Below are 224945 nucleotides of genomic sequence, written 5' to 3'. Positions count from 1 at the left end.
GCGCGGCGTCATCCACACCGACTCGCTCGTCCTGCGGTCCCGCTCGAACACCATCCGTCGCATCCAGGCGGACCACCGTGCGGAGAAGTGGTTCTAGCTCTCAATACTGGCGAGTCCGATCAACCGTGACTCGTCGGGGGCCGCGCCTCCGTGGTGTCCGGCGCGGCCCCCACCCCACATCCGTTCGAAGGAGAACGCGCGATGACCAACGAGTCCATGACCGCCAGCGCCGCAGTGCCGACGGGTCGAGGGCTGCTCGACCGGCTCGGCCTGCCCGCCCCACTCGCGCTCGGGTTCCTCGGCGTCCTGCTGTTCATGATCGGGGACGGAGTCGAGTCGAACTACCTGTCGCCGTTTCTCGTGGACACAGAAGGCTTCAGCGAGTCCGCTGCCGCGGTGACGATCAGCGCCTACGGCATCTTCGTCACCGTCGGATCGTGGCTTTCTGGCACCCTCTCCTCTGTCCTGGGCCCCCGCAAGGTGATGATCATCGGCGCCGCGACTTGGGTCGTCTTCGAGGCGCTGTTCCTGACCGTCGGCGTCGGTGCTGACGTGCGCTGGGTAGCCGTCGTCGCGTACTCGATTCGCGGCATCGGGTACCCGTTCTTTGCCTACGCGTTCCTGGTGTGGATCAACACCGCGACCCGACCGGAGCAGCGCGGAAGCTCCGTGGGCTGGTTCTGGTTCGTATTCGGAGCTGGACTGCCAACGCTCGGATCGCTGCTGGCCAGTTGGACGATTCCGGTCATCGGTGAAGTCGGCACCTTCTGGCTTGCGACGGGCCTCGTGGTCCTCGGGGCACTCACCGCCATCCTCGGCGTCCGAGACCGACAGCACGCCGGACCCGCGCGCAACGGCGACAGCGCGATCGCTGAGCTTGCCAAGGGACTCACGATCATCTGGCGTCAGCCACGGGTCAGTGTCGGAGCACTCGTACGGCTCATCAACACGGCGCCGAACTTCGCGCTCTTCGTCGTCGCGCCGTTCTTCTTCACTGAACAGATCGGTTTCACGCAGTCTCAGTACCTGCAGATCGTGACGATCGTCTACACGGCGAACATCTTCGCCAACCTCTTCTTCGGAGTCCTCGGCGACCGGTTTGGGTGGCAACGCACAGTGCTTTGGTTCGGGTGTGTCATGAGCGCGGTCGGGGCCGCCTCGCTGTACATCGTGCCGGTGCTGGTTGGCCCGAACTTCTGGCTCACCGTCCTGTGCTGGGCGATTCTCGGAATCGGTCTGGCCGGCTTCGTACCTCTCACGGCCTTGGTCCCCTCGTTCGTCCCGGCGGAAGATCGCGGGAGCGCGCTCGCTGTGTACACGCTCGCGGCAGGCCTCTCGGCGTTCATCGGCCCGGTCCTTGTCGGTGTCCTCGGCGGAGCAGCAAACGTTCCCATCCTCATCGGCACATTCGTGGCGATGTACGTCGTCGGGGCGCTGCTGTGTCTCGCGCTCCGAAGCGAGGAAGATCCCCGCAACCTCCGGATCGCGGCTGCGGACAGGCACGGTGACCTGCCCTAGGGACGGGGCATCACCGGGCGCTCTCGTGGCTGGTGTCGGCGCGCATCACGGTATCGGCGTCGACTACCCAGTCCAGCGCGGCCGCCGCGAGCATCGCTGCGCCGACGGCTGCGACTTCCGGCTCGTGCACGATCTGCATCCGCCGTCCGCTGACCTGTTCCTTGATCGCGAGCCAGCCGGGCGCACGTGACCATCCACCGGCCACGTACACGTGCCCTGGTGCGGGCATCAGCGCGGTGACTTCGTCGATCGCATCGGCGCCGACCCGCGCGAGGGCGCCGAGTACCGCCGCCGCCCTCGATGTCGCCTTCGCGGGAGCTCCGACAGAGTACTTCGGTCGGCCTCCGCCGCGATCGCCCGCGACGAACACGTCCGAGTCCACGTACCCGTCCGGCTTCCTTCGACCGCTCGCAATGAGTCGCAGTTCCGACGCAACCTCTGGGTCGAGCGACGCCCATTCGACGTTCCGGGTGAACTCCTCGACCGACAGGAGTGAGGTGCCGGTGTTCCGGATCCCGGGCGCGACGTCGACTCCTGTGGTTCGGTTCACCTGCTCCGGCGCCTGCGCCACGACGACTTCCGCGGTTCCCATGGAGTCGAGTACTGCTCCTTGGTCTAGCCGGTCCACTGCCCACCCGCCGATCGGATGGTCGTGGCCGCCAGCGATCGCGAGTGCGCCTGGGGCAAGCACTCCGGCCGCGTCCAAGCGCCTCGACAGGATCGGTCCGACGGCCTCACCTGCGGTGAGGACCTTCGGCAGGAGCGTCGGATCCCGCAGCGTGCTCTCCACTCGCGCCAGCACCCATGAGCGAGTTCTTCCGTCCCAGGCTGCGGTCCGCGCCGCGATCGAGTCGCTCATGAAGGCGGTACCGGACCAAGCGCTGGCTGCGTAGTCAGTGAGTGATACCCAGCCTGCTGCGGATTCGAGCTGTCCTTGCTCACGGGCCCAGAGCCAACCGACGAGCGTTCTTGCGGCATCGTCGCCGACGCCGACTCCGTCAGCTGCAGCGAGCTGCGGGGCGACGGCGGTGAACAGCCTGGCTCGTCGTGGATCGAACCAGGCGAGCGCCGACGCCGTTGGGCGCAGTTGTGCGTCGACGGGGATGCCGTCCTCGCCGACACCGACGGCGCAGACCGCATGAACGGCGAACTCTGTCCCGCAGACCTCGAGGAGCATGTCCTCGATGAGCCGAAGCAATTGCTGCGCGTCGATGGACAGATCGGTGTCGTCGCGCGGGGTCTGTCGCTGGGCTCGGCTGACGACTCGACTGTCAGCACCCAGACCGACGACCTTCGTGTTGGTACTGCCGATGTCGACCCCGCAGACGATCGGACCCCGGTGCGCGCGCTTCACGAGCGTCATTCTGTCCCATGAGCGGGACCGCAACAGCCCGATGTGGACAATTCGCTGGACTGTACATATGGACTAGACAATCTGTACCAACCTGCCTACCATGGACGGGAACCCAGGCGGTTCGGCCGAGACGGATCTCCGTCGCAGCGACGCGATGACGCAATCATCCGCGCCGCCGCGTGCGCCCCTTGGAAGCCGCCGAGACCACCGAAGCGCTCCGAAAACACGGCGACTTGCACGTCGCGACGCCGTCGGTGCAGGCCGAAAGGAACCCTCTTGCCTCTTGTCAGCGGTATCGACGTCATCAACGAGTGCACTTCACGCGGGCTCGTCGCCGGCGCGTTCAACACCACGAACATCGAAACGACGATGGGGATCGTCGCAGCGATCGAGAAGGTCGGCGTTCCGACGTTCATCCAGGTCGCTCCGACCAACGCGGCGCTGTCAGGGTTCGAGTACATCTACGACATGGTCAGCCGCCGGTTGGCAGAGTGCGACGTCCCGGTGGCGCTGCACCTCGACCACGGGAAGTCGCTCGATGCTGTGAGGGATGCGCTTGCGGCGGACTTCACCTCGATCATGATCGACTACTCCGAGTACGACTACGACGAGAACGTGCGCGTCTCGAAGATCGCACGAGAGCTGACGCCGTCGTCGCTCGCTCTCGAAGCAGAGCTCGGCAGCATCGGCGGCAAGGAGGACGACGTCGCTCCCGAGTTCGCGGCACACACCGACCCCCAGCAGGCCGCCGAGTTCGTCGCCGCGACCGGGTGCGACATGCTCGCGGTATCGGTCGGGAACCAGCACGGGTACGTCCCGAACGCCGCGATCGACTTCGAGCTGCTCGCCGCCGTCCGCGACGCCAGCCCGGTCCCGCTCGTCATCCACGGCGGTTCCGGACTGCCCGATGAGCAGCTCGCGCAGCTACACGAGTACAACGTCGTGAAGGTCAACGTTGCCAGCGATCTCCGGAACGCGATGATCCGCTCGTTCGGCGAGGCCTACAACGCCAACCCGAAGGAGGCGTCGCTCATCCGAGTCTCCACGGACGCGGTCGCCGCCATCACCCACGTAGTCGAGAAGCGTATCCGCACGCTGAACCCATCCGTCGCCTGACCTGTCACCGCGTTCAGCGCCGAACCGAAGGACCTCACCCCGTGCTCCCTACCATCACGGTCGACATCGGCACGACCAGCATCAAGCTGTGCCTGTTCGACGACGTGGGCGGCGTCGTCGTCTCGACGAAGCACCCGACGCCGACGACCCGGGACGCTTGGGGAGAGGTCTACCAGGTGGAGGCGCTGCTGCAGCAGATCGCCGACTTCGTCCGCGGCCTCGACGATGCGGCACGACGTTCGGTGCGTCGCATCGCGATCGCCGGTGTGGGAGAGTCCGGCGGGCTGGTCCGCCCCGATGGGTCGTTGGCATCGCCGATGATCCTCTGGCACGACCACCGTGGAGCGGACTGGCTCGAGGACTTCGATGTCTTCAGCCGCGATCGCGTGTACGCGATCACTGGACTCCCGGTGAACCCGAACTACGGCATCTCGAAAGTGGCGTGGGCCGTGGACAACGCTGGCTCGGGGGCTGCTGATGCGCAGTGGTTGAACGTGGCGGAGTTCGTAGCGGCCGAACTGACCGGCGAACGATGGTCGGAGTTCTCCCTCGCCAGCAGGACGATGGCGCTCGATCTCGCGGCCAGGACGTGGTCGGCCGAGATGTGCGACTTCTTCGATCTGGACGTCAGCCGGTTCCCCGACCTCCGCACCGCTTCCGAAGGCACGACGCTCTCGCCCGTTCGGGCCGCGGAGCTCAGACTGGACACCTCTGTCATGGTCCACGTCGCCGGCCACGATCACATGGTCGGTGCCGTCGGCGCCGACCTTGAACACAACGAGCTGCTGAATTCGACCGGGACGACCGAGGGCTTGCTGTTCCTGACCGACGCACCGACTCTCGGTCCGGCAGCAGGACGCGCGAAGCTCGCGAACGGAATCTCTTGCACCGGGTCCGACTACACGCTGTTCGCCTCGATCCCGACTGGTGGCTCGGCGTTCGCGACGTTGCAGGGACTGCTCGGTCGTTCCGCATCGGAACTTGCTGACAGCATCTCCGGCATCCACCAGGAGTACGTCGCCGGCGACGTGGCGCTCGACCGCGTGCCCGTGATCCTCCCGCAGTTCCGCGGGAGCCCCCCGCCGACGAAGAACGCTCGAACACGCGGCGCGATCGCCGGGCTGCAGACCGACACGACCGCCAACGAACTCATCCTGGGCTGCTTCCTCGGGATGGCACTGCAGTTCTCCGACGTGCTCGACCTCTTCCCAGTCACGGCGAGCCGCGTGAAGGTGATCGGGCCCGCAGGCGGGAACCCGCTCTGGCAGCAGCTGAAGGCGGACCTCCTCGGCACACCGCTCACAGCCTCCCGATTCCCGGAGGTCGTCTCCCGCGGCGCGCAAGCCCTCGCCTCCGACCAGCGGCTCAGTTGGCAGGACAGCGATCCGGAAGATGTGGACGTCGACACGGCTCGACGCGAGGCACTCGCTCAATGGCGAGCAACGATCCAGCCCCAGTGGGACTACCTCAAGGGTCTCCCCGCATGAGGCTGTTCGAACCGTCTGAGACAACTTCCGTAACCCAAAGGAGGTCGACGATGCTGATCGCAGGAATCGACTCATCCACGCAGATGTGCAAGGTCACTGTTCGAGACGCCGCGACCGGCAACCGTGTGCGGGAAGGGAAGGCGTCACACCCGTCCGGCACGATCGTCCACCCGGGTCGGTGGTGGCAGGCGCTGCTCACAGCGGTTGAGCGTGCAGGCGGACTCGAAGACGTGCAAGCGATCGCGGTGAGCGGTCAACAGCACACTCCGGTCTTCCTCGACGAGGACGGCGAGGTCGTCTGCGATTCACCGCTCTGGAACGACACCGGTTCCCACGGCCAGATGGTCAGCCTGAACGAGGAACTCGGTCGAGACACGTGGATCCGCCGAACGGGCCTGCCGCTCACGCTCTCGGACACCGTCGTGAAGCTCCGCTGGCTGCGAGACACGGACCCGGCGGCAGCCGAGCGAACTGCCGCGGTGGCGATCGTCCCCGACTGGCTCACCTGGCGCCTCCTGGGGTACGGAAGCCGGCACGGCGGCCTGGATGCTCTCGTCACCGACCGATCGGACGCCGCGGCAACCGCGTACTGGTCGCCGGAGACCGGTGAGTACTGCATGGACCTCGTCGAGCATGCGTTCGGCAAGACCGTGACCCTTCCGAAGATCCTCGGACCGCTCGACCGCGCCGGTGTGACCGGTGGAGGTATCCCCGGCATCCCCGCAGGAATCGTCGTGGGCGCTGGCAGCGGTGACAACGGAGCCGCAGCCCTCGCGCTCGACGTCAGCGCCGGCGACACCGTGCTCTCTCTCGGAACCTCCGGGGTCGTCTACACGCAGTCCGAAACGCCGATCCACGACTACGCCGGATACGTCTGCAACTACGCGGACGCCACTGGCAAGTTCCAACCGCTCGTTGCGACCCTGAACGCCGGCCGGAACTTCGAACTCGGCGCCGCACTGCTCGGCTGCTCGTTCGACGAACTCTCGGACCTTGCGCTCTCTGCCCCGGCAGGTGCGAACGGTCTGACCCTGTTGCCGTACTTCGAAGGAGAGCGGACTCCGGATCTGCCCCACGCGAGAGCCTCACTGCATCAAGCGTCCCTGACCAACTTCAACCGTCCGAACTTCGCGCGGGCCATCATCGAAGGAACCCTTGCGAGCCAGGTCGAGATGCTTGAAGCGTTGGAGCGGTGCGGCATCGTCACGGAACGCGTCGTCCTCATCGGTGGTGCTGCGCAAAGTGAGGCGGTTCAGCACATCCTGACGCAGATGGTCGACGTACCTGTTGTCGTCCCCGATCCCGAGGAGTACGTCGCCAAGGGGGCGGCGATGCAGGCGCTTGCTGCGCTGCAAGGGGCGTTCCCGGTCTGGTCGACGAACGGCGACGAACTCGCCCCGCTGCGAACCGAAACGCAGATCTCGCAGCAGCATGACGCTGCGAAGGTGGCGATGGGGTACTTCGAGAAGACGGCGGCGCGATCCTCGCAACCTGCAGTCCAATAGCTGAGATCGGTCGGGAGCGGAGCACCGTGCGGTGGCTGTACGGGTTGTCCGTATGAGATGGTCATACCGTCTACGTGGTGGTGTCATGCCGCCCCGGGTGCGATGCGAGGAGAGCCAGGATGAGCGAGCAACAGGCCATTGACCGGCAGTCGCCTGTGCCGTACTACGAACAGCTCGCTGATGTGCTCCAGGTCCGCGTGGAGACCGGGGCGATCGCTGTGGGGGACCGTCTGCCGAGCGAACTGGACCTCTCCGCTGAGTACGGAATCGCCCGCGCGACCGTCCGGCAGGCCCTGCAGCTCCTTGAGAGTCGAGGACTAGCCCAGCGTGTCCCGAATCGAGGTGTCTTCGCGTCGCGGCCGTCGTCCGACCGTGGATGGATGATCCAGAACACCGAAGGGTTCCTTGAGAACGCGGTCGGACGACAGAACCGCGCCGTGACCACCACCGTCCTGCGATCGGGGAGAGCGAAGCTGCCGGACTTCGTCGCCGCCTTGCTCGAAGTCGCGGTCGGAGTCGAGGGATTCGAACTCGTCCGCCTTCGCCACCTGGACGGTGTCCCTGCCGTGTACAGCGTCAACTACAGTCCGCCAAGCGTCGCCCCGATCGTCGGCGATTCCGAAGCCGTGCTCAACGGAACTGGGTCCCTCTCCGAGCTGCTGACGCGTGCCGGCTACCCACTCCGCGGCGCGCACCGCACGATCCGTGCGCGGGCCGCGACTGCTGAAGTCGCTGAAGCTCTGGAAGTCGTGCGCGGCGAGCCGGTCATCTGCGTGCAATCCACGTCCTGGACGAAGAACGAAGAACGCTTCGACGTGTACGAGACATGGGTGCGAACCGACGTCGTCCCGCTCGAGGTGAACGTCAGCTCGGTCGACATCCCCGGCCATTGAGCTGTGAACGGTGACTGCTGGGCGCCGGTCTCGCATGGAGAAGCCGGCGCCCAAGCCGTCAGATCCCGCTGATCAGTGCCTCGAGGCGGAGTTCGCCGGCACGGGTCTGCATGCCGGCGTCGAGGAGCCGGTGAGCAAGCTCTGCCGCGTCGGCGGTGAACAACGGACCGAGAAGCGCATTCTCCGTTGCGAGGCCTCCTCGCGTCACTCCGCTCGGAACCGTGTTCACCGCCTCCTTGACGGCGAAGACGACTTCGGGCCTCAGCTCACCGATCCGACGTGCCAGTGAACCGACGTACTCATCGATCTCGTCCGCCGGCAGAGCCCGGTTCACCAGCCCGTAGCGCTCGGCGAGTTCGGCATCGACGAGCTGGGCGCCGAGGAGGATCTCGAGGGAACGAGCCCTGCCGACGAGCGAGGTCAAGTACTGCGTCCCTCCGCCACCGGCCATGATGCCCATGAGCACCTCGGGCTGGGCTTGACCGGCTTTACCGATGGCGGCAAAGCGCATGTCCAACGCCATGAGGAATTCGTTGCCACCGCCGCGGGCGAGGCCGGTCAGCTTCCCGATCGTGATCTGAGGGAGAGAGCGCACTTCCTCGTGGACAACTTGCATGAGGTTCATGTCCGCAGGAAACTCCGCATCCGGGTTCGCCGCCATCGTTGCCGCGCCGGCGGCTGCCATCACCTCGGGTTCTGTGATGAACCGAGTGTCGCCGTGCGCCACGAAGATGTCGGGATCAGCGCTGTCGAAGACGATCACGCGGACGGCTTCGTCGCCACGCACCTGCGAGACGAACTGGCGCAGCGACGGTAGGAGAGTCCCGTCAGAGAGGTTCAAGGGGGGATTGTCGATGGTGACATGGGCGACCCCATCAGCTACCGAGATGTGCAGGGCGGGCAGGTCGTAGGTCATGGGTGTTCTCTCCGTATCGCGTGAACATCAGCGCCTTGTTTGACACTGAGTGTCACTGTAGACACAAGAATTCGTACCTGCGACTGAAGTCAAGGCTCGTAGGATGGTCGGATGCACGGGACCAGTACGCGAGCGATCGGGCGTGCCGCCGTTCGCAACGAACTCGGTGCCGTCGGTCTGCGGAAATTCCTCGAGTCGGGTTTCGACGCCATCACCTTCGACGACCTCGCGAGAGAAGCAGGTGTCTCACGCAGCACCTTCTTGCGCTACTTCGGCAGCAAAGAGGACGTGGTCTTGCACGTCTTCGACACCGTTGGCGACCAGATGGCCGCGGTTCTCGCTACCCAGCCGTTGACCGAGGACGCCTGGTCGGCGCTCCGCGCCGCGGTTGCTCCGGCAGTGGATCTGCTGCAAGATGCGGCGGACGGCCTCGACAGGATCCGGCTCGTCTGGTCCACCCCCGCGCTCTGGGCACGCCTTCACGAGAAGCAGGCGACCTGGCGCCCAGAACTCGTTGACCTCCTGCTCAAACGCGAGCCCCGGGTCGGGACGCCGATCATCGCGGTGCGCACGCGAGTGATGGCTGCTGTCGGCTGCCTGATGGTGGCCTACGACGGTTGGGTCGAGGACAACGGCATCTCGCCGCTGGATGAGCTGACAGACGCTGCGTTCGCTGCGCTGACGCGATCGGGTGGCCTCGGCCGTCCGAGCACAGACACTTGACGTCCAACGGTGAACCGGCCGAGTTCGGCGGTCGTCGGCACGGTGACGAGTGGTCAGCCACGACACTGTTTCGTCGCGGTCGATGGGCTCCCGCCTGAGCGTGCGGAGGCTGCGACTCGACCTCTGACGTGCGGTGCGCAGTTGCTCGCGAGCACAGGCTGGCATGCGGGCGGTCAAGGAAGCTGCGGTCGCAGCAGGTGATGCGACGTGATTGCCTGATACCCGTTCCCGGCTGCGAGTGCTCGCGTCTCGTCGAACGCTCGGGAGGTGAGGAGCATCCCGATCGGGAGTCCGTCCCGGTCGAGCCCGATCGGAACGCTGAGTCCGGGGAGGCCCGCCATGCTGCCGATCGCTGTGTACCGCATGTTCCCGGCCGTGAGCGACGCCGGCCCCCCGTCGAGTTCGACGCTCTCCGCGCCGTGCGGCAGCGCCGTGAACGGCAGGGTCGGTGTCACGAGGACGTCAACGTCGCGCATCGCCTCGAGCAGCCCGTCGCGGAACCACGCTCGGAAACGCTGCGCCTGCACGTACTCGACGCCTGAGTAGCGGAGCCCGATCTCCAGATGCGTCCGGACGTCGTCGCCGTAGTCGTCCGGCCTGGTGCGCAGGAGGTCGAGGTGCATCGCGCTCGGCTCCACAGCGTCGACCACGAGTTGCGCATCCACGAGCTCGTCCACACCGGGCACGTGGATCTCGGTGACCACCGCGCCAGCGGCGACGAGCGCGTCGAGCGCGGCGCGCACGCCGGCGGTGACATCGGGTTGGTTGCCGACGAGCGCGTAGTCGGCGATCACACCGACCCGGAGGCCGCGCAGGTGGGTGGCGGGGTCGACGGCCTGGAGGCTCGGCGCGGTCGGGTGGACCGGCTCGCGTCGCGTGGTCCGGTCGCGCTGGTCCCACCCCGCGATCGCGTCGTGCACGACGGCGGTGTCCGCCGCAGTCCGGGCCAGCGGCCCGACGGTGTCCATGGTCCACGCGAGTGGGACGACACCGGCGTTGCTGACTCGACCGATGGTGGGACGCAACCCGCTGACGCCGTTGACCGACGCGGGGAGCCGCACCGAGCCTCCCGTGTCCGTCCCGAGTGCCGCGACGACCATGCCGGCCGCGACCGCGATGCCGGACCCGCCGGAGGACCCGGCGGCGACCCGATCTCGGTTCCACGGGTTCCGCGCGCGTCCGGTGTGGGGGTTGTCCGTGGTGCCGCCCCACGCGAGCTCGTGCATGTTCGTGCGGCCGACGAGCACCGCACCGGCGTCGCGCAGGCTGGTGACGACGGTGGCGTCGTGCGTGGCGGGCTCGTCGCCGAGGAGCAGGCTGCCGGCGCGGGTGTGCTGTCCGGCGACGTCGATGTTGTCCTTCACCGCGACGGGCAGGCCGTGCAGTGGACCGCGGTCGACGGCGGCGGCGAGTTCGGCGTCAGCTCGTGCTGCGGCGGCCCGGGCGCCGTCACGGTCGACGTGGACGAAGGCGGCGAGGTCCGCCTGCTCGTCGATGCGGGCGATGCTCTGCTCGACGAGTGCGACGGCGGTGGTCGTTCCGGAGCGGAGCATGCCGGCGAGTTCCGCGATCGGTCGGTGGAGGTCGGTCACGGGCGGGCTCCGTCGCGGGCGTCGGTGGTGTCCGCAGCGGCCGGTCCCGCCTGCGCGTGGTCGAAGACCGAGACGGGGACGACCTCGGGTGGGATGTTCGCGGTGACGAAGGCGGCGATGGAGCGTCCGCGAGCGGTCCACTCCTCGGTCAGAGTCTGGCGGGCGGTCGCGTCCATGGGAGCTCCTCTGGTGCGGGGAAGGCGGGGAAGGCGGGGCCGCCGGGTGGCGGCCCCGCCTTGGGTGGTGGGGTCGATCAGTTCTTCGCGGGGTAGGACTTCTCGGCCTTGCCCGAGAAGGTGGTGTCGACGTTCGTGTCGTACGAGGTGGCGTCGGCCGGGTACTTCTTGACGTTGTCGATGTCGGCAGCGAGCTGGAGGTTGTGGTCCCAGGCTTCCTCGGTGACGGTCGCACCGTGCGGGTAGCCGTCCGCCTCGATCTCCCGCTTGACGGCGGAGGCGACCGTGGACTTGTCGAGTTTCGGGAAGTACTTCTCGGCGACCTCGATGGTGCCGGCCTCGTCTGAGTAGATGTAGTTGTAGGCCCGCTGGAATGCGTTGACGACGCCTTGCGTCGCCTCGGGGTTCGCCTTCACGTACTTCTGGGTGGAGGTGAGTGACGAGAACGCGAAGGGGTTCCACTCGTCGCCGGCGGCCGGCCATGAGTACACGACGTGCATGTCCTGCTGGTCGACGGCCTGGCTGACCGAGGGCTCCGGGACGACCGCGTAGTCGGCCTGGCCGGATGCGACGGCGGCGAGTTCGTTGCCGAGGGAGACGTTGATGAGGTCGACGTCCTTGAGGTCGTACGTGTCGATCATCTTCGTCATGAGTGCCCAGGTGGAGTCCGGTGACGGGGAGACGACGACCTTCTTGCCGTTCAGGATCGTGGGGTCGTCCTGCGCGCTCGCGTCGTCCTTGCCGACGAGGAACTCGGCGGGGGCGTTCTGTACGCCGGCGACGATGACACCCTCACCGCCCTGTTCGTGGGACTTGGCGGAGAACACCGGGTCCTGGATGGAGAACCCGGCTGAGCCGCCGAGCACCGCGGCGAATGAGGCGTTGCCGGATCCGCCGGTGTCGATCTTGACGTTCACGCCCTCGTCCTCGAAGTAGCCCTTCTCCTGGGCGACGTAGAGCGGCAGGTAGAGGAGGGTCTGAACTGCCTGGTTGATGGTGACGTCCTGGGTCTCGCCGTCGGCCGAGTCGGCCGCGCTGGAGCCGGACGCGCACCCGGTGAGTGCGACCAGTGTGGCGGCGGTCGCCGCGACGAGGGTGAGGACGCGGGCGCGTCGAGGAAGGGGAGATCGCATGGGGCACAGCCCTTTCGGTGGGAGGAGCGCAGGGAAGGAGGGTGAGGTGGGAGGAGTTTCCGCTGTGGGTCAGCGGCGATCCCACCGGAGCAGGACGCGCTCCAGCAGATCGATCAGGAGGCCGAAGACCAGGACCATCGCCATCACGACGACGACGCCGGCGAGCACCTGGTTCATGGCGAAGCTCGACGATCCGGTGACGATCATGTGACCGACACCCGCAGAGGACGAGATGAACTCCCCCACGACGGCGCCGATGATCGCGAACCCGACGTTGAGCTTGAGGCCGGCGATGACCCAGGACATCGCCCCGGGGACGATGGCCTTGGTGAACGCCTGGGTCTTGGAGCTGCCGAACGAGCGCATCAGGTCGAGGAGATCGGTGTCGACCTTCTGCGCACCGCGGTAGGCGTTCGTCAGCGAGACGATGACGCACGAGAACGCGACGATGACGACCTTCGACACCAGACCGGTGCCGAACCAGATGATCATCATCGGCGCGACCGCGAGGACAGGGATCGACCCGATCGCGGTGATGAAGGGCGCGGAGAGGTCGGCGACGAACCGCGAGTACCAGAGCAGGAGGCCGAGGAGCGACCCGCCGAGGGCTCCGATCACGAATCCGATGAGCACCTCCTGCGCGGTCACGCCGAGGTCGGTCCACAGCTCGCCGGTCCCGACGTTCTGCGCGAGCACCGTGACGATCTGCCCGGGGCTCGAGAACAGGAACGTGCTGATCCACCCCGCGGACGCCCCGAGTTGCCAGGCCGCCAGGAAGGCGACGACGATCGCGATCTGGATCGACACGAGGACGCTGCGTCGCCTCGACGACCGCGGTCGGGTGCGGCGTTCGGGTGCGGTCCGGACTGCCCCGGTGGCTGCTTCTTCGATCTGGATGGCGGTCATGCTGCGCGCTCCGTCCGGGCGCCGGTGCCGATGGAGCGCCAGATCGCCTCGTAGTAGTCGTTGAACGCCGGCGCGAGGCGGCGCTCGTTGATGGCGTGGCTGTCGGTGCCGAGGTCGATCTCGATCTCCTGCACGACCTGTCCGGGATGGGCCTTGAGGACGTAGACGCGGTCACTCAGGGTGACGGCTTCCTCGATGTCGTGCGTGACGAACACGACCGTCTTGCCCGCCGCCTTCACGGTGTCCATCAGCTCGCTCTCGAGCTGGATCTTCAGCGGGTAGTCGAGGGCCTTGTACGCCTCGTCCATCAGGATGATGTCTGGGTCGGTGACCATCGTCCGCATGAGCGCTGCACGCTGCCGCATGCCACCCGAGAGCTGGCCCGGGTAGCTGTCCTCGCGGCCGGACAGGTGGTACGTGTCGAACAGGGCCGACGCCCGCTCGCGCGCCTCGCGCCGTGGGACCCCGTGCACCTCGAGGCCGAGGACCACGTTCTGCATGATCGTCCGCCACGGCATCAACAGGTCCTTCTGCAGGACGTAGCCGATCGACCGGTTCGGGTTGCCCGTGGTGTCGTTCCCGTTGACCAGGACGCGACCCTCGGTGGGGGCGAGCAGCCCGGTGATGATGTTGAAGAGGGTGGACTTGCCACAGCCGGAGGGTCCGACGAAGGAGACGAACTCGCCGGCCTTCGCGTGGAAGTCGATGCCGTCCAGGACGAGCGGGCCGTCGCCGTAGCGCTTCCCGATGCCCTGGACCTCGATCGCATGGGACATGGTCATTCCGTTCCTGCCCCGTAGCGCCCGACTGTTGCGGGCACGGGGACGTAGTCCTTGAGGAAGTGGTAGCCGATGTAGTCGATGCCGCGGGCTCGGAGGATGGTGTCCTCGACGTCGACGGTGACGCACGCGATGCCCTCGGTCGGCCCGGTGTCGGCGCGGATGACGCCGTTCGGGTCGATGATCCGTGAGTGCCCGTGGTAGTTGAGGTTCCCCTGCTGCGCGACGACGTTCGACTCGACCATCCACGCCTGGTTCTCCAGCGCCCGGACGCGGCCGAAGAGCGTGTACTGGTCGACACGGATGTCGTCCTCAGCCGCTTCGTCGGCGTCGTCGTACGCCCACGCGGTCGGCATGACGAGGATCTCCGCGCCCTGCAGCGCGAGCGCCCGAGTCGTCTCGGGGAAGCACTTGTCGTAGCAGATGAGCATCCCGATCCGGCCGATGCCCGTCTCGAACACGGGGAACCCGACGCCCGGGTGGTAGACGTGTTTCTCGTCCCCGGGCTGGTGCACCTTGCGGTACCGGCCGATGTAGCCGTCCGGACCGGCAAGGACGACGGTGTTGTAGAGGACATCCGCGTACCGGTCGTCGCGCTCGGTCAGCCCGAACACGACGTGCAGGCTCTGCTCGACCGCGGCCTCGATCACCGCACTCACCCGCGGGCCGTTCGGCACTGTCTCGGCGTTCTGCTGCTGGTAGCGGACGTTCTCGAAGTCCAGACTGAGCGTGTCCGTGAGGTAGCCCTGCAAGGCCTGTTCCGGGAACACCACCAGGTCGGCACCGAGTTCGGCAGCATCCCGGATGCGGCCGAGCATCACGGTGAGGTTCGTGTCAGGGTCGTACACGACCGGCATCGACACGGTGGCGATGGTGGTGAGGGGCATGAGAGGAGCGTGATCCACAGGGGTTTCCGCCCCGTCACGCTCTCGTTACGCCCCTGCTAAGCCACCACTCACTCGTCCACGAATGCCTCCTGACCGGGGCTTCCGCGTTCCACCCAAGACGCAACGCCACGAAACTTCCGCCCCCTCGTGCTCCGGCGCCCGGCGTGTGCGACCCTGAGGTCCCATGCCGAAGTACCTCGAACGTCGCCATCACCGCGCACGGCTGCTGCGCGACATGCTCCGCGACGAACTGCTCCGCGGAGACGGCGGGATTGCCGCGCTGCCGTCCGAGGACGAACTGATCCGGCGACACCAGGTCGGCCGGAACGTGGTCCGCGAGGCGCTCGATCTCCTTGTGTCGGAGCGACTCATCCGACGAGTCCGCGGCCAGGGAACGGAACCTACGGCGCACGTGATCGTCCACCACCTCAACCAGCTACGCGCGATCGGCGAGCCAGGACACAGCACCGTCGAGGGCAATGCGATCCACTACCGGAAGCTCTCCTGGGAGCTCGTCCCCGCGCCGCAAGTGGTCGCGGACAACTTGGTCGTTCCAGGCGGGACTCCGGTCATCCGGTGGGAACGCATCACGGCGTCGCGTGATCCCCTTGTCTTGTGGACCAGCTACTTCAGGAGTGACCTCGGCTTGCGGGAGCCCGGGGCGGAGACACCCGGCGTGGATGCGGGTACGTGGGGGTTCCTCGAGGCGGCGGGCATCGAACTCGGTGAAGCCGCGGTGCGCACCGGGGCGGTGCCGGCCGACCCGGCGGTCGCCGAGCTGCTCGCCACCGAGCCGTCCGCGCCGCTCCTGGTGCAGCATCGGCTCCTCACGGACGCCACCGGCCGACCGATCGAGTTCGCGGTCGGGTACTACCGGGGCGACCTCATCGTGATCAGCAACACGTTGCGACGGAACCCCGGTTCAGGGTCATGAGCGGAGGTGCCTTGCGGACGAACACGCAGGCTTGCCCGTGCGAGGGGGTCGCAGCGGCTCCCTCTACCGGCGCTTTCCCTCAGCGACGAAGCCACTCGCCCGCGACTACCGTTGGTGGGATCGTGGGTTCCTCTGGACTGGCCCTCAAGGCCATTCCGAGCCCGTTCGAAGGTTCACGTCAACCAGGGGTCCAGTCGGAGACCGCGCGGCGCAACTCCGTCACGGCTGAGGCGGGGCGGGTCAAGAATCCACACGAGGTTTCGGAGACACGCCCTAGCTCGAGTTGAAGGAGGTGCCGAGAAGCTTCTGGATCTCCATGAGGTTCTGACCGATCAGCTTGGAAACAGCGTCCTCGACAGCGGCTCCGAGATCGAACGAAGGGTCGGACACCCAGAGTTGCGACAGTCCATCCCAGACGGAGATGACCTGTCGCGCCGTTAGCCACGGGTCGGCGTTGGGGTGTGCCAGGCCGGCTTTCTGGCTGTGCTCGAGCAGTCGAGCGAAGAGGTCGACGATCCGCGCGTTGCGTTGCGCGAAGTACTCCGCTGCCGGATGGCCCGCCAACGACGCAGATCCCTTCATCGAGTTCAGTAGGCGAAACCGGGGATCGTGGGGATCGGGGTCCGCAAGCCTACGAAACGCGCGAGCGTCCAAGAGCGTGTCTTCGAGCGTGACATGGGCGCGGTCCGCCTCGTCGTCCTCGATCGCCCCCAGGGCGGCAACCAGAAGGTGGTCCTTCGAGGGAAAGTGGTAGAGCACTGTCGTCTCGCTGGTCCCGGATCGTTGCGACACGAGCGCCGTCGTGACGTTCTCGTGTCCAAGCTCGTCGACGAGTTCCACCACGGCCTGCACGATCGTCTGCCGCCGCTTTGTGGTGGAGGCGTAGGGGCCGCGTTTCCCGGGCGTCGTCGTCGTCATCCGATCAGCATAGGTCAGCGAATCCAGAGTGTTCACGAAGGTTTGACACTCGCCGTCGATCAAAAAGTGTTGCCCTGGAGTCGAATGGTGTGGTTCACTCTGGTTTCGGATCCCGGTGCTGCCGGCTCCGGCCGTCTACCCAGACACCCACTTCCACCGAAGGAACCCGATGACAACGACGTCACGCCTCACCGCTCGCGCTGCTCGGAAGGTCAGCCGCCGCAGCGATCCCGACCGCCTTTCCACCGGCGCGGGACTCGCGTGGACGACCACCGGGCTCTCCGGCGCCGTCAACTACCTCTTCTTGGGGATGTGGGTCTTCTACGGCACCGACGTCCTCGGACTCAACCCCGCCGTTCTCGGTACCCTCGCTCTGGTCAGCAAGCTGCTCGAGGCCGTGGTCGTGGTCATTTCCGGCTGGCTCGTGGACCGCACCCCCGAGACTCGGTGGGGGAAGGCCCGCCCCTACGAGCTGGCGATCGTCGGCGTCTGGGTCGCGACGTACGCGCTGTTCTCGACCCCCGACTTCAACGATGTCGGCAAAACGGTCTGGCTCTTCGTGTGGCTGGTGATGGCGAACGTCGTCTTCACATCGCTCCTCGGCGCGAACGACTACCTCTACCTCGCGCGCGCCTTCAACTCGCGCGTCCTCGTCGCGAAGGTGTCGACCCGCACCGGCTTCTTCACCACCGTCGGAGTCGTCGTCTTCAACGTCGCCCTCCCCGTCTTCCTCGCCCAGGCGGGCACGAGCGCACCGGCCTGGTCGATGCTCGCGCTCTACCTCGCGATCCCCCTCGCGCTGATCGGTCTCGGCCGCTTCCTCTTCTTCAAGGAGAGGTACCAGACCGAAGCCGAGGACGCCCCGAAGGTCACCTTCCGCGACATCCGCGAGGTGCTCACCACGAACCACTACATCTGGATCATCGCCGGAATCAGCTTCGTCAGCTCTCTCGCCGGCGGCACCGGGATCGCGGTCTACTACTTCAAGTACGTCGTCGGCGATATCTCGCTGATGAGCTTCACCGGGCTGATCCCTGTCCTCATCCTGCCCTCGATGCTGTTCTTCCCCCGCCTGATGAAGAAGTTCAAGGTCAGCACCATCATCACAACCGGTGCGATCGCCGGCGTCCTCGCCGGCGCACTCATGATCGTCGCGAACGGCAACCTGATCCTGATCCTCATCTCCAGCGCTCTCAGCGGTCTGGGCATCCTCCCCATCACCTTCCTCACGCAGCTCCTCGTCATCGACAACGCGAGCTACAACCAGTGGAGCGGGCGCCGTCGACTCGAGAGCACGATGGGCGCCATCACGACGTTCTTCGTGCGGTTGGGTGCTGGGGCCGGTGGCGCCGCGACCGGTTGGGTGCTCGGCGTCGTCGGCTACGACGGGACCGCCGAGACTCAGTCTCCCTCGGCCGTCACCGGCATTGTCCTCCTTGCCGGCGCGTTCCCCGCCGTCCTCTGGATCGGCGTGGTGCTCGTGATGCGGCCGTACCGCAAGTTCGAGCAAATGCTCCCAACCATCACTCAGAGCCTGGCCGTCATCACCGCTGACGACCCGAAGGTCGACACGGTCAAGCCCGAATCTGTACCCGGGACCGTGCGCACCTCGACCGATGAACACTCGGCCGACAAGTGAACCAGGACGTGTGCGGAGCGGCCGGCCCCGCACACCTCGTCACTCCCGCCCCCAGCTGACCACCTTCGAAGGAACACTGATGACGCTCTCCTCCTCCACCGACGAGTCCCTCGAGGACCTCGCGCTCACGCCCGACCCAGTGGATGAGGCCTTCGCTCAGCCCTATGTCGACGTCGACGAATGGCGAGAGACCCCCGCTCACCATCGCTACATCCACGGCGGATTCGCCGACAGCGACACCCGCTTTTCGCTGTACCTGCCCACGCAGGACCAGTTCGAAGGCCGGTTCTTCCAGCACGTGACCCCGGTGCCTCAGAGCGAGAACCTCGCGCAGCAGCAGCTCACTGACGAGAATCCGGTTCCGTTCACTCTCGCCAGCGGCGGTTACTACATCGAGACCAACGGCGGCGGCCCCGGAGCCGCGAACCCCATGTCCGGGATCGACCCGACCATCGGCGCCTACCGTGCCAATGCGGCGGTCGCCCGACTGTCTCGTCAGATAGCGGAGTGGATCTACGGACCGCAGCGTGTCTACGGCTACCTCTACGGAGGCAGCGGCGGCGGATATCGCACCATCGGCGCATCCGAGAACACCGACGGCGTCTGGGACGGCTACGTGCCGTACGTCATCGGCAGCCCCATGGCCATCCCGAACGTCTTCGCGGTGCGTATGCACGCGCAGCGCCTCCTCCGCCACGCGTTCCCGCGAATCGTCGACGCCTTCGACGCTGGCGGCGATCCGACCACCCTCAAGCTCAGCACGGAGGAGCAGGCTGCTCTCGACGAAGTCACCCGAATGGGCTTCCCGGTTCGGTCGTGGTTCGGCTGGCAAACCATGGGTATGCACGCGTTCAGCGTGCTGTACCCCGGCATCATGCACGCTGACCCCGCTTACGCCGAGGACTTCTGGAGCGCTGAGGGATACCTCGGAAGCGACCTGGATTCGTCCGTACACCGCGACCGCGTCCAGCTGAAGACGACCCTGGTCGAGCTCCTCACCGCCGACTCCGAGACCGCCGCGATCACCGGCGGAGTCGACGAGTCGTACAAGGCGACAGCGCGGCCGCGAACGGTCATCGGCGCGCGAATTGCCGATCGACCGGAGGGGTTCACTCTCGGCGCCGAGCTGGCGATACTCACCGGTCCGTCGGCAGGCAAACTCCTCCGCCTGACGGGCGTGGACGGAACCACCGTCCTGTTCGAGCCCGGCGAGGGCTCGTTCGAGCTGACCCCGGGCGATGAGGTACTCGTCGACAACTCCAACTTCCTCGCCGCGCAGACCTACCACCGCCACCAGGTCCCCTCGAGCGACTACATCGTCTGGGACCAGTTCCGCACCGCCGCCGGCAGCCCCGCACCACCCCAGCGCCCCGTCCTCCTTGGGCCGCTCTTCGCCGCGGCCGCGTCCGGAACCGTTCCCACCGGTCGCATCAGCGGCCACATGATCGTCGTCGCCTCCCTCCTGGACCGCGAGGCCTTCCCCTGGCAAGCGGACTGGTACCGCTCCCGCGTCGGCGAGTTCATCGGCGACAACGTCGATGACCGGTTCCGGCTTTGGTACACCGACAACGCGCTGCACGGCGACGAGAGCGGCATCCAGGAACACGAGACGCGTACCGTCAGCTACGTCGGCGCTCTCCAGGCAGCGTTGCGCCAGCTCAGCGCTTGGGTGGAGCAGGGCACCGCCCCGGCCCCCTCCACGACGTACGCCGTACACGAGGGGCAGGTGCTCGTCGATGCCAACGACGCCGCTCGGGGTGGCGTGCAGCCCATCGTCGCCCTCACCGTCGACGGCAGCGACCGCGCCGAGGTCAGCGTCGGAGCGATCGTGACTGTGCGGATCACCGCCCACGCAACCACCCGCGCCGGCATCATCACCGACGTCGTCACCGATCTTCACGGCACCGGACACTTCGACACGACCCAGCAGGTCACCCCTGCAGGGTCCGTCGAGATCTCCGAGGCGTGCAGTTTCGAGTTCCCCGGGACCTACCTGATCGCCGTTCGCGCGACCGCTCAGGTCGGAGGCAACGCAGACGACCGGTTTGCGCGAGTCGACAACATCGCTCGAGCCCGCATCGTCGTCCGCGCCATCGACGCGACCTGATCCGCTTCTCCGATCGACACGACCCAGCCTCGCCGAGGCGGCCCGAGTGCACATCCACCAATGTGCTCGCGCAGGAGGTCCTGTCGCGCGTAGCCCTGTGGAGACACATGAGCCCCGACGATCACGACCCGACCCCGCTGCCGGCCGAGCGCCAGCCGCACAGCCTGGTCAACGGAGCTAGCAGCAAGCCGGTGGAACGCGCGACGCCTCATCGGGGACCTGATGGTCATTGCACGGCCGTCGCGCATTCGCCTCCAAGGGGGCCGGCGACCGACTTCGCTGACGCGCATGACCTTCGACATCTACCCGCTGCCCGATACCGTGCGAAAGGTGCCTTCGCCTCACGCCGTTGCGGTGTGGGACGCCACGCGCACGGATGGCCACATCTCGGCTGCCAAGGCAAGGCTGCTTGCGCCGGAACTCGACCGAGTGAATGCAACCGCCTACCGAGTGAACAGCGAACCGCCAGTGGGGAAGATCGCGCTGTACGTCTGCATTCCCCACATCCATGGCATCCGAGCGCTTCACACCAAGCCGTCGGAAGGCAGACACCGAATGGTCCTGCGATTCCCGCTCCGCTGCGTTGGCTGCGAGACAGCCTTCACGGCGCGCGTCGGGGTCGCGCCGACCGACTTGACGCGCTTCTACCCGCCTCGCGGCCCCGACGTCGTTCCCGGGCTACTTGAGCAGCCCCTCCTTGGTCAGCCAGTCCTTCGCGGCGGCCTGGGCCTGGGCCTTCTCGCTGCCCTCGACACGGTTGCGCAGCTCGATGAGGTCATCGGTCGTCAGCTTCTCGGACAGCTTGTTCAACGTCGACGCGAGCTTCGCGCTGTAGATGTCCTTGTTCAGGAACGGCAGGATGTTCTGCGACGCGATCAGGTTCTCGGGGTCCTTCAGCACGAGCAGCTTCTTCGTCACGAGGTCGGGTGACGTCGTGTAGATGTCGGCCACCTGCACGGTGTCGTCGACGAGTGCCTTGACCGTGTCGGGCCCGCCGTAGTCCTCGATCGACTTGAACGTGACCTTCTCCACGCCGTACGTCGACTTGAGGCCGGGGATGCCGTACGGAAGGGTGCCGAACTGCGGATTGGCACCGAGCGAGAACGGCTCGATCTTGGAGAGGTCACCGATCGACGTGAGGCCGTTCTTCTCGGCCTCGGCCTGGGTCACGACGTAGGCGTCCTTGTCCTCGGCCGGAGACGGCTCGAGCACCTGGAAGTCCTTCGGGATCTCGGTCTTCAGCGCGGCGTCGACCTCCGCTGTCGTCTTCGCGGTGGCCTTGGTGTCGTAGAAGAACAGCAGGTTGCCGTTGTACTCCGGCATGAGGTTGATCGAACCGTCCTTGAGCGCGGGGATCGTGGTCTGCCGCGGGCCGAGGTTGAACTTGGTCGTCACGTCGAACCCGGCGTCCTTCAGGACGAGGGCGTACATGTTGCCCAGGATCTCGCTCTCCGGGAAGTTGAACGAGCCGACGACAATCGGCGTGCTGCCGGATCCGTCGTCTCCGCCCGATGCCGGCTTCGTGGGGTCCGAGGTGGAACAACCGGAGAGTGCCACGATCGCCCCGACCGCGATCACACCCGCGAGGATGCGTGTCCTGGTACCTGCTGTGAACATCAGTGGTCCCTTTCGTCGACGGAGAGTGCCGTCACCGCGCGGCGCCGGAGTGGCAGCGCGCGGACGTGTGTGCGGCGGCGACGGGTCTGCCCCTCGGGGCCGCGGCGGGTGAGGTGTTGTGCGAGGGCGAACAGGCCGTCGATCACGAGGGCGAGGACCGTCACGAGCAACGCACCACCGAGGATGAGGTCGTTGTCGTTCAGGCTGATGCCCGTCGAGATGATCGCGCCGAGCCCGCCCAGGGAGATGTACGACGCGATCACGACGGTCGCGATGACCTGGAGGACCGACGCGCGGATCCCGCCGATGATCAGCGGCAGTGACAGCGGCACCTCGACCTTGAGCAGGATCTGCAGCTCGGTCATCCCCACCGAGCGCGCGGCGTCCACCGTCTGCGGGTCCACGGACTCCACACCGGAGTACGCCCCGGCGAGGATCGAGGGGATCGCCAGGACGACGAACGCGATGATGGACGCGATGAAGGCGGTCTGCGTGAACGGCACGGTCATCCCGATGATGACGAAGAGGGTGCCGAGCAGGCCCAGCGTCGGCAGCGCGCGCATGGACCCGCTGAACGCGATGACGAAGCTGCGCCCGCGCCCGGTGTGACCGATGTACAGGCCCAGTGGCAGCGCGATCAGGGCGGCGATGGCGACCGAGATGAACGTGTACAGCAGGTGTTCGCCGATCCGGTCCTGGATCGGGAGCGGGGTCTGCAGGCCGGGGCGGTAGTTCGCGGGGTCGAGGAGCCAGGCGACTGCGTGGAGGAAGAACTGCACGGTCAGGCCCCCCGTTCGATCGTCGCCAACGCGGCCCGACGGCGCGACCGACGCGACCGCACCTGGATCCGGCGCGCCCACGGCATCAGGACGCGCCCGAGCGCCACCAGGACGGTGTCGAAGACCAGTGCGACGAAGAGACTCGCTGCCACGCCGACCAGGATCTCCTCGAGGAACTGACGCTGTCGCCCGTCCGTGAACAGGAACCCGATGTTCGCGGACCCGACCAGGGCGCCGACCGAGACCAGGGCGACGGTGCTCGCCGAGACCACCCGCATCCCCGCGAGGAGGACGGGACCCGCCAACGGGAGCTCGACCGTCCAGAACCGCCCCCACGCGGAGTACCCCACCGAAGTGGCCGAGTCGACGACGTCCGCCGGGACGGCGGCGAACGCATCAGCTGCCAACCGCACCATGATGGCGACCGCGTAGACGGACAGCCCGACGACGATGTTCACCGGATCCGTGATGCGGGTGCCGAGCAGGTAGGGCAGGATCACGAAGAGCGGCAGGGACGGGATCGTGTAGAGCAGACTGCCGCCGCCGACGATGACCGATCGGACTGCCTGCCACCGGTTCGCCACCCACCCCAAGGGCACCGCCACGACGAACCCGAGGACGATGGGCACGGCCGCGAGACCCGCGTGGGTGACGGTGAGGCCCCAGACGAGACCGAAGTTCGCGATGATCCAGTTCAGGTCAGCATCCCAATCCTCGTCGGACGACCGTTCGCCTGAGAGTAGTCGCGCCGCACCGTTCTGACCGCGACGGATCGTCGCGCCGGCGTCCCTGCGCCGGCATCCCCGGTCACTGGTGCAGGAAGTCCTGCCGCTCCTGCTCGACCACCGGCGCGAGTCGCACCCGGACCACCGGACCGGAGTCGACGCTGGTGATGCCGTCGAGCACGACCACGAGCGCGTCGGGGCGCTGCTCCCAGTCGACCTCGCCGGCGTGACCGAGGACCGCGACGGACCGGATGGTCCGACCGAGCAGGCCCGAGGCCGAGCCGAACGCCCGGATGCGGGCCGACCCGTCGTCGGGATCGGCCAGCAGGGTCGCGTAGACGGCATCGCCGGTGACGTCGTGGCGCGTCGTGAACCGGACGTCCTCGGCGGTGTACTCGACCGTGTCGGCGTCGACGAACGAACCCGCGGGACGAGTGGTCGGCCCCTCGCCCGAGATCGTCCACGGCCGGGTGCCGTAGATCGCCTCGCCGTTCACCGCGAGCCACGAGCCGATGCCGCGCAGGATACGGACCTCGTCCTCGGGCAGGGTGCCGTCGGCCTTCGGCCCGGTGTTGAGCAGCAGCACACCGTTCTTCGCGACCACGTCGACGAGTTCGGCGACCAGGTCGCGCACGGTCTTGTAGTCGTGCCCCTCGATCCAGCTCCACGCGGTCTTGGCGATCGCGGTGTCGTTCTGCCAGACGGCCTCCGGGGTGCTGCCCATCGCCCCGCGCTCGATGTCGTACACGGCGCTGCCCGGCGCGAACGTCTCCCACTTGTAGTTGATGACGACCTCGCGGCCCCACTCGGCGGCGCGGTTGTAGTAGTAGGCCGCGAGTGTCCGGACGTACGGCTGGAACGCGGGCTGCTCGATCCACCAGTCGAACCAGAGCACCTGCGGGCGGTACTTGTCGATGAGCTCGACGGTGCGGAGCAGCCAGTCCTCCAGGAAGCGTTCGTTCGGGGCGGTCTCCTCGCGCTGCGCTGGCCCGTAGAAGTCGCTGAACCGCGGATCGAGCACGTCCGAGGGGATCTTCGTCCCGCCGTTCATGAAGAACCAGTGCTCGGCCCGGTGGGACGACGCGCCGCGGACCATCCATGCCTCGTCCGCCGCGACGAGGAGCTCGCCGAACACGTCACGCCCGGGCCCGAGCTGCGCGGCGCTCCACCGGGAGCGGTCGGTGTCGTACATCGCGAAGCCGTCGTGGTGCTCGGCGACGGGGACGACGAACTGCGCGCCGGCCTCGCGGAAGACGCGCACCCAGTCGGCGGCGTCGAAGTGCTCCATCGTGAACGACGGGATGAAGTCCTTGTACCCGAACTCGTCCTGCGGGCCGTAAGTCTCGACGTGGTGCGCGAACTCGGGCGTCCCGGCGCGGTACATGTCGCGGGAGTACCACTCGTTCCGGAACGCGGGGACCGAGAAGACCCCCCAGTGGATGAAGATCCCGAACTTGGCGTCCTGGTACCACAGCGGTGCGCGGTACTCCTGCAGCGATGTCCAGGTCGCGTCGTACGGACCCGAGCGCACGACGGCATCGACCGCGGCCAGGGCCGCGGTGTTGTCCGAAACGTCCACGGGCTCGGGCAGGGTGGTCGGGTCCAGCGGGGTGAGCGGTTCGTGCACGACGTGCTCCGATCGGTTGCGGCAGCTCACGACGGCGATGTCGGGAGCGTGAGACATCCTATGTCTGATCGATCTGTCGCGAGGGGTTCCCGGTCAGGGCATCCCCCGACGAGCGCAGCCAGAAGAGCATCGAACCGTGACCGCTCCGACCGCAGCCGACGTCCCGACCGAGCAGGGTCCGCGCCGCGCCGCGCGGCTGACGCTCGTGCTCGCCTCGCTCGGCTTCTTCCTCATCACGCTCGACATCCTCATCGTGAACGTGGCGCTGACGACGATCGGGCGGGAGCTCGGCGGCAGCACGTCGGGGCTGCAGTGGGTGATCGACGCCTACACGTTGCTGTTCGCCTCGCTGCTGCTGTTCGCGGGCAACCTGTCCGAGCGCATCGGGGCGAAACGGGCGATCGGCTGGGGCATCGCCGGGTTCCTCGTGGCGTCCGTGGCGTGTTCCCTCGCACCGACGCTCGGCGCGTTGATCGCAGCGCGGGCGTTCCAAGGGGCAGCCGCAGCGGTGATGCTGCCGGCCTCGATGGCACTCATCCGCGAAGCCTTCCCGGATGCGCGTGAACGGGCGCACGCGCTCGGCATCTGGGCGGTCGGCGGTGCGGTCGCCGGGGCGGTCGGGCCGATCCTCGGCGGCGCGCTGACGACGCTCGACTGGCGCCTCGTGTTCGCCATCAACCTGCCGGTGTGCGCGGCGATGCTCGTGATGCTCGCCCGGGTGGCGCCATCGCCTCGGCGACCGGCTCGGTTCGACCCGGCCGGGCAGGTCCTCGCGCTGCTCGCGCTCGCGGGGCTCGTCTTCGGCCTCATCGAAGGCGGTGCGACGGGTTTCGACCGGTGGTACGTGGTCGTCGCGCTGGTGCTCGCGGCCGTCGCGGTCGCCGGTTTCCTGCTGGTGCAGGCCCACGGCCGGAACCCGATGATGCCGCTCGACCTGTTCCGCTCCGGTCGGATGCGGATCGCGCTCGGCGTCGGGTTCGCGTTCATGGTCGGCAACTTCGGCAGCGTCTTCGTCCTGAGTCTCTACCTGCAACAGCACCTCGGACTGTCCCCCCTGGCCGCGGGGCTGGTGTTCCTGCCGTCCGCGGCGTTCAGCATCGTCGGCAACATCGTCAGCGGCACCCTCGTGAACCGATTCGGCGCTCGGGTCCCCGTGGTCGCGGGACTCACCACGATGGCGATCGGCATCGTCGTGATGATCGTGCTCGCGCCGTACGACTCGGTCGTCGCGGTCGCGGTGTGCACGATCCTGACCGGCGCGGGCGGATCGGTCGCGATGCCGCCCGCGACGTCGGTCGTCCTCGCCAGCGTCCCCGCTGAACGGTCGGGGACAGCGAGTGCGGTGTTCAACACCTTCCGGCAGGTCGGTGGGGCGGTGGCGATCGCGGTCTTCGGGGCGTTCCTGGCCGACCGGTCGCAGTTCGTCGTCGGGACGCAGACCAGCTTCGTGGTGGCGGCCGCCGTGCTGGTCGTCGCGGCGCTGGCCTCGATGCGCATCCGGACCGAGTGACCGGTACGTCGTGTCGACGCAGGGTCAGCTCCGGTCGGCCGCGCCACGCCCAGCGGCGTCCACCGCGTCGCGTCGGTCGGTCGCAGCGACCGAACCGAGCAGCCGGAGCGCGTCCGCGGTCGGGGAGCCGGGCTCCGCGCTGTACAGGAGCAGACTCAGACCCGGGTCGCTCATGAGCCGGGACCCCTCGAAGTGCAGGTCGAGAGCACCGACGACGGGGTGGACGAAGTGCTTCTCGCCCGTGGCGTGCCGACGGACGTCGTGCGCACCCCACTTCGCCCGGAACTCCGGGCTGCGCGTCGAGAGCTCACCGATCAGCGCCTGCAGGTCCTCGTCGTGGGGGTCGTGGCCGGCCGCAGTGCGGAGGATCGCGACGCTCTGGTCGGCGGCGACGTCCCAGTCCGGGTGGAACGCGTCGGCCCAGTCCCGGTCCAGGAAGGCGGCGCGAGCGAGGTTCGGCCGCTCCGCCTTCCGGAACAGGTCCGCGTAGAGCGCCCGGCCGAGTGCGTTCGCACCGAGCAGGTCGAGTCGGTCGTTGCGGATGAACGCCGGCCCGCCGGTGAACGCGTCGAGCGTGTACTGCAGCCCGACGCGCAGGGTCTTCGGCGTCGCTGCACGGCGCTGTCCACGGACCGGGGAGGCGTTCGCCGCTCGTGCGAGGTCGAACAGGTGGTCACGCTCCGCGTCGTCGAGGAGCAGCGCACCGGCGATGGCGTGCAGGACGCCGTCGGAGACGCCGGCGAGGCTGCCGCGCTCGAGCCGCGAGTAGTACTCCACACTGACGTCGGCGAGCATCGCGACCTCGCTGCGGCGGAGGCCGTCCACGCGCCGGTTGGGCCCACCGGGCAGGCCCACCTGGTCCGGGCGTACCCGGGCACGGCGGCTGACGAGGAAGTCCTTGACGTCGTCGCGGTTCGTGCTCATGAGGCGACCCTACGAGGCCGCGCCGGGGCGCGGGGTGCACTGCCGGGACACCGGACGGGAGGCACGGTGTCAGCTGGCACCGCGCCTCCCGTCCGCTCTGTGGTGCGTCCAACGCGCCCCGCGCGTGATCATGCGCGCAGCGCCGTTCAGGCGCTCGCTGTCGCCCCGATGATCGCGGCGGTGAAGAGCACCCAGTCGTTGATGATGTGCGCGCCGGTGCTGACCGCGATGTTCTTCGTGCGGATGTAGGCGAGCGTGAGGACCAGCCGTGCGACGCCGATGATCAGGAACGCCTGCGCGAAGTTCCACCCGTACGTCGGCAGGTGTGCTGCACCGAACCAGATCGCGGTCGCGAGCCAGGCGATGAGGATGCCCTGGGTGCGGGTGAGTCCGATGCGGTGGCACAGCGCCATGACCGCCAGGAACGGCAGGATCGTGAAGAGCTCTTCGCCCAGCAATTGGATCGCGGTCCCGACGTAGAACGCGACGATCTCACCCGCGCCGTGGATGCCGTCGGTCGCGGTGTTGGCGTTGCTGCCGAAGATCGCCTTGACGATGATCCCGACCGTGAACGACACGATGAGGCTGAGGATCGCGAACACGATCATGGTGCCGAAGTCACGTGCAGTGGTGCGTTGGAAGATGCGCGCCCAGTGTCGTCTCGTGAAGGCGATGAGGACGGCGAGCATGATCGCGGTGAAGAGGAACCGTGGCACGAGCGACTGGATGTTGTCCGCCGCCGGGTAGAAGCTCAGCACGGTGATGCCGGCCACCCACGCGACGACGATGGTCACCCACTGCCATGCGGGGATCCGGATCGGGTCTCCGTCGTAGAACGGGAAGTCCCGACCGTCCTGCCGTTCGATCGCCCTGCCGTACCGTCGAGCCCCTGTGGCCATGGTGTGTCCCCTCGTGCGTTGCATCGCCCTGTGGTGCATGTCGTCTGCACCAGAAGAGAAGGTACCGGCGGAGCCGGTCATCGGCGCGCTGATCCGTCGGCCTGCAGCCGCCGTACCTGCGGCCGGAACCAGAACACGAAGACCGCGACGACGTACAGGGCTTCGAGGACGATGCTGACCGGCACGTTCCAGTCGCGGACCGGCCCGTCGATCACGGCGTCGTTGAGGCCGTGGATCGCAGCGGCGCCGAGGTAGGCGAGCACGCCGACGCCGATCGCCCTGCCCGTCGGCAGCGTCTTCGCGGCGAGCCAGATGAGGACCGCGGCCCCGACGGTGATCAGCGGGTGCGAGACCTCGGCGATGATGCGGACGATGACGTCCATCATCATGATGAACGGCGCATCGGACGGAGCCTTCGCGCCGTCGAGGATCGGGTCGAGCGAGGTGATGATGTAGCTGATGCCCTCGAGGAATCCCAACCAGGCGGCGGCGACGAACACGAGCCACACCGCCAGTCGTGGCGACCGGTACGTGCGGGACGACAGCAGCAGGATGACGGGCACCAGGAGCTTCAGGAACTCCTCGACGAGACCGGGCCAGATGAGGCGGCCGGGCAGCAGGCTTGCCATGCCGTTCAGGCTTCCGGCGAGCAGCATCGCGATGGTCCCCCAGACGAGGCCGAGCCACAGCGCCTGCACGCGGTGGGGCTGACCGGCCAGGGAGACCTTCTGCCGGAAGTACCAGCCGATGGCCACGAGCGGGACCCCGATGCCGATGATCGCGGCGATGACCACCACCACGAGCGAGTAGGGCGGCAGGCCGTCCCCGACCGTGGCCTCGCGGCCGCCGGAGAGCATCAGGCTGCCTCCCCAGTACCCGAGGAGAGCACCGGCGGCAGCGCCCCCGAGGCCGACGATGAGTGGTGCGGTCCCTCGGGGTCGCGTCATGGGAACGAAGCTACCAGCGGGCACGACGCCCCTCACGCGGTCAGCCGCACACTGACCTCCCACAGCCGCCGGGCGTCGTCGGCGTCGAGCATCGCCGAATTGGCATCCGACGGGATGCTGTCCGCGGTGAGTGGCCGGACCTCGTCGTCGATCACGGCGACGTCGCTGTCCTTCAGGTAGACCCCGCCGACGCCGTCGAGCAGCGGGCTCGCGGCACCGAACACGAGGGTCGCCGCCCCCTGCTCGATCGTCTTCTTGCCGTGTTCGGGGTCGACCACCGTCGAACCGTCGTCGTCGACCAGCCCCTGCTCGCGGTACGAGGCGATCCGGGACTCGTCGTGCGGGCCCGGGCCGATGATCACCCCGGGGTGCGCGGCGAACGACCGGATGCCCCGGTCGGCGTACCGGCGGTCCAGCTCGACTGCGAACAGCACGTTCGCCCGCTTGGCCTGCCCGTAGGCCGCAGCGGCGTCGTAGCCGCTGGCGAACGCCGGGTCGTCCCACCGGATCTGCCCGAAGCGGGCGGCGCCGGACGTGACGTTCAGGACCCGCGCACCACGGGCCTCCAGCAGGGAAGGGAGGAGCGCCCGCGTGAGCCGGAAGTGCCCGAGGTGGGACGTCGAGAACGACAGCTCGTTGCCGCGGGCGTCGAGCCGCCGGTCCGGGGTGAAGAGCATCGCGGCGTTGTTGACCAGGGCGTGGAGCGGGCGTCCGGAGGCCGTCCAGTGTGCGGCGAAGGCGTCGATCGACACCGGGTCGGTCAGGTCGAGCTGCTCGACCCGGACGCCGGGGATGCCGGCGACGGCGGCGCTGGCGCGGTCGGTGTCGCGGGACGCGACGGTGACCGTGGCGCCGGCGGCGGTGAGGGCGCGGCTGGCCTCCCGGCCGAGGCGGCCGTGACCGCCCGTGACGACGACGTCCCGGCCGGTCAGGTCGACGCCGTCGAGGACGTCGGTGGCGGTGGACGATGCGGTGAAGGGGGTGGGGAGCGGGTGCTGGTCGGTGATCACGAGTGGTCCTCCTTGGAGTCGATGTGGCCGACGGCGTCGATGTGGCCGACTGCGTCGCCGGCTTCGGCAGAGGCGATGGCGTCGGCCGTCGCGGACCACGCGTCGGCGTCGAGCCCGAGCGCCGTCCGGAGGAACGCCGTCGTGGTGCGGCGGACCAGGTCCACGCGCTCCGGGCTCTCGTCGGTCGTGGCGGTGGACGCGTAGTCCTGGATGCCGCCGAGCAGGTGCTCCCCGCCGTGCACGGTCACCAGGTGCCGGGCGCCGGGGCTGTGGTGGTAGACGTCGGTGAACCAGTCCGGCCCGCGCGTGGAGAGCCGGGACTGGTCGTGGTCCCCGGCGACGACGAGCGACGGTGTGCGCAGCTGGCTGAAGTCCGGGCTCATGAAGGGGAAGTGCTCCTGCGCGAACGGCGTCAGGTCGGGTCCACCGAACCCGGTGGTGGAGAGCAGGACCCCGGCCCGCACGCGCTGGTCGGTGCGGTCCTCGCCCGGCTGTCCGTCCGACCCGATCACCCGGGCGCCGAGGAGCATGCCGACGGACTGGCCGCCCCACGAGTGCCCGGCGACCGCGAGGTTCGCCTGGTCGACACGTCCCGCGAGACCGGGGACGGCGGCGACGAGGACGTCGAGGTCGTCGATGACCCGCTCGAGGTCGTCGACCCGGGTCTGCCAGATCGTCGGGTAGCGCGGGTCGTCGAGCGTCAGGCTGTACTTCGTCGAGTCGAGGAACGTGGGCTGGACGACGACGAACCCGTTGGCGGTCCAGTGGTCGACGAGGGGATCGCCGCCGGTCATCGACTGCCCGAAGCCGTGGGCGAAGACGATCACGGGAAGCTCGGTGCCCGTGATCGGGGCGGTGATCCGGACCTCGAGGTCGTGGCCGCGTGATGGCGCGGGCAGGGTGACGGGGCGCACGCTGATCACCTGGGGGAGCGGTGCTGTTGCTGACATCGGGAGTCCTTCCGGAAGCGGTCGTCGCTCGAAACGGAGCAACGTTCCGGAACGATACGGAACAGCGCTCCGGATTGCAAGCGAAACGGATCGGCGTTCCGTTCCGGGTGCAGGCCGTGCGATGATCGGGGGATGAGCACGCCGTCGAACGACACCGCGCCCTCGAACGACACCGCGCCGTCGAACGACACCGCGCCGCCCCGGCGTCGCCGCGACGTCGAACGGAACGAGCGGACGATCCTCGACGCCGCAGCCGGTGTCTTCGCCGCGTCCGGCGTCGGCGCGCCGGTGCGCGAGGTCGCCGCCGCCGCCGGCGTGGGAGTGGGCACGCTCTACCGGCACTTCCCGACCCGCTCGGACCTGGTCGTCGCCGTCTACCGGCACCAGATCGAGGCGCTGGCCGAGGCCGGCCCCGTGCTGCTCGACTCGGCACCGACGTCGTTCGACGCGATCCTGCGCTGGGTGCACCAGTTCGTCGACTTCCTCGGCACGAAGCACGGCCTGGCGCGGGTGTGGGAGGGCGACGCCGACGGCTTCACCGCGCTGCACACACTGTTCGTCGACGAGCTCGTCCCGGTACTCGGCCGCATGCTCGACGCCGCGCGGGGATCGGGCGAGGTGGTCGCGTCGGTGTCGCCGTACCAGCTGCTCCGCGCCGTCGGCGACCTGGTCGCGTGGAGCCCCCAGGACCCGGACTACGACGTGCGGACGATCGTGACGCTGCTGGTCACCGGCCTGCGGCAGGCGCAGCCGCCGGTCACCCCCGCGCCGGAGACCGGCGCGTAGCGCGCCGACGACCGACGCGGAGCGCGCCCGGTCAGACCGGCGCGTAGCGCGCCGACGACCGACGCGGAGCGCGCCCGGTCAGACCGCGTGCAGCATCGCCACGGTCCGGTCCCACAGCTCTCGGGCCAGGTCGGCGTCCTGGGCCTGCGCGTTCGGTACCGCCACCTTGCGCTTCACGTAGTACTCGCCGGTCGGGTAGTCGCGACCGGGGGTGTTGTCGGCCAGGTACACGAGCGTGTCGGCGCCCTTCTCCGGGGTCGTCAGGAACACGTGGCGCAGGGGCGTGTGGTACACGAGGTACATCGGCGAGGTCTTGTCGTTCGAGAACCCGGTGCTGATCGTGCCGGGGTGGAACGCCGTCGACGTCACGCCCTGGTCGCGGTACCGGCGGTCGAGTTCCTTGGTGAACAGGATCTGCTCGAGCTTCGAGTCGCCGTAGGCCTTGGTGGCCCGGAAGTGCCGCTGGGCGTCGAGGTCGTCGATGTCGACGCGGCCGAAGAGCTTGTTCGCGACGCTCGAGGTGTTGATGACCGTTCCGCCGGACGCGACGAGCCGGTCCATCAGCAGCTCCGTGAGCAGGAACGGCGCCAGGTAGTTGACCTGGAACGTCAGCTCGTGACCGTCGACGGTGACCTGGCGGCCCGCGCTGAAGATGCCGCCGGCGTTGTTGGCCAGCACGTCGATCCGCGGGCAGCGTTCGAGTAGGTCGTCGGCGAGCCCCCGGACGGCGGACAGGTCCGAGAAGTCGGCCACGAAGTGGTCGACGCCGAGGTCGCGGGCCACCCGCTCGGTCTTGGCAGGGTTGCGGCCGACCACGACCACCTCGTTCCCGCGGCGGACGAGCTCGCGCGCAGCGGCGACGCCGATGCCGTCGCTGGCGCCGGTGATGACGATGGTCTTCGCGGCCATGGGTGCTCCTCGGGTCGGGTCGGGGCGAGCGTGCGCTCGGCTCCGTCCGTCCTACAGGGTCGGCCCTGAACGGTGCACGTGACGGACGGGAGGCAGGTGGCAGGCCCGCCACGGGCCTCCCGTCCGCCGCCCGGTCGCCGCTCAGGCCGCGCCCGGCCCCGCCAGGTCGGCTGTCTGCACGACGACGCCGAGGGCGGGGAACACCGACCGGAACCGGGCGGCGTGGGCGTCCGGGTCCGGGTCGTTGGTGGCGTCCTCGACGAGGACGACGTCGTAGCCCAGGTCGTACGCGGCCCGAGCCGTGGACTCGACGCCGAAGGTCGTCGCCTGGCCGACCACGACCACCTCGGTGACGCCGTCGGTGCGCAGTCGCTCGTCGAGACCGGTGCCGGCGAAGGCGCTCCACCCGCCGCGGGTGATGTTGCCGTCGTCGTCGGCCCGTTCGAGCAGCAGGGAGCCGTAGGCGACCGGAGCCGGGCGGGGCCCGCCGCCGTACTGGGTGGCGCCTGCCGGGGTCGCGGCAGGGTCGTGGCGGATGAACACCACCGTGCCGCCGCCACCACGGGTGGCGCGGGCGAGGGTCTCGACGTTGGCGAGGACGGCCTCGACGGGGTGGGTGCGCTGGTACGGCGCGGTCCCGGCCTGCAGGTCGACGACGATCAGGGCGGTGTGTTCGGTGCGGGTGCGGGTCACCGGTCCAGGGTCCTCGATCGTCGGGCGCGGCGCGTACTGCGTCTGCGGTATCCCGGTCGGTCCGCCCGGAGTAGTCCGGCACTGCTGGGCCCGGCGAGGCTCGGAGCATGGCCAGTACCGGAGTCCCTCGGACCGATCCCCACGCATCCGTCCTCGTCGTCGGCGCCTCGGCTGCCGGTGTCGCGACGGCCGAGGCGCTCCGCCGCCACGGGCACGTCGGCCGGCTGACACTGCTCGACGGCGAGACCGAGGACCCGTACGACCGGCCACCGCTGTCGAAGCAGTACCTGGCCGGGCAGATCGGCGCCGACGCCCTGGTGCTCCGCTCGACCGAGCAGATCGCGGGCCTCGACGCCGAGTTCGTGCTCGGGGACCGCGCGGTCGCCCTCGACGTCGCGACCCGAACCGTGACCACGACGAGCGGCACCACCCGTGCCGCCGACCACGTCGTCATCGCCACCGGTGTCACGCCGCGTGCGATCCCGGGGGTCGGACTCGACGGCGTGCACGTCCTCCGCACCCGGGCCGACGCGGACCGGCTCCGAGCGGGACTGCAGACGCTGCAGGGGCCGCTGCTGGTCCTCGGGAACGGCGTGCTCGGCAGCGAGGTGGCACAGACCGCCGCGTCCCTCGGCGTGGACGTCACGCTCGCGGGCAGCATCCGTGCGCCGATGTCCGGGCAGCTCGGCGGGTTCGGCTCGCAGTTCCTCGCGGCACAGCACGAGGCGGCCGGCATCCGGTTGCTCGGCGGGGTCCGCGCCGCGCGGGTGCGCGGCCGGAACGGTCGCGCGGACACGGTGGAGTTCGTCGACGGCCCGAGCCGTGCGGCCGACGTCGTCGTCGTCGCCGTGGGGTCCCGCCCGACGACCGGGTGGCTCGAGGCGTCCGGCTTGGAGGTCACGGACGGCGTCGACTGCGACGCGTTCGGAGCCGCTGCACCCGGCGTCTGGGCCGTGGGCGACGTCGCCCGTTTCCACCACGTCGGAATGGGGCGCTCGATGCGGCTCGAGAACCGCACGAACGCGACCGAGATGGCGCAGGTCGTCGCCGGAAACGTCCTCGGGCGCCGCGTGCCGTACACGCCGGTGCCGTACTTCTGGACGGACCAGCACGGCACCCGCGTGCAGGTCTTCGGGCAGATGACCTCGGCCGACCGGGTCACCGTCGTCGACGGGCACCCCGAGGACGGCCGGTTCGTCGCCGTGGCCGAACACGCCGGTGAGGCGGTCGGGGCACTCGGGTGGGGGATGCCGAAGCAGGCGCGGATCGCCAGCATGCGCCTGCGTCCCCGGTACGTGCCGGGAGCGGCGTCTGCGGCGTCTGCGGCGCCTGCCTTGTCTGCCGCGCCTGCCGCGCCTGCGGTTTCTGCCGCCGAGAGCCCGGCACCGGTCGGCTGACCGGTGCCGTCCGCTCCGGTCGCCTGACCGGGGCCGTCACCCGAACACAGAGGAGCAGACCATGACCGACCCACCGATCACCGTCGACCGACCGGACACGTTCCCGATGGACCGGCGGACCGCCGGGTGTCCCTTCGACCCGCCGCCGGCGGCCCGCGTGCTGCAGGAGGACGGCCCCGTCCACCGCGTGACGCTGGCCGACGGCCGCGAGCCGTGGCTCGTCACCCGCTACGACGAGGGCAAGCAGGTGCTGTCGAGCCTGTCGGTCAGCGCCGACGCGGCCAACCCGGGGTACCCCTCCGCCAGCGCCTCGGGCGGTGGCGGCGGGCTGTCCTTCATCCTGATGGACGACCCCGACCACGCCCGGCTGCGGCGGATGGTGACCGCGCCGTTCGCGATCAAACGCATCGAGGCGCTCCGCCCCGTGGTGCAGCGGATCACGGACGACCTGATCGACCAGCTGCTCGCCGGCCCGAACCCGGTCGACCTGGTCGAGGCGTTCGCGCTCCCGCTGCCGTCCCTGGTGATCTGCGCCCTGCTCGGCGTGCCGTACGAGGACCACGACCGGTTCCAGGCGCACTCGAAGACCATCATCCGCCGCACCACGACCGACGACGAACGGCAGCAGGCGTTCCGCGAGCTCGGTGCGTACCTGACGTCGCTGCTCCGCCGCAAGACGGCGGAACCCGGCGACGACCTGCTCACGGACATCGCCGCCCGGGTCACCGTCGGCGACATGACCGAGGGCGAGGCCGTGCAGATGGGGATCCTGCTGCTCATCGCCGGGCACGAGACGACCGCGAACATGATCGCCCTCGGCACGCTCGCCCTGCTCGAGCACCCGGACGAGCGCGACCGCCTGCTCGACGACCCCGAACCGGCGCTGGTCGCCTCGGCGGTGGAGGAGCTCCTGCGCTACCTGACCATCACGCACGACGGACGCAAGCGCGTGGCGACCGAGGACCTCGACGTCGCCGGTACCACGATCCGCGCCGGTGACGGAGTGATCGTCGCGACGGACCTGGCGAACCGGGACCCGGACGTCTACCCGGACCCGGACCGGCTCGACCTGACCCGCAACCCGCGGAACCACGTGGCGTTCGGGTTCGGCGTGCACCAGTGCCTCGGCCAGCCGCTCGCCCGGGTCGAACTGCAGGTCGTGTACCCGACGCTGTTCCGTCGGATCCCCACCCTCGCTCGCGCGGTCCCGCTCGACGAGGTCCCGTTCAAGCACGACGGTGCCGTCTACGGGGTGTACGAGCTCCCCGTCACGTGGTGCCCCGTCGACCACCACACCACCACGAGCGCGAGCTCGACCACCGGAGGGAACGAATCATGAAGGTCATCCTCGAACAGGACAAGTGCGTCGCGAGTGGCCAGTGCGTCATGGCCGCGATGGACGTCTTCGACCAGCGGGACGAGGACGGCATCGCCGTCCTGCTGACCGACGAGGTCGCCGACGACCAGGTCGAGGCGGTGCGGCACGCCGCAGCGGTCTGCCCGGCCCTGGCGATCCGCCTGGCGGACTGACCCGTCGGTTCCGTACACACGACGGCCCGGTGGGGATCCCACCGGGCCGTTTTCCTGTGTGCGTCGTGCGCGGGGCTCCGCCGCCGTCACGACCCGTCGGCCGGGTGCGTGCACGCGTCGATCGCGGCGTACTCCCGGCTGAGTGCGGTCTGGTTCCGCTCGGTGCGCCACGACCGGATGCCGGGCGCTGCGGCCACGGCGGCGATCCACACGCCGGCACCGACGAGGACCGGCACGAGCGTCGGGTCCCCGCCGAGGGCGAGCAGACCGCCGAGCGCGACCGCCAGCACGGCGACCGCGGAACCCGCGGTGGCGACCACACCAGCCAACCGGGCCGGCTGCTGCTCGAGGGCGGCGATCCGGGCCAGCGCCCGCTCGGCACGGCGCTCGAGGAGCGGTCGTGCCGGGTCGGGCCGGGTGCGCAGCCGCTGGAGCAGCAGGGACGTCGTGCCGAGCCGTCCGCCCTGCACGGTCACCGTCCAGCCGAACTGCTCCAGGGTGTGCCGGTGAAGCGGCACGAACGCGGTCGGTGCGTACAGCACCCGGGTCTCCAGATGGCGGGGGACCGGCGCGTGCAGGACAGCGTCTTCCCGGGCGATGGTGTTCGTCATCGGGCTCGGCCCGCGCTCAGGCGGTCCGGCGGCGACTGGCCGCCTCGCACGCGCCGTAGACGACGTCGAACTGGCGGTCGACGGCCGGACGGATCCGCTTGGTGCGCGCCGCGCGGACGAGCTGGAAGGCCACGGGAGCGATCGCCCAGTTGACCAGCCCACCGGCCCCGACGAGGAACACCGTGACCGGGTCGAGCCCGCCGAGCAGGTCGGGGACCGCCACGGTGTCCTGCATGGCGAACACCGAGGCGGCCAGCAGGACGCTGCCGATCGCGCCGAGCGCGTACGCGACCACCGACGCCGCGGTCGTGCGGGAGCGTTCGAGGGCGTCGATCGTGCCCAGGGCGGTCTCGGCGTTCTGCTGGAGCTCGGTCAGTTCGACGGAGCGGACGGCACGGTCGCGGCGGAGGCCGAGGGTGTGCCGGCGGTGCAGTGCGCCCGTCCGGTCCGAGCCGTCGGACGTCCACCCGAAGTTGCGGTAGGTGTCCGCGTACAGGGCGTCCTTGCCGCGCGGGACGTCGACCGTGCAGTAGTCGTACGTGGTGGCAGCGGGAGCGGCGGTGTTCGTCAGCGTCATGGTGGGTCCTCCGGTCGGTGCCGGATCGTTCCGGCCTGGTGTCGATCGTCCCGGGGACGGGCCGCGGGCAGGTCCCCGATCGGTGGTACCCCCGACTACTGCGTTCGCAGTAGCCGGACCGCTGACCCGCACGACAGGATGAGTGCATGCGGCGACTGCGAGCGATCTGGGGTTCGTGGCGTCCGGACGACCGCTGGGTGTTCCGCGGCACCGCCGCCGTCGTCCTGCTCGCGTGCGCGATCGAGTCGGGCCGGGTGATCGCGGCCGATGCCGGCCCGGGGCCCGGCATCGCGGTCGCCGCGACCGTGCTCGCCGTCGTCGCGGCGCCGTGGACACCGTGGACGGCGCTCGGCCTCGCCACGGTCGCGCCGGTGCTCGGTGGCCTGTCCGGGTGGTCGCCGATCGTGACCTGGAGCTGCGCGGTGCTGCTGCTGTTCGCGGTGTCCTCGCGGCAGGGGCACCCGGTCCGCGCCGCGGCGATCGTCGCTCCCGGCGTGGTCATCGGCACGCTCCTCGCGCCGGGGGAGGGCGGTGCGGTACCGACCGCCCTCGGCGCCCTCATCTCCGTCGTCGCCGCGGCGGCCATCGGCTCGGGGCTGCGGGTGCAGCACCAGTACCGGGCGTCGTTGGAACAGCGCGCCGCCGATGCCGTCGCCACGCGGGAACTCGAGGCCGAGCGCCGCGTGGCCGAGGAACGCGTCCGGATCGCGCGGGACCTGCACGACGTCATCGGGCACGAGATCGCGGTGGTCAGCATGCAGCTCGGGGTCGCCGAAGTCACCCTGCCCGCCGGGGCCGACGAGGCCCGGCGTGCGCTGGATGCCGCCCGGGACGGCGTGCGGAACGTCCTGACGGAGACCCAGCACGTCCTGACGGTGCTCCGTTCGGCGTCGGGCAGCGGCGCCGACCTCGACGACCCGACGGCTCCGGCCCCCGGCATCGAGCAGCTCCCCGGACTCATCGCGTCGTACGAACGGATCGGCCTCGACGTCGATGCCCGACTGGACGACGTCGGCCCGGTCTCCGTGCCGATCGGTGTGACGGTCTACCGGGTGGTGCAGGAGTCGCTCACCAACGCCCACCGACACGGCGAGGGCCGGACGACCGTCACCCTCGCCCGCGCCGGTGACGACCTGGTGCTCGAGGTCCGCAACCCCCGCCGGCGGACCCCGGCGAGCGACCCCGTCGCAGGCCGGAGCAGCGGGCTCGGTCTGGTCGGCATGCGCGAGCGCGTCGCCGCCGTCGGAGGGTCCGTCCAGGCCGCGGCGGACGGCGTGCTGTTCGTCGTCCGCGTCCGCCTGCCCACCGCGAACGGAGCACGATGACCACACGAGTGATCCTGGTCGACGACCAGGACATGATCCGACTGGGGCTCCGTGCGATCCTCGACCGCCAGGACGGCATCGAGGTCGTCGGCGAGGCCGGGGACGGGCTCGTCGCGGTGCAGACGGCGCTGTCGGTCCCGGCGGACGTCATCATGATGGACATCCGGATGCCGGGCATCGACGGGGTCGAGGCGACCCGACGGATCCGCGCCGAGCGCACCGCCGAGCAGGTGCGCATCGTCATGCTGACGACCTTCGACCAGGACGAACTCGTCTTCGCGGCGCTGCGTGCCGGGGCGAACGGGTTCCTCAGCAAGGCCGCGGGGCCCGCAGAGCTCGTCGCGGCGATCGAGGAGGTGGCAGCGGGCGGAGGGGCGCTGTCCGCGGCGGCCGCAGCGGCGCTCATCGGACAGGTCGCCCGCACCCCCGCGTCCTCCGTCGACCCGGAGATGACCCGGCGCTTCGAGGCCCTCACCGCTCGCGAGCGCGACGTCGTGGTGATGGTCAGCCGAGGTCAGGGCATCGACGCCATCAGCGCCGAGCTCTTCCTCTCACCACTCACGGTCAAGACCCACGTGAACCGGGCCATGGCGAAGGTCGACGCCCGCGACCGGGCCCAACTCGTGGCGTTCGCGTTCCAGGCCGGCCTGGTCGACTGAGGTCGCCGCCGGCCGAACCCTCGCCGCCGGCGCTTCCGGGAACCGTCGCAGCGCCATCGCGAGCCCGATCACCGCAGCCACACCGCCGAGGAACACCCCGCTCGCACCCGTGGACGCAGCAGCGTCCTCGGCGCTGCCCGCGAACGAGAGCAGTGCCGACTGGGTCAGCACGAGCAGGACCACCGCGGCGGCGACGTTCACGAGCTTCGTCGCCTCGACGAGTGGTTCCCCGTCCTTGCGCGCGGTCACCGCACCCCAGACCCCGATGCCCAGCTCCGCGAACGTCGCCGCCGCGATGACGATCGCCACCCACTGGTCGTAGTGCACGGGGTGCGCCCTCCCGATGAGCATCGGCACGCTGCACCCGACGAACACGACGGACATCGCGGTCACCGCACCCCCGATCCACCGGTGTCCGGCCTGCCGGAACCGCATCCGGTCGCCGTTCAACGCATCGAACGCGAACGACAGTCGGTGCCGACGGACGGCCCAGACCTTCGCGGCCGCGACCCCGAGCGTGAAGACCACGGTCGCGGCGAGGAACAACGAGGGGGCCGCGCAGAACAGGACGACCTTCCACCCCGCCATCACGAGGCTGCTCGGCACCGACAGCACGGCGAGCACGAGCCCGCGCCGCGGCCGATCCCGCCACACCGTGACGGCGTACTGCACGGCGACCTTCCTGGTCACCGGCATCAGTCGAACGTGACGACGACCTTGTCGGCCGCCCCGGGGGTCGCAGCCACCCGGAGGGCCTCGAGCACGTCGCTCGCCGGGAAGACGTCGCTGACGATCTGCGCGTACGCCTCAGGGTTCGCGATGATGTGCTCGGTGACGTCGAAGATCTCGGTCGGGTACCCCATCGCGGTCACGATCGTCGGCTCGACGGCCAGCAGGTCACCGAAGTCGACCTCCACCGGCCGCTTGTGCACCGCCACGACGCCGATCGTCGCGCGGTGCTTCGCCAGGCGCAGCGCCGTCTGCACGGTGGCCGGCACCCCGGCGGCGTCGAGCCAGACGTCGGTGCCGGACTTCCCGCCGTGCCCCACGCCGTCCCGTGCTTCGCCGTGCAGGGCGATCAGGCGCTCGTCGAGCGGCTCGTCCGCCGAGTTCACGACGGCATCGGCTCCGACGAGCAGGGCCTTCTCGAGCCGCGACGCGATCACGTCGACGACGACCACGTGCCCGACGCCGAGCGCCTTGTAGCTGAGCACGGCGCCCAGCCCGATCGGGCCGGCACCGAACACGACGACCGTGTCGCCCGGTCGCGGCGCGGTCCGGTTCACGGCGTGCAGGGCGACCGCCATCGGTTCGTTGAGCGCGGCCACCTGCCAGGGCAGGTCCTTCGGGACCAGGGCGATGCTGGTGCCGAGCGCGGCCTGCTCGACGAGCAGGAACTCGGAGAGCCCGCCGGTGGGGCCGCCGTTGCCGATGATCCCGCGTGGGTCGCCCATCGGGTTCACCACCACGTGGTCCCCGACGGCGATGCCCTCGACCGCGTCGCCGACGGCGGCCACCTCTCCGGCGACCTCGTGCCCGAGGGGCGTGTGCCCCTCACGCGGCGGGATGCCGCCGCGTGCAGCGTAGAAGGCGTCGGAGCCGCAGACCCCGCACGCCTTGACGGCGATCAGGACGTCGGCGGGGCCGACCTCGGGGACGGGCTCGTCGCGGATCTCGACGGATCCGGGGCCGGTGACGACGACGGTGCGCATGGTGCTCCTCACGTCACGAGCACGGGCGGCTCGGGACGGAACCATCTGACCAAGACGGCGACCTGCGCACGTACTGCGATCGCAGTAGCGCCGGGTCATCGGACTGGAGGCACGTGGCGGGCGCGCCACGGGCCTCCCGTCAGCTTGGTCGTCGGTTCAGGGCCGCTGTGCCGGACCGCGCCGCAGGGCGCGAGCCGCGAAGGCCTCCAGCGCCTCGATGAGCGCTTCGGCGATCCAGATCCGATTGCGTTGCTTCGAGTTCGCCGGTCGGAGGACACCGCGTTGCACCAGGGTCTCGACGGCACGGTACGCGGTCGGCGCAGCGACACCGAGACGATCCTGGATGAGACCGGCGTTGAGGACCGGATGTTCGATCGCGAGGTCGACCAGGGCCCGCGCTCGGTTGTCGGAGCGGAGATCCGAAGTGGCGTCGGCCCAGCTGACACGCACGGCGCTGACGTCCGAGGCGAGTCGTCTGCCCGAGGCGACCGCGAACCAGGCCGCTTGGGTGAACGCCCGCACGATGGCGTCGACGTCGCCGGCGCGGTAGGCCGTCAACGCCTCGTAGTACCCATCGACGTCGTGGAGCAGCCCCGCGGACACGGGGACGGCGATGTTCTTCGTCACACCGGCTTGCCGCAGCATCGCGTGCACCAGTGCCCGGCCAGTGCGTCCGTTGCCGTCGGGGAACGGGTGGATCGTCTCGAACTGGGCGTGCGCGATCGCCGCGTGCGCGAGCGCCGGGACGTCGAGCCGCCGCACGAACCCGACCAGATCGGCCATCGAATCGCCGACGCGGCTGTGGTGCGGCGGCACGAAGGCCGCTTCGTGCGGACTGAACTCCGTGCCACCGATCCACACCTGCTGCTGGCGGAAGCGGCCCGTCATCTGCGGCGCCGAATCGGAGAGCAGCGCTTCGTGCATCTCGATCACCGCGGCTTCGTCGATCTGGTCGCTGAGCGCCAACGCAGCTTGCATGGCACGGACATTGCGGACGATCAGGGCTGCGTTCCCGCTCGTGCGCTCACCGAGCTCGCTCTCGGCGATCGCGCGTGCGCCACTGGTCAGGTTCTCGATCTGGGACGACGACGCGGACTCGCTGCGGAGCAGCATGGACGCGAACGGCAGGACGGACGAACCGAGTTCCGCGTCGAACCGTCCGATCGCGACCGCTGCCTCAGCGGCGTCCGCGAGCACGTCCGGGGACACTCGGACGCTCGTGCTGGCGATGGTCGGCACGACGGCAGCCGTGTACGGTCCACGTGCTGCCAGGCGAGCGCGTCGGGATGTGCCGCCGTCGTCCTCCACGGCGTGCCATGAGCGCTGTTCATCCTGCAGGGCAGCCCACCCAGGACGTTCGAGATCACCGGAAGGGTCGCTCACCCGTTCATCTCCGCTCGCGTTGGTAACACTTGCGACGAATATAGAACCAACACCATCGGTTCGCTAACTTCTCTCGGTCGATCCTTCCCGTGCCGCGCGCTCGTCCACCACGTCCACCCGCGCCAGTACGTTGGCGAACCCGCGCCGCCCTCGGGTGGCGAACAGCCCGATGACCGCCGCGACGGCGAGGGCGAACGCCAGCAGGCCGGTGAAGGGCAGCGCGGCGGCGCTGGCCGTCGCCCACCCGCCGGAGCCCGCGGCCCACCGCACCAGGCGCTGCCAGGCCGTCGGCCGGGGCTCCGGCCGGAGCCGGACGACCGCCTCGCCGAGCGTGCGCCCGGACGCGAGCACCACGATCAACTGGATCGCCGGTGCGACGAAGGGGAACGTGGCGAGCAGGACCTTCGCGAGCGTGGAGTTGAGGTCCTGTCCGGCGAGGGCGAACGACAGGCTCGTGATCGACACCAGGGCGCCGCTGGTCAGCACCATCGCCAGCAGGTCGCAGAACATCCCGAACCCGCGGCGCCAGATCGTCACGCGGCGGGGCAGGTCCGACGACGGCTCGCCCCGGTGCCGGACGAGCACCCAGAGCACGGGGGAGACCAGCGTGCCGACGAGTGCTCCGGTGGTGTTCGCCAGCAGGTCGTCGACGTCGAACAGTCGGTACGAGCACGGGTACAGGAACCAGTCGCCGGTCAGCTGCGTGCACTCGATGAGCAGCGAGACCAGGAGCCCGGCGACGGTCCCGACGACCACACCGGCCAGGAACCGTCCGTGCAGGAACACGTGCCGCACGAGCATGCCGAGGGGGACGAACAGGATGACGTTGAAGACCACCTGCGCCGCGGCCGGGTTCGCGAGCAGGGACCGGGGGCCGGAGAGCCCGCCCTCCTTCGCGATGTCCCCGACGAACGCGAACGGCGTCAGCTGCGGTCCGGAGGCGGCGCGGCAGATCGCCGCGACCTCGCTGGTGTCGGGCAGGGGCAGGAGCGTGTACGTGACGAGGGCGAGCCCGTAGACGACGGTGGCGAACGCCAGCACCGCGTTGCCGACGCCGAGGGTGCCCCGGCGTCGGTACTGCAGCGCTGCCCACGGCACCAGTCCGGCGATCGCGATCGCGGACCCGACGAGCAGCGCGATGACGGCAGGGGTCGCGGAGGTCATCCCTCGACCCTAGGGATCCCGTGGGACACGCGTCCGGCTGCTGGTCGTGCCGCGACTCGCGAGAGGATGGCGGTGTGACCACCGCGACCAGCATCCTCGACGCGATCGTCCGGCACGTCGACGACACCGGCTTCGGCGCCCACGGCCTGCACGTCCGCACCCGTGGCGGCACCGCGGACGACGTCGCCGAGCACCGCTGGACGCCCGACGTGCGCGAGGAGATCCACTCCGCGGCGAAGGGCGTCTGCGTGCTCGCCACCGGGATCGCCGCCGACGAGGGTCTGGTGGACGTCGACGAACCGATCGCCGCATCGCTGCCCGGGTTCGAGTTCGGGAACGGTGTCGACCAGATCACCCTCCGGCACCTGCTCACGATGACCAGCGGGATCGACATGCCCTGGTCGGCGACCGAGCTGACCGACTGGCCGGACCTGGCGGCCGAGTTCCTGCGGCGGCCCTCGCGGGGTCGCGTGTTCCAGTACGCCAACGTCAGCACCTACACCGCCATGCGCGTGCTCGAGACCCGCGTCGGCGACGTCGGCGCGTTCGTGTCCCGACGCCTGTTCGACCCGCTCGGCATCGAGGACGTGGAGTGGCTGCGCTGCCCGAACGGGTACGTCGCCGCCGGTGAAGGACTGGCGCTCCGGACAGAGGAACTCGCGCGCCTCGGTCGGCTCATCCGCGACGGTGGCGTGGTCGACGGGCAGCGCATCGTCGGCGCCCGCTGGTGCGACGCGATGCACTCCGACTGGGTCGAGCGCGAGGGGACCGGACCCGGGTACCACCGCTACGCGATGGCCGGATGGGGCGGTCCGGGGCAGCTGTGGCGGCTGCACGGCGCGTACGGGCAGATGCTGCTGTTCGACGACCACCCCGACGGCGACACCGTGGTCACGATCACTGCCGACGACCACTTCGGCGCCGACGCCATGGCCGCGTTCGTCGCCGACGAGCTCGCCCGGCAGCGGTAACCGGCAGCGGTGGCCGGCAGCGGTAGCCGGCAGCGGTAGCCGGCAGCCGTCGCTGGCAGCCGTCGCGTCCTCGCCGTGCGAGGATCGATCAGTGCAGGAACAGACTCCCGTCGCGATCATCATCGCGGCCATGAGCGAAGAGGTCTCCGCCTTCGCCGACCTGTTCGGCGGGGTCCCGATCCTCGACGGCCCCGTCGGCGGCCACGACCCGCACCAGCTGCTCGACATCGGCGGCGCCACCGTCGCCGTCCGCCGCAGCGGCATCGGCTTCACGAACGCGACAGCCGCCGTGGCACACGGCTTCCACGATTTCGGACCCGGCATCCCCGTGATCAGCGTCGGGACCGCCGGCGGCCTCATGCACGGCATCGCGATCGGTGACGTCGTCGTCGGCGACCGGTACGTCAACCTCAACGCGGACGCCACCGCGTTCGGCTACGCCCTCGGCCAGGTGCCCGGCATGCCGACCGGGTACGCCCCGGACGCCCGACTGGTCGAGCTGGCGATGGCCGCCGACATCGCCTGGCCGCTGCGCTCGGCGACGATCGGCTCGAGCGAGGTCTTCGTCACCGAGGGGCGCGCCCGGACGCTCCGCGACGCCTTCCCCGACGTGGCCGCGGTCGACATGGAGTCGGCCGCCATCGCCCAGTTCGCCCACGTGCACGACATGCCGTTCGTGTCGGTGCGCTGCATCAGCGACCTCTGCGCCCCCGACGGTGCCGAGTTCCGCGAGCACCTGGACGGCGCCGCGGCGCGCGCCGCCCGCGTGGTCCACGACCTGGTGCGCGGCCTGCGTCCCTGAGGCCCGGCCCGCCAAAGCGACAATCCTGCGGCACGGGGCACCGTCCGTTCCGGCATCGCGACAGATCTCCGCGAACAGTTCGCGGCACGCTGTCGCTTTCGCGGATGTGGGCCCGGCCCGCTGTCGGACGGGAGGCGCGGTGCGGGCCCGCCACGGGCCTCCCGTCCGCCCCCGGCGCACGTCGAGAGCCACGGTGCGCACGCATGTGCGCCACCTGCGAGCGCATCCCGCGCACGGTGCGATGATGAGCGGCGGCCGTCGCCCGGACGGCCGGAGACGGAAGTGCCGAGCGTGACCGAGACCCGCTCCGAGACCCCGACGGAACCGTCGAAGCCGACGGACCACACCACCCCCACGACCGAGGCCACCGACGACGGCGGCCACGGTCCGCGCAAGGGCGTCGCCGTCCTGGCGCTCGCCGCACTCGGTGTCGTGTTCGGCGACATCGGGACGAGTCCGCTCTACGCCCTGCGCACCGTGTTCACGATCGACGACGGCCTGGTGAAGGCGAACCAGGAAGACGTCTACGGCGTCATCTCGATGATGTTCTGGAGCATCACGATCATCGTCTCGATCAAGTACGTGCTGATCCTGATGCGCGCCGACAACGACGGCGAGGGCGGGGTGATGGCGCTCGCCGCCCTGGCCCGCCGGCTCTACGCGAAGCGTCGCGGTGGCGCGGTGATCTTCCTGGTGATCGGCATCGTCGGGGTCTCGCTCTTCTACGGCGACTCCGTGATCACCCCGGCGGTGTCGGTGCTGTCCGCGGTCGAGGGGCTCGGTACCGCAGCACCGTCGGTGGAGCACCTGATCGTCCCGATCGCCGCCGTCATCCTGGTCGTGCTCTTCGCGGTGCAGCGCTTCGGCACCGGCAAGGTCGGCAACCTGTTCGGCCCGGTGATGCTGCTCTGGTTCGTCGTGATCGCCGCCGCCGGCGTCCCGCACATCCTCGAGCACCCCGGCGTCCTGCAGGGGCTCTCGCCGACGTGGGCGATCTCGTTCGCCTTCGCGCACCCGTACATCACGTTCGTGGCGATGGGGGCGGTGGTGCTCGTCATCACCGGTGCCGAGGCGCTCTACGCCGACATGGGGCACTTCGGACGGTCGCCGATCCTGAAGGCCTGGTTCTTCGTGGTGTTCCCGGCGCTCGTCCTCAACTACCTCGGGCAGGCGTCGCTGGTGCTGCGCGACCCGTCGGCGGCGAAGGACCCGTTCTTCCTGCTGTTCCCGGACGCGTTGCGACTGCCCGTGGTGGTGCTGGCGACGCTCGCGACGGTGATCGCGAGCCAGGCCGTCATCTCCGGGGCGTTCTCGCTCACTCGCCAGGCGGTCCAGCTCGGGCTGTTGCCGCCGCTCACGATCCGGCAGACCTCGCGGCGGGAGAGCGGGCAGATCTACCTGCCCGCGGTCAACCTCTTGCTGTTCATCGGCGTGCTCGCGATCATGCTGGCGTTCCGGTCGTCAGCGAACCTGGCCACCGCGTACGGGGTGTCCGTCACCGGAGCCCTGGTCGTCGACACGCTCCTGCTCCTGCTCGTCGTCCGCCCGCTGTGGAAGTGGGCGACCTGGAAGCTCGTGGTCGCGGCGGTGGCGTTCGGCGGCCTCGAGCTGACCTTCCTCGCCGGCAACCTGTCGAAGATCATCCACGGTGGTTGGGTGCCGCTCCTCATCGCGCTGGCGGTGATCACGGTGATGACGACGTGGCGCCGTGGCCGGGCGCTCGTGCAGGAGGAACGCAAGGAGCGCGAAGGGTCGCTCGCCGACTTCATCGACCGGATCAACCACGAGCACATCCCGCGGGTGCCCGGGGTGGCGGTCTTCCCGCACCCGAACAAGGAGACCACGCCGCTGGCGCTCCGGGCCAACGTCGAGCACAACCACGTGGTGCACCGGACCGTCCTGATCGTCTCGGTGCTCACCGCCAACGTGCCGCACGTCCCGCACGCGAAGGCGTTCTTCCGCGACGACCTCGGCTACGAGGACGACGGCATCGACCACATCACGGTGAAGTTCGGGTTCTCGGACGACCAGGACCTGCCGAAGGCCCTGCACGCCGCCTGCCTGGCCGAGGTCCTGGACATCGACCCGGAGGAAGTGCTCCGGGCGTCCTACTTCATCTCCCGCGGGGCCCTCCGTCCGATGCCCGGCAACCGGGGGATGGTGGCCTGGCGGAAGAAGCTCTTCGTCGGCCTCGCGCACAACGCCGCCGACCCCGCAGCACGCTTCGGTCTCCCCGCGCAGCGCACCGTGACGATGGGCAGCGACGTCGAGATCTGACCGCGTCGTCGAGATCTGACCGCGTCGTCGAGATCTGACCGCGTCGTGCACCGGCGTTCTGCATCGGCATCCGCATCGGCATCCGCATCCGTAGAGCGCAGGCCCCCGTTCGGGGGTGATGGTCTTGTGCACCCGTTCAGGGTTACGCTCATCGGAACCACACCACAGCTGCAGGCAGCATCACCAACTGCCGGACCAGCACCAGGATCAGGAGCGAAGCCACATGAGGCTTGGAGTACTCGAGCGCGCCCAGAAAGACCCACGGGCGTCCACTTCCACCCGATGGTCAGGCCGGAGCAAGGGCGTCGCGATCGTCACCGCAGCCCTCCTCGGCGCTGGCGGCAGCATCCTCGCCGCCGCCCCCGCGACGGCAGCGCCCGTCGCGTCGACCGGGCAGGGGCGCTTCCTCAGCGGCTCCGCGCTCGGATTGAACCTCGACGACATCCTCACCGTGACCCCGGCGGACGCGGTCAACACCGGCGGGGCCACGGACACCGACGTCCACCCGCTCGACGTCACCGCCCTCAACGCGGTCAACGTCAACCTGGGCGGGGGCCTCAACCTGCTCGGGAACAACGGCATCCTCACCCTCGGAGCCGTCAACCAGTACGCCGCCGCCAACGCCGACGGCAGCTCCGTCGCCGCGTCCGGCGCGGTCACGAACACCGGCGGGATCGGCGTCGGCGGCCAGGACGGCGTCCCGCAGTCCAACGCCACGCTCGATCTGTCGGGCCTCATCGGGGCCGACCTGGCGGGCGCCCTCGCGAACGCCCAGCTCGAGGTCGGCGCCGTCTCGGCCACCGCCGCGCAGGCAGCCGGCCCGGACGGTGCGCAGACGGGCGACTACGGCATCGCCGGACTCGACCTGTCGCTGACGAGCCCCGCGCTCGGCACCACCGTCTCCGGTCTCCGCACCACCCTCGGCACGCTCCAGCCGACGGTCGACGGCGTCGAGGACACCCTGAACGCGCTCGGACCGCTCGTCCAGGTCCAGGGCCTGCCCGACCTCGTCACGGTGCTCGACTCGGCCACCGGCGACGTCACCAGCGCCGACGGCTCGATCACGGCGAACCTGCAGACCGGTGCGATCACGGTCGACGTCGCCGCAGTGCTGACGAACGCCGGCCTGGACATCAACAACCTGCCGGCGAACACCGAGCTGCTGCCGTACATCACGGAGGCACTCACGACCCAGCTCCTGCCGGCGGTCACCACCGCGCTGCAGGGGGTCGTGACCCAGCTCACGCAGTCGCTCCGCGGGCTCACCGTCACGGTGGCCGGGATCCCGCTGCCGATCGGCCAGCTCCTCGACGTCGTGAACCCGGTCATCGCGCAGGTCGTCGCCCCGATCAACCAGGTCGTCGCCGGCCTCGGTGAGACGGTCATCACGCCCCTCGCCAACGCCCTGACGACCGTCGTGTCGCTGCAGGCCAACGTGCAGGAGACCAGCGCCGACGGCGTCTTCACCCAGCGTGCCCTGCGCGTCGCACTGGTGCCGGCCGCCGGCACCGCCGTCGTCAACCTCGCCTCGGCTGCGGTCGGCCCGAACGCCGGTCCGCTCGCGGTCCCGACCATCACCACGCTCGACCCGGACAACGGGCCGGTCGCCGGTGGCACGGTCGTCACCGTCACGGGGACGGGCTTCACGGACGACGCCACGGTGTCGGTCGACGGTTCCGACCCGATCGCGGCGGACTCCGTCTCGGACGACGGCACCGAGCTGACCTTCACGACGCCGGCGCACGTCGTCGGCACGGTCGACGTCACCGTCACCACGCCCGCCGGTGAATCCGACCCGCTCGACTTCACGTACACCGACGACGCGGCCGCGGTCCCGACCATCACGACGCTCGACCCGGACAACGGGCCGGTCGCCGGTGGCACGGTCGTCACCGTCACGGGGACCGGTTTCACGGACGACGCCACGGTGTCGGTCGACGGTTCCGACCCGATCGCGGCGGACTCCGTCTCGGACGACGGCACCGAGCTGACCTTCACCACGCCGGCGCACGACGCCGGGACGGTCGACGTCACGGTCACGACGCCTGCCGGCACCTCGGACCCGCTCGACTACACGTACAACCCGGCTCCCGCAGCGGTACCCACGCTCACGACGCTCGACCCCGACAACGGGCCGGTCGGCGGAGGCACGCTCGTCACCATCACGGGCACCGGGTTCACCGACGACGCGACCGTCTCGGTCGACGGGTCCGACCCGATCGACCCGGAGTCGGTCTCCGACGACGGCACCGAGCTGACGTTCACGACCCCGGCGCACGCCGCCGGTCCCGTCGACGTGACGGTCACGACCGACGCCGGGACCTCGGACCCGCTCACGTACACCTACAACCCGGCACCCGCCGGGGCTCCGACGCTGACGGCGCTGGACCCCGACAACGGTCCGGTCACCGGTGGCACGGTCGTCACGGTCTCCGGCACGGGCTTCACCGACGACTCGACGGTCTCGGTGGACGGTTCCGACCCGATCACGCCGGACAGCGTCTCGGACGACGGCACCGAGCTGACGTTCACGACGCCGGCGCACACCGCCGGTGCGGTCCCCGTGACCGTCACCAACGGCTCCGGCACCTCGGCGCCGCTGCCGTACACGTACAACCCGGCTCCGGCCGCGGTCCCGACGATCTCCGCGCTGGACCCCGACAACGGTCCGGCCGCGGGTGGCACGGTCGTGACCGTCACGGGCACCGGTTTCACCGACGACTCCACGGTCTCGGTGGACGGTTCCGACCCGATCACGCCGGACAGCGTGTCGGCGGACGGCACGACGCTCACCTTCACGACCCCGGCGCACGCTGCCGGTGACGTCGAGGTCACGGTGACGACCCCGGGTGGCACGTCCGACCCGCTGGTCTACACCTACAACCCCGCGTCGACCACGACGACCCCGCCGCCGGTGATCACCTCGCCGACGGACGGTGGCACCGTCACGACGCCCAACCCGCCGATCACCGGCACCGGTCAGCCCGGCGCGACCGTCACGGTCACCGACGGCACGGTCGTCGTCTGCACCGCGGTCGTCGCGGCCGACGGCACCTGGAAGTGCACCCCGATCGTCGGCTTCGGCCCGGGAACGGTGACCATCACCGCCACCCAGACCGGCGCAGACGGCACCTCGGCGGCGTCCGACCCGGTGACGTTCACCGTCCGCCTGGCAACCGCCGGGACCGGTGGCGCGGGTGGTGCCGGCCCGAACGGGACGCTCGCCTACACCGGTAGCGACCCGGCCCCGGTGATCGCCTTCGCGATCCTGCTGATGCTCGCGGGCGTCGGGCTCACCATCGCCCGCCGCTTCCGTCGGGCCTAGTCCGCACCACCAGCAGCGCCCGTCGGGATCCGTCCCGGCGGGCGCTGCTGCGTGCGTGCGCGTGCGTGTGCGTTGGCGTGTGCGTTGGCGTGTGCGGTGCATGCGTGTGCATCATGCGACGGGGCACCGGTTGATCGACGCGTGGAACGTCGGAACATGCACACGCAGCAGATGCGTGTGCATCCTGCGACAGGGCACCGGTTGATCGACGCGTGGAACGTCGGAACATGCACACGCACCGGCGGACGGGAGGCGCGGTGCAGGCCCGCCACAGACCTCGTCCGTCCCCGGGTGCGCGCGATCAGAGCCCGAGCTGCTCCCGCAGGTACGGCGCGGTCCGGCTCTCGGCGGACGCCGCGACCTCGGCGGGGGTGCCGGTGGCGACGACGCGGCCGCCGTCCTCGCCGCCGGAGGGCCCCATGTCGATGACGTGGTCCGCACTCGCGACGACGTCCATGGCGTGCTCGACCACGACCACCGTGTTGCCGGCGTCGGTGAGGCGTGCGAGCTGTGCGGTCAGCAGCTCGACGTCGGCGGGGTGCAGGCCCGTCGTCGGTTCGTCGAGCAGGTAGAGCGTGTGCCCGGTGCGCGCACGTTGCAGTTCGGTCGCGAGCTTGATGCGCTGGGCCTCGCCGCCGGACAGTTCCGGTGCGGGCTGCCCGAGCCGCAGGTAGCCGAGGCCCACCTGGCGCAGGGCCTCGAGCCCGCGGGCAGCGGCCGGCAGCGACGCCAGGAAGGGGGCAGCCTGGTCGACGGTCATGCCCAGGACGTCGGCGATCGACGCCCCGTCCCACTGCACCTCGAGCGTCTCGTCGTTGTAGCGCGCACCGTGGCACTCCGGGCAGGGCGCCCAGCTGCCCGGCAGGAACAGGAGCTCGACGGACACCGAGCCCTCGCCCTGGCACACCTCGCACCGGCCGCCGGCCACGTTGAACGAGAAGCGGCTGGCGGTCCAGCCGCGGGCCGTCGCGTCGTCGGTCGCGGCGAACGCGGCACGCACGGCGTCGAAGAGCCCGGTGTAGGTGGCGAGGTTCGAACGCGGGGTTCGGCCGATCGGCTTCTGGTCGACCTGCACGACGCGGTCGACGAGCGGGTGCGACGTCGCGACGCCGGGCAGGACCCCACCGACGAGCGACGACTTGCCGGAACCGCTGACGCCGGTGACCGCGGTGAGCACCCCGAGCGGCAGGTCGACGGCCAGGTCCTGCAGGTTGTGCAGGGTGAGGTCGCGCAGCTCGAGGGTCCCGACGGGGGTCCGGACGGTGCGCTCACCGTCGGCACGGTCGCGCGGGTGCAGGAACCGTCGGGTGACCGATGCCTCGACGTCGGCGAGGCCGTCGACGGGGCCGCTGTACAGGACGGTGCCCCCGCCGGACCCGGCACCCGGGCCGACGTCGACGATCCAGTCCGCCCGCCGCACGATGCTCATGTCGTGCTCGACGACGAAGACGCTGTTGCCGCCGGCACGCAGGTCGTCGAGGACCTCGACCAGGGACTCGGCGTCGGCCGGGTGCAGGCCGGCGCTCGGCTCGTCGAGCACGTAGACGACACCGAACAGGCCGGAGCGCAGTTGCGTCGCGATGCGCAGGCGCTGCGTCTCGCCGGGGGAGAGCGTCGGGGTGGCCCGGTCGAGCGCGAGGTACCCGAGGCCCAGGCCGACGAGCACCTCGACCCGTGTGAGCAGGTCGCGCGAGATCGCGACGGCGACCTCGGTGTGCTCGCCGGACGAGGCGCGTGAGGTGGCAGCGCCGGCGTCCGTGATGGTGGCGATCGGGCGCAGGACGTCAGCCAGCGCCGTGAGCGGCAGGCCGTTCAGGTCGGCGATCGAGTGGCCGCCGACCGTCACCGCGAGCGCGGCCCGGGTCAGGCCGGTCCCGCCGCAGAGGCCGCACGGACCCGACTCGACGAACTGCAGCACCTTGGTCCGCTGCGTCTCGCTCTGCGAGTCGGCGAGGGTGTGCATCACGAACTGTCGTGCGCTCCAGAACCGCCCCTTGTACGGCTTCGCGACGCGGTCGCGCTTCGGGTGGACCTGGACCACCGGCTGCTCCTCGGTGAACAGCAACCAGTCGCGGTCCTGTCGGGAGAGCTCACGCCACGGCACGTCGATGTCGTAGCCGAGCACCGCCGTGACGTCGCGCAGGTTCTTGCCCTGCCACGCCCCGGGCCACGCAGTGATCGCGCCGTCGCGGATGCTCAACGACGGGTCGTGGACGGCCGAGGCCTCGGTGACCTCGTGGGCGATGCCGAGTCCGTGGCACCGCGGGCAGGCTCCGGCGACGGTGTTCGGCGAGAACGAGTCGGACTCGAGCCGGTCGACGCCAGACGGGTAGGTGCCGGCGCGGGAGAACAGCATGCGCATCGAGTTCGACAGGGTCGTCAGCGTGCCGACGGTCGAACGGCTGCTCGGGGCACCGCGGCGCTGCTGCAGGGCCACGGCGGGTGGCAAGCCGGTGATCGATTCGACGTGCGGCGTCGAGCCCTGCGCGATGAGGCGTCGGGCGTAGGGAGCGACGGACTCGAGGAAGCGGCGTTGTGCCTCGGCGAACACCGTGCCGAACGCGAGCGAGGACTTGCCGGAGCCGGAGACGCCGGTGAAGGCGACGATGCGGTTGCGCGGGATGTCCACGTCGACGTCCTGCAGGTTGTGCTCACGGGCGCCGCGGACGCGGATGAAGTCGTCGGGCCCCGGTTGGTCGTCGGTCACGGTCGAGCGGGGAGCGGGCATCTGCTCGATGGTAGGCGGGTGCTGCTGAACGTGGTGAAGGGCCGTCCCGGTTGCCCGGGGCGGCCCTTCACGTGTGGTGCGGTGGTGCGGGGTGTTACTTGATCTGTGCGGTGATGGTGGCGGTGCCGACGAGCAGGCCGCGCTTGACGGCGTCGGTGCCGAAGGTCTTGTTCAGCAGGCCGGCGGCGTCTTCGGAGACGTGGACGGTGGTGCCGGTCAGGATGGCGTTGTCGCCCTCGAGCTGGAGGGGCTTGAGGGAACCGCCCCAGAGCTCGAACAGGAACGCGTTGGACGCGGCGACCTTGCCGTTGACCAGGACGTCACCGTAGAGCTTGGAGGAGCCCGGGTTCACGACGAAGTTCTCGAGCGTCACGGTGGTGTCGCCGGCCTTCAACGTCAGGCCGGAGTCGTCGTGGTTGAGCAGGCCCTGCACGTAGGGCTTGTAGTTGCCGTCCGGCGACCAGTACGTGACCGAACCGGCGGTGATCGGGAACGACACCGACCCGTCCGCCAGGGTCGCATCTCCGGAGACGCCGGGGGTGAGCTTGAGGGCGGTGAGGGCGTCGGTGAAGCCGGAGTCGAGCTTCACGGCGGTGGAACCACCGAGGACCTCGGGGACCGAGGCGACCGGTGCGGGGATCTTCGACGACGACGACGAGACCGTGTGGATCTGGGGGGTGGAGGCCTGGGCGGAGGAGATGCCGAACGCGGCACCGCCGAGCACGAGGGCGCCGGTCGTGGCGAGGGTGATGGAGGTCTTCAGGCTCTTGCGCATGGTGATCGTTTCCTTTGCTGAGGTGTCGCGCTCGGCGCGGCTGCTGTGTGCGCGCCGAACACACCCTGGTGCAGGGTGGAGAACCAGCAATGTGCGGCTGGTGAGCGCTCCGGGTGTTTCCCGGTCTGTGCAGGTGATTCGGGGGCCTCCGGCAAAAGGTTTGGACCGATCTGTCCTCGTTACCGGTCTGTGACCTTCGCGCCCTGGACGCGACCAGCGGACGGAAGGGAGGCCCGGTGCCAGCTGGCACCGGGCCTCCCGTCCGTCGTCCACGTGGGTTCAGAACGCCTTGCCGGGATTCAGGGTGCCCGCCGGGTCCAGGGCGTCCTTGACGGCACGGTGCATCGCGAGGACCCGCTCGCCGAGCTCCTGCCGCAGGCCGGGCAGCTTGAGCAGGCCGACGCCGTGCTCACCCGTGACGGTGCCGCCGAGTGCCAGGCAGTCCGCGACGATCTGGTCGAACGCCTGCTTCGCGCGGGCCTTCGCGGCCTCGTCGCCCTCGGGAGCGATGATCAGCGGGTGCAGGTTGCCGTCGCCGGCGTGCGCGATGTTCGCGATGGTGACGTCGTGCGCTGCCGCCGTCGCCTGGATCCGTCGGAGCATCTCGGGCACCGCGCTGCGGGGCACGCAGATGTCCTCGGTGAGCACCGGTCCGAGCCGCTCGAGTGCCGGGTACGCGAGTCGCCGTGCCTGGAACAGCCGGTCGATGTCGTCGGGGTCCGTGGCGCGCTCGACGTCGGTGCCGCCGGCCTGCGCGAAGACGGCTGCGACCTGGTCGGCGAGCTCGTCCCCCGCGGCACCACGCTCGTCGACCCGGGCAAGCAGCAGGGTGTCGACGTCGGACGGCAGCCCGAGGTGCATCCAGTCGTCGACGGCCCGCAGGCAGGTCCGGTCCACGATCTCGAGTGCTGCGGGGATGATCCCGGCACGCGAGATCGCGGCGACGGCGTCCCCGGCGGCGCTGAGCGAGGGGAAGTACCCGATCACAGCACGTTCGTCGCGTCCGGCCAGGGGGAGCAGCTTGACGGTGACCGACACGACGATGCCGAGCGTGCCCTCGGACCCGACGATCAGGCCGGCCAGGTCGTACCCGGCGACACCCTTCGCCGTGCGGCGTCCGAGCTCCACCACGGAACCGTCTGCCAGCACCACGGTCATCCCGAGCACGTAGTCGCGGGTGACGCCGTACTTCACGCAGCAGATCCCGCCGGCGTTCGTCGCGACGTTGCCGCCGATCGTCGAGATGGCCGAGCTCGCCGGGTCCGGCGGGTACCAGAGTCCGTGTTCCGCGACGGCAGCCCGCAGTGCGTCGTTGACCACACCGGGCTGGGCGATGGCGTAGCGCTCGTCGGTGTTCACCTCGAGCACCGCGTCCATCAGCTCGAGGGACAGGACGACCGATCCGGCCATCGCGTTCGCCCCGCCGGACAGCCCGGTTCCGGCGCCGCGCGGCACGACCCGCACGCCGGCGGCTGCCGCCCACCGGACGGTGGCGACGACGTCGTCGGTGCTGCGTGCGAGGACGACGGCGAGCGGTGCGGTGGAGTCGGCCCACTCGGCGTCGTCGTGGCGGTACCGCTCGAGCGACGCCGGGTCGCGGAGGACCTGGTCCGGCTCGAGCAGGTCGTCGAGGGCGGCTGTGTCGACGGCGTGACTGACGGTCATCGGTTCGGGGGTCCTTCCGGGCGCGGCGGTGCGGCGACGACGATACCGCGCTGAGTGGACGACCCGTGTCGCCTGCCAGGGACGCCGGACGACGGTGAGGCACGCGGCGGATCCGTCGCGGTGAGCAAGGAGGCCCCATGTACTTCCACGCACAGACCTGGATCAACGAGATCGTCGACGGCGAGCCCGACCCGGCAGCGGCCAACGCCCTGCAGGAAGGGCTCGGCGGGCAGTTCGGCGAGATGCGCACGATGATGCAGTACCTGTTCCAAGCGATGAACTTCCGCGGCCCGGCGGCGAAGCCGTACCGCGACCTCATCCAGGGCGTCGGCACCGAGGAGATCAGCCACGTCGAGCTCATCGGCACCACGATCTCCCGCCTGCTCGACGGCTCGCCCGAGTACACCGGCAAGCTCACCGACCCGCTCGACAAGCCGGGCGCGAAGGGTGCGACGCCGCTCAACATCGCGCTCGACACGAGCAACATCCACCACTACCTGGTCGGCGCCCAGGGTGCCCTGCCGGTCGACGCGGCCGGCAACCCGTGGAGCGGCAGCTACGTCTACAACTCCGGCAACCTGCCGCTCGACCTGCTCTACAACCTGATGCTCGAGTCCACCGGTCGCCTGCAGAAGTGCCGCATCTACGAGATGACGGACAACCCCACGGCCCGCAGCACCGTCGCGTACCTGATCGTCCGCGACCAGGCACACGAGAACGCGTACGCGAAGGCACTCGAGACTCTCGGCGTCGACTGGAAGACCCTGCTGCCGATCCCGAAGACGAACGCCGAGCGGTTCCCGGAGGTCAAGGAGCTCCTGGACCTCGGGCTGCAGAGCAAGCAGTACAGCTTCGACCTCGACGGGGCGTCCGAGGCGGGCAAGATCTTCCGCGGGGCGTCACCGTCGAAGGACGGCACGGACCTGACGGCGACCGAGCAGGCCCCGGCCGGCGTGCCGTCGTTCATCGCTCCGGAGCGCCTCGAGGAGTTCGCTCCCGGGCTCGACGCCGACCTGCTGGCGCTCATCCAACAGACCGCCGAGCTCGAGCTCGACACCGTCGAGGTGAGCACGTACGGTCCGGTGGCCTGAACCTGCGCGGGCTCGCGGATCAGTCGAGGCAGAACTCGTTGCCCTCGACGTCCTGCATCACGATGCATGACTCGTTGACCTGATCCGCGAGCATGCGGCGGAACTGCGTCGCGCCGAGCGCGACGAGGCGAGCGCTCTCCGCGTCGAGCGCTGCGAGACGTTCCTCGCCGACCAGACCGGTGCCGACCCGGACGTCCAGGTGCACGCGGTTCTTCACCGTCTTGCCCTCGGGCACCCGCTGGAAGAACAGCCGCGGCCCGACGCCCGTCGGATCGACGCAGGCGAAGGCGGAGTCCTGGTGCTCGGGCGGGAGCGAGGCGTTGAACGCCTGCCAGTCGTCGAACCCGGGCGGGGGAGCAGGCACCTCGTAGCCGAGGACCTCGCACCAGAACCGGGCGACCCGCTCCGGCTCGGCGCAGTCGAACGTCACCTGGACCTGTCGCACCGTTGCCATGCGCGCCAGGGTAGGCGCGCGGCGCGGGTCGCGCGCACCCGTTCTGCGACGGTCCACGAGTCGATCGACGCGTGGTCCGTCGGAACACTCGTGTTCCGACGCCGGAACAGAAGTGTCAGTCAGTGCTTCCCGCGGAGGCGACCGATGCCGAGGACGATCGCCACGACGACCATGCCGAGGACGACACCAGCGACCGCCGAGACCGCGGTGTCGACGATCCACGTGATGACCGGGCCTGTTGCCTCGATCGCGTGCTCGATCGTGTGCAGCAGGTCGTACGGGCCGTGCCAGAAGGTCTCGGCGAGGTTCGCGATGACCAGGTGCCCGCCCACCCAGAGCATGGCCACGGTGCCGATGACGCTGATGACCCGGAAGACGGTCGGCATCGCCCGCACGATCCGCGCTCCTGTGCGACGGGTCCGGCGGACCGAGTTCTTCATCATCTGCAGACCGACGTCGTCGATCTTCACCAGCAGGGCCACCGCGCCGTAGACGACCGCGGTCATGACGAGCCCGATCACGATGAGGGCGCCGAGCGTCGGCCAGAGCCCGAGGTCGGGGTCGAGGCCGGCCAGGGCGATGAGCATGATCTCGGTGCTCAGGATGAGGTCGGTCCGGATGGCGCCGAACACGAGCTTCGGTTCGGTGACCGAGTCGGTGGAGCCTGCGCCGTGGTGCACACCGAACCACTCGGTGACCTTCTCCGCGCCCTCGAAACACAGGTACGTCCCGCCGATGAGCAGGAGGTACGGCAGCACCCAGGGCGCGAACGCGGTGAGCAGCAGCGCCAGCGGGATGATGATGATGAACTTGTTGAACAGGCTGCCGAGCGCGATGCGCCCGACGACCGGCAGTTCCCGGGCCGGCGCGAGTCCCTGCACGTACTGCGGCGTGACCGCGGCATCGTCGATGACGACCCCGGCGGTCTTCGCGCTCGCCTTCAGGGCCGCGGAGAGGATGTCGTCCACCACGGCGAGCAATCCGACTGACATGACTTCGTTCTCCGCTCGTCCGGGCCTGTGACGGTGCTCAGCGTAGTGGGCGCGGTCGACCCTGAACGCCGCCGGGGCGCCATCCGTAGGCTGACGGCATGGCTGACTTCACCGCTGCACAGGCCGCCGTCGTGCGGATCGAACGCGCCGAGGAAGGGCGTTGGGACCTCACGGTGATCAGCGACTCGGGCGTGAAGATGGGGCACGGCGTGTACCTGTTCGACGCCGCGCACGACGACGCCGAGGACGAGCAGGCCGCCGCACTCGACTTCGTGCGCGACTACGGCTTCCGGTTCGAGCGCGACGCCGTGCAGGCTGACGGCGCGGACGCATACTGGGCACCGCTGCTGCCGTCCGACCAGCAGTAGCCGACTACAGGGACGCGATCAGCTGCTCGACCCGCATCCGGATGTCGTCGCGGATCGGGCGGACCTGCTCGATCCCCAGCCCGGCCGGGTCGTCGAGGTCCCAGTCCTCGTACCGCTTGCCGGGGAACACCGGGCAGGCGTCCCCGCAGCCCATGGTGATGACGACGTCCGACTCGCGCACGGTCTCGGTCTCGAGTACCGCCGGCCGGGCGTCGGCGATGTCGATGCCCTGCTCGGCCATCGCCTGCACGGCAACGGAGTTGACCTGGTCGGCGGGCTCGCTGCCGGCGGAGAACACCCGGACGCGGTCACCGGCGAGGTGCTGCAGCCACCCCGCGGCCATCTGGGAGCGTCCGGCGTTGTGGACGCACACGAACAGGACGGCGGGGCGATCGGTCATGCGCCCATCATCCCAGCGCTGACGCCTCGAACCCGATCAGCCACGTGACACCGAACGCGTCCCGCACGGTGCCGTCCCAGTCGCCCCACGGCCGTTGCTGCAGGGCGTCGACGACCGTGCCGCCCTCGGCGAGCGCGTCGAACCACCGCCGCAGCACGTCGGGTTCGTCGGCCCCGAGGAGCGAGAACAGCAGGCCGGTCGCCGCGAACGGCTCGTCGGTCTCGCTCGCGTCCGCGGCGAAGAGCTGCAGCCCGCCGGTGAGCTGCCCGTGGGCGACCGCGTCGGCGGGGCCGTCGGTCCGTGAGAAGTCGGCGTAGGTCGCGATCTGGACCTCGCCGCCGAAGACACCCTGCCAGTGCTCGAGGGCCTGCCTGGCGGTGCCGGCGAACTGGAAGTACGGCGACGGTCCGGTGACGTTCATGCCCGGAACATACCGCTGGACGACGGCGCCCGTCCGCTCGTCAGGCGCTCGGTGCGATGCCGTCGAACGCGCGTCGCAGGATCGCGGCCGCGTCGGGGTCGTCGCCCGTGGCCCAGGTGGTGATCGCCACGTCGAAGCACCCGAGGGCTGCCTGCACGAGGACCCGTGCCCGCAGGTCGGCGTCGGGCCCGTGGAGCTGCTCGACGACGAGGGGCGTCAGGACGTCCGCCCAGGCCTGGTGCTTCTCGAGGTTCCGTGCGCGCAGTGACGTCGTGCTCGTCATCACGCGGACGGACCGTCGACCGGTCTCGGGGTCGTCGGTGCGGCCGCGCTCGAGCATCTCGGCGAACGCCTCGCGCAGCGCGGGCCACACCGGTTGGGTGGTCGACCGCGACCGGAACGCCTCGGCGAGGGCGTCCCGGTGTCGCGCGGGGTCGCCGATGACGGCGTCCTCCTTCGCGGGGAAGTACCGGTGGAAGCTCCGCGCCGAGAGCCCCACCTCGGCGGCGACCTGTTCCACGGTGACGTTGTCGAACCCGTCGGTGTCGAACCGCTCGAGGGCCACGGCCGCGATGCGCGCGCGGACGGCATCGCGGGTGATGTCCCGCAGGCCGGTTCGCACGTCGCTCACGGGGCCGATCGTACCGCGACGTCACCTTCGGTCCAAGTTGTCAGACTCTGACAGTAGTGGCGTACAGTGCTACTCGCATGACCACCACACGTCACGAAGGGACGGCACCATGCAGCAACGCACCCTCGGCCGACAGGGCCTCACCGTCAGCGCCATCGGCTACGGCGCCATGGGCACCACGTTCGCGTACGGACCCGGCGACGACACCGAGTCCGTCGCCGCGATCCGGCACGCCCACGAACTCGGCGTCACGCACTTCGACACGGCCGAGCTGTACGGCTGGGGGACCGGCGAGCGGCTCCTCGGCGCGGCGCTCGCCCCGATCCGCGACGAGGTGACGATCGCCACGAAGTTCGGGTTCACGCCCGAGGCCTACGCGCCGGACTCCCGACCGGAGCACATCCGGCAGGTGGTGGACGCGAGCCTGCAGAACCTCGGCATCGACTCGATCGACCTGCTCTACCAGCACGTCCACGATCCGGCCGTCCCGATCGAGGACGTCGTCGGCGTGATGCAGGAGTTCGTGCAGGCCGGCAAGGTCCGGTACCTCGGCCTGTCGAACACCGATGCCGACCAGATCCGCCGTGCCCATGCGGTCCACCCGATCTCGGCGTTCCAGACCGAGTACTCCGTCTTCTCGCGGGAGTCCGAGGCGCTCTTCCCCCTCGTCGACGAGCTCGGCATCGGCGTCGTCGCGTACTCGCCGCTGGCGCGCGGGTTCCTGAGCGGTGCCGTGCAGCCCGCGAGCGCCTACGCGGCCGACGACATCCGGCAGCAGCTCGAGTGGTGGGCGCCGGAGCACTTCGACGCGAACGTCGCCGTCGTCGCCGCGCTCACCGAGATCGCCGATGTGAAGGGCGTCTCGCTCTCGCAGCTCGCGCTGGCCTGGATCCTGGCGAAGCGCGCCGACCTGGTCCCGATCCCCGGATCGCGCAACCCCGGACGCGTCGCCGAGAACGTCGCCGCCGCCGCGGTGCGGCTCACTGACGACGAGGTGGCGCGCATCGACGCGCTGTCGCGCGACGTCCGTGGGAAGCGCGCGATGGGCTGAGCCCGGCCGGGTGCCGGACGGGAGGCCCGTGGCACGCCCGCCACGGGCCTCCCGTCCGTCCGGTGGTCGTGTCCAGGGCGCGTCTCAGGCGAGCAGGGCGAGTGCGCGGTCCACGACGTCCTCCGGTCGGCCGTCGCCGTGCAGCGCCCACCAGGTGAGGGCCGCGCTCGCCGCGGCCGCCAGTGCGTGCGCGCGCACCGACACCGCGAGGTCGTCGGGCGTCGCGCCGTCCCGCTCGGCCACGAACCGGACGATCGCGTCGGTCAGGGTCGTGACCGTGGCCGCGCCGACGTGCTCGAGGGAGGGGTTGGCGCGGATGACGCGGAGTCGGTGGCGGGTGACCTCGACGGCGTCGTCGGGGAAGGTCGCGCCGATCCGGTACGCCGCGCGGAGGGCGTCCGACGACGACTCCGTGGACGGCCGCTGTCGGAGCGCGTCCCCGAACCGCGAGGCGAACTCGTCGAGCCCGCCCCAGACGAGCGCCGCCTTGTTCGGGAACAGCCGGAACAACGACCGGCGGCTCACCCCGGCAGCTGTCGCGACGTCGTCCATCGACACGGCGTCGAAGCCCTGCTCGTCGAACAGCCGGAGCGCCACGAGGGACACCGCGTCCGGGTCGATCGTGCGGGGGCGTCCCGTCGGCCGATCGCTCGTCGGTCGATCGCTCGCCGGCCGGTCACTCGTCGGGCGCATGGAGTCCTTTCGGCACTGAGTGCTATAACCATCGTGGCGCAGCGAGCGCCTCTCAGTGAGGAGACGACATGACCGACACCACCGCCGGACGTTTCACCGGCAGGACCATCATCGTCACCGGGGCGGGTTCCGGCATCGGACGCGCCACGGCGACGCGCATCGCGAACGAGGGCGGGCGGGTGATCGCGACCGACGTCGTCGCCGAACGCCTCGACGCGCTCCGCTCCGAACTCGAGGGCCTCGAACTCGAGACCGTCGTCGGGGACGTCGCCGCGACCGAGACCATCGACGCACTCATCGCGGCCGCGGGCGATCGCATCGACGGACTGGCGAACGTCGCCGGCATCATGGACGCCTTCCTGCCGCCGAGCGAGGTCGACGACGCCACCTGGGACCGCGTCTTCAGCGTCAACGTCACCGGACCGATGCGCCTCACCCGCGCCGTCCTGCCGCACATGATCGCCGCCGGCCGCGGCGCCGTCGTGAACGTCGCCTCCGAGGCCGCACTCCGTGCCTCGGCAGCGGGTGCCGCGTACACGGCGTCGAAGCACGCGATCGCCGGGTTCACCAAGAGCGTGGCGTTCTTCCACGGGCCGCAGGGCATCCGGGCAAACGCGGTCGCGCCGGGCGCGGTCGCGACGAACATCGAGGCGCCGATGCGCAGCGAGTACGCCGCCAGCCGGGTCGGCCCCATCATGCAGGTCGCCATCCCGCCGGTGGCGCAGCCGGAGCAGCTCGCAGCGGCCATCACCTGGCTGCTCAGCGACGACTCCGCCAACGTGAACGGCGCCGTGCTGCCGAGCGACGGTGGGTGGTCGGTCGTCTGAGGCGGGACGCGCCGCCTACACTGCCGACATGACCGAGGTCCCCGTCGCGCGCTCCGAGTGGGGCCGGTTCGCCCCCGACTCCGTCGAACGCCGGATGCTCGAGCACACCGGCACCGCCCTCGGCCTCGTCCTCCGCCCGCGCACCGTCGTGCTCGACCGCGCCCGCGTCGAGGTCGAGGGCATCGACGCCGCCGACCGCGTCGTCGTGCAGCTCGTCGCGAACCAGGGCGCCTACAAGCCCGCCTGGCGCAACAAGGTGATGGCGGACCTGTTCAAGCTGCTGTGGCTGCGGCAGTCGGTCCCCGGCGTGGAACGAGCAGTGCTCGTCGTCGCCGAACCCGCGGCGAGGGCGCTCGCCGGGTGGGTGGCGGTGGCCGCCGAGGACCTCGGCGTCGAGGTGCTCGTCTGGGACGGCCAGACCGCGGTGCCCTCGCCGCGCTGAGCCCAGTCGACCCGACCCGCGCACTCGTTCACACGTTCGCAACACATGTGGTCCGACTCCGTAACACGGGCGCCCTAACCTCATCACCAGCAGCGGATTTCCGCGTCGCAGACCAACCCGAGCTCGCGACGCACGCTCTCCGCCATACGAGACCGAGCCTGCGTGCTCGCCGACGGTATGGAGGAACGGATGACCACATCAGCGGTCCGCGTGGACGCGGTGCGCAAGGTGTACGGCAGCGGCCCGAGCGCCATGGTCGCGCTCGACGACGTCGAGTTGACCATCGAGCCCGGGAAGTTCGTGTCGCTCATCGGCCCGAGCGGCTGCGGGAAGTCGACGCTGCTCCGCCTGGTGGCCGGGCTCGAGCCCGCCGACCGCGGTGACGTCCGGGTGCACGGTGTCACGCCGGCCCAGGCCTGCGCGGCGAAGCTCATCGGACTCGTGCCCCAGGCACCGGCGCTGCTGCCCTGGCTCACCGTGCTGCAGAACGTGTCGCTCGCCGGGCGCGTGAACCCGGGTGCCGGTCGCCGCCGCGCCGCCATCGAGGACCTCGAGGAGCGCAGTACCGGCACCGGCCCGGACATGCGCGAACTCCTGCGGATGGCGGGACTCGGCGAGGCGATGGACAAGCTCCCCGCACAGCTGTCCGGCGGCATGCAGCAGCGTGCCGCGATCGTCCGTGCCTTCGGCCTGCGCCCCGACGTCCTGCTGATGGACGAGCCGTTCTCGGCGCTCGACGAGTTCACCCGCGAGAGCCTGCAGGACCAGCTGCTCGACCTGTGGGACGAGCTGCGCACGACGGTGCTCTTCGTGACGCACTCGGTGTCCGAAGCCGTCCGGATGTCGGACACCGTCGTCGTGATGGCGCCGCGCCCCGGCCGGATCGTCGACGTCATCGACATCGACCTGCCCCGCCCGCGCAACCAGCGGCTGTTCGAGGAACAGCGGTTCCACGAGTACGAAGACCTGGTCCGGACCCGGTTGCACAGCGCCTGGCGCATGACCGATGCGGCCTGAGGGAGACGGGACGATGAGCGCCACCACCACCTCCACGCCCGCCGCGACCGCCACCACGGCCGACGCCGAGCGACGCACCGCCCGCCGACCGGTGCCCGGTTGGCTCCGACCGACCGTCTGGTTGCCCCTCGTCGTGATGCTCGCCGTCCTGTCGGTGCTCTGGCAGATCGGCGCGACGGCGATGCCGTACCTGCTGCCGCCGCTGCCCGCGGTGGGGGAGACCTTGGCCACGCAGCTGCCCTACTACCTGCAGAACGCCGGCATCACCCTGGCGGAGTCGCTCGTCGGCCTGGCCATCGGGTTCCTCGCCGCCTTCGTGCTCGCGGTGCTGACGAGTGAGCTGCCGATCGTCCGCCGTGCGGTCATGCCGATCGCCATCGTGCTGAACGTCACGCCCCTCGTCGCGATCGCCCCGGCCCTGGTGGTGGCGTTCGGGTTCGGGCCGCTGCCGAAGCTCGTCATCACGGCGCTCATCTGCTTCTTCCCGATCCTGATCAACACCGCCGCAGGCCTGCGGTCCGTGCCGCAGCCCGTGCTGCAGGTGTACAAGACGATCGATGCCTCCCGGTTCGAGATGCTCGTGCACCTGCGGATCCCGAACGCCCTGCCGTTCGTGTTCGCGGCACTCCGGATCGTGTTCCCGCTGTCGATCATCGGCGCGGTCGTCGCGGAGCTGTCCGCCTCGGGTTCGACCGGCGGCCTCGGCACCGTGATCAGCACGGCGTCGTCGATGAACCAGCTCGACGTCGTCTACGCGGCGATCGCGATCCTCGCGGTGATGGGCGTGGTCCTGCTCGGACTCATCACGGTCGTCGAGCGCCGTGTCCTGCACTGGCACCGCACCGCGAACGACTGACGCGCGGTCCGCCGGCCGCACCATGCGGCCGCCCCGCGGCCCTGCCGCACCACCCGCCGGCGCGAGCCTGCCCGCGCGACGTCAGCCGCGCCTCCAGGCCGACGTCCGGCGACCCACCGACCCACCCGCACCCGCCCTGCACCACCCATCCCTTCCCACAGGAGTGACCATGCAGCACAGCACCATGCAGCACCGCACCAAGGCCGCACTCGCGGCCCTCGCCACCGCCGTCGTCGCCCTCGCGCTCACCGGCTGCAGCACCGGCTCGAGCGCCGGCACCACCTCGTCCGAGGGCAGCGCGATCTCGGCCGAGCGGTGCAAGGAGAACCAGGACGCCGGCAAGATCACCTACCTGTCCGGCTACCAGTACCAGTCGTCGGCGTCGATCCTCGAGTACATCGCGGCGGACGAGCTCGGCTACTTCAAGGACCTCTGCCTCGACGTGACCCTGAAGCCGGGCTCGGGTGACACCGCCCAGAACACGAAGCTCCTCGCCAGCGGCCAGGCCACCGTGTCCGCCGTCGCCGAGCAGGACCTCATCCAGGCCCGCGCGAACGGCATCGACATCACCGGGATCTCGTCGTACTCGAACGCCGGCCTCGACGTCCTGATGACGAACAAGGACATCACGAAGCTGCCGCAGCTCGACGGCCAGGTCGTCGGCCACAAGGGCTACGTCCCCGCCTCGGTCCGGGCGATGATGGAGAAGGCCGGCGTCGAGTGGGACTCCCTCACGCTCGTCAAGGAGGGCTACGACCCGTCCGTCCTGCCCCGCAAGCAGAACGGCCTCGAGGCGCTGACCGGCTTCGTGTCGAACGAGCCGAACCTGCTCAAGGCCGCCGGTGACGACGTCACCGTCTGGCAGCCCGTCGACTACGACATCCCCTCGTCGATCGGCGCGATGGCCGTCAACCCCGCCTTCGCGAAGGCGCACCCGACCGCGGTCGAGGACGTCCTGCGCGCAGCCCTGCACGCCTACGACTTCTGCTCCGCGAGCGAGGCGAAGACCAAGCAGTGCGTCGGGTACGCCGCGAAGCTGTCCGGCGCCACCTACGACACCGCCCAGAACACCAAGATCTGGACCACCGAGACGAAGGTCATCGCGGACAACCCGACGCCGGACCAGCCGCTCGGCGGGATCGACCCGGAGAACGTGACGAAGCTCGTCGACATGCTGCACCAGTTCGACATCGTCAAGAGCTCGGTGACCGCCGACGACGCGAAGAGCTGGTTCACGAACGAGTACATCGACGCCATCACGAAGGACGGCGAGACCGTGTGGCCGGCACCGTGAGCGCCATCGTCACCGAGTGTTCCGCAACGACCAGAAAGGCGGCGTGAGATGCCCGCGAAGGAGTACGGGATCTTCCTCCCGATCGGCAACGGCGGGTGGATGCTCTCCACCACGGCACCCCACCCCGAGGCGACCTACGCGTGGAACAAGCGCGCGGCGCTGCACGCCGAGACGATCGGCCTGGACTTCGTGATGTCGATGGCGAAGTGGCGCGGCTTCGGCGGCTCCACCGACCACTGGGGTCGCTCCCTCGAGTCGATGACGATGATGGCCGGCATCGCCGAGGCCACCGAGCGGGTCAAGATCTGGGCGACCATGCACGCCAACGTCCACAACCCGGCGGTCGCCGCGAAGATGTACACGACGCTGCAGGACGTCTCCGGCGGCCGGGCCGGCATGAACATCGTCAACGGCGCCTACGCGGCGGAGTTCGAGCAGTTCGGGATCTGGGACGCGGCCCTCAGCCACGCCGACCGGTACCGGATGACGGAGCTCTGGACCGAGGCGGTCACGCGCCTGTGGACCGAGGACAGCGTGACGATGCACACGCCGTACTTCGACCTCGACGCGTGCGAGTCCCGCCCCCACCCCGCATCGCGGCCGACCATCATCAGCGCCGGCAAGTCCGAGGCAGCCCGGGCGTTCCAGGCGAAGCACGCCGACGGCGCATTCCTGGCAGCGGACAGCCTGGACGAGATGCGCGACCTGTCCCGCGACGTCCACGACCGTGCCGCCGCCGAGGGACGCGAGTGCCGCACCTACTCGATGCTCACGGTCGTGCAGGGCGAGACCGACGCCGCCGCGCAGCGGAAGGTGCGCGAGTGGGGTGCCGGCGTCGACCGCGAGGCACTGGCCTCGATGCGGGCGTCGTGGGGCGTCCCCGCCGAGCAGGCGCGTGCCTGGGCGGACGGTGCTGCCGGTGAGGACGCGTTCCAGACCGCGTACGTCGCCGGGTCCGCCGAGACCGTCACCGAGCACATCGAGTACATCGTCGACCGGGGCGAGCTCGACGGCCTGATGCTGATCTTCCCCGAGTACGACCAGGACATGGTGCTGTTCGGGGAGACCGTCCTGCCGGCGCTCCGCCAGCACGACGCGGCGGTCGTCCGGTGACCGGGGGACCCGACGCGGGTCGCGACCCGCGGCTCGCGCAGTTGCTGTCTGCTCCGCTCCGCCCCGCGCTCGTCGTCGTCGACGTGCAGTGTGACTTCGGTGAGCCGGCGCGGATCGCCCCCTACGGACTCGACGACCGCGCGTCCGTCGCGGTGGACGCCGCCGTCACCCGCATCGGCTCGCTCGTCGACGAGGCCCGCGCAGCGGGCGTCCCCGTCGTCTGGGTCGAACTCGGCAGCGACCCGGCGCGGCCGTGGCGCTCCAGCACGTGGCTGCGCGGCGGTGACCCGGACGGCCCGATGCCGGACGACGAGCCCTGCCGGATCGGCACGGAGGGCGCCGAGTGGTACCGCACGGCGCCCGCCCCCGGCGAGACACGCGTCGTCAAGCGCGGCTACAGCGGGTTCCTGGGCACCGACCTGGAGGCCCGGCTCACCGCCGCAGGGATCGGCTGGGTCACCGTCGTGGGACTCACGACCGAGTGCTGCGTCCTCGCCACCGCACAGGACGCGATGCAGCTCGGCTGGCCCGTGGTGGTCCCGCAGGACGCCACCGCCGCGTACGACACCGACGTGCACGACGCCGCACTCACCCTGATCGACCTCAACGTGGGCGTCGTGACCGACGCCGACGAGACGGTCGCGCTGTGGCGCGCGGCGGCTGACGCTGCTGCGTCTGCGTCTGCGTCTGCGTCCGGGTCCGCGTCTGCGTCTGCGTCTGCGTCCGTTTCGCCGGTGGGTGCCCGATGAGCGGCATGCACCTGGCCTACGACCTGTCCTTCACCCACACCGAGGGGCGGTGGGCAGCGGCCGGCAGCTGGGTCGGCCAGGACTTCCCCGACGTCCGCATGTACATGGAGGTCGCCCGGACCGCCGAGCGCGCAGGCGTGGACATGCTGTTCTTCGGCGACGGGTCCGGTGTGCCGAGCACGTGGCGCGGCAGCATCGACCCGGCCGTCGAGTGGGGCATCCAGTGGCCCCGGCAGGACATGTCGCCCGTGATCGCCGCGATGTCCACCGTCACGGAGCACATCGGGTTCGGGCTCACCTACTCGTCCACGTTCACCCACCCCTTCTCCGTCGCCCGACTGCTCAACTCGCTCGACCACGTCACCGGCGGGCGGATGGCGTTCAACGTCGTCGCCTCGTCGCGGGGCGCGGACGCGGCGAACTACGGGTCCGACCACCTGATCGACCACGACCTGCGGTACGAACGGATGGAGGAGTTCATCGGCGTCTGCCGTGCGCTCTGGGACTCCGTCGCCCCCGACGCGATCGTCCGCGACCGCGCGACCGGCCGGTTCGCCGACCCGGCCGGGGTGCACCCCATCGACCACGACGGCCGCTTCTTCAAGGTGCGCGGCCCGCTCGCGAGCGTCCCCAGTCCGCAGCGGCACCCCGTCGTCGTGCAGGCCGGCAACTCGCCGCGCGGCATCGCCGCCAGTGCGTCGTTCGCCGACCTGGTGTTCGGGTTCGGGTCGAGCGTCGCCGGACAGCTCCGGCACCGGAACGCCCTCGACGCAGCGCTCACCGACGCCGGTCGGGACCCGTCCGGCGTCGGGATCCTCTGGGCGACCCAGGTCATCGTCGGGGCCACCGACGCCGAGGCCGCCGCCCGCCGTGACTCGCTGCTGTCGTTCTGGAACCGCGAGGCCGTCGGCACCTTCATCTCGCACAACGCCGGGTACGACTTCTCCACGCTCCCGGAGACGTTCCGCCTCGGCGAGCTGCGCGACGAGATCGTCGCCGCGCAGGCGAGCCCGGCCGGCCTGGTCGGCAGCCTGGTCGCCGAGTTCGGCGAGGACCACACCATGGACCGCGACGACTTCTTCGAGCACGGCTGGCGTGCCGCGACGGGCCTCGACCACATGCTGGTCGGCGACGCCGCGGGGGTCGCCGACGCCCTGCAGGAGAACTTCGCGGCCACCGGCGGACGCGGCGGCTACATGCTGTCCAGCCCGCTCGGCATGCCCACCGGGTTCGCCGACCTGAGCGAGCTGCTCGTACCGGAGCTGCGTGCCCGAGGTGCCCTGGCACCGCGGTACCCCGGGTCGACGCTCCGCGAGAACCTGGCGGTGTGAGGTGACCCCGGCCCGTCGGTGGCTCGCGCTCGGCGGGCTCTGCCTCGGCTTCTTCATGCTGCTGCTGGACAGCACGATCGTGTCCGTCGCCCTGCCGGACATCGGCAGCGACCTCGGCACCGACGCGTCACTGTCGGTCTGGGTGAACAGCGCCTACCTGTTCGCGTTCGCCGTGCCGCTCCTCGTCGCCGGACGGCTCGGCGACCGCTTCGGGCACCGCCGGGTCTACCTGCTCGGGCTCGCGGTGTTCACCGTCGCGTCGGTCGGGTGCGCGTTCGCACCGGGGATCGGCGCGCTCATCGTCTGGCGCGCCGTGCAGGGCGTCGGTGCGGCGCTGCTGACACCCCAGTGCCTGACCGTGATCCGCTCGTTGTTCGAACCACCCCGGCTCGCCGTCGCGCTCGCCGTCTGGAGCGCCGGTGGCGGTGCGGCGACCGTCGCCGGCCCGATCGTCGGCGGCGTGCTCGTCGAGGCGTGGGGGTGGCCGTCGGTCTTCCTGGTGAACGTGCCCGTCGGCATCGTCACCGCCATTGCCGTGCTGCGGTTCGTGCCGGTGTCCCGGCGCATCGCGGTGCCCCTGCCGGTACTCGCCGTCGTCGGGGTGACCGCCGGGGTGTTCGCGGTGGTCGTCGGTGTCCAGGGCACGGGCGACGGCGTCCTCGCCGCACCCCTGCCGCGGGTCGGTCTGGTGGTGCTCGGCGCACTCGTCGTCGCCGCGGTCCTCACGGTGCAGCGCCGCGCGGGGGACCGGGCGCTCGTCCCGCTCGGGCTGTTCCGCGACCGCGGGTTCGTGACCGGCTCGTGGGGCGCGACCGCGGCGTCGTTCTGCGTCGGGTCGGCCCCGATCCCGCTCATGCTCGACCTGCAGGACGGACGTGGTCTCGGACCCGGCGCCGCGGCCCTCGTGCTCGTGCCGATGGGGGTCGCCTGCCTGGCCGCCGCACCGTTCGTCGGCCGCACGACGAACACCGCGGGCCCCCGTGCAACGGCGACCATCGGCGCCGTCCTGCTCGTCGTCTCGGTGGCACTGACCGCCGTGCTCATCGGGACCGCCGCACCCCTCTGGGCAGTGGCGACGGCGTTCACCGGCTTCGGGGTCGCGAACGCGTTCGTCTGGTCCCCGTTCTCGCTCGCGGCGGTGCTCGGCGCCGGATCGGCGACCATCGGTGCGGCGTCGAGCACCTTCAACACCGTGAAGCAGCTCGGTGCCGTCCTGGGCAGCACGGTCACCGCCGTGCTGCTCGCGGTGTCGACCGACGCGGTGGCCCTCGGTGCCCTGGCGCTGGCGGCCCTCGGGGCACTCGTGGCGGCGGCGTCCCTGCCAGGGCGAGCGCCGGCGGTCCTGACCGGCGCGGTCGTGCACGGCGCCGGGGTCGGGCACGGGCTCGGGTTCCCGACCGCCAACCTGCTGCCCGACGACGCGGGCGCTGTTCCGTCGGACGGGGTCTACGTCGGCTGGCTCACCGCGCCGACCTGGTCCGGTGCCCGTGAGGCGCTCGTGTCGATCGGCAGCAACAGCACCTTCGCCGACCGGCCGCGCACCGTCGAGATCCACGTGCTCGACTTCGACGGCGACCTGTACGGCACCCCCGTCGAGCTCACTGTCGGCCGTCGGCTCCGGCGGCAGCGCACGTTCCCCGGGCCGGACGCCCTCGTCGCCGCGATGCGTGCCGACGAGCGCCGTGCCCGCACCCTGCTCGCCCGCTCCTGAACGAAGGAACCACCATGCAGCACGACTTCACCGACGACCCGTTCGACATCCGCGAGGCGATCGCCGAGGTCCCCTCCGTCGTGGCCGCCATCGCCGCGCGGGTCGACGGCGTGCCGGTCGTCATGGTGGCGACGTCGTTCACCGTCGGGGTCTCGTACGACCCGCCGCTCGCGACGATCGCCGTGCAGCACTCGTCGACGACCTGGCCGGACCTGGCCGGTGCGCCGGTGCTCGGCATCTCCGTGCTCGCCGAGGGCCACGCCGAGCAGACCCGTCAGCTGGCCTCCCGCGATCGGTCGCAGCGACTGGTCGGCGTGCCGTCCACGGACACCGGGGCGGGAGCGATCCTGCTCGACGGCGCGCACTCGTGGCTGGAGTGCTCGGTCGAGGCCGTCCACCGCGCGGGCGACCACGACATCGTGGTGCTGCGGGTGCTCCGCTTCGCCCGCGACCGCACCAACGCCGCACTCGTGTGGCACCGGCCGTCGCGGCGGCGAGTAAGCGTCGCCACCACCTGACGTTCTTTCCCAGAACGCGGGCGATGGGAAACGGAATCGGGCGTACCTGGTCAGAAGTTCCGACCCGGTACGCCCGAAACGACTCGGTATGCGGCACGACCCCGTCAGGAGGCCAGCGCCGCCATCTCGCGCACCACGGCCCGGAGCCGCACCGCGAGCTCGTCGTTGTTCCGCACGGAGTCGCGGTGGGCGGCCTCGCTGAGCGCCGACATCACGAGCGTCACCGCCGTGCGAGCGGTCTGGTCGTCGGTCCTGGTGCCCACGACGCTGAGCAGGGACTGGCGTGACTCGGCCATCCACTGCATGACCATCGAGGACATCTCGGGCCGGAGCACCAGCAGCTCCTTCATCCGTCGGCGGTCCTGGGACAGCGGTACGGTCGCCGCGACGAGGGTGCAGAGGTCGTCGACCAGGCCGCCACGAGCCTCGGTGAACCATGCTGCGGAGGGCTCCGGGACCTCGACGGAGTCGAGTCCGAGGGCGGCGTGCGCCTTGGACGAGAAGTAGTTGAAGAAGGTGCGGGGCGAGACGTCGGCATCGGCGCAGATCTGCTCGATGGTGACGCCGTCCAGCCCGTGCGCGGACACCAGCGTCAGGGCCGCGTCGTGCAGCGCCTGCCGGGTCTGCTGCTTCTTGCGCTCCCGCAGGGTGCACGGCTCCGTCGCCACTGCAGCTGCCGGGGTGGTGATCACGTGGACTCCTGGTGGTGGGGGTTGGTGGGCCGCCCGTGCCGGAAAGGGGGCACGGCACGGACGGCCCGGTCGGTCACCGACGGTGCGTCGGTGTGGATCCGGTCGAACCCGATCCGGTGGGCACCGATCCGGTCGGCACGGACCCGGTCATCGGACCGGTGAACGAGCCGGCGTCGGCAGCGGCAGCGCCGGCTTCGGCCTCGAGCTGGGCCTCGGCGGACAGGTCGGCACGCTCCTGCAGGGCGGAGCGCTGACGCAGCGGCGGCACCCGGAAGAACCAGGTGAGCACGAACGCGAGCAGGATCACGCCGAGGCCGACCCAGTAGATCGTCACGGACGAGGCGTTGAAGCCCGCCATGAACGGCCGGGTGAGGCGGCTGTCGGCACCGGTCAGGAACGAGGTGTCGTTCGTGCTGGTGGCGCTGTCGCTCGTGGTGTTGCCGTCGTCGATCTTCTTCGCGAGCTCCGGGGTGAGCTCGTCGACCCAGTAGGAGCGCTGCGAGGCGTTCGACCAGTCGACGGACACGGTGCCGTCCTGCACGCTGGCGTGTGCCTGGTCGGCGACCTGCTCGAGGGCGGACTGCTCGGCCGCCGGCGTCGCCGCTGCGACCTGCTGGTCGATGACGGACTGGGCCGAGGCGGCGGGGACCGCACCGGCGGCGACCTGCTGCTGCACGGCTGCCGTGACCTGCTCGGTGACCGCGGCGTCGGCGGCCTGCGTCGCCTTCGCGGAGGCAGCGTCGAGCTGCGACTGCACGGTCTTCGTCAGCGGGGTGACGACGGGCGTCCAGATCTTGTCCATCGCGCCCTGGTTCGCCTTCGCGCTGGCGACGGTGGGGTTGAGCGCGGCGTCGAGCGCCGGGCCGAGGTCCTTCTCGTTCGCGGTCGCGTGCAGGATGTTCGCCGGCATCACCGAGAACAGGATCGACAGCAGGACGGCGGTGCCGAGCGTTCCACCGATCTGGCGGAAGAACGTGGCGGACGACGTGGCGACGCCCATGTCACGGGCCTCGACGGAGCCCTGCGAGGCCAGGGTCAGCGACTGCATGACCGAGCCGAGGCCGAGGCCGATCAGGAACATGCCGATCATCAGGAACCAGAGCGGCTTGTCGATCGACATGAAGGTCAGGACGACGTAGCCGGCGGACACGAGCGCGGTGCCGATGACCGGGAAGATCCGGTAGCGGCCGACACGGGCGACGATCTGACCGCTCGTGATCGAGGCGATCATGAGACCGCCGACCAGCGGGAGCGTGGCGAAGCCGGACTCGGTCGGGGTGAGCCCCACGACGATCTGCAGGTAGAGCGGGATGGTGAGCATCGCACCGAACATCGCGAAGCCGACCAGGAACCCGATGACGGTCGCCATCGAGAACGTGCCCGAGCGGAAGAGCTTGAGCGGGATGATCGCCGCGTCGCCCATCTTCGACTCGATGAGCAGCAGCCCGACCAGGCCGACGACCCCGACGACGTAGCAGGCGATGGCGGCGGGGGAGCCCCAGCCCCAGATGCGCCCCTGTTCGGCGACGAGCAGCAGCGGCACGAGGGTGACGATGACGGCGGTCGCGCCCCACCAGTCGACCTTGGGCTTCGCGTCGTCGGCACTGTGCACCTTCGGCAGGTGCAGGAAGACGATGACCATGAGGAGCGCCGCGACGCCGATCGGCACGTTGATCAGCAGGACCCAGCGCCATCCCGTGATCCACAGGATCTCGGAGGAACCGGCGAGCAGCCCACCGATGAGCGGCCCGATGACGGACGAGATGCCGAACACGGCGAGGAAGTAGCCCTGGTACTTGGCACGTTCGCGCGGGGCGAGGATGTCACCCATGATCGCGAGCGGCAGCGACATGAGCGCACCGGCACCGATGCCCTGCACGGCGCGGAAGGCCGCGAGCATGAGCATCGAGGTGGACATCGACGACAGGACGGCGCCGAGGATGAACACGACGATGCCGAAGATGTAGAGGGGCCGGCGGCCGAAGATGTCGGAGAGCTTGCCGTAGATCGGCGTCGCGATCGTCGAGGTGATCAGGTAGGCCGTGGTGACCCAGGCCTGCTGGTCGAGGCCGTGCAGGTCGTCGCCGATGGTGCGGATCGCCGTGCCGAACACCGTCTGGCCGAGGGACGACAGGAACATGCCCGCCATCAGGCCGTAGATCACCAGGAGGATCTGGCGGTGGGTCATCAGGGGCTGCGGGCCGGTCCCGCCGGAGGCTGCTGGGGCCTCGGCGGTGTGCCGACCGTGCTGCACCTGGACGGGTGCGGTGGCGGTCATCGAACTCCTTTTTCGTGCTGTGTAACTTTGCAGACCGCGCAACGATACATCTGTTGCTTCCAGCAAGCAACTAAATGTGCCCACTACGCTGGCCCCATGTGCGACGACCGGCGTGCCGCCGAGCGACTCCTGCGATCCCAGCTCGACCGGCTGTGGGTCCGGCAGACCCTGCGTTCCTCGCTCATCGAGTCCAGCGGCGGCCTCGACCCGACCGCGCGGGTGATCCTGCGAGCCGTCGCCGGTCACGGACCCGTCCGTGCGACCGCGATCGCCGACGCGACGGGCCTGTCCCGCCCGGTGATCAGTCGCCGGGTGGCGTCGCTGGTCGAGGCCGAGCACCTGGTCGGCTCGCCGGACCCCGCCGACGGCCGAGCGACCCTGGTCTCGCTCGCACCCGCGGGCAAGCAGTTGCTCGACCAGCTCGACGCCGCCGGCGCCGAGGTCTTCGACGACCTCACCGAGGAGTTCGCCTCGGACGAGCTGCGCTCGCTCGCCGAGATGCTCACGCGACTGAACGACCGGGCCGACGCGGTCCTCGGGATCGGCACCACGCGCCCGTGACGTGACCAGCAAGAGGACGGGAGGCGCGGGGCGGGCCCGCCTCGTTCCTCCCGTCCGCACGCCCCCCGGTCACTGCGGAGCGTGCATTCGAGATACCGTTGGTGTATGAGCACGGACACCGCCACCACCACCGAGACCACCGACGAGGGGCCCGTGGTGACCTTCGCCGATCTCGGCCTGAGCGATGCTGTGCTCAAGGCCGTCAAGGACATCGGCTACGAAACCCCTTCCGCCATCCAGGAAGCCACCATCCCCACGCTGCTCGACGGCCGCGACGTCGTCGGCCTCGCGCAGACCGGAACCGGCAAGACCGCCGCCTTCGCGCTGCCGATCCTGTCCCGCATGGAGCCCGGCAGCAAGAAGCCGCAGGCCCTCGTGCTGTCCCCGACGCGCGAGCTCGCCCTGCAGGTGTGCGAGGCGTTCGAGCAGTTCGCGTCGCACATGAAGCACGTCCACGTCCTGCCGGTCTACGGCGGTCAGGCGTACGGCGTGCAGCTGTCCGCCCTGCGCCGCGGCGTCGACGTCATCGTCGGCACGCCCGGTCGCATCATGGACCACCTGGCGAAGGGCACGCTCGACCTGTCCGAGCTGAAGTACCTCGTGCTCGACGAGGCCGACGAGATGCTCAAGATGGGCTTCGCCGAGGACGTCGAGACGATCCTGGCGGACACCCCCGACGACAAGCAGGTCGCCCTGTTCTCCGCGACCATGCCCGCCCAGATCCGCCGCATCTCGCAGCAGTACCTGACGGACCCGGCCGAGATCACCGTCAAGACCAAGACCAAGACCGCCGCGAACATCACGCAGCGCTACCTGATGGTCTCGTACCCGCAGAAGGTCGACGCCCTGACCCGCATCCTCGAGGTCGAGGACTTCGAGGGCATGATCATCTTCGTCCGCACCAAGAGCGAGACCGAGACCCTGGCCGAGAAGCTCCGGGCCCGTGGCTACGCCGCAGCCGCCATCAGCGGTGACGTCGCCCAGGCCCAGCGCGAGCGGACCGTCAACCAGCTGAAGTCCGGCAAGCTCGACATCCTCGTCGCCACCGACGTCGCCGCCCGTGGCCTCGACGTCGACCGCATCACGCACGTCGTGAACTACGACATCCCGGTCGACATCGAGTCCTACGTGCACCGCATCGGCCGCACGGGTCGTGCCGGCCGCTCGGGTGACTCGATCAGCTTCGTCACCCCCCGCGAGCGTCGCCTGCTCTCCGCGATCGAGCGCCACACGAAGCAGCCGCTCACCCAGATGCAGCTGCCGACGATCGACGACGTCAACGAGACGCGCCTGACCCGCTTCGACGACGCGATCACCGCGGCGCTCGAGGACCAGGGTCGCATCGCTGCCTTCCGCGACGTCATCGCGCACTACGTCGAGCACCACGACGTCCCCTCGGACGACGTCGCCGCCGCCCTGGCCGTCGTGGCGCAGGGCGACTCGCCGCTGCTCCTGACCGCAGCCGACGACGCACTCCGGACCCAGATGGAGCGCGACGCCCGCCGTGGCGAGCGCGACGACCGCGGTGCACGTGACGACCGTGGGCCGCGCGGCGACCGAGGTGGCGACCGTGGTGGCGACCGGGACCGTGCGCCCCGCCGTTCGCAGCCGATGACCGCCTACCGCATCGAGGTCGGCCGCCGCCACCGCGTCGAGCCGCGCCAGATCGTCGGCGCCCTCGCCAACGAGGGCGGCCTGCGCCGCGACGACTTCGGTGCGATCCGCATCCAGCCGGACTTCTCCATTGTCGAGCTGCCCGCCGACATGGACGGCGGCGTGCTCGACCGCCTGACCGACACCCGGATCAGCGGCAAGCTCATCGAGATCAAGCCCGACCGCCGTGGTGGCGGCCGCCGCGACGAGCGTCCGGAGCGCAAGCCGCGCTACTGACGCGAGTCGCGTCGTCGACGCGAGTGGCGTCCTGAACGCGACCCCATCCTGACGGGAGGCACGGTGCCAGCTGGCACCGTGCCTCCCGTCCGTCGTCCGGTCGCGTCTCCCGCCGCGGCCGCCCCGCGTGCCGGCGGTGCGTCACCAGCCTTGCGGTGCGGGGAACCGCAGATCACGCTCGGATCCGTTCCCCTGGCGTCCGAGCGGTGCTGTGATACCTGGAGCCGTGACGCAGGGAGCCGCGGAGAAGGCAGGGGAACGAACGTGTACCGAGCACTCATCACCGTCGCAGCAGCGGCGGCGCTCGTCATCGGGGGAGTGGCGCCGGCGACGGCAGCCCCCTCGTCCTCGGCGCCCGGAGCGCCCACCACCGTCCGGGTCACCGGAGCCGGCGACAGCGCGACCGTGACCTGGGGCGCCCCGAAGTCGGGCGCGAAGGTGACCGGCTGGAAGGTCACGATCGCCCCCGCGCAGCACCAGCCCGGCAACGGCGTCGACCGGCTGCCGGCGAAGGCGCGGTCCGACCGCTTCGGTGACCTGACGCCGAAGACGACCTACAAGTTCTCGGTCCGAGCGATCGGCGCGAAGAAGTCCGGCCGCACGATCCTGGTCCGCTACACCACGCCGTCCGTGGTCGACACGACGCAGTCGCTGTTCGCCCTCGACGCATCCGGAAACGTCGTGCGCTTCGCCGAGGACGGTTCCGGCGCCGGGAAGGTCGTCGCGGCCAACGGGACGGGCTTCGCCGCGGACGACGTCGGCGACGTGTTCACCCCCTCGGCGGACCTGACCTCGATCCTGTTCCACCCCGCCGACGGCAGCGCGACGCGGACGCTGGCGACCGGGCTGCACCTGACCCCCGACCTGCGCTCCGACGTCGCCGGCAACCTGTACTGGATCGACTCGGTGACGGGGGCCGTGCAGAAGCTCGCCGTCGGCAGCTCCACCGCGACGACCGTGCTCGACCTGACTGCCACGGGCAGCGGCCAGCGGTTCTGGACCGTCACCCCCGACGGCAAGGTCGTCGCCGTCGGCGGTTCGCAGATCTCCCCGATCGTCGTGGGCACCGGCACGGCCGCACGGGCGATCACGCTCCCCGGCAGCTCCGGCGTCGGGTACCCCGCAGCGGTCCTCGCGGACTCGCACGGCAACGTGTACGTCGACATCCGTTCTCCCGGTGGCGCCGGCTCGTGGGCCTGGTACCAGCTGAAGCCGGGCGCCACGGCGCTGACGCGGATCGAGCCCCGGCTGGCGTTCGAGTACGCGGCCGCCAACGCCGACGGGTTCTCTCTGCTGCAGTCCGCCGAGTGGTGCAGCGCCCCCGCCGAGTACCCGACCAGCCCGGCCGGCTGCAAGGTCGACCGCACAATCCCGGACAAGCTCGTGGTCGGCTCCAGTGGGAAGTCCACCGTGGCGGTCTCCGGCATCACGGCGGGGTCGCGCGGGGCGAACACGGGTGCCGCCTCCGACGACGGCGACGTGTTCGCGAACGTCGACAGCGGGCCCTCGGCCGGGCTGTGGCGCGTGCCGGCCTCCGGCGGGGCTGCGCAGCAGCTGTCGTCGGCGCAGTACTCGCGGCTGCTGGTGATCTGACCGGCAGGCCGAGGCAGGACGGGGTGGGACGCAACGGCGCGTCCCACCCCGTCCTGTGTTCCGGGCGGGGGGGGGGGGGCGTCGTGCGGCGGGGTGGGGCGGGCGCGGGCGTCGTGCGGCGGGGCCCGCGGTTCCGAAATCTTGGAGTGTCGGCGCTCTTTCTGCCGCTCCGTGGAACCTCGGCGGCACACCGGCGGCGTGTTGTGGAACCTCGGCGCCACCCGGTGTCGCGGGGTGGGGGCGCGGGGTGGGGTGCAGGGTACGAGGTCCGAGGTTCCGAGATCTCGGAACCTCGGCGCGCTCTCGGCCGCTCCGTGGAACCTCGGCGGCACACCGGCGGCATGTTGTGGAACCTCGGCGGCGCCGCAGCCCGCCGCAGCCTGCAGCCCGCCCCCGCCGCCCGCCCCCGCAGCGCCCCCCAGCCCGCCTCACACCACCCCCACCACGGTCCGGCGACACACCTCGTCCCACGGGGTCGGCTCGATGCCGAACACCGCGCGACTCTCGGCATCGTCGACCACGTACGGCGCAGTCCACTGGTAGCTCATCTCGGCGAGCTCCCGCATCATCGGCGACACGAGCCCGAGCGCACGGATCGCCGCAGCGGGCATCCGGTGGACGGGCACGGGTGGCTTGCCGGCCGCGGCCAGCACCTCGGTCAGCGCCTGCCGCTGGGTACGAGGAGCGTTGCTCGGCACCATCCACGTGCGGCCGTGCGCGCGCTCGTCCGAGGCCGCCGCCACCAGGGTCCTGGCGACGTCGAGCACGTCGGTGAAGGTGTGTGGCAGGTCGGTCCTGCCGATCATCGTCACGGCCTTCCCCTGCAGTGCGGCCGGCAGCACCCGCGTGACGTGTCCGTTCGCCCCGATGCCCGGCCCGACGTAGTCCGAAGCGCGGACCTCGACCGTCCGGATGCGTCCGGCACGGTGCGCGGCCAGGGCGTCGGCCCACAGCCGTGCGCGGAGGATCCCCTTGTGGTCGGTCGCCGCGTCCGGTGTGTCGGCGCGCATCGGGCCGTCGACCGGGCCGTACGGGTACAGGTTCCCGGTGATGGCGTAGACGGCTCCGGTCCGCTCGGCAGCGGTCAGCATCGACGCCGCGAGCGGTGGCCAGGTGCGCTCCCACTGGGTGTAGTCGCCGGGGTTCGCGCAGTTGTACAGCACGGCGGCGCCGTCGGCTGCCCGGGTGAGGGCCTCGGCGTCGGAGGCGTCGAGCGCGAGGTGATCGACCCCTGACAGGCCGGTGTCCCGACCCGAGCGGGTGGCGACGGTGACGTGCTCACCGCGTTCGGCGAGCAGCGCGGCGACGTGGCGGCCCACCGGGCCGGCGCCGATGACGAGGTGGTTGTGCGACATGGTCCCTGCTTCCGTTCTGGTTGCGAGAGCGGTGCTCTCGCAACCAGGATGCGCGCTCGGACACGAAAGAGCAAGAGCACTGCTCTCATTTGTGTGCAGTGCTCTCGTGTGGCATGGTGACCGGATGGCACCGACAGCACGCGAGCTCGCCCGGCAGACGATCCGGGCGGACATCCTGGCCGCTGCGCGCACCCGCCTCACCGACGAGGGGCCCGCAGCGCTCAGCCTCCGAGCCGTTGCCCGCGACGTCGGCATGGTGTCGTCCGCGGTGTACCGGTACTTCCCGAGTCGCGACGACCTGCTGACGGCGCTGCTCATCGTCGACTACGACGAACTCGGCGCAGCGGTCGAGGCTGCTGACGCCGCGGCCGGCCCGGAACCGGGTGCACGCTGGGTCGCCGCGTGCCGCGCGATCCGATCGTGGTCCGTCGCGCACCCGGGCGACTTCGCGTTGCTGTTCGGGTCGCCCGTGCCGGGCTACGCTGCAACGCGCGAGACGGTCGTGCCCGCCGCGCGGACGACGCTCGCGCTGGTGCGGGTGGTGGCCGATGCGGTCGCGCCCCGCGGGGACGTCACGTCGGCGTCGGGGGCGGACGGGAGGCCCGGATCACCCGCCGCGCCCACGGCGGCTCCCGGGGCGGCCGGCCCCGCAGTCGCGGACGCAGTGACCACCCTGCGGTCGCTCGGCATCGCACTGCCCGACGAAGTCCTGGTCCGCACCCTGATGGCCTGGTCGACGGTGTTCGGGACGATCTCGTTCGAGCTCTTCGGCCACTTCGTCGGCTCGGTGTCCGACGGTGCCGCCTACTTCGACCAGGTGATCGCGCGGCTCGCCGACGACCTCGGGTTCGCCGCCGCGTTCTGACCCGGTCGTGCGGGTCTGCCCGGGCCGTTGTCCACGACTCGCACTCGGGGCCTGACAGAGTGCCGGTCACTGCGGTAGACAGGTCCCTACGCCGAGGTCGTGCCCGACGACCGGAGCGGACGGCCGGCACGGTGTCCCCTGGGCAGCGACCGGACGGCACCACACCCGGGCGTGCGCTGCGGCCGGGGTCCGCGCGGATCAGGAGGCACCCTTGCGACGCAGCTCGGCCGGCGACCCCGCAGACGGAGCGACCCGGTGACGGCGCTCGACGTCAGCCGCCAGGACCGCCGCCGGCTGACCACCGGCACGGCCCGCCGACGACTCGTCACGGTGCGCACGGTCGCGCTCCTGGCGTCGATCGCCGGTGTGAACTACGTCGTCTGGCGCTGGGCCGCCTCGGTGAACTGGCACTCCTGGTGGATCGCCGTGCCGCTCATCCTGGCCGAGACCTACAGCGTCATCGACTCGCTCCTGTTCGCGTTCGGGGCATGGCGGTTGCGCGAGCGCGGTGAGCCCCCGACGAAGCCGTCCTCCGACGTCACGGTCGACGTCTTCATCACCACCTACAACGAACCCGTCGAGATGGTCGTGCGCACGGCCCGTGCGGCGCAGGCGATCACACACCCGCACACGACGTGGATCCTCGACGACGGCAACCGCCCCGAGATGCGTGCGGCCGCCGACTCGCTCGGCATCGGCGTCATCACCCGCGGTGCCGACTGGATCGACCGTCCCCGGCACGCCAAGGCCGGCAACCTCAACAACGCCCTGCTCGCGACCCAGGGCGAGTTCCTGCTCATCCTCGACGCCGACCAGGTACCGGAGCCCGGCATCCTCGACCGCACGCTCGGCTACTTCAAGGACCCGCGGATGGCGCTCGTACAGACGCCGCAGTGGTTCGAGAACGTTCCCGAGGCGGACCTGCTCGGCAGTCAGGCGCCGCTGTTCTACGGGCCGATCCAGCAGTCGAAGGACGGCTGGAACGCCGCGTTCTTCTGCGGGTCGAACGCGATCCTGCGGCGCGAGGCACTGATGCAGCTCGGCATCTCCCGCTACGTGGTCGAGGTCGAAGCCTCGGTGCAGCGCACGATCACGACGTCGCGGAAGCTGCTGGCCCGTGCGCGTGAGACCGAGACGGACCCGCGGGTGCTCGGCGCCCTGGACGAGGCCGAAGCCGTCGTCGACCGCGCTCGCGACCAGGTCCGGGCCGGCGAACCGCTCGGCGACGTCACCTACGCGTTCCAGCGGGGGATCGACACGATCGCCTTCCGGTTCGCCGCCGCCGACCTCGAGTCGGTGCGGAACGACCTGCAGGAGCTCGCCGCGATGTCGACCGACGCGAACACCTTCGCCGGGCTCGACGACGCCGCGCTCGACGTGCTCGGGCGGCGCGACGCATCGCCCGTGGCGGCCATCGAGTCGATCGCGGTCCTCGCACGGGCACTCGACGTCAACCGCGACGACGAGGCGCAGCCGATCATGCCGCTGGCGACGATCTCGGTGACCGAGGACATGGCCACCGCCATGCGGCTGCACGGGCTCGGCTGGAAGTCGGCGTACCACGACGAGATCCTGGCGAAGGGCCTGGCGCCGGAGGACCTGCCGACCATGCTCGTGCAGCGGCTCCGTTGGGCGCAGGGCACCATGCAGGTGTTCTTCCGCGAGAACCCGCTGGTGCAGAAGGGCCTGTCCTGGGGGCAGCGCCTGATGTACTTCTCGACGATGTGGAGCTACCTGTCCGGGTTCGCCGCGATCGTGTACATCGCGGCCCCGGTGCTCTGCCTGTCGTTCGGCGTCGTCCCGGTGCAGGCCTACAGCGTCGACTTCTTCGCCCGGCTGATCCCGTTCCTCGTGCTCAACCAGCTCCTGTTCTGGGTGGTGGCCGCCGGCAGGCCGACGTGGCGTGGGCAGCAGTACTCGCTCGCGCTGTTCCCGGTGTGGATCGAGGCGGTGACGAGTGCGTTCGAGAACGTGTTCCGCGGCAAGCCGCTCGGGTTCCGGGTCACGCCGAAGGTGCGCGACGACACCGAGCAGAAGCCCCGGTGGGACCTCGTCAAGCCGCAGCTCATCGCGATGGGGGCGCTGGTCGCGGCACTGATCCTGATCGGCATCCGCTACCTGACCGGGCAGGCGTCGGGCATCGCGCCGCTCGTCAACACCGCATGGGTCGTCTTCGACCTGTTCATCTTCAGCATCGTGATCCGGGCCGTGCTCTACCGCGGCCCGGGCACGGGAGTCCAGTCAGAGCACGAGTCGAGCACCGCCGGAGGACCACTGTGAACGCCGAGACCACCTTCGACGTCGCCGCGACGCCCGTGTCGCTCGACGAGGTCCAGGACCGCTTCGGCGTCTGGTGGGACGGCCTCGGCATCGACGACGCCCGGCTCCGCTTCGCGCTGGAGACCGCGCTGGCCGAGGTCGCGGCGAACATCGTGGAGCACACGATCCGTTCCGACCAGGAGACCGGTCGGCGCTACACCGTGCGGCTCGAGTCGACCGAGCGGGCGCTCACCGCGGAGCTCACCGACAACGGTCTGCCCGTGGACATCGACCTGAGCGCCGTCACGATGGCCGACGTCGAGCAGGAGAGCGGACGCGGTCTGGCGCTCGCGATCGCCGCCCTCGACCGCCTGGAGCACCGGCACGAGCACGGGCACAACGTCTGGACGCTGGTGTGCGACCGGTGAGGCTGCTGGCGGCCCGCGTGGTCGCCGTCCTCGTCACGATCGCGACGCTCCTGCTCGGCGGTGCACTGCCGGCGTCCGCGGTGACGGTGCACACGGCCGCGGCGACGGAGCCGGCGAGCGGGACGACGTGGTTCGGCCCGGACCTCGACTGGGGCGACGACTCCCCGGCGGGGTACGAGGGACGGCTCGGTGCGACGCCGTCGATGTACGGGGTGGAGATCGACTACCCGCTGGACCGCTCGGCCAGGCGAGAGCTCCTCCGCGCGACGCGTGCCGCGGCGACGCAGGGCGCGGTCCTCGTCGTGAGCCTCGAGCCCGGGCAGTCGCTCCGGTCACTCGACGCCGCCGACGCCCGCGCCGCGAACACCGCGTTCCAGGAGATCCACGACCAGTACGACACCCAGGTGCTCGTGCGGTTCGCGCCGCAGATGAACGGCACGTGGGTGCGCTGGGGGCAGCAGCCGACCCAGTTCGTGCAGGCGTTCCGGACGCTCGCGACCGCCGTGCACGGCGGCGACTCCGACGCGCGCATGGTGTGGTCGCCGTCGTACGGTGCGGGGTACCCGTTCGGCGAGTCCGCGGGACGACTGGCAGACCTCTCCGCGACCGACGTCGCGAAGCTCGACACCAACGGCGACGGCGAGCTGACCGCGGCCGACGACCCCTACGAACCGTACTGGCCGGGCGACGCCTCGGTGGACTGGGTCGGCTTGTCGATGTACTACTTCGGCAAGGGCAAGTCGACCGAAGCCGCCGGTCGTGACGTCCCCCTCACCCGCAACGACGTGCCGGAGCGTGGCGAGGTCGAGTCCCGGTTCGACGAGACGTGGGGCTACGAGCAGCAGCAGGCGGACAGCTTCTACGACCGGTTCGCCGTCGACGGCGACCGGTCGATGCTGCTCGACACCGGTGCACTGTACGACCACACCCGCCGGGGCGACGCGGAGCTCCCGGTCAAGCAGGGCTGGTGGCGGCAGGTGATCGCCTCGGTCCAGGACCGCCCGTTGATCCGGGGCGTGACCTTCCTCGAGACGAACCGCCGCGAGCCTGAGGCCGGGAACCGTGTCGCCGACTGGCGCGACACAGCGGTGCCCGGGATCGCCGGGTCGTTCCGCACCGACCTCGAGCGCGGCGACCACTTCGCCTTCGGGCCCGTCACCGACCGCATCACCACGCAGCAGGGCAACGCCGCGACCGACCAGCAGTACGACACCGGCGGCGACCAGATGGCGTGGATCGTCTGGGTCGCCGTGGGCCTGGCGGTGGTGTTCCTGCTGAGCGGGCTGTTCGGACGGTTGCTGCCGAGCTGGCGCTACCCCGACGACGGCAAACCCGGGCGTGACCTGCGTCTCGACCTGTTCCGCGGGTTCATCATCCTGGCGGTGGTGATCACCCACATCGAGATCGGCGGGCCGTACTCGTACCTCACGCTGCACGCGGTCGGTGCGATCACCGGTGCCGAGATGTTCGTGTTCCTGTCCGGCATGGTCCTCGGCATGACCTACCCGTTCGCCATCAAGAAGTTCGGCGAGTGGGCGGCCGCGATCGGGGCGTGGAAGCGTGCCCGAAAGCAGTACCTCGTCACGCTCGTGGTGATCGCGGTCGTCTTCGCGCTGAGCTTCGTCCCGTTCCTGAACACCGACGCGATCACGACGTTCACCGACCGGGGGACCGGAACCGGGGGTGTCGGTGCCGAGGGCCGGGTGTACGACCTGTACCCGAACGCGATGCAGCTGCTCGGCTACCCGCCGCCGTGGTACGCCATCCGACAGTTCCTGCTGCTCGAGATGGGCCCGTGGCCGTTCAACATCATGGGCCTGTTCGTGGTGCTGAGCCTGTTCATCCCGCCGCTGCTCTGGCTGATCCGGCGTGGCTTCTGGTGGGTGGTGCTCGTCGTGAGCTGGGCGCTCTACGTGTTCCAGGCACTCAACCCGGAGTTCCGCCCGCTGAACTCGCAGTTCGAGGCGGTCTTCCCGCTGCTCACCTGGCAGGTCGTGTTCACCCACGGGCTCGTGCTCGGGTACTACCGACGGCAGATCATCGGCGCGCTCACCGGGCGTCTCGGCAAGGTGCTGGTCGGCATCGGTGTCGGCGGCTACGCGGCGTTCCTGGTGTACGTCTGGGCGGCGAACCACGCCGGGTTCACACCGGTCCCGTTCCCGGCGTCGATGTACGAGGACCTGTACAACACGGCGTACCAGCGGGTGGACCTGCAGTGGGGCCGACTGGTCGACATCGCGTTCTTCGCGATCGTGTCGTACGCGATCCTGACGGTGTTCTGGAAGCCGATCTCGACGGCGATCGGCTGGCTCTGGATCCCGATCGGGCAGGCCAGCCTCTACGTCTTCGTGTGGCAGGTGTTCTTCGCGCTGGCGATCGCGTCGATCCCCGGCGTGCCGTGGGGCGACTTCTGGATCGGCTTCGTGGTGCACTCGGCGTTGATCCTGCTGGCCTGGTACATGGTCCGCAAGAGGTTCCTGTTCTCGGTCATCCCGCGTTGACGTGACCGCGGGACGGACGGGAGGCCCGTGGCGGCGTCGCCACGGGCCTCCCGTCCGTCCTCGGTCGCGTCCACCGCACGCGCCGCGCTCGACAGGAGCGGTCGCGGTCCCGCGACTCGCCGCTCACGTCCGCCGAGGTTCCGATCGGGAGCCTGACGGCCGCCGACATGCCGAGATTTCGGAACCTCGGGGGAACACGCGCGGGCGTGCCGGGGCGCCTACGGCGTGGGGACGGGGGCGCTCAGTGCCTCGCGCACGGGGCCCCAGGCGGCCAGGCGGTCGCGGACCGCGTCGTGCCGCTCGGCGGCGAGTGCCTCGACGTGTGCGCGCTCGAGCACCTCGTCGATGACGATGCGCTGCCCGGTGCGGGTCGACGCGATCGCCGCCTCGACCATCGCGAGGCTCATGACGTTGCCGTGCACCTCACCGTCCGGGGTCTCGCCGGAACGCACGGCGTGCACGAACGACGTCAGCGCCCCGGCGATCTCGTGCCCCACGCTGGCAGCGGGCGACGGCGTGCCCAGGGTGCCGTCGAGGTCGCTGGACGGGTCGTGGTCGCCGTCCCACAGCGCCGTGCCAGCCGCACCCGAGGCTCGCCAGTCGCCGTTCCACGAGGTCTCGGCCCCCGGCGCGCACCACGAGCCGTCGTACACGTACCGGACGTCGTCCTCGAAGGCGAAGACCGCTGCCGCCGCCGCGTCGCCGCGGTACCAGGACCACGACGGGTTCCACGACTCGCAGTACACCGACACCGGGTCCCGTTCGAGCACGTAGCGGGCGGAGTCGAACGCGTGGATCGCCATGTCGAGCAGCAGGACGTCGTCCATCTGCTCGCGGAAGCCGCCGAAGTGCGGGGCCTTGGCGAACCGGGTGCCCAGGCCGCCGATCGCGCCCAGGCCGCGCACGTGCTGGCGGAACGCGACGAGCTGGTCGTTGTAGCGCCGCGACTGCGACACCATGAACAGCTTGCCGGTGGCCTCGGCGGCCGCGGCGAGCGACAGTGCCTCGGCGACCGTCTGCGCTGCGGGTTTCTCGCCGAGCACGGGGAGCCCGGCGTGCAGGGCCTGCAGCGTGACGGGGTGGTGCGCGACCGGGACGGTGATGTCGAGCACCGCCTGTGCACCGGTCTCGGCGGCGAGCACGGTCAGGTCGGTGCCGACGGGGATGCTCGGATCGCCGGCGTGTTCGGCACCGGCCCGGGCGGCATCGAGGTCGAGGTCGACGATGCCGACCAGCTCGACGTCGGGGTCGGCGGCGACGGTGCCGAGCCAGGCCCGGCCCATGCCGCCGGCACCGACCTGCAGGACGCGGAGCGCGGTCACGCCTGCGCCCCGGCGTGGTCGTCGACGGGGGCGTCGTCGACAGAGGCGTCGTCGACGGGCGCGTCGTCGAACGGGCCGCGGTAGTGCTGGCCCTCGAAGTACTCGCCCAGGTCGTAGCGGCGGAGCGTCGGGATCTCCCGCTCGCGCTCCGGCCGCGCCCACTCGGTGGCGTTCGCGATCACGCGGCGGACGTCCTTGTGGTGGTACACGGGGAAGTCCTGGTCGCCGGGCGAGAAGTAGAAGATCTTCCCCATGCCGCGGCGGTACGTCATGCCGCTCCGGAACACCTCGCCGCCGGTGAAGCCCGAGATGAACACGAGCTCGTCGGGGGTCGGTACGTCGAAGTACTCGCCGTACATCTCCTGCTCGGGGATGACGATCGGGTTCGGGACGCCGCGGGTGATCGGGTGCTGCGGGTTGACGGTCCAGACGAGTTCCTGGTCGTGCTCGCTCCGCCAGCGAAGCGTGCACGTGGTGCCCATCAGCTTGCCGAAGATCTTCGACCAGTGGCCGGAGTGCAGGACGACCAGGCCCATGCCGGACAGGACGTGCTTGTGCACCCGGTCGACCACGGCGTCGTCGACGTCCTGGTGCGCGGCGTGCCCCCACCAGGTCAGGACGTCCGTCGCGGCCAGGACCTCGTCGGTCAGGCCGTGCTCGGGTTCCTGCATGGTGGCGGTCCGGACGACGGCGTCGGGCAGGTTCTCGCGGATGCCGTCGGCGATCGCGCCGTGCATGCCGTCGGGGTACCGCTCGGCGACGTGCTGCTCGACCTGCTCGTGGACGTTCTCGCCCCAGACGGTGATGCGCAGCGGGGTGGTGGTCATGGTGTGCCTTTCTGGCTGGGGTACGTGGTGGCGTCGGTCCGGGGCCGTCACTTGACGGCACCGCCGAGGGCACCAGCGGAGATGTACTTCTGCGCGAAGATCAGCAGGACGGCAGCGGGCAGGGAGGCCAGTACCGAGGTCGCCATGACGGGTCCCCAGTCGGTGACGTTCGAGCCGATGTAGTTGTAGATGCCGAGCGTGATCGGTCGGACCGCGGTCGTCGACGTCAGGGTCAGTGCGATGAGGAAGTCACCCCACGCGCCGAGGAACGTGAAGAGCGCCGCGGTGACGATGGCGTTCCGGCTGATCGGCACGACGATCGACACGAACGCCCGGAAGTCGCTGGCGCCGTCGACCAGTGCGGCCTCGACCAGGCTCGGCGGGATCGACTCCATGAACGCGCGCATGAGCAGGATGGCGAACGGCACCTGGACCGCGCTGTCGGCCAGGATCAGCCCGACGTAACTGTTGAGCAGCCCGATGTTGTTGAACAGCGTGTACAGCGCGTTCGCGATGACGATCGCCGGGATCATCTGGGTGATCAGCAGCACGAGCAGGAACACCCGGCCGCCGCGCATCCGGAACCGGGCCAGCCCGTAGGCGGCCGGCGTCGCGATGGCCAGCGTCAGCAGGACGGTGCCGAGGCCGATGATCATGCTCGACAGGAAGTTCTGCCCCTGCTGGGCGAACGCGGCCTCGTACCCCGCGAAGGTGGGGGAGAACGGGAACCACGTCGCCGTAGCGGCCCCGGACGTCGCCTGCAGGCTGGTGTTCACCATCCAGTAGACGGGGAACACCATGATCGCGAGGAACACGCACCCGAGGATCGTGAACGGGATGCCCTTGGCGGAACCGCGCGGGCGGGGTGCCCGGGTGGTCCGCTTCGTCGTGATCGCGCGGGTGGCGGTGACGGTCTGGTTCGCGAGTCCGACGCTCATTCGTCGACCGCCTTCCGGGAGATCGCGATGTAGACCATCGCGAAGACGAACGAGACGACGATGAGCACGTTGCTCACCGCGGCTCCGATGCCGAACTGGAAGTTGATGAACGACTGGTGGTACGCGTTCGTGGCGAGGGTCTGCGTCGAGTTCGCCGGCCCGCCGCCGGTCAGGCCGAGGATGATGTCCACGACCTTCAACGTGTAGACGACCCCGAGCACGACCACGACGCTGACCACCGACCGGATGCTCGGCCACGTGATGTACCAGAACGCCTTGAACCCGGTGGCGCCGTCGAGCGACCCGGCCTCGTAGAGCTCCGGCGGCACGGACTGCAGGCCGCTGTAGAGGATCGTCGTGTTGAACGGGATGCCGAGCCACACGTTGACGCCGATGACGGCGATGAGCGCGAGGCTCGGGCTGACCAACCACGGGACCGGGGCGATGCCCACCACACCGAGGAGCTGGTTGAGCGCCCCGCTGTCCTGGTCGAGCAGCCACTTCCACACCGCGCTCGAGGCGATGAGCGGCAGCAGCCACGGCAGGAGCAGGAGCCCCCGCAGGAAGCCCGACAGCGGGAAGTGCCGACGGAAGAACAACGCGAGGCTCAGCCCGATGACGAACTGCAGGATGATCGAGCCGGCCGTGAACAGGGCGGTGTTCACGAGGCTCGTCGTGAAGACCGAGCTCTGGAACACGGAGATGTAGTTGCCGAGTCCCACCCAGGGGGCCTCGCCGGTGAAGAAGGTCGCCGTCGTGTAGTCCTGGAAGGACATGATGATGTTCTTCACCACGGGGTAGCCGAAGAAGACGGCCACGAAGACCGCCGCTGGCACCACGAAGAGCCATCGGGTCACGCCGGATCGGAACCGGGCTCGTCGTTGCCCGGGTCGGGGTGTCGTCACGGGCGGGATCGTCCGTGGTCGTGTCTGTGTCGAGGCGCTCACGCCGGGGTCCTTTCCTGCACGCCGGAGGGAGCCGACCGGTCGGCCGGCTCCCCGTGGACTACTGCTCTTGCGACTGCGCCTGCTTGAGCGCTGCCTCGGGGCTGGCCTTGCCGGTGAGGGCGAGCTGGACGGCGGTGTAGATCTTCGTGGCGGCCTTGGGCCAGTCGGGTCCGAGCTCACCGGTGCGCGCGCGAGCGGTCTGCACCGTGGTGACGAAGGACGCGACCTGCGGGTGGTCCTTCGCCCAGGCGGCGCCGGCCTCGAGGTTGGTCGGCACGTTGCCGCTGACCTCGGACAGGGTCTTCTGCATCTTCTGCGAGTGGAGGCAGCCGACGAACTTGCCGGCGAGCTGCATCTTGTCCTTGTCGCCGGTCTGCGGGACGGTGAACGCCTCGCCGCCGAGCGGTGCGACCGTGGCCTCGCCGGTGCGCGTCGGGATCGGGACGCTGTCGAACTCGAGGCTCTTCTTCTCGTTGAGCGCCGGCAGCTGCCAGGGACCGTTGATCATCATCGCGGCCTTGCCGGCCAGGAACTGGTTGTTGACGTCCGCCTGGGCCCAGTTGATCGAGCTCTTCGACATCGAGCCGTCATCCTGCAGGTCCTCGACGAGCTGCAGCGCCTGGGTGGCGTCCGCGGTGGCGATGTCCTTCTCGTCACCGCCGTTCGACCAGAAGAACGGCAGGAACTGCCAGGTGCCCTCGTACGTGTTGATGTTGCTCATCGCGAAGCCGTAGGTCGAGCCCTTGGTGAGCTTCTTCGCCGCGGCCTTGAGCTCGTCCCACGTCTTGGGCGGCTGGACGCCGGCGTCCGCCAGGAGCTTCTTGTTGTAGTAGAGCGCGATGGAGTTCGTGTTCGACTGCAGGCCGTAGAGCTTGCCCTTGTAGGTGCTCGCCGCCTTCACGCCGGGGACGTCGCCGTCGGCGTCGAGACCGTAGTCGGACAGGTCGGACAGGGCACCGGAGGAGGCGATCTGCTGGACGTCGGGGTTGTCGAGCATGAGGACGTCAGGCAGCGTCTTCGACGATGCCTGCTGCAGCACCTTCGCGATCAGACCGGCGCCGGCGACGTGGTTGATCGTGACCGTCGCGCCGACCTCCTTCGCGCAGGTCTTGTAGACCGGGTTGTAGTTCGCGTCGTAGTAGTCCTCGATCGTCAGGGCCTTGCTGCCGCCCGATGAGGCCGATCCGGAGCCGGAGCAGCCGGACAGGACCAGGGGGATCGTGGCGACGACGGCGACAGCGCCGACGAGGGCGCGCGTCCGGCGGGACATGGAGGGGAATCTTTGCTTCATTGCAGAGCTCTTCTCTTGACGGGTGCTGGGGCAGGCACGCATCGACGAGGCCGCTGACGTCATCGTCGCTGTGCTCCTGGGGCGAGAAGCTAACAGATAAGCGCTTCACCTGTAAAGCGCTTTTCTGACTTCGTGCGCGCTAAGATCAGCGCCATGGCCACGATGCAGCAGGTCGCCGATCGGGCGGGGGTCTCGATCGCCACCGTGTCCTTCGTGGTGAACGGGACGAAGTACGTGACCCCCGGCACGACCGCGCGGGTGAAGACCGCGATGCGCGAGCTGAAGTTCCGCGGCAACGTCGTCGCCCGGGCCCTGGCGAGCCGGCGGACCCGGATCATCGCGCTGCTGTTCCCGACCACCGGCAACCGCTTCAGCCCGACGACCTCGCAGTTCTTCATGAGTGCGGCGGAACGGGCGTCCGAGCGGGGCTACCACCTCGTGCTCTGGCCGGTGGACCCCGCTGGTGACGACCTCGACGACCTCGTGTCGGGTGGGCTCGTGGACGGCGTCATCCTGATGGAGGTGCGGATGGACGACCCCCGCGTCGCCGTCCTCACCGACCTCGGCGTGCCGTTCACCCTGATCGGCCGGACCCGCGACAGCAGCGGTCTGCCCTTCGTCGACATCGACTTCGAGACGACCATCGAGGACAGCCTCGACCACCTCGAGACGCTCGGGCACCGCCGGTTCGGACTCGTGCTCGAGGACCTCGAGGGCACCCCGATGGCCGGCTACGCCCCGCACCTGCGCGTCGAGGCGACCTTCCGGCGCGCGATCGCCGAGCGCGGGCTGGCCGGGACGGTCGTCACCGCCGGGCCGGGCAGCGACGGCGGACGGCAGGCCACGAGCGACCTGCTCGCGGCGGACCCCGACGTCACGGCGCTGCTCGTGATGAAGGACGACTCGTCCGCCGGTGTCCTCGTCGGCCTCTACACCGCCGGGCGGCGGGTCCCCGAGGACGTCTCCGTGCTCAGCATCGCGTCGTCCGAGGCCAACGCTGACCAGCACTACCCGCGGCTGTCGACCATGGTCGCCCCGGGCCAGGAGCTCGGGATCCGGGCCGCCGACGCCCTCATCGAACAGCTCGACGGCACCTCCGACGACCTGCCGCACTTCCTGCTGCCGTGCACGCTCCGCACGGCGGAGTCCACGGCCCCCGCCCCCGCCTGACCACCTGCCGGACGGGAGGCGCGGTCCGGCGCCGCCACGGGCCTCCCGTCCGCCCGTTCCCACGTTTCGGGCTGAGCGACAGTTCGCGGGGCCGCGAACCCGTGAACTGTCGCCCAGCGCGAAAGCTCGGCACCGCGCCCCGCCCGCGCCCGCGCCCGCCGCCCGCGCCCGCCGCCGCGCGCCCACCGGGCGCTCAGGGTCCGTTGGTTGTGTGGACGCACAGGTTCGCAGCACCACACGTCGAGGAGGACGGATGGCCATCGACCGCAGGATGTTCCTGCTCGGGGGAGCGGGGGTGCTGCTCCTCGCCGGTTGCTCCACGCGCCCCGAGCGCACGCTGGTCCAGGACTGGCCCACCGACCCGCCAGAGGGCGAGGCGACGATCAGCTGGTGGGCGGGCCAGGTCGCCTCGAAGGACGGCGGTGACCTGCGGCGCCGGCTCATCGCCGAGTTCCAGAAGGAGCACCCGAACATCCGGGTGCGCATCGTGAGCGCCCCGAGCGACACCGACACGAACCGGACGAGCCTGACGACGCAGATCGCGGCCGGCAGCAGCACGCCGGACGTCTACCTCGGCGACGTCGCGTGGCCCGGGCAGTTCGCGAAGAACAAGCTCGCCACCCCGGTGAACCAGCTCGTGGGCGAGGACTTCTTCGACCAGTTCCCCGAGGGCCTGCGGCAGGCGGCGAGCGTCGACGGGACGTACTACATGTTCCCGCTCTACATCGACGAGTCGTTCTTCCTGTACCGGAAGGACCTGCTCGCGAAGCACTCCCTGCAGGTGCCGGGGTCGTGGGAGGAAGTGCGCGAGACGGCCGCGAAGCTCGTCGACACCGGTGACGTCAGCTACGGGTTCGCGTTCCAGGGCGACGTGTACGAGGGCCTCACCTGCAACGTCACCGAGTTCGTCGCGGACGCCGGCGGCTCGCTGCTCAACGACGACCTGACGAAGCCCGAGACGACGAGCTCGGAGACGAAGCGCGCCTTCGAGTTCATGCGGTCCCTGATCACGGACGGCGCGAGCCCCCGGGCCACACTGACGTACCAGGAGCAGGACACGAACGACGCCTTCTCGGGCGGCCGGGCGGCGTTCCTGCGCAACTGGTCGTACGCGTGGGGCATCGCGAACGGGCCGGACAGCCGGGTCGCGGGCAAGGTCGGGCTCGCCGCCCGTCCCACCTTCGACGGGCAGGACGAGCACCACTCGACCATCGGCGGGTGGGGGAACTACATCAACCCGCACACGCAGCAGCCCGCGGCGGCACTGACGTTCGCACGCTGGATGTCGAGCGAGACGGCGCAGCAGTTCCTGACCCGCGAGGGCGGCGTCCTGCCGGCCCGCAGCGCGTCGCTCGTCAGCGAGGACGCGAAGCAGCAGCAGCGCCCGACGTACGACACCGCTGCCGGCATCACGCTCGTGCCCCGTCCCACGTCGACCGCGTACTACCCGAAGGTCTCGCAGGGCGTGTACCAGAACGGCAACAGCATCCTCGGCGGACAGGCGTCCGTCGACGGCGGCACGAGCACGATGGCCTCGGCCATCGCGCTCGCCCTGCAGGGGGAGGCGCTGTGAGCGCCGGCACGGCCACACGGTCGGGCACCAGGCCGGGAGGCACGGGTCGCCAAGACCCGCCGCCCCGCCTGAGCGGGCGGTCGCGTCTCGACCGCATCCGTGCGCGGGGCGCGTGGGGCTTCGCGGCCCCGGCGCTCCTGGTCGTCGCGGCGGTGACGATCTTCCCGGTGGTCTACTCGATCGTCCTGAGCTTCGCGGACGTCGAGGTCGGCTACGAGGGGTTCACGATCCAGTCGTTCGGGCTCGGCAACTACGCGGCCCTGCTGCAGAGCGCGGACTGGTACCGAGCCCTCGGGTTCACGGTGCTGTACACGGTCGTGACCGTCTCGGTGGAACTCGTGCTCGGCATGCTCGTCGCCCTCGTGCTCGAGCGGCTCGGGGCCACGCGCGGCTGGATGCTCGCGCTCATGCTCATCCCGTGGTCGCTCGTCACCATCGTCAACGCGCAGCTGTGGAAGTACATCTACGACAGCACCTACGGCGTCGCGACCTGGTTCTTCGGCCTGTTCGGGGACGCCCCGGTGATCCTCGGCGAACCGGTGCCCGCGATCACGGGCCTGATGGTCTCTGACATCTGGAAGACGACGCCGTTCGTGGCGATCATCCTGCTCGCCGGGCTCGTGCAGATCTCCGAGGACCACTACGAGGCCGCCGAGCTCGACGGCGCGAGTACCTGGCAGACGTTCTGGCGCGTGGTGCTGCCGCAGCTCACCCCGACGCTGACGATCGCGGTGCTGTTCCGCATCCTGCAGGCGTTCGGCGTCTTCGACCTGCCGTTCGTGCTGACGAACGGCGGACCGGGCACCGCCACCCAGTCGCTCGCGATCATGGGCTACAAGGTCCTGTTCCAGGACATCAACATCGGCCCGGGCGCGGCGATCGCGACGTCCACCGCGATCATCGTCGCGGCCGGGTGTCTGCTGTTCCTCCGGGCCTTCCGGAACCAGGCGAAGGGAGGGGATGCCTGATGCCCCGTCAACGTGTGCGCAAGGGCTGGCGCAAGTGGGTCAACACCGTCAACGTCAGCGGCGTCGTCATCGCGGTGCTCACGGCGCTGCCGCTGTACTGGCTGGTGTCGACGTCGCTCAAGCCGGCGTCCGAGATCGGGCAGTCGCCGCCCACCGCGTTCCCGCAGGCGTTCACCCTCGACAACTTCGTGGTGGCCTTCCGCGACAACGCGCTCGGGCAGTACATGGTGAACAGCGTCATCGTGTCGGTGTCGACGACGGTGATCGTGCTCGCGCTGGCGTTCCTGGCGGGCTACGCGCTCGCCGGTCGGTGGATCAAGGGCCGCACGGCGATCATGACGTCGCTGCTCATGCTGTCGGTGTTCCCGGCGATCGCGGTGCTCACGCCGTTGTACCTGCTCGAGCGCAACCTCGGACTGCTCAACTCGTACCCGGGACTGATCGTGCCGTACGTCGCGTTCAACCTGCCGTTCGCCATCTGGATCATGCGGAACTACCTCGTCGGGATCCCCTCGACGATCGAGGAAGCGTCCGAGATCGACGGGGCGGGAGCTTGGCGCACCGTGCTCAGCGTGATCCTGCCGATGGCGAAGCCGGGCCTGTTCACGGTCGGCGTCTTCACGTTCACAGCGTCGTGGAGCGAGTTCCTGATGGCGCTGACGTTCAACAGCGAGAACTCGTTCCGGACGATCCCGGTCGGCATCGCGCTGTTCGGCACGCAGTTCACGGTGCCCTTCGCGCAGATCTTCGCGGCGAGCGTCGCGGCGACGGTGCCGATCGTGATCCTGGTGCTCGTGTTCCGCCGCTCGATCGTGTCGGGGCTCACCTCCGGTGCCGTCAAGGGGTGACGCGTCCATTGATTCCTGAGGGATAGTCCGCCAGGATCGGAGCAGACGTCGACGGCGACGGCCAGGACCAACCACCCCGGCCGTCGCCGCCACCGATCGGCGTCACGGATCAGGAGACACGTCATGGCTGACAGCACTGCGCCCCCGCGCGCCCGGAACCGTGGCCGTCGCGCCGCGGACGACACCGCCCGCCGCTCCCGGCGTCGCAACCGGGTGTTCGCGCTCGCTGCCGGCGGGGTCCTCGTCATCGGCGGCGCGGGCTACACGCTCGCGTCGTGGACGGACACCGAGTGGGTGTTCGGCGGCAACGGCTCGGGTGGGCCGGGCGTGGGGACGTCCGGGTTCGAGGTCGAGCAGAACGTCACGGCGCCGTTCGCCGCGGCGGGCTTCACCTCGGACGAGACGAACCCGGGCCAGGCGCTCCGGTTCACCGTCGACGCGCTCGCCCTGTCGCCGGGCACCGCGACCTACGCCCCCGTCGCACTCCGCACCGCCGCCGACTCGATCGCCGGCGACCTGGTGCTCCGGGCAGCGGTGCCGGCGACCGGGGTCACGGTCTCCGACGCCGACGACGTGCTGTGGAACGCCCTGCAGGTCCGGGTCGCCGCGATCACGGACACCACCGCCGTGTGCGACGCCACCGCGTTCGACGTGCCGTGGACGAGCGTCGCGTCCGGGCCGCTCGGCACGGCTGCCGCGACGATCGCGCGGCCCCTCGCCGCGGCCGGCGGGTCGACGCAGGTGTACTGCTTCGAGGTCTCGCTGCCGGAGTCGCCGACGCTGCCGGCCGGCACCACGGTCGACGCGCTCCAGGGGCGGACGGCCGCGCCCGCGTGGCAGTTCGCCGCCGAGTCCGACTGAGCGCGGCCGTGCGCGGCTCCACCGCGCCGACGTCCTCCGACGAGGGCGCGGCGCCGCCCCGTCGTCCCGCCGACCGCATCCGTACCGTCGTCCTGACGGTCGTCGGCGCGGTCGGGCTCACGTGCCTGCTCGCCTGGGCCGCCGTGGCGTTCACCGGGCTGTCGTTCGTCGTCGTCACCACCGGGTCGATGGCCCCGACGATCCCCGCGGGCGGGCTCGCCATCACGCACCGCGTGCCCGCGGCCGAGATCACCGACGGGGACGTCGTCACGGTCCCACGCGCGGGGGCGGCCCTGCCCGTCACCCACCGGGTGGTCGCGGTGGACCGGGTCCCGGGGGACTCCGCGGCGCGGTCGCTCACCCTGCGGGGCGACGACAACGCCTCCGACGACCGCGACCCGTACGTCGTCCGGCACGCCGGACTCGTGCTGGCGCACGCCCCCGGCCTGGGCTCGGTGCTCGTCGTGGTCACGAGTGCCCCGGCCCGTGGGCTGGCGGTCGCGCTCGTCGGCGTGCTCGTCGCGTGGGCGTTCTGGCCGGCCCGGCGGGAGGACTCGTGACCCGCGTCCTCGCCACCTCCGCGGCGGTCGCCGCGGTGCTCGCCGGTGCGGCCGGCATCGGCACGACGGCGGTGGCGGTCGCCGCGACGGACTGGAGGCCCGTGGCCGAGACCGGCACGCCGGGCCGGTTGGTGCTGCACACCGGTCCGGAGCCCCTCGTGCTGCCCGGGGCGGGGAACGACGCGGACGTCACGTGGCAGGTGCGGACGAGCGTCGACGAGCCCGGCCCGGTCACCCTCGACCTGCAGCTCACGGGGCGGGGCGGCCTGCCGGGCGGGACCGACGGCGTGCTCGTGACGGTCGCGACGTGCGACCAGCCGTGGGGGGACCCGTCGGGAGCCCCCACGTGCGGCGGACAGACCGCCGCCCTCGTCGACGCCGTCCCCCTCGTCGACTGGGCGACCACCGCGCCGTCGGTCCGTGTGCCCGACCCGGACGGCGACGGCTCGGCGTACCTGCTCGTCCGGTTGTCCCTCGGTGACGCCGCGACCACGGTGCCCCGGACCGCCGAGGTCGGCGTCGGCGTGACCGCTCGCGGCGGGGACCCCGTCGTGCCCGGACGCCCGACGCACGGCGACGGCAGTGGCGACGGCGGTTTCGACGACGTCGGTCCGGTCGTCCTCGCGATGACCGGTGGCGGGTTCGCGGGGCCGGTGCTCGTCGCGGTCGCGGCCGTGCTCGCCGGCGTCGCCCTCCGGCTCCGGCGCCCCGGGAGCCGGTCGTGACCCGGCGTCCGCTGCACCTGCGCCGTGGCCGGATCGCGGTCGTCACCGGCATCGTCGTCGCAGCAGCCCTGGTCACGCCCACCGCCGTCCCGAGCACCGCGTCGTGGTCGGACCGCGAGTGGGCGCACGGGGCCGTGGGCACGTCGTCGTTCGACTGCGGCACCGATGCCGACTACACGTCGACGGCCTCGAGCCGGTTCCTGGGCGGGAGCATCGCCGGCATCGACCTCGACGACGTCGCCACGGTGCGCGGGGTCGACGTCGCGAAGACCGGAGCCGCACCGGCATCGGTCGAGCCGGCCACCGCGCCCGAGCTCGGCACCGGCGGCCGCCCGTTCACGCAGGCGTTCGGCAACCCGCTCGACGTCGGGCTGCTCGGCGACGTGGCGGGCATCGACCTCACCGGTCTCGGCCTCGGGCTGCCGGCCGGTTCGGCGGGCGCGGTGAACCAGGTCGCGACGGCGTCGGGCACCGGTGACGCGGTGGCGGCATCCGGGCTCGTCGCGGACTCCGGTGGCGTGCTCGTCACGCCGACGACCCCGTCCGGCGACCTGCCCGACCCGGCGTCGATCACGCTCGGCCGCGCACTGCCGGGCATCGCGGACGTCACCGACGTGGGGCTCGACGTCGGAGCCGTCGGTGCGAGTGCGCAGCTCGCCGGGTGCGACGCGATCAGCGACGACGTGTGGGGCGGGGTCGTCCAGCGCACGCTCGCGACGAACCTGCGTGCCGCGGTGCAGCAGGTGGCAGCCGACAGCGGGCCCGCCGGGCTCGATCGCGACTACGGCATCGCGAGCCTCGACCTCCGTGTGGACAGCCCGCTCGTCGGTGCGCTGGTCACGGCCGTGAACGACACCGTGGTGCAGCTCGACGCCACGGTCGACGCGCTCGGTGGCACGGACGGGGTGCTCGCACGGACGATCAACCAGGGCGTGCTCGGGGTACTCGGCGGGCTCATCGGCAGCCTCGGGCTCGGCACCATCGGGGGCACGGTCGAGATCACCGGGCCGGACCTGGCGGGCGCGGTCGCGCCGCTGCTCGCCGAACCTGTGCAGGACGCCGGCGGAACGTTGTCGCTCGACCTGTCGGCCGGATCCGTCCGGGTCGACCTCGCGCACCTGCTCGGCGACGACGAGCACGGGCTCAACGACCTGCCGCCGAACCACGAGGTGGTGCTCGACGCCGTCACCCTCGGTGCGCTGGCCGACCGGCTCGGGCAGGTGGTGGACGCCTGGGCGGGGAAGATCACGACCGCCCTGACGACCGCGCTCGGGTCCCTGCACGTCCGGATCGCGCTCGCCGCCGACCTCAGCGCACCCCTGGTGCTCGGCATCCGCGTGAAGATCGCCACGCTGTCGATCGGCGTCGACACCGGGGTCGCGGCGCTCATGGCGGGGCAGACGAAGCTGTCGGTCGGGGTCGCGCTGCTCGGACTCGACCTGGGTGGCCTGCTCGGCGTCGTGACCGGCCTCGCGACGTCGCTCGTGAACCCGTTGACCCAGGCGGTGGTGGGGACGCTCACGACCCGGTTGTTCGCACTCGTCGGGACGCTCGGCACGACGCTGACGACGACGATCGGCGGCCCGGTCGTCCGTGCGCTCGGGACGGTCCTCGCACGGCTGCCCGGGGTGCTCTCGCTCCGGGTGAACGTGCAACAGGACCTCGCGGCCGCCCCGACCCCGGCCGGCCGTGCGACGACCGGGCAGTACACGCAGACCGCACTCCGCCTGTCGATCGCGGACGCCCTGGTGCCCGGGGGACTGGCCCGCGTCGACCTGGCCAGCGCCGTGGTGGGGCCGAACTCCGTGTCGCTCCTCGATGCCGCCCGCGCCCGAGATAGGTAGCATCGTTACCTAGCTGCGCATGGTGGACAATCACCGGAGCCGCATGCTGACCGCCCGTACCCTGCCGTCAGGGGCTCGGGGCGCCGAGGTCGACGGCCGCGATGATGCGGTCGACGATCCGGACGAACCGGACCCTGTCCCGTTCCGAGAAGGAGGCCAACAGCTCGTGCAGGTGCTTGTTCGTGCCGTCCATGGCGATCGAGTAGTCACGCCTGGCGGTCTCGGTCAGCTCGATGTGCCGACTCCGCCCGTCGGCCGGGTTCGGCACGCGGCTCAGGTGTCCGCTCTGCTCGAGTCGGTCCACCATGCCGGTCACCGCCGGGCCGGTCAGGCCGAGGTGCTTCGCGAGGTCCTTCACGCGGACGGTCCGGTCGGCCGCTTCGGCGCGGGACACGAACTGCAGCACGGTCAGGTCGCTGCCCGAGACGTCGAGCTGGTCGCGCAGCCGCGCCCGCAGTGCGGACACTGCTGCTTCGAGTCGGGTCAGCGCCGCCACGAGGTCGAGATCGCTCACGAGCGCGCCCCCTTCGGACCGATCGGGTCCGCGCCACCGTACGCCGTGCTCACCGGGTCAGCGTATCCACATAACGAGTTGCACGGTCAGGTTCGGGTGTCCGGCACGGGGGCGATGCACCGTGACTGACACGTACGATTCCCCACGTGCCGGCGGACGCGCGAGCGAGTCGGTGCGCTTCGAGGTGTCCGGCATCGATCCGGAGTCGGCGGCGCGTGACCTGGCCATGGTGCACGGCGCCGAGCAGTGGTCCGCCCAGCAGACCGGCAGCGAGTTCCTCTACCGCTACACCGCGGTCGGCGACACCGAGATCAGCATCCGTCGGTCCCAGATGCGCGGCGTCCTGCGCGGTGCGATGCCGATCAGCACCGACTACATCGTCGCGTGGATGACGAGCGGCAGCGCCCACCTCGACGTCGGCGGGCAGCGGGTGGACCTGCACCGGAACGTGCCGACGCTGCTGCCCTGCGACACCGCGTTCGTCTTCGCGGCCGAGGACCACGACCAGCGTCTGGTGCACCTCGACCGGGAGCTCGTGCACCGGGTCGCCAGCGAACAGCTCGACCTGGGCGACCGCCCGCTGCGCTTCGACCACACGCGCGAACCGGACAACGCGATGTACGGCCGGTGGCAGGGTGCCCTCGCCGCGCTGTCCCGCGCGCTCCGTGTCGGCGGTCCGGATTCCGACACCTGGGTCGCGGCGAAGTCGCTCGCGATCGCCGCCTTCCTCGAGACCTTCCCGCCGCAGCTCGACGACCTGCCGGCCGAACTGGCCCTGCCGCGGAACGCCCGGCTGCGCGCCGCCGTCGAGTACGTCCACGCGCACGCGTCCGAGACCGTGACCATCGCCGACCTCGCCGCGGTGGCCGGCCTGAGCGTGCGGTCGGTGCAGGAGTCGTTCCGTCGGGTGTTCGACGTGTCGCCGCTCACCTACCTGCGGGACGTCCGTCTGGACCGCGTGCGCAGCGAACTCCTCGCACTCGACCCGCAGGTCGGAGCGATCGGGGACGTCGCCCGACGCTGGGGGTTCGCGCACCTCGGCCGGTTCTCGGCGTCGTACGCAGCCAGGTTCGGCGAGTACCCGAAGCAGACCCTGCGCCGCTAGCCGGGGGTCAGGGCCGCGGCGCGGGGCCGGTGCTGGAACGCACCCGCAGTGTGGTCGACAGACGGACGTGGTCCGACGCGGCTTCACCACGGAGCATCGTCAGCAGCATCTCGACCGCACGGGACCCGAGTTCGGCCAGCGGTTGCGACACGGTGGTGAGCGGCGGGGTGGTGATCGACGCCTGGGGGACGTCGTCGAACCCGACGACGGACAGGTCCTCCGGCACCCGCAGGCCGAGCTCCGCCGCGGCTCGCAGCACACCGACGGCCGACGAGTCGTTCGCGGCGAACACCGCGGTCGGTCGCTCGTCCATCGTGAGCAGGTCGCGCGCGACAGCCGCGGACTGCTCCTCTTGGTAGTCGCCGTCGCGGACGAGCCGCTCGTCGATCGGGAGTCCGGCGGCGGTCAGTGCGGAGCGGTACCCGGCCTCGCGCAGCTGGGCGGACGCCAGATCGACGCGGCCGCGCAGGTGCGCGATCCGGGTGTGCCCGAGCGCGAGCAGGTGCTCGACGGCCTGGACCGCCCCGCCCTCGTTGTCGGCGTCGACCGTCGCGTGGCCCTCGGGCCCGGTGTGCGGGTCGATCGCGACGACCGGGATCGACGAGCTCGACAGGGCCGTGGTCGGGGTGACGACGATGGCGCCGTCGATGAGGGTGCCGGACAGGCGGGACAGCGACCGGCGTTCCCAGCCCGGGCGGTCGGCGCCGGTCATCAGGCCGGCGTAGGCGAGCAGCTCGTAGCCGGTGCCGGTCGTCGCGCTCGAGATGCCGCGCAGGAGCTCGGTCGAGAACGGCTCGAACTCGGGCACCAGGATCCCGACGACCCCGGTGCGGGAGCTCCGCAGGCTGCGGGCGACCAAGGACGTCTCGTAGCCGAGGTCGGCGACGACCTGCTGCACGCGGATCATCGTGGCCGCGGCGACGCCGTCGCGCTGGTTGATGACCTTCGACACGGTGGGGATCGAGACCCCCGCGACCCGTGCGACGTCGCCGATCGTCACCCGGCCGGCACCGGGACGCGCGCCGAGTGCCGAGTCCATGTGCTCACCGTACCGCTGATGGCGTGTCGAAACGGTGTAGAAAACGTTATCGATATCGATTGACAAGCGGCAGGAGCACCTGGCACGCTCTCCGCAGCGGCAGTGGATGTCGCTGCATGTCAACGACGACACGAGGAGTTCCACGATGACGAGGAAGATCCGTGCCGCGGCAGCCATCGCGCTGATCGGGGCGACAGCACTGGTGGCCACGGGCTGCTCGGCAGGCGGCAACGCGGCCGACGACGGCAACGGGAAGGTCACGATGACCTTCTGGCAGAACTCCACCACCGGACCCGGCAAGGCCTACTGGGCCTCGACGGTCAAGGCGTTCGAGGCGAAGTACCCGAACGTCACCATCAAGACGCAGGCCATCCAGAACGAGGACCTGGACGGCAAGCTGCAGACCGCGCTCAACTCGGGCGACGGGCCGGACGTCTTCCTGCAGCGCGGCGGCGGCAAGATGGACGCGATGATCGCCGCCGGGCAGCTCATGGACATCTCCGGCTCCATCAGCGCCGACGCGAAGAAGTCGATCAGCGCCGGGACGTTCGCGGGCTACGAGAAGGACGGCAAGACCTACGCCATGCCCGGTGCCGTGCTCCCCGAGGGCATCTGGTACTCAAAGGACCTGTTCCAGAAGGCCGGCATCGACGGCACCCCGACGACGATGGACGAGCTGAACGACGACGTCGCGAAGCTCAAGGCCGCCGACATCGACCCCGTCGCCGTCGGTGCGAAGGACGCCTGGCCCGCCGCCCACTGGTACTACAACTTCGCGCTGCGCGAGTGCAGCCAGAAGACGCTCGAGGGCGCGGCGAAGTCGCTGAAGTTCGACAACGCGTGCTGGACGAAGGCCGGCGAGCAGCTCGAGGACTTCACCGCGACGAAGCCGTTCAACGACGGCTTCCTGACGACCGCTGCCCAGCAGGGTGCCGGCAGCTCCGCCGGACTCCTGGCCAACCACAAGGCCGCCATGGAACTCATGGGCGCGTGGGACCCGGGCGTGATCAGCTCGCTCACCCCGGACGGCAAGCCGCTGGCCGACCTCGGCTGGTTCCCGTTCCCCACGATCGACGGGGGCAAGGGTGACCCGAAGTCGATGATGGGCGGCGTCGACGGCAACTCCTGCTCGGCGAAGGCTCCGAAGAAGGCCTGCACGGACTTCCTGAACTTCATCGTGCAGAAGGACAACCAAGAGGCCTACTACACGGCGTTCCAGGCCATCCCGGTCAACCAGGAGGCCCAGTCGGTCGTCGACGCGGACTACCTGAAGTCGGCGCTCGCCGCCTACCAGGACGCGCCGTTCGTCTCGCAGTACCTGGACACCCTGTACGGCCAGAACGTCGGCAACGCGCTGAACACCAGCGTCGTCGACCTGCTCGCCGGCAAGGGCAGCGCGAAGGACATCGTGGACACCACCAACCAGGCTGCGGCCAAGGGCTGACCATGACCCTCGACACCTCGCTCGGCACGACCCCGGCCACCGGGTCGGACGCGGCCGCGGGGACGTCCCCGGCGGGGAGCGGTACGCCGCTCCCCGCCGGACGGCGGTCCACGCGCCGCATCGCGGACTGGCGGAAGCGCGTCGAGATCGCGGTGCTCGCCGGCCCCGCGGTCATCGTCTTCGTCACCTTCGTGATCCTGCCCGTGGTGCTCGCCGCCTACTACGGGTTCTTCAAGTGGCAGGGCTACGGCCCGCCCACCGACTTCGTGGGGCTGCAGAACTACCTGATCATCTTCCAGGACAAGGCGTTCCACGCGGTCCTGATGCACAACGGCTTCATCGTCGTGCTGTCCCTCGTGCTGCAGGGGCCGATCGCCATCGTGCTCGCGCTCCTGCTCAACCAGAAGATGCACGGCCGCGGGCTCGTCCGCGTGCTCGTGTTCGTCCCGTACGTCATCTCCGAGGTGATCGTCGGCACCGGCTGGAGCCTGATGCTCCAGTCGAACGGCGCGGTGAACGACCTGCTCCAGGGCATGGGGCTCGGCGGGCTGCGGGCCGACTGGCTGTCCAACCCGGACATCGCCATCTGGACCCTGCTCGTGATCATCTCGTGGAAGTACATCGGCTTCGCGGTGATCCTGTTCCTGGCCGGCCTGCAGAGCATCCCCGAGGAGCTGTTCGAGGCCGCGGCCATCGACGGCGCCGGTTACTGGCAGATCCAGCGGCGGATCACCCTGCCGCTGCTCGGCCCCACCATCCGGATCTGGGCGTTCCTGTCGATCATCGGCTCACTGCAGCTGTTCGACCTCGTCTACATCATCTGGGGGCAGTACATCTCGTCGACCGCCGGCACCTCGACGATGGCGACGTACATGGTCGCCAACGGTCGCACGTCCGGCAACTTCGGTTTCGGCAGCGCCGTCGCTGTGGTCATGTTCGTGATCTCGCTCGCCGTCGCTCTGATCTACCAGCGCTTCGTGCTCCGCCGCGACACCGCGGGTGCACTCACCGAGAGGAAGAACTGATGGCCACCACGAGCATCGTCGCCCCCGGGCGGCGGGCCACGCGGGAGCGGCGGTCCAGCGCGGCCATCGGTCGCGCGAACCCGCTCACCTACCTGGTGGCGATCCTGTTCGTCGCCGCGAACCTCGCCCCGGTGCTGTACATCGTGCTGGGCGGCTTCCGGACGAACTCGCAGATCACCACGAGCCCGGCCGGGCTGCCAGCGCCGTTCGAACTCGGCAACTACGGATCCGTGCTGTCCAGCGGCATCTTCTGGCAGCAGCTCGCGAACTCGACGATCAGCGCCGTGACCACCACCGCGGGCGTCGTCGTGCTCGGACTGATGGTGAGCTTCGTGCTCGCCCGCTACCGGTTCGCCGGCCGCGGTGCGCTGTACGCCCTGTTCGCCGCCGGTCTGATGTTCCCGATCACCGTCGCCATCACGCCGCTGTACCTGCTCGTGAAGGACCTCGGGCTGACGAACAGCCTGGCCGGCGTGATCCTGCCGCAGATCGCCTTCGCCCTGCCGACCACGGTCATCATCCTGGTGCCGTTCCTGCGGGCGATCCCGGACGAGCTCGAAGAGGCAGCGTCGATCGACGGCGCCAGCCGCCTCGGGTTCTTCTTCCGCATGGTCGTGCCGCTGTCGCTGCCGGGCGTCGTCACGGTCGGCATCCTGGCGTTCATCGCGAGCTGGAACAGCTACATCCTGCCGCTGTTCATCCTGAACAACGAGGGCAGCTACACACTGCCGCTCGGCGTGCAGGCGTTCTCGTCGCAGTACTCGGTCGACACGGCCAAGGTGCTGGCGTTCACGTCGATGTCGATGATCCCGGCACTGGTGTTCTTCACCATCTTCCAGCGCCGCATCGTCGGCGGCCTGACCGGGGCGGTGAAGGGGTGACGACGACGGACGCGACCCGGGACACCGGACGCCAGCCGCGCCTCCAGGACGACAACGACGCACCCGACGCACCCGACGCACCCGACGCGACCGGACCCGACCGCGCCACCGCCCTGCTCGCCGCCATGACGCTCGACGAGAAGGCGGCGCAGCTCGTCGGCTACTGGCTCGACCAGACCGGCGTCGTCGCGCCCATGCAGGGTGAGATGGCGGCGGCCGCCGACGGCCGCACCCTGGCGGACATCACCCGCGACGGCATCGGCCAGTTCACCCGCGTCTACGGCACCCGACCGGTCGAACCCGACGACCGCGCGGCGTGGCTGTGGGCGGAACAGCGGCGACTCAAGCGCGAGACCCGGCTCGGGATCCCTGCGCTCGTGCACGAGGAGTGCCTGACCGGGCTCGCAGCGTGGAAGGCCGCGACGTTCCCCACCCCGCTGGCGTGGGGTGCGGCCTTCGACCCGGAGCTGGTCGAGCAGGTCGGCGCCGCCATCGGTGCGTCGATGCGGCAGCTCGGCGTGCACCAGGGCCTGGCACCGGTCCTCGACGTGATCCGCGACCCGCGATGGGGGCGGGTCGACGAGTGCATCGGCGAGGACCCGTACCTGGTCGGCACCGTGGGGACCGCCTACGTGCGCGGCCTGCAGGCGGCCGGCGTCGACGCGACGCTCAAGCACTTCCTCGGGTACTCGGCCTCGCAGGCGGGGCGGAACCACGCACCCGTGCACGCCGGACCGCGCGAGGTCGCCGACGTCTACCTGCCGCCGTTCGTGATGGCCCTGCGCGACGGTGGCGCCCGGAGCGTCATGAACTCGTACGCCGAGATCGACGGCGTGCCCGTCGCGGCGAACGGTGAACTGCTGACCGGACTGCTGCGTGACGAGCTCGGCTTCGACGGCACCGTCGTGGCGGACTACTTCTCGGTCGCGTTCCTCGAGGTGATGCACGGCATCGCCGCCGATCGTGGTGAAGCAGCGGCGCTCGCGCTCGAGGCGGGCATCGACGTCGAGCTGCCCACCGGGGACGCGTACCTCGCGCCGCTCGTCGAGCGGGTGCGGGCCGGTCTGCTCGACGAGGCCCTGGTCGACCGCGCCGTCCTTCGGGTGCTGCGGCAGAAGGAGCGACTGGGGCTGCTCGACCCGCAGGCGTTCGAGGACGAACCGCCGACCGGCATCGACCTGGACACCCCGCTGCACCGGTCGTTGGCGAAGCAGTTGGCGGCGCGGTCGCTGGTGCTGCTGTCGAACGACGATGTGGGCGCTGGTGCTGGTGCTGGCGCTGGTGCTGGGGCTGGCGCTGGCGCTGGTGCTGGTGCTGGCGCTGGCGCGCCGGCCGCCGCGCCCGTCCTGCCGTTGCGGCCCGGGGCGTCCGTGGCCGTCATCGGCCCGAACGCCGACCGCGCCGAGGCCCTGCAGGGCTGCTACTCCTTCGCCAACCACGTGCTCGCCTCGCACCCCGACCTGCCGCTCGGCTTCGCCATCCCGACCGTGCGCGAGGCGCTGGTCGACGCCCTCGGCGACGACGCCGTGCGCTTCGCCGCGGGCTGCGCCGTCACCGGCTCCGACCGTGCCGGGTTCGCGGATGCCGTCGCCGTGGCCGCCGCGTCCGACGTCGCGGTCGTCGTCGTCGGCGACCAGGCCGGCCTGTTCGGCCGCGGCACCGTCGGCGAGGGGAACGACACCGAGTCGCTCGACCTGCCGGGTGTGCAACGCTCGCTCGTCGAGGCGGTCGTCGCCACCGGCACGCCGACCGTGGTGGTGCTGCTGACCGGGCGGCCGTACGCCATCGGGTGGGCGCTCGACGGCGACGACGACGGCGTCGTCGCCGCTGGCCCGGCCGGCGCGAGCCGAGTCGCTGTTGGCGCTCGACGACCCGCGGCGGTCGTGCAGGCGTTCTTCCCCGGTGAGGAGGGCGGCACCGCCATCGCCGAGCTGCTCACCGGCGCCGCGTCACCGTCCGGTCGCCTGCCCGTCTCGCTGCCGCGGGCCGCCGGCGCCCAGCCGTACACGTACCTGCACCCGCGGCTCGGGGGCCCCTCGGACGTCACGGCCGCCGACTCGACGCCGGTCCGTCCGTTCGGCTTCGGCCTCGGCTACACGACGTTCGCGTACGAGGAGCTGACGGTCGACGCGTCGGTGCCTTCGGACGGGCTGTTCGACGCCTCGGTGAGCGTCCGGAACACGGGCGCACACGCGGGCGAGGACGTCGTCCAGCTCTACGGGCACGACGTGCACGGCAGCGTCACCCGACCGGAGGTCCAGCTGCTCGGCTACGCGCGCGTCGCGCTCGCCGCGGGGGAGTCCACCCGGGTCCGCTTCCGCGTCCCCGTCCAGCGGTTCGCGTTCACCGACCGTCGCATGCGCCGGGTCGTCGAACCCGGGGACGTGCAGGTCTGGGTCGCGTCCCACGCGGCGGCGTCACGACCGGGAGGCCCGGTGCCGGCAGGTGGGATCGTCGCGTCCGGTGGCGGGCCGGTCCGACGGCCCGTCCCCGGCTCCGCCACAGAGCGTGCCACGGTCATGGTGACGGGGCCGGTGCACGAGGTCACGCTGGACGACCCGCGGATGGTCGAGTGGACGGTGGGCTGAGCCGGGCCGCGCCGACGGGGCGGGCCGTGCGGACGGTTCAGGATGCACGGCCCGTCGCCGCGGTCAGTGCTCCTTGACGAGCGCCTCGACGTCGTTGCCGTCGGGGTCGCTCACGAACGCCGTGTCGGCGCGGTACTCGGGCCATTACCGGGGCTCGTGGCGCGAGACCCCGCCGGCTGCGACGGCCGCCCGGTGGAACGCGTCGACCTCGGTGCGGCTCGCGGCCTCGAACGCCAGGTGCAGACCGCGGGTCACCGTCGTCGTCGTGGGTGCGGTCTCGAGCGAGACGCTCGGGGTGTCCTGGCCGGTGACCCAGTACTCCGCGATGGAGTCGGTGCGGTAGGCGACGACCGGGCACGGAAGTGACGGTACCCGGGTCAGCTCGTGGCGGAGGTCGCCGACAGGCTGCCGAGCAGGGTGAGACGTTCTTCGGTGGGGGACCCGACTGTCGCCGTGCAGGCGTACATGGTCCACCCGGGGCTGTCGGGCAGGTCGAACGCCTCGTACGTGAACTCGAGGTCGCCGACGTCGGGGTGGTGGATCCGCTTCGCGCCGGTGCGGTGGAACCGGACGTCGTGGGCAGCCCAGCGGGCCCGGAACTCGTCGGACCGGGTCACGAGCTCCCCGATGAGTCCGGTGAGGTCCTTGTCGTGCGGGTGTTGTCCGGCGGTCTGTCGGAGCGTCGCGACGATGCTGTTCGCGCCCGCCACCCAGTCCGGGTAGAAGGTCCGGGCCGCAGGGTCGAGGAACGTGAAGCGTGCGTTGTTGCCCTGCGCGCCCGGGGCGTCGAGGACCGGTGCCAGGAGCGCCCGGCCGAGCGGGTTCGTCGCGACGATGTCCATCTGCCGGTTCCGCACCCACGTCGGTGTCCCGGTGACCGTGTCGAGGAAGCGCTGGAGACTCGGACGCACGACCGGTTCCGGCGTGGTGGTCCGCCGACGGATCGGGGCCGGAGCCGCGCCGCGGGCGAGGTCGTGCAGGTGCTCGGTCTCGGCGTCGTCCAGTTGCAGCGCACGGGCGATCGCCTCGAGGATCTCGGTCGACACCCCGGAGAGGTTCCCGCGCTCGATCTTGGCGTAGTAGTCGATGCTCGTCCCCGCGAGCATCGCGACCTCCTCGCGACGGAGCCCGGGGACGCGCCGCCGACCGCCACTGATGAGGCCGGCCTGCTCGGGCGTGATGCGAGCACGCCGGGTGCGGAGGAAGTCGCTGACCTCGGCCTGGTTGTCCATACTCCTCACCGTACGACGACGCGCTGTCGTGAAGGAGTGACTGCTGGTACACGGAAGAGCCCGCCCTCCCACGCACGCCGCCGCGGGAGTCTCATGGAGTCATGGCCAACACGACTCCCACAGTGACCCTCAACACCGGTACGACGATGCCGCAGCTCGGCTTCGGCGTCTACCAGATCCCCGCCGACGAGACCGAGCGGGCCGTCACCGATGCGATCACGGCCGGCTACCGACTGATCGACACCGCAGCCTCGTACGGCAACGAGGAAGCCGTCGGCCGGGGCATCGCCGCCAGCGGTGTGCCCCGCGAGGAGCTGTTCATCACCTCGAAGCTGTGGATCCAGCGCCGCGGCGAGGACGGCGCCCGTGACGCGATCACCACGTCGTTGCAGAAGCTCGGCCTGGACTACCTCGACCTGTACCTGATCCACCAGCCGTTCGGTGACTACTACGGCGAGTGGCGTGCCCTCGAAGCGGCGCACCGAGACGGCCGGCTCCGCGCGATCGGCGTGTCCAACTTCGCCGCCGACCGACTCGTGGACCTCATCGCGTTCGCCGACGTCGTGCCCGCGGTGAACCAGATGGAGACGAACCCGTTCCACCAGCAGGCCGACTACCAGGAGCTGCTGCAGAAGGAGGGCGTGCAGCTCGAGGCGTGGGCGCCGTTCGCCGAGGGCAAGAACGACCTGTTCGCCAACCCGGTCCTGTCCGAGATCGGTGCGGCGCACGGCAAGTCGGTCGCGCAGGTCGTGCTCCGGTGGCTCGTGCAGCGCGGCGTCGTGGTCGTGTCGAAGTCCGTCAAGCCCGAGCGCATGCAGCAGAACCTCGACGTCGTCGACTTCGAGCTCACCGACGAGCAGATGGCGACGATGGCCGAGCTCGAGGCCGGTGAGTCGCAGTTCTTCTCCCACGTCGACCCCGACATGGTCCGCTGGCTCACCGGCCGCGCCGAAGCCTGATCTGCGTGCCCGGCCGGCAGCCCACCCGCCGCCAGGTGCTGCGGACCGCCACAGCGAGCACGCTCAGTGTCGCCGTGGGTGGGCTGTTGGCCGCGTGCACCACCGCGCCCACTCCGTCCACCACCCCGAGGAGCACCGTGTCCCCGACCGCGCGCGACGACCGCGTCCTGCTGGCGTACTTCTCCCGACCCGGCGAGAACTACTGGAACGGCGGTCGGCGCACCATCGACACGGGCAACACCGAGGTCCTCGCCGGTCTGATCGGTGACCGGATCGACTGCGACGTCGTCCGCATCGAGGCCGCCGACCCCTACTCCGACCGCTACGACGCCACCGTGGCGCGCAACAGCACGGAGCAGGACGACGACGCCCGTCCGGAGATCGCGAGCGAACTGCCCGATCTGCGCGCCTACGACACGGTGCTGCTCGGGAGCCCGATCTGGAACGTCCAGCCGCCGATGATCATGGCGACCTTCGTCGAGGCCGTCGACCTGTCCGGCAAGCGGCTGCTGCCGGTCGTCACGTACGCGGTGAGCGGTCTGGGCTCCACCGAGTCCTTCTACCGCGACCTCGACACCGGGGCGACGCTCGGCGAGGGGCTCGCAGTGCGCGGCGAAGACGTCCGCGAGCGCGCTGCCGGAGACGACGTCGACCGGTGGCTGCGGAACGTCGGGCTCACCTGACCGTCACGGGGCCGCAGCGATCGCTGCCCGGGCCGTGTCGATGACCCGCATCACGCCGACGACATCGTCGTGCGTGTGCACCGGCGACTCGATCCGCCCCTCGGCTGCGAAGGACGCGAGTGCGGTGGCCTGGTAGGCGAGCCCGTCATGCAGCACCTCGAGTCGCTGGTCCGTCCAGGTCGCGGACTCCGACGCCGCGAAGTTCCCACGAACCGCGGTGATCGACGAGGGCCCGAAGAACGGGCTGCCGACGTCGATGCGTCCCTCGGTGCCGACGACCGAGGCTCGCACGGGCAGCGCGGTCTCGAGCGACGTCGACAACATCGACCGGGCTCCGCCCGCGTACGAGAGCAGCAGGTCGGCGCGCACGTCGACGCCGCCCGGACCGCTCGCCCCTTCGACCAGCACGCGGTCCGGGGAGCCGAGCACCGAGGCGGCGAACGAGATCGGGTAGACGCCGGCGTCCAGCAGCGCGCCGCCGCCGAGCTCCGGCGCCCACAGGCGGTGCCCCGGGTCGTACGGCATCACGAACCCGAAGTCGGCGGTCACGAGCCGGACGGTGCCGATCGTGCCGTCGGTGAGCAGTCGCCGCATGATGTCCGACTGCGGCAGGTACCGCGTCCACATCGCCTCCATGACGAGCACACCGGCGGCCCGTCCCGCACCGGTGATCTCCTGCGCCTCGGCAGCGGACATCGCGATCGGCTTCTCGATCAGGACGTGCTTGCCGGCGGCGATCGCAGCGAGGGCCTGCTCGCGGTGCAGCGGGTGCGGGGTGGCGACGTAGACGACGTTGACCTCGGGGTCGGTCACGAGCGCCTCGACACTCGGCACGGTCCGGTCGATACCGTGCTCCTTCGCGAACCGTGCGGTCTTCGCAGCATCACGGGCGGTCACGGCGATCACCCGCTGCGGCGTGTGCCGGTGGATCGCGGTGACGAACTTGCCGGCGATGCCAGTGCCGATCACGCCCCACCGCAGGGCCGGAACGGCGTCGGGGTCGGGCAGCACCGGGGTGGGCAGCGTCAGGGTCATCGTCGTCCTCTCGCAGGGATTGGCTCGTGCCATCGCAGCCTACGCGTCCTTCGCACGTGCCAGACTGGCCGGGTGACGACGGGGACCGACGACCTGCCGGAGCGGCGCCCCACCGGCGGCCGCCTGCCGACGATGCGCGACGTCGCCGAGCACGTCGGGATGTCCCGGCAGCTCGTCTCGCTCGTGCTCCGCGGTGCGCCCGGACCCAGCGCGGAGTCCCGCGACCGGATCCTCGCGGCGGCGGCCGAGCTCGGCTACCGCCCGCACACCTCGGCCCGGCTGCTCCGCGAGGGCCGCACGCGGCTCATCGGCGCGGTCTTCAGCATGCGCAACCCGTTCCAGGTCCGGTTCGTCGAACGGCTCTTCGCCCGTGCCGCCGAGCAGGGCTTCGGCGTCGCCCTCGGCCCCGCCGGTGCCGAGCGCTCGACGGACCAGGTGGTGGCCGACCTGCTCGGCGAACGCGTCGAGGCCCTCGTCGTGTTCAACCCCGACCCCGACGCGACCGCGCTCGAGGAGGCGAGTCGCCTCGTGCCGGTCGTGCTCCTCGGCGAGTGGACGGACGCCCCCTACGCCGACAACGTGCACGTGGACGAGACCGGTGGGCTCCGCGCCGCGGTCGAGCACCTGATCGGTCTCGGTCACCGCCGCATCGCCTACGTCGGTGGCGAGGACGGGCTGGTCGGCCTCGATCGTGCGACCGCGTACCGTGCCGCGATGCAGGGCGTCGGACTCGCAGCCGAGACCGACGTCGTCCCCAGCGGCTTCAGCGAAGAGGATGGCGCCGCGGCCGCCCGCACGCTCGTCGCCCGCGACACCCTGCCCACCGCCGTGGTCTGCTGCGGTGACCAGTGCGCCACCGGCCTGCTCGCCGTCTTCGCGCAGCACGGTGTCGACGTGCCGGGACGGGTGTCGGTGGTCGGCTTCGACGACAGCTACCTCGCGTCGCTCAGCTACCACCGCTTGACGTCGGTGCACCAGGACGTCGAGGCGACGGTCGACGCGGCGCTGGCTGCCGTCCTCGACCGGACCTCGGGGAACGGTGGGGAGCGACGTCGTGTCGCGACACCGACCGGGTTCGTGGTGCGCGCGTCGACGGGTCCTGCCGAGCGCTGAGCGTCGAGCGTTGACCCGGAACGACGTGGTGGACGTCGTGCGACGTCGACCACGTCGTTCCGGGTCGGGGTCGCTGCCGCTCAGCGCACGCTGCGGATCGGGATCACGACGAGTGCGCCGACGAGTGCCACGATGCCGGCGCCCCAGAGCAGCACCGGGTAGTTGTCACCAGCGCCGACCCCGAGCAGCAAGGCACCGAGTGCCGGCGCGAACGACTGCGGCAGGGAGTTCGCGATGTTCATGACGCCGAGGTCCTTGCCGGGCTTGTCCTTGTCGGGCAGGACGTCGACCACCAGGGCGTTGTCGACGGCCACGTAGATGCCGTAGGCGAAGCCCATGATCACCTCGGCGACGTAGAACACGGTGACGTCCTGCGCGTAGACGAGCACGACGAGGCCCACGCCGAAGAGCAGGGTCGAGCCGCCGACGAACACCTTGCGGCGCCGCAGCCGGTCGGACAGCCAGCCCGAGAACGCCGTGCCGATCATGAGTGCGATCGTGTAGAGGAGGACACCGAACGCCACTGCCGAGGTGGCGCGTTGCGCGGTCATGCCGAGGTGGTCCTGCATGTAGAACAGCCGGAACGTCGTGAACAGGAACGTGGCGAGGATGATCAGGAACCGCGACCACCACGCCAGTCCGTAGTCGCGGTGCGTGATCGGGTTCGTCCAGAAGGTCTGCACGATCGTGAGCCACGAGAACGGCTTCGGTCGGACCTCGGGGATGCGGTCGGGGGTGACGAACGCGTACACCAGCACGCAGAGCACGCCGAGGATGCCGGGCAAGATGAACAGCAGCGGCAGGTTCTCGACCAGCAGGACGGCGGCGTACGTGCCGGCGAGCACGGCCAGGTTCTGCGCCAGCCCGATCACGCTCGAGGCGCGGCCGCGTTGCAGCTCGGGCACGTTGTCCGCCCAGCTGGCCATCATGGCCGAGTAGGCGGCGTTCGACCCGAGCTGGCAGATGATCCACGCCACGGTGAGCATGCCGACGTTCGGCGAGTACGCCACCATGGCGAGTCCGCCGAGCAGCACCAGGATGCCGCCGAGTAGCCACGGGCGGCGGCGCCCCCACCGCGTCCGGGTTCGATCACTCAGGGCGCCGAACAGCGGGTTGCCGAAGATCGCGCCGAGCGATCCGAGCGGCAGCGCGACGGCGATCACCGAGGCGGGGTCGTCGGGGTTCAGCGCCTGGGCCTTCAGTTGCATGCTGACGTAGACCGGCGACAAGATCGCCACGTAGATGCCGAACTGTGCCAGTCCGAGGGCGGTCAGGTACCAGTTGCTGACGTGGTTGGTCGGGGTGGCGGTGGTGAACGGGTGCGCCGGCAGCCTTGTCGACATCGACTCCTCCTCGGGTCGTGTGCACGTCGTCCGGTCGGAAACCCGGTCATCGGTGACGCGCGTTTGGCTCGTGCTAACCTGACGACGTCGGCGATGTTATCTCGTGCCAAGCGCAAATGCCACCGCCCGACGACGAACCACGGAACCGAGAGCACTGGAGCACGATGATCCCCACCGCCCTGCCCGAACCCGAGCTCTTCACGACGGCGTCCGGTGAGCCGTCCCTCGGCTGGGGGATCGTGGGCCCCGGCTGGATCGCCGGCGAGTTCGCCACCGCGGTGCGCGCTTCGACCGCCCAGCGCATCGTCGCCGTCGCGTCCCGGTCACTGCCCCGCGCATCCGCGTTCGCCGCCGAGCACGGGATCGAGGCAGCCGTGGAGGGTGTCGACGCCCTCGTCGCCCGGCCCGACGTCGACGTGGTCTACATCGCGACACCGCAGAGTGAGCACGCCGCGGTGGCCCTGGCAGCGATCGCCGCCGGCAAGCACGTGCTCATCGAGAAGCCCTTCACCGTCACGGCTGCCGAGGCCCGCACCGTCGCCGACGCCGCACGCGCCGCCGGGGTGCTCGCGATGGAGGGCATGTGGAGCCGGTATCTGCCGCAGGCCTCGGTGCTCCGGACCCTGCTGGCGGACGGAGCGCTCGGCGAGGTGCGCAGCGTGCTCGCCGACCACGGTCAGGCGATCCCGTTCGGCCCGGACCACCGGCTGTTCCGTCCGGAGCTCGGCGGGGGAGCGCTGCTCGACCTCGGCATCTACGCCGTGCAGTTCGCGTCGATGGTGCTCGGCACCCCGGACCGCGTCACGGCACGAGGCCGGATGACCGAGTCCGGCGTCGACGCCTCCGGCTCGCTCGTCCTCGAACACGGCGCCGCCCAGGCCGTCCTGCACACGACCATCGCCGCCCGCACGCCCACCACCGCGTCGATCGCCGGCACCGAGGGCACGATCGACTTCGCCGGACCGTTCTACAACCCGACGACCTTCACGATCTCGGCAGCAGCGCACGGTTCGCCCGTCCTGCACTGGCAGGACCCGACACCACTGCGGGGCTTCGCCGCCCTGGCCTGGGAAGCCACCGCCCTGGCACGCTTCGTCGGCGAGGGGCGGACGGAGTCCCCGCTGCACACCCTCGACGAGACGATCTCGATCCTCGAGACCGTCGACACCGCCCGCGCGCAGATCGCCGCGGGCTGAGCAGGAGACGACGATGTCCGACCTCATCACCACCCTCGAACAGCAGGAGCGCGACCTCGTGCTCGACGCCTTCACCCACGACGACGCCTGGGAGCTGGGCTCCCTGATCCGCGGCATCGCCCACGAGGCCGGCCACGCCGTCGGCATCGACATCCGTCGTCCCGGCCTCGGCCTGTTCCGCGCGGCGACCCCGGGCATCACCCCGGACCAGCACGTCTGGATCGGCCGCAAGGCCGCGGTCGTGCTCCGGATGGAGCAGTCGAGTGCCCTCGTCGACGCCCGGCTGTCCGCCGCCGGGGTCGATCCCGCGGCGATCGGGTGGCTCGGCGCCGAGTACGCCGTGACCGGAGGGTCGTTCCCGATCCGGGTCCGCGGTGCCGGTGTGGTCGCGGCCGCGACGGCCTCCGGCCTGTCCTCGACGGAGGACCACGACCTCGTCGTCGCCGGGCTCCGTGCGTTCCTCGAGGGACGCCGGTGATCGCACTCCGCGTCGCCGTGATCGGGACGGGCATGATCGCGGACGCGCACGTCCGGGCGGCCCGTGACGCCGGCGCGGTCGTCGGCGGGGTGCTCGGCTCGTCGGCGTCGCGATCCCGGCAGGCCGCCGAACGGTGGGGCGTGCCGACCGGGTACGCGTCCGTCGACGAACTGGTCGCGGATCGGCTGGACGTCGTGCACGTCTGCACGCCGAACGACACCCACGTCGACTACGCCCTGGCCGCCACGGCGGCCGGGCTGCACACCGTCGTCGAGAAGCCGGTCGCGATGACGCTCTCGGAGGGCCGACGGCTCGCCGATGCCGTGCGCGCCGCCGGCACGGTGAGCACGGTCCCGTACGTGTACCGGTACCACCCGATGGTCCGGGAGCTCCGTGCCCGGGTCGCCGCGGGCACGCTCGGCCGGGTGCTGACCGTGCACGGCTCGTACCTGCAGGACTGGATGGTGTCGCCGGACGCCTCGACGTGGCGGGTCGACCCGGAGCGGGGCGGTCCGTCGCGGGCGTTCGCGGACATCGGGACGCACTGGACCGACCTGGCCGAGTTCATCACCGGAACGAGGTTCACGGAGTTGACCGCCCGGACGTCGATCGCCTACGCCGAGCGCCCCGACCCCACCTCCGCCGGCGCATCGTTCGGCGGACCCGGACCCGGAACCGGAACCGGAACCGGAACCGGAACCGGCACCAGCGCCGAAACCGGCACCGGCACCGTCCCGGTCCGCACCGAGGACACCGCCGTCGTGACCTTCGCCACCGCCGACGGCACCCTGGCCAACACCGTCGTCTCGCAGGTCGCCGCCGGCCGGAAGAACCGCCTGTGGATCGAGGTCGACGGCTCGCAGGGGTCTGCCGTGTTCGACCAGGAGCACCCCGAGTCCGTGTGGTTCGGCGGCGAGCACGGCTCCACGACGGTGCACCGTGCCGAAGGATCCGTCTCCGCCGGCCAGGCGCGGCTCAACCGGACACCGGCCGGGCACCCGCAGGGCTGGACGGACGCCTTCGCGGCGTTCTGCGCCGACACCTACGCCGCGGTCCGTGGCGAGACACCCGAGGGACTCCCCACCGTCGAGGACGGTGTCCGCTCCCTCGAGGTCGTCGACGCCGTCCTGCGCGGAGCCGCGACCGGACGGTGGACGAGCACCAGCACGGAGGAACGATGAGCACCACCACCAACCCCGTCACCCTGTTCACCGGGCAGTGGGCCGACCTGCCCTTCGAGGAGGTCGCCCGCCTGGCCGCGGAGTGGGGCTACGACGGTCTCGAGATCGCAGCGTCCGGCGACCACCTCGACCTCGCCCGCGCGGACGAGGACGACGCCTACCTCCGGAGCCGGCTCGAGGTCCTCGACCGCCACGGCCTCGGGGTGTGGGCGATCTCGAACCACCTCGCAGGGCAAGCCGTCTGCGACGACCCGATCGACTTCCGCCACCGCGCGATCCTGCGCGACACCGTGTGGGGCGACGGTGACGGCGAGGGCGTCCGGCAGCGCGCCGCCGCCGACATGCAGCGTGCGGCCCGCGTGGCCCGGAAGATGGGTGTCGACACCGTCGTCGGGTTCACCGGATCGAGCATCTGGCAGTACGTCGCGATGTTCCCGCCCGTCGGGCAGGACGTCATCGACGCCGGCTACCAGGACTTCGCGGACCGGTGGAACCCGATCCTCGACGTGTTCGAGGCCGAGGGTGTCCGGTTCGCCCACGAGGTCCACCCGTCCGAGATCGCGTACGACCACTGGACGAGCGTGCGTGCCCTCGAGGCGATCGACCACCGCTCGGCCTTCGGGTTCAACTGGGACCCGTCGCACATGGCGTGGCAGGGCATCGACACCGTCGGCTTCATCACCGACTTCGCGGACCGCATCCACCACGTCGACTGCAAGGACACCCGCATCCGTTCCGCGTCGGGCCGGCAGGGCATCCTCGGATCCCACCTGCCGTGGGGCGATCCACGCCGCGGATGGGACTTCGTCTCGACCGGGCACGGGGACATCCCCTGGGAGGACGCGTTCCGCGCGCTCCGGCACATCGGCTACGCCGGCCCGATCTCCGTGGAGTGGGAGGACGCTGGCATGGACCGCCTGCACGGCGCCGCGGAGGCGGCCGCGTTCGTCCGCTCCCTGCTCTGGCCGCAGCCGAAGGCTGCGTTCGACGCCGCCTTCAGTAACCAGTAGCGGTGGTGGTCACCGCGTGACGGACGGGAGGCCCGGTTCCAGCTGGCACCGAGCCTCCCGTCCGTCACCTGGTCGCGTTCGCGACCCGCACTCGCTCAGGCGGGCAGGGGGACGAAGTCGAACTCCTGGAACGATGCGACCTCGTCCGCCCAACGGGTGGCGACGAAGCGCTGGTGCGCGGGGTGTGCGTCGTACGCCGAGTAGGTGTCCTGGTCGGCGAACGCCATCGAGAACTGGAACCGGAAGTCGCTCTGTGTGGACACCTGGCGGGACACCGTGAAGTCCTGCACGCCGGGGATCGCCGGCAGGGTGTCGCGGGCGGTCTCGAGGAACGCTGCCTCGTGCGGGGAGCCGGCGGCGTGGACGAGCGTGAAGCAGACGGTGTGGACGATCATGCGGGTTCTCCGGTGGGGTAGTCGACGAAGGCGAAGGCGGACCCGTCGGGAGCCCACCCGTTGACGTTGAGGGTGCCCTGCCCGCCGTCGAGCTCGACGATGGTCTCGGCTGCCTGCCAGACCTCGGGTCCCCAGGCGCTGACGGATCCGTCACCGGTGACGAGGCGCAACCGCACGCGCTCGTCGGCCGGGTGCCCCTCGGTGCCGGGCGGGAAGGACAGGTAGACGGCGGCGTCGTCGGTCGGGGCGGGGTGCGGGAACCAGTTGACGTGCTCGTCGACCGTGAGCTGCTCGATCCCGGTGCCGTCCGGTCGGACCCGGGCGATCTGCGCGTGCCCCGGTGCGGACTCGAACTGCTCGGTGTTGAACAGGATCCACGCGCCGTCGGGCGTCCACTCCGGGCCGTCGGCCGCGGAGGGGTCCGTCGTCACGGCGCGGTCCGAGCTGCCGTCGACGCCCATCACCCGGATTGTGCCCGAGGCCCAGACGGCGTCACCGGACGGGTCGAGCCGGACGTAGGCGAGCTCGGAGCCGTCGGGGCTGACGCCGTGCAGGAAGTGCAGACCGCCGTCGTCCGCGGTGACCCGGGTCGCTGCGCCGCCGGCGAGCGGGGCACTCCAGATGTGGAAGTCGTTCGCGCTGACGTGCACGGTGACGCCGTCGGGATCGAGCACGTGGTCGTTGTTCAGGGGCGGGACGCCCTCGATCGCGACGTGCTCCGGAGCTGCGGCGCCGTCGGCCGGCATCGTCCAGAGGACCCCGTCGCCGTTCAGCACGAGACGGCCGTCGGTGGTCCAGTTCGGCGCTTCGTAGAGCCGCTCGGCGGACTCGTGCACGGTGGTCACGCTGCGATCGGCTCGGTGCCAGATCCGGATCCGGCAGGTCTGGCCCGGTGCGAGCACGCGACCCGGGGCTTCATCGTCGAGGGGCATGACACACCTTCCGCAGTGAATGTTGGCTCGTGACAACCCTAGCCGATGTGGATCGTGATCCACCCCCCGCGTTGGGGATGATGACATGTCCTCGCTTCCAATAAGGTGAAGGGGATCGTACCTAGACGAAAGCTCACGTTGCCGCACTCCCCGCGCCCTTCCCGCCTGCCCTTCATCGCCGCCACCACCTCGGTCGTCGTCATCGCCGGAGCATTGCTCGCCGCGATCCCGAACACCGCCACCGCCGTCGAGGCACCGATCGCGACGCCGACCGCCACGCCGACCGCGACGGACGCGCCGGCCCCGACCTCCGAGCCGACCGCCTCGACCCCGGTTCCCGTCACGCCGTCCGCGCCCGCGGTGCCGACGGCATCCCCGAAACCCACGGCTACTCCGAAGCCCACGGCGACCCCGAAGCCCAGCGCGACGCCGAAGCCCACGCCGTCGACGATCTCCGTCACCTACGCCGGGGACTCGCTGACCGCGATGGACGGCTCGTGGATGCGGCAGATGAACGACAAGACGCTCACGAACATCGGCGGCACGGCCATCGGCGGTGCCACGACGCCGCGGATCCTGACCCGGTCGTCGGCGAAGGACGCTGACGTCCTGGTCGTGATGGCCGGCACGAACGACCTCCGGTACGCCTACAGCAGCAAGAGCATCCAGCAGAACATCGGCAAGATCGTGACGAAGATCGGCGCCCGGCACGTCGTCATCGCCGCGATCGCTCCGTCCAACATCACGAAGTACGGCAAGAAGCGCATCGACCGTCGCAAGCAGGGCGAGATCCTCAACCGTGACCTGCAGAACTACGCACTCACCCACGGCTACCTGTTCGTCGACCCGTGGGCGGCGGACCGGCAGCTGAACGGTGGATGGCCGTCGAGCCGTACGTACGACGGTGTCCACCCGACGGTCGCGATGTCGAAGAAGGTCGCGGTCCGTATGCAGCAGGCCATCCACATCGCCGTGGAGGGTGCGAAGGGCTAGCCTGATCGGACGGCGCACGTCCGACCATCACACCGGAGTCATGGCAACGCAGAACTGAGCCAGCGCACCCGCGCAGGCAATCGCATCGCGAGCGACCCGCTCGCGATCCTTCTGCACGCCCGCGACGGCTCTGCGTCGCGATGACTCCTGGGATCCTTCGTGTTCTTCGCCTCTGCCCGACTCCGGGCTGCACGCTCAGCACTCTCCGAACACCGCTTCGTCACGTTCGCGGTGCTCATCGACACTGTCGGCGCCGGCCTGACGCTGCCGCTGACGATCGTCTACTTCACCCTCACCACCGACCTACCGCTCACGGTCATCGGTCTGCTGTCGACGGCGGCATCCCTCGTCGCGCTGCCGATCGGTCTCCTGGGCGGGGTGGTGACTGATCGCCTCGGCGCGAAGGTGTCGATGATCGTCAACAACCTGATGTCCGCCGCGGGCTTCGCGGTCTACCTGATCGCGCACGACCCGGTCTTGGTGTTCGTCGCGATCTTCCTCGCCAACGCGTCCGAGCGCCTGTACTGGACGTCGTGGACTGCCTACGTCCACGACCTCGCGGACGGGCGACCGTTCGAACGGTGGTTCGCGTTCCTCGAAGCGATCAAGGCGGCAGCCCTCGGCTCAGGGGCGATCCTCGCGGCGGTCACGCTCGCGCAGGGGCAGGACGGACTCCGCTGGCTCATCCTCGCGAACGTGGTCACGAGTGTCGCGGCGGCGGTCGTCTTCGCCACACAACGAACCGGCGAACGGGCACGTCACCCGCAGCCGCCACGCGGTGCGGACGAGTCGTCCGGCACGATCCGGGAGTTCTTCGCGGACCGCTCGATGCGACTCATCACCCTCGGGCAGTTCCTCATCGGCCCGGCGATGGTCCTCCCGAACGTCGCCCTCAGTGTGTTGTTCGTCCAGCAGTGGCACATGCCGCTGGCGGTGGCACCCATGCAGTTCGCCATCGCCACCGCGCTCTGTGCCGTCTTCCAGACCTCGGTCACGCGGTGGGTCGTCGGGTTCCGGCGCGGGACCTTGGTCGCGGTCGGCGCCCTGCTCACTGCGCTGACCGCGCTTCCGCTCATCGTCCTCCCGCCGCTGGACGGTGCCGTGGCTTGGTCCTACGTCGCCGTCGTTGGGGTACTGCTCGCAGCGGCGGACATGATCGCGTTGCCGGCCGCCAACGCCGTCATGGCCGAGGCTCCGCATCCGCGCGTGCGGGGTCGCGCGATCGGCGTGTTCCAGACCGCGAGTTCGATCGGGATGGCTCTCTTCCCGCTCGGTCTCGGACTGCTCGACACCGATGTGCCGTGGCTGCTCTGGGTGATCACGGTGCTGGTGTTCGCGGGGGCGGCGTGGAGCTGGCGCGCGGCCGTGAACTGCCTGCCTGCCCGGGTGCAGATCGCCTCACCGGGTGACGCAGACAGCTGAGGGCCCGGAAGAACTTGTACCGAGCTGTTGACACAGAGGCGCTCCGGCTTGTACCTTCTGGACAGTACATTGGAGGGGTCATGGAGTACGTCGTGGGATTCGCAGGAGTGCTGGTCGCAGCACTCGCAGTCGGTGGGCTGGCCGGATGGCTCCGGCTCCGCCGGTCCTCGTCGAGTGAACGAGGCGCAGCGGTGGTGGTGGCGCAGCGGGCACTCCTGGTCCGGGTGGTCGTGAGCCTCGTCGTCGGCTTGGCCGTGTTCGTCGCCTGTGCGGTCGCGGGGACGAACGCACGAGCGCTGCAAGGCGTGTCGTTCTTCGTGGGGCCCAGCGCCGGCGCAGGGGTCGCACTCCTCGTCTTCGCCGCGATCCCCGCCGTCGCGATCGACGGCGCGACGGCGCACCGCTCCGCGTCGTTGCACGTACGGTCCGCACGGAGTGCCCTGCTTCCGCAGCAGTGGCGGCGTCTCTGGTGGGCGGTCGGATGTGCCGTCGGCATCGTCCTGGTTGCGGGGCTCGGATCGGCTCCCGCGCCGGACGGGCGGTGGCTGTGCACGAGCGTGTTCCCGATGCAGTGCCCCGCCGGCGACGGGCCCTACCTCTTCCCCGGCTGGTACTTCGGCCTTCCGGCGCTCCTCGGCATCGCGCTGCTCTCGGCCGGGGTGTGGGCGTCGCTCTGGCGGATCGCGGTGACCCCGGCGGCGGCCTGGCCGGATCTCGATGCAGCGGACGGAGCGCTGCGCCAGCGTGCGGGGCAGGTCGTCGCACTGGTCGGGACTGCCGCTGCACTCCTGACCGCGGCGGTCTTCCTCTCGGCGGCCGGTCTGCCGTTGATGAACGCGCTGCACCTCGACTCCGGTCTGGCCGGAGGGGCCGCAACGGTGGTGGCGCGGCTGGGGATGGTCGTGGTCCTGGCTGGAGTCGTCGTCGCGTTCGCGGGCGTCGTCACGGCCGTCGCGGCGGTCGTCCGAGCCGTGACGGCAGCCCGCCTGATCGCGACGGGGGCGGTCGCCGCGTGATCACCCTCAGCGCCGATGACCCGACGCCACCGTTCGAGCAGGTCCGCAAGCAGCTGGCCGACGCGATCCGGTCCGGTGAGCTCACGGCCCACGAGCGGCTCCCGTCGATCAGACAGCTCGCCGGCGACCTCCGCGTCGCCCCGGGGACGGTCGCGCGGGCCTACCAGCAGCTCGAGGCAGACGGCTTGATCGCCACCGGCCGCGGGCGCGGGACCACGGTCCGTGAGACGCAGGCAGTGTCCGATGCAGTCGTCGCGAGTGTCGCGCAGATGGTCGAATCGGTGCGGGGCGACGTCGGACTCGACGCGCTCCTGGCGACCGTCGCGTCGATGTGGGAAGGACGTCGGCGCTGACGGTGCCGACACGGTGCGCCGTGCCTTCGGGCTGCTCCCTCGCCCGGGTCAGCTGACCCGCGCCACGCGCCGACGTGCCCACAGCACGCCGACGGCGGCGAGTGCCCCACCGACCACGGCGCCGATGGTGTTCGTGATCCAGTCGCTCGTGTCGCACGCCCGACCGATCACGGGGAGGACCGCCTGGACGACCTCGATGAGGACGGAGAACGCGCTGGCGCCGACGGCCGCGAGGACCGGGCGCCGCCACCGCACCCCGGCCAGGAACGCGACCGGCACGAACAACAGCACGTTGGCCGTCGACTCGACCGCGGTCGGCGCCAGGTACGGCAGCCCGACGTTGCAGGTGACGTCGGACCGGGGAGCGCCGTCGGGAGACATGGTGAGCGCGAGCGCCACGACCACGGCGAGGCCGAACAGCACGGCGGTGAGCCGCGGCAGGCGCGCCAGCCAGACGCCCACGACGGGCGCGACGACGATGACCGCGATCAGCACGCCGAACGCGAGCCACGGTACTTCGATGAGCAGGGTCGAGAGCATGGATCTCCGGACGGGAGGCCCGGTGCCAGCTGGCACCAGGCCTCCCGTCCCTCAGGGGTGTCGGATCAGAGCGCGGCGCGACGACGGCGCACTGCGCGTGCGCCGATCAGGCCGGCGCCGACCAGGACGAGGCCGACCGCCCACGGCAGGGCGCCGGTGGCGTCCGAACCGGTGTAGGCGAGCTGCCCCGTGGTCGGGGTCGTCCCCCCGACGGCGACCGTCGGTTCGGTCGACACCGTCGGCACGGTGGGGCGCACGTCGACCGAGAACGAGGTGCTCTGCAGCCCCTCGCCGCCGACGGTCAGGGTGTGCGTCGAGGCGTGCGGGAAGGTGACGCCGACAGCGCTCTCGGCGTCGAACTCGGTGTACGGCGCGATCACGTCACTGGCGACGTCCGAGCTGACGATCGGCGTCCAGACGGGGTTGCCGTCCGCGTCGGCGGGGTCGATCGGGTTCCCGAAGCGGTCGACCAGGTTGCCGGAGACGACGAGTGTTCCGCCCTGCGCGACGGTCGGACGTCCACCGTCCACGACGTCGAGACCCCCGAAGGAGCCGTCCTCGTCGATGGTGAGCTTCACGGTCAGGACGGTGCCGTCCGTGCCGATGATCCACATCGTCTTCTTCGGCGCGTCGATCGACGCCGCGTCGAGGGTGAAGACCTGGACGCCGTACGCGGCGGCCGGGTCGACGGTCAGCTCGACGTACTGCGTGACCGACTCGGTACCGCTCGTGGCCGTGATCGCGAACTGGTACCAGGACGCCGTCGTGGCGGTGCCGCTCAGCTCACCGGTGGCGGCGTCGAAGGTGATGCCGTCGGGCAGCTGGATGTCCGGACCGAACTCCTCGTCCGTGTCGTCCGGTTGGAACCCGAACCCGATCGTCCAGCCGGAGTCGCTGGCGGTGCCCGCGGAGAGTGCTGCTGCCTGCGACTTCGTCATGACGACGTCGCCGTCGTCGTCGCCGTCGTACCAGGCGAGCGCGTACGTCGGGGCGGGGGAGCCCTGCGCCCGGAAGGTGTACGAGAACGGGTCGCCAGCGGTCGTCTCGAGGGCGAGCGGGTCTCCGGCGTCTGCCCCTTCGGCGATCGGCGTGCCCGCGGCGTCGACGAACACCGGGTCCTGCGTGACGGGGGCCGAGGTCGCCGTCACGGTCGCCGTCGATCCGTCGGGCAGGGCACCGGTGACCTGGACCGACACCCGTTCCCCGGCCTGCGCCGCATCGATCGTGTACGAGCCGCTCGTCGCCAGGACCGTGGTGGAACCGGCCTGGGTCCAGACGTACCGGAACGCCCCGTCCTCGTCGAAGCCGACGGGGACGGCGGTGAGCACGGAACCGACCTCCGTGTCGCCGGTGATGGTGACGGCGGGGTCGACGGCCTGCTGCGCGGTCGGCGCCGAGGTCGGTGACGGCGTGGCGGTGGGCACTGCGGCGGAGGGATGGGCGGCGGCTGTGGGGTCCGGTTCGGACGCCGTGGGCGTCGAGGCGTCGCTCGACGGCTCGGTGGTCGTCGGCGCAGCATCGGGCGACGGCGTCGCGGACGTCGGGGCGGACGGCTCCGCAGCGGCCGGCTCGGACGGATCCGCAGTCGGCGAAGCGGTCGACGCCTGGGCGTCGGTCGCCGCGGGAGCGGACGTCGCGGTCGACGCCGCCGGGTCGCTCGCCGGCTCGGCGTGGGCGGCCGTCGCGGTCACGAGGCCGAGGCCCGTGGTCAGCGCGACGAGGGCTGCGGTGGTGCCGACGGCGCAGGCGCGTCGGACGGTGGAGGCGCTGTGGCGCACGGGTCCCCCTGGATCGTGTCCGGTCGGGTGCCGGATCGTGTGGATCAGCCGAGAAAGCTCAGGCGTCCTCGGATCGTAGGGCCTGGGACCGCTTCAGACCGACGGGGAGTCCGGATCGTGACCATGACTGGGGGCGGCGGTCGTCGCGCAGAACCCCCGGTCGAGGAACGCGATGATCCACTCGAAGCTCGCATCGACGTCGGTGCGCATCTGGAACCCACCGGACGTCTCGATGGTCGCGAAGCCGTGCAGGACACTGCGCAGCAGGCGGAGCGCGTGCACCTCGTCGGCGGGGTCGAGCCCGTAGCCGCGCAGCGCCGCTGCGAACGAGGCGAGGGTGCGCTCCAGGGCGACGGCCAACGGGTCGTCCGGCCCGGTGGGACGGATCCCGACCGTCGCCTCGTACCGACCGGGGTGCCGCTGCACGTACCGGCGGACGGTCTGCGCGGCCGCCTCGACGGCATCGCGCCCGGCGAGCCCCTGCATCGCGTCGCGCAGGTCGTCGCCGAGTTCGTTCGCGGCGAGGATCGCGATCCGGCGGGTCAGGTCGGTGAGTCCGTCGACGTGCTTGTACAGCGACGGCGACTTCACGCCGAGCCGTTCGGCGACGACGCTCATGCTCAGCCGTGCGAGCCCGATCTCGTCGGCCAGCCCCGCCGCGGCGGTGGTGACGGCGGCGGGGTCGAGTCCTGCCCTAGCCACGGTGGCCGCCGACCGGCGCGAGCGTGCGGCCGAGGAAGGGGAGCACGAGTGCGAGGACCTCGGTCGGGCTCTCGGTGTGCGGGTAGTGGCCGGCACCGTCGATGGCGGCCAGCTCGCCGAGCCCGTCGGGCAGGTCGGCCAGGACCCGCTCGCCCTCGGCACGCGGGACGGCCCAGTCCGGGTCGGCGCTGCCCTCGATCACCAGGACGGGGCACCGCACGTCCGCCAGCCGTGCACCGGCGTCGGCGGGCGAGGTCTTCGTCATCGCGCGCAGCACCGCCATCCGCTCCGGCTGCTGCAGCGTCGACTCGATGCGGCCCAGTTCCTCGGTCCAGTCGGTCGGCTTCGTCGGCACGGCGAGGTCCAGGTAGGCCAGCCAGCCGGTCAGGCTCCCGGTCGTCATCACTTTGGCGAGCTGGAGCGTGCCGGCGCGGTGGTGGCGGTTCCGGAGCAGGCCGCCGAGGTCGAACGACTGCTTCCGCGTGAACGGTGCCAGCTCGACGATGCCGGTGACGACGTCGGGGGCATCGGCGGCGGCGATGGTGGCCGCCCCGCCGCTGATCGACTGCCCGACGATGACCGCGGGGCCGCCGAGGTGCCGGACGACGGCGACCAGGTCGCGAGCGATGTCGGCGCGCTGGTACGACGCCCATCCCGTGCTCGAGTCGCCACACCCGCGGATGTCGACGTTCGCCACCCGGTAGCCGGCGGCGACGAGTTCGGGGACCAGGAACCGGTAGGCGTGCCGGCTGTCGCCCATGCCGTGTGCGAGGACGACGAGCGGTCCGTCGCCGCTGACGTCGTACGCGATGGTGCCTTCGTCGGTGCGCAGGTGTTCGAGCATGACTGCCTCCATGGCTAAGTGTGTTAGCTAGAAGCTAAGACCATTAGCCGACGCTGTCAAGCCCGCCACGGCAGTTGCGTCGTGCGGCGGCGGACGGGAGGCCCGTGGCGGGCCCGCACCGGGCCTCCCGTCCGCTCGTCGGTCGCCGTCAGTGCACCGTGTCCAGCGCGTCCGACAGGTCCAGGGACCAGACGGCGACCCCGGTCAGGCCGAGCCGCTCGGCGAGGGCCACGCGCTCGCGCAGCGACCGCGCGTCGGACCACCAGAGCACCTCGTCGCTGGGCAGGGTCGCCGTCCACTCGCCCGCTGTCGCGTTCCAGGTCGGGGTGATGCCGGCCTTCCGGACGCGACGACGGGCCTGGTCGTCGGACAGCTGCCCCGCCGGTCGCGGCCCCTTCCAGTGGTAGCCGTACCCGGCGACGCCGAGCACGATCTGGTCGGCGGGCGCGAGGGTGGCGAGCGCCCTGGCGGACTTCGACGCCCAGGGCAACGACCCGACCGGCCCCGGTGCGTCCGGCTCCCACGGGCCGTGCTGGTCGTAGGCCATCAGTGTGAGGTGGTCCAGCGGAGCGCGGAGTGCGCGGACGTCGTACCCCATGCGCGCGTACCCGGCCGCGGTCGTCGACGCCGACAGGGCGATGTCGAGCCGGACGTCGTCGCCGACCGCCGCACGGAGCTCCCGCGCGAAGGCCGTCAACCCCGCCGTGTCGGCTGCGGTCAACGCCTCGAGGTCGATCATGACCGAGTCCCACCCGCCGGATCGCACGTCGGTCGCGAGCGCGCGGACGACGTGGGACCGGTTGGCGGGGGACCGGAGCATCCTCCGGGCGATCGGCTCGCTGAAGTCGCCGTCGGCGTAGTTGCTGACGAGCAGCTGCGCCTCGAGCCCGCTGGCGTGCGCCCGGTTGCGTTGCGTCCTCGCCTCGCGGGAGGGGGTGCTGACGCGCGTGCCGGTCCGGCTCAGCAGCAGCCCGTCGACGCCGACGACGTCCATCGCCGATGCGTTGGCGTCGATCAGCGCGGGGTCCGCCCCCTCTGGCTGGAAGCCCGTGACGTCGAACCAGTCGGGTGTGCCGGACTCGGCGTTCGCGGGGCCGGTGCAGCCGGTCAGGACGAGGCCCGCGGTCAGGACAGCGGCGAGGAGGGCGGAACGCGGCCTGGTGATCACGCTCCGAGTGTGTCAGGCCGGAGCAGTCGCCGCGTCGACCGGTGTGCTGAACTGCTCGACCAGCGTCCGCTTCAGGACCTTGCCGCTCGGTCCGAGCGGCAGGGCGTCGACCACGTGCACGACCCGCGGGAACTTGTACGCCGCGATCTCGTCGGACACGAAGCGGACGAGCGCGTCGGGGCTGACGGTCGCACCGGCACGGAGCACCACGGCGGCCTCGATCTCCTGGCCGTGCAGCTCGTGCGGGACGCCGAAGACCGCCGCCATGGTGACGTCCGGGTGCGTCGCCAGCACCTCTTCGACCTGCCGCGGGTACACGTTGTAGCCGTTGCGGATGATCATGTCCTTCGTGCGGTCGACGATCGTCAGGAACCCGTCGTCGTCCTTCGTGCCGAGGTCGCCCGTGCGGAACCACCCGTCGACGATCGCCGCGTCGGTGTCCTCCGGCCGGTCCAGGTACCCGTTCATCAGGTTGTGCCCGCGGATGACGAGCTCGCCGATCTCGCCGTGCGGCAGCAGCACGATCGCGTCCGGGGTGGCCGGGTCGGCGATCTCGACGTCGACACCCCACACGGGCGTCCCGATCGTCCCCGGTCGGGGCGCTCGGCCGACGTGGTTGAAGGTGGCCACGGGTGACGTCTCGGTCAGGCCGTAGCCCTCGTGGATCGGCGCGTCGAACACGGACTGGAACCGCTCGAGGACGGCCAACGGCAACGACGCCCCGCCCGAGATCGCGTAGCGGAGGTCCGGGCGGGCGTCGTTGCGGGTCGCGGCGTCGAGCAGTGCCATGTACATCGTCGGCACCCCCATGAAGATCTCGCAGCCGTGCTCGACCATCGCCGACAGTGCTGCGTCGCCGTCGAACTTCGGGAGCATCACGATGGTGGCACCGGCGCGGAACCCGGTGTTCATCGTGCAGGTCTGACCGAACGTGTGGAACAGCGGGAGTGCCCCGAGCAGGACGTCGCCGCGGTGCATGTCGAAGGTGCTCATCAGGTTCGTGTTGACCTGTTCGAGCAGGGCGAAGTGCGAGCCCTCTGCACCCTTCGGCTTGCCGGTGGTCCCGCTCGTGTACAGGATCGTCGCGGTGTCGAAGGGGTCGCGGGGGACGTAGGTGTCGAGGGGTTCGGCTGCCGCGGCCAGGGCCTCGAGGCGGTCTGTGCCGTCGTGGCCGTCGTGGTCGTCGTGGTCGGCCGGTGCGAGCACGGTGATGACGTCGACGCCGGCGAGCTCGGCACCGGCTGCGCCCTCGGCGAGCAGCGGGGCAGCGCAGACGAGCAGCATGGCGCCGCTGTCCTGCAGCAGGTACTCGATCTCGCGCCGCTTGAGCAGCGCGTGGACGGGGACGACGACGGCGCCGAGTGCGAGGGTTGCGTAGTAGACGCGGGCGAAGTCCGCGACGTTCGGCACGAGCATCGCCACGCGCGATCCCTCGGTGACCCCGCGGGCCCGGAGCGCTCCGGCGTAGGCGAGGGTCTCGGACCACAGCTCGGCGTAGGTGGTGCGGTGGTCGCCGACGATCACGGCGACGTCGTCCGGGTACCGCGCGGCGGACTCGGCCAGGATCGCGGCGACCGAGGCGGTGGCTCGGGTCGGTCTGGGGGTGCCGTGGTGAGCGGCGGTGGTGGGCTCGGTGCGCGTCATTCCGGTCTCCGTCTTCGGTGACGAGTGGTTCCCCGGATCATACGTCCGGCCGCCGGTCAGAACGTCGTGCGCTCCTCGAACACCGACATGATCATGGCCGCACCGAGCCGCGCGCTCCGGGCGGGCTTCGCCGAGCCCTGCACGGCTGACTCCACCCGGGCTCCCTCGACCAGCAGCGACAGGGTCTCGGCGATGTGCGCCGGCATGTCCGCACGGGTGCACAGCAACGTGAGGTGGCTCTCGACGTCGCGGAAGTGCTCGGCTGCGAGCGCGGCGATCTCCGGGTCCTGGCGTCCGAGCTCGGCGTGTCCGTTGATGAACGCGCAGCCGCGCCACCCCTCGTCCGCGAAGCACTCCTCGAGGTAGTTGAAGATGCCGAGGATCTCGTCGCGGGGATCCGCTGAGGTGGTGGCGATGTGGTCCAGGGCTCGACGCCACGCGCCGTGCCAGCGTCGCAGGACCGCCACCACGAGCGCCTGCTTGGACGGGTAGGCCGCCGTCAGCTCGTCCACGCTCATGCCCGCGTGCGCGGCGACGTCCTCGAAGCGCACCGGGATCACGCCGTGTGCCGTGAAGAGGTCGTCGGCGGCCTTGGATGCGGTGCGCTGCGCGGTCGTCTCGACGGCCGGGGGCGTGAGTGTGAGGAGCGTCATGGGGAAGTGTGGATCACCCTATCGATCGGTTCGGACGGCGGTCGAGAGCTCAGGATGCGAAGAAGTCCGCGTAGGACGGGTCGGCGTGACCCATGTGCGCACTGAGACGGGCCTGCACGATCTCGTCGAGGTCGGCGGGCGGGGTCAAGCCCCGTCGGCGCCACTCGACCGGGTTGCTGCGGAGCTGCTCGAGCGTGCTCTGGTCAAGCATCGTGGCGTTCCTGTTCTGCGAAGAGTGCGGTCATGTCGATGGCCTGGGTGCGGACGTCCTCGAACGTGGATCCCTCGCGGATCACGCGGAGAGTCCGAGCACGGCGGCGGCGGACGCGAGGACGCTCACCGAGACGATGCCGGTGCTCACCGCGGCGATCTGCAGCGTGCGCTGTCGCTGGGCGTCCCGCAGTTCGCTGAAGCCGCCGCGGTGGCGGTTGCGTCGGCCGGACGCCGACGTCGCTTCGAATGCCTGCTTGGGTGCGCTGATCGGGTGGACCGGAGTTGCGGTCACGGCGGTCATGTCGTCCTCGTGTTCTCCTGAGCGGCCCGTTGCCGCTGGATGACACGACCGTACGAGCAGCGGGGTCGTCGGTGCGCGCCAGGACCGATGACTCGACGGATCGCGGATGTCGGGAGCGGCCCGGCGGTCGAAATCCGGACATCGTCCCGTCGCCAGGAGCATCCGGTCCACGCGACGACGATCGTCGGTAGCGCTTCTCGGACAGCGACACGGACGACGCGTGTCCGTTCGGTCACACTGCTCTCGGTGAACCGATGACAGACGAACGAGCTCGCGTGCAGGACGACGTCCGGTCCGCCGACGTCGACGAAGCACGCGACTTCCTGGTCGGGGCGTACGACGCCTCCGAGTGGCGCGCCGAGACGACCGCGCAGCCCTTCACCTTCCGGTACTCGGCGGTCGGCGACTCGACGATGACGCTGCGCGCGATCCGGTTCGACGGGCACCTCGACGGCGTCATGACGCCGTCGGACGACTTCGTCGTGCAGTGGATCACCCGGGGTACCGGCTTCATCGGCGAGGGCGACGACCGCCTCGTGAGCGCCGTGGGCCGGCCGCAGCTGTGGCCGCAGGACGGCGCCGCGTTCACGTACCAGGACTACGACCAGCGTCTCGTGCAGATCAACCGGGCATCGCTCGAGGAGGTCGCCGGCGAGCGCGGCGCGGCGTCGGGCGGCGTGCAGCTCGACCACACCGTGCAGCCCGACGACCGGGCCGTGACGATGTGGCGGAACACCGTCAAGCTCATCTCGCACACGGTGCTCGACCGGCAGGTCTCACCGCTGCTGCAGGCCGAGATGGGCCGGCTGGGGGCACTGGCGCTGCTCGAGCTGTACCCGGTCGTCTCGGCCACGTTGCCGGACGAACTCCTGCTCCCGCGCAACGCGCACATCCGCCGGGCCGTCGAGTACGTGCACGAGCACGCCCACCTGCCGATCACGAGCACCGACCTGGCCGAGGTGGCTTCCCTGAGCCTGCGTGCCCTGCAGCAGGCGTTCCAGCGGCAGCTCGGGGTGAGCCCGAACGGCTACCTGCGCGGGGTCCGTCTCGACCGGGTGCGCGACGAGCTCGTGCACGCCGACCCGGCGGGGACGAGCATCGCCGACGTCGCCCGGCAGTGGGGGTTCGCCCACGCTGGTCGGTTCTCGGCCGCCTACCTCGAGCGCCACGGCGAGTACCCCCGGGACACGATGCGGCGGGCGTGACACCCCGACGGCCATGATGGGTGCGTGCTCGACGACGACACCCACCGCCACCGTCTGGACGCGGTGCTGCGCGCCGTCGGGAGCTCGGACGACCAGGCCGAACGGCTGCTGGGCGGATCCGTGAACCACACGTACCGGGTGCGGCGAGCGGTCGGTGCCGACGTCGTCGTGCGGTTCCCCGTCGACCCCCTGCGCTCGGACGAGTTCCCCGTCGAGGCGTGGGCCGCGCGAGCGGCTGCCGCAGCGGGCATCACCGTCGCTCGTCCGATCGGCCACGGTGTCCAGGACGGCGTCCCCTTCATCGTGTCCGAGTACGTCGAACCCGACCCGCGGCCGATCGAGCACCCCTGGACGTGGCTCGGATCGTCCGCCCGCACCGTCGCCTCGATCAGCCTGGCGGAGGCGCCGCCGTCGTTGTACACCCGCTTCGGCACCGACCTGGCTCGGGCGTGGTCGGCGCACCTGGCGTACAACAGCGCAGCGCTCGTCGCGGACGACCCACTCCGCCACGACGGCGCCTACACCTCGGCCGGCGCGCTCCGGAGGCACTTCGAGCGGCTGGCCGCGGAGCGATTCGCGTTCGGACTCGCGCACGGCGACCTGGCACCGCGGAACCTGATCGCACGGGGACCGGGTCGCGCGCCCGTGCTCATCGACTGGGGTGCTGCCGAGACCGGTCCGTCACCGTGGACCGACGCTCGTCGGGTGTTCGAGTGGGCGTTCGTCGACGCGACGATCTCGAGGGCCGAGTACGACGAGTTCACCGCCGCCGCCGGGCTGGCCAGCCCGGCTGACCACGCGACCCTGGCGTCGCTCACCGCGCTGCACCTCGTCGACGTGACCCGGTGGGCGCGGGAGCAACGGCCGGACCTGTACGCCGAGTACGTCGACCGGTGCCGGGTCGGTCTTGAGCGCATCGAGCGCATCGAACGTCTCGAGCGGATCGAGCGCGCTTCGGGGGAGTGAGCGGCGAGCGACCGCGGCGGCCCGGGGGCGTCGGTCACGCCCCGAGCAGGCCGCACCGCCGCAGGATCTCGTCGACGACCGCCGACAGCGGCCGGGTCGCGTCGATCGGCGTGCCGGGAGGTGTGTCCGCACCGGACGCGTGGAGCTGACGGACCAGGGCCCGCTCGGCCGTTCGGCCCCGCCCCGCCCACTCGTCGCCGGCGCGCGCGTCGAGCCGGTCGTCGAGCGTCGCTGCGTCGACGGTCAGGACGAAGACCTCGTCGAACAGGTCGAGGAACGCGCCGACGTTCCGGGATCCGCCACAGAAGAAGGTCACCGGTTCCGAGCGGTCCGCCGCCCGCTCCCGGACCAGCTCGGCGTTCCAGAGGTGGTGGGCGTGCACGTCGAGGCCGGACAGACCGTCGACGGCGGCGCCGGTGCGGGGATCACCCTGGTACGCGAGTTCGCGGTCCCCGTTCACCGCCGGGAAGCCGCGCCGGCGCAACTCGAGGCAGACAGCCGTCTTCCCGGTACCGGAGACGCCCTCCACGAGGTGGTTCCTGACGCCCATGCGTGGCACGCTACGCCGAGGTGCGTCGACCGGCGAGGTACCGGTGCGATCAGGCGTCCCAGACCAGGCCGTCGACGTGGTCGTGACCGGCGAGCAGACGAGCGACGCGGCCCGCCGCGAGTTCCCGGACCTCGGGGTCGGGATGGTGCGCGAGGATCGCGAGCTCGACGTACATGTCGTAGCACTGCAGTCGTTCGCGCAGATCCGCACGTTCGAACAGCTCCGGGTAGGTGCCGCGCAACCATCCGGGGACCGGTGCGAGGGTCGACACGTCGAGTCCTGGCTCGCCGGGTCTCGGCGGGAACTCACCTGGCCGCGCGCACCACCGCAGGATCGTGTCGAGCTCGGCGTCCGCGGGCTGCGCCAGGGCCTCGGCGAAGTCGATGATCCCGGTCACGCGCCCGTCGTCGACCATGATGTTGGACCCGTGCAGGTCTCCGTGGACGAGGACGGGGCGGTCCTCGGCGAACAACGCGGTCCGGTCCTCGATCCAGTCCGCGACGTCGTCGAGCAGACGGGCATCGTCGAGCAGACGGGCATCGACCTCGACCGACCGCCGCGCGGCATCGACCAGCCCGCGCAACGAACCGATGACGGGCGGGTGGTACGCAGGCCAGGGGCCGCCGGCCAGCGCGTCGGCGAGCCAGGGCGGGAGCAGGCCGTCCGGTACCGGCACGCGGTGGAGTGCACGCACGGCGGTGCCGAGGCTCTCGATCACCGACCGACGCTCCCCGGTGTCGGCCGACGGCCAGGCGTCGTGCAGGGTCCGGCCCGGCAGCCGTTCGGAGACGTACCAGGCACCGTCGGGTCCGTCGCCGTGGGCGACGTGCCGCGCGTGTGGGACGTCGGTGCCGTCGAGCACGTCGACCACCGCGGCCTCGTGGTCGTACGCGCCGCGGATCAGTCCGGTGCTCAGGCGGACGACGAACTCGTCGCCGACCCAGGCGCGACTGACCCAACCACCCGTCGGCACGAAGTGCCCGGTGGCCGGCAGGCCCGCGGCGAGCAGTGCCCGGGACAGTGCCGGGTCCATCAGGTCGACTGTCGAGGAACGAGGAAGCACTCCGCGGTGCGGACGCCACCGGCGACCTCCTCGCCCTGGATCGTCCGCATGAGCAGGGCCGCGGCCTGCCGCCCGACCTCGCGGAGGTTGAGGTCCACCGAGGTGATGCTCGGTCGCGCCGCATCGGTGATGACGCTCCAGTTGTCGACACCGACGACACCGACCTGGGTCGGCACGACGATGCCGTTGTCCCGCAGGCAGTCCACGACACCGCGGGCGATCTGGTCGCTCGCGCAGAACACGCCGTCGAAGTCGGTCCCGAGCAAGCGGGTGGCCGCTTCGTACCCCCACCGCTCGCTCCACTCGCCGTACAGGGCGTCTCCTCCGGCGAGGGTCGCGCCGGCTGCGGCGACGGCCCGCTTCGCGCTGTCGACGCGGTGCGCCGTCGCGGTGTGCCGCCGTGCACCCGCGACGACCGCGATGGAGCGCCTGCCGGAGCCCACGAGGTGGTCGATCGCCCGTGCCGCGCCGGCTTCGTCGTCCGGCACGATCGAGACGTCGTCCGGATCGAGCGAGGGCGCGAGCGCGTACACGGCGGGGACACCGAGCAGCCCGGTGATCGAGGGACGCGGGTCGCTGGAGCGACCGGTCACGACGATGCCGTCGACGCGCTGGTTGAGGAACGTCTGCACGTAGTGGGCCTCGCGGATCGGATCGCCGCGGCTCTCCGCGAGCAGCATCGACACCTCGCCGGGTCCGAAGGTGTCCTCGGCTCCGGTGAGGATCGGGATCGTGAAGCGTCCGTAGGCGTCGGTGGACAGAACGCCCACCAGGAAGGACCGACCGGGAGGCGCGGCTGGCGTCGCGGCGCGCACGCTCAGTCCCAGCTCGGTGGCGGCTGCTGCGACGCGTTGCCGCGTCCCTTCGGCGATCTGTCCGCGGCCGTTCAGGACCTTCGAGACCGTCCCGACGGACACGCCGGTCTGTGCGGCGACGTCGGCGAGCGTCACTTCACGTCGATTGACCACGGCGTCCTCCTAGCGATCCGAGCGTACGGCACCCGGCAAACCTTGCCGTACAACGATTCCGACGTCAAGCATTGACACGGCTGTTGTCCCGTTCTACCTTCGGCAAACACAGCAAAGCTTGCCGCAACGATGCGGCAAGGAGTGATTTGGAGATGACGATGAAGACATCCACGATCCGGCGGACCGCGACCCTGGCCGCCGCCCTCACGGTCGCGGCACTCGGGTTGGCCGGGTGCTCATCGAGCGGGACGGCCGACAGCGGAGGTTCCGCGAAGGGCACGGTGACGCTTTGGCAGCGCGACGGCGGCGTCGACCTGACCGACCAGGTCAAGGCCTACGAGAAGGCACACCCGGACGTCACGGTGAAGCTCTCCACGATCCAGGCCGACCAGTACCTCACGAAGCTCGCCAACTCCGCGCGGGCCGGATCGGTCCCGGACCTCGTCAGCTACGACATCGTCAACACGCCGCTGCTCGCAACCCAGGGGCTGCTCGCCGACGTCACCGACAAGGTGAAGGGTCTGTCGAACAAGGGCGACCTCGCGCCGGCCGGTGTCGAGATCGGCACGCTCGACGGCAAGAACTACGCCCTGCCCGTGGCGCTCACCGGCTCCCAGATGTTCTGGAGCAAGTCACTGTTCACGAAGGCCGGCCTCGACCCGGCCAAGCCGCCGACGTCCCTCGCCGAGGTGAAGGCCGCGGCTGAGAAGATCCAGGCGCTCGGGGGAGGCGTCACCGGGTTCTCGACCCTCGGCGGCGTCGGACAGGCGTGGACCGGGTTCCCGAGCTCGTGGGCGAAGAGCGGCAGCGTCCTGACGGCGGCGGGCAAGAGCCAGAAGGCGGAGTTCACCAGCCCGGAACTCGTCGGGATGGTCGACTGGTACCAGGAGATGTGGGAGTCCGGGCTCATGCAGAAGACCGACGAGCCGAACCAGGACCCGGGCAACGTCGGGCAGCAGAACGCCCTGAACGGCAAGGTCGGCATCCTGTTCGGCGGCGCGAACACCCTCACCGCGAAGAAGGCCGACTTCGGCAGTGCGGTCGGCATCCCCGGCGTGGAGGGCGGCTCCGGCTCGTTCCTCGGTGGTGACGAGATCGGCATGACCGCCGGCGCGAAGAACGCCGACGGCGCGTGGTCGCTCATGGAGTGGCTGGTCAGTTCGAAGGAAGCCGCCGAAATCGACCTCTCGCAGGGGTGGATCGCGCCGGACCTGGCCGTGGCGAAGAGCCTCGCGACGGACGACTGGTCGAAGGACATCGTCGACACGCTCGCGATCGGCAAGCTCCCGAAGAGCATCGCCTACAACGCGGTCATCAACGACCCGAACGGTCCCTGGGCGCAGCAGTCCCAGAAGGTCATCTTCCAGGGCGCCGACGCCGACTCCGCGCTGGAGAGCGCCGAGCAGCAGGCGAACTCGCTCATCGAGCAGGCGTACAGCCAGGTCGGGCAGTGACAGCCGTCACCTCCTCGGCGCTCGCCGGCGTCGCGGACGGGGGTGCGCGCTCCCGTCCGCGCTCCGCGAGTCGTCGACGCCAGACGCTGGCGTGGGTGCTCGTCGCTCCCGCACTCGTCCTCGCGGTCGTGTTCTTCGTCGTGCCGATGGTGCTGCTCGTCGGGATGTCGTTCGCGAACTGGCCGCTGCTCGGTCGGGTCAGCGGGGCAGGTGTCGCGAACTACGCGCAGGCGTTCCAGGACTCGGCGTTCTGGCGCTCGCTGGTCTTCTCGCTGCTGTTCACCGTCGTGGCCGTACCGCTCGGGATGGCGGTGAGCTACGGGGCCGCGACGATGGTCCGCGGCGAGGGTCGGTTCGTGTCCTTCGTCCGGACGGCGTTCTTCATGCCGGTCGTCATCGGGTTCACCGCCGCGGCGTACATGGCGAACGTGCTGCTCGTGCCGGGGACCGGGGCGATCAACGTCCTGCTGCGGTCGATCGGGATCACGAACGGTGACACCGCGTGGTTCACCTCGCCCGACACGGCGTTCTGGGCGGTCATCGTCCTGACGGTGTGGAAGTCGATGGGCGTCGCGATGATCCTGCTCATGGCCGGCATGCAGGCCGTGCCGACCGAGGTGATCGAGGCGTCGAAGATCGACGGCGCCGGGTGGTGGCGCCGCGAGGGCTCAGTGGTGTTCCCGCTCGTCCGGCGGCAGTTCGCACTCTGCATGCTGCTCGCGGTGTCGGGCTCGATCCTCGTCTTCGACCAGTTCTACGTCCTGACCAAGGGCGGCCCGAGCGGGTCGACCACCACCACGGTCATGTACACGTACCAGCAGTCGTTCGTCCGCTACGACCTCGGCTACGGCGCCGCGCTGTCGATGATCCTCACCGTGATCATCCTGGCGATCGCGGTCGTCCAGCTCCGGGCCCTGCGTTCGACCGGAACGGAGGACGACCGATGAGCGCCACCGACGTGACCAGGCGGACGACCGCAGCTGCTCGACGCGACGCGAGCCGCGCCTCCCGACCGGACGGGACGGACCGGACCGACGTGCCGGGCGCGACCCCGCACGGACCACCGCGTCGTCGACGGGTGCACGCCAGTGGTGTCGCCTACGTCGCCGTGGGCACCGTGCTCGCGCTGCTGTTCATCGCACCGGTCCTGTACATCCTGTTCCGGTCGTTCCTGCCGGCGGACGCCGACGCGCAGGGGATCGGGTTCGAGTCGATCGCCACGCTCACGCTCCGGAACTACACGAAGGTCTTCGACCCGTCGGTGGACCTGCGGCAGAACATCGTCAACTCGTTCGTCGTCGCCATCGCAGTCGCGGTGCTCGTCGCCCTCGTGTCGACGCTCGCTGCGTACGCCCTGTCGAAGATCCGGTTCCGCGGCAGCGCGATCGTGTTCGTGCTCCTGCTGGCACCGCTCGTCGTGCCGTTCCAGGGGCTGCTCACGCCGCTCTCGATCGTGCTCGGCAGACTCGGGCTGCTCGACTCACTCGCCGGGGTGGTGCTGGTGCTGGTGACGCTCCAGCTGCCGTTCTCGGTGTTCGTCATGCGCAACACGTTCGACGGGATCCCGTCGGAGCTCGAGGACGCCGCGGCGATCGACGGCGCGGGCACCGGACGGATCCTGCGTTCGGTGATGCTCCCGCTGGCGTGGCCAGGACTCGTCACCACCGCACTCTTCGGCTTCATGGCCGGCTGGAACGACCTGCTCAGTTCCGTGACGTTCCTGTCGACCGACAGCAAGTACACCCTGCCGCTCGCCCTGTCGAGCATCAGCACGTCCTTCAAGATCCCCGGCGTGCCGGTGATCGATCCGGGGCTCCTCACCGCCATCGCGTGCGTCGCGACGGTCCCGGTGGTCGTGCTGTTCCTCGCACTGCAGCGGTACTACACCAAAGGTCTCATCGGAGGATCCATCAAATGACCATCACGGACACCGGCACCGCCACCACGACCAGCACCGACGCTGCCACCGTGGGGCGTCCGCACCGCCCACTGGCACTCGGCACCATCACGCCCCGCGGCTGGCTGCGCGACCAGCTCCGGCTGCAGGCCGACAACATCACCGGGCAGCTCGAAGCGATCTGGCCCGACGTCGGCCCGGACAGCGGGTGGCTCGGCGGAACGGGCGAGAACTGGGAGCGCGGGCCGTACTACCTCGACGGCCTGGTGCCGCTCGCCCACGTGCTGCAGGACCAGCGGCTGCTCGACCTCGCGACGCCGTGGATCGAGTGGATCCTCGGGTCGCAGCGCGAGGACGGGTTCTTCGGACCGACCGGCAACGACGACTGGTGGCCGCGGATAGTGGCGCTCAAGGTGCTCACGCAGCACGCCGACGCCACCGGTGACGAGCGGGTGGCGCCGTTCCTCGAACGCTACTTCCGTCACCAGCTCGACCACCTGCCGGGCCGGCCCCTGACCTCGTGGGGGCGGGCACGCGGTGCCGACAACGCGCTGTCGGTCTGGTGGCTGCACGAGCGGACGGGCGACGCCTGGCTGCTCGAACTGGTCGACCTGCTCGCCGCCCAGACCATCCGCTGGGACGACTACCTGGCCGACGAACTGATCACCGGCCCGGCGCGCACCTTCTCGCACCGGACCCACGGGCCGAACGTGGCGATGGGCCTGAAGACCGGCGCCGTCGACGCCCTGCGCGACCACGGCCTCGCCGCGCACGCCGCACGCACGGAGACGTCGTTCGCGGCACTCGACCGGTGGCACGGGCAGGCCAACGGGTGGTTCTCCGGCGACGAGTGGCTCGGCGGCCGCGAAGCCACCGCGGGCATCGAGACGTGCCAGGTGGTCGAGATGATGTTCACGGCCTCGGTGCACGCGCAGGTGTACGGACGTGGCATCGACGGCGATCGGCTCGAGGAGCTCGCCTACAACCTGCTGCCGGCGTCGAGCGACCCCGAGATGCGCGGACACCAGTACCACCAGCAGACGAACCAGGTCGAGGTCTCCGTCGCCCGACGCGAGTGGAGCTTCTCGTCCGACGACGCCGGGATCTTCGGGCTCGAACCGCACTTCGGGTGCTGCACGGCGAACCTGCACCAGGGGTGGCCGAAGTTCGTGTCCCACCTGTGGCTGCGCGACGACGACGGACTGCGCGTCGTCGCCTACGCACCCTCCGCAGTGCAGACCACGGTCGACGACGACGACGTGTCGATCACCGTGGACACCGAGTACCCGTTCGACGAGACCGTGACGATCCGCGTCGACACCGCCCGCACGACCCCGTTCGCCCTGCGCCTGCGGATCCCGTCCTGGGCGCGTGACGCAGCGTTGTCGGTCGGCGGCGACCGTGTGCCGCTGGCGGCGCAGGGTGGTGATCCGGGCCTCCAGGTCGTCGACGGGTACGTGACCCTGGAACGCGACTGGTCGTCGGCGGGCGCGGTCGTCCTCGTCCTGCCGATGCGGGCGCGGGTGGTCCGGCGAGAGCGTCAGGCTGCAGCGGTCCGACTCGGGCCGCTGACGATGGTGTACTCGCCCGGCGAGCACTGGGTGGAGCACCACGGTGCGCCCGGAATCGGCGAGTGGGAGGTGCACGCCCGTGGGTCCTGGAACTGGGCGCTCGCCGAGGTCCGAGACGCCGACCGCTGGCGGATCACCCGTGGCGCGGTCCCGGATGCACCCTGGTCGTTGCGCGACCGCCGCACCGCTCCGGTCGTGCTGCACGCTCCCGGTGCGCGGGCGACCGGGTGGCGGATGGCCGGTGCGCAGGCAGACCTGCCGCCGTTCAGTCCGGTGCTCGACCACGTGCCCGACGGCGACCTGCGGCTGGTGCCGTACGGGTCAGCGCGGCTCCGGGTGACGGAGTTCCCGGTCGCGGGGAGCTGGCAGGACGTCGACGACACCGAGGAACCGACGCTGGCGGGGGCGTAGCTAGCGGGCGTAGCTGGCGGGGCTTACCTGGCAGGAACGGGCGTACCCGGTCGGAAGATCCGACCAGGTACGCCCGTTCCTGCTGGGTGGACGACCGGTCAGCGCGCCGCGGCGCGGTACTGCTCGAGCACCTCGGGGTGCGGGTCCGCCGGCACGGTCGTCGTCGCGATGTCCCACGACGGCAGCGCGCCGGTCAACGCCCAGGCTGCCTGACGCGCGGCCCCGGACGCCACGTACTCGCCGGGTTCCGGGATGAGCACGTCGCGCCCGAACACCTGCGCCGCGACGGTCCGGACGGCCTCGTTCCGCGCGGCCCCGCCGATGAGCAGCAGTCGTGACACGGTCACGCCGGTCCCCTCGACCGCGGCGAGCCCGTCGGCCAGGGCACAGAGCATGCCCTCCACCGCGGCGCGCGCCAGGTGCGGTCGGTCGGTCGTGCCCGGGGTCATCCCGAGCAGTGACGCGGTCGCGTCCGGCCGGTTGGGCGTGCGCTCGCCGACGAAGTACGGCACCAGCACGAGGCCGTCGGCCCCGGCCGGCGCCTGCAGCGCCAGCTCGCCGAGCGCGTCGTGGTCCACGCCGAGCAGGCCGCCGATCACCTCGAGCACGCGGGCTGCGTTGAGCGTCGTGACGATCGGGAGGCGCGACCCGGTCCCGTCGGCGAAGCCCGCCACGGTCCCGCTCGCGTCCAGGACCTCGGTCGCGGTGACGCCGAAGACGGTCCCGCTGGTCCCCAGGGACACCGCGATGTCCCCGGGAGCGAGTCCGAGTCCGAGCGCCGCACCGGCGTTGTCGCCGAGTCCGGCGGCCACGACCAGTCCGGACGGTGCGACCGAGCCGTTCGGCAGCGTGACGTCGACGTCGAGCGTCCCCATCGCCTCGTCGTGGGTGACCACGCGCGGCACGACGACCGTGTCCGCGGTCGGCTCGGAGCCGGCGACGCGCATCGGGCGACCGAGCGCGAGTTCGAACAGCTCCGGGTCGTACTCCCGGCGCACCGGGTCCCAATAGGCCGTGCCGCTGGCGTCCGAGGCGTCGGTGGCGAGTGCGTCGAGGTCGGGGCCGAGCGGACTCTCGTCGGCCGGGCCGTACCCGCGCAGCCGCCACGACAACCAGTCGTGGGGGAGCGCGACGGCTGCGACGCGGCCGGCGTTGTCCGGCTCGGCGTCGCGGAGCCACCGCAGCTTGGTACCGGTGAACGATGCCACCGGGACCAGTCCCGTCCGGGCGACCCACGCCTCCCGTCCGATCTCCTCGACCATCTGCGCGGCCGCATCCGCACTGCGCACGTCGTTCCAGAGCAGGGCGTCGCGGACCACGTGACCGTCGGCGTCGAGCGCGACCATGCCGTGCTGCTGCCCGGCGATCGCGACGGCGCCGACGTCGGTGAGCCCGCCGGCGTCCGCGACCGCGGTGCCGAGGGCGTCCCACCAGTGGCGGGGATCGACGGACGTGCCGTCCGGGTGGGCGGCACGTCCCTCACTGACGACGGCACCCGTCGCCGCGTCGCGGATCGTGACCTTGCAGGACTGGGTCGACGAGTCGACGCCGGCGACGAGCTGTGTCATCCCCGCAGCCTGTCAGCGCGCGCCGAGCAGGTGCTCGATGGCGAGCTGCTGCAGTCGGACGAAGCCGAAGCCCTTGCCGCCGAAGTACGCGTCGGCGTCGAAGTCCTCGTAGGCCGAGCGGTCGGACAGGAAGGCGTCGTAGGACTCGCCGTCATTCAGGGTCGGCGTGCTGAGCTCCCCGACCTTCGAGGCCTCGAGCGCGGCCTGCACCTCGGGGTCGGCGCGGAAGGCCTGCGCGCGCTCCTTGAGGAGCAGGTACATGCGCATGTTCGCGGCCGCCGAGTCCCAGACGCCCGTGATGTCCTCGGTGCGGCTCGGCTTGTAGTCGAAGTGGCGCGGGCCGTCGTAGGCCTGGCCGCCCTGCGGCGAACCGTGCTCGAGCAGGTCGACGAGCGAGAACGCGTTCTGCAGGTCGCCGTGGCCGAACACCAGGTCCTGGTCGTACTTGATGCCGCGCTGACCGTTGAGGTCGATGTGGAAGAGCTTGCCCTGGTAAAGCGCCTGGGCGATGCCGGCCGTGAAGTTCAGGCCCGCCATCTGCTCGTGGCCGACCTCGGGGTTGATGCCGAACAGCTCGGGGCGCTCGAGGGTCTCGGTGAAGGCGATCGCGTGGCCGAGGGTCGGCAGCAGGATGTCGCCGCGCGGCTCGTTCGGCTTCGGCTCGATCGCGAAGCGGATGCCGTAGCCCTTGTCGGTGACGTAGTCGGCGAGCAGGTTGACGGCCTCGCGGTAGCGCTCGAGTGCGGCCTGCACGTCCTTCGCGCTGTCGTACTCGGAGCCTTCGCGGCCGCCCCACATCACGAACGTCGACGCACCGAGCTCGGCGGCGAGGTCGATGTTGCGCAGGACCTTGCGGAGCGCGAAGCGGCGGACCTGCCGGTCGTTCGAGGTGAAGCCGCCGTCCTTGAACACGGGTGCGGAGAACAGGTTCGTCGTCACCATCGGCACGATGAGGCCGGTGGAGTCGAGCGCACCCTTGAGGCGGTCGATCTGCGTCTGCCGCTCGGCGTCGGTCGAGCCGAACGCGAACAGGTCGTCGTCGTGGAAGGTCAGGCCGTAGGCGCCGAGCTCGTCGAGCTTCTCGACCGCCTCGACCACGTCGAGGGCCGGACGGGTCGGCCCGCCGAAGGGGTCGGAGCCGTTGTAGCCGATGGTCCAGAGACCGAAGGAGAACTTGTCTGCACGGGTGGGCGTCGTTGCCATGGTGGTCACCGTTCGTCGTCGAAACAAAATGTTGCCGCGCCCAACATAAGCGGTAGTGTTGGCTGTGGCAAGGACGTGATCGCAAAGGAGCGAGCGGATGGCAAGTGTTTCGACGGCGCAGCAACGACTGCGGATCGCCATGGTGGGGCACGGCTTCATGGGAGCCGCACACTCACAGGCGTGGCGGACCGCCCCCAGGTTCTTCGACCTCGGGGTCGAGCCCGAGATGGCGGTGATCGTCGGGCGCGACCCGGAACGCACCGAGGCGGCTCGCGTGCAGTACGGCTGGCAGTCGGCATCCACCGACTGGCGTGCCGTCGTGGCCGACCCGGACATCGACGTCGTCGACATCGTGTCGCCCGGGTCGTCGCACGTCGAGATCGCGATCGCCGCGCTCGAGGCCGGCAAGCACGTCCTGTGCGAGAAGCCGCTCGCCAACACCGTCGAACAGGCCGAGGCGATGACCGCCGCTGCCGCAGCCGCCCGGGCGCACGGGGTCCGCGCCATGGTCGGGTTCAGCTACCGCCGGGTGCCGGCCATCGCCTTCGCCCGACAGCTCGTGCAGGACGGCCGGATCGGCACCGTGCGCCAGGTCCGCGCGCTCTACCTGCAGGACTGGCTCGCCGACGAGGACGGCCCGATGACCTGGCGCCTCGACAAGGAGCTCGCCGGTTCCGGTGCGCTCGGCGACATCGGCGCGCACGCGATCGACCTCGTCGAGCACGTCACCGGCGCCGAGCTCACCCGGGTGTCGGGCCTGCTCGAGACCTTCGTGACCGAGCGCCCCCTGCTCGCCGACGGCGTCGGACTCTCCGGCACGGCGTCGAGCGAGCGCGGGCAGGTCACCGTCGACGATGCCGCGTTCTTCACCGCCCGACTCGGCGGCGGTGCGGCCGACGGCGCGATCGGCACGTTCGAGGCCACGCGCTACGCCACCGGCCGGAAGAACGGCCTGACGCTCGAGATCAGCGGGTCCGAGGGAGCGATCCAGTTCGACCTCGAGTCCATGAACGAACTGCGGCTGTACGAGTCGTCGGCACCCGCGGGAGAGCAGGGCTTCCGCCGCATCCTGGTCACCGAACCCGAGCACCCCTACATGGCGGCGTGGTGGCCCACCGGACACCTCATCGGGTACGAGCACACCTTCAGCCACCAGGTGAAGGACTTCGTCGAATCGATCGTCGCCGGCACCGACCCGTCGCCCTCGTTCGAGGACGGCCTGCACGTGCAGCGGGTGCTCGACGCCGTCGAACGCAGTGCCGCCGACGGCAGCAGCTGGACGGTGACCGCGTGACCGCCGCCGACGGGACACGCCAGGCGCTCGTCGTCCGCGGGGGATGGGACGGCCACCAGCCCGTCGAGACCACCGACCTGTTCGTCCCGTTCCTGCGCGACAACGGGTTCGCGGTCCGGGTGTCGGACTCCACGGCCGTCTACGCCGACGCGTCCGTCATGGCCGAGGTCGACCTGATCGTGCAGGTCGTCACCATGTCGACCATCGCCGACGACGAGTTCGCCGGGCTGCAGCGCGCGGTGCTGAACGGCGCCGGACTGGCCGGCTGGCACGGCGGGATCGCGGACGCGTTCCGGAACACCGCCGACTACCTGCACATGGTCGGCGGCCAGTTCGCCCACCACGCCGGCAAGCACCCCGACGAGCGCGTCGGGGAGCAGTCCGACAACTACATCCCGTACACGGTGCACCTCACCGACCTCGGACGATCGCACCCGATCACGCAGGGCATCGAGGACTTCGACCTCGTCACCGAGCAGTACTGGGTGCTGTCCGACGAGTACAACGACGTCCTCGCGACCACCACGCAGGAAGCGCGCGACTTCGACGCCTGGAACCGTCCGGTCACCGCCCCGGCGATCTGGACACGGCAGTGGGGTGCTGGTCGCGTGTTCGTCTCCGCACCCGGGCACCGCCTCGAGGTCGTCGAGTCGCAGCCGCTCCGCACCATCATCGAGAGGGGCCTCCTGTGGGCAGCACGGTGAACGAACCCGTCCTCCGCGTCGGGGTGGTGGGCGTCGGCGTGATCAGCCAGCAGTACTTCGAACACTTCCCGGCCCTGCCCGGCCTGGCGCTCGTCGCGGTCGCCGACCTCGACGTCGACCGGGCGCAGGCGGTCGGCGCCGCGCAGGGAGTGCGCGGCACGAGCGTCGACGAGTTGCTCGCGGCCGACGACGTCGACGTGGTGCTCAACCTGACGATCCCCGCCGCCCACGCCGACGTCGCGACCCGGGCGCTCGCCGCGGGCAAGCACGTCTACGGCGAGAAGCCCCTGGCGATGTCCACGGCCGAGGCCGAACCGGTGCTCGAGGCCGCCCGAGCCGCGGGCCTGCGGGTCGGCAGCGCCCCGGACACCGTGCTCGGCACCGGCATCCAGACCGCGCGGGCCGCCCTCGACGACGGCCTGATCGGCACCCCGGTCGGAGCGGCCGTCGCCTGGAGCGCCCCCGGCCACGAACTCTGGCACCCGGCACCCGCGTTCTACTACCAGCCCGGTGGCGGACCGCTGCTCGACATGGGGCCGTACTACCTGACCAGCCTCGTCAGCTTCTTCGGGCCCGTCGTCCGGGTGAGCGGCAGTGCCACGCGCTCCACCCGCGAGCGGACGATCGCGACCGGACCGAACGCCGGCACCGTGATCCCCGTCGACATCGACACCCACGTCGTCGCGATCCTCGAGCACGAGGACGGCGTGGTCTCCACCGTCACCGTCTCGTTCGAGGTCTGGGCCACCCGAGCACCGCTGTTCGAGGTGTACGGCACGGCCGGCACCCTCGGTGTGCCGGACCCGAACCGGTTCTCGGACCCGGTGTCGATCGCGACGGCGGACGACCGCGAGTGGCGCGAGCTGCCGGTCTCCGCCGGGTACGCCGACGCCGGTCGCGGCTACGGGCTCGCCGACCTGGCGCACGCGATCACCACGGACCGTCCGCACCGGGCCTCCGGCGACCTCGCGTTCCACGTGCTCGAGGTCATGGAGGCCGTCTCGGCCGCGGCCCGTGACCACACGGTCGTCGACGTGCGCTCGCGCGTCGACCGCCCCGCCACCGTCCCCGCCGGGTCCGCACCCGGGTCATGGTGACGGACCTCGACCACAGCACGCAGCTCGAACACAGCACGGACCCCGACCACCGCACGGAAGGACGACGACGATGACGACGACGGACGCGAGCGACCAGGCGGAGCCGACCCGGGCCTCCAGGCCGGTCACGCTGTTCACCGGACAGTGGGCCGACCTGCCCTTCGAGGAGGTCGCCCGGCTCGCCGGCGACTGGGGGTACGACGGCCTCGAGATCGCCTGCTGGGGCGACCACCTGGACGTCCGGCGCGCCGCGACGGACCCCTCGTACGTCGCCGAGCGGAAGGCGATCCTGGAACGCAACGGGCTGCGGGTCTGGACCATCGCGAACCACCTGGTCGGCCAGGCCGTGTGCGACGACCCCATCGACCAGCGGCACGAGGACATCCTGCCGCCGCACGTCTGGGGCGACGGCGAGGCCGAAGGTGTCCGACAGCGTGCCGCCGAGGAACTGCAGTGGACCGCACGCGCCGCAGCGGCACTCGGGGTCGACACCGTCACCGGGTTCTCCGGGTCGTCGATCTGGAAGACCGTCGCGGGCTTCCCGCCGGTCCCGCCGAGCATGATCGACGCCGGGTACCAGGACTTCCACGACCGGTGGTCGCCGATCATCGACGTGTTCGAGGAGGTCGGGGTCCGCTTCGCGCTCGAGGTGCACCCGTCCGAGATCGCCTACGACTACTGGACCGCCAAGCGCACGCTCGAGCTCTTCGCGGACCGGCCGGCGTTCGGGTTCAACTTCGACCCCTCGCACTTCGTCTGGCAGGACCTCGACCCCGCAGCGTTCCTGCTCGACTTCGCCGACCGGGTGTACCACGTGCACTGCAAGGAGTCGGTGAAGCAGTTCGACGGGCGCAACGGCCGGCTCGGTTCGCACCTGCCGTGGGGCGACCCGCGCCGCGGCTGGGACTTCGTGACCGCCGGACACGGTGACGTGCCGTGGGAGCGCGTGTTCCGCGTGCTGAACCACATCGCGTACACCGGCCCCACCAGCGTCGAGTGGGAGGACGCCGGCATGGACCGACTCGTCGGAGGACCCGAGGCGCTGGCGTTCGTGCGGCAGCTCGGCACGATCGCGCCGCCGGAGGCCTCGTTCGACGCCGCGTTCTCGCGTTCGCGGTGACCGGCGGTTCCGGGCGTACCTGCCGGATCCGGGCGTACCTGGTCGTTCGTTTCGACCAGGTGTGCCCGATCCCGCTTCCCATCGCGGGCGTTCTGGGAAGGACCGAACACGCGAGGATGGGCCAGCACACACGGAGCACGACCGAGAGGACCCGATGGCTCGCCTGACAGCGGCACCCGTCGTCGCGCAGACCCCGACACGCGGCAACGCTGCGCGCGTCCTCCGCCTGGTGCACGAGGACGGTCCCATCACCCGCGCCGAGATCACCCGACGCACCGGTCTCAACCGGTCGACCACGCTCACGCTCGTCGGTGAACTGGTGGAGCGCGGACTCGTGCACGAGGACGTCCCCGCGACGGGCAGCACGAGCGCCGGTGTCGCGGGCAGTCCGAGCCCTGGCGTCGGCCGTCCGAGCCCCGTCGTTCGTGCTGCCGCCGAGGTGGTCGCCGTCGCCGTCACGGTCGAGGTGGACGCCGTCACCGTCGCGTTGGTCGGGCTCGACGGCAGCGTGCGCGACCGTGCGGTGGCGTCGAGTCGCTCGGCCCCGACCGCTGCCCAGGCAGTCGAGACCATCGCCGGACTCCTGGACGGGTTGGTCGCCGGGGACGCCGCACCCGCCCGGATCGCCGGCATCGGCGTCGCCGTGCCCGGGACCGTACGGGTCGAGGACGGCGTGGTCCGCTCCGCGCCCCACCTGGGCTGGCACGACGAACCGATCGCCCGTCCCCTCGCCGAGCGCACCGGCCTCCCGGTCCGTGCGACGAACGACGCGAACTCCGGTGCCTGGGCGGAGCGCCTGTACGGCAGCGGCCGCGGAGTCGACGACCTGATCTACCTCAACGGCGGCGCGAGCGGTATCGGCGGCGGTGTCATCAGCGCCGCCCGGCCCCTCAGCGGCGCGGACGGCTACGCCGGCGAGCTCGGCCACACGTTCGTCGCGGCGAACGGTGTCCGCTGCCACTGCGGGGCCGTCGGGTGCCTCGAGACCGAGGCCTCGCGCGACGCCCTCGTCGCGGCGGCCGGTGTCGCCCCGGACGACCCGTCCGCGCTCGCCGCGGTGCTCGCGCAACGCCGACCCGAGGTCGAGCGGGTGGTCGACCGCCAGGTGACGGCGCTCGCCACCGCGCTCCGCAACGCGATCCACACCGTCAACCCCGAGGTGGTCGTCCTCGGCGGGTTCCTCGGGGTGCTGCTCGAGCACGTCGGCGACCGCATCGAGGTCGAGGTCCGCGCCCAGTCGATGGCCGCCGTGACCGAACGGCTGCGGATCGCTCCGGCGGCGCTCGGTGCCGACGTGCTGCTCCGCGGTGCCGCCGAACTCGGGTTCCGTGACCTGCTGCGCGACCCGACGGCAGCCCGGCTCGTCCCGAGGCCAGCTCCAGCCGACTCCACGACCACCCCCACGCCCGACCACTCCACCACCCCCACGTCCGACCGCGACGCCGCGGCCGAGGAAGCGAGAACCCCATGACCTCCATCCAGCGCCAGCGCACCAGCGTGCTGCTCGGGACCCAGGACCTGACCGTCGAGGACCGCCCCGTGCCCGAGGTCGAACCGGGCGACGTGCTCGTCCGGGTCGCCGCCGTCGGGGTGTGCGGCTCCGACGTGCACTACTACCGCCACGGCCGCATCGGGGACTTCGTCGTCGAGGAGCCCCTCGTCCTCGGTCACGAGCTGTCCGGCACGATCACCGCTGTCGGCGCTGGCGTCGACCCCGCCCGCGTCGGGGAGCGCGTCGCCGTCGAACCGCAGCGCCCGTGCCACCGCTGTGCGCAGTGCCTGGCCGGCCGCTACAACCTCTGCCCGCACATGCGCTTCTACGCGACCCCGCCGGTCGACGGCGCCTTCGCCGAGTTCGTCACGATCGAGGCCGAGTTCGCCCACGTCCTGCCCGACTCCGTCTCGTTCGAGGCCGGTGCCCTGCTCGAACCGCTGTCCGTCGGGATCGCCGCGGTCCGCAAGGCCGGCATCGTCCCCGGGTCCTCGGTGCTCATCGCCGGTGCCGGTCCGATCGGGATCATCTGCGCCCAGGCCGCGCGGGCCTTCGGCGCCACCCGGATCGTCGTCAGCGACCTGGTCCCCGAGCGCCGGGAGCGTGCGTTGCAGTACGGCGCCACGGAGGTCGTCGACCCGACCGTGGTGTCCGTCGCCTCGGACATCGCCCCGGTCGACGCGTTCATCGATGCCAGCGGTGCTCCCCGTGCCGTGTCCGACGGCATCAAGGCGGTCGGACCGGCCGGCGCCGCGGTGCTCGTCGGGCTCGGCAACTCCGAGATGACCCTGCCCGTCGAGCACATCCAGAACCTCGAGGTCACGGTCACCGGGATCTTCCGCTACACCGGCACGTGGCCCGTCGCGATCGGCCTGGTCGCGTCCGGGCAGATCGACCTCGACTCGCTCGTGACGGGTCGGTTCGGCCTCGACGAGGTCCGCGAGGCACTCGAGAGCGACACCGACCCGGACTCCCTCAAGTCGGTCGTCTACCCCGGCGGCGTCCCCGCCTGAGCGCGCACGGTGCGCGGTTCGCCGCCCCGTGCCGCGTTGCGTGCCACGTGCGGGGTTGCGACCGGACACGGTGCGCGGAAGCTCGCACGGGGTGACGGCGCTCGCACGGTGCGGACGGGAGGCCCGTGGCCAGGCCGCCACGCGCCTCCCGTCCGGCTGGCGGCTGGCGCACGGTGCGAGGTTCGTCGTTGTGTCCACGGTCGTCGGCATGGTGTCGCCCTGTGGGCGGGCACGGTGCGCGGAAGCTCGCACCGGGTGACGACGCGCGCACGGTGCGGACGGGAGGCCCGTGGCCAGGCCGCCACGCGCCTCCCGTCCGGCACGTGACCCGGAACGGGGCCACCGGCGCGTCACCGGGACGCGCTACGGTTCGCGCATGACCGCTTCACCGGCCGCCGTCGTGCCGCAGCGCACCGACCGGCGTGCGCTCGTGTCCTGGGCGCTGTGGGACTGGGGGTCCGCGGCGTTCAACGCCGTCGTCACCACGTTCGTGTTCAGCACGTACCTGGCCAGCCGGGCGTTCGTCGACCCGGCGAAGGTGGCCGACACGTCCGCCGCGGGCACGGCGTTGGTGGAACGCGAACTCGCCCACAACGCCGCGGTGGTCTCCACGGCCCTGACGATCGCCGGCATCGTCGTCGCGCTCGTGGCCCCGGCGATCGGACGCCTGGCGGACTCGTCCGGGCACCGGCGCCGGTCCGTCCTCATCGCCACGATCGGCATCGTGCTGTCCATCGGCGGCATGGTCTTCGTCGCACCGAGCCAGCCGTACCTCGTTCTCGGGGCGGCGCTGCTCGGCATCGGCACGGTCGCGTACGAGATCGCGAGCGTGGGCTACAACGCCATGATCGGGCAGGTCGCGTCGGGGGAGCGCACCGGACGGGTGTCCGCGATCGGGTGGGCCGCCGGGTACTTCGGCGGCATCGTGCTGCTCGTGCTGCTGCTCGTGCTCTGCATCCAGGACTTCCGCGGCGACGGCGTCGTCGGCGGACTGCTGCAGCTGCCGGCCACCGTCGCGACCGGGCAGTGGGACGTCCGCGTCGCCATCGGCATCGCCGCCGTGTGGCTCGCGGTCAGCTCGATCCCGCTCTTCGTCGTCGTGCCCGAGGCCGCGCCCGACCACCGGCACACCGGCGGCGTGCTCGGTGCCTACCGCGACCTGGGTCGGGACATCGCCCGGCTCTGGCGCGAACGGCGGAACGTACTCGCGTTCCTGGTCGCCAGCGCGGTGTTCCGCGACGGCGTCGGCGCGGTGTTCACCTTCGGCGGGATCATCGCGGCGCAGGTGTTCGGGTTCAGCGCCTCGCAGGTCATCCTGTTCGCCATCGCTGCGAACGTCGTCGCCGGCGTCGCCACCTTCGTGTCCGGACGGCTCGACGACCGCTTCGGCTCGCGCGCGCTCATCATGGTGTCGCTGATCGGCCTCGCTGCCTGCGGGCTCGGCGTCCTGGCGGTCGGCAGTCGGACGGAGTGGTTCTGGGTGCTGGGGCTGACCCTGGCGTTGTTCGTCGGACCGGTGCAGTCGTCGTCGCGGGCGTACCTGGCGCGGCTGGCGACCCCCGGCCGCGAGGGCGAGCTCTTCGGCCTCTACGCCACCACCGGCCGGGCGGCGTCGTTCCTGGCGCCGGCACTGTTCGGTGTCGCGGTGACGGTCGGCGGCTCGACGCGCTTCGGGATCCTCGGGATCGTGGTGGTGCTCGTGGTGGGGCTGGTGCTCATGGCGTTCGTGAAGGCCGAGCCGCGGGTGCTGCGCGGGTAGGTGTTCGGGTGTAGCGGAGGTGCGGTGTAGCTGGTCGTTTCGGGCGTAGCTGGTCGTTCGTTCCGGCCAGGTACGCCCGATCCCGCTTTCCATCCCGAGGTCGATGGGAAGGAACGTCACCGGTGCGGTTGTGCGCACGGTTCTGCACAGGGCCGCGGTTCCACCGGACTCCGCAGCGCGGGTGCGCCAGGATGGACCCATGACCGACCAGCGCATCGCCGTCGTCGTCCTCGCCGCCGGGCAGGGCACGCGCATGAAGTCGTCCACCCCCAAGGTGCTGCACCGGCTCGCCGGGCTGCCGCTCATCGCACACGTGCTGCGGACGGCGTCATCCCTCGGGCCGGAGCACGTCGCCGTGGTCGTGCGGCACGAGCGTGACCTGGTCGCAGCGGAGATCACCGAGCGTGCGCCCGACGCCATCGTCGTCGACCAGGACGACGTCCCCGGCACCGGCCGCGCGGTCGAGGTCGCGGTCCAGGCACTCCCCGCCGACTTCGACGGAGCCGTCGTGGTGCTCTCCGGCGACGTCCCGTTGCTCGACGCCGGCTCGCTCCGGTCGCTGGTCGACGCGCACCTCGGCGCGGCCAACGCCGTCACCCTCGTCAGTGCGATCGCGCCCGACCCGACCGGGCTCGGGCGCGTGGTGCGAGACGGCTCCGGGGCGTTCGTCGGCGTCGTCGAGCACAAGGACGCGACGGCAGACCAGCTCGCGATCACCGAGACGAACGCCGGCATCTACGCCTTCGACGCCGCCCACCTGCGTGCCGTGCTGCCGTCGCTGACGACCGCCAACGCACAGGGCGAGAAGTACATCACCGACGCGCCGACGCTCATCGCCGGGCGCGGGGGGATCATCGACGTCGTCACGCTCACCGACCCGTGGCTCGTCGCCGGCATCAACGACCGCGCGCAGCTGTCCGACGCCGCCCGCGAGCTCAACGCCCGCATCGTCCGCCGGCACCAGCTCGCCGGCGTCACCGTGCAGGACCCGGCCACCACCTGGATCGACCTCGACGTCTCGATCGAAGCGGATGCCGAGGTCCTGCCCGGCACCCAGCTCCTCGGCGCGACCGCCATCGCCGCGGGTGCCGTCGTCGGGCCGGACACCACGCTGCGCGACACCGAGGTCGGCTCGGGCGCGACGGTGAACCGGGTCGACGCCACCCTCGCCGTCATCGGTGACGGTGCCTCGGTGGGGCCGTTCGCGTACCTGCGTCCGGGGACGATCCTGGGCGACCAGGGCAAGATCGGCACCTTCGTCGAGACGAAGAACGCGAAGATCGGGCGCGGCAGCAAGGTCCCGCACCTGTCGTACATCGGCGACGCCGAGGTGGGCGAGGACTCGAACATCGGTGCGAACACGATCACCGCGAACTACGACGGCGTGCACAAGCACCGCACCGAGGTCGGCTCGCACGTTCGTACAGGCTCGCACAACGTGTTCGTCGCCCCGGTTAGGATTGGTGACGGTGCGTACACGGGTGCCGGAACGACGGTCCGCAAGGACGTCCCGGCCGGATCGCTCGCGATCAGCTACGCCCCACAGCGCAACACCGACGGATGGGTCGAGGAACACCGACCCGGCACACCGGCGGCCGAGGCTGCTCGGCACGCGAACGGCGAATAGATCCTGGCGACCACCGGTCGTCGACATCGACCCCACACGGGTCAGGGAGTGAGCACCGCACTTGTCCGGAATCAAGACAACCGGCCAGAAACGACTCGTCCTCGTCTCGGGGCGAGCACACCCGGCGCTCTCCGCCGAGATCGCAGAGGAACTCGGTGTCGACCTGGTCCCCACCGATGCCCGGACCTTCGCGAACGGTGAGCTGTACGTCCGGTTCGACGAGTCGGTCCGCGGGTGCGACGCGTTCGTCATCCAGTCGCACACGGCGCCGATCAACGAGTGGCTCATGGAGCAGCTCATCATCGTCGACGCGCTGAAGCGGGCCTCGGCCAAGCGCATCACCGTCGTCGCGCCGTTCTACCCGTACGCCCGTCAGGACAAGAAGGGCCGCGGCCGCGAGCCGATCTCGGCCCGCCTGGTCGCCGACCTGTTCAAGGCCGCGGGCGCGCACCGCATCATGAGCGTCGACCTGCACGCCGCCCAGATCCAGGGCTTCTTCGACGGCCCGGTCGACCACCTCTTCGCCATGCCGGTGCTGCTCGAGCACTTCCGCGAGATCCTCGACCCGTCGATGCTGACGGTCGTGTCTCCCGACATGGGGCGCGTCCGCGTTGCCGACATCTGGTCCGAGAAGCTCGGAGCACCGCTCGCCATCATCCACAAGCGTCGCGACCCGCTGGTCCCGAACCAGGTCACGGTCCACGAGATCGTCGGCGACGTCTCCGGCCGCTGGTGCCTGCTCGTCGACGACCTGATCGACACCGGGCGCACGATCGCCAAGGCAGCTGAGGCGTTGAAGGCTGCCGGCGCGATCGGCGTCGTCGTCGCCGCGACCCACGCCGTGTTCTCCGACCCGGCCACCGAGCTGCTGCAGAGCGAGTTCATCGACCGCGTCGTCGTCACCGACACCCTGCCGGTGCCCGTCGAGAAGCGCTGGGACCGTCTCGAGATCCTGCCGATCGCCCCGCTCCTGGCCCGCGCCATCCACGAGGTCTTCGACGACGGGTCCGTCACGTCGATGTTCGACGGCGCAGCGTAGCGGAGCCGTCGAACCATGGGGCACAGCCGACGGCGCCTCACCGTCTCGTCGACGTGACGTGTCTGCGGACCGTTGGTGATCCATCCCGCGCGTGACGCCCTCGCGGCCCGGCTCCGGGCCGCGGGGAGCGTCTTCGCCGAGGACGAAGCCGACCTGCTCCTCGAAGCAGGCGACGGTGAACCCGTCCGGCTGCGTTCCCTGGTCCAGCGTCGCCTCGCCGGTGAGCCGCTCGAGTACGTCCTCGGCTGGGCCGCCTTCGACGGACACCGCATCCGGGTGACACCTGGGGTGTTCGTCCCCCGTGCCCGGACGACCGTCGTCGTCGAGCAGGCTGCCCGTCGGTTGCAGCGCTACGACCGCGTGGTCGACCTGTGCTGCGGCGCCGGTGCGATCTCGGTGGCGTTGTTCGGCCGGGTCGGCGCGCTCGACCTCGTGGCCACGGACGTCGACCCGGATGCCGTCGACGTCGCGGCCGAGAACATCGGCGACCGCGGGATCGTCGTCGCCGGCGACCTGTTCGCGCCGCTGCCGGACCGGTTCCGCGGTGCCGTCGACGTCATCGCGGTGAACGCCCCCTACGTCCCGACGGCGTCGATCGCGATGATGCCGGTCGAAGCGCGTGAGCACGAGCACCGCGTAGCCCTCGACGGTGGCGCGGACGGCCTCGACCTGCACCGGCGGATCGCCGCGGGAGCGGGGGAGTGGCTGTGCCCCGGTGGTTCGGTCGTGATCGAGGTGTCGGTGGCGCAGGCAGATGCGTCGGTCGCGGCGTTCGTGTCCGCCGGGTTCACGGCCGTGGTCGAGCAGGACGACGAGGTCGACGGCACCTGCGTCGTCGCGACGCTCCCCGTCTGACCCGACGAGTCTGACCCGACGACCCGACCCGCGCGAGTCCGGCCGGCACGGGCTCGACCCGCGCGAGTTCGGCCGGCGCCTGGTTCGCCGACTGGTCGCGACACGCCGCTCAGTTCCGCCGAGGTCGCACAGACGGCCGTTCGGACGCTCGACATGCCGAGATCTCGGAACCTCGACGACCAGCGGACGGCGTGCCGCACGGCCCCACCCGACGCCCCCGAACCGCGCCGGTCCGCGCTACTTCGCGTCGACCGTCACCGACGCCCAGCCTGAAGCCCCGTTCGGCGCGGGCGGCCGCTCGACGCTCGTCTGCACCTCGCCGTCGGCGCTCACGGCACGGACCTCGATCCGGTGCGACCCCGCGGTCGGCGTCCACCGCAGCACCCACTGGCGCCAGGTGTCCGCCGACACCGATTCGGCGAGTTCCGCCTGCTGCCACGCACCCGAGCCGACCCGGACCTGCACGGCCTTCACCCCGGTGTGCGGCTGCCAGGCGACCCCGGCGATGGCGACCTGCTCACCGACGGTCACGGTCGTCCCGTTCCGCGGGGTGTCGATGCGCGACTCGAGCTTCACGGGCCCGCGTTCCGACCATCCGCGCGGCGTCCAGTAGCCCTGCGCATCGGCGAAGCGCGTGACCTCCATCTCGGTCACCCACTTCGTCGCCGACACGTACCCGAACAGCCCGGGCACGACCATCCGCGCCGGGAACCCGTGCTCGGTCGGCAGCGGTTCACCGTTCATGCCGATGGCGAGCAGCGCGTCGGTGCCCTCGTCCTGCAGGACGTCCAACGGCGTCCCGGCGGTGAACCCGTCGATGCTGCGGGACAGCACCATGTCGGCGTCCCCGGTCGGCTTCGCGCGGGCCAGCAGCTCCCGGATCGGGTACCCGAGCCAGAGCGCGTTCCCGATCAGGTCGCCGCCGACCTCGTTGGACACGCAGCTCAGGGTGGCCATGTGCTCTTCCAGCGGCAGGGCCAGCAGCTCGTCCCACGTCAGCGTGATCTCGTTCTCGACGGCGCCGTGGATGCGCAGGCTCCAGTCACCCGGATCGATGGAGGGGACGCGCAGCGCGGTGTCGATCCGGTAGAAGTCGGCGTTCGGTGTGACGTACGGCGTGATCCCGTCGACGTCGAGCGAGGCGCCGCCCGGCACGGCCGGTGCGGGCGTCGCCGCCGCGGGCAGGCGCACGGCTCGTCGGGCAGCGGCGACCGCCTGCATCGCGGACGACCCCACCCGGGAGGCCGTGCCCACCACGACCGCGACCGCTGCGGTCGTGACACCCCAGACCAGGAACGCGCGGCGCTCGGTCGAGGCAGGTCGCGGTGACGCCGACGGGACGGCCGCTGCGGCCTCCCAGAGCCGGAGCCGGCGGAGCAGCAGCCGCAGGGTGATCACGGCGGCCGCCACGCCGAACACGGTGGGAGCGCCGTCGAACGTACCGCTGCCGGAACGGGTGCTCACCGCGATGAGCGCGAGCACGCCGCCGACGGCGAAGACGAGTGCCCCGAAGGGCGGCCGAGCGCGCTCGAGGACCCCGGCCCCGGCGCTGATCGCGGCGACGATGACGGTCATGAGCGCGAACAGTGCGACCTTGTCGCCGGTGCCGAACAGGGCGACCATCAGGTTCTTGGCCCCGGCCGGTGCGAGGTCGATCACTGCGGACCCGACGGCCACCAACGGGCTGCCGGCACCACCGAGGAGCAGCGCGCCGAACTCAGCGATCCCGAGGAAGGCGGCGGCGGCCACGAGACCGACGGCCGCAGCGAGGACCGCGGGCCGGCGGAGCGGGGCTCCGGCGGGGCTTTCGTCCGTCGATGGGTCGTCCGGCGTCGGGACGTCCGTGGTGCGTTCGGTGGTCACCGCCCGAGCGTAGGTCGCCCGGCCGCTCGTCGGCTGTGCGTGCGGTTCCCCGGGCGTTCACCGACCCCGGCCAGCACCTGCCGATCGGGCCGTGCGAGGATCGGGGTGTGCCGAGGCGTCCAGATCCAGTTCCGCGCCCCGGCCGTGCCCGCCGATCCGACCGCACGCCGATGTCGGCTGCACAGCGCCTGTCCACGTTGCGGTGGGTGATCGTGGGCATCTGGGCGGCGCTCCTCACCGCGCGGATCATCGTCGTCGCGACGGCACCTGACGTGGACCTGTCCTGGTTCGGGATCGTCGAGTTCGGTGCGATCGCGCTGGGCGTCACGGTCATCGTGGTCGCGGTCTTCCGTGCCGCTGCGGTACGTCGCCGGCACGCTGACGAGGCCCTCGCGCTCGCCATCCGCCGCATCGACCCCACGGTCTGGCTCGTGCCGGCGGCTCCGACGACCGAACTGCGCGACGCGATCGCCGAGGTCCGGCCGGAGGTGAGCCTCGGTGCCCGTGTGACGTGGGCGTTCGGGGCGACCGAGGCCTCCCTGTGGGAACTCGACGACCGCAAGGCCACACGGTTGCTCGTGGTCCGGTGGAGCCGGGTGGTGCACGTCGGGATCGAGGACGTCCACGGCGACGGTGACCGCGCCGATGCCTGTCGGGCGTGCGCGGTCGCGATCCACTACGTCCGGCCGGACGACACACCGGCGGTCGCGACCTTCTTCGTGCGGACGGCTCCCGGCTCTCGTCGGCTGCTCGGCCGCGGACAGCGGCTGGACCGGCTCGTCGCCGACCTCGCGCGCGAGCGCATCGTCGCCTGAACCGAGCGCATCGTCGTAATCGAGCGCACTGCCGTCGGACGTGGGAAGGGCCCCGCCGATCGGCAGGGCCCTTCGAGGGTGCGGTCGTGCCGCGGTCTAGTGGGTGGACGGTTCCTGGTCGACCTCGCGGCGGTCGTCGTCGGACCACAGCGTGTGGAAGGTGCCGTCCTTGTCGATGCGCTGGTAGGTGTGCGCGCCGAAGAAGTCGCGCTGCCCCTGGATGAGCGAGGCGGGCAGCCGCTCGGAGGCGAGCGAGTCGAAGTAGGACAGCGCCGACGAGAAGCCCGGCGCGGGGATCCCCGACGCGGCGGCGATCCCGACGATGCGGCGCCAGGCGGCTTCACCCTCCTGCACGGCGTTCGCGAAGTACGGGTCGACGAGCAGTGACTCGAGCTCCGGGTTCTTGTCGTACGCCTCGACGATGCGGTTGAGGAACTGGGCACGGATGATGCAGCCACCCCGCCAGATCTTCGCCACGTTGCCGAGGTTGATGTCCCAGCCGTACTCCTTGGCCCCGGCGATGATCAGGTCGAAGCCCTGCGCGTAGGCGACGACCTTCGAGGCGTAGAGCGCCGCGCGGACGTCGTCCTCGAAGCCGTCGGGGACCTCGGCGATGTCGGGCCGGTCCGGGAACGCCTGCTGCACCGAAGCCCGCTGCGACGGCTTCGACGACACCGCGCGGGCGAACACCGCTTCGCCGATGCCGGAGACCGGGATGCCGAGTCCGACCGCGTTCTGCACGGTCCACACGCCGGTGCCCTTGGAACCCGCTTCGTCGCGGATGACGTCGACGAGGGGCTTGCCGGAGTCGGCGTCGCGCTGCTTCAGGACCTCGACCGTGATCTCGATCAGGTAGGACTCGAGGTCGCCGCCGTTCCACTCCTGGAACACCTTGACCAGGTCCTCGACGGAGAGCCCGCCGACGCGGCGGAGCAGGTCGTAGGACTCGGCGATGAGCTGCATGTCGGCGTACTCGATGCCGTTGTGCACCATCTTGACGAAGTGGCCGGCGCCGTCGGTGCCGATGTGGGTCACGCAGGGCTCGCCCTCAGCGACCGCCGCGATCGACTTGAGGATGGGGCCCAGGGTCTCCCAGGCTTCCTTCGAGCCGCCGGGCATGATCGACGGCCCCTTGAGCGCGCCCTCTTCACCACCGGAGATGCCCGTGCCCACGAAGTTGAGACCCTTCTCGCGCAGGTCGTGCTCACGCCGGATCGTGTCGTGGAAGTTGGCGTTGCCGCCGTCGACGATGATGTCGCCTTCCTCGAACTTCTCGGCGAGCTGCGAGATCACGGCGTCGGTGCCCTTGCCGGCCTGCACCATGATGATCGCCGTGCGCGGCTTCGAGAGCGAGGCGACGAAGCCGTCGATGTCCTCGGACGCGATGAAGCCGGCGTCGCCGTGCTCCTTGATGAGTTCTTCGGTGCGGGCGTAGGTGCGGTTGTACACCGCGACCGTGTTGCCCTCGCGCGACGCGAGGTTGCGCGCGAGGTTCGACCCCATGACGGCGAGGCCGATGACCCCGATGTTCGCCTGACCAGTGCTGTCTGCCACGTCGTCTCCTTTGTCCGGACGTGAGACCAACCTACGGTCGGCGCCCTGGGACCGCACGGGTGTTACGGCAACTGGGGACCACTGTTCACCCCGTCAATACTGTGGAGGGATGACCGACACCGCTGCCCTCCCACCCGTCCTCGTCATGGGCGTCTCCGGTTCCGGCAAGTCCACGATCGGGCAGGCGCTCGCCGACGCGCTCGCCGAGCAGGGCCAACCGACCGTGTTCGTCGACGCCGACGACCTGCACCCGGCCGCGAACAAGGAGAAGATGCGGCAGGGCGTCCCCCTCACCGACGACGACCGCTGGCCGTGGCTCGACGCCTGCGCCGCGCGGATCGCCGCCGTCGAGGCGTCCGGGAGCCGCTGCGTGATGGCCAACTCCGCCCTCAAGCGCGTCTACCGCGATCGGCTCCGGCAGTCGGCGCCGGGCCTCGTCATCGCGTTCCTGGACGGCTCGCACGACCTCATCGCCGAGCGGCAGGCGCACCGGCACCACGAGTACATGCCGTCGTCGCTGCTCGACTCCCAGTTCGCGACGCTCGAACGGCCGCAGGCCGACGAGGCCGCCGTCGACGTCTCCATCGACGGGCCGGTCGACGACACGGTGACGACGATCCTCGCGGCGCTGTCGGTCACTTCCGGCTGAGCCTCACTTCTCCACAGTGAAGTCCTCGCAAGGGATCGTCCACAACCTCTCCCAGACCTTCCCCCGGCGGAGAAGCGACCGCGCAACACTCGGATCATGACAGAACAATCCAGTGACAGGTCGCATCAAGCCGCCACGCGTCGACTCCACCATCGAGATCGACGTCGACGCCTCGAGCGAAGGGACGCCGGTCGGTGCTGCTGATCGATGACCGTGGTATCAACTGTGATACCGTCCTGCGCATGGCCATGACCCTTCGACTGGACGATGCCGAGGCGGCTGCGCTCCGAACCCGGGCCGACCTCGAAGCCCGATCGATGCAGGACATCGCGCGGGAAGCGATCCGCGAGTACATCGAGCACCACAGCCGACGTGACCTCATCGACGGGGTCCTCGACCGCGAGTTGCCGAACTTCGCCGAGGCGCTCGAGCGACTCGGACGATGATCCACCTGACGATCGACGAAGCGCTGCACATCGCTCGGCGGACGTTGGGGCCGGACTTCGTCATCCGAGATGCTGGACTCCTCGAGGCCGCGGTGGCCCGACCAGCGACCTCGGTCGGTGGACGCGACGCCTATCCGTCGTTGCTCGAGAAGGCGGCAGCGCTCGTGCACTCCGCGGTTCGGAACCATGCACTCGTCGACGGCAACAAGCGCCTGGGGTTGATGCTGCTGGTGGTGTTCCTCGGGGTCAACGGGCTTCGGTTGCGCGCGACGAACGACGAGGCGTACGAACTGATCATCGCCATCGCCGAGGGGGAGTTGGACGCGGTTGCGGACATCTCCGCGGTGCTGCAATCGCTGGTTGCTGAAGCCTGAACGACGGCTTCAGCGGATGGCACCGCCGGCTGAGGCACCTCACCGCCGCTTCGCGCGGATGGCAGCGTGCGGCCGCTGTCCCTGATCGACCCGGGCCCGGACGTCCACCACGTCGAACCCGTGGTCCTCGAGGACCTCCGCCAGCGCGCCCGTCGGCCACCGGTACGCCGTGACGACCGCGTGGTCGAAGGACTCGATCGAAGGCCCCTCGAAGAACCCGACCAGCAAGCCGCCGCCCGGCCGGAGCACCCTGCGGAACTCGGCGAAGACCTCGCCGACGCAGGACGGATCGTGGTGGATCACGGAGTACCAGGCGAGCACCCCGTCGACGCTGCCGTCGTCGAGACCGGTGGACTCGATCGCGCCCAGGCGGAAGTCGACGCCGTCGTGCGCACGTCGTGCGTGCTCGACGAAGGGTGCGACCGCGTCGATGCCGATCACTGCGTGCCCACGATCCGCCAGGTGTGCGGCCCAGTGCCCCGGCCCGCACCCTGCGTCGAGGATGCGAGCACCGGATCCCGACGCCCAGGCCTCGACCTGTGTCCGGTCCTCGTCCTGGACGGCCGACATCGATCCGAGGACCTCCGCGTACTCGCCCGCACGGTCGCCGTACGCAGCGGTGACGTCGAGGTCCATCGTCCGACCGTACCGGCGCCGGTGGCAACGGACGGCAACAGTCGCCGTCGGCACCTCGGACGAGTTGCATGGACCGCATGTCGTCCAGGGGACTCGGCGTCGTGGCCGGGGCAGAACTGACCGAGGTGGTCCGCCGCGCGGGCGCGGACCACGTGGAGCCGACGATCGCCGGCAACCTCGCGGTCCGCGACGGAACGGGGTGGCGGCGGAACGAGGTCTACGCCGGCCAGCGGTTCCCGTCCTTCGCCGTCCTGGTGCCCGGCGATCTCCCGCTGCTGACCACGGAGCTCGGGACGGTCCGGTCGTACTTCGAGTCGGTCCTGCCGATCGTGCGGTCGGTCGCGGAACCGGGCGCGACGATCGTCTTCGGGTCGGGGACCGCTCGGAACGCTCCCGACGGCATGGCGGGCGACGACGCCCTGCGCCGGTTCGGCGAGGTGGTCCGGACCGCACGCGATGTGGCCGCCGCGAACGACCTGCGCATCGTGGTGGAACCCCTGAGCCGCGCGGAGACGAACGTCCTGCACACAGTCGATGCGACGGCGACGTTCCTCGACGGTGCAGCCCTCGACGGCGTCGGCGTCGTCGCCGACCTGTTCCACATCCGGAACGAGGGCGAGTCGTTCGAGGTCCTGCGGCGCCACGGCGACCGGATCGGGCACGTCCACCTCAGCGACCCGGACCGTCGGCCACCCGGCACGGTCGACGACGTCTGGCACGAGTTCCTCGCCGCCGTGCACGACGGCGGGTACCGGGGCGCCGTCTCGCTCGAGTGCCGGTGGGCGCTCGACGCCGAGACCGCCGAAGCCGAGATCCGTTCCGCGCTGGAACGCGTCCGTCGGGCCGGTGCCATGCTCGTGCCATGACCATCGAGGTGCGTCCGGCCACGGTGTTCGAGGACGTCCGGACGATGGTCGGCCCGAAGCGTCCGGACGCGAACGTCTGCTGGTGCCTCAGCTACCGCATCCCGTCCGCCGAGAACCAGTCGCTGCGCGGGACGGCTCGTGGCGACCGGGTGCAGGAGCTGCTCGCACAGGACGTCCCGCCTGGGGTCCTCGCCCACGACGGTGACGAGGTCGTGGGGTGGGCGGGTGTGCACCCGCGGGTCGACACCACCTTCGCCCGGAACCGGAGGATCCCGCACCTCGGCGAACCGGACGACGACACCGTGTGGAGTGTGTGGTGTCTGCGCGTCCGGCCGGGGCACCGTGGCGAGGGCATCTCGCACGCCCTGCTCGCCGGGGCCGTGGACTTCGCCCGCGACCACGGAGCACGTTCGGTCGAGGGGTACCCGGTGGACAACGGCGGCGCGAAGGTCGACCTGACGATGGCCTACGTCGGCACCCGCGGGGTGTTCGAGCGGGCGGGGTTCCAGCACGCGGCGGACACGACGTCCGTGCTCGACGGGTTCCCCCGCGTGCTCATGCAGCGCACGGTGCACCCCCGCCGCGCTCGTCCGGCTACAGCTTGAACGTCGCCCGCGGGATGTCGGACACGATCCGCCGTGCGGTGCGGACGGCGTCCTCCTCCGAGATCTCGTGCGTGACGACGAGCGACGCCAGGTACGCCGCGTCCGCTCGCCGCGCCATGTCGTGCCGCGCGGGGATGGAGCAGTACGCCCGGGTGTCGTCGATGAACCCGGAGGTCTTCGTGAACGACGCCGAGTCGGTGATCGCGGAGCGGTAGCGGCCGATCGCCGCCGGGGTGTCGATGAACCACCACGGTGCTCCGGAGTAGACGGCGGGGTAGAAGCCGGCGAGCGGGCCGATCTCGCGCGAGAAGACGGTCTCGTCGACGGTGAAGAGCACGAGGTGGAAGCCCGGAGCGGTGCCGAAGGACTCCAGGAGCGGCCGCAGCGGGGTGGTGAAGGACCCGACGGCGGGCAGGTCGTGGCCGGTGTCCGGGCCGAAGCGTTCGAGCGTCGGCGCGTGGTGGTTCCGGATGACGCCGGGGTGCAGCTGCATGACGAGGCCGTCCTCGACGCTCATCTCGGCCCAGCGGTAGAGCATGTCGTGCCGGTACGCGGTGGCGTCCGCCTCGGAGACGGACGACGGGTCGCGGAGCGCCTCGGCGTGGATACGCTCGCGCGACGTGGCGGACAACGGCGACGATCCGGCGTCGAGCACCCCGGTGTCCGTGGCCGTCGCGCCGTGCTCGATGAAGTACTGGCGACGTGCGCGGAGTGCTGCCAACAGCCCTGCGTGGGTGCCCGTGTCGATGCCGGCGGCCTGCCCGATGGACGCGACCACGGGCCTCCAGTCCGGCCGCGACGGGTCGAACACGGCGTCCGCGCGGAACGTGGGGACCACCCGGCCGGTGAACGTGGGGTCGGCGGCGAGCTGCGCGTGCGCGGCGAGGTCGTCGGCGGGGCCGTCGGTGGTGGCGAGGACCTCGATGCCGAAGGTGTCGAACAGCGCGCGCGGGCGGAAGGCGGGCGACGCCAGCAGGCCGGCGATGTGGTCGTACTGGGCGTCGGCGTTCGCCGCCGACGGCTGCTCCGTCAGTCCGAAGACGTCGTGCAGCTCGGTCTCGAACCAGTAGCGGACGGGGGTGCCGAGGAAGTCGTCCCAGTGGTCCGCCAGGTTCCGCCAGATGGCGCGACCGGGAGGCACGGGGCTGGTCCCCGACGGGTCGGCGCGTCCCAGCGCGGCCAGGTCCACCCCGTTCGCGTGCAGCAGGCGGAGCACGTAGTGGTCGGGCGTGATGAGCAGCGACGCGGGGTCGCTGAACGGCTGGTCGGCGGCGATGAGCGCCGCGTCGACGTGGCCGTGCGGGGAGATGATCGGTGCGTCCTTGACCGCGTCGTAGACGGTCCGTGCCACCTGGCGCGCACCGGGGTCGGCGGGGAGCAGCCGGTCGGGGTGCGGGGCGAGACGGGTGGCGGTGCTGGTCTGGGTCATCATCGACTCCTTCGAGAACGGTACGGACGGCGGGGCGCGGCAGGGCCGGCGGGTGCAACGGGCTCGCGCCGGTGTCAGGCGGGCGCGGGCCCCGTCGACTCCCGGACGGTCAGGTGGGTGGGCAGTGCGACGGCGCCGGTCATGTGCTCACCGGGCAGCTCGTCGGCGGGGATCGCACCGAGGCGGCCGAGCAGCATCCGGATCGCGACCCGGCCGGCGCGTTCGATCGGCGAGGTCATGGTGGTGAGCGGCGGGTTGCAGAAGTCGGCACCGAAGATGTCGTCGCAGCCGACGATGCTCATGTCCTCGGGGACGCGGACGCCCCGTTCCCGCAGCCGCGCGAGCATGCCGATCGCGATCAGGTCGTTGAAGGCGATGCAGGCGGTGGCCCCGGCGTGCACGGCGGCGTCGGCGGCTGCGGCTCCGGAGTCGACGAACGGCGCGTGCGGCCCGATGCGGGCGACGCGGACGCCGAGGCGCTTCGCGACGCGCACGAGCGCCTTCCACCGGCGTTCGTTCGACCACGAGCTGTCCGGACCGGCGACGTAGAGCACGTCGCGGTGGCCCAGGGAGACGAGGTGCTGCACGGCCTGCTCGACGCCGCCGGGGGTGTCGATGAGCACCGAGGGCACCCCGGCGGGGCGACGGTTGACGACGACGAGGGGGATCCGCTCGGCGAACCGGGCGATCTGCGCGTCGGACAGGCGTGAGGCGGTGAGGACGACACCGTCGGCCTTCGCGCCGATCGAGCTCAGGGTGGCGAGTTCGGCGTCGGCGGACTCCTCGGTGTCGACGAGCAACTGCGTCCACCCGGCGCCGGCGAGCTGGTGCTGCGTACCGCGGATGACGTCGAAGTAGAACGGGTTCGTGATGTCGGAGACGAGCACGGCGACGGCCCGGGTGCGGCCGGACGTCAGGGCGCGTGCCTGCGAGTTGGCGACGTAGCCGAGTTCGCGGGCCGCGCGTTGGATGCGCTCCTGCGTGGTGTGGTTCACGCGGTCGGGCAGTGAGAGCGCGCGGGACACGGTGGACGGGGCCACGCCGGTCGCGTCGGCGATGTCCCGGATGGTCACGCGCCGGGCGGCGCTGAAGCCGGCGCCGGCGCTCGTGTCGGCGCTCGCGTCGGATCGCGTGCCGAAGCCGCTGCCGGCGCCGGAGACGTCGATGTCTGTGTCGCTCACGAGGCCGAACGTATTCGCGTCTGGCAACAAGTGGCAACCGGTTGCCGGATGTTGCCAACGGCGGAACAGTGGTGCCACCGGGCAGCGCCGCCCGGAGGAGGTCTCGAGGAGGAAGCCCCCGGATGAACAGAACACGGCTGAAGCCCCGCACCCTCGTCGGTGCCGTCGCGGTGATCGCCCTCGCCGCTCTCTCCCTGCAGGGCTGCGCCGTCGTGAACGGCAGCGGCGACGACCCGAACACCCTCCGCGTGATGATGGGCGCGGACACCACGTACCCCAAGGAGCGCAAGCAGTGGCAGCAGGACACCGCTGCCGAGTTCAAGCGCACCACCGGTGCGGACATCCAGTGGGAGACCTACTCGTCCGCGCAGGAGGAGTTGACCGCGATCCAGACCAGCGTCATCTCCGGCCAGGGCCCCGACGTCTACGCCATCGGCACCACGTTCACCCCGACGGCCTACGCCACCGGTGCCTTCGTCGAGATGGGGTCGAAGGAGTGGCAGGCCATCGGCGGCAAGGACCAGTTCGACTCGGCCTCGTTCGGCATCTCGGGGCCGAGCGACTCGAAGCAGATCGGGATCCCGTTCGCCAGCCGTCCGTTCGTGATGGCCGTCAACAAGGACCTCCTCGCGAAGGCCGGCATCACCGACATGCCGACCACGTGGGACGAGCTGACCGAGGACGCGAAGGCCACCACCGGTGACGGACGGCACGGCCTGGCGATCGCCTACGCCGACGGCTTCGACCCGTGGAAGTTCGTGTGGGGCATGGCGCAGAACGCCGGCAACACCATCGTCGACGGCTCGAAGGCCGAGATCGACAGCGACGCCGTCGAGAACGCGTACCGGACCTACTTCGACTGGGTCACGAAGGACGGCGTCGTCGACAAGGCCGCGATCGGCTGGAACAACGCGCAGGCCCTGGCCCAGTTCACCGAGGGCAAGGCCGCGTTCTTCCCGATGACAACGACCACCGCGATCAACTCGTTCAAGGACACCAAGGTCGACGGCAAGTACGAGTTCGCCCTGCTCCCCACCGTCCCGCCGGGGGCCAGCGAGCGCCCGGCCGACGGCATCGAGGCCGCGAGCATCCTGTCCGGCGACAACTGGGTGGTGGCCGACTACGGCACGAAGCAGCAGCTGTCCTTCGACTTCGTCAAGCAGCTCAGCGCACCGAAGGCGCAGCTCGAGTACTACGACCTGTTCGGCAACCTGCCGACCAACGCGTCCGCCGCCGCTGACCTGGCGGCCGACAACCCGCAGCTCAAGCCGATCATCGACGCGGGCCGCCTGTCGAAGCCCACCGCCTTCACCGGCGCCTGGTCCGACATCCAGCTCGCCCTGGTCGACGTGGTCGTGCAGTCGATCCCGTCGCTCAAGAGCGGCGAGGTCACCGACGACCAGCTCCGCAAGCGTCTGCAGGACGCCCAGAAGGACGCCCAGTCCACCCTCGACCGTCAGAAGAACGGAGGTCTGTGATGACCAGCACCCAGACCAGACCGCCGCAGCGCACGGAGCAGACGGTCCGCCCGCACGGCACGACGCCGCTGTACAAGAAGGAGCGTCCGCTCTGGATGCTCATCCCCGGCGGGGTCCTCATGCTCGCCGTCATCGTGGTGCCACTCCTGGTGGGCTTCTACATCGCGATGCTCGACCTGGACCAGTACACGCTGCGGCAGTGGTTCAGCGCCCCCTTCATCGGCTTCGCGAACTTCACCGAGGCCTTCACGAACTCGCCCCTGCTCCACTCGATCTGGATCTCGGTGTCGCTGTCCGTCCTGGTCACCGCGGTCACCGTGCCGATCGGCGTCGCGGCCGCGATCTCGACGCAGAACCGGTTCCCGGGGCGCGGCCTCGTCCGGTCGATCTACCTGATCCCGTACGTGCTGCCCGCGTTCGTCGTCGGCACGTTCTTCCGCACGATGCTGCAGCCGCAGGGCGTCGTGAACTCGATCCTGCACACCGACGTGCTCTGGCTGAACGGCTCCGCGTCGTACTGGGCGCTGGCCGGCGTGATGATCTGGACGAGCTGGCCGTTCGTCTACCTGCTGTCGCTCGCCGGACTGCAGGCCGTGGACAACGAGGTGCACGAGGCCGCCGCGCTCGACGGGGTGACCTGGTGGGCGAAGCTGCGCTACATCATCTTCCCGTACCTGCGCGGGCCGCTCAGCCTGGCGGTGATCATCGCGATCCTGCACAACATCAACAACTTCACCCTGCCGTTCGTGCTGTTCGGCATCCCGCTGCCGTCGAGCGTCGAGGTCATGCCCGTCCTGACGTACATCGCGAGCTTCCAGTCGTTCCGCTTCGGTCTGTCCGCGGCCATGGCGATCTGCTCGCTCGTGATCGTCGCCATCCCGCTGTTCGTCTACCTGCGAGCCGTCAAGCTCGACACCGGTGACGACGCGGGCCCCAACCGGAAGCAGCGCCGCGCCGACCGCGCCACGCTCGCCGCCGCCCCGACCGCCGCCGACATCGACGGAGCACGCGCATGAGCGCCCAGAGCACATCCTTCGCCGGCACCACCCGGACCCGCCCGACGTCGACCCTGACCGAGAGCATCACCGCACCCGGTCGACGCCACAAACGCCCCTACGACACCGACGTCACCCGGCTCCTGCCCCGCTGGCTGCTCATCGTGGTGATCGCGATCATCATCGCGTTCATCGCCGTCCCGGTCCTGTACATCCTGTTCGGCTCCGTGAACTCGGACGTCGCGGTCGCCCGCGGCGAGTACTTCCCCTCCGAGTTCACGCTGTCGAACTACGTCGAGATCTGGTCGACGGTCGCCCTCGGCGAGGGGCTGGTCAACTCGATGCTCACCGCCGGCGCGGTCGCCATCGCGAGTGCCGCGCTCGCCGTGTCCACCGCGTACGTGCTGGTCCGGTTCCGGTTCCTCGGTCGCCTGACCATCCTGCGTGGGCTCCTCGCGCTGCAGTCGATCCCCGGCACGCTCCTGCTGCTGCCCGTGTTCGTGGTGTTCTCGAACATCGCCAGTGCCACGGGCGTGCAGATCATCGGCACCCGCTGGGGTCTGTTCGTCACCTACCTGACGTTCGCCCTGCCGTTCTCGACCTGGGTGATGGTCACCTACCTGCGTGGTCTGCCCAAGGAACTCGAGGAGGCCGCCCGCATCGACGGCGCCTCGAGCACGAAGATCCTGACGAAGATCGTCCTGCCGCTGTCGTGGCCCGGCATCGTCGTCTCGGCGATCTTCGCCTTCCTGCTCGGCTGGAACGACGTCCTGTTCTCCACGATCATGACGACCCCGAACACCCGGACGGTGGCCGTGGTCCTGCAGGTGCTCGGCACCGCGCAGGAAGGCGGTGCGGTCCCGATCTACGGCCAGATGATGGCCGCCTCGATCGTCTGCGCCGTGCCGGTCGTCGCCCTGTACCTCATCTTCCAGCGCTACCTGGTGGGCGGTCTGACGGCCGGCTCCGTCAAGTGAGCGCGGCAGTCACCGCAACCCAGAACCGGACTGGAGGCCCGTGGCGGCCCCGCCACGCGCCTCCCCTCCGACACGAAAGGACACCATGACCGACCAGCCCACGTGGGAACTCTCCGGCTTCGGCGACGAGATCGACGCCGACCCCGTCGTCCAGGTCGCGGTCCTGCAGGCGCTCGGCGCGAGCGCCATCGAGGTCCGCAGCGCCTGGGGCGCGAACGTCGTCGACCTCGACGAGGACCAGCTCGCCGGACTCCACCGCCTGCTCGAGGAGCGCGGACAGACCGTGTCCGCCATCGCCTCGCCGATCGGCAAGGTCTCCGTCGACGAGCCCGTCGAGCACGAGGTCGGACGGCTCGGTCGCGCGATCGCCGCCGCACACGCCCTCGGCACCACGAACATCCGGATCTTCTCGTTCTACTTCGAGGGCCGGCAGCCGGAGGACGTCCGCGACGACGTCCTCGTCCGGATGCGCGCCCTGGCCGACCTCGCCGCACGCGAGGGCGTGACCCTGCTGCACGAGAACGAGAAGGACATCTACGGCGACGTCCCCTCGCGCGTGCTCGACATCGTCGAGAGCGTCGGGTCGCCGGCGCTCCGACTGGCCTGGGACAACGCGAACTACGTGCAGTGCGGCGTCAAGCCGTTCACCGACGGGTGGGCGCAGCTCGCGCCCTACGTCGACTACCTGCAGGTCAAGGACGCCCTGGCCGTCGACTCGTCGGTCGTCCCCGCGGGTGAGGGCGACGGCGAACTGCTGCAGACCCTCACCGCGCTGCGCGACGCCGGGTACTCCGGCTACGCCTCGCTCGAGCCGCACCTCAGCGACTTCACCTCCCTCGGCGGGTTCTCCGGCCCCGCGGCCTTCGGTCGCGCCGGTCGTGCCCTCCGCACCCTCACCGACCAGATCGGAGTCACCCTGCGATGACCACCCCACTGAAGTTGGCAGTCGTCGGCGCCGGCGTCATCGGACGCCACCACGCCACGGTCGCCGTCCACCACCCGGACCTGCAGGTCGTCGCCCTCGTCGACGCGATCCCCGCCGCCGCCACGAGCGCCGCCGACGAGATCGAGGCGATGGGCGTCACCCGCCCCGTCACGACGTCCACCATCGAGGAAGCGATCGCGCAGACCGACATCGACGTCGTCGCGATCTGCTCGCCCTCCGGCATGCACGTCCAGCTCGCCGAGGCCGCCCTGGCCGCCGGCAAGCACGTCGTCATCGAGAAGCCCCTCGACACCACGATGCCCCGGGCCCGGCAGATCGCCGCGCTCGCCGCAGCGGCACGCGAGCGTGGACTCGTCACGAGCGTCATCAGCCAGCACCGCTTCGACCCGGCCTCGGCCGCCGTCGCCGCAGCCGCCCACGACGGCGGGTTCGGCACCGTGACCTCCGGCCTGGCGAGCGTCGCCTGGTACCGGTCGCAGGGCTACTACGACTCCGGTGACTGGCGTGGCACCTGGGCGCTCGACGGTGGTGGCGCCGTGATGAACCAGGGCGTACACACCGTCGACCTGCTCGTCTGGGCGCTCGGCCGTCCGGTCGAGATCTCGGCCCAGACCGGGCTGCTCGCGCACGACCGCATCGAGGTCGAGGACACCGCCGTCGCCACCGTCCGGTTCGCCGGCGGCGCGCTCGGTGTCATCCACTGCACGACCGCCGCGTACCCGGGCCTCTCCGCCCGCTACGCCGTGTACGGCACGCACGGGTCGGCGATCGTCGACGACGACCGCCTGGCCTACTTCCACATCGCACCCGACGCCGCGACCCTCGAGTCCGCGTCGACCACCTCGAACGCCTCGGCGGTCGCGGGCGCGGTCGACCAGAAGGACGACGTCGTCCCGCCGGCGCACGTCGTCGGCGGCCCTGCCGAGCCCGACCACTTCGCCGCAGGGCACGGTCGGCAGTACACCGACATCGTGGCCGCGATCCGCGAGGGCCGTGAGCCCGGCGTGACCGTCGACGCGGCCCTCGTGTCGCTCGCCACCGTCCGCGGGCTGTACGTCAGCGCGACGCTCGGGCAACCCGTCCGGATCGAAGACGTGATCGAGGGCAAGTACGACGACGTGGTGCCCGTGGTGGGCGCTGCAGCAACGTCCGACACCGCGACCGAAGGAGCCACCCGATGAAGTTCTCCGTGTTCACCGCCTCCACCCCCGACTGGACCCCGTCGCAGGCCGCCTCGACGCTGGCCGAGCAGGGCTGGGACGGCGTCGAGTGGCGCATCGTCGACGACCGCCCCGCGGACGGCACCGTCGTGCCCGCCGGTCGCTCGTTCTGGGCCGGCAACAACTCCACGTGGCAGTTCACCGGCATCCAGGACCACGTCGGCGAGATCGCGCGGATCACCGACGCCGCCGGGCTCGAGTACTCCGGCATCGGCGGCTACCAGCAGGCGTCGGACCACGAGGGCGTCGAGACGATGCTCCGCGTCACGAGCGAGCTCGGCGCCCGCCAGGTCCGCATCTCGATGCCGATGTACCGGCAGGAGAAGGAACGCACCGGCGAGACGTACGGGCAGATCTTCGACCGCACCCGCGCCGACCTCGAGTGGGCGGTGACCCGGGCGACCGAGCTCGGCGTCAAGGCGCTCGTCGAGCTGCACCACATGACGATCACGCCCTCGGCCTCGGCGGCGCTGCGGCTCGTCGACGGCCTCGACCCGGAGCACGTCGGCGTCATCCACGACCTCGGCAACCTGGTCATCGAGGGCCAGGAGGACCACCTCGCCGCGTTCGAGCTCCTCGGCCCGTACCTCGCGCACGCCCACGTGAAGAACGCCCGCTGGGTCGACACCGGCGACACCCGCGCCGACGGCAGCACGATCTGGCAGAACGAGTGGGCGCCGCTGCGCACCGGGCAGGCGTCCGTCTCCGAGTACCTCGACGCCCTCCGCCAGGTCGGCTACGACGGCTGGGTCACCATCGAGGACTTCTCCACCGACCTGCCGCTCGAGGCCCGGACCGCCGACAACCTGGCGTACCTGCGGTCCCTCGTCCCGGTGTCGGCATGACCGATCGCCGCCCCGGCATCGTCCACCTCGGGGTGGGCGCGTTCGCGCGCGCCCACCTCGCCTGGTACACCGCCCACACCACGGGGGAGTCGTGGGGCATCACGGCCTTCACCGGCCGCTCGCCCGCGGCGGCCGACGCCCTCACCGCGCAGGACTGCCGGTACACGCTGGTCACGCGTGCTGCGTCCGGCGACGACGCCGAGGTGGTCGACACGATCGTGGCCGCCCACCCGGGCAGCGACGACACGGCCTGGAGGCACGTGGTCGCGTCCCCGGAGACCACCATCGTCACGCTGACGGTCACCGAGCATGGCTACCGGTCCGGTTCCGACGTCCCCGCCCGGTTGGTCGCGGGGCTCGACGCCCGGCGGACGGCCAGCGGCGGGCGCATCGCGCTCGTCAGCCTCGACAACTTGACGCACAACGGCGCGGTGCTGCGCGAGGCCGTGCTGGGCGCCACCACCGACCCCGACCTGCGCGCGTGGATCGAGGCGAACGTCTCGTTCCCGTCGTCGATGGTCGACCGGATCACCCCCGCGACCACCGACGCCGACGTCGAGGGCCTCGCCGCCCTACCGGGAGCGCTCGCCGCGGACCGGGTCCCCGTCGTCACCGAGCCCTTCGCGGAGTGGGTGCTCGAGGACGCCTTCGACGGGATCGACCGCCCCGCGTGGGAGACCGCCGACGTGCGCATCGTCGACGACGTCACCCCGTACGAGCAGCGGAAGCTCTGGCTGCTGAACGGCTCGCACTCGCTGCTCGCGTACCTCGGGCTCCAGCGCGGGCACGAGACCGTCGCCGCGGCCGTGGACGACCCGGTGTGCCGTGCCGCCGTCGAGCAGCTGTGGGACGAGGCCGGCCGCGAACTGCCCCTGCCTGCCGACGAGGTCACCGACGCCCGTGCCGCCCTGGTGGACCGGTTCCAGAACCCCCGCATCCGGCACACCCTGCGGCAGATCGCCTCCGGTGGATCGCAGAAGCTGCCCGTCCGGGTCGTCGACGTCGTGCGGCACCGACTCGAGCGCGAGCCGTCGGGCGGCATCGGGCCCGGCGCCGCGACCGCGATCGCCGCGTGGTGGCTCCACGTCACGACGCAGCCCGACCTCGTGGACGACGACGGAGCCCCCGGGGCAGACTCGGACGTGCGCGACGTGCTGCGCGTCATCGCCCCCGACCTCGACACCACCGACGTGGTCGACGCGATCACCGCGGCGGCCGACGACATCCGGGCGGCGGGCACCGCCGCACGCACCACCACCAGCACCGACGAAGGAGTCCACGCATGACCGACACCACCACGAACCCCGCGGCCCCGGTGCCGGGCGCCGCCGACACCGGCGCGGCGACCGGGCACACCTCCGGGCGTCCGGACACGTGGGCGTCGGCCGACCGCGGCCAGCTCATCGAGCGTGCCGAGGTCATCGTCACCAGCCCGAACCGGAACTTCGTCACGCTGAAGATCACGACCGCCGACGGCGTCACGGGCCTCGGCGACGCGACGCTGAACGGCCGCGAGCTCGGCGTCGCCGCGTACCTGTCCGAGCACGTCGTGCCGCTGCTGATCGGCCGCGACGCCAGCCGCATCGAGGACGCCTGGCAGTTCCTGTACCGCTCGTCGTACTGGCGTCGCGGCCCGGTCACGATGGCCGCGATCGCGTCGGTCGACATGGCGCTCTGGGACATCAAGGCCAAGGTCGCCGGCATGCCGCTCTACCAGCTGCTCGGTGGCGCCTCGCGCACCGGGCTGATGGCGTACGGGCACGCCTCCGGCAAGGAACTCCCCGAGCTGTTCGACTCGATCCGCGAGCACCAGGAGGAGGGCTACCGCTCGATCCGCGTGCAGACCGGCGTCCCCGGTCTCGAGAGCATCTACGGCATCGCGTCGAACAAGACCACCGAGGGCAACGAGGGCGTCCGGTACGACTTCGAGCCGGCGCAACGAGGGGCCTTCCCCGCCATGGAGGACTGGGACACGCGCGCCTATCTGCGCCACGTCCCCACCGTGTTCGAGGCCGTCCGCAACGAGTTCGGACCCGAACTGCCGCTCCTGCACGACGGGCACCACCGGATGACCCCGCTGCAGGCCGCGAAGCTCGGCAAGTCGCTCGAGCCCTACGACCTGTTCTGGCTCGAGGACTGCACCCCCGCCGAGAACCAAGAGGCACTCAAGCTCGTCCGGCAGCACACCACCACGCCGCTCGCGATCGGCGAGGTCTTCAACACGATCTGGGACTTCAAGGACATCATCCGCGACCAGCTCATCGACTACGTCCGCGGAGCGGTCACGCACATGGGTGGCATCTCCCCGCTCAAGAAGACGATGGACTACGCCGCGATGTACCAGATCAAGTCCGGGTTCCACGGGCCGACCGACATCTCGCCCGTCGGTCTGGCCGCCCAGATGCACCTCGGGATGGCGATCCACAACTTCGGCATCCAGGAGTACATGCAGCACGGGCCGCAGACGAACCAGGTGTTCCAGCAGACCTTCACTTTCACGGACGGCTACCTGCACCCCGGTGACGAGCCCGGCCTCGGGGTCAGCCTCGACGTCGACGAGGCCGGCAAGTACCCGTACGAGCAGGCCTACCTGCCGTTCAACCGTCTGGCCGACGGCACCGTCCACGACTGGTAGCGGGCAAGCTGGGGGCATGGAGTTCGCGGACGTCGCCAGGGAGCTGTTGCTCGTCGCGCCGGGGGACTTCGTCGCCGAGCGCACGGCCCGCCAGCGCGCGGTCCGGAAGGACGACCGCGACCTGGCGGCGGCGATCGGGAAGCTCCGGAAGCCGGCACCGGCAGCGTGGGTCGTGGACCTGCTCGCGCACGACGGCGCCCTCGACGACGCGGTCGACCTCGGGCCAGCCCTCCGCAAGGCCCAGGCCGACGCCGACCCTGGAGCGATCCGGACACTCCGACAGCAACGCTCCGAGGTGATCGAGGCGCTGGCGCAGGCCGGGGCCGACCTCGCCTCGGACGCCGGACACCCGGTGACGGCGGCGGTGCTGGCACAGGTGCGGGCGACGATCGAAGCGGCGATGGCCGATCCGCACGCAGGCGCCGCTGTGCGTTCGGGGCTGCTCGTGACGCCCTTGGAGAGCGTGGGGTTCGACGCGGTCGACCTGGACGGGGCGCTCGCGGACCCGGACGCGGTGCCGGACGCCTGGTCCGGCAGCGATGCCCCACCCATCCCGATCACCCAGGCGAGGGGCGCGCGGAAGGCGAGCCGTGCCTCCCGGTCGACGGAGACGGAACCCCAGGACGGACCGGAGCCGGACGCCCAGCCCGAGCCCAAGCGTGACCCGGCCGCTGAGCGGAAGGCCGCACGCCAGGCGGAGACCGCCGCCCGGAGCGAGTCGCGCGACGCCGATGCCGCAGTCGACGCCGCGGAGGCGGACCTCGAGCAGGCCGAGGAGCGCCGGGCCGACCTGCAGCGCGAGCTCGATCGGGCGACCGCGGAGATCGAGGCCCTCGAACGTGCTCGCGACGCCGCCGAGGCGACGAGCAACGACGCCCGCGAGCTGCTGGCGGCTGCCCAGGAGCACCGGCGCAGCCTCGGCCGCTGAGCCTCGCGGAGCGTTCCTTCCCATCACGCGCGCGATGGAAGGTCGAATCGGGCGTACTCGGCCGAAAGGAACGACCACCTATGCCCGGAACGACCCACTACGCCCGGAACGACTCCCTCCGCGCGGCACGACCGCCGATCGTTACACAACAGTTGTCGTTCTTGACGAGTGGCGTTGGAGCGGTCTAACGTCGGACACCATGCTTCGGGCCGGCGATGGTCCGCCGGGATCCGTCGCCGCACCAGCACGGGGCGCCCCGGGTACAGGACTCGCATCATCGCCGACGCCCCGACCGCCCGCAGCCACTGCGCGGGCGGTCGGGTGCGTGGCGCGCGGCGCACCCCGGAGACATGCCGCGATGCCGGGTCGAGCACTCCGGGGCCCCTCCAGGAGAGACGACACATGTCGGAACCCCGCACCAACCGCACCACGACCCTGACCCCGCCGAACGGCGTGACGACCGCCCCACCTTCCACCGCACCACCGTCTGCCGGGCGCGAGGGCTTCATCGCCCGCCTCGGCATCCCGCACCCGCTGCGCTGGGGCTTCCTCGGTGTCCTCGTCTTCATGACGGGCGACGGCATCGAGTCGAACTTCATCGCCCCGCACATCGCCGCGGCTCTCGGCTCGGGCGGTACGGACAGCGCCGCGATGGTGATCGGCATCTACGGCGTCGCCGTCCTGGTGGCGTCCTACTTCGCCGGCGTGCTCTCCGAGCTGTGGGGCCCGCGCCGCGTCATGACGATCGGGGCCGTCCTGTGGGTGGTGTTCCAGGTCGCGTTCCTCGCGGCACTGCCCACCGGGTCGGTCGGGCTGATCGCCCTGACGTACTTCCTGCGCGGACTCGGCTTCCCGCTGTTCGCCTTCTCGTTCCTCTGCTGGGTGAACCACACCGTGGCGCGCGACCGGAACGCCACGGCCGTCGGCTGGTTCTACGTCGTCTTCACCGGTGGCCTGCCGACGCTCGGCTCGCTCATCGCGATCGGCAGCATCCCCGCGTTCGGTGGCGGCCACACGGGTGAGACGTGGTCGATGGCCCTGTCGCTCGTCCTGGTCGTGGCCGGCTGGGTGATCATCCGGTTCGGCGTGCACGAGCGGACCGGGCTCGGCCGCATCGCCCCGCGCTCGCACTCCGCCGCACGGGTCATCGCCAGCGGCATCGAGGTCTGCATCACGCGCCCCAAGGTCCTGCTCGCCGTCCTGATCCGGCTCGTCAACACGGCGCCCGAGTTCGGCATGTTCGTGATCATGCCGGCGATCATCGGCACCGAGCTCGGGTGGGGCCAGTCGAAGTGGCTCACGATGACGGTGATCGTCTACGCCGGCAACATCCTGTTCAACGCCTTCTTCGGTGCCCTCGGTGACCGCATCGGCTGGATCCGCACCGTCAAGTGGTTCGGCATCGGCGCCTCGGCGATCGGGCTGCTGGCCTGGTGGTACGTCCCGCACCTGGTGCCGGCCGGTTCCGAGTGGGGCTTCTGGCTCGCCACCGCCGCGGGGACGGTGTTCGGCATCATGCTCGCCGGGTTCACACCCATGGGCGCGATCGTCCCCGCCTTCGCCGGCGAGGAGCGTCGCGGTGCCGCGATGGCCATGTACGCCACGGCGGCCGGTGGTGCGACCTTCCTCGGCAACGCCGTGGTCAGCGCCGTCCTGCCGTGGGGTGGCCCCGGTGGCGTGGTCTGGACGTTCGTCGGCCTCTACGTCCTCGCCTTCGTGGTGCTGTCGTTCCTCAAGGTGCCGAAGGAGGCGGTAGCCGCGGGGCACTGAGGCACGACACGCCCGGCGGGTGCTGGTAGAGTCGGTGATTGACTTCGGCGAGGGCCGCGACAGCGGCCGTGATCGACGCGGTGGGAGACCCGGCCCAGCCCAGGGAACGTTCCTCACGCGTGCACGCGTTCGAGTTGCAACACCACAGACCCCCACGATGCCGGACCGCCGGTGTCGACCCCCGAGACCAGGAGGCACCATGGCCGACTACACGAAGCTCGCAGCGGACGTCCGCACCAAGTTCGGCAAGGGTGCAGCGCGCAAGCTCCGCGCCGCCGACAAGATCCCGGCAGTGGTCTACGGCCACGGCACCGAGCCGAAGCACATCTCGCTGCCCGGTCACGAGACCATGCTGCTCGTCCGTACCGCCAACGCGGTCGTCGACCTCGACATCGAGGGTGCTGCCCAGCTCGCCCTCGTCAAGGACGTCCAGCGTGACCCGGTGCGCCAGATCATCGAGCACATCGACCTCGTGGTCCTGCGCCGCGGCGAGAAGGTCACGGTCGACGTGCCCGTCGTCATCGAGGGCGAGTCCTTCTCCGGCACGATCCACGTGCAGGACCTGAACACCGTCTCCCTGCTGGTCCTCGCGACCGACATCCCGGAGCACGTCGTCGTCGACGTCGAGGGCCTCGAGGACGGCACGCAGATCACGGCCGCCGAGCTCACCCTCCCCGAGGGCGCCGAGCTCGAGACCGACGGTGAGGCGCTCGTCGTGCAGATCGTCACCCCGCGTGGCACCGCTGACGACGACGCTGCGGACGAGGCCTCGGCCGAGGCCGGTGCCGAAGCCGGTGCCGAGGGCGGCTCCGAGCCGGTCGACTCCGAGTAACACCCCTTCGAAGACATCTGGTCGACGCTGTGGCGGATCGAACGCTGGTCGTGGTCGGACTCGGGAACCCCGGGCCCGACTACGCCGGCAACCGGCACAACGTCGGCCAGATGGTCCTCGACGAACTCGCCTCCCGCATGGGTGCGCGGTTCAAGAAGCACAAGACGCCGAACCAGGTCGCCGAGGGGCGCCTGGTGCCCGGCGGACCGCGCCTGGTGCTCGCGAAGCCCGGCTCGTTCATGAACACCTCCGGCGGACCGGTCTCGTCGGTCCTCGGGTTCTACAGCGCCACCCCGGCCGACCTCGTCGTCGTGCACGACGAGCTCGACCTGCCGTTCGACACCGTCCGCCTCAAGGGCAGCGGGGGTCACGGCGGGCACAACGGGCTGCGCGACATCATCAAGGCCACCGGCACGAACGAGTTCTCGCGCGTCCGGGTCGGCATCGGTCGTCCGCCCGGTCGTCAGGACCCTGCCGACTACGTGCTGCGTGACTTCTCCGCAGCCGAGAAGAAGTCGCTGCCCATCCTGCTGGCCGACGCCGCGGACGCGGTCGAGGCGATCGCCGAGGTCGGACTCGTCGCCGCGCAGCAGCGGGTGCACGCGCCGTCCTGACCGCGCTGGTCGATCCCGGCCGTGTTCGCCCGTCGCGCACCACGCGGGCGGTGTCGGTGGGGGCCGGTACCATCTCCTGAGTGACGATCTCGGGCATCATCCCTGCGCTCTCGCGCGCCTCCGCGTTCGATCGCGTGCTCCGTGCCGCGCCTCGTGACGCCGACTTCTCGGTCGTCGACGGCCTGCGGGTCCCGCTGCTCGGGGCGCTGCTCGCCGAGCGGAACGGGCCGCAGTGCGTGCTCGTCATCACGGCGACGGGGCGTGAAGCCGAAGCGGTCCGCGACGCCCTCGGCAGCTACGTCCCCGACGCCGACGTCCTCGAGTTCCCGGCGTGGGAGACCCTGCCGCACGAACGGCTCAGCCCGAGTGCCCAGACCGTCGGCACCCGCATCGCGACGCTCCGCAGGCTCGCGTCCTGGTCCGCCGCCGACGCCGCCGACCGCCGCACCACCATCGTCGTGGCGAGCGTCCGCGCAGCGCTGCAGCCGATCGCCGCAAACCTGACCTCGCTCGCACCCGTCGTGCTGCGCACCGACTCGCGCGGCAACGACCTGGCCGCCATCGCCGCGAAGCTCGTCGACATGGCCTACGCCCGCGTCGACCTCGTCACGCGGCGCGGTGAGTTCGCGGTGCGCGGCGGCATCCTCGACGTCTTCCCGCCCACCGCGGACCACCCCGTCCGCGTCGACTTCTTCGGCGACGAGATCGAGGCCGTCAAGGCGTTCTCGGTCGCCGACCAGCGCACGACCGAGGACGACCTCGGCTCGGTCGAACTCACCGCCTCGCGCGAACTCCTGCTCAGCGACGACGTCCGGCAGCGGGCGCGCGAGATGCTCCACGAGTTCCCGAACCTGTCCCAGATGCTCGCGAAGATCGCCGAGGGGATCCCGGTCGAGGGCATGGAGTCCCTCGCCCCCGCGCTCGTGCAGGACCTCGTCCCGATGACCTCGTACCTGCCCGAGGACGCCACCATCGCGGTGTTCTCGCCCGAGCGGGTGAACGGTCGCGCGAACAGCCTGGCCGAGACGAACACCGAGTTCCTGCAGGCCGCGTGGAGCGCCGCGGTCGCCGGGGCCCAGGCGCCGATCGACCTCGACGCCGGCAACTTCCTGACCGTGCAGCAGCTCAAGAACACCCGCGGCCAGCGCACCTGGTGGACGGTGTCGCCGTTCGACTCCGGTCTCGACGAAGGCGACACGGCACGCGTGCTCACCGACGCCGAGGCAGCAGCCGAGGCGGGGGAGTACATCCGCGTCCGTGCCGAGGCAGTACCGAGCTTCGCGGGCAGCGCCGACGGCGCGATCGCGCACGTCAAGGCGCTCACCGATGACGGGTGGGCGGTCGTGGTGACCGCCCAGGGCCAGGGTCTGGTCGAGCGGGCGGTGCAGGTCCTCGCCGACGCCGGGGTCGCAGCCCGTGCCGAAGCCCTGCCCGCGCCTCCCGAACCGGGTGTCGCCATCGTCACGACCGCCACCGTCGAGCACGGCTTCGCCATCCCGGATCCGCGCATCGTCGTGCTCAGCGAAGCGGAGTTCTACGGCCGGAGCGTCCAGCAGGGCGCGCGCACCGTCAAGAAGCTCGCGAGCCGTCGCAAGAACGTGGTCGACCCGCTGCAGCTCAAGCCGGGCGACGTCGTCGTGCACGCGACGCACGGCATCGGCAAGTTCGTGGAACTGGTGAGCCGCGAGGTCAGTTCCGGCGGCCGCAACGCGGTGAAGACGCAGCGCGAGTACCTCGTGCTCGAGTACGCGCCGTCGAAGCGGAACTACCCCGGCGACAAGCTCTTCGTCCCGACCGACCAGCTCGACCAGCTCTCGCGGTACGTCGGTGGCGAGTCACCGACCCTGTCGAAGATGGGCGGTTCGGACTGGTCCGCCGCGAAGTCGAAGGCCCGCAAGGCCGTCCGCGACATCGCCGTCGACCTGGTGAAGCTGTACTCGGCGCGGATGGCGTCGAAGGGGCACGCGTTCGGCCCGGACACCCCGTGGCAGCGCGAGTTGGAAGAGGCGTTCCCGTTCGCCGAGACCGCCGACCAGCTCACCACGATCGACGAGATCAAGCGGGACATGGAGCGGCCCATCCCGATGGACCGCCTGCTCTCGGGCGACGTCGGCTACGGCAAGACCGAGGTCGCGATCCGCGCCGCGTTCAAGGCGGTGCAGGACGGCAAGCAGGTCGTCATGCTCGTGCCGACGACGTTGCTCGTCCGCCAGCACATGGAGACGTTCCAGGAGCGCTTCGCCGGGTTCCCCGTGCACCTGCGCGCCCTGAGCCGGTTCCAGTCCGAGAAGGAGTCGAAGGAGACCATCGCCGGGCTCGCCGACGGCACCGTCGACATCGTCATCGCGACCCACCGGATCCTGTCGCAGGGCATCACCTTCAAGGACGTCGGGCTCGTCATCATCGACGAGGAGCAGCGGTTCGGCGTCGAGCACAAGGACCAGCTGAAGAAGTTCAAGACGAACGTCGACGTCCTGGCGATGTCGGCGACCCCGATCCCGCGGTCACTCGAGATGGCGGTCACGGGCATCCGCGAGATGTCGACCCTCGCGACCCCGCCCGAGGACCGCCACCCCATCCTGACCTTCGTGGGGCCGCAGTCCGACCTGCAGGTGGCCGCCGCGATCCGCCGCGAGCTGCTGCGCGAGGGCCAGGTGTTCTACGTGCACAACCGCGTGCGGGACATCCAGGGCGTCGCCGCGCACCTGGCCGAGATCGTGCCGGACGCCCGCATCGCCGTGGCACACGGGCAGATGTCCGAGAGCACCCTCGAGCAGGTCATGGTCGACTTCTGGGAGCGCCGGTTCGACGTCCTCGTGTCGACGACGATCATCGAGACCGGTCTCGACATCGCGAACGCGAACACGCTGATCATCGACAAGGCCGACAAGTACGGGCTGTCGCAGCTCCACCAGCTGCGTGGTCGTGTCGGCCGAGGGCGCGAGCGCGGGTACGCGTACTTCCTGTACGACTCCGAGAAGCCCCTGTCCGAGACCGCACAGGACCGCCTCGAGACCATCGCGGCGAACAACGAGCTCGGCGCGGGCATGCAGGTCGCCATGAAGGACCTCGAGATCCGCGGCGCCGGCAACCTGCTCGGCGGCGAGCAGTCCGGGCACATCGCGGGCGTCGGGTTCGACCTGTACCTCCGGATGATCGGCGAGGCCGTCTCGCAGTTCCGCGGTGACGTGGCCGAGGGGCAGACCGAGCTCCGACTCGAGATCCCGGTCGATGCGCACATCCCCGAGGACTACGTCGAGTCCGAACGACTCCGGCTCGAGGCCTACCAGAAGCTGTCAGCGGCCTCGGCCCCGACGGCGCAGCAGGACGCCATCGACATGGTGCTCGACGAGCTCACCGACCGCTACGGGCAGCCGCCGCAGGCCGTGCAGACGCTGGTCGAGGTCTCCCGCCTGCGTCGGATGGCGCAGCAGGTCGGCCTGTCCGACGTGGTCGTCATGGGCTCGAACCTGCGCGTGGCGGGCAAGGAGCTCGCCGACTCGTCGCAGGTGCGGCTCAAGCGGATGTTCCCGGGCGCGAAGTGGTTCCCGCAGCAGAACGCGGCGAGCATCCCGATGCCGCGGCCGCACGACCAGGCGCTGCCGGACGACGCCCTGATCCAGTGGGTCGAGAGCATCCTCACCGCCGTGTACGGCGCGACGACGCCGGCGGAGGCGCCGGCCGCGTAAGGAGCGCAGTGGTCGCGAGCGGCGACGGACGGGAGGCACGGTGCGGGCTGGCACCGTGCCTCCCGTCCGCTCGTGGGCGCGTCCACCGCGCGCACGCTGTCCGCGACGATCCACGCGTCGATCGACGCGTGGATCGTCGCAAAGGTGGTGCGGGCCCGGAACCGCGCCCCGCTACTCGGTCGCCTCGGCCTCGGACAGCTCGCGCCGCCCGCGGTACGCCCGCGCCCGGAGCGTGACCACGACCGCTGACGCGACGATGGCGATGCCCGAGCCGACGAGCACGGCGAGCACGCCCTCGTCGAGGATCTCCTCGTTCCGGGCGAACGCGAGCTCGTTCATGAGCAGCGAGACCGTGAAGCCGATCCCGCCGAGCACCCCGACGGTGATGATCGAGAAGAACGACAACGACGACCGCCCCGGTGAGCGGAAGAGGCGTGTGGCGACGACGCCGAACAGCGTGATCCCGATGACCTTGCCGACCGGCAGCGCAATGACGACCGCCCAGAACGTGGGGGAGAGCTCGCCGATGCCGACGGCGGGGATGACCACCGCGGCCGACGCGAACGCGAACACCGGCAGCACGATCGCGTTGGACCACGGCTCGACGTTCTCGTGCAGGGTGTGGCCCGGACGCCGGGGGAGCACGAGGCCGAGCGCGACGCCGGCGATCGTGGCGTGCACGCCGGAGTGGTAGACGAGCCACCACGTCAGGAGCCCGACCACGACCATCGCCACGATGAGCAGCGTCTGCCCGTTGCGCCCCGGACGGAGCATCCGGCCGAGCAGCCAGAACACCGCGAGCGTGACGACGGCACCGGCGAGGGCCAGGAAGTCGGTGTCGTGCGCGAACACGACGGCGATGATGATGATCGCGATGAGGTCGTCGAGCACCGCGAGTGCGAGCAGGAACACCCGGATGCCGCTCGGTAGCCCGCGACCGAACATCGCCAGGACACCGAGGGCGAACGCGATGTCGGTCGCCGTCGGGATCGGCCAGCCGTGCGTGTACTGCGTGCCAGCGGTGACGAGCAGGAAGATGCCCGCCGGCACGAGCACGCCGCCGACCGCCGCGATGGCGGGGATGATCGCGGTCTTGGGGTTCGACAGCTCACCGTCGACGAGCTCCTGCTTCAGCTCGATCGCGACGAGCAGGAAGAACACCGCCAGCAGGCCGTCGCTGATCCAGTGCGCGATCGACAGGTCGAGGCCGACGGCACCGAGCGGCAGGTGCGCGTCGAGCAGCCGTTCGAGGCCAGGGCCGACCGGAGAGTTCGCGACGACCAGGCCGAGCACGGCGGCGGTCAGGAGCGCGATGGCGCTGAAGCGGGGGGAGCGGACGAGGGACGACATGGATCTCCGTCTCGAGGGGTCGGGTGGTAGTCCGTCGACCAGACTTCCCGACACACCACGACCAGCATACGTGGGTGAGACGATGGCGCGATGACCGCCGTACCGGACCTCGTCACCGTCGTCGACCGCCTGCTCGCCGAGGACGGGGGTTGCGTCTGGAACCGTGCGCAGACCCACGCCACGCTCGCGCGCTACGCGGTCGAGGAGTCCTACGAACTCGTCGACGCCATCGACGACGGCGACCCGGACGACGTCCGCGAGGAGCTCGGCGACGTCCTGTACCAAGTCGTCCTGCACGCCGGGATCGCCGAACGCGCGGGGGAGTTCACCCTGGAGGACGTCGCCGCCGGGGTCCGCGACAAGATGGTCCGCCGACACCCGCACGTGTTCGGCGACGAGACCGCGGACACCGTCGACGACGTGGTCCGGGTGTGGCGTGCTGCGAAGGCGGCGGAGAAGTCGGCCCGGACGAGCGCGCTCGACGGCGTCCCGCGCGCGATGCCGCCACTGGAGCGGGCCGTCAAGCTGCTGGAGCGCCTGGAGGAGCACGGTGCGGCCGACACGGCCGTCGCGTCGGTCGTGGCCGCCGCGCCCGCCGCGCCCGCCGAGTCCGCCGCGTCCGCCGCGTTCGGCTCGGTCGCTGACCGGGAGGCCCGCGGCGCGTCCGCCACGTCAACTGCGGCACCCGGAGCGGGGACCGCTCGGGCATCGGTCGGGTCGCCGGCACCGGCCGACGGTGCGGGGGCGGTGGACCCGGCGTGGGGGATCGCGATGCTGGAAGAGGTCGCCGGAGCGGTGCGGGACGGGATCGACCCGGTCGCGAGTCTCCGCGTGGCGGTCGCTGCGCTCGAGGAAGCCGGCCGCGCCGCGGAGTGAGTGCGCGGGGAGCCGCAGGGTGTGTGCGCGGGCAAAGAGAAGGGCGCCCTCCTAACCCGAAAAAGGAGGGCGCCCGTGAGCGGGTGGGCACACCCCCAGGGAGAGGTGTGCACGCAGAACCCGCTCGGGTCGCGGGGCACACTGCAGCACGGTGCCCACGCGATCGGTCCGGAGAGTGGATCAGGCACGCTCCGAACCGAGGTACTGAATGCAGTATGCCAGTAGGACGCATGCCGCGCAACTCGTCGATGCGCATCTGCCAGACTTGACGCCATGGCGACGACCGTGACGGCACCCCGTGGCATGCGCGACTTCCTCCCGGCGGACAAGGCCCGACGCGAGCACGTGCTCGGTGTCGTCCGTGACGTCTACTCGCGGCACGGGTTCGACGAGATCGAGACCCCCGTGGTCGAGGACGCCGCGCGGCTGCACTCCGGGCTCGGCGGCGACAACGAGAAGCTGGCGTTCGCGGTCATGAAGCGCGGGCTCAGCACCGAGGACCTGCAGGCTGCCCAGGCGCCGCTCGACCTCGCTGACCTCGGGCTCCGGTTCGACCTGACCGTGCCGCTCGCCCGGTTCTACGCCTCGCACCGCGCCGAGCTGCCCTCGGTGTTCCGATCGGTGCAGATCGCGCCGGTCTGGCGCGCCGAGCGTCCACAGAAGGGGCGCTACCGCCAGTTCGTGCAGTGCGACATCGACATCCTGGGGGAGCCCGGGCAGCTGGCCGAGATCGAGCTCATCCGCGCCACGACCGCCGCGCTCGACGCGCTCGGGGTGACCGGCACCACGATCCGCATCAACGACCGGCGGATCCTGCTGACCCTGCTGGCGTCGTGGGGCATCGCGGACCCCGCTGCCGCCGACCGCGCACTCATCACGGTCGACAAGCTCGACAAGATCGGCCCGGACGGCGTCGCCGCCGAGCTCCGCAGCACCGTCGGACAGGAGCTGCCGGGGCTCGAGGACACCATCCGTTCGCTCGAGGCCGCGGACTGGACCTCGGTCGAGGGGGCTGCGTGGCTCGACGCCGAGGCGTTCGCCGACCTGCTGCGCCTGCGGGAAGCGCTGCCCGGCGTCGACCTGCGCTTCGACCCGACGCTCGTGCGCGGCATGGGCTACTACACCGGCACGATCTTCGAGGTCGCGCACCCCGACTTCGGCTACAGCCTGGGCGGCGGCGGTCGGTACGACGGCATGATCGGTCGGTTCCTCGGGCAGGACGTCCCCGCGGTCGGCTTCTCGCTGGGCTTCGAGCGCCTGGTCGACCTCGTGACACTCCCGGAGTCCGCCGAGTCGGACGCCGTGGTGCTCGTCTACGACAAGGACGTCGACCCGGTCCGGCTCGCGGCCCTCAAGACCGAGGCGCTCGCATCGCACCGGCGCGTGCGGCTCGAACGGCGCACCAAGAACACGAAGAACCTGCTCGCCGGTCTGGCCGCGCAGGGGTTCTCCGCCTTCGCGACCGTCGGCGCCGACACGACGTCGCTCGAGGGTGTGGAGTTCCGCCCGCTCGACTGAGTTGTCCACACCGGGCGTCACGGTCGACGTCGTGTTCACCTCGGCTCGCTAGGATCGGTCCCGCAAACACCACAACCAATGTGTAGGGAGTACCCCGTGGCCCTGATCGATGCCGTAGGCGCACGCGAAGTCCTCGATTCCCGAGGCAACCCGACGGTCGAGGTCGAGGTCCTCCTCGACGACGGCGTCGTGTCCCGCGCGCTCGTCCCCTCCGGTGCCTCCACCGGCGCGTTCGAGGCGTACGAACTCCGCGACGGCGATGCCTCGCGCTACGGCGGCAAGGGCGTGCTCAAGGCCGTCGACGCCGTCCTCGACGAGATCGGCCCGGCGCTCGAGGGCTTCGACGCCACCGACCAGCGCCTCGTCGACGCCGCGCTCATCGAGCTCGACGGAACCGAGAACAAGTCCCGTCTCGGCGCGAACTCGATCCTCGGTGCCTCGCTCGCCGTGGCCCGTGCCGCTGCCGACTCGGCTGACCTGCCGCTGTTCCGCTACCTCGGCGGCCCGAACGCGCACACGCTGCCCGTTCCGCTGATGAACGTCGTCAACGGCGGTGCCCACGCGGACACCAACGTCGACATCCAGGAGTTCTTCCTCGTGCCGTACGGCGCCGAGTCGTTCTCCGAGGCGCTCCGTTGGGGCGTCGAGACCTACCACGCCCTCAAGGGCGAGCTGAAGAAGCAGGGCCTCGCGACCGGCCTCGGCGACGAGGGCGGCTTCGCGCCGGAGCTCGCGTCGAACCGTGCGGCGCTCGACTTCCTGCTGACCGCGATCGAGAAGGCCGGCTACACCCCGGGCAAGGACATCGCCGTCGGCCTCGACGTCGCGTCCACCGAGTTCTTCCACGACGGCAAGTACTCGTTCGAGGGCAAGCAGCTCTCGAGCCAGGAGTTCACCGCGTACTTCGCCGACCTCGTCGCGAACTACCCGCTCGTCACGATCGAGGACCCGCTGGCCGAGGACGACTGGGAAGGCTGGTCGCACCTGACCGCCGAGCTCGGCGACAAGGTCCAGATCGTCGGCGACGACCTGTTCGTCACCAACCCGAAGCGTCTGCAGCGGGGCATCGACGAGAAGGCCGCGAACTCGATCCTGGTGAAGGTCAACCAGATCGGCACGCTCACCGAGACCCTCGACGCGGTCTCGCTCGCGCACCGTCACGGCCTCACCTCGATCCTGTCGCACCGCTCCGGCGAGACCGAGGACACCACGATCGCGGACATCGCGGTCGCGGTCGACGGTGGTCAGATCAAGACCGGTGCACCGGCTCGTTCGGACCGCGTCGCGAAGTACAACCAGCTGCTCCGCATCGAGGAAGAGCTCGGCGACGCCGCGGTGTACGCCGGTCGCTCGGCCTTCCCGCGCGCCGCTGCCCTGTAACCACCCGGGCCAGTAGCACCAGCACCACCGAGACGCCGTCCTCCTCCGGGAGGACGGCGTCTCGTCGTGTGCGCGGCGTCGAGCGGTCGGGAGACGTCGGCCGGCGCGGACTCATCCGACGGGACGTGACCGCCGGACGCACGCCGGGCGGTGTGTCGTGACCACTCCCGGCACGGGCCGGACGATGCGGACCGGAGCCGCGCCTCCCGGCCGGAGCGATCGGACGACGCGAGTCGCTGAGAGGCCACCGAACGGCCGCGTGCCGGGCGCTCCCACCGCGTCGGTCGGGTTATCGTCGGGACGTGCCCAGCCAGAAGCCCCGCGTCCGCCGCGTCCCCGTGGCGATGCCCGACGGCAGCACGTCGGCGCAGCCCTGGTACCGCTCGATCCACTTCTCCGGGTTCAGCCTGCTGATGCTCGCGATCATCGTGCTCTTCGTCGTGGTGCTCGCCCCGTCGCTCCGCACGCTCATCCAGCAGCAGGAGCAGATCGCCCAGCAGCAGCGTGAGGTCGCGAGCCAGAAGGCCGACGTCACGCAGAAGAAGAAGGACGTCGCCCGCTGGGACGACCCCGCGTACATCGAGGCGCAGGCGCGCGACCGCCTGCTCTACGTGTACCCGGGCGAGGAGAGCTACCTCGTGATGGGGGCCGAGGACCGCAAGGCCGAGACCACGCCGACGACGGACTCCGGCACGCCCGTCAGCACGAAGGTCCAGACGCCGAAGGTGGACTGGGTGCAGGCGATGCTGTCCTCGGTGCTGCAGTCCGGGCTCACCGACGAGACCGCTGCCGACCTCGTGGCCCCGGACGTCTCGGGCACCGGCGAGAGCAAGTAGCACCGAACCGGACCCGTCCGGCGCGACGGTGCGCGGGGTACCGGGTCTCCGGTAGGCTCACGTTCCCGTGACGACCCCTCCCTTCGACCCGCCCTCCGACCGCGACGTCCAGGTCGTGTCGGCGCAGCTCGGCCGACCGGCACGCGACGTCATCGGGATCGCGGCACGGTGCGTCTGTGGCAACCCCACGGTCGTCTCCACGAAGCCCCGACTGTCGAACGGCACCCCGTTCCCGACGTTCTACTACCTGTGCCACCCCGCGGCCACCGCTGCGGTCAGCACCCTCGAGGCCAACCAGGTGATGCCGGAGCTGGCAGCACTGCTCGAGGACGACACCACCGCGGCCGCGTACCTCGCGGCCCATGAGTCCTACCTGGCCGATCGCGAGTCGATCGAGCACGTCGACGAGATCGTCGGCATCAGCGCCGGTGGCATGCCCACCCGTGTGAAGTGCCTGCACGCCCTCGTCGGTCACGCCCTCGCCGCCGGACCCGGCGTCAACCCCATCGGTGACCTCGCGCTCGAGCGCGCGGACTGGTCGCCCTCCCGGTGTGAGTGCCGGGCGTATGATGACGGTGCAGACGCTGGAGTCGGGGCGGGTGGCGGCGAAGTCTGACTCGACTCCGAAACCCCCATCCAAGGAGATCATCCCCCGTGCCCAAGATCCTCGTCGTCGGCGGCGGTTACGCCGGTTTCTACACCGCATGGAAGCTCGAGAAGCACCTTCGCCAGGGCGAAGCCGAGGTCGTCATGGTGGACCCGCTGCCGTACATGACGTACCAGCCGTTCCTGCCCGAGGTCGCTGCCGGTTCGATCGAGCCGCGTCACGCGGTCGTCTCGCACCGCCGCCACCTCAAGAACACCCGCGTCGTCACCGCGAAGGTCACCAAGGTCGACCACGCGACGAAGACCGCCACGATCACGCCGACCGAGGGCGAGGCGTGGGAGGAGTCCTACGACCAGATCGTCATGACCGCCGGCGCGGTGTCCCGCACGTTCCCGATCCCGGGTGTCGCGGACGAGGCCATCGGCCTCAAGACGATCGAGGAAGCCGCGGCGATCCGCGACAAGATCCTCACGAACTTCCACAAGGCGGCGAACCTGCCGGCCGGTCCCGAGCGTGACCGCCTGCTGACCGTCGTCGTCGTCGGTGGTGGCTTCGCCGGCATCGAGGTGTTCGCCGAGCTCCGCTCCTTCGTCACCGACCTGCTGAAGAGCTACCCGCAGCTCTCCTTCGACGAGACGCGCTTCCACCTGGTCGAGGCGATGGGCCGCATCATGCCCGAGGTCTCGCTCGAGACCTCGCACTGGGTGCTCAAGAACCTGGCGCAGCGCGGTGCGAACGTGCACCTCGAGACCCAGCTGGCCTCGGCCGTCGGTGGCGTCTGCGAGCTCAAGACGAGCGACGGCGCGATCGAGAAGATCGAGTCCGACCTCATCATCTGGACCGCCGGTGTCATGGCGAACCCGATGGTCAAGGGCACCGACTTCCCGCTCGAGCAGCGCGGTCGCATCCGCGTGCAGCCCGACCTGCGCGTCGTCGACGACAACGGCGTGATCGCGGACGCATGGGCCTGTGGCGACGTCGCAGCCGTGCCGGACCTCACCGGTGGTGGCGTCGGCGGCTTCTGCGTGCCGAACGCCCAGCACGCCGTCCGTCAGGCGAAGCAGCTCGCGAAGAACCTGGTCGCGACCATCCGTGGCGAGGCCACGACCGACTACAAGCACGAGAACCTCGGCGCCGTCGCGGGCCTCGGTCTCGGCATCGGCGTGTTCCAGTCCGGCAAGTTCGCCATGAAGGGCTTCCTGGCGTGGGGCGCGCACCGCGGCTACCACGGCATGGCGATGCCGTCGTGGGAGCGCAAGTGGCGCGTCATCGGCGACTGGGTCGGTGGCTTCTTCCTGGGCCGCGACATCGCGTCGCTCGACGACCGTGAGACCCCGCGCGCTGCGTTCGAGGCCTTCGCGTCCCGTCCGAAGCCCGCGGCCGAGGCCCCGGCAGCTCCGGCCGCCGCTCCGGCTCCGGAAGAGGGCAAGCCCGCTGGTGCCGCCGGCCCGGCGTACGGCGAGCCCGCCAAGGACGTCTCGAACGAGGCCGAGCCCGTGAAGGCCCCGGCCGACGCCAAGTAGTCCCAGCAGCAGTCCACGAGAGGCGGTCACCCTTCGGGGTGGCCGCCTCTCGCGCATCGGTAGGCTGTTGCGGCCCGCCCCCGTGGCCCAATCGGTAGAGGCATGCGACTTAAAATCGCCGAGTTGTGGGTTCGAGTCCCACCGGGGGTACCCGTGCGCGTCCCGCGAAAGCGACAGTCTGCCGCCAACCGCTCGCGGCACAACGTCGCTATGGCGGGCAAGACGGCGCGACCGCGGGTGCATCTGTCGCTTCGGCGGGTGTGAACCGGCCCCAGCCCGGCCGGGAGGCCCGTGGCGCGCCCGCACCGCGCCTCCCGTCCGTCACACGCGTGCGTCCCGCGAAAGCGACGTCGTGCCGCCAACCGTTCGCGGCACGACGTCGCTTTCGCGGGCAGGACGGCGCGTCCGTGCGGACAACTGTCGCTTTGACGTGCGCGAACCAGGTCCGCGCGCGAACATATCCGGCTGAATCGAACTTAGGGTTGCCTAACCTAACTCCTGTCCCTATGCTCAGGGAGTTAGGTAAGGCTACCCAAACTTGGAGACCACCCGAATGCACCTGTCCTCTCCTCGCGCCCGGCGTCTGGCCGCCGGCGCGACCGCCGTCGCCCTCGGCGCGACGATCGCCGCGGCCGCCGCGCTCGGCGCCGCCCCCGCGAACGCCGCCTCCGCCGACGTCACCGACGCGTCGCTGTCCTGGAGCCTCAGCAACGAGGCCAACGCCGGCGCCTACTTCGGCGGCTGCAACTTCCTGTCCGCCGGGGTCGCCGGCAACTCGGGTGCCTCGGCTCCGTGGACCGCGACCAACCCGTCGCCCGGCTACGCCGCTTCGGCCGGGAACGTCTCGATCGCCTACCCGAAGGCCGCGGGCGGCACCTCGACCCCGACCTTCGCCACGAAGTGCCAGACCGGCGACGGGACCACCGTCACCCCGGCGACGAGCACCCGCGGCGTGCTGACCCTGGCCGAGGGCACCGGCACCGTGGACGCCGCAGTCGGCACCGCGGACATCGCGTGGGACGGCGGCTTCACGGTCGCGTTCTACGGAGGCCTGACCTACTGGTCCGCCGAGGACCCGGAACTGCACGTCGCAGCGGACGGCACGGGTGAGCTCACGGCGACGGTCTCGGGCTACGCGGCCTCGCGCGACGGGGGCAGCTGGGCGCCGCTCACCCCGCGCACGGTGCACCTCGCCACCCTCACCGACGTCGACGTCACGAGCACGGGCATCACCGTGAGCCCGGACTGGCAGGGCGTCGAGCCCGCGTCGGCGACGAGCCTGAACAAGACGAACGCCGACTGGGGTTCGTGGCCGGCGGACTTCGTCGACTTCCAGAACGAGACCGGTCAGAGCTCGTACTGGTACACGTCCGGCGCGAACGACGCCGCGGCCAAGAAGCCGCAGCCGATCTCGATCGCGTACACGGCGGCCGAGACGCCCACGCCCGAGCCGACCACCCCGGTGACGCCCGAGCCGACCGAGCCGACCGAGCCGAGCGAGCCGGGCACGCCGGAGCCGACGACCGAGCCGAGCGAGCCCGGCACGCCGGAGCCGACGACCGAGCCGAGCGAGCCGGGCACCCCGGAGCCGACCACCGAGCCGAGCGAGCCCGGCACCCCGGAGCCGACGACCGGCCCGACCACCGGCCCGACCACGGAGCCCACCACCGCGCCGACGACCCCGGCCCCGTCGATCAGCACCGGTGGCACCACCACCTTCACGGTCGGCGACTCGGTGCCGCTGCGCGCCGAGGGCCTGCCGGCAGCGACGGTGTACTCGATCGTCCTGCACAGCGACCCCGTCGTCCTCGGCACCGTGACCACGGACGCCGACGGGGCCTTCGCGACCTCGGTCGTGATCCCCACGGACACCCCGGCCGGAGCGCACACCATCGCGGTGGAGTCATCGGACGGCACCGCCGTGGTCTCGCTCGCCATCACGGTCACCGCTGACGGCACCGTCGTCGTCGACCCGATCGACACCACCACGGCCGTCACCACCGGCGCAGCCGTGAACACCGGAGGCACCGTCTCCGGCACCTCGGCCCTGCCGTGGATCGGGCTGTCGGCCTTCGGCGTCGTCGCCCTCGGCTCGGTCGCGTTCATCGCGTACCGCCGCCGCGTCACCCAGCAGGACTGACGCACCGGGATCCGCGGGGCGGTCGACCCCGCCACGCGGATCCCGGCACCCAGGTGTCGGACGGGAGGCGCGCCTCCCGTCCGACACGTCCGTCACCACCCCGGAACGGAAGATGACCGCCCCACCCACCCGACCGCGCACCGCGCTGCTCTGGACGATCGCCGTGCTCGCCGCGGCGTCCCTCGTCGTCGGCGTGGTCGGTGTGGTCACCGCGACCACCGGAGCCGCATCGCCGACGGCGATCACCGGCACGTCGCTCGACGGCAAGCAGGTCACGCTCGACCCGGGCGAGTCGGGGACGGCGGCGTCTGCCTCGAACGCGGTCGCCGACACCGGCGTCCAGCTCGTGGTGCCGTCGGTCGGGCTCGAGGTGCCGCTCGGCGAACTGGACGCCGTCGACGGGCAGATCACGCCGCCGGGGTTCAGCGAGGCCTACCGGGTCCGCAACCTGGGGGTCCCGCTGGTGGACCGCGCGGACGGCACCGTGTTCGTCGTCATGCACTCGCTGCGGAACGGTGCGATCGGCCCGGGCAACCTGCTCATCGACGTCGACGGGCAACGCTCCGAGGTCACGGTCGGCAGCCGCGTCCGGATCGGCGACGCGCGGTGGACGGTGACCGGTTCCGAGCGGATCACGAAGGCGACCGTGGCCGCCGATGCCGACGTCTGGGCGGACGAGCCCGGCCGGCTCCTGCTCATCACGTGCCTGCAGCGGCCGGACGGCTCCCCGTCGGTCGACAACGTGGTCATCGAGGCCACGCTCGATCGCTAACATCGCCTGCGTGGTCGGACTCGGAAGCGCACTCGCGAACCTGCAGAACGCCCTCCGTCGGCCCGAGGCCCACGTCGAGGTCGTCGACGGCGAGACCGTCCCCGTCGGCATGCTCCTCGGCACGCTCGGTGCACTGCTGCTCGACGCGGGCAGCTCCGTCACCGACGTCCGCTCGGCGCTCGAGAAGGCCCGCGACGCCGCCGGGGTCGGTCCGACCCTGGCGATCGGGGTGCTGCCGGCGCTCGTGATGGTGAGCGAGGTCTCGACCGGTGCGGCGACGATCGTGAACGCCGAGGGCGTCGAGCTGTCGTCCCGACAGGCTGCACGGGCGAACCGGGTCGTGCTCGGGTTGGAGAGCGGGTCGATCGCCCTCGCCGAGATCCCCGCGCGGGTCCGGGCCATCCGTGCCGGCACCGTCCCGCCGCCCGCACTGCCGTGGATCCTCGGCAACGCGCTGACCTCCGCCGGGCTCGCCGTCGTGTTCCGGTGCCCGTGGTGGGCGATCCTGCTCGCGCTCCTGGTCGGTGCGCTCGTCGGGGTCATCGGACTGCTGCTCCGGCGCTTCCGCGAGGCCGTCGCGATCATCCCGTTCCTGGCGGCCTTCGTGTCGACGGCCATCGTCGGACTCGTCGCCGCGGGTGCCGGGTTCGAGCAGGTCCCGCTGTTCGCCGTGTGCGCCCCGGTGGCGGTGTTCGTCCCCGGTGCCCTCATCACCAACGCCCTGCTCGAACTGACCGCCGCGGACATCGTGACCGGGTCCTCGCGGCTGGTCCAGGGGCTCATCATGCTCGGCTTCATGGCGGCCGGCATCGCCTCGGGCAGTGCGCTGACCGGGTTGCACGTCGACCCGTCCTCGGCGGCACTCGTCGGCGAGGTCGCCGGCGTCGGCACGGACCTGGCCGGGTGGGAGTCCGTGCCGTCCTACTGGGTGTCGTGGGTCGCAGTGGTGGTCCTGGCGGTCGGCCTCGGCCTGGTGTTCCGCTCGGGCTGGCGGCTGACGCTCGTGTCGGTGGCCGTCATGGTCACCGCCTACGCCCTGGTGAGCGGGACGACGCCGGTGTGGGGGAGCGTCGTCGCGACCGGGGCGACGGCGGCCCTGTTGTTCGTCGCGACGCGGTTGCTCGAGCGGCTCGTGCCGGCGATCCCGGCGACGGTGTCGTTCTTCCCGGCGTTCCTGCTGCTCGTCCCCGGGACCGTCGGGCTGGTGGCGGTGGCCACGTTCGACCCCGAGTCCCTCGCGACGCCCCTGGCGACCTTCGTCAGCCTGTGCATCGGGACGAAGATCGGTGGGTTGCTGCCGGGTCTGTTCGCCCGGAACGCGCCGAGCCACTCGTAGCGCCGGCCCGGGTGGCCCCGCGCCGCCCGGGGCCACGTGGGCGTACCTGGCCGAATCGGGCGTACCTGGTCGGAAGTTTCGACCAGGTACGCCCGATCCGGCAAAGCACCGCACGCGGCATGGGAAAGAACGCACGCAGGCACGGCCGTGGACGCGACCGGCTGACGGACGGGAGGCGCGGGGCGGGGCCGCCACGGGCCTCCCGTCCGGCGCCGCGCACGTGCAGAACCCGCTACGGCTCGAGCAGTCGGCCCGCCGCCTGGTCCTCCGCTGCCGTCGCCTTGGCGAGGTAGTGCACCTTCTTGCCCGTCGCGTTGTAGGGCAGCTCGTCGACGAAGCGGTACCGCCGCGGCCGCTTGTAGCGGGCGAGACCGGGGTGCGAGCCCGTCCACTCCTCGAGCTCGGCGGCGGCCGCGACGTCGTCGTCCGGTAGCCGTCCCGTTGCACGGACCACGTACGCCGTGACGACCTCGCCCCACCGCTCGTCCGGGATCCCGACGACGATCGAGTCGGCGACGCCCGGGTGCTCCTGCAGTGCGGCCTCGACCTGGACGGGGTGGACGTTCTCGCCGCCGGAGATGATCATGTCGTCCTTGCGGCCGACGATCGTCACCCGCTCGTGCTCGTCCCACGTGGCGAGGTCGCCGGGGTAGAACCAGCCGTTCGCGAACTTCTCCGCCTCGAGCCCCGGGTTGCGGTACGAGTAGCCGGACTTCACGGTCCGGACCGCGAACTCGCCGATCTCGGAGCCGTCCTTCGGCACGGTGTCGCTCGGGTCGGCCAGGCGGTCCTCGTACACGCGCACCACGGCGACGTCGTCGTCCGTCGATGCTCGTCCGGTGGAGCCGGCGCCGTCGGGGAAGTCCTCGGGACGCAGGAACGTGTTCCAGAAGGTCTCGGTCGTTCCGTAGCCGTTGAAGATCCGCGGGGACAGGAGCTCCTGGTAGCGGAGTGCGGCGGCGCGGTCGAGCGGTGCACCCATCGTGACGATGCCGTGCAGGGACGACAGGTCGCGGGGCCGGGCCTCTTGCGCGTTCGCGAGCTGCACCAGGTTCGGCGGCGCACCGATCAGGAACGTCAGCCGCTCGGACTCGACCAGGTCGAGCACCCGCTCGGCGTCGAAGTGCCGCAGGGTGGTGAGCTCGGCGCCGACGTAGAACACCGGGTTCGGGCCGCCCGAGTACAGGCCGCCACGGTGGAACAGGGGCGACATGTTGAGCGTCTTGTCGAAGGGGCTGAGTGGGAAGTGCATCACGACGTCGTGGGCGCTGAGCACCTCGACCAGGCTCGGCAGGGGCACCGGCTTCGGTCGCCCGGTGGTGCCGGAGGTGTAGAGCCGGGTGGTCTCGTCGTAGGTGCTGCGGGGCTCGGTCGCGGCGAGTTCGGCGGGCGTGACGGGGTCGGCGGCGAGGAGCGCGGTGAACGCGACGCGCGCGGCGTGCGCGGCGTGGTCGTCGTGCGCGTCGGGGTCGTGCGCGTCGTGGTCGTGGTCGGCGACCTCGTCGTCGCCACCGACGACGACGATGTGGTCGGGACGGTGCGGCGCGGTCTCGAGCGCTCGGGCGATGTCGTCGCCGCGCACCGCGTCGTGCACCAGCACCACGGGCGCGGAGTCCTCGATGATGAAGGCGACCTCGTCGGGCGCGAGCCGGAAGTTCGTCGGCGAGAACACCGCGCCGATGCGGTGGCACGCCAGGTAGAGCATCGCGAACTCGGGCGAGTTGAACAGCTCGACCATCACGACCGAACCGCGACCGACCCCGTGCCGGACGAGCCACCCGCCGATGTGGTCGACGACGTCCCCGAGTTCCGCGTAGGTCCACGACCGACCCGTGTCCGGGTCGCGCAGCGCGGGCCGGTCCGCGAAGCGGTGGGTGTTCCGCGCGAAGCCGTTCGCGTACGTGTAGCTGCCCTCGAACACCTCGCGGAACCGCGTCGGGTCGTAGTCGGATCGGGTCTCGGTCATCATCGCTCCCTGGGGCGGTCGAACGGCGCGTCACGCACCGATCGTCACTGTATCCGCCGCGCGGGGACGGCGGACGGGAGGCCCGGTGCGGGTCAGGCGGCCGCGTCCGGTCGCGCGGTGCGCGCCCAGAACCAGGCCCCGATCGCGCCCGCCACGCAGGCCGCGCCGACCGCGCCGAGCAGCACCGGCGACGCGTGGGTCCCCGCGGGACCCGAGTAGACCGCGGCGGTGAGCGCGACCGCGACGACCGCCAGTGCCACGTACCGTGTACGCGAGGCCATCAGGACCGCACTGCCGGCGGAACCCGCGAACGGCAGCAGCGTCGCGACGACGGCACCGACCCCGCCGACGCACAGGGTGATGGCGAACTCCGACGTCAACGCGGACCAGAAGCCCCCGCCCGCGGTCAGGCTGTGGAGCACCCACCCCGCGGTCGCGAGCCCGAGCAGCGCGACCGTCCGCCAGGTCGCGCTCCGGGCACCGGCGGCGATCCCGGAGCCCAGGCGCAGCGCGGCGGTGTCCAGGTCGGGGCGTCCCGACGGCACGAGCACCACCCCGACGATCAGGGCGGGGGAGAGGTCCGCGGCCCGCGTGATCCCGCACGCCACGAGCGCCGCGAGCACCAGCCACGGGGACACCCGGAAGCCCACCGCACGGTGGTCGGGCCCGGCCGCCCACCGGGTCACGAGCACCACGGCCGCCGTGAGCACCGCGGTGCCGAGCAGCACGGCGATGGCGAGGCGGACGTAGCGGGCCTCGAGCGAGACGCCCACCCCGAGCAGCGTGCACAGGGCGGCGACGGCCACCGCGACCGTGATCGACACCCACGTCGGCAGCACGTCGTCGGACCCGGAGCGGTCCGAGCGCGAGCGGTTCCGCCCGAGCAGTCCGGCGAAGGGCGAGCGGATGCGCCCGCGGGCAGCGGCGGCGACGAGCGCGAGGGGTGCGGCGATCAGCAGGAGGAACCCCGCGGCGACGGCCGTGGCGATCAGGACGGTCCGCCACGAGAACGCGGCCTGGATCGTCGGCACGGTGCGGTCGTAGGCGGTGGCAGCGGTCCAGTCGCCCGCGGGGCCCGACCAGTCGCTGTGGCCGCCGGAGCCTGCGGCCCCGGGGGTGCTCGTGCCGGTCGGGTCGGTGCCGTCACCGGGCGCTGCCACCGATCCGGGGCCGTCGTCGCCGGTGCCGCCTGCGTTCCCGGTTCCGGTGCCGGCCGGGGTCCCCGCGTCGCCGGGGGTCTGGCCGTCACCCGGTGCGGTCGTGGTGCCGGTGGTGCCGGTTCCGGCTCCGGTGCCGTTGCCGGTGCCGGTGGTGCCGGTGGTGCCGGTGCCGTTGGTCGGTGCGTCCCCGCCGGTGCCGGAGGTGCCGGGGGTGCCGTTCGGGGTGCCCGAGGTCGACCACACCGTGACCTGCACGGCAGCGGACGATCGCGAGTAGTTGCCGGCGGCGTCGTGCTGCGTCGCGGTGAGGTCGTGTCCGCCGGCCCGCAGCTGCGAACCCGCGGTGGAGCAGGACCAGGAACCGTTCGCAGCGACCTCGGCCCGGCAGACGGGTGCGCGGTCGACGTAGACGGTCACGTCGGCACCGGGTTCGCCGGTACCGCGGACGACCGTGGCACGCGAACCGACGCGGTCGCCGTCGTCGGGTGCGGTGATCCGCGGGGCTGCCGGTGCTGTGCGGTCGACCGTGATCCGCACCGGGGCCGAGGACGCGCTGCGCAGGTCGGAGCGGTAACCGCGGGCCGTGCTGGCGGTCTGCGAGGCGGTCACGGTGACGGTCGCGTCGGACCGCAGCGCGAGCGAGGTCACCCACCGACCGTCCGGGCCGACCGGGGCGGTCTGCTGCGTCGACGATCCGGAGACCGACAGCACCACGGTGGAACCGGGGAAGCCCGTGCCGGAGAGCGCGCCGCTGGTCGGGTGGTCGGACGCGATGGTCGGCGGGACGATGACGTCGGAGGCCGGGGCACTCGCGGGCGGCTGGCTCGGCGCGGTGACGTCCCGCACCGTGAAGACCTGCTGCGGACCCGACCGCACCGTACCGAGGCACGACCACGAACCGTTCGCCTGCACCTGGGCCGAGCACCCGGCCGAACCGGTCGACGCGGGGCCCGCGACGCGGACGACGTGCGCCGGGGTCCCGGTGCCGTGGAACCGGGCGGTGCTGCTCGTCACGTCCCCCGGGTCGGCGATGGTCGGTGCGACGGGCGGTCGCCCGGTGGACGCCGGCGGAGGCGTGGGGGTGCCGGGGCGACCGCTGCTCGGCGGGCCCACGAGTTCGCCCGGTGCGGGGGTCGCGGTGCTCGCGGCGCTGACGCGTTCGGTGGTCGCCTGTTCGTGGGCCGCCGTGCCGGCGAACGCGGGGGCGGCCGCCGCCGCCAACAGCGCCGCGGCGAGGACGGCCGTGGCCGAGGCGAGCGCGACGAACCGGGTACGACGACGAGGGCCGTCGCCCCCGACGGCCCGGTCGTCCACGTTGTCCCCTCGCGTGCTCACCGGCTCCATCCCACGTGATCCGGGCCGTCGGGTCAATACACCTCGCGGATGATGTCCCGCATCCGGTCGTGTTCGCCCCGCAGCCCGAACGCCCGGTGTGCGTGACTCGGGAATCGCCCGTGAACCCTGGCGGTCGACGCGAGCACTGCGGACGCGTCGGTAGACTTCACGACGGCCGTTCAGGCCACGCAGCACCGCGGATCCGAACGCGAGAAGGAGCACCCACGCATGGACACCGGACTCGTCACGACGCTGATCGTCGTCGGAGTGGTGGTGGTGATCCTGGTCATCATCGGGATCTACCTCTGGGTGACGTACAACTCGCTCGTCACGCTCAAGGTCCGTGTGGACGAGGCCTGGAGCGACATCTCGGTGCAGCTCAAGCGGCGCGCCGACCTCATCCCGACCATCGTCGACACGGTCAAGGGGTACGCCACCCACGAGAAGGCCGTCTTCGACGACGTCACCAAGGCGCGCTCCGAGACCCTGACGGCCGGTGACGCCGGCACGGCCTCCGCGGCCGAGGGACACATGCAGAAGGCGCTGAAGAGCGTGTTCGCGGTCGCCGAGGGGTACCCGCAGCTGCAGTCGAGCCAGAACTTCCTGCAGTTGCAGACCGAGCTCGTCGACACCGAGGACAAGATCCAGTCCGCCCGGCGCTTCTACAACGGCGGCGTGCGCGAGCTGAACACGAAGATCCGGGTCTTCCCGAACTCCACGTTCGCCAAGCGACGGGGCTTCGCCGAGGCGACGTTCTTCGAGACCGCCGAGCCGGCAGCCATCGCCGAGCCGCCGCGCGTCCAGTTCTGACCCCAGCCTCGCAGCTGCCGTGTACAGCGCCATCGCGCGGAACAAGCGCAACACCGTCGTCATCGTCCTGGTCTTCCTGCTGATCATCGGCGCGCTCGGGTTCCTGGGCGGCTACCTGGCGGGGAACGTCTCGATCGGCGTCATCGTGCTCGCCGTCGCCCTGGGCTACGCGGTGCTGCAGTACTTCTTCGCTGCTCGGCAGGCGACCGCCATCGCCGGCGGCATCGAGATCGACCGCACCTCCGAACCGCGGCTCTGGCGGACGGTCGAGAACCTCGCGATCTCGACCGGCATGCCGATGCCCCGGGTCTACGTCATCCAGGACCCGTCGCCGAACGCCTTCGCCACCGGGCGCGACCCGGAGCACGCCGTGGTCGCGGCGACGACCGGGCTGCTCCAGATCATGGACGACCAGGAGCTCCAGGGTGTGATGGCCCACGAACTCGGGCACGTCCGCAACTACGACATCCGGGTCTCGACGATGGTGTTCGGGCTGGTGGTCGCCGTCGGCCTGATCGCCGACGTGCTCCTGCGCATCTCGATCTTCAGCGGCCTGTCCGGCGGCCGGAACCGCAACTCGGACAACGGCGGTGGCGCGAACCCGGTGCTGCTCATCGCCGGCATCGTGGCCGTCGTCGTGGCGCCGATCGCCGCGGCGGGCGTGCAGGCCGCGGTGTCCCGGCAGCGCGAGTACCTCGCCGACGCCACCGGTGCGATGACGACCCGTCACCCCGAGGGCCTCGCCCGGGCGCTCGAGAAGCTCGGCGCGTACGGCCGACCGATGCAGACGCAGAACTCGTCGATGGCCCACCTGTGGATCGCCGACCCGATGCGCCCCGGCGTGATGGACCGGCTGTTCTCGACGCACCCGCCGCTGCCGGACCGCATCGCACGCCTGCGGGCGAACGCCGACCGCTTCTGAGCCCGGTCAGGCCTCGACGGCGTCGAGATGCTCCGTGGGTTCGGGGGCATCGGCGTCGTCGACGGCTTCGTGCGGGACCAGCGGGAGGCCGAGCGCCCCGGCGACCGCGGCCGCAGCCGTGCCCCGATCCGTGACCTCGACCTCGTCGAGTCCCTGCCAGGCGGCGGTGCGTCGGAGGGTCTCGGCCAGCCGCTCGGCATCGAGGTGCTCGCCGGGCTCCTGCCACGCGGTCCGGACCCGCAGCACGCCACGCTGCCGGTCGCTCTTCAGGTCGACCCGGCCGACGAGGCGGTCGTCCTGCAGCACGGGCAGCACGTAGTACCCGAACACCCGCTTCGGCGCCGGTGTGTAGATCTCGATCCGGTAGTGGAACCCGTACATCCGCTCGGCCCGTCGGCGGAACCACACGACCGGGTCGAACGGGCTGAGCACCGCGTCGGCGGTCAGCTGCCGGGGCACCCGGGCATCGCGGTGGAGCCAGGCCCGCTCACCCCAGCCTTCGACCCGCACGGGCAGGAGCTCGCCGGCAGCGGTGAGCTCCGCGATGGCGCCGGCGGTGTCGTCCGACCGCAGTCGGTAGTAGTCGGCGATGTCCGCTCGGGTGCCGACGCCGAGGGCGCGGGTGGCGTGCCGGACGAGTTCGAGCACTGCGGCAGCGCGCGGCGGTGCCGTCTCGAGGAACCCGGCCGGCAGGACCTGCTCGGGCAGGGCGTAGACGCGCTCGAAGCCCGACCGCCCGGCGCTCACGGCCTCGCCCCAGCGGAACATCTGCTCGAGCCCGAGTTTCACGTCGCTCCAGCCCCACCACGGCCCACGGCGCACGTTCGACTCGTGCTCGACCGCGCTGGCTCGCATCGGCCCCTCGGCACGCAGGAGCGCGTGCAGCTCGCGTCGGACCCCGGCGGTGCGGGTGACGCCGTCGATCCTGGTCGGACCGGCGTCGCGCTCCCGCAGGGCGTCCATCCGCCAGCGGAACAGCCGCAGGTCGTCGCGCGGGATGAGGGCTGCCTCGTGCGCCCAGTACTCGGTGTAGGGCCCGGACCGGCCGAGGGTCAGTCGGTCGAGCGTGGACCGGTCGTACGCCCCCAGCCGTGCGAAGAGCGGCAGGTAGTGGCTGCGCTCGAACACGTTCACCGAGTCGATCTGCAGCAGCCCGAGCCGGGCGAACGCAGCGTTCACCGCACGCGTCGAGACGTCCGTCGCCGGTGGCCGACCGAACCCCTGCGCGGCGAGGGCGACGCGGCGGGCTTCGGCGGCGGAGAGCGAGGACCTGACCATGCGGCGACGCTACCGAACCCCGCCGACAGCGCGGCGTCCGAACGTATGCCGTATCTGGAACGCGAGGGCGTCTGGATCGCTAGGATCGGCCCATGGCCTGGGGAAAGAAGACACCGCACACGGATCCCGTCGTCGTCGATGACGCGGTGCCGCCCGGCATGCGGATCGCCGGTGCGTGGTCGTGGCGGATCCTCGTCGTGGTCGGCGTCGTCGCGGTGGTCATCTACCTGGTCACGCTGTTCAGCGAGATCCTCATCCCGTTCCTCATCGGCATCGTCGTCGCCGCGCTCCTGGTCCCGCTGTCGAACTGGATGCAGCGCCACCACGTGCCGAAGTGGCTCGCGGTCATCGTCAGCCTGGTCGGTGGGCTCGCCGCCGTCGGGGCGCTCATCTGGCTCGTCGTCGACCAGATCGCCGCCGCCTACCCGTCGCTCCGCGACCGCACCCTGTCGCAGTACGACAACATCCGCGACTTCGTGCTCAGCTCCGGGCTCGGGATCAGCCAGAAGGACCTGAACTCCTACCTCAACCAGGCGACCGACTGGCTGCAGAGCAACTCCGGCTCGATCCTGTCCGGAGTCGCCAGCGCGGGGTCGTCCCTGACGCACATCCTCACCGGCCTGTTCATCGTCATCTTCACGGTGATCTTCCTGCTCATCGACGGCAAGAACGTCTGGCGCTGGACGGTCCGGCTCTTCCCGAAGAACGCCCGCAGCGCGATCGACGGCGCCGGGGTCGCCGGCTGGACGACGTTGACGAGCTTCATCCGGGTGCAGATCTTCGTCGCGTTCGTCGACGCCGTCGGCATCGGCCTCGGTGCGTTCTTCCTGCAGCTGCCGCTCGTCGTGCCGATCGCGGTCTTCGTGTTCCTCGGGTCGTTCATCCCGGTCGTCGGCGCGATCGTCACCGGGTTCCTGGCGGTGTTCGTCGCCCTGGTCTTCAACGGCCCGGTGGCGGCGGTCATCATGCTCGGCGTGATCCTGGTCGTGCAGCAGGTCGAGGGACACATCCTGCAGCCGCTCGTCATGGGCAGCGCCGTCAAGGTGCACCCGCTCGCCGTCGTCCTCGGGGTCACCGCGGCGTCGGGTCTCGCCGGCATCGCGGGCGCGTTCTTCGCCGTCCCGCTCATCGCCACCGTCAACTCCATGGTCACGACCATCTCGAGCGGTCGGTGGAAGACGATGGACTCCGACCACGTGCTCGAGGCCAAGCAGGACGCGCACGACGAGAACGTCCGGACCAAGCGCCGGCGCAAGGTCCTCAAGTTGCGCAAGCGCCGTGGCGACGTCCCGAAGCCGGGCACCGACGAGCAGCCGACCGCGGTCAAGGGGACGGCAGGCTGACGCTGAACGATCCCTCGTGTCACGGGTTCGCCGCGGACGCCCGGAACGACGATGATGGGGGAGTGACCGACACCAGCGCCTCCCAGCACACGCTCGCTGCGATCCCCACCCTCGCGGACATCGAGACGGCGCGGGAGACCATCTCGGGCGTCGCGCGCGTCACCCCGATGGAGACCTCGCAGTTCCTGGCCGAGGTGCTCGGTTCACCGGTGCACCTGAAGTGCGAGAACCTGCAGCGCACCGGTGCGTACAAGGTCCGCGGCGCGTACAACCGCCTGTCGACCCTGTCCGAGGAACAGCGCGCCAAGGGCGTCGTCGCGGCCAGCGCCGGCAACCACGCCCAGGGCGTCGCCCTCGCCGCCCGCGAGCTCGGCATCCCGGCGACGATCTTCACCCCGGTCGGTGTCGCGCTGCCGAAGCTGCAGGCCACCCGCCACTACGGCGCCGAGGTCGTCCTGCGTGGCCATTCGGTGGAGGAAGCCCTGAGCGCCGCCAAGGACTTCGCCGCGCACACCGGCGCGGTCTTCATCCCGCCGTTCGACCACCCCGCCGTCATCGCCGGCCAGGGAACGCTCGGCCTCGAGATCATCGACCAGGTGCCCGACGTGGACACCGTCGTCGTGCCGATCGGCGGCGGCGGGGTCATCTCCGGCATCGCCCTCGCGGTCAAGGGCATGGCCGAGCGGCTCGGACGACCGATCAAGGTCATCGGGGTGCAGGCCGAGAACGCTGCTGCGTACCCGTCGTCGATCCGCGCCGGCGAGCCCGTCACCATCACGACGACACCGACGATCGCCGACGGCATCGCGGTCGCCCGCCCCGGCGACCTGAACTTCCCGATCATCCGCGACCTGGTCGACGACATCGTCACGGTCTCCGACGACGACACTGCCCGCGCCCTGCTCGTGCTGCTCGAGCGTGCGAAGCTCGTGGTCGAGGCCGCCGGCGCCGTCGGTGTCGCCGCGATCATGTCCGGCGCGGTCCGCGACACCGGGCGCACCGTCGTGCTGTTGAGCGGCGGCAACATCGACCCGCTCATGATGGAGCGCGTGATCACCCGCGGTCTGGTCGCCGCGTCGCGTTACATCGGCATCCGCATCATGCTGCCGGACCGTCCCGGCCAGCTCGCCCGGGTCGCCCAGGTGATCTCGGACGCCGGCGCGAACGTGGTCGAGGTCCTGCACACCCGCCACGGACAGGGCCTGGTCATCAACGAAGTGGCCCTCGACCTGTCGATCGAGGCGCGTGGCCCCGAGCACGCGCAGGAGGTCATCCAGCGCCTGCACGAGGTCGGCTTCCGCCCGGAGCTCCTCGAGCACTAGCCCTGCGACGATCCACGAGTCGTTCGACGCGTGTCCTGTCGGATCCGTGGTGCGCCCCGGCGGGCGGGGCCGTGGAGGCGACCAGCGGACAGACGGGAGGCCCGCGGCGGTGTCGCCCCGGGCCTCCTGTCCGTCTGTGGTGCTGCCTACGGCTCGTAGCGCTCGATCTTGACGACCTCGACCGCGATCTCCTTGCCGTTCGGCGCCGTGTAGGTGGCCTTGTCACCGGCCTTGAGGCCGACGATCGCCGCGCCGACGGGGCTGACCGGGCTGTAGACCGTCAGGTCGGAGCCCTCGGCGACGATCTCGCGGCTGCCGACCAGGAACGTCGACTCGTCGCCTGCGATGACCGCGGTGACGACGGTGCCGGGCTCGACCGTGCCGTCGAAGACGGCTTCACTGACGGTCGCGTGCTTGAGGAGGTTCGTGAGGACGCGGATGCGCGCCTCGATCTTGCCCTGCTCGTCCTTGGCGGCGTGGTAGCCGCCGTTCTCCTTGAGGTCGCCCTCTTCGCGAGCGGCCTCGATGCGGCGCGCGATCTCGGCACGGCCCTCGCCGCTCAGCTCGTCGAGCTCCGCCTGGAGACGGTCGTGCGCCTCCTGGGTCAGCCAGGTGACCTGCGTGTCGTTGCTCATCTTCTGTCCCTTCGACCATGAAAAAACGAGACCGGCCGAGTGGTCGGTCTCGAGAGGCGAATCAGGACAGTCTAGGGAATCCAGCAGTCGTGGATCAAGCCGGTGACGCCACGGGTCGTGGTCGTCACCTCGGTGCTGACACTGCGGGTGCGCTGCTCGGACGGGGCGAGGGTGATCTCCTTCCAGCCCACGATCGAGTAGCTCTTGTCGAGGACCTGGACGGCGCACTTCGCCCGGACACCCGGGTCGACGGAGACCTGCGAGTGCACGACGGTGCTGTGCTGGGAGAGGACCTCGTACCCCACGACGTCGTCGGTCAGGCCGCGGTCGGACTGGTCGAGACCCGCCCAGATCACCCAGGCGGCGAAGACCACGACCACGGCGATGGCGGCGGTGATCGCGACGGCCTTGCTGCGGCGCGCGCGGGCCGGGGTGCGGCCGTAGCGGTCGTCGAGGGTGGCGGTGTGGTGCTGTTCGGACAGTTCGGGGCTCCCGGGGTGATTATCCTGATCCCAGGGTAGTTCACGCGTCGCTGTGCACTTCCCGTCCCCGCTCGTCCTCCGCTCGCCCACGCTCACCCACGTGAGGAAGTCCCGTGCCGTACCGCTTGCTGGCCGTCCACGCCCACCCCGACGACGAGTCGAGCAAGGGGGCGGCGACCGCGGCGAAGTACGTGGCCGAGGGGCACGAGGTGCTGGTCGTCTCCTGCACCGGGGGCGAGGCCGGCGACATCCTCAACGACCAGCTCGGCGAGCCCGCGACGAGCCGTGCGCACCGCGACATGGCCGGGTACCGCCGTGGTGAGATGGCCGCCGCGCAGGCAGCCCTCGGCATCGACCACCTGTGGCTCGGCTACCACGACTCCGGACTGCCCGACGCCGAGAAGGGCGAGACCGTCCGACCCGGCACGTTCTCGACCGTGCCGCTCGAGTACAGCACCGAGGCGCTCGTCCGGGTGATCCGCCGGTTCCGTCCGCACGTGCTCATCACCTACGACGAGAACGGCGGCTACCCGCACCCCGACCACATCCGCACGCACGAGGTGTCCGTCGCCGCGTGGGCAGCCGCGGCCGACCCCGCTGCGTACCCCGCGGCCGGCGAACCGTGGTCGATCGCGAAGCTCTACTACGAGCGCACGATGAACCCGCGCCGCTTCCGCACGATCTTCGAGGCGCTGCAGGACCGCGACCCGGACAGCCCCGCGATCGAGCAGCTGCGCGAGTGGGTGGAGCGGTTCGCCGACCGGCCCGACCTCGCGACCACGCACGTCGACGTGCACGAGTACTTCGACCAGCGCGACGCCGCGCTCCGTGCCCACGCCAGCCAGGTGGCACCGGACAGTGCGTTCTTCTACTGGCCGAACGACCTCCTGGCCACGGTGTGGCCGACCGAGGACTACCAGCTCGTGGAGGCCCGCGTGCCGACCGAGCTCCCGGAGACCGATCTGTTCGCCGGGATCCCTGCCGACAAGGAACCGACCCCGTGAGCTCCATCGCGGCGGCACTCGCCGCCACCCCCAGTCCCAGCCCCAGCGTCGTGCCGGACGTGAACGTCACCCCCGGTGTCGTCGGGTTCATCGCCATCGCGCTGGTGGCGATCGCGACGATCGTCCTGGTCGTGGACATGACCCGGCGCATCCGGCGGACGCGCTACCGGTCGGAGATCCGCGAGCGTCTCGAGGCGGAAGCGAACGGCACCGCGGTCGACGGTCCGGCGACGGACGAGTCGGAGCGGCGTGCGGCCGAGGACGGCCGAGCCGACGTCGGGGACGACACCGAGCGCGGTTGACCCGCTAGCGCCGGCCGGAACCGGGCGTACCTGGGCGGATCGGGCGTACCTGGTCGAAAGTTCCGGGTGAGTACGCCCGGAACGACCAGGCATCGCGCGCGTTCTGGGAAGGAACGTGCGACCGTCAGCGCACCGGGTCCAGGGCGACGATGAGCACGCCGACCCACTGCGCGCCGAAGGCCACGACCGTCAGGGCGTGGAACACCTCGTGGAAGCCGAACTGGGTGGGCACCGGGTTCGGCCGCTTGAAGCCGTAGACGAGCGCGCCGATGATGTACGCGACACCGCCGGACAGGATGAGCACGGTCATCGGGACGCTCGCCGCGAAGAACTGCGGCAGCAGCCCGAGCGCCGCGCAGCCGAGCACCAGGTAGATCGGCACGTACAGCCACCGGGGCGCGTTGATCCACAGCACCCGGAAGGCGATGCCGAGGGCGGCGCCGGACCACATCACCCAGAGCACGACCACCATCAGGGTGTGCGGCAGGGCGCAGATCGCGATCGGCGTGTAGGTGCCAGCGATGAGCAGCAGGATGTTCGTGTGGTCGATGCGCTTGAGCACCGCCTTGACGGTCGGCCCCCACGGGAACCGGTGGTACGTCGCGGAGACCCCGAACATGGCCAGCGACGTGGCCATGAACACCGCGCTGCCGACCTTCGCCGCGGTGCTGTCGGCCAGGGCGATGAGGACGATGCCCATCGCGATGGCGAACGGGAACGCGCCGAGGTGGATCCACCCGCGCCAGGCGGGGCGGGTGTCCTCCGTGGTCGTCGCGGCCTCTTCGGTGAACGGGACGTGGGGGAGGGTGGCGGTCTCGTGCTCGTCCTGCATGTGCCGACTGTAAGCCCCGTGCCCGAACGGATGCCACGAGTTCTGGGGGAGCCGCACTCGGGACGCTCCGACCGACGGTGCACTACGCTCGGTGCGTGACCGGCAGGGTGGGATGGGCAGGACGAGGGATCCTCTACCGCGCCTACCAGAGCCGCATCCGCCGCCAGATCGAGGGCAGCGCGAAGCCGAAGCACGTCGCCATGATCGTCGACGGCAACCGTCGGTGGGCGAAGCAGCTCGGGCTCGAGTCCGCCGCGCACGGCCACCGCGCCGGCGCCGCGAAGATCCCGGAGTTCCTGACCTGGTGCGACGAGCTCGGCATCGAGGTCGTGACGCTCTACCTGCTCTCCGCCGACAACCTGACCGGACGTGCCGGAGCGGAACTCAGCGAGCTCGTCGGCATCATCGGCGACCTGGCCGGGGTGCTCGCCGACACCACGGACTGGCGCGTGCAGCACGTCGGGTCGAACGAGGGCCTGCCCGACTCGCTCGTGTCCGCGCTCGCGCAGGCCGAGGAGCGCACCGCCGGCCGGACCGGACTCCACATCAACCTGGCCGTCGGGTACGGCGGGCGCCGCGAGATCGCCGACGCCATGCGCAGCATCGTGGAGTCGCACGGCGCGGGTGGCGGCACGATCGACACCCTGGCCGAGGTCCTTACGCCGGAGCTCATCGGCGACCACCTGTACACGCAGGGACAGCCCGACCCCGACCTGGTGATCCGGACCTCGGGCGAGCAGCGGCTGTCCGACTTCATGCTGTGGCAGAGCGCGCACAGCGAGTTCTACTTCGTCGAGGCGCTCTACCCCGACCTGCGCGAGGTCGACTTCCTGCGCGCTGTCCGCGACTTCGGGCTGCGGTCGCGACGCTTCGGCGGCTGACGCTTCCTCGCTACTGCGCGGATCGGCCTGGGTTCGCTGACGTTCAGTGATCCCAGTAGACTCACAGGGTTTTCGTCCCGCGGAAGGTTGCACCTGTGAACATCGACGAGTACGCCGCCGGCTTCTCCGAGGACCCCGGCTACCTCGACCACGCTGCGTTCGGCCCCGTGCAGACCGCCGTGCTCGAGGAGCAGCGCGTGCTCGGCACGATCCAGGCGCACATGCGCTTCGGCGCGATGGAGACCCTCGACGAGCAGGACGCCCGCGTCCGCACGGTCGCCGCCCGCTTGGTCGGTCGCCGCGAGGACCAGGTCGTCTCGCAGACCGCGACGACGCCCGGCCTGCTGCACACGGCCTTCGGCCTGACCGGCGGCGTGCTGGTGTCGGCCGACGAGTACCCCTCGCTGCCGCTCGCGCTGGCGAGTGCCGCCTCGGCGACCGGCGGCCGCGTCCAGCCCGTCGTCATCGAGTCCGGTGCCGGGTGGATGACGCCCTCGCTCGTCCAGGAGCGCCTGACCGACGACGTGACGGCCGTGGCGGTGTCGCTGGTCGACTGGCGAACCGGCTACCTGGCCGACCTCGCCGGCATCCGCGAGGTCATCGGCGACCGCCTGCTGATCCTCGACGCGATCCAGGGCTTCGGGGTCGTCGACGCCCCCTACGAGATCGCGGACGTCGTCGCGACCGGCGGCCAGAAGTGGCTGCACGCCGGCTGGGGCACGGGCTTCACCGCCTTCAGCGACCGCGCCCTGAACCGCCTGCGTCCGGCGCTGTCCGGCCCGCACGGCACCACCGGCTGGCCCGTGGACGTCCCCGCCGTGCACCCGGGTGCCGCCGGGTACCAGATGACGCGCATCGACCCCATCGCGCAGGCCCGCCTCGCGGTGTCGCTGGACCGGCTGACCGCCGTCGGTGTCGCCGCCGTGCAGGAGCGCGTCACCGAGCGCGTCGAGCGCGTGTTCGCGATCGCGGACGAGTTCGGGCTCGAGGTCGAGTCCAGCCGTGACCCGCGCGAGCGCGCCGGCATCGTCGTGCTGCGGCCGGCCGAGGGGCGCCTGACCGCGCTGTCCGCGGCGCTGCACAACCACGGCGTGACCGCGACGACGCGGCTCGGCGTCGCGCGGGTGTCGGTGTTCGCCTCGACGACGGACGAGACGCTCGACATGTTCCGGGACGCCTGCGTCTCGTACGCCACGCTGCAGTAGCGCGCGCCCGCCAGGCGGACGGGAGGCGCGGGGCGGCGCCGCCACGGGCCTCCCCTCTGTCGAGTGGTCGCGAACTGTCGGCTCGCGCGGTCGCAGCCGACAGTTGGTGACCACTCGACGCCGTCCGCGCGACGAGTCGCGACCAACGGGCGGCCTGGAGGCGCGGTGCCCGGCCGCCACGGGCCTCCTGTCGGCCACCCGCGAGCGGTCACGACGCACCGCGCACGTCCGCCGACTGGTCACCGTCTGTCGGACGGCACGGCCGCAGCCGACAGCTCGTGACCGGTCGACTGCCGGTGTCACGTTGTTCACGTGACCGTAACGCCGGAAACCGCGTGTCGCTGGCGGGGTGTCGGAGGGCGGACGTACGTTGTCCCCATCGGGCACCGCGCCCGATCGAAGCGGCCACAGTCGGTGCTTCGGGACCCGCTCCACGGCCGCGTTCGAGGACATGGACCGGGCTGCTCGCGGCCCGGGGATGGAGTGGTCGTGACCTCTCAGAACGTCTCTCGCGGAACCCAGCACCAGCCCACCGCGGACTCGTCCACGTCGGTCGCCCAGCGCACGTACGTGCTCGACACATCGGTACTCCTCAGCGATCCGCGGGCGTTGTTCCGCTTCGCCGAGCACGCGGTGGTCCTGCCCGTGGTGGTCGTCAGCGAACTCGAGTCGAAGCGCAACGACCCGGAGATCGGGTACTTCGCACGGCAGGCCCTGCGGCTGCTGGACGAGATGCGCATCGAACACGAACGGCTCGACTTCCCGATCGCGCTCGGTGACGGCGGTTCCTTCCGCGTCGAGCTGAACCACTCCAACCAGTCCGTCCTGCCGTCCGGGCTGCAGCTCGGCGACAACGACTCCCGCATCCTCGCCGTCGCCTCGAACCTGCAGAACGACGGGCTCGACGTGGTCGTCGTGTCGAAGGACCTGCCCCTGCGCGTCAAGGCGTCGTCGATCGGCATGGCGGCGGAGGAGTACCGCGCCGAGCTCGCGGTCGACTCCGGCTACACCGGCATCGCCGACCTGCAGGTGTCCGGCGAGCAGATGGCCGACCTGTACGAGAAGGAGGAGATCCGCTCCGTCCAGCTCGACGGCGTGCCGGTCAACACCGGTGTCGTCATCCACTCCGAGCGCGGTTCGGCCCTCGGTCGCGTGCACACCGCCGGTTCCGTCGCCCTGGTCCGTGGCGACCGCGAGGTCTTCGGGCTGCGCGGCCGGTCCGCCGAGCAGCGGCTCGCGATCGACGCCCTGCTCGACTCCGAGATCGGCATCGTGTCCCTGGGCGGCAGCGCCGGCACGGGCAAGTCAGCGTTGGCCCTGTGCGCCGGGCTCGAAGCAGTGCTCGAGCGGCAGCAGCACAAGAAGATCATGGTGTTCCGGCCGCTGTACGCCGTGGGTGGCCAGGACCTCGGGTTCCTGCCCGGTGACGCCGGCGAGAAGATGAACCCGTGGGCGCAGGCGGTCTACGACACCCTCGGGTCGGTGGTGTCCGACAACGTCCTCGACGAGGTGATCGAGCGCGGCTTGATCGAGGTGTTGCCCCTCACACACATCCGCGGTCGGTCCCTGCACGACGCGTTCGTGATCGTCGACGAGGCACAGTCGCTCGAACGGAACGTGCTGCTCACCATGCTCTCCCGCATCGGGCAGAACTCCCGCGTGGTGCTCACCCACGACGTCGCGCAGCGCGACAACCTGCGGGTCGGACGGCACGACGGCATCGCGAGCGTCATCGAGCGGCTCAAGGGCCACCCGCTGTTCGCCCACGTCACGCTGACCCGGTCGGAGCGCTCCGCGATCGCCGCCCTCGTGACGGACCTACTGGACTCGCCCGACCTGGTCTAGGTCCGTCGGCCGAGACTCGGCCTGAGCGACAGTTCTCGCGCGCACCGGCGCGAGAACTGTCGCTCACCGCGAGACTTGCCCGCGGCAGGAGCTCAGTTCGGGTGGGTCATGGACAGGACGTCCAGTGCCGCGTCGAGCTGCTCCTCGGTGACCTCGCCACGCTCGACGTGGCCGAGCGCCACGACGGCCTGGCGGACGGTGATGCCCTCGGCGACGGCGTACTTCGCGACCTTCGCCGCGGCCTCGTAGCCGATGACCCGGTTGAGCGGGGTGACGATCGACGGCGACGACTCGGCGAACGCCCGGGCCCGCTCGAGGTTCGCCTGCAGCCCGTCGATGGTCTTGTCGGCCAGCACCCGCGAGCTGTTCGCCAGCAGACGGATCGACTCGAGCAGCGCCGTCCCCATCACGGGGATCGCGACGTTGAGCTCGAACGCACCGGACGCACCCGCCCAGGCGATGGTGGCGTCGTTGCCGATGACCCGCGCGCCCACCATCAGGGTGGCCTCGGGGATCACCGGGTTGACCTTGCCGGGCATGATCGACGAGCCCGGCTGCAGGTCGGGGATGTGCAGTTCGCCGAGCCCGGTGTTCGGGCCCGACCCCATCCAGCGCAGGTCGTTGTTGATCTTCGTCAGGCTGACCGCGAGCACCTTGAGCGCCCCGGAGGCCTCGACCAGGGCGTCGCGCGCGCCCTGGGCCTCGAAGTGGTCGACGGCCTCGGTGATCGGCAGGTCGGTGTCGCTCGCGAGCTGGGCGATCACCCGCTGCGGGAAGCCCTTCGGGGTGTTGATGCCGGTGCCGACGGCGGTGCCGCCGAGCGGGACCTCGGCGACGCGGGGGAGCGTCGCGGTGACCCGCTCGATGCCCAGGCGGATCTGGCGTGCGTAGCCACCGAACTCCTGGCCGAGGGTGACCGGGGTGGCGTCCATCAGGTGCGTGCGGCCGGACTTCACGGCGTCGGCCCACAACGTGGCTTTGGCCTCGAGCGACTCGGCGAGGTGCTCGAGCGCCGGGACGAGCGAGCGCAGCAGGGCTTCGGTCACGGCGACGTGCACCGAGGTCGGGAACACGTCGTTCGACGACTGCGAGGCGTTGACGTGGTCGTTCGGGTGCACCGCGGTGCCGCCGATGTCCGACGCCAGCGTGGCCAGGACCTCGTTCATGTTCATGTTCGACGAGGTGCCGCTGCCGGTCTGGTACACGTCGACGGGGAACTGGTCGTGGTGCTGCCCACCGATGATCAGGTCCGCCGCGCCCGCGATGGCGTCGGCGACGGCGGGCTCGACGATGCCGAGCTCGCCGTTCACGATGGCCGCAGCGCGCTTGATGCGGGCGAGCGCCACGATCTGGGCCGACTCGAGCCCGGTGCCCGAGATGGGGAAGTTCTCGACCGCGCGCTGGGTCTGGGCGCGGTACAACGCCGACTTCGGCACCCGCACCTCGCCCATGGTGTCGTGCTCGATGCGGAACTCGGTCTCGGTGGTGTCGGTCACGTCGTCGTGGTCCTTCCTGGGGTGCTCGCCGGACGCGGTCGCGTCGGGGGACTGCGCCGGCGCACGAGGTCCCCGTGGGTCACGGAACCGGCGCCGGGCGTCTCGTTCGACTGTACCGGTGCGACGGATGTGGGACGTGCGGGTGCGGCGCCGAGGGGCCGTCAGGCGTTGCCGACCACCGTGTCGATCGTGACCTCGCCCGTGCCGAGGTCGTAGGTCGCGCCGACGACGGCCAGCCGGCCCTCGGCGATCGCGTCGGAGACGGCACCGGAACGCTCGAGCACCTGGCGGAGCGTGGCCTCGAGGTGGGTGGCGCCGATCGCTTCCTGCGGGAGCTCGGCGTCGGTGGCGCGGACCTTCTCGACGCTCGGGGCGATGGCGTCGACCAGGGCCTGCAGGTGCGGCGCGGGGACCGGCTCACCCGAGCGGGCGGCGGCGACGGCACCGCACCGGGTGTGGCGCAGGACGACGACGAGCGGGGTGCCGAGTGCGACGACCGCGAACTCGATCGACCCGAGCACGACGTCGTCGACGATCTGGCCGGCGTTGCGGATGGCGAAGAGGTCACCGATGCCCGCGTCGAACACGTGCTCGAACGGCACACGCGAGTCGGAGCAGCCGAGGACGGTCGCGAACGGCGCCTGCGACCCCTGGAGCTCGGTGCGGCGGTCGGGGTCCGTGCGGCCCATGCGGCGCTTGTCGGCGGCGAAGCGGGCGTTGCCGTCGACGAGCAGGCGCAGGGCGTCGGACGGGGTGGAGGCGGCGCGGTCGGGCATGGGGCTCCTCGGATCGGGTCGGATCAGGTCGAGTGGTCGGGCTGCGGGGTGTCCGGCAGGATTCGTCCGGCGGTCGCTACTGGGAGAACTGCTTGGTCACGGCCGTGGCCACGGTGCGGTACGACGAGTCGTCGGCGGTGCCGGAGAGCACGATCGTGTTGGTGCCGAACGTGGACACGAGCGAGTACGCGTGGTTGCCGGCGTCCGAGCCCTCGGCCCGTCGGTCGTACACGGTCCACTTCGTGCCGTCGATGACGCGGGTGCCGGTCGACGGTCGCTGGTCGAGCTGGTTCGACACCCACGAGCCGTTGGCGTCCACGCCCTGCTGCAGGCTGAGGTACTGCTTGTCCGGGGTGACGAACCCGACGGTCCAGACGTCGACGTCGTCCGGGGTCTTGTCGGAGAAGTCGGCCCGGTTCGACGTGAAGCCGCTCGGCAGGTCGGGGGCGGCGAGGGTGATGTCGCCGACGTGGGCATCGGCCGCGATCTGCTGGTAGTCGACGGTGCGGTCGACCGTGGTGTTCGGCCGCACGACCACGGCGACGAGGAACAGCACGATGCCGAGCGACGCGATGAGCGCGATCACGAGGTTGAATGCCGTCTGGTGCTGGCGGCGAGCGGTCCGCGCAGCGTCCTTGCGTGCCCAGGTCTCCTCTGCCGTCTCGGGTCGGCCGAGCTCGGCGACGATCGGACGACCGTTCGCGTCGGTCATCGGGCGGAGCCGTCCTCGGCGCTGCTGGCCGCGCGGGCCGCGTCGAGCCGGGCACGAGCGCCGACGAGCCACTCTTCGCAGCGGGCGGCCAGGGCCTCGCCGCGCTCCCAGAGCGACAGCGAGCGCTCGAGGGTCGCGGAGCCCTGTTCGAGCTCGCTCACGACGCGCACGAGTTCGTCGCGGGCTGCTTCGTAGCTCAGCGACTGGACGTCGGTCTGCTCGGGTTCCTGCTGGGATGGCACGACTCGATCCTACCGAGGGTCCACCGACTGACCGACGTGCCCGCTGCGCCTGGGGAGAACACCGGCCGGTAGGGTCGCGCCATGACAGATCTCCCCGAGGGCGTGGACTGGTACCCGGCACCGGACGGACCGAGCGCTGAGCGCGACGGGCTGCCGGGCCGTCCCTCGCTCGCGGTCGTCCTGCCCGGGGGTGGGTACGGCATGCACGCCCCGCACGAGGGGGAGGGGTACGCCCGCTGGCTGAACGGGATCGGCATCGACGCGGTCGTGTTCGCGTACCCGCTCGCCCCGCACCGCCACCCGGACGCCGTGGTGGCGACCCGAGCGCTCGTCCGTGACCTGCGTGCCGGACGCTGGGCGGGCCTCCCGTCCGATCCGCGGATCGTCGTGATCGGTTCGTCGGCAGGCGGGCACCTGGCGGCCCTCGTGTCGAACGCACCGACGCCGGCCGAGCGCGCCGTGTCGGACGTCGACGACCGACCCGACCTGACGGTGCTCTGCTACCCGGTGACGTCGATGACGGACCACCCGCACGTCGGCAGCGCCGACAACCTGCTCGGACCGGGCGCGAGCGTCCGCGAGCGGTCCGCGGTGGACGCGGACCTGCTCGTCGACGACCGGACCCCGCCGACCTTCCTGTGGCACACGGCCGAGGACGAGCACGTGCCGGTGACGCACTCGCTGTCCTACGCACACGCGCTGGCGCGGCACGGGGTGCCGTTCGACCTGCACGTGTTCGAGCGCGGGGTGCACGGCATCGGGCTCGCCGCGGGCCTCGGGCCGGCCGAGGCGTGGAGCACGCTGGCGACGACCTGGCTGCGCGACCGTGGCTGGTGACCAGGCCGTCGGCAATCCCGACGCGTCAGGCGTCCGGACCCGAGCTGGTCGAACCTGACCCGTCCTGACCCGACCCGGCCGAGCCCGACCCGTCCGGACCCGGCCCGTCCGGCTCGAGCGTTCCGGTCGCCGTCCCCGCGCCGAGCGTGACGTGCACCGGCGTCTGCCCGGTGAGGTCGTCGGACGACCGCACCACGCCGCCGTCGGCCCGCTGCACGATCGCGTAGCCGCGGCGCAGCGTGTCGCGCGGCGACAGCGCGCGGAGCCTGGCGGTCAGGTGCCCGACCTCCGAGTGGCCCCGCTCGAGCCGACGGTCGAGCAGCTCCCGCGACCGGGACAGGTCACGGGCCACTTCCTCCGCACGGGTGTCGACGAGCCACGCCGTCGACGCGAGCGCCGGGCGTGACCGGAGGGCGGCGATCCGGTCGGCCTCGACCGCGAGCGTCTGCGACAACCGCAGGCCGATGCGGGCGCGGGCCTGCCGGACGTTCGCGAGCTCCTCCGCGACGTCGGGCACGACGCGCTTGGCGGCGTCGGTCGGGGTCGAGGCGCGGAGGTCCGCGACCTCGTCGAGGATGGGACGGTCGGCCTCGTGCCCGATGGCCGACACGATCGGTGTGCTCGCCGCTGCTGCTGCGCGGACGAGTCCTTCGTCGCTGAAGCCGAGCAGGTTCTGGAAGTCGCCGCCACCACGGGCGATGATGATGACGTCGACCGTCGGGTCGGCATCGAGGTCGAGGATCGCCGCCGTGACCTCGCCCACGGTCCGCTCGCCCTGCACGGCGGTGTGGACGGTGCGGAACTCGACCTGTGGCCACCGGAGCTGCGCGTTGCGCTTGACGTCCTTCTCGGCGTCGGAGTCCTTACCGGTGATCAGGCCGATGCGGTGCGGCAGGAACGGCAGGCGCTTCTTGCGTGCGGGGTCGAACAGCCCCTCTTCGCCGAGGGTGCGGCGCAGGCGTTCGAGTCGTTCGAGCAGGTCACCGAGGCCGACGTGCTTCATCTCGACGACCTGCATGGTCAGCGAGCCGCCCTTGACCCAGTAGTTCGGCTTGACCGCTGCGACGACCCGGTCGCCCTGCTTGATGTCCGCCGGCACCCGGGACCGCACGCTCGACCAGATCGAGAACGACACCGTCGCATCGACCTCGACGTCCTTGAGCTTGCCGTACACGTTGCCGCCGGAGACGTTCCACTGCGTGATCTCGCCCTCGATCCACGCGGTGCCGAGCCGGTCGATCCAGTCGCGGAGCTTCGCGCCGAGGAGCGCGACCGGCCACGGGTTGTCGGCCGTCGGCGGGCCTTGTTCGATCGCCATGTCGCTCCTTCTCGTGCTGGACGTCCATCGTGCCCGACACCGGTGACAGCGGGCGAGCGGCGGGTTCTCCACCGACGGCGCTCGCGCCCAGGTCGCGTGCGTCCCGCTCACCTATCATCGGGGACGTGACGATCACCAACGGCCACACGGTCCCGCTCGCCCCACCGCGTGTGCACGCGGCGCGTGGGCGACTGCGTGACGAGCCGGTCGCCGGTCCGAAGAAGGTGCTGCTCGCGGCACCCCGTGGCTACTGCGCCGGGGTCGACCGGGCGGTGGTGGCGGTCGAGAAGGCGCTCGAGCAGTACGGCGAGCCCGTCTACGTCCGCAAGCAGATCGTCCACAACGTCCACGTCGTGTCGACCCTCGAGCAGCGCGGTGCGGTGTTCGTCGACGACGTCGCCGAGGTCCCGCGCGGTTCGCACGTCGTCTTCAGCGCCCACGGCGTCTCACCCGCCGTCGTGGCCGGTGCCGCCGACCGCGACTTGCATGCCATCGACGCCACCTGCCCCCTGGTCACCAAGGTCCACCGCGAGGCCACCCGGTTCGCCAAGGCCGAGCGGACCATCATCCTGATCGGGCACACCGGCCACGAAGAGGTCGAGGGCACGATGGGCCACGCCCCCGACCGCACGATCCTGGTCAACGGCCCGGACGACGTCGCCGCGCTCGACGTCCCCGATCCCGACAACCTCGTCTGGTTGTCGCAGACCACGCTGAGCGTGGACGAGACGATGGAGACCGTCCGCCTGCTGCGCGAGAAGTACCCGACCATCCAGGATCCGCCGTCCGACGACATCTGCTACGCCACCCAGAACCGCCAGGTCGCGATCAAGAAGGTCGCCCCGGGCACCGACCTGGTGATCGTCGTCGGCTCCGCGAACTCGTCGAACAGCGTCCGTCTGGTCGAGGTCGCCCTGGAGCACGGGGCGAAGGCCGCGCACCGCGTCGACTACGCGGAGGAGATCCGCCAGGAGTGGCTCGACGGCGTCGCCACCGTCGGCGTCACGAGCGGCGCGTCTGTCCCCGAAGAGCTCGTCGCCGAGGTCCTCGAACAACTCGCCGACGCCGGGTACGGCGCCGTGGAAGAAGTCGTGACCGCACACGAAGACCTGATGTTCTCGCTCCCCAAGGAGCTCCGCACCGACGCGTCGGGCAACCCGACGCGCGCGCTCGGCGGGCGTCGGGCATGAGCGGCGCGGACGGCTGGGGCTCGGTGCCGCAGCGCGAGCCGGGTCACGTCGACGACACGGCGGCAGCCGGCCAGGAGGCCCGGGGCACGTCCCCGACGACGGCCGCCGGTGCCGTCAGCGGCCGGGTCCACGGCCGGCCCGCCCCCGCGTACGGCGAGTACGCGCCCGAGGGATGGGTCAACCCGGTCCTGGTCGAACAGGAACGTCAGGAGCGCGAGCAGCAGGAGCGCGACCGCCGCCAGCAGGCGGCGAGCCAGGCCGGGCAGGACGGCGCGACCGCGTACCGGTCCGGTGCCGGTGCGCCGACCGGTACCGTGCCTCCAGGCCGACCCGGCGCAGCCGGCGACCCGACCACGGGCGGGTCGCAGCGGTCCGCGTCGACGAGCCGGTTCGGCCGCACGCCCGCCGACTTCGTCCTGACGGTCGGGCTGCTCGCCTTCGGACTCATCTCCGTGGTGCAGTCCCTCGCGGTGACCAACGTCGCGTCGACGGTGCGTCGGACCCTCGAGACGCAGTACACGGCGCTGAACGACCCGAGTGCACTGAGCGGTGCCGCGATCATCGGGGCGATCACGAACGTCGTGGTCTTCGCGCTCGTGGCGTGGTGGTCGATCCGCCGGCTCCGGGCACGCAAGCGCACGTTCTGGGTGCCGATCGTCGGCGCGGTCGTGGCCACGTTCGTGAGCACCATCGCGTTCGTCGTCGTGGTGTTCCAGGACCCGCAGTTCGTCGAGTTCATGATGCGCCAGACCGGCGCCTGACCGCCTGACCGCCTGACCGCCGGGCTGCTCGCGGCGCCGGCATCCGCGCGTCGAGTGGTCGCAACACGCCGCACGCCCGCCGTCGAGCGGTCACGAAGTGTCGTCCGGCGCCGGGGCCCCCGACAGTTCGTGACCACTCGGTCCTGCGCGCGCGGGGAGTCGCGACCACCCCGCCCCGCGGACGCCGGGCGGGGCTCAGCCTGCCAGGAACGCCGCGACGGCGCCGTGGAGTGACGCCAGGTCCTCGACGTGCACGAGCTCGCGGATCGAGTGCATCGACAGCAGCCCGACGCCGATGTCGATCGTCGGGATCCCGAGCCGGGTCGCCGCGATCGGGCCGATGGTCGAGCCACCGGGGATCGTGTTGACGTTGACGAACGGCTGCCACGGCACGCCGGCGGTCTCGCACGCGGCGGTCCAGACGGCCTCGCCCTTGGCCTCGGTCATGTAGCGCTGGTTCGCGCTGATCTTCAGCAGCGGACCGGCGCCGGGGCGCGGACGGTTCGTCGGGTCGTGCTTCTCCGGCTGGTTCGGGTGCACCAGGTGCCCGGCGTCGCTCGACAGCAGCCACGAGGCGCGGAACGCCCGAGCGGCCTCGGAGCGGGTGGCGCCGAGACCCTCCTGCACGCGGCCGAGGACGTCCTCGAGGAACGGGCCACCGGCACCGGACGGGGTCGAGGAGCCGATCTCCTCGTGGTCGAACGCCGCGAACACGGGGATGTGGTCACCGTCGGCCGGAGCGTCCACGATGCCGCGGAGTCCGGCGTGCACGCTCGTCAGGTTGTCCATCCGGCCCGACGCCAGGAACTCGCGCTCGATGCCGATGCGGGCGGGGGCCTGGGTGTCGGCGAGGAAGAGGTCCCACGACACGGCATCGTCTCCGAGGCGAGCGCGCAACCACTCCACGACCGAGGTCCCTCCGGCGTCGCCGTCCACCCCGACGATCGGCAGCGTGTGGCGTTGGCGGTCGATCTCCTTGCCGTCGTTCACCCCGCGGTCGAGGTGGATCGCGAGGTTCGGGATGCGGGCGACCGCGTCGGTGCTGACGAGCCGCACGCTGCCGTCGGCGTCGACGACCCGGCCGGCGATGCGCAGGTCGCGGTCGAACCACGTCGACAGGAGCGCGCCGCCGTAGACCTCGACGTTCAGCTGCTCCCACCCGCCGGTGCGGACTCCGGGGTTCGGCTTGATCCGGAACCCGGGGGAGTCGGTGTGTGCGCCGAGGATCCGGAACGGGGTCGTCGCCGGTGCACCCTCCGGCAGGCGCCACGCGATGACCGCACCGTCGCGGACCACGACGTACGCGCCGGGTTCGGTCGGCCAGGCGTCGAGCTCGGACAGCTCGGTGAACCCGGCTGCGACGAGGCGGTCGCGGGCGGCCGCTGCCGCGTGGAACGCGGTGGGCGACTCGGTGACGAACTGGGCGAACTCGGAGGCGATGGCGTCGACGGTCACCTGCCCATCGTGGCATGCGGTGGAGTCGACCGGACGCAGAACGGGGCACGTCCGTCGGACGCGCCCCGTTCCTCCTGGCAGTTGCTCCCGGTGTCAGCCCTTGGTGTGACCGGCGGAGCCGAGCACCTTCGCGGCCTCGCCCACGCGAGCCGCCATGGCGGACTCGGCGACCTTGCCCCAGGCGCGGGGGTCGTACTGCTTCTTGTTGCCGACCTCGCCGTCGATCTTCAGGACACCCTCGTAGTTCCGGAACATCGAGTCGGCGATCGAGCGCGTGAACGCGTACTGCGTGTCCGTGTCGATGTTCATCTTGATGACGCCGTTGCGGACGGCCTCGTGGATCTCGTCGTCGGTCGAGCCGGAGCCGCCGTGGAAGACGAGGTCGAGGGGGTTCTCGCCGGTGCCGTGCTTGGCCGCGACCGAGGCCTGGATCTCGCCGAGGAGCTCGGGGCGGAGCTTGACGTTGCCCGGCTTGTAGACGCCGTGCACGTTGCCGAAGGTGAGCGCGGCGATCCAGCGACCCTTGTCGCCCAGGCCGAGCGCGTCGACGACCTTCTCGACGTCGTTCGGGGTCGTGTACAGGGCGTCGTTCGTGCCCTCGTGCTCGACGCCGTCCTCTTCGCCGCCGACGACACCGATCTCGACCTCGAGGATCGCGTTGATGTTCCGCGTCTTCTCGAGCATGGTCTTCGCGATCTCGATGTTCTCGTCGAGCGGCACGGCCGAGCCGTCCCACATGTGCGACTGGAAGATCGGGTTGCGCCCGGCGCGGACCTCTTCCTCGCTCGCTGCGATGAGCGGCAGGACGAAGCCGTCGAGGGCGTCCTTCGGGCAGTGGTCGGTGTGCAGCGCGACCGTGATGTCGTAGTTCTTCGCGACCTCGTGGGCGAACTTCGCCATCGCGAGGGCACCGGCGGCACGGTTCTTGATCGTCTGGCCGGCGAAGTAGTCGGCACCGCCCGTCGTGACCTGGAGGATGCCGTCCGAGCCGGACTCCTGCAGGCCCTGGAGGACCGCGTTGATGGTCTGCGACGAGGACACGTTGACCGCGGGGTACGCGAACTTGCCCGCCTTCGCGCGTTCGATCATCTCGGCGTACTGTTCCGGCGTTGCGATGGGCACGTGGATCTCCTTCGACTTCGGTGATGTCCCCGCCGATCGTAGTCAGAAGCTCTGGAGGCGCGGTGCGGGTTACGCGGTCGGCTCGCGTCCGCCGTGCACATGCGTGCACGGGCCCGGTGTCCGGACCGCCGGTCGGCCGCCGGTCGGTAGGCTCGGGTCGTGACTCCCTCTACGGAAACCGGCTCCCTGTTCCTCCAGCCCGACCGCAACCTGGCCCTCGAGCTCGTGCGTGCGACGGAGGCCGCCGCGATCCGTGCGCAGCCGTGGGTCGGACGTGG

Annotated in this window: 205 protein-coding genes, 1 tRNA gene and 1 pseudogene; 123 read left to right on the top strand and 84 right to left on the bottom strand. The window is 70.9% G+C overall.

What is annotated here, in order from left to right:
• Positions 1-201 precede the first annotated feature (201 nt).
• Positions 202-1518 (top strand): MFS transporter, encoded by a 1317-nt coding sequence (locus EDF28_RS17320; RefSeq protein ID WP_123293785.1) that lies wholly within the window; start codon positions 202-204, stop codon positions 1516-1518.
• 10 nt (positions 1519-1528) lie between these two features.
• Here EDF28_RS17320 and EDF28_RS17315 read toward each other — a convergent pair whose 3' ends face one another.
• On the bottom strand, positions 1529-2872 hold the full coding sequence (locus tag EDF28_RS17315) for an FGGY family carbohydrate kinase (RefSeq protein ID WP_165901032.1): 1344 nt from the start codon (positions 2870-2872) through the stop codon (positions 1529-1531).
• A gap of 276 nt (positions 2873-3148) precedes the next feature.
• Between EDF28_RS17315 and EDF28_RS17310 the strand changes: the two genes are divergently transcribed.
• The 4 genes from EDF28_RS17310 (at position 3149) to EDF28_RS17295 (ending at position 7873) form a co-directional block, all read left to right on the top strand.
• Positions 3149-3988: a class II fructose-bisphosphate aldolase gene (locus EDF28_RS17310; RefSeq protein ID WP_123293787.1), complete on the top strand. Its 840-nt coding sequence runs from the start codon at positions 3149-3151 to the stop codon at positions 3986-3988.
• 41 nt (positions 3989-4029) lie between these two features.
• On the top strand, positions 4030-5475 hold the full coding sequence (locus EDF28_RS17305; RefSeq protein ID WP_123671911.1) for an L-fuculokinase: 1446 nt from the start codon (positions 4030-4032) through the stop codon (positions 5473-5475).
• The gene (locus EDF28_RS17300) at positions 5472-6980 is read left to right on the top strand and encodes an FGGY family carbohydrate kinase (protein ID WP_260155071.1); all 1509 of its coding nucleotides are present in this window, start codon (positions 5472-5474) and stop codon (positions 6978-6980) included. The genes EDF28_RS17305 and EDF28_RS17300 overlap by 4 nt, the downstream gene beginning before the upstream one ends.
• 119 nt (positions 6981-7099) lie before the next feature.
• The gene (locus tag EDF28_RS17295) at positions 7100-7873 is read left to right on the top strand and encodes a GntR family transcriptional regulator (RefSeq protein ID WP_123340211.1); all 774 of its coding nucleotides are present in this window, start codon (positions 7100-7102) and stop codon (positions 7871-7873) included.
• 58 nt (positions 7874-7931) lie between these two features.
• On the opposite strand, the gene EDF28_RS17290 is transcribed toward EDF28_RS17295, so the two are convergent.
• On the bottom strand, positions 7932-8789 hold the full coding sequence (locus tag EDF28_RS17290) for an enoyl-CoA hydratase/isomerase family protein (RefSeq protein WP_123939155.1): 858 nt from the start codon (positions 8787-8789) through the stop codon (positions 7932-7934).
• Between the two features lie 111 nt (positions 8790-8900).
• Between EDF28_RS17290 and EDF28_RS17285 the strand changes: the two genes are divergently transcribed.
• Positions 8901-9512: a TetR family transcriptional regulator gene (locus EDF28_RS17285; protein WP_123293792.1), complete on the top strand. Its 612-nt coding sequence runs from the start codon at positions 8901-8903 to the stop codon at positions 9510-9512.
• Positions 9513-9685: 173 nt separating this feature from the next.
• Here EDF28_RS17285 and EDF28_RS17280 read toward each other — a convergent pair whose 3' ends face one another.
• The 6 genes from EDF28_RS17280 to EDF28_RS17255 all read right to left on the bottom strand — a co-directional run bounded on the left by EDF28_RS17280 (position 9686) and on the right by EDF28_RS17255 (position 14985).
• Positions 9686-11104 carry an amidase gene (locus tag EDF28_RS17280; protein WP_221182580.1) on the bottom strand — a complete coding sequence of 473 codons (1419 nt, stop codon included), beginning with the start codon at positions 11102-11104 and terminating at the stop codon, positions 9686-9688.
• The gene (locus EDF28_RS17275; RefSeq protein WP_123293793.1) at positions 11101-11280 is read right to left on the bottom strand and encodes a hypothetical protein; all 180 of its coding nucleotides are present in this window, start codon (positions 11278-11280) and stop codon (positions 11101-11103) included. Before EDF28_RS17275 ends, EDF28_RS17280 begins: the two co-directional genes overlap by 4 nt.
• Positions 11281-11357: 77 nt before the next feature.
• Positions 11358-12413: an ABC transporter substrate-binding protein gene (locus EDF28_RS17270; RefSeq protein WP_123939154.1), complete on the bottom strand. Its 1056-nt coding sequence runs from the start codon at positions 12411-12413 to the stop codon at positions 11358-11360.
• A gap of 69 nt (positions 12414-12482) precedes the next feature.
• Positions 12483-13319, bottom strand: a complete 837-nt coding sequence (locus tag EDF28_RS17265; protein ID WP_123340214.1) for an ABC transporter permease — start codon at positions 13317-13319, stop codon at positions 12483-12485.
• Positions 13316-14095, bottom strand: a complete 780-nt coding sequence (locus tag EDF28_RS17260) for an ABC transporter ATP-binding protein (RefSeq protein WP_123293796.1) — start codon at positions 14093-14095, stop codon at positions 13316-13318. The genes EDF28_RS17265 and EDF28_RS17260 overlap by 4 nt, the downstream gene beginning before the upstream one ends.
• A gap of 2 nt (positions 14096-14097) precedes the next feature.
• Entirely contained in the window at positions 14098-14985 is an 888-nt protein-coding gene (locus EDF28_RS17255) for a carbon-nitrogen hydrolase family protein (protein ID WP_123293797.1), read from the bottom strand.
• 184 nt (positions 14986-15169) lie between these two features.
• Here EDF28_RS17255 and EDF28_RS17250 point away from each other — a divergent pair, with 184 nt between their 5' ends.
• On the top strand, positions 15170-15919 hold the full coding sequence (locus EDF28_RS17250; RefSeq protein ID WP_123340216.1) for a GntR family transcriptional regulator: 750 nt from the start codon (positions 15170-15172) through the stop codon (positions 15917-15919).
• A 273-nt stretch (positions 15920-16192) separates the two neighbouring features.
• Here EDF28_RS17250 and EDF28_RS17245 read toward each other — a convergent pair whose 3' ends face one another.
• Complete coding sequence (locus EDF28_RS17245; RefSeq protein WP_123671905.1) at positions 16193-16837, bottom strand: TetR/AcrR family transcriptional regulator; 645 nt, start codon at positions 16835-16837, stop codon at positions 16193-16195.
• Between the two features lie 169 nt (positions 16838-17006).
• Here EDF28_RS17245 and EDF28_RS17240 point away from each other — a divergent pair, with 169 nt between their 5' ends.
• Positions 17007-18476 carry an MFS transporter gene (locus EDF28_RS17240; RefSeq protein ID WP_123340218.1) on the top strand — a complete coding sequence of 490 codons (1470 nt, stop codon included), beginning with the start codon at positions 17007-17009 and terminating at the stop codon, positions 18474-18476.
• 79 nt (positions 18477-18555) lie between these two features.
• On the top strand, positions 18556-20583 hold the full coding sequence (locus tag EDF28_RS17235; protein ID WP_123340219.1) for an alpha/beta hydrolase domain-containing protein: 2028 nt from the start codon (positions 18556-18558) through the stop codon (positions 20581-20583).
• A 678-nt stretch (positions 20584-21261) separates the two neighbouring features.
• Here the strand turns inward: EDF28_RS17235 and EDF28_RS17230 are convergent.
• The 4 genes from EDF28_RS17230 to EDF28_RS17215 form a co-directional block, all read right to left on the bottom strand.
• The gene (locus EDF28_RS17230; protein WP_123939153.1) at positions 21262-22200 is read right to left on the bottom strand and encodes an ABC transporter substrate-binding protein; all 939 of its coding nucleotides are present in this window, start codon (positions 22198-22200) and stop codon (positions 21262-21264) included.
• Complete coding sequence (locus EDF28_RS17225) at positions 22200-22979, bottom strand: ABC transporter permease (RefSeq protein WP_123310133.1); 780 nt, start codon at positions 22977-22979, stop codon at positions 22200-22202. Before EDF28_RS17225 ends, EDF28_RS17230 begins: the two co-directional genes overlap by 1 nt.
• A 2-nt stretch (positions 22980-22981) precedes the next feature.
• A complete protein-coding gene (locus EDF28_RS17220) occupies positions 22982-23608 on the bottom strand; it encodes an ABC transporter permease (RefSeq protein WP_308222021.1) in 627 nt (208 codons plus the stop codon).
• A 178-nt stretch (positions 23609-23786) separates the two neighbouring features.
• A complete protein-coding gene (locus EDF28_RS17215; protein WP_123939152.1) occupies positions 23787-25388 on the bottom strand; it encodes an alpha-L-fucosidase in 1602 nt (533 codons plus the stop codon).
• 79 nt (positions 25389-25467) lie between these two features.
• On the opposite strand from EDF28_RS17215, the gene EDF28_RS17210 reads away from it, so the two are divergent.
• Positions 25468-26841, top strand: a complete 1374-nt coding sequence (locus tag EDF28_RS17210; RefSeq protein ID WP_221182579.1) for an MFS transporter — start codon at positions 25468-25470, stop codon at positions 26839-26841.
• A gap of 24 nt (positions 26842-26865) precedes the next feature.
• Here EDF28_RS17210 and EDF28_RS17205 read toward each other — a convergent pair whose 3' ends face one another.
• The 5 genes from EDF28_RS17205 to EDF28_RS17185 form a co-directional block, all read right to left on the bottom strand.
• Positions 26866-27765, bottom strand: coding sequence for a helix-turn-helix transcriptional regulator (locus EDF28_RS17205; RefSeq protein ID WP_123939151.1), 900 nt, complete (start codon positions 27763-27765; stop codon positions 26866-26868).
• A gap of 146 nt (positions 27766-27911) precedes the next feature.
• A complete protein-coding gene (locus tag EDF28_RS17200) occupies positions 27912-28664 on the bottom strand; it encodes a CPBP family intramembrane glutamic endopeptidase (RefSeq protein ID WP_221182578.1) in 753 nt (250 codons plus the stop codon).
• A 77-nt stretch (positions 28665-28741) separates the two neighbouring features.
• Positions 28742-29611 (bottom strand): PrsW family glutamic-type intramembrane protease, encoded by an 870-nt coding sequence (locus EDF28_RS17195; protein WP_123939150.1) that lies wholly within the window; start codon positions 29609-29611, stop codon positions 28742-28744.
• A 32-nt stretch (positions 29612-29643) separates the two neighbouring features.
• The gene (locus tag EDF28_RS17190; protein ID WP_123939149.1) at positions 29644-30621 is read right to left on the bottom strand and encodes an SDR family NAD(P)-dependent oxidoreductase; all 978 of its coding nucleotides are present in this window, start codon (positions 30619-30621) and stop codon (positions 29644-29646) included.
• Positions 30618-31571, bottom strand: a complete 954-nt coding sequence (locus EDF28_RS17185) for a chlorophyllase/cutinase-like alpha/beta fold protein (protein ID WP_123939148.1) — start codon at positions 31569-31571, stop codon at positions 30618-30620. The genes EDF28_RS17190 and EDF28_RS17185 overlap by 4 nt, the downstream gene beginning before the upstream one ends.
• A 132-nt stretch (positions 31572-31703) precedes the next feature.
• On the opposite strand from EDF28_RS17185, the gene EDF28_RS17180 reads away from it, so the two are divergent.
• A complete protein-coding gene (locus EDF28_RS17180; RefSeq protein WP_123939147.1) occupies positions 31704-32357 on the top strand; it encodes a TetR/AcrR family transcriptional regulator in 654 nt (217 codons plus the stop codon).
• A gap of 78 nt (positions 32358-32435) precedes the next feature.
• On the opposite strand, the gene EDF28_RS17175 is transcribed toward EDF28_RS17180, so the two are convergent.
• Both EDF28_RS17175 and EDF28_RS17170 read right to left on the bottom strand, forming a co-directional pair.
• Complete coding sequence (locus EDF28_RS17175) at positions 32436-33266, bottom strand: SDR family NAD(P)-dependent oxidoreductase (RefSeq protein WP_123939146.1); 831 nt, start codon at positions 33264-33266, stop codon at positions 32436-32438.
• 141 nt (positions 33267-33407) lie between these two features.
• Entirely contained in the window at positions 33408-33959 is a 552-nt protein-coding gene (locus EDF28_RS17170; protein ID WP_185094283.1) for a cysteine hydrolase, read from the bottom strand.
• Between the two features lie 107 nt (positions 33960-34066).
• Between EDF28_RS17170 and EDF28_RS17165 the strand changes: the two genes are divergently transcribed.
• The 3 genes from EDF28_RS17165 (at position 34067) to EDF28_RS17155 (ending at position 36886) form a co-directional block, all read left to right on the top strand.
• Positions 34067-35356: an NAD(P)/FAD-dependent oxidoreductase gene (locus tag EDF28_RS17165; RefSeq protein WP_123939144.1), complete on the top strand. Its 1290-nt coding sequence runs from the start codon at positions 34067-34069 to the stop codon at positions 35354-35356.
• A 61-nt stretch (positions 35357-35417) separates the two neighbouring features.
• Positions 35418-36695, top strand: coding sequence for a cytochrome P450 (locus EDF28_RS17160; RefSeq protein ID WP_123939143.1), 1278 nt, complete (start codon positions 35418-35420; stop codon positions 36693-36695).
• Positions 36692-36886: a ferredoxin gene (locus EDF28_RS17155; protein ID WP_123293815.1), complete on the top strand. Its 195-nt coding sequence runs from the start codon at positions 36692-36694 to the stop codon at positions 36884-36886. Before EDF28_RS17160 ends, EDF28_RS17155 begins: the two co-directional genes overlap by 4 nt.
• 86 nt (positions 36887-36972) lie before the next feature.
• Here EDF28_RS17155 and EDF28_RS17150 read toward each other — a convergent pair whose 3' ends face one another.
• Together EDF28_RS17150 and EDF28_RS17145 are read right to left on the bottom strand one after the other, a co-directional pair.
• Positions 36973-37497, bottom strand: a complete 525-nt coding sequence (locus tag EDF28_RS17150; protein WP_123939142.1) for a hypothetical protein — start codon at positions 37495-37497, stop codon at positions 36973-36975.
• Positions 37498-37513: 16 nt separating this feature from the next.
• Positions 37514-38074, bottom strand: coding sequence for a hypothetical protein (locus EDF28_RS17145; RefSeq protein WP_123939141.1), 561 nt, complete (start codon positions 38072-38074; stop codon positions 37514-37516).
• Positions 38075-38220: 146 nt separating this feature from the next.
• On the opposite strand from EDF28_RS17145, the gene EDF28_RS17140 reads away from it, so the two are divergent.
• Together EDF28_RS17140 and EDF28_RS17135 are read left to right on the top strand one after the other, a co-directional pair.
• Positions 38221-39399 (top strand): sensor histidine kinase, encoded by a 1179-nt coding sequence (locus tag EDF28_RS17140; RefSeq protein ID WP_123293818.1) that lies wholly within the window; start codon positions 38221-38223, stop codon positions 39397-39399.
• A complete protein-coding gene (locus EDF28_RS17135; RefSeq protein WP_123293819.1) occupies positions 39396-40058 on the top strand; it encodes a response regulator transcription factor in 663 nt (220 codons plus the stop codon). Before EDF28_RS17140 ends, EDF28_RS17135 begins: the two co-directional genes overlap by 4 nt.
• Here EDF28_RS17135 and EDF28_RS17130 read toward each other — a convergent pair.
• The 4 genes from EDF28_RS17130 to EDF28_RS17115 all read right to left on the bottom strand — a co-directional run bounded on the left by EDF28_RS17130 (position 39951) and on the right by EDF28_RS17115 (position 44317).
• The gene (locus EDF28_RS17130; protein ID WP_123939140.1) at positions 39951-40748 is read right to left on the bottom strand and encodes a hypothetical protein; all 798 of its coding nucleotides are present in this window, start codon (positions 40746-40748) and stop codon (positions 39951-39953) included. The genes EDF28_RS17135 and EDF28_RS17130 overlap by 108 nt on opposite strands.
• A gap of 5 nt (positions 40749-40753) precedes the next feature.
• A complete protein-coding gene (locus EDF28_RS17125; protein ID WP_123939139.1) occupies positions 40754-41770 on the bottom strand; it encodes a zinc-binding dehydrogenase in 1017 nt (338 codons plus the stop codon).
• Between the two features lie 156 nt (positions 41771-41926).
• Complete coding sequence (locus tag EDF28_RS17120; protein WP_260155070.1) at positions 41927-43009, bottom strand: Fic family protein; 1083 nt, start codon at positions 43007-43009, stop codon at positions 41927-41929.
• 207 nt (positions 43010-43216) lie between these two features.
• Positions 43217-44317 (bottom strand): VanZ family protein, encoded by a 1101-nt coding sequence (locus EDF28_RS17115; protein WP_123939137.1) that lies wholly within the window; start codon positions 44315-44317, stop codon positions 43217-43219.
• 74 nt (positions 44318-44391) lie between these two features.
• Between EDF28_RS17115 and EDF28_RS17110 the strand changes: the two genes are divergently transcribed.
• From EDF28_RS17110 to EDF28_RS17095, 4 genes are all read left to right on the top strand, one after another.
• Positions 44392-45288, top strand: a complete 897-nt coding sequence (locus EDF28_RS17110; RefSeq protein ID WP_123939136.1) for a serine hydrolase — start codon at positions 44392-44394, stop codon at positions 45286-45288.
• 91 nt (positions 45289-45379) lie between these two features.
• The gene (gene mtnN / locus EDF28_RS17105) at positions 45380-46090 is read left to right on the top strand and encodes a 5'-methylthioadenosine/S-adenosylhomocysteine nucleosidase (protein ID WP_123939135.1); all 711 of its coding nucleotides are present in this window, start codon (positions 45380-45382) and stop codon (positions 46088-46090) included.
• Between the two features lie 291 nt (positions 46091-46381).
• Entirely contained in the window at positions 46382-48367 is a 1986-nt protein-coding gene (locus EDF28_RS17100; RefSeq protein ID WP_185094282.1) for a potassium transporter Kup, read from the top strand.
• 223 nt (positions 48368-48590) lie between these two features.
• Entirely contained in the window at positions 48591-51692 is a 3102-nt protein-coding gene (locus EDF28_RS17095; protein WP_123939134.1) for a choice-of-anchor G family protein, read from the top strand.
• Between the two features lie 301 nt (positions 51693-51993).
• On the opposite strand, the gene EDF28_RS17090 is transcribed toward EDF28_RS17095, so the two are convergent.
• The 3 genes from EDF28_RS17090 to EDF28_RS17080 all read right to left on the bottom strand — a co-directional run bounded on the left by EDF28_RS17090 (position 51994) and on the right by EDF28_RS17080 (position 56860).
• Entirely contained in the window at positions 51994-54420 is a 2427-nt protein-coding gene (locus EDF28_RS17090) for an excinuclease ABC subunit UvrA (RefSeq protein WP_123939133.1), read from the bottom strand.
• Positions 54421-54514: 94 nt separating this feature from the next.
• Positions 54515-55195, bottom strand: coding sequence for a hypothetical protein (locus EDF28_RS17085; RefSeq protein WP_123939132.1), 681 nt, complete (start codon positions 55193-55195; stop codon positions 54515-54517).
• 279 nt (positions 55196-55474) lie between these two features.
• On the bottom strand, positions 55475-56860 hold the full coding sequence (locus EDF28_RS17080; RefSeq protein WP_123939131.1) for an FAD-binding oxidoreductase: 1386 nt from the start codon (positions 56858-56860) through the stop codon (positions 55475-55477).
• A 137-nt stretch (positions 56861-56997) separates the two neighbouring features.
• Between EDF28_RS17080 and EDF28_RS17075 the strand changes: the two genes are divergently transcribed.
• Positions 56998-57951 carry a manganese catalase family protein gene (locus EDF28_RS17075; RefSeq protein ID WP_123939130.1) on the top strand — a complete coding sequence of 318 codons (954 nt, stop codon included), beginning with the start codon at positions 56998-57000 and terminating at the stop codon, positions 57949-57951.
• 19 nt (positions 57952-57970) lie between these two features.
• On the opposite strand, the gene EDF28_RS17070 is transcribed toward EDF28_RS17075, so the two are convergent.
• A complete protein-coding gene (locus tag EDF28_RS17070) occupies positions 57971-58405 on the bottom strand; it encodes a VOC family protein (RefSeq protein WP_123939129.1) in 435 nt (144 codons plus the stop codon).
• A 119-nt stretch (positions 58406-58524) separates the two neighbouring features.
• The gene (locus EDF28_RS17065) at positions 58525-59397 is read right to left on the bottom strand and encodes a DUF808 domain-containing protein (protein ID WP_123294644.1); all 873 of its coding nucleotides are present in this window, start codon (positions 59395-59397) and stop codon (positions 58525-58527) included.
• Positions 59398-59495: 98 nt separating this feature from the next.
• On the opposite strand from EDF28_RS17065, the gene EDF28_RS17060 reads away from it, so the two are divergent.
• Positions 59496-59765, top strand: a complete 270-nt coding sequence (locus tag EDF28_RS17060; protein WP_123294645.1) for a hypothetical protein — start codon at positions 59496-59498, stop codon at positions 59763-59765.
• Positions 59766-59769: 4 nt separating this feature from the next.
• On the opposite strand, the gene EDF28_RS17055 is transcribed toward EDF28_RS17060, so the two are convergent.
• From EDF28_RS17055 to EDF28_RS17045, 3 genes are read right to left on the bottom strand one after another with little or no spacing between them, the layout of a single operon-like run.
• Positions 59770-60165 (bottom strand): arsenate reductase ArsC, encoded by a 396-nt coding sequence (locus EDF28_RS17055; protein ID WP_123939128.1) that lies wholly within the window; start codon positions 60163-60165, stop codon positions 59770-59772.
• 7 nt (positions 60166-60172) lie between these two features.
• Complete coding sequence (locus tag EDF28_RS17050; protein ID WP_123939127.1) at positions 60173-60586, bottom strand: VOC family protein; 414 nt, start codon at positions 60584-60586, stop codon at positions 60173-60175.
• 40 nt (positions 60587-60626) lie between these two features.
• Positions 60627-61217: a TetR family transcriptional regulator gene (locus tag EDF28_RS17045; RefSeq protein WP_185094281.1), complete on the bottom strand. Its 591-nt coding sequence runs from the start codon at positions 61215-61217 to the stop codon at positions 60627-60629.
• Positions 61218-61326: 109 nt separating this feature from the next.
• On the opposite strand from EDF28_RS17045, the gene EDF28_RS17040 reads away from it, so the two are divergent.
• Positions 61327-62268 carry an aldo/keto reductase gene (locus EDF28_RS17040; RefSeq protein ID WP_123939125.1) on the top strand — a complete coding sequence of 314 codons (942 nt, stop codon included), beginning with the start codon at positions 61327-61329 and terminating at the stop codon, positions 62266-62268.
• An 84-nt stretch (positions 62269-62352) separates the two neighbouring features.
• On the opposite strand, the gene EDF28_RS17035 is transcribed toward EDF28_RS17040, so the two are convergent.
• On the bottom strand, positions 62353-62961 hold the full coding sequence (locus tag EDF28_RS17035) for a TetR family transcriptional regulator (RefSeq protein ID WP_123939124.1): 609 nt from the start codon (positions 62959-62961) through the stop codon (positions 62353-62355).
• Between the two features lie 68 nt (positions 62962-63029).
• Here EDF28_RS17035 and EDF28_RS17030 point away from each other — a divergent pair, with 68 nt between their 5' ends.
• From EDF28_RS17030 to EDF28_RS16985, 10 genes are all read left to right on the top strand, one after another.
• Positions 63030-63788 (top strand): SDR family NAD(P)-dependent oxidoreductase, encoded by a 759-nt coding sequence (locus tag EDF28_RS17030; protein ID WP_123672909.1) that lies wholly within the window; start codon positions 63030-63032, stop codon positions 63786-63788.
• Positions 63789-63816: 28 nt separating this feature from the next.
• Positions 63817-64230 (top strand): hypothetical protein, encoded by a 414-nt coding sequence (locus EDF28_RS17025; RefSeq protein ID WP_123939123.1) that lies wholly within the window; start codon positions 63817-63819, stop codon positions 64228-64230.
• Between the two features lie 189 nt (positions 64231-64419).
• Positions 64420-65247 carry an ABC transporter ATP-binding protein gene (locus tag EDF28_RS17020; protein ID WP_123294748.1) on the top strand — a complete coding sequence of 276 codons (828 nt, stop codon included), beginning with the start codon at positions 64420-64422 and terminating at the stop codon, positions 65245-65247.
• 13 nt (positions 65248-65260) lie between these two features.
• A complete protein-coding gene (locus EDF28_RS17015; RefSeq protein WP_221182577.1) occupies positions 65261-66103 on the top strand; it encodes an ABC transporter permease in 843 nt (280 codons plus the stop codon).
• 169 nt (positions 66104-66272) lie between these two features.
• Positions 66273-67397, top strand: coding sequence for an ABC transporter substrate-binding protein (locus EDF28_RS17010; protein ID WP_260155069.1), 1125 nt, complete (start codon positions 66273-66275; stop codon positions 67395-67397).
• A 48-nt stretch (positions 67398-67445) separates the two neighbouring features.
• Positions 67446-68510 carry an LLM class flavin-dependent oxidoreductase gene (locus EDF28_RS17005; protein WP_111086881.1) on the top strand — a complete coding sequence of 355 codons (1065 nt, stop codon included), beginning with the start codon at positions 67446-67448 and terminating at the stop codon, positions 68508-68510.
• Complete coding sequence (locus EDF28_RS17000; protein WP_123939122.1) at positions 68507-69259, top strand: cysteine hydrolase family protein; 753 nt, start codon at positions 68507-68509, stop codon at positions 69257-69259. Before EDF28_RS17005 ends, EDF28_RS17000 begins: the two co-directional genes overlap by 4 nt.
• Positions 69256-70590 carry an NtaA/DmoA family FMN-dependent monooxygenase gene (locus EDF28_RS16995; protein WP_123939121.1) on the top strand — a complete coding sequence of 445 codons (1335 nt, stop codon included), beginning with the start codon at positions 69256-69258 and terminating at the stop codon, positions 70588-70590. Before EDF28_RS17000 ends, EDF28_RS16995 begins: the two co-directional genes overlap by 4 nt.
• A gap of 1 nt (position 70591) precedes the next feature.
• A complete protein-coding gene (locus EDF28_RS16990) occupies positions 70592-72301 on the top strand; it encodes an MDR family MFS transporter (RefSeq protein ID WP_260155068.1) in 1710 nt (569 codons plus the stop codon).
• Between the two features lie 14 nt (positions 72302-72315).
• A complete protein-coding gene (locus EDF28_RS16985) occupies positions 72316-72819 on the top strand; it encodes a flavin reductase family protein (RefSeq protein ID WP_123939120.1) in 504 nt (167 codons plus the stop codon).
• A 104-nt stretch (positions 72820-72923) separates the two neighbouring features.
• On the opposite strand, the gene EDF28_RS16980 is transcribed toward EDF28_RS16985, so the two are convergent.
• Positions 72924-73511, bottom strand: coding sequence for a TetR/AcrR family transcriptional regulator (locus tag EDF28_RS16980; RefSeq protein ID WP_123939119.1), 588 nt, complete (start codon positions 73509-73511; stop codon positions 72924-72926).
• Positions 73512-73584: 73 nt separating this feature from the next.
• Complete coding sequence (locus EDF28_RS16975; RefSeq protein ID WP_123939118.1) at positions 73585-75789, bottom strand: MDR family MFS transporter; 2205 nt, start codon at positions 75787-75789, stop codon at positions 73585-73587.
• 96 nt (positions 75790-75885) lie between these two features.
• On the opposite strand from EDF28_RS16975, the gene EDF28_RS16970 reads away from it, so the two are divergent.
• The 3 genes from EDF28_RS16970 (at position 75886) to EDF28_RS16960 (ending at position 79833) form a co-directional block, all read left to right on the top strand.
• Complete coding sequence (locus tag EDF28_RS16970) at positions 75886-76350, top strand: MarR family winged helix-turn-helix transcriptional regulator (RefSeq protein ID WP_123294655.1); 465 nt, start codon at positions 75886-75888, stop codon at positions 76348-76350.
• A 105-nt stretch (positions 76351-76455) separates the two neighbouring features.
• Positions 76456-78240, top strand: a complete 1785-nt coding sequence (locus EDF28_RS16965) for a DEAD/DEAH box helicase (protein ID WP_123939117.1) — start codon at positions 76456-76458, stop codon at positions 78238-78240.
• A 264-nt stretch (positions 78241-78504) separates the two neighbouring features.
• Positions 78505-79833 (top strand): fibronectin type III domain-containing protein, encoded by a 1329-nt coding sequence (locus EDF28_RS16960; protein ID WP_185094280.1) that lies wholly within the window; start codon positions 78505-78507, stop codon positions 79831-79833.
• 428 nt (positions 79834-80261) lie between these two features.
• On the opposite strand, the gene EDF28_RS16955 is transcribed toward EDF28_RS16960, so the two are convergent.
• On the bottom strand, positions 80262-81188 hold the full coding sequence (locus EDF28_RS16955; protein ID WP_123939115.1) for an NAD-dependent epimerase/dehydratase family protein: 927 nt from the start codon (positions 81186-81188) through the stop codon (positions 80262-80264).
• Positions 81189-81312: 124 nt separating this feature from the next.
• Between EDF28_RS16955 and EDF28_RS16950 the strand changes: the two genes are divergently transcribed.
• The 4 genes from EDF28_RS16950 (at position 81313) to opgC (ending at position 87241) form a co-directional block, all read left to right on the top strand.
• A complete protein-coding gene (locus EDF28_RS16950; RefSeq protein WP_123939114.1) occupies positions 81313-82053 on the top strand; it encodes a TetR/AcrR family transcriptional regulator in 741 nt (246 codons plus the stop codon).
• Positions 82054-82383: 330 nt separating this feature from the next.
• Positions 82384-84333 carry a glycosyltransferase gene (locus EDF28_RS16945; protein ID WP_395875409.1) on the top strand — a complete coding sequence of 650 codons (1950 nt, stop codon included), beginning with the start codon at positions 82384-82386 and terminating at the stop codon, positions 84331-84333.
• Positions 84330-84740, top strand: a complete 411-nt coding sequence (locus EDF28_RS16940) for an ATP-binding protein (protein WP_173170634.1) — start codon at positions 84330-84332, stop codon at positions 84738-84740. Before EDF28_RS16945 ends, EDF28_RS16940 begins: the two co-directional genes overlap by 4 nt.
• Positions 84737-87241, top strand: coding sequence for an OpgC domain-containing protein (opgC, locus tag EDF28_RS16935; RefSeq protein WP_123939112.1), 2505 nt, complete (start codon positions 84737-84739; stop codon positions 87239-87241). The genes EDF28_RS16940 and opgC overlap by 4 nt, the downstream gene beginning before the upstream one ends.
• Positions 87242-87459: 218 nt before the next feature.
• Here the strand turns inward: opgC and EDF28_RS16930 are convergent, their stop codons facing one another.
• From EDF28_RS16930 to EDF28_RS16910, 5 genes are all read right to left on the bottom strand, one after another.
• The gene (locus EDF28_RS16930; RefSeq protein ID WP_260155067.1) at positions 87460-88563 is read right to left on the bottom strand and encodes a Gfo/Idh/MocA family protein; all 1104 of its coding nucleotides are present in this window, start codon (positions 88561-88563) and stop codon (positions 87460-87462) included.
• Entirely contained in the window at positions 88560-89390 is an 831-nt protein-coding gene (locus tag EDF28_RS16925; RefSeq protein ID WP_123939111.1) for a ThuA domain-containing protein, read from the bottom strand. Before EDF28_RS16925 ends, EDF28_RS16930 begins: the two co-directional genes overlap by 4 nt.
• Positions 89391-89437: 47 nt before the next feature.
• Positions 89438-90328 carry a carbohydrate ABC transporter permease gene (locus tag EDF28_RS16920; protein ID WP_111084887.1) on the bottom strand — a complete coding sequence of 297 codons (891 nt, stop codon included), beginning with the start codon at positions 90326-90328 and terminating at the stop codon, positions 89438-89440.
• Positions 90325-91185, bottom strand: a complete 861-nt coding sequence (locus EDF28_RS16915) for a carbohydrate ABC transporter permease (protein ID WP_123939110.1) — start codon at positions 91183-91185, stop codon at positions 90325-90327. The genes EDF28_RS16920 and EDF28_RS16915 overlap by 4 nt, the downstream gene beginning before the upstream one ends.
• Positions 91186-91333: 148 nt before the next feature.
• Positions 91334-92545, bottom strand: a complete 1212-nt coding sequence (locus EDF28_RS16910) for a sugar ABC transporter substrate-binding protein (RefSeq protein ID WP_123294666.1) — start codon at positions 92543-92545, stop codon at positions 91334-91336.
• A gap of 174 nt (positions 92546-92719) precedes the next feature.
• On the opposite strand from EDF28_RS16910, the gene EDF28_RS16905 reads away from it, so the two are divergent.
• From EDF28_RS16905 to EDF28_RS16870, 8 genes are all read left to right on the top strand, one after another.
• A complete protein-coding gene (locus EDF28_RS16905; protein ID WP_173170643.1) occupies positions 92720-93736 on the top strand; it encodes a LacI family DNA-binding transcriptional regulator in 1017 nt (338 codons plus the stop codon).
• Positions 93737-93989: 253 nt separating this feature from the next.
• Complete coding sequence (locus EDF28_RS16900; RefSeq protein WP_123939109.1) at positions 93990-95309, top strand: ABC transporter substrate-binding protein; 1320 nt, start codon at positions 93990-93992, stop codon at positions 95307-95309.
• Complete coding sequence (locus EDF28_RS16895; RefSeq protein ID WP_185094279.1) at positions 95306-96277, top strand: carbohydrate ABC transporter permease; 972 nt, start codon at positions 95306-95308, stop codon at positions 96275-96277. Before EDF28_RS16900 ends, EDF28_RS16895 begins: the two co-directional genes overlap by 4 nt.
• Positions 96277-97125 carry a carbohydrate ABC transporter permease gene (locus tag EDF28_RS16890; protein WP_243648957.1) on the top strand — a complete coding sequence of 283 codons (849 nt, stop codon included), beginning with the start codon at positions 96277-96279 and terminating at the stop codon, positions 97123-97125. Before EDF28_RS16895 ends, EDF28_RS16890 begins: the two co-directional genes overlap by 1 nt.
• Before the next feature lie 123 nt (positions 97126-97248).
• Positions 97249-97986, top strand: coding sequence for an acyl-CoA dehydrogenase (locus tag EDF28_RS16885; RefSeq protein ID WP_260155066.1), 738 nt, complete (start codon positions 97249-97251; stop codon positions 97984-97986).
• Positions 97987-97994: 8 nt separating this feature from the next.
• Positions 97995-98546 carry a signal peptidase I gene (locus tag EDF28_RS16880; RefSeq protein ID WP_123939108.1) on the top strand — a complete coding sequence of 184 codons (552 nt, stop codon included), beginning with the start codon at positions 97995-97997 and terminating at the stop codon, positions 98544-98546.
• Positions 98543-99271 (top strand): hypothetical protein, encoded by a 729-nt coding sequence (locus EDF28_RS16875; RefSeq protein WP_123939107.1) that lies wholly within the window; start codon positions 98543-98545, stop codon positions 99269-99271. The genes EDF28_RS16880 and EDF28_RS16875 overlap by 4 nt, the downstream gene beginning before the upstream one ends.
• A complete protein-coding gene (locus tag EDF28_RS16870; RefSeq protein ID WP_123939106.1) occupies positions 99268-101115 on the top strand; it encodes a choice-of-anchor G family protein in 1848 nt (615 codons plus the stop codon). The genes EDF28_RS16875 and EDF28_RS16870 overlap by 4 nt, the downstream gene beginning before the upstream one ends.
• A gap of 67 nt (positions 101116-101182) precedes the next feature.
• Here EDF28_RS16870 and EDF28_RS16865 read toward each other — a convergent pair whose 3' ends face one another.
• The gene (locus EDF28_RS16865) at positions 101183-101629 is read right to left on the bottom strand and encodes a MarR family winged helix-turn-helix transcriptional regulator (protein ID WP_123294672.1); all 447 of its coding nucleotides are present in this window, start codon (positions 101627-101629) and stop codon (positions 101183-101185) included.
• 121 nt (positions 101630-101750) lie between these two features.
• On the opposite strand from EDF28_RS16865, the gene EDF28_RS16860 reads away from it, so the two are divergent.
• Positions 101751-102734: an AraC family transcriptional regulator gene (locus EDF28_RS16860; RefSeq protein WP_123939105.1), complete on the top strand. Its 984-nt coding sequence runs from the start codon at positions 101751-101753 to the stop codon at positions 102732-102734.
• 7 nt (positions 102735-102741) lie between these two features.
• Here EDF28_RS16860 and EDF28_RS16855 read toward each other — a convergent pair whose 3' ends face one another.
• Positions 102742-103773, bottom strand: coding sequence for a LacI family DNA-binding transcriptional regulator (locus tag EDF28_RS16855; protein ID WP_123939104.1), 1032 nt, complete (start codon positions 103771-103773; stop codon positions 102742-102744).
• Between the two features lie 145 nt (positions 103774-103918).
• Here EDF28_RS16855 and EDF28_RS16850 point away from each other — a divergent pair, with 145 nt between their 5' ends.
• The 5 genes from EDF28_RS16850 to EDF28_RS16830 all read left to right on the top strand — a co-directional run bounded on the left by EDF28_RS16850 (position 103919) and on the right by EDF28_RS16830 (position 110054).
• The gene (locus tag EDF28_RS16850; RefSeq protein WP_123939103.1) at positions 103919-105217 is read left to right on the top strand and encodes an ABC transporter substrate-binding protein; all 1299 of its coding nucleotides are present in this window, start codon (positions 103919-103921) and stop codon (positions 105215-105217) included.
• Positions 105218-105219: 2 nt separating this feature from the next.
• A complete protein-coding gene (locus EDF28_RS16845) occupies positions 105220-106242 on the top strand; it encodes a carbohydrate ABC transporter permease (protein ID WP_123939102.1) in 1023 nt (340 codons plus the stop codon).
• Positions 106242-107123 (top strand): carbohydrate ABC transporter permease, encoded by an 882-nt coding sequence (locus EDF28_RS16840; RefSeq protein ID WP_123313217.1) that lies wholly within the window; start codon positions 106242-106244, stop codon positions 107121-107123. Before EDF28_RS16845 ends, EDF28_RS16840 begins: the two co-directional genes overlap by 1 nt.
• A 125-nt stretch (positions 107124-107248) precedes the next feature.
• Positions 107249-109711, top strand: a complete 2463-nt coding sequence (locus EDF28_RS16835) for a glycoside hydrolase family 3 protein (protein WP_123939159.1) — start codon at positions 107249-107251, stop codon at positions 109709-109711.
• Between the two features lie 73 nt (positions 109712-109784).
• Positions 109785-110054 (top strand): hypothetical protein, encoded by a 270-nt coding sequence (locus EDF28_RS16830; RefSeq protein WP_123939101.1) that lies wholly within the window; start codon positions 109785-109787, stop codon positions 110052-110054.
• 34 nt (positions 110055-110088) lie between these two features.
• Here the strand turns inward: EDF28_RS16830 and EDF28_RS16825 are convergent, their stop codons facing one another.
• Complete coding sequence (locus tag EDF28_RS16825; RefSeq protein WP_123939100.1) at positions 110089-110943, bottom strand: helix-turn-helix transcriptional regulator; 855 nt, start codon at positions 110941-110943, stop codon at positions 110089-110091.
• Between the two features lie 101 nt (positions 110944-111044).
• Here EDF28_RS16825 and EDF28_RS16820 point away from each other — a divergent pair, with 101 nt between their 5' ends.
• Together EDF28_RS16820 and EDF28_RS16815 are read left to right on the top strand one after the other, a co-directional pair.
• Complete coding sequence (locus EDF28_RS16820; protein WP_123939099.1) at positions 111045-111902, top strand: aldo/keto reductase; 858 nt, start codon at positions 111045-111047, stop codon at positions 111900-111902.
• 5 nt (positions 111903-111907) lie between these two features.
• The gene (locus EDF28_RS16815; RefSeq protein WP_123939098.1) at positions 111908-112585 is read left to right on the top strand and encodes a flavodoxin; all 678 of its coding nucleotides are present in this window, start codon (positions 111908-111910) and stop codon (positions 112583-112585) included.
• Between the two features lie 3 nt (positions 112586-112588).
• On the opposite strand, the gene EDF28_RS16810 is transcribed toward EDF28_RS16815, so the two are convergent.
• On the bottom strand, positions 112589-113620 hold the full coding sequence (locus EDF28_RS16810) for a Gfo/Idh/MocA family protein (RefSeq protein WP_123340599.1): 1032 nt from the start codon (positions 113618-113620) through the stop codon (positions 112589-112591).
• Between the two features lie 72 nt (positions 113621-113692).
• Between EDF28_RS16810 and EDF28_RS16805 the strand changes: the two genes are divergently transcribed.
• Positions 113693-114733, top strand: a complete 1041-nt coding sequence (locus tag EDF28_RS16805; protein ID WP_221182576.1) for a LacI family DNA-binding transcriptional regulator — start codon at positions 113693-113695, stop codon at positions 114731-114733.
• An 80-nt stretch (positions 114734-114813) separates the two neighbouring features.
• Here the strand turns inward: EDF28_RS16805 and EDF28_RS16800 are convergent, their stop codons facing one another.
• Positions 114814-116076 (bottom strand): MFS transporter, encoded by a 1263-nt coding sequence (locus tag EDF28_RS16800; protein ID WP_123939097.1) that lies wholly within the window; start codon positions 116074-116076, stop codon positions 114814-114816.
• Positions 116077-116240: 164 nt separating this feature from the next.
• Between EDF28_RS16800 and EDF28_RS16795 the strand changes: the two genes are divergently transcribed.
• The 4 genes from EDF28_RS16795 to EDF28_RS16780 are packed head-to-tail and all read left to right on the top strand — an operon-like array spanning position 116241 to position 119941.
• Positions 116241-117272, top strand: coding sequence for a Gfo/Idh/MocA family protein (locus tag EDF28_RS16795; RefSeq protein ID WP_123939096.1), 1032 nt, complete (start codon positions 116241-116243; stop codon positions 117270-117272).
• A 13-nt stretch (positions 117273-117285) separates the two neighbouring features.
• Positions 117286-117750 (top strand): heme-degrading domain-containing protein, encoded by a 465-nt coding sequence (locus tag EDF28_RS16790; RefSeq protein WP_123939095.1) that lies wholly within the window; start codon positions 117286-117288, stop codon positions 117748-117750.
• A complete protein-coding gene (locus EDF28_RS16785; RefSeq protein ID WP_123939094.1) occupies positions 117747-118931 on the top strand; it encodes a Gfo/Idh/MocA family protein in 1185 nt (394 codons plus the stop codon). The genes EDF28_RS16790 and EDF28_RS16785 overlap by 4 nt, the downstream gene beginning before the upstream one ends.
• Positions 118928-119941, top strand: coding sequence for a sugar phosphate isomerase/epimerase (locus EDF28_RS16780; protein ID WP_123939093.1), 1014 nt, complete (start codon positions 118928-118930; stop codon positions 119939-119941). Before EDF28_RS16785 ends, EDF28_RS16780 begins: the two co-directional genes overlap by 4 nt.
• 95 nt (positions 119942-120036) lie before the next feature.
• Here EDF28_RS16780 and EDF28_RS16775 read toward each other — a convergent pair whose 3' ends face one another.
• From EDF28_RS16775 to EDF28_RS16765, 3 genes are read right to left on the bottom strand one after another with little or no spacing between them, the layout of a single operon-like run.
• Positions 120037-120336: a Dabb family protein gene (locus tag EDF28_RS16775; protein ID WP_123294686.1), complete on the bottom strand. Its 300-nt coding sequence runs from the start codon at positions 120334-120336 to the stop codon at positions 120037-120039.
• A complete protein-coding gene (locus EDF28_RS16770) occupies positions 120333-121268 on the bottom strand; it encodes a hypothetical protein (RefSeq protein ID WP_123939092.1) in 936 nt (311 codons plus the stop codon). The genes EDF28_RS16775 and EDF28_RS16770 overlap by 4 nt, the downstream gene beginning before the upstream one ends.
• 38 nt (positions 121269-121306) lie before the next feature.
• Positions 121307-121729, bottom strand: a complete 423-nt coding sequence (locus EDF28_RS16765; RefSeq protein WP_123939091.1) for a hypothetical protein — start codon at positions 121727-121729, stop codon at positions 121307-121309.
• Between EDF28_RS16765 and EDF28_RS16760 the strand changes: the two genes are divergently transcribed.
• The 4 genes from EDF28_RS16760 to EDF28_RS19620 all read left to right on the top strand — a co-directional run bounded on the left by EDF28_RS16760 (position 121629) and on the right by EDF28_RS19620 (position 125052).
• A complete protein-coding gene (locus EDF28_RS16760) occupies positions 121629-122261 on the top strand; it encodes an SGNH/GDSL hydrolase family protein (RefSeq protein ID WP_260155073.1) in 633 nt (210 codons plus the stop codon). The genes EDF28_RS16765 and EDF28_RS16760 overlap by 101 nt on opposite strands.
• A gap of 159 nt (positions 122262-122420) precedes the next feature.
• Positions 122421-123683 (top strand): MFS transporter, encoded by a 1263-nt coding sequence (locus tag EDF28_RS16755; protein ID WP_185094278.1) that lies wholly within the window; start codon positions 122421-122423, stop codon positions 123681-123683.
• Between the two features lie 92 nt (positions 123684-123775).
• A complete protein-coding gene (locus EDF28_RS19625) occupies positions 123776-124699 on the top strand; it encodes a hypothetical protein (protein WP_260155065.1) in 924 nt (307 codons plus the stop codon).
• Positions 124696-125052: a GntR family transcriptional regulator gene (locus EDF28_RS19620; RefSeq protein WP_243649836.1), complete on the top strand. Its 357-nt coding sequence runs from the start codon at positions 124696-124698 to the stop codon at positions 125050-125052. Before EDF28_RS19625 ends, EDF28_RS19620 begins: the two co-directional genes overlap by 4 nt.
• Before the next feature lie 48 nt (positions 125053-125100).
• Here the strand turns inward: EDF28_RS19620 and EDF28_RS16745 are convergent, their stop codons facing one another.
• From EDF28_RS16745 to EDF28_RS16710, 9 genes are all read right to left on the bottom strand, one after another.
• A complete protein-coding gene (locus tag EDF28_RS16745) occupies positions 125101-125592 on the bottom strand; it encodes a VanZ family protein (RefSeq protein ID WP_123939088.1) in 492 nt (163 codons plus the stop codon).
• Between the two features lie 65 nt (positions 125593-125657).
• Complete coding sequence (locus EDF28_RS16740; RefSeq protein ID WP_123939087.1) at positions 125658-127370, bottom strand: putative Ig domain-containing protein; 1713 nt, start codon at positions 127368-127370, stop codon at positions 125658-125660.
• Between the two features lie 93 nt (positions 127371-127463).
• Positions 127464-128072, bottom strand: a complete 609-nt coding sequence (locus tag EDF28_RS16735) for a TetR/AcrR family transcriptional regulator (protein WP_123939086.1) — start codon at positions 128070-128072, stop codon at positions 127464-127466.
• Positions 128065-128928 carry an alpha/beta fold hydrolase gene (locus tag EDF28_RS16730; protein ID WP_260155064.1) on the bottom strand — a complete coding sequence of 288 codons (864 nt, stop codon included), beginning with the start codon at positions 128926-128928 and terminating at the stop codon, positions 128065-128067. The genes EDF28_RS16735 and EDF28_RS16730 overlap by 8 nt, the downstream gene beginning before the upstream one ends.
• A 136-nt stretch (positions 128929-129064) precedes the next feature.
• Positions 129065-130084 carry a glycosyl hydrolase family 18 protein gene (locus EDF28_RS16725; protein WP_123939084.1) on the bottom strand — a complete coding sequence of 340 codons (1020 nt, stop codon included), beginning with the start codon at positions 130082-130084 and terminating at the stop codon, positions 129065-129067.
• A 12-nt stretch (positions 130085-130096) separates the two neighbouring features.
• Positions 130097-131728: a long-chain fatty acid--CoA ligase gene (locus EDF28_RS16720; protein ID WP_123939083.1), complete on the bottom strand. Its 1632-nt coding sequence runs from the start codon at positions 131726-131728 to the stop codon at positions 130097-130099.
• A gap of 56 nt (positions 131729-131784) precedes the next feature.
• The gene (locus EDF28_RS16715) at positions 131785-132381 is read right to left on the bottom strand and encodes a TetR/AcrR family transcriptional regulator (protein WP_123939082.1); all 597 of its coding nucleotides are present in this window, start codon (positions 132379-132381) and stop codon (positions 131785-131787) included.
• A gap of 49 nt (positions 132382-132430) precedes the next feature.
• Positions 132431-132592 carry a hypothetical protein gene (locus EDF28_RS19320; RefSeq protein ID WP_159573320.1) on the bottom strand — a complete coding sequence of 54 codons (162 nt, stop codon included), beginning with the start codon at positions 132590-132592 and terminating at the stop codon, positions 132431-132433.
• An 81-nt stretch (positions 132593-132673) separates the two neighbouring features.
• Positions 132674-132895: a hypothetical protein gene (locus EDF28_RS16710; protein ID WP_123939081.1), complete on the bottom strand. Its 222-nt coding sequence runs from the start codon at positions 132893-132895 to the stop codon at positions 132674-132676.
• 254 nt (positions 132896-133149) lie between these two features.
• Here EDF28_RS16710 and EDF28_RS16705 point away from each other — a divergent pair, with 254 nt between their 5' ends.
• Both EDF28_RS16705 and EDF28_RS16700 read left to right on the top strand, forming a co-directional pair.
• Positions 133150-134100: a helix-turn-helix domain-containing protein gene (locus tag EDF28_RS16705; protein ID WP_111084859.1), complete on the top strand. Its 951-nt coding sequence runs from the start codon at positions 133150-133152 to the stop codon at positions 134098-134100.
• Positions 134101-134124: 24 nt separating this feature from the next.
• Positions 134125-135066, top strand: a complete 942-nt coding sequence (locus EDF28_RS16700; RefSeq protein ID WP_123939080.1) for a phosphotransferase — start codon at positions 134125-134127, stop codon at positions 135064-135066.
• Positions 135067-135100: 34 nt separating this feature from the next.
• On the opposite strand, the gene EDF28_RS16695 is transcribed toward EDF28_RS16700, so the two are convergent.
• The 3 genes from EDF28_RS16695 to EDF28_RS16685 are packed head-to-tail and all read right to left on the bottom strand — an operon-like array spanning position 135101 to position 137647.
• Complete coding sequence (locus tag EDF28_RS16695; RefSeq protein ID WP_123939079.1) at positions 135101-135616, bottom strand: nucleoside kinase; 516 nt, start codon at positions 135614-135616, stop codon at positions 135101-135103.
• 49 nt (positions 135617-135665) lie between these two features.
• A complete protein-coding gene (locus tag EDF28_RS16690) occupies positions 135666-136649 on the bottom strand; it encodes a phosphotransferase family protein (protein ID WP_123939078.1) in 984 nt (327 codons plus the stop codon).
• The gene (locus EDF28_RS16685; protein WP_123939077.1) at positions 136649-137647 is read right to left on the bottom strand and encodes a LacI family DNA-binding transcriptional regulator; all 999 of its coding nucleotides are present in this window, start codon (positions 137645-137647) and stop codon (positions 136649-136651) included. The genes EDF28_RS16690 and EDF28_RS16685 overlap by 1 nt, the downstream gene beginning before the upstream one ends.
• 158 nt (positions 137648-137805) lie before the next feature.
• Between EDF28_RS16685 and EDF28_RS16680 the strand changes: the two genes are divergently transcribed.
• Genes EDF28_RS16680 through EDF28_RS16665 form a run of 4 tightly spaced genes read left to right on the top strand, consistent with a single transcriptional unit; the run spans position 137806 to position 142980 of the window.
• On the top strand, positions 137806-139101 hold the full coding sequence (locus tag EDF28_RS16680) for an ABC transporter substrate-binding protein (protein WP_185094277.1): 1296 nt from the start codon (positions 137806-137808) through the stop codon (positions 139099-139101).
• On the top strand, positions 139098-140048 hold the full coding sequence (locus EDF28_RS16675) for a carbohydrate ABC transporter permease (RefSeq protein WP_123939075.1): 951 nt from the start codon (positions 139098-139100) through the stop codon (positions 140046-140048). The genes EDF28_RS16680 and EDF28_RS16675 overlap by 4 nt, the downstream gene beginning before the upstream one ends.
• Positions 140045-141019, top strand: a complete 975-nt coding sequence (locus tag EDF28_RS16670) for a carbohydrate ABC transporter permease (protein ID WP_123939074.1) — start codon at positions 140045-140047, stop codon at positions 141017-141019. The genes EDF28_RS16675 and EDF28_RS16670 overlap by 4 nt, the downstream gene beginning before the upstream one ends.
• Positions 141016-142980 (top strand): beta-L-arabinofuranosidase domain-containing protein, encoded by a 1965-nt coding sequence (locus tag EDF28_RS16665; RefSeq protein ID WP_123939073.1) that lies wholly within the window; start codon positions 141016-141018, stop codon positions 142978-142980. The genes EDF28_RS16670 and EDF28_RS16665 overlap by 4 nt, the downstream gene beginning before the upstream one ends.
• Positions 142981-143078: 98 nt before the next feature.
• Here the strand turns inward: EDF28_RS16665 and EDF28_RS16660 are convergent, their stop codons facing one another.
• Complete coding sequence (locus tag EDF28_RS16660; RefSeq protein WP_123939072.1) at positions 143079-144548, bottom strand: xylulokinase; 1470 nt, start codon at positions 144546-144548, stop codon at positions 143079-143081.
• 12 nt (positions 144549-144560) lie between these two features.
• Positions 144561-145751, bottom strand: a complete 1191-nt coding sequence (xylA, locus tag EDF28_RS16655; protein ID WP_111084913.1) for a xylose isomerase — start codon at positions 145749-145751, stop codon at positions 144561-144563.
• Positions 145752-145848: 97 nt separating this feature from the next.
• On the opposite strand from xylA, the gene EDF28_RS16650 reads away from it, so the two are divergent.
• The 10 genes from EDF28_RS16650 to EDF28_RS16605 all read left to right on the top strand — a co-directional run bounded on the left by EDF28_RS16650 (position 145849) and on the right by EDF28_RS16605 (position 157751).
• Entirely contained in the window at positions 145849-147045 is a 1197-nt protein-coding gene (locus tag EDF28_RS16650) for a Gfo/Idh/MocA family protein (protein ID WP_260155063.1), read from the top strand.
• The gene (locus EDF28_RS16645) at positions 147042-147749 is read left to right on the top strand and encodes a ThuA domain-containing protein (RefSeq protein WP_123939071.1); all 708 of its coding nucleotides are present in this window, start codon (positions 147042-147044) and stop codon (positions 147747-147749) included. Before EDF28_RS16650 ends, EDF28_RS16645 begins: the two co-directional genes overlap by 4 nt.
• The gene (locus tag EDF28_RS16640) at positions 147746-148846 is read left to right on the top strand and encodes a Gfo/Idh/MocA family protein (protein ID WP_123939070.1); all 1101 of its coding nucleotides are present in this window, start codon (positions 147746-147748) and stop codon (positions 148844-148846) included. Before EDF28_RS16645 ends, EDF28_RS16640 begins: the two co-directional genes overlap by 4 nt.
• Positions 148847-148916: 70 nt before the next feature.
• Positions 148917-149966, top strand: coding sequence for a sugar phosphate isomerase/epimerase (locus tag EDF28_RS16635; RefSeq protein ID WP_123939069.1), 1050 nt, complete (start codon positions 148917-148919; stop codon positions 149964-149966).
• A gap of 154 nt (positions 149967-150120) precedes the next feature.
• Positions 150121-151437: an ROK family transcriptional regulator gene (locus tag EDF28_RS16630; protein ID WP_123939068.1), complete on the top strand. Its 1317-nt coding sequence runs from the start codon at positions 150121-150123 to the stop codon at positions 151435-151437.
• Positions 151434-152471: an NAD(P)-dependent alcohol dehydrogenase gene (locus tag EDF28_RS16625; RefSeq protein WP_123939067.1), complete on the top strand. Its 1038-nt coding sequence runs from the start codon at positions 151434-151436 to the stop codon at positions 152469-152471. Before EDF28_RS16630 ends, EDF28_RS16625 begins: the two co-directional genes overlap by 4 nt.
• A 376-nt stretch (positions 152472-152847) precedes the next feature.
• Complete coding sequence (locus EDF28_RS16620; protein ID WP_123939066.1) at positions 152848-154230, top strand: MFS transporter; 1383 nt, start codon at positions 152848-152850, stop codon at positions 154228-154230.
• Positions 154231-154429: 199 nt separating this feature from the next.
• A complete protein-coding gene (glmU, locus tag EDF28_RS16615; protein WP_123939065.1) occupies positions 154430-155857 on the top strand; it encodes a bifunctional UDP-N-acetylglucosamine diphosphorylase/glucosamine-1-phosphate N-acetyltransferase GlmU in 1428 nt (475 codons plus the stop codon).
• A gap of 61 nt (positions 155858-155918) precedes the next feature.
• Positions 155919-156896: a ribose-phosphate diphosphokinase gene (locus tag EDF28_RS16610; RefSeq protein WP_123294708.1), complete on the top strand. Its 978-nt coding sequence runs from the start codon at positions 155919-155921 to the stop codon at positions 156894-156896.
• A gap of 75 nt (positions 156897-156971) precedes the next feature.
• Positions 156972-157751 (top strand): putative protein N(5)-glutamine methyltransferase, encoded by a 780-nt coding sequence (locus tag EDF28_RS16605; RefSeq protein WP_243648963.1) that lies wholly within the window; start codon positions 156972-156974, stop codon positions 157749-157751.
• Between the two features lie 237 nt (positions 157752-157988).
• Here the strand turns inward: EDF28_RS16605 and EDF28_RS16600 are convergent, their stop codons facing one another.
• Complete coding sequence (locus EDF28_RS16600) at positions 157989-159614, bottom strand: molybdopterin-dependent oxidoreductase (protein ID WP_123939063.1); 1626 nt, start codon at positions 159612-159614, stop codon at positions 157989-157991.
• A 170-nt stretch (positions 159615-159784) separates the two neighbouring features.
• Here EDF28_RS16600 and EDF28_RS16595 point away from each other — a divergent pair, with 170 nt between their 5' ends.
• Positions 159785-160429, top strand: coding sequence for a hypothetical protein (locus EDF28_RS16595; protein WP_123939062.1), 645 nt, complete (start codon positions 159785-159787; stop codon positions 160427-160429).
• 96 nt (positions 160430-160525) lie between these two features.
• On the opposite strand, the gene gndA is transcribed toward EDF28_RS16595, so the two are convergent.
• A complete protein-coding gene (gndA, locus tag EDF28_RS16590; RefSeq protein WP_123939061.1) occupies positions 160526-161983 on the bottom strand; it encodes an NADP-dependent phosphogluconate dehydrogenase in 1458 nt (485 codons plus the stop codon).
• 109 nt (positions 161984-162092) lie between these two features.
• Between gndA and EDF28_RS16585 the strand changes: the two genes are divergently transcribed.
• The 3 genes from EDF28_RS16585 (at position 162093) to EDF28_RS16575 (ending at position 163452) form a co-directional block, all read left to right on the top strand.
• A complete protein-coding gene (locus tag EDF28_RS16585) occupies positions 162093-162632 on the top strand; it encodes a gluconokinase (RefSeq protein WP_123939060.1) in 540 nt (179 codons plus the stop codon).
• Positions 162633-162874: 242 nt separating this feature from the next.
• Positions 162875-163078 (top strand): ribbon-helix-helix protein, CopG family, encoded by a 204-nt coding sequence (locus tag EDF28_RS16580; protein WP_185002705.1) that lies wholly within the window; start codon positions 162875-162877, stop codon positions 163076-163078.
• Positions 163075-163452 carry a type II toxin-antitoxin system death-on-curing family toxin gene (locus EDF28_RS16575; protein WP_123340626.1) on the top strand — a complete coding sequence of 126 codons (378 nt, stop codon included), beginning with the start codon at positions 163075-163077 and terminating at the stop codon, positions 163450-163452. Before EDF28_RS16580 ends, EDF28_RS16575 begins: the two co-directional genes overlap by 4 nt.
• A gap of 39 nt (positions 163453-163491) precedes the next feature.
• Here the strand turns inward: EDF28_RS16575 and EDF28_RS16570 are convergent, their stop codons facing one another.
• The gene (locus EDF28_RS16570; protein WP_123294717.1) at positions 163492-164088 is read right to left on the bottom strand and encodes a class I SAM-dependent methyltransferase; all 597 of its coding nucleotides are present in this window, start codon (positions 164086-164088) and stop codon (positions 163492-163494) included.
• A 77-nt stretch (positions 164089-164165) separates the two neighbouring features.
• On the opposite strand from EDF28_RS16570, the gene EDF28_RS16565 reads away from it, so the two are divergent.
• Complete coding sequence (locus tag EDF28_RS16565; protein ID WP_185094276.1) at positions 164166-164954, top strand: sugar phosphate isomerase/epimerase; 789 nt, start codon at positions 164166-164168, stop codon at positions 164952-164954.
• Positions 164951-165559: a GNAT family N-acetyltransferase gene (locus tag EDF28_RS16560; RefSeq protein WP_123939058.1), complete on the top strand. Its 609-nt coding sequence runs from the start codon at positions 164951-164953 to the stop codon at positions 165557-165559. The genes EDF28_RS16565 and EDF28_RS16560 overlap by 4 nt, the downstream gene beginning before the upstream one ends.
• Here EDF28_RS16560 and uxaC read toward each other — a convergent pair.
• Both uxaC and EDF28_RS16550 read right to left on the bottom strand, forming a co-directional pair.
• Entirely contained in the window at positions 165549-166988 is a 1440-nt protein-coding gene (uxaC, locus tag EDF28_RS16555) for a glucuronate isomerase (RefSeq protein WP_123939057.1), read from the bottom strand. The two genes, EDF28_RS16560 and uxaC, sit on opposite strands and share 11 nt — an antisense overlap.
• A gap of 74 nt (positions 166989-167062) precedes the next feature.
• Complete coding sequence (locus tag EDF28_RS16550) at positions 167063-168061, bottom strand: LacI family DNA-binding transcriptional regulator (RefSeq protein ID WP_111084911.1); 999 nt, start codon at positions 168059-168061, stop codon at positions 167063-167065.
• 230 nt (positions 168062-168291) lie between these two features.
• Here EDF28_RS16550 and EDF28_RS16545 point away from each other — a divergent pair, with 230 nt between their 5' ends.
• The 13 genes from EDF28_RS16545 to mfd all read left to right on the top strand — a co-directional run bounded on the left by EDF28_RS16545 (position 168292) and on the right by mfd (position 185098).
• Positions 168292-169647 carry an ABC transporter substrate-binding protein gene (locus EDF28_RS16545; protein ID WP_123939056.1) on the top strand — a complete coding sequence of 452 codons (1356 nt, stop codon included), beginning with the start codon at positions 168292-168294 and terminating at the stop codon, positions 169645-169647.
• Positions 169647-170663: a carbohydrate ABC transporter permease gene (locus EDF28_RS16540; protein WP_123294721.1), complete on the top strand. Its 1017-nt coding sequence runs from the start codon at positions 169647-169649 to the stop codon at positions 170661-170663. Before EDF28_RS16545 ends, EDF28_RS16540 begins: the two co-directional genes overlap by 1 nt.
• Positions 170660-171619 carry a carbohydrate ABC transporter permease gene (locus EDF28_RS16535; protein ID WP_165901164.1) on the top strand — a complete coding sequence of 320 codons (960 nt, stop codon included), beginning with the start codon at positions 170660-170662 and terminating at the stop codon, positions 171617-171619. The genes EDF28_RS16540 and EDF28_RS16535 overlap by 4 nt, the downstream gene beginning before the upstream one ends.
• An 85-nt stretch (positions 171620-171704) precedes the next feature.
• Positions 171705-172544, top strand: coding sequence for a sugar phosphate isomerase/epimerase (locus tag EDF28_RS16530; RefSeq protein WP_123939055.1), 840 nt, complete (start codon positions 171705-171707; stop codon positions 172542-172544).
• On the top strand, positions 172541-173746 hold the full coding sequence (locus EDF28_RS16525; RefSeq protein ID WP_123939054.1) for a Gfo/Idh/MocA family protein: 1206 nt from the start codon (positions 172541-172543) through the stop codon (positions 173744-173746). The genes EDF28_RS16530 and EDF28_RS16525 overlap by 4 nt, the downstream gene beginning before the upstream one ends.
• Positions 173743-174630, top strand: coding sequence for a sugar phosphate isomerase/epimerase (locus EDF28_RS16520; protein ID WP_123939053.1), 888 nt, complete (start codon positions 173743-173745; stop codon positions 174628-174630). The genes EDF28_RS16525 and EDF28_RS16520 overlap by 4 nt, the downstream gene beginning before the upstream one ends.
• Positions 174627-175916, top strand: a complete 1290-nt coding sequence (locus tag EDF28_RS16515) for a mannitol dehydrogenase family protein (protein ID WP_123939052.1) — start codon at positions 174627-174629, stop codon at positions 175914-175916. The genes EDF28_RS16520 and EDF28_RS16515 overlap by 4 nt, the downstream gene beginning before the upstream one ends.
• On the top strand, positions 175913-177265 hold the full coding sequence (manD, locus tag EDF28_RS16510; RefSeq protein WP_228504708.1) for a D-mannonate dehydratase ManD: 1353 nt from the start codon (positions 175913-175915) through the stop codon (positions 177263-177265). Before EDF28_RS16515 ends, manD begins: the two co-directional genes overlap by 4 nt.
• 16 nt (positions 177266-177281) lie before the next feature.
• Positions 177282-178193 (top strand): hypothetical protein, encoded by a 912-nt coding sequence (locus EDF28_RS16505; RefSeq protein ID WP_123939051.1) that lies wholly within the window; start codon positions 177282-177284, stop codon positions 178191-178193.
• A 402-nt stretch (positions 178194-178595) separates the two neighbouring features.
• The gene (locus EDF28_RS16500; protein ID WP_123939050.1) at positions 178596-179963 is read left to right on the top strand and encodes an RbtT/DalT/CsbX family MFS transporter; all 1368 of its coding nucleotides are present in this window, start codon (positions 178596-178598) and stop codon (positions 179961-179963) included.
• Positions 179964-180162: 199 nt separating this feature from the next.
• On the top strand, positions 180163-180795 hold the full coding sequence (locus tag EDF28_RS16495) for a 50S ribosomal protein L25/general stress protein Ctc (protein ID WP_123939049.1): 633 nt from the start codon (positions 180163-180165) through the stop codon (positions 180793-180795).
• A 29-nt stretch (positions 180796-180824) separates the two neighbouring features.
• On the top strand, positions 180825-181409 hold the full coding sequence (pth, locus tag EDF28_RS16490; RefSeq protein ID WP_123939048.1) for an aminoacyl-tRNA hydrolase: 585 nt from the start codon (positions 180825-180827) through the stop codon (positions 181407-181409).
• Positions 181410-181489: 80 nt separating this feature from the next.
• The gene (gene mfd, locus EDF28_RS16485) at positions 181490-185098 is read left to right on the top strand and encodes a transcription-repair coupling factor (protein WP_123939047.1); all 3609 of its coding nucleotides are present in this window, start codon (positions 181490-181492) and stop codon (positions 185096-185098) included.
• Positions 185099-185269: 171 nt separating this feature from the next.
• Here the strand turns inward: mfd and nhaA are convergent, their stop codons facing one another.
• Positions 185270-186448 (bottom strand): Na+/H+ antiporter NhaA, encoded by a 1179-nt coding sequence (gene nhaA / locus EDF28_RS16480; protein ID WP_123939046.1) that lies wholly within the window; start codon positions 186446-186448, stop codon positions 185270-185272.
• A 90-nt stretch (positions 186449-186538) separates the two neighbouring features.
• On the opposite strand from nhaA, the gene EDF28_RS16475 reads away from it, so the two are divergent.
• The 10 genes from EDF28_RS16475 to EDF28_RS16430 all read left to right on the top strand — a co-directional run bounded on the left by EDF28_RS16475 (position 186539) and on the right by EDF28_RS16430 (position 197436).
• Positions 186539-187324 carry a MazG family protein gene (locus tag EDF28_RS16475; RefSeq protein ID WP_123939045.1) on the top strand — a complete coding sequence of 262 codons (786 nt, stop codon included), beginning with the start codon at positions 186539-186541 and terminating at the stop codon, positions 187322-187324.
• Between the two features lie 273 nt (positions 187325-187597).
• Positions 187598-188842: a histidine--tRNA ligase gene (gene hisS / locus EDF28_RS16470; RefSeq protein ID WP_123939044.1), complete on the top strand. Its 1245-nt coding sequence runs from the start codon at positions 187598-187600 to the stop codon at positions 188840-188842.
• Positions 188843-188938: 96 nt separating this feature from the next.
• Entirely contained in the window at positions 188939-190222 is a 1284-nt protein-coding gene (gene eno / locus EDF28_RS16465; protein ID WP_111084825.1) for a phosphopyruvate hydratase, read from the top strand.
• A 302-nt stretch (positions 190223-190524) separates the two neighbouring features.
• Positions 190525-191058 (top strand): septum formation initiator family protein, encoded by a 534-nt coding sequence (locus EDF28_RS16460; protein ID WP_111084824.1) that lies wholly within the window; start codon positions 190525-190527, stop codon positions 191056-191058.
• Between the two features lie 67 nt (positions 191059-191125).
• Positions 191126-191674 carry a DUF501 domain-containing protein gene (locus EDF28_RS16455; RefSeq protein WP_111084823.1) on the top strand — a complete coding sequence of 183 codons (549 nt, stop codon included), beginning with the start codon at positions 191126-191128 and terminating at the stop codon, positions 191672-191674.
• A 38-nt stretch (positions 191675-191712) separates the two neighbouring features.
• On the top strand, positions 191713-193188 hold the full coding sequence (locus EDF28_RS16450) for an NAD(P)/FAD-dependent oxidoreductase (protein WP_123294735.1): 1476 nt from the start codon (positions 191713-191715) through the stop codon (positions 193186-193188).
• Positions 193189-193264: 76 nt separating this feature from the next.
• Positions 193265-193338 (top strand) — tRNA-Leu (locus EDF28_RS16445).
• A gap of 388 nt (positions 193339-193726) precedes the next feature.
• Positions 193727-195328 (top strand): hypothetical protein, encoded by a 1602-nt coding sequence (locus tag EDF28_RS16440; protein ID WP_123939043.1) that lies wholly within the window; start codon positions 193727-193729, stop codon positions 195326-195328.
• Positions 195329-195440: 112 nt separating this feature from the next.
• Positions 195441-196100: a class F sortase gene (locus tag EDF28_RS16435; RefSeq protein WP_123939042.1), complete on the top strand. Its 660-nt coding sequence runs from the start codon at positions 195441-195443 to the stop codon at positions 196098-196100.
• 10 nt (positions 196101-196110) lie between these two features.
• Positions 196111-197436 carry a threonine/serine exporter family protein gene (locus EDF28_RS16430; RefSeq protein WP_123939041.1) on the top strand — a complete coding sequence of 442 codons (1326 nt, stop codon included), beginning with the start codon at positions 196111-196113 and terminating at the stop codon, positions 197434-197436.
• Between the two features lie 232 nt (positions 197437-197668).
• Here the strand turns inward: EDF28_RS16430 and EDF28_RS16425 are convergent, their stop codons facing one another.
• On the bottom strand, positions 197669-199402 hold the full coding sequence (locus tag EDF28_RS16425) for a class I adenylate-forming enzyme family protein (protein WP_123939040.1): 1734 nt from the start codon (positions 199400-199402) through the stop codon (positions 197669-197671).
• 92 nt (positions 199403-199494) lie between these two features.
• Positions 199495-201897, bottom strand: coding sequence for an Ig-like domain-containing protein (locus EDF28_RS16420; RefSeq protein ID WP_123939039.1), 2403 nt, complete (start codon positions 201895-201897; stop codon positions 199495-199497).
• 228 nt (positions 201898-202125) lie between these two features.
• On the opposite strand from EDF28_RS16420, the gene EDF28_RS16415 reads away from it, so the two are divergent.
• Positions 202126-202707, top strand: a complete 582-nt coding sequence (locus EDF28_RS16415) for a LemA family protein (protein ID WP_111084820.1) — start codon at positions 202126-202128, stop codon at positions 202705-202707.
• Positions 202708-202726: 19 nt separating this feature from the next.
• Complete coding sequence (locus EDF28_RS16410) at positions 202727-203629, top strand: M48 family metalloprotease (RefSeq protein WP_111084819.1); 903 nt, start codon at positions 202727-202729, stop codon at positions 203627-203629.
• 6 nt (positions 203630-203635) lie between these two features.
• Here EDF28_RS16410 and EDF28_RS16405 read toward each other — a convergent pair whose 3' ends face one another.
• The gene (locus tag EDF28_RS16405; protein ID WP_123939038.1) at positions 203636-204907 is read right to left on the bottom strand and encodes a winged helix-turn-helix domain-containing protein; all 1272 of its coding nucleotides are present in this window, start codon (positions 204905-204907) and stop codon (positions 203636-203638) included.
• 92 nt (positions 204908-204999) lie between these two features.
• On the opposite strand from EDF28_RS16405, the gene EDF28_RS16400 reads away from it, so the two are divergent.
• Both EDF28_RS16400 and ilvA read left to right on the top strand, forming a co-directional pair.
• Complete coding sequence (locus EDF28_RS16400; protein WP_123294741.1) at positions 205000-206250, top strand: AI-2E family transporter; 1251 nt, start codon at positions 205000-205002, stop codon at positions 206248-206250.
• 62 nt (positions 206251-206312) lie between these two features.
• The gene (gene ilvA, locus EDF28_RS16395) at positions 206313-207572 is read left to right on the top strand and encodes a threonine ammonia-lyase (protein WP_123340649.1); all 1260 of its coding nucleotides are present in this window, start codon (positions 206313-206315) and stop codon (positions 207570-207572) included.
• A 146-nt stretch (positions 207573-207718) separates the two neighbouring features.
• On the opposite strand, the gene greA is transcribed toward ilvA, so the two are convergent.
• Positions 207719-208207: a transcription elongation factor GreA gene (gene greA / locus EDF28_RS16390; protein ID WP_111084815.1), complete on the bottom strand. Its 489-nt coding sequence runs from the start codon at positions 208205-208207 to the stop codon at positions 207719-207721.
• 71 nt (positions 208208-208278) lie between these two features.
• Positions 208279-208779 (bottom strand): DUF4307 domain-containing protein, encoded by a 501-nt coding sequence (locus EDF28_RS16385; RefSeq protein ID WP_165918729.1) that lies wholly within the window; start codon positions 208777-208779, stop codon positions 208279-208281.
• A gap of 23 nt (positions 208780-208802) precedes the next feature.
• Between EDF28_RS16385 and mca the strand changes: the two genes are divergently transcribed.
• Both mca and EDF28_RS16375 read left to right on the top strand, forming a co-directional pair.
• Entirely contained in the window at positions 208803-209693 is an 891-nt protein-coding gene (mca, locus tag EDF28_RS16380; protein ID WP_123939037.1) for a mycothiol conjugate amidase Mca, read from the top strand.
• Positions 209690-209995, top strand: coding sequence for a hypothetical protein (locus tag EDF28_RS16375; protein WP_123294745.1), 306 nt, complete (start codon positions 209690-209692; stop codon positions 209993-209995). The genes mca and EDF28_RS16375 overlap by 4 nt, the downstream gene beginning before the upstream one ends.
• A 124-nt stretch (positions 209996-210119) precedes the next feature.
• On the opposite strand, the gene EDF28_RS16370 is transcribed toward EDF28_RS16375, so the two are convergent.
• Positions 210120-210827 (bottom strand): hemolysin III family protein, encoded by a 708-nt coding sequence (locus EDF28_RS16370; RefSeq protein WP_123294746.1) that lies wholly within the window; start codon positions 210825-210827, stop codon positions 210120-210122.
• A gap of 95 nt (positions 210828-210922) precedes the next feature.
• Here EDF28_RS16370 and EDF28_RS16365 point away from each other — a divergent pair, with 95 nt between their 5' ends.
• The 3 genes from EDF28_RS16365 (at position 210923) to EDF28_RS16355 (ending at position 214758) form a co-directional block, all read left to right on the top strand.
• The gene (locus tag EDF28_RS16365; RefSeq protein ID WP_173170760.1) at positions 210923-211708 is read left to right on the top strand and encodes an isoprenyl transferase; all 786 of its coding nucleotides are present in this window, start codon (positions 210923-210925) and stop codon (positions 211706-211708) included.
• Between the two features lie 95 nt (positions 211709-211803).
• On the top strand, positions 211804-212913 hold the full coding sequence (locus EDF28_RS16360) for an aminotransferase class V-fold PLP-dependent enzyme (RefSeq protein WP_123939036.1): 1110 nt from the start codon (positions 211804-211806) through the stop codon (positions 212911-212913).
• Between the two features lie 483 nt (positions 212914-213396).
• Entirely contained in the window at positions 213397-214758 is a 1362-nt protein-coding gene (locus EDF28_RS16355; protein ID WP_185021053.1) for a PhoH family protein, read from the top strand.
• Positions 214759-214850: 92 nt separating this feature from the next.
• Here EDF28_RS16355 and EDF28_RS16350 read toward each other — a convergent pair whose 3' ends face one another.
• The 4 genes from EDF28_RS16350 to EDF28_RS16335 all read right to left on the bottom strand — a co-directional run bounded on the left by EDF28_RS16350 (position 214851) and on the right by EDF28_RS16335 (position 217984).
• Complete coding sequence (locus EDF28_RS16350; protein WP_123294166.1) at positions 214851-216254, bottom strand: aspartate ammonia-lyase; 1404 nt, start codon at positions 216252-216254, stop codon at positions 214851-214853.
• A 161-nt stretch (positions 216255-216415) separates the two neighbouring features.
• Positions 216416-217030: a carbonic anhydrase gene (locus tag EDF28_RS16345; RefSeq protein ID WP_123939035.1), complete on the bottom strand. Its 615-nt coding sequence runs from the start codon at positions 217028-217030 to the stop codon at positions 216416-216418.
• 76 nt (positions 217031-217106) lie between these two features.
• On the bottom strand, positions 217107-217742 hold the full coding sequence (locus tag EDF28_RS16340) for a DUF4245 domain-containing protein (protein ID WP_123939034.1): 636 nt from the start codon (positions 217740-217742) through the stop codon (positions 217107-217109).
• A complete protein-coding gene (locus EDF28_RS16335) occupies positions 217739-217984 on the bottom strand; it encodes an exodeoxyribonuclease VII small subunit (protein ID WP_111084805.1) in 246 nt (81 codons plus the stop codon). Before EDF28_RS16335 ends, EDF28_RS16340 begins: the two co-directional genes overlap by 4 nt.
• Positions 217985-218065: 81 nt before the next feature.
• Between EDF28_RS16335 and EDF28_RS16330 the strand changes: the two genes are divergently transcribed.
• On the top strand, positions 218066-218821 hold the full coding sequence (locus EDF28_RS16330) for an alpha/beta hydrolase (RefSeq protein WP_123939033.1): 756 nt from the start codon (positions 218066-218068) through the stop codon (positions 218819-218821).
• A gap of 25 nt (positions 218822-218846) precedes the next feature.
• On the opposite strand, the gene xseA is transcribed toward EDF28_RS16330, so the two are convergent.
• A complete protein-coding gene (gene xseA, locus EDF28_RS16325; RefSeq protein ID WP_123939032.1) occupies positions 218847-220139 on the bottom strand; it encodes an exodeoxyribonuclease VII large subunit in 1293 nt (430 codons plus the stop codon).
• A 125-nt stretch (positions 220140-220264) separates the two neighbouring features.
• On the opposite strand from xseA, the gene EDF28_RS16320 reads away from it, so the two are divergent.
• Complete coding sequence (locus EDF28_RS16320; RefSeq protein ID WP_395873674.1) at positions 220265-221329, top strand: 4-hydroxy-3-methylbut-2-enyl diphosphate reductase; 1065 nt, start codon at positions 220265-220267, stop codon at positions 221327-221329.
• Entirely contained in the window at positions 221326-222090 is a 765-nt protein-coding gene (locus EDF28_RS16315; RefSeq protein ID WP_123939031.1) for a DUF6264 family protein, read from the top strand. The genes EDF28_RS16320 and EDF28_RS16315 overlap by 4 nt, the downstream gene beginning before the upstream one ends.
• 195 nt (positions 222091-222285) lie before the next feature.
• Here the strand turns inward: EDF28_RS16315 and EDF28_RS16310 are convergent, their stop codons facing one another.
• Together EDF28_RS16310 and fbaA are read right to left on the bottom strand one after the other, a co-directional pair.
• A complete protein-coding gene (locus EDF28_RS16310; protein ID WP_123939030.1) occupies positions 222286-223545 on the bottom strand; it encodes a M18 family aminopeptidase in 1260 nt (419 codons plus the stop codon).
• Positions 223546-223638: 93 nt separating this feature from the next.
• Positions 223639-224667, bottom strand: a complete 1029-nt coding sequence (fbaA, locus tag EDF28_RS16305; RefSeq protein ID WP_123294161.1) for a class II fructose-bisphosphate aldolase — start codon at positions 224665-224667, stop codon at positions 223639-223641.
• Positions 224668-224826: 159 nt separating this feature from the next.
• Between fbaA and glpX the strand changes: the two are divergent.
• Positions 224827-224945: pseudogene (gene glpX / locus EDF28_RS19615) on the top strand (fructose-bisphosphatase class II); the annotation flags it as partial.

It is taken from the genome of Curtobacterium sp. PhB137, assembly GCF_003814955.1.
Classification (GTDB): Bacteria; Actinomycetota; Actinomycetes; order Actinomycetales; family Microbacteriaceae; genus Curtobacterium.
Note: the sequence above shows the minus strand (reverse complement) of the source record. Positions and strands in the feature narration are given on the sequence as shown.

Bases quoted from the DNA above. Each gene is read 5' to 3' on its own strand.
- EDF28_RS17320 (WP_123293785.1), top strand. From the start codon at position 202: ATGACCAACGAGTCCATGACCGCCAGCGCCGCAGTGCCGACGGGTCGA.
- EDF28_RS17300 (WP_260155071.1), top strand. From the start codon at position 5,472: ATGAGGCTGTTCGAACCGTCTGAGACAACTTCCGTAACCCAAAGGAGG.
- EDF28_RS17295 (WP_123340211.1), top strand. From the start codon at position 7,100: ATGAGCGAGCAACAGGCCATTGACCGGCAGTCGCCTGTGCCGTACTAC.
- EDF28_RS17290 (WP_123939155.1), bottom strand. From the start codon at position 8,789: ATGACCTACGACCTGCCCGCCCTGCACATCTCGGTAGCTGATGGGGTC.
- EDF28_RS17285 (WP_123293792.1), top strand. From the start codon at position 8,901: ATGCACGGGACCAGTACGCGAGCGATCGGGCGTGCCGCCGTTCGCAAC.
- EDF28_RS17275 (WP_123293793.1), bottom strand. From the start codon at position 11,280: ATGGACGCGACCGCCCGCCAGACTCTGACCGAGGAGTGGACCGCTCGC.
- EDF28_RS17270 (WP_123939154.1), bottom strand. From the start codon at position 12,413: ATGCGATCTCCCCTTCCTCGACGCGCCCGCGTCCTCACCCTCGTCGCG.
- EDF28_RS17265 (WP_123340214.1), bottom strand. From the start codon at position 13,319: ATGACCGCCATCCAGATCGAAGAAGCAGCCACCGGGGCAGTCCGGACC.
- EDF28_RS17260 (WP_123293796.1), bottom strand. From the start codon at position 14,095: ATGTCCCATGCGATCGAGGTCCAGGGCATCGGGAAGCGCTACGGCGAC.
- EDF28_RS17255 (WP_123293797.1), bottom strand. From the start codon at position 14,985: ATGCCCCTCACCACCATCGCCACCGTGTCGATGCCGGTCGTGTACGAC.
- EDF28_RS17250 (WP_123340216.1), top strand. From the start codon at position 15,170: ATGCCGAAGTACCTCGAACGTCGCCATCACCGCGCACGGCTGCTGCGC.
- EDF28_RS17245 (WP_123671905.1), bottom strand. From the start codon at position 16,837: ATGACGACGACGACGCCCGGGAAACGCGGCCCCTACGCCTCCACCACA.
- EDF28_RS17240 (WP_123340218.1), top strand. From the start codon at position 17,007: ATGACAACGACGTCACGCCTCACCGCTCGCGCTGCTCGGAAGGTCAGC.
- EDF28_RS17235 (WP_123340219.1), top strand. From the start codon at position 18,556: ATGACGCTCTCCTCCTCCACCGACGAGTCCCTCGAGGACCTCGCGCTC.
- EDF28_RS17230 (WP_123939153.1), bottom strand. From the start codon at position 22,200: ATGTTCACAGCAGGTACCAGGACACGCATCCTCGCGGGTGTGATCGCG.
- EDF28_RS17215 (WP_123939152.1), bottom strand. From the start codon at position 25,388: ATGTCTCACGCTCCCGACATCGCCGTCGTGAGCTGCCGCAACCGATCG.
- EDF28_RS17205 (WP_123939151.1), bottom strand. From the start codon at position 27,765: ATGAGCACGAACCGCGACGACGTCAAGGACTTCCTCGTCAGCCGCCGT.
- EDF28_RS17200 (WP_221182578.1), bottom strand. From the start codon at position 28,664: ATGGCCACAGGGGCTCGACGGTACGGCAGGGCGATCGAACGGCAGGAC.
- EDF28_RS17195 (WP_123939150.1), bottom strand. From the start codon at position 29,611: ATGACGCGACCCCGAGGGACCGCACCACTCATCGTCGGCCTCGGGGGC.
- EDF28_RS17185 (WP_123939148.1), bottom strand. From the start codon at position 31,571: ATGTCAGCAACAGCACCGCTCCCCCAGGTGATCAGCGTGCGCCCCGTC.
- EDF28_RS17180 (WP_123939147.1), top strand. From the start codon at position 31,704: ATGAGCACGCCGTCGAACGACACCGCGCCCTCGAACGACACCGCGCCG.
- EDF28_RS17175 (WP_123939146.1), bottom strand. From the start codon at position 33,266: ATGGCCGCGAAGACCATCGTCATCACCGGCGCCAGCGACGGCATCGGC.
- EDF28_RS17165 (WP_123939144.1), top strand. From the start codon at position 34,067: ATGGCCAGTACCGGAGTCCCTCGGACCGATCCCCACGCATCCGTCCTC.
- EDF28_RS17160 (WP_123939143.1), top strand. From the start codon at position 35,418: ATGACCGACCCACCGATCACCGTCGACCGACCGGACACGTTCCCGATG.
- EDF28_RS17155 (WP_123293815.1), top strand. From the start codon at position 36,692: ATGAAGGTCATCCTCGAACAGGACAAGTGCGTCGCGAGTGGCCAGTGC.
- EDF28_RS17150 (WP_123939142.1), bottom strand. From the start codon at position 37,497: ATGACGAACACCATCGCCCGGGAAGACGCTGTCCTGCACGCGCCGGTC.
- EDF28_RS17145 (WP_123939141.1), bottom strand. From the start codon at position 38,074: ATGACGCTGACGAACACCGCCGCTCCCGCTGCCACCACGTACGACTAC.
- EDF28_RS17140 (WP_123293818.1), top strand. From the start codon at position 38,221: ATGCGGCGACTGCGAGCGATCTGGGGTTCGTGGCGTCCGGACGACCGC.
- EDF28_RS17135 (WP_123293819.1), top strand. From the start codon at position 39,396: ATGACCACACGAGTGATCCTGGTCGACGACCAGGACATGATCCGACTG.
- EDF28_RS17125 (WP_123939139.1), bottom strand. From the start codon at position 41,770: ATGCGCACCGTCGTCGTCACCGGCCCCGGATCCGTCGAGATCCGCGAC.
- EDF28_RS17115 (WP_123939137.1), bottom strand. From the start codon at position 44,317: ATGACCTCCGCGACCCCTGCCGTCATCGCGCTGCTCGTCGGGTCCGCG.
- EDF28_RS17095 (WP_123939134.1), top strand. From the start codon at position 48,591: ATGAGGCTTGGAGTACTCGAGCGCGCCCAGAAAGACCCACGGGCGTCC.
- EDF28_RS17090 (WP_123939133.1), bottom strand. From the start codon at position 54,420: ATGCCCGCTCCCCGCTCGACCGTGACCGACGACCAACCGGGGCCCGAC.
- EDF28_RS17085 (WP_123939132.1), bottom strand. From the start codon at position 55,195: ATGCGCAAGAGCCTGAAGACCTCCATCACCCTCGCCACGACCGGCGCC.
- EDF28_RS17080 (WP_123939131.1), bottom strand. From the start codon at position 56,860: ATGACCGTCAGTCACGCCGTCGACACAGCCGCCCTCGACGACCTGCTC.
- EDF28_RS17075 (WP_123939130.1), top strand. From the start codon at position 56,998: ATGTACTTCCACGCACAGACCTGGATCAACGAGATCGTCGACGGCGAG.
- EDF28_RS17070 (WP_123939129.1), bottom strand. From the start codon at position 58,405: ATGGCAACGGTGCGACAGGTCCAGGTGACGTTCGACTGCGCCGAGCCG.
- EDF28_RS17065 (WP_123294644.1), bottom strand. From the start codon at position 59,397: ATGTCAGTCGGATTGCTCGCCGTGGTGGACGACATCCTCTCCGCGGCC.
- EDF28_RS17060 (WP_123294645.1), top strand. From the start codon at position 59,496: ATGGCTGACTTCACCGCTGCACAGGCCGCCGTCGTGCGGATCGAACGC.
- EDF28_RS17055 (WP_123939128.1), bottom strand. From the start codon at position 60,165: ATGACCGATCGCCCCGCCGTCCTGTTCGTGTGCGTCCACAACGCCGGA.
- EDF28_RS17050 (WP_123939127.1), bottom strand. From the start codon at position 60,586: ATGAACGTCACCGGACCGTCGCCGTACTTCCAGTTCGCCGGCACCGCC.
- EDF28_RS17040 (WP_123939125.1), top strand. From the start codon at position 61,327: ATGCAGCAACGCACCCTCGGCCGACAGGGCCTCACCGTCAGCGCCATC.
- EDF28_RS17035 (WP_123939124.1), bottom strand. From the start codon at position 62,961: ATGCGCCCGACGAGTGACCGGCCGGCGAGCGATCGACCGACGAGCGAT.
- EDF28_RS17030 (WP_123672909.1), top strand. From the start codon at position 63,030: ATGACCGACACCACCGCCGGACGTTTCACCGGCAGGACCATCATCGTC.
- EDF28_RS17025 (WP_123939123.1), top strand. From the start codon at position 63,817: ATGACCGAGGTCCCCGTCGCGCGCTCCGAGTGGGGCCGGTTCGCCCCC.
- EDF28_RS17020 (WP_123294748.1), top strand. From the start codon at position 64,420: ATGACCACATCAGCGGTCCGCGTGGACGCGGTGCGCAAGGTGTACGGC.
- EDF28_RS17015 (WP_221182577.1), top strand. From the start codon at position 65,261: ATGAGCGCCACCACCACCTCCACGCCCGCCGCGACCGCCACCACGGCC.
- EDF28_RS17010 (WP_260155069.1), top strand. From the start codon at position 66,273: ATGCAGCACAGCACCATGCAGCACCGCACCAAGGCCGCACTCGCGGCC.
- EDF28_RS17005 (WP_111086881.1), top strand. From the start codon at position 67,446: ATGCCCGCGAAGGAGTACGGGATCTTCCTCCCGATCGGCAACGGCGGG.
- EDF28_RS16995 (WP_123939121.1), top strand. From the start codon at position 69,256: ATGAGCGGCATGCACCTGGCCTACGACCTGTCCTTCACCCACACCGAG.
- EDF28_RS16985 (WP_123939120.1), top strand. From the start codon at position 72,316: ATGCAGCACGACTTCACCGACGACCCGTTCGACATCCGCGAGGCGATC.
- EDF28_RS16975 (WP_123939118.1), bottom strand. From the start codon at position 75,789: ATGACCGCCACCGCACCCGTCCAGGTGCAGCACGGTCGGCACACCGCC.
- EDF28_RS16970 (WP_123294655.1), top strand. From the start codon at position 75,886: ATGTGCGACGACCGGCGTGCCGCCGAGCGACTCCTGCGATCCCAGCTC.
- EDF28_RS16965 (WP_123939117.1), top strand. From the start codon at position 76,456: ATGAGCACGGACACCGCCACCACCACCGAGACCACCGACGAGGGGCCC.
- EDF28_RS16955 (WP_123939115.1), bottom strand. From the start codon at position 81,188: ATGTCGCACAACCACCTCGTCATCGGCGCCGGCCCGGTGGGCCGCCAC.
- EDF28_RS16950 (WP_123939114.1), top strand. From the start codon at position 81,313: ATGGCACCGACAGCACGCGAGCTCGCCCGGCAGACGATCCGGGCGGAC.
- EDF28_RS16925 (WP_123939111.1), bottom strand. From the start codon at position 89,390: ATGACCACCACCCCGCTGCGCATCACCGTCTGGGGCGAGAACGTCCAC.
- EDF28_RS16920 (WP_111084887.1), bottom strand. From the start codon at position 90,328: ATGAGCGTCGGACTCGCGAACCAGACCGTCACCGCCACCCGCGCGATC.
- EDF28_RS16910 (WP_123294666.1), bottom strand. From the start codon at position 92,545: ATGTCCCGCCGGACGCGCGCCCTCGTCGGCGCTGTCGCCGTCGTCGCC.
- EDF28_RS16905 (WP_173170643.1), top strand. From the start codon at position 92,720: ATGGCCACGATGCAGCAGGTCGCCGATCGGGCGGGGGTCTCGATCGCC.
- EDF28_RS16900 (WP_123939109.1), top strand. From the start codon at position 93,990: ATGGCCATCGACCGCAGGATGTTCCTGCTCGGGGGAGCGGGGGTGCTG.
- EDF28_RS16890 (WP_243648957.1), top strand. From the start codon at position 96,277: ATGCCCCGTCAACGTGTGCGCAAGGGCTGGCGCAAGTGGGTCAACACC.
- EDF28_RS16885 (WP_260155066.1), top strand. From the start codon at position 97,249: ATGGCTGACAGCACTGCGCCCCCGCGCGCCCGGAACCGTGGCCGTCGC.
- EDF28_RS16855 (WP_123939104.1), bottom strand. From the start codon at position 103,773: ATGGACTCGGCACTCGGCGCGCGTCCCGGTGCCGGCCGGGTGACGATC.
- EDF28_RS16850 (WP_123939103.1), top strand. From the start codon at position 103,919: ATGACGAGGAAGATCCGTGCCGCGGCAGCCATCGCGCTGATCGGGGCG.
- EDF28_RS16845 (WP_123939102.1), top strand. From the start codon at position 105,220: ATGACCCTCGACACCTCGCTCGGCACGACCCCGGCCACCGGGTCGGAC.
- EDF28_RS16840 (WP_123313217.1), top strand. From the start codon at position 106,242: ATGGCCACCACGAGCATCGTCGCCCCCGGGCGGCGGGCCACGCGGGAG.
- EDF28_RS16835 (WP_123939159.1), top strand. From the start codon at position 107,249: ATGACGCTCGACGAGAAGGCGGCGCAGCTCGTCGGCTACTGGCTCGAC.
- EDF28_RS16825 (WP_123939100.1), bottom strand. From the start codon at position 110,943: ATGGACAACCAGGCCGAGGTCAGCGACTTCCTCCGCACCCGGCGTGCT.
- EDF28_RS16820 (WP_123939099.1), top strand. From the start codon at position 111,045: ATGGCCAACACGACTCCCACAGTGACCCTCAACACCGGTACGACGATG.
- EDF28_RS16810 (WP_123340599.1), bottom strand. From the start codon at position 113,620: ATGACCCTGACGCTGCCCACCCCGGTGCTGCCCGACCCCGACGCCGTT.
- EDF28_RS16800 (WP_123939097.1), bottom strand. From the start codon at position 116,076: ATGTCGACAAGGCTGCCGGCGCACCCGTTCACCACCGCCACCCCGACC.
- EDF28_RS16795 (WP_123939096.1), top strand. From the start codon at position 116,241: ATGATCCCCACCGCCCTGCCCGAACCCGAGCTCTTCACGACGGCGTCC.
- EDF28_RS16790 (WP_123939095.1), top strand. From the start codon at position 117,286: ATGTCCGACCTCATCACCACCCTCGAACAGCAGGAGCGCGACCTCGTG.
- EDF28_RS16780 (WP_123939093.1), top strand. From the start codon at position 118,928: ATGAGCACCACCACCAACCCCGTCACCCTGTTCACCGGGCAGTGGGCC.
- EDF28_RS16775 (WP_123294686.1), bottom strand. From the start codon at position 120,336: ATGATCGTCCACACCGTCTGCTTCACGCTCGTCCACGCCGCCGGCTCC.
- EDF28_RS16770 (WP_123939092.1), bottom strand. From the start codon at position 121,268: ATGCCCCTCGACGATGAAGCCCCGGGTCGCGTGCTCGCACCGGGCCAG.
- EDF28_RS16745 (WP_123939088.1), bottom strand. From the start codon at position 125,592: ATGCTCTCGACCCTGCTCATCGAAGTACCGTGGCTCGCGTTCGGCGTG.
- EDF28_RS16730 (WP_260155064.1), bottom strand. From the start codon at position 128,928: ATGGAGGCAGTCATGCTCGAACACCTGCGCACCGACGAAGGCACCATC.
- EDF28_RS16720 (WP_123939083.1), bottom strand. From the start codon at position 131,728: ATGACGCGCACCGAGCCCACCACCGCCGCTCACCACGGCACCCCCAGA.
- EDF28_RS16715 (WP_123939082.1), bottom strand. From the start codon at position 132,381: ATGACGCTCCTCACACTCACGCCCCCGGCCGTCGAGACGACCGCGCAG.
- EDF28_RS19320 (WP_159573320.1), bottom strand. From the start codon at position 132,592: ATGCTTGACCAGAGCACGCTCGAGCAGCTCCGCAGCAACCCGGTCGAG.
- EDF28_RS16710 (WP_123939081.1), bottom strand. From the start codon at position 132,895: ATGACCGCCGTGACCGCAACTCCGGTCCACCCGATCAGCGCACCCAAG.
- EDF28_RS16705 (WP_111084859.1), top strand. From the start codon at position 133,150: ATGACAGACGAACGAGCTCGCGTGCAGGACGACGTCCGGTCCGCCGAC.
- EDF28_RS16695 (WP_123939079.1), bottom strand. From the start codon at position 135,616: ATGGGCGTCAGGAACCACCTCGTGGAGGGCGTCTCCGGTACCGGGAAG.
- EDF28_RS16690 (WP_123939078.1), bottom strand. From the start codon at position 136,649: ATGGACCCGGCACTGTCCCGGGCACTGCTCGCCGCGGGCCTGCCGGCC.
- EDF28_RS16680 (WP_185094277.1), top strand. From the start codon at position 137,806: ATGAAGACATCCACGATCCGGCGGACCGCGACCCTGGCCGCCGCCCTC.
- EDF28_RS16670 (WP_123939074.1), top strand. From the start codon at position 140,045: ATGAGCGCCACCGACGTGACCAGGCGGACGACCGCAGCTGCTCGACGC.
- EDF28_RS16665 (WP_123939073.1), top strand. From the start codon at position 141,016: ATGACCATCACGGACACCGGCACCGCCACCACGACCAGCACCGACGCT.
- EDF28_RS16660 (WP_123939072.1), bottom strand. From the start codon at position 144,548: ATGACACAGCTCGTCGCCGGCGTCGACTCGTCGACCCAGTCCTGCAAG.
- xylA (WP_111084913.1), bottom strand. From the start codon at position 145,751: ATGGCAACGACGCCCACCCGTGCAGACAAGTTCTCCTTCGGTCTCTGG.
- EDF28_RS16650 (WP_260155063.1), top strand. From the start codon at position 145,849: ATGGCAAGTGTTTCGACGGCGCAGCAACGACTGCGGATCGCCATGGTG.
- EDF28_RS16635 (WP_123939069.1), top strand. From the start codon at position 148,917: ATGACGACGACGGACGCGAGCGACCAGGCGGAGCCGACCCGGGCCTCC.
- EDF28_RS16630 (WP_123939068.1), top strand. From the start codon at position 150,121: ATGGCTCGCCTGACAGCGGCACCCGTCGTCGCGCAGACCCCGACACGC.
- EDF28_RS16625 (WP_123939067.1), top strand. From the start codon at position 151,434: ATGACCTCCATCCAGCGCCAGCGCACCAGCGTGCTGCTCGGGACCCAG.
- EDF28_RS16620 (WP_123939066.1), top strand. From the start codon at position 152,848: ATGACCGCTTCACCGGCCGCCGTCGTGCCGCAGCGCACCGACCGGCGT.
- glmU (WP_123939065.1), top strand. From the start codon at position 154,430: ATGACCGACCAGCGCATCGCCGTCGTCGTCCTCGCCGCCGGGCAGGGC.
- EDF28_RS16595 (WP_123939062.1), top strand. From the start codon at position 159,785: ATGTCGGCTGCACAGCGCCTGTCCACGTTGCGGTGGGTGATCGTGGGC.
- EDF28_RS16585 (WP_123939060.1), top strand. From the start codon at position 162,093: ATGACCGACACCGCTGCCCTCCCACCCGTCCTCGTCATGGGCGTCTCC.
- EDF28_RS16580 (WP_185002705.1), top strand. From the start codon at position 162,875: ATGGCCATGACCCTTCGACTGGACGATGCCGAGGCGGCTGCGCTCCGA.
- EDF28_RS16575 (WP_123340626.1), top strand. From the start codon at position 163,075: ATGATCCACCTGACGATCGACGAAGCGCTGCACATCGCTCGGCGGACG.
- EDF28_RS16570 (WP_123294717.1), bottom strand. From the start codon at position 164,088: ATGGACCTCGACGTCACCGCTGCGTACGGCGACCGTGCGGGCGAGTAC.
- EDF28_RS16565 (WP_185094276.1), top strand. From the start codon at position 164,166: ATGTCGTCCAGGGGACTCGGCGTCGTGGCCGGGGCAGAACTGACCGAG.
- EDF28_RS16560 (WP_123939058.1), top strand. From the start codon at position 164,951: ATGACCATCGAGGTGCGTCCGGCCACGGTGTTCGAGGACGTCCGGACG.
- uxaC (WP_123939057.1), bottom strand. From the start codon at position 166,988: ATGACCCAGACCAGCACCGCCACCCGTCTCGCCCCGCACCCCGACCGG.
- EDF28_RS16545 (WP_123939056.1), top strand. From the start codon at position 168,292: ATGAACAGAACACGGCTGAAGCCCCGCACCCTCGTCGGTGCCGTCGCG.
- EDF28_RS16540 (WP_123294721.1), top strand. From the start codon at position 169,647: ATGACCAGCACCCAGACCAGACCGCCGCAGCGCACGGAGCAGACGGTC.
- EDF28_RS16535 (WP_165901164.1), top strand. From the start codon at position 170,660: ATGAGCGCCCAGAGCACATCCTTCGCCGGCACCACCCGGACCCGCCCG.
- EDF28_RS16530 (WP_123939055.1), top strand. From the start codon at position 171,705: ATGACCGACCAGCCCACGTGGGAACTCTCCGGCTTCGGCGACGAGATC.
- EDF28_RS16525 (WP_123939054.1), top strand. From the start codon at position 172,541: ATGACCACCCCACTGAAGTTGGCAGTCGTCGGCGCCGGCGTCATCGGA.
- EDF28_RS16520 (WP_123939053.1), top strand. From the start codon at position 173,743: ATGAAGTTCTCCGTGTTCACCGCCTCCACCCCCGACTGGACCCCGTCG.
- EDF28_RS16515 (WP_123939052.1), top strand. From the start codon at position 174,627: ATGACCGATCGCCGCCCCGGCATCGTCCACCTCGGGGTGGGCGCGTTC.
- manD (WP_228504708.1), top strand. From the start codon at position 175,913: ATGACCGACACCACCACGAACCCCGCGGCCCCGGTGCCGGGCGCCGCC.
- EDF28_RS16505 (WP_123939051.1), top strand. From the start codon at position 177,282: ATGGAGTTCGCGGACGTCGCCAGGGAGCTGTTGCTCGTCGCGCCGGGG.
- EDF28_RS16500 (WP_123939050.1), top strand. From the start codon at position 178,596: ATGTCGGAACCCCGCACCAACCGCACCACGACCCTGACCCCGCCGAAC.
- EDF28_RS16495 (WP_123939049.1), top strand. From the start codon at position 180,163: ATGGCCGACTACACGAAGCTCGCAGCGGACGTCCGCACCAAGTTCGGC.
- nhaA (WP_123939046.1), bottom strand. From the start codon at position 186,448: ATGTCGTCCCTCGTCCGCTCCCCCCGCTTCAGCGCCATCGCGCTCCTG.
- EDF28_RS16475 (WP_123939045.1), top strand. From the start codon at position 186,539: ATGACCGCCGTACCGGACCTCGTCACCGTCGTCGACCGCCTGCTCGCC.
- hisS (WP_123939044.1), top strand. From the start codon at position 187,598: ATGGCGACGACCGTGACGGCACCCCGTGGCATGCGCGACTTCCTCCCG.
- EDF28_RS16435 (WP_123939042.1), top strand. From the start codon at position 195,441: ATGACCGCCCCACCCACCCGACCGCGCACCGCGCTGCTCTGGACGATC.
- EDF28_RS16425 (WP_123939040.1), bottom strand. From the start codon at position 199,402: ATGACCGAGACCCGATCCGACTACGACCCGACGCGGTTCCGCGAGGTG.
- EDF28_RS16415 (WP_111084820.1), top strand. From the start codon at position 202,126: ATGGACACCGGACTCGTCACGACGCTGATCGTCGTCGGAGTGGTGGTG.
- EDF28_RS16405 (WP_123939038.1), bottom strand. From the start codon at position 204,907: ATGGTCAGGTCCTCGCTCTCCGCCGCCGAAGCCCGCCGCGTCGCCCTC.
- EDF28_RS16400 (WP_123294741.1), top strand. From the start codon at position 205,000: ATGGCCTGGGGAAAGAAGACACCGCACACGGATCCCGTCGTCGTCGAT.
- greA (WP_111084815.1), bottom strand. From the start codon at position 208,207: ATGAGCAACGACACGCAGGTCACCTGGCTGACCCAGGAGGCGCACGAC.
- EDF28_RS16370 (WP_123294746.1), bottom strand. From the start codon at position 210,827: ATGCAGGACGAGCACGAGACCGCCACCCTCCCCCACGTCCCGTTCACC.
- EDF28_RS16345 (WP_123939035.1), bottom strand. From the start codon at position 217,030: ATGCCCGACCGCGCCGCCTCCACCCCGTCCGACGCCCTGCGCCTGCTC.
- EDF28_RS16340 (WP_123939034.1), bottom strand. From the start codon at position 217,742: ATGACCGACGCGAACGGTCGTCCGATCGTCGCCGAGCTCGGCCGACCC.
- EDF28_RS16330 (WP_123939033.1), top strand. From the start codon at position 218,066: ATGACAGATCTCCCCGAGGGCGTGGACTGGTACCCGGCACCGGACGGA.
- xseA (WP_123939032.1), bottom strand. From the start codon at position 220,139: ATGGCGATCGAACAAGGCCCGCCGACGGCCGACAACCCGTGGCCGGTC.
- EDF28_RS16315 (WP_123939031.1), top strand. From the start codon at position 221,326: ATGAGCGGCGCGGACGGCTGGGGCTCGGTGCCGCAGCGCGAGCCGGGT.